We start from the raw sequence: 224,333 nt of genomic DNA on the forward strand, positions 1-224,333 counted from the left end.
CTGAGAAATCCATCCTGCGCGATGGTTTCAAGAAAGGCGATGCCTGGTTCAATACCGGTGATGTATTAAAAGAAATCGGCTGCCGTCACCTGCAGTTTGTCGATCGCATGGGCGACACCTTCCGCTGGAAGGGAGAGAACGTATCGACGACGGAGGTGGAAAATATCATTGATGGCTCCGGCATGGTGGAGGAAGCCATTGTGTACGGGGTCGAGATTCCCAAAACCAACGGCAAGGCGGGCATGGTAACGCTGGTGCCTCAGTCCAATGGTTCGGCGTTCGATATCAACAAGCTGTTTGGTTATCTTCAGGAGAATCTGCCGGCCTATGCGGTGCCGGTGCTTGTGCGGGTGACCAATGCCATCGAGAAAACGGGAACGTTCAAGTACCGGAAGGTGGACATCCAGAAGCTCGGCTATTCGCTGGAGCGGTCAGAAGACGATGTGTACGCCTGGCTGCCCGGTTCGTCCGGTTATACGTTGCTGACTCCGGAGCTAGTCTCGGATATTGATTCGGGGGATGTTCGGTTTTGATCCTGACTTTTGGAGAGGGGCCTCATAACCTAGCCTGCAACGCTTGGTGACAGTGAGTACGGGGTGCCCCTCCCAAAAACCGCTACAAGCACATCCATGTGCGCTTCTCTCCGGCCATCCATGGCCTCCGACATTTTTGGGAGGGGCACCCCGCACTCACTTCCGAGCCAAGGAGTGATAGTCAGTTTACTGAAAAACCTAGCTTTTCTCCCTGACTATTACTGCGAAGCTGACCGGCCGTGATGGGGAACGCTTCCAAAAAATTTTGAGGGCCATGGATGGCCCGAAATAAGCGCACATGGATGTGCTTGTAGCGGTTTTTTGGAAGCGTTCCCCAGCGCGGCCCACACCGAAACCTAAAGGCTAGGAGGGAGGCTACCCCTCAGGCTCCAAGAACTATTCTTCAACCCGCAAAACGATCTTGCCAGTGGCCCGACGCCCCGTGAGTGCCCCAAGCGCCGCGGCATATTCCTCGAACGGGAACACTTCGCTGACCTTGGGATCGATCTTGCCGTCGGCATACATCTGCAACAGCTCCATCATGTTCTGGGCACTGGTCTGCGGCTCGCGCTGGGTGAAGCTACCCCAGAATACACCTACCACAGAACAGCCCTTGAGCAGCGTCAGGTTCGCAGGAATCTTGGGGATATCCCCTGCGGCAAAGCCGATCACCAGGTGGCGGCCGTTCCAGCCCATGGTGCGCAGGGCCTGTTCGGTGAAATCTCCGCCGACCGGGTCGTAGATCACATCCACACCTTTACCCTTGGTCAGTTTCTTCACCGCATCTTTCAGCGATTCCTCGGTGTAGTTCACCAGTTCATCGGCGCCGGCTTCCTTGGCCACCGCGAGTTTTTCAGCGGAGCTGGCCGCCGCAATCACTTTCGCTCCCATGGCCTTGCCCAGCTCCACGGCCGCCAGGCCAACACCGCCGCTGGCGCCGAGTACCAGCAAGGTTTCGCCAGACTGCAGGTTGCCACGCTGCTTGAGCGCGTAATAGGAGGTGCCATAAACCATCATGAAAGCCGCGGCTTTCTCATCGGACATAGAGTCCGGGATTGGCAACAGGTTGGATTCGGGAGCAACCACTTCTTCGGCGAACGCACCCCAGCCGGTCAGGGCGGCTACCCGGTCTCCGGGTTGGAAACGGGTGACTTTTTCGCCCACCTCGAGCACTTCACCGGACAGTTCACCGCCGGGGGAAAACGGCATGGGCGGCTGGAACTGGTATTTGCCCTGAATGATCAGGGTGTCCGGGAAGTTCAGGCCTGCAGCCTTGACCCGGATTTTTACGCCGCTGCCTTTTACGTCCGGGCTGGCAATGTCTTCGATGACCAGATTCTCTGCCGGGCCATAGTCTTTGCACAGAATGGCTTTCATGGTTGCTCCTGGGCTGTCTGTCTTACCCTGATGGCGTCAGGGCGGGTCTGATTTGATGTTGTAATTGACCAGGATCAAGCTAAACGCACAGAGCCCGTGAAGCAAATCAAGGCTGCTTATTCATGGCAATAAGCCCGGCTGATAAGCCGGCGGATTCAGAACAGTACAGCGCCCGCTACCACGGCGACGATGATCATCACACCGGCGGCCAGAAGCCCATACCTGACGCCGGGAGACAGGGTTTGTGAGTGTTGAACCCGGGCTGGGCTGTCTTCGTCGTGATTGACCAGTTTCTGGTCTTCGCTGGAGCGCCGAATCAGGTCAATCATTTCCTCACACTGGTGGCTGGAGAACGCCGCCGGGTTGAAGTCCGGTAACTGGTGCTTGTCCAGAAAGGCCTGCACGTCGGATGACAGGGGTACATACTTCATCGACCAGTTGGAGAAGGTCGGGACGTCCAGCGGCTCTTCAATCAGCATGCGGATATTGCGGTGGCGAGAGTCCTGACGGATTCGTTCGAAGGTTTCCCGGACAAATTCTTCCTCGCCCTCAAGGTACTGGAAAAACCGGTTGTCGCCATAATACAAGCCACCGACCAGGCCTGCCCGACCGTTATTTCTTCGGGACACCATGAGAATTCTGGCCACGTGGGGTTCGACACCCTTTTCCAGGGGCTGGGCTTCAAACGTTGCTTCGCTGGCGTAGGCGAGTCGCATCAGGGCCATATTGCAGTACTCCGGATCAATCAAACGGGAAACAAGGCAGTGATACGCGTAACTGTCGCGCAACAGATCACATTGGCCGAATCGGCCATCAACGCCTGAAGATGAATCCCGGGACGAATTCCGCTATTCTTCCAGCCTTTCACCCACGCCCCGGACCGAATTTCGTCAAATCAGAGCTGCCCCATGTTTGACATCATCTATACTCTTGAAATGATTGGCGTTGTGGCGTTTGCCATTTCCGGCATGATCGTCGCCCGGTCCAAAAACATGGATCCGGTGGGTGTTTTTGCCATCGGTTTTATTACCGCTCTGGGTGGCGGCACATTGCGGGATCTGATCATGGACAATCACCCGCTGTACTGGATCAAGCACCAGGAGCAGCCGATCATGATCCTGGCCATGGCAATCGTGTTCAGCTACTGGAGCCGGGCCCATTCCCTGAAAGAATCGAGAATCGTCTTCCCGGACGCCATCGGCCTTGGCATTTTTTCCATTCTCGGTGCGCAACTGGCTCTCGATCTGGGCCACTCCTGGTTTATCGCTTCCATGCTGGGTGTAATGACAGGCTGCTTCGGCGGCGCCCTGCGTGACACCCTGTGCAACGAAGTTCCCTTTATTTTCCGCAAGGACCAGATCTACGCCTCTATCGCCTTCGCCGGTTGCTGGCTGTACTTTGTGTGCCAGTGGTTGCTGGAGAGCGAATCCATGGCGCTGACTATTGGCCTGCTGTTTATCGTGATTGTTCGCATGCTCGCGGTGCGCTTTGATATCCGCCTGCAACGAGACCAGATGCTGAACTGAACTCTGAATCATCCCTTGGCGTGAGGCGCCTGAGCCGGTAACATTGCCGTTTTTTCACCCAATTCACGTTTTCCGCACGCAAACTGACTTTCAAACTCCCTAATCCAGGCATTCTAGAGGCAGACCCAAGTCATGCTTGAACGACTGTTCCAACTCCAGGCCCACGGCACCACTGTCCGTAAAGAAGTGGTAGCTGGCATTACCACCTTCCTGACCATGGCCTACATCATCGTGGTCAACCCCAGCATCCTGTCGTCCACCGGCATGGATTTCGGAGCCGTTTTCGTGGCCACCTGTCTGGCCGCAACCATCGGTACGCTGATTATGGGCCTCTGGGCAAACTATCCAATTGCCCTGGCCCCCGGCATGGGCCTGAACGCCTTTTTCTCGTTCACGGTCGTCGGCAGTATGGGATACAGCTGGGAAGTGGCGCTGGGCGCTGTCTTTCTCTCCGGGTTTATTTTCTTCATTCTGAGTGTGGTCAAGATCCGGGAATGGATCATCAACAGCATTCCGATGTCCTTACGCTTTGGCATTTCCGCCGGCATCGGATTCTTTCTTGCTCTGATCGCACTGAAAAACGCCGGCATCGTGGTAGATAACCCTGCGACCCTTGTGGGTCTGGGCGACATTAAAGTGGCTGAGAGCCTGCTGTTCTTCGCAGGATTCGTACTGATCTGTGCACTTTCATTCCGCAGAATCACCGGCGCCGTAATGATCGGCATCCTTGCTGTTACCGTGGCCGCCATGATGCTTGGCATGGTGGAATACAAAGGTTTTGTGTCTGCCCCACCCAGCCTTGCCCCCACCTTTATGCAACTTGATCTGGCCGGCGCACTGAATGTTGGCATGATCAGCATTATCTTTGCCTTTCTGTTCGTGGATCTTTTCGATACCTCCGGCACCCTGATCGGAGCAGCCCAGCGTGGTGGATTGCTGGATAAAGATGGCAAGCTGCCCCGTCTCGGACGAGCTCTGATGTCGGATTCCGTCGCAACCATGTCAGGCGCAGCCCTGGGTACCTCAACCACCACCAGCTATATCGAATCAACCGCTGGCATTTCCGCCGGTGGTCGCACAGGACTGACGGCGGTTGTCGTCGCCCTGCTTTTCCTCGCCTGTTTGCTGCTGTCACCGATCGCGAGCATCATCCCTGCCTATGCGACCGCACCGGCCCTGTTCTACGTCGCCGTGCTGATGGCAAGCGGCCTCAAACTGATCGATTGGGATGACATCACCGACGCCGCACCAGCGATCGTCACGGCACTGACCATGCCGCTGACCTTCTCTATTGCAAACGGCATTGCCCTGGGTTTCATCACCTACGCCGTGATCAAGGCGTTGTCTGGCCGCTGGTCCGATCTTAACGCCAGTGTCGTTACCATTGCCGTTGTATTTGTTCTGAAATTCATGTTCCTGGACGCCGCCTGAGCGGCGCCCAGAGTAATCACCGGATCCGCCCATGGACTATTTTTCCGAGAGCATCAAGAAAGCCATCCGCACTGTGCCGGACTGGCCCAAACCCGGCGTCTCCTTCCGGGACATCACCACGGTCCTTCAGGACAAAACGGCATTTCGTAAACTGATCGATGCCTTTGTCCATCGCTACCATGGCCAGCACATTGATGCGGTTGCCGCCGTCGATGCCCGAGGCTTCATTATTGGCTCGGCGCTGGCCTACGAGCTGAATGCGTCTCTGGTACTCGTGCGCAAGAAGGGCAAACTGCCCTTCGACACCCTGGTGGAAGACTACGAACTGGAATACGGCACGGCTTCCGTCGAGCTGCACGAAGACGCTTTCAAACCCGGCGACAAGGTCATCCTGGTGGACGACCTGATTGCCACTGGCGGCACCATGCTGGCCGCAACCCGTCTGATCCGCCGTATCGGTGCTGAAATCGTAGAGGTCGCAGCCATGATTGATCTGCCGGATCTGGGTGGCTCACGCAAGCTGCAGGAAGAAGGTCTGCAGGTTTATACTGTCTGCTCATTCGAAGGAGACTGAGCGGAGGCGCCACCATGGGCGATTATCAGCATCACTGGAAAGATGGAACACCGGTTCATCTTCCCCTTGGCAAAATCGTTTGTGTGGGGCGCAACTACGCCGAACACGCCCGGGAGCTGAACAACCCGGTACCGGAAGAACCGCTGCTGTTTATCAAACCCTCCACCGCAGCGGTTCATATCACCCGCCCACTGGTCTACCCCAGAGGCCAGGGTGCGGTGCACTTTGAAACCGAACTGGCCGTACTTATCGGCCGCCCCCTGACCAATGCCTCCGCCAGCGAAGTGGAAAGTGCCATTCTCGGTTATGGCCTGGCCCTGGACCTCACCTTGCGGGACGTGCAAAGCAGCCTGAAAGAAAAGGGACACCCCTGGGAGCGCGCAAAGGCCTTCGACGGCGCCTGCCCGCTTTCACCGTTCGTTGCCGCCGACCAACTTGCCAAGGGCAACCTGAACTTCACACTGGATATCGACGGCCAGCGCCAGCAGACCGGGAATACCGGCGACATGCTGAACCCGATCGTGCCCCTGATTGCTCATATGAGCACCCAGTTCACCCTGTTACCCGGCGATGTGGTGCTGACTGGCACGCCCAAAGGCGTTGGCCCGCTTGTCAGCGGCCAGACTCTGTCCCTGGAGCTGGAAGATGTGTTATTTGTGGAGACCACAGTGGTCTGAACGCAACACGGATACGGATATTCAGACGAGCTGCAAACTTCCCGTAGAACAGGCACTACCATGGCCAGGAAACCCGTTACTTCACGCACAGGACGCTTCTTCAAACTCGCAGGCATGACCGCCACGGTGGCGGGCCAGTACGCCGGCCAGAGAGCGCGGCGCATGTTCCGCACCGAAAATGACGAAGGCGCCCAGAGCGAAAGCTACACCCGGATGGCCGGGCAAATTGCCGATACCCTGGGCGAGCTCAAGGGGGCGGTGATGAAGGTGGGGCAGATAGCCTCCCAGACCCAGGACTTCCTGCCCAAAGAATTCTCGGACGCGCTGGAAAAACTCCAGAAAGAAGCACCACCGATGCCATTCGAGGTGATTCTGGAACAGGTGGAAAGTGAGCTGGGCAAGCCGGTTGGCGAGCTGTTTGAATACCTGCAGGAAACACCCTACGCCTCTGCCTCCATCGGCCAGGTACACCGCGCCCGCCTGCACGATGGCACGGATGTGATCGTGAAAGTGCAATACCCCGGCGTGGATGAATCCTGCGACTCCGACCTCAAACAGCTACGACTGGCCCTGAAGCTCGGCGGCCTGTTGAAAATGCCCAAGGAGACGGTTGACCAGCTGTTCGGCGAAATCCGGGTGCGACTGAAGGAAGAGCTGGATTACGAGAACGAGGCGCGAAACCTCAAGCTGTTCCACGAATTCCACAATGATCAGCCGTGGGTGATCATCCCGGAGGTGGTCGACAGCCATTCAACCCGTCGGGTCCTGACCCTGGGGCTGGTGGAGGGCGACCACGTCAGCAAGGTCACACCGAAACACTACTCCCAGGAAACCCTCAACCTGATTGGCCACCGGATTTTCACGATCATGGCCGATCAGCTGTTCCGGTTCCAGTGCATTCACGGCGACCCTCACGCGGGCAATTTCGCCTACCGGCCGGATGGCACCATTATCATGTATGACTTCGGCTGCGTGAAGAAACTCAAACCGGAGATTGTCGAAGCCTACCGCAAAGCCTTGATCGCAGCGCTGGATGAGGACTACCAGGCCCTGGACCAGTACCTGATCGACCTGGGCGCTCGCGTGGACAGCCAACCGGCGGTCGATGAAGCCTATTACGCCATGTGGAGGGATATCCTGATCATCCCGTTCCTGAACGATGAGCCCTACGACTTCGCCGAGGCCGATATCCATAAACACGTGGCCGCAAAAACCAGCACGGTGTTCAAATATCTGGATTACTTCAAACCACCGGTCGAGAGTATTTTCATAGACCGGATGATTGCGGGGCATTACTGGATGCTAAAACGCTTAGGTGTTCAGGCCGCATTCAGAAGTGAACTGGAGAAATACCTCCGAGGCTAACGCCAAGTTCACAAATAACGCGAAACCCACTCCCGCACCCCTTCCGAGGCCCCTTTGCGAATCACCCGTGCCCGGGAGACGGACGCAGGTTCGCCGGGATCAATCACCGTGATGGGCACATCAATGTCCACCTCGTAGACCAGCCCTGCCGCCGGATATACCTGCAGCGACGTACCCACAATCAGCAACTGATCTGCGGTGCGCACCACCTCTGCCGCCGCATCCAGCATCGGGACTTCTTCGCCGAACCAGACGATATGGGGCCGAAGCTGGGCACCGCGATCACAGGTATCCCCGGGATTGATGTCGTTGTAGCCGATGTCGTAAATGAGGTCCGGATAGGCGGAACTGCGGGCCTTGGTGAGTTCACCGTGCAGGTGCAGCGCATTGCTCGAACCGCCGCGCTCATGCAGGTCGTCCACATTCTGGGTGACCACGGTCACCTGAAAACGGCTTTCCAGCTCCGCCAGCAAGCGGTGCGCAGGATTGGGCTGGACGGTTTGAAGTTGCCGCCTGCGCTCGTTATAGAACCTCAGCACCAGATCCCGGTTGCGCTCGAACGCCTCCGGCGTGGCCACGTCGTACACACTGTGCTGCTCCCACAGCCCACCGTTGTCCCGGAAGGTGGAGAGGCCGCTTTCGGCGCTGATTCCAGCGCCGGTGAGTACAACAATGTGCTCTTGCATCAGTCGAAGATCTTGCCCGGGTTCATGATGTTATTGGGATCGAACACCTGCTTGATACCGCGCAGGTAGGCAATTTCCGCCTCGCTGCGGGTGTACTGCAGGTAGGGTTTCTTGGTCATGCCCACACCGTGCTCAGCAGAGACACTGCCCTGATAACGCTCGACAATTTCAAATACCCACTTGTTCACCTGCTGGCATTTTTCGAAGAAATCTTCCTTCGCCATGTCCTCCGGTTTGAGGATGTTCAGGTGCAGGTTGCCGTCACCAATGTGGCCGAACCAGATGATCTCGAAGTCCGGGTAGTGTTCGGTAACCACGTTGTCGATTTCCTGGAGGAAGCCCGGCACCTTGGAAACCACCACCGAAATATCGTTCTTGTAGGGAATTCGCGGCGCGATGGATTCGGAAATCCGCTCACGCAGTTGCCAAAGGTTCTGTGCCTGGGTTTCACTCTGGCTGATGACGCCATCCAGCACCCAGCCTTCTTCCACACACTGCTCAAACAGTGCCATGGCATCGTCCATCACCTGATCAGAAACAGCCTCGAACTCCAGCAACGCATAATATGGAGCCTCGGTCTCGAACGGTGCCTGAACCTGGCCGTGGGCCAGTACATGCCCCATGGCCTGGTGAGAGAAAAACTCGTAGGCGGTCAGATCCAGTTTTTTCTGGAAAGCCTGCAAGACATCCATGGTGTTGGTGAGGTCATTCAGGCCCAGCACCAGCACGGTCAGGTCGTCCGGCTTGCGGGTAAGCTTCATGGTGGCTTCGGTAATGAAACCCAGGGTGCCCTCGGCACCGATGAACAGATGTCGCAGATCGTAGCCGGTGTTGTTCTTGGCCAGATCCTTGTTCAGATCCAGCACATCACCTTTACCGGTCACCACTTTCAGTCCGGCAACCCAGTCCCGGCTCATGCCCCAGCGAATGACCTTGATGCCGCCGGCATTGGTGGACAGGTTGCCACCGAGCTGGCTCGACCCGGCGGAGGCAAAATCCACCGGATAGTACAGGCCGTTTTCTTCGGCAAAGGTCTGCAGTTGCTCGGTCACCACCCCGGCCTGGCAACGTACGGTGCGATCACTGGCGTTGAAATCCAGAATCTGGTTCATGTTGTCGAACGCTACCACCACTTCGCCATTGGCGGCCACGGCGCCTGCACTCAGGCCGGTACGTCCGCCCGAAGGTACCAGAGCCACCTGATTGTCATTGGCAAACTTCACCAGCGCCTGCACCTGCTCCGTGGTTTTCGGCAGGACAATGGCCAGCGGCTTGGGCGGGTAGATTTTGGTCCAGTCCTTGCCGTAATTGTCCAGATCCGCAGGATCGGTGAGAACCTTGCCCGGGTTTTCGGAGGTGGCAACCAGCTCTTTAAGGGAAGCGATGATCTGTTCGGAACTCATGGATGTGTCAGTCTCTTCGAAGTTGGGCCAGGGCCTGTTCAGAGATCACTCACAAAGAATTGATTCAGGCAAACCGGCGCGCTGTGAAAATCTGCGTTTATGGTATCATACCGCCCCTGTTCTGTGAGCCAGGCCGACGATCCCTGGCTGCAGGTCATTTCACGTGACGAAAGGTTCGGAAGCAAGCCCATGTCAAATACGTCTCTCGAAAAGAGCAAAATCCGGATCCTGCTGCTGGAAGGCGTGCATCAATCTGCCATTGATACCCTGAATGCCGCGGGTTACACCAATATCGAGTATCTGACCCATTCATTGGGTGAGGAAGAGCTGATCGAGAAGATTGCCGATGCGCACTTCGTTGGTATCCGCTCTCGCACCCAGTTGACCGAGAAAGTATTTGAAGCCGCCAGGAAGCTGGTGGCTGTGGGCTGCTTCTGTATCGGCACCAACCAGGTTGACCTGCAGGCCGCGACCCGCCGTGGCGTGGCCGTGTTCAACGCGCCTTTCTCCAACACCCGTTCCGTGGCAGAACTGGTTCTGGCCCAGGCCATCCTGCTGCTGCGCGGCGTGCCGGAAAAAAACGCCAAAGCCCACCGTGGCGAGTGGCTGAAATCCGCCAAGAACAGCTATGAGATTCGTGGCAAGAAGCTTGGCATCATCGGTTACGGCAACATCGGCACCCAGTTCAGCGTGCTGGCCGAAAGCCTGGGAATGGACGTCTATTTCTACGACGTGGTTTCCAAACTGCCGATTGGTAACGCCACGCAAGTGGGCACGCTACAGGAACTGCTGAACATTTCCGATGTGGTTTCCCTGCACGTACCGGAGACTCCGGCAACCAAATACATGTTCAAGGCCGAGCAGTTTGCCCAGATGAAGCCGGGCAGCATTCTGATGAACGCTTCCCGCGGTACCGTGGTGGATATCGACGCCCTGGCCGATGCGCTGAGCTCCGGTAAACTGCTGGGCGCGGCCATCGACGTATTCCCGGTGGAGCCCAAGTCCAACGACGAAGAGTTTGTCTCGCCACTGCGCGAGTTCGACAACTGCATCCTGACTCCGCACGTGGGTGGCTCAACCATTGAAGCCCAGGAAAACATCGGGCGCGAAGTGGCCGAGAAGCTGGCCATGTACAGCGACAACGGCACCTCCGTTTCTTCGGTGAACTTCCCGGAAGTGGCGCTGCCGTCGCACCCGAACCAGCACCGCCTGCTGCACATTCACGAGAACGTGCCGGGCGTAATGTCGGAAATCAACCAGGTGTTCTCCGAAAACGGCATCAACGTCTGTGGCCAGTACCTGCAAACCAAGGAAGATATTGGTTATGTGGTGGTCGATGTGGACAAGGCCTACGGTGAGCTGGCGCTGGAAAAGCTCCGCCAGGTAAAAGGCACTATTCGCTGCCGCGTACTGTTCTGACAGACAGCTGCCTTCAAGAACCGGAGCATCCCCCTGGGAGCTCCGGTTTTTTTATGCCATTTCGGGCCACAACGCCGCATTTCAACAAAACTTCATGCTGCCGCCCTTGAGATTCGGCCATACGTAGCCATGCTGAAAAGTACCAGTCATTCAAACCGGGCCGGAACAGGCCCAGCATGGAGGTAATTATGTCCTTGAAGGAATCTCTGCAGAAGAAACTGGAAACCCAGACCGAGTACTGGAGCAAACAGATCGACAGCCTGCGTGCCGAAGCCGACGAAAAGATGGCCAAGGCAAAGGATGACCAAGCGGAAGCCGAAATTCAAAGAGAGTTTTCCGAGCGCATTCAGGCCGTTGAAGACCACATCGAGACTGCCCGAAGCAAACTGGGCGAACTCAAGGACTCCGGCGAAGATCAGCTGGAGGATCTGAAGAAGCGAATCGACGAATGGCTGCCGAGCAACACCAACTGATTGCGACAGCCAGAAAGCAAAAAGCCCCGGCATAAACCGGGGCTTTTTTGTTGAATGCTGAGCAGGATATTACTGCATCGGCACCAGCGTCAGCTCAACGCGACGGTTCTGCTCACGACCCGCAGCCGTATCGTTGGAAGCAATCGGGTAGCGCTCGCCATAACCGGTGGCCCGGGTACGACGGGGCTCAATGCCCTGATTCAACAGGAAGTCACGGACAGAAGACGCGCGACGCTCGCTCAACAGCTGGTTGTAGCTGTCTGAACCGGTGCTGTCAGTATGGCCTTCAATCTGGATGATGGTTTTGTCGAACTCTTTCAGAACCAGAGCCACAGACTCAAGAGTGCCGGTAAAACCGGAACGGATGGTGGACTGATCCGTATCAAAGGTGATGTTACCCGGCATGATCAGGTCGATCTGGTCACCATTACGGACGACGCGAACACCGGTACCTTCCAGCTTCTGGCGCAGCTGGGCTTCCTGGCGATCCATGTAGTAGCCGATACCGCCACCCACGGCCGCACCGCCAGCGGCACCAATCAGTGCGCCTTTGCCACGATCACTGCTGCTGGAGGTTGCTGCGCCAATAGCAGCACCACCGATCGCGCCAATAATACTGCCCTTGGTGGCATTCGAAGTTTTCTCTTCCCCGGTATACGGGTCATAGGTCATACAGCCACTCAGGCCAACAGTTGCTACCGCAAAGGCAAGAATTGTCTTTTTCACTGTCTTCTCCCGCTTCTGTAATCGTTGGTCCGGAGCTTTTGGCACTACAGCCACTGCTTACTCCGAGAATGTATCGATAATGGTATTGAATACCGTCGCCTGCAAATCCTGCGCTTCGTTCACAAGATGATGACGACCGTCCGGTATTCTTCGTTCCTTCACTGAGGAAAATTTATTCCGGATAATCCTCAGATTGTGCTGCCAGTCTACCGTCAGATCCTTCTCACCCTGCACCACGGTGACCGGAAAATCCACCGGCCTCGCCGACTCAATGTGCGGCACCCATTGTCGCAATGCAGTCACCCAATCGACATGAACCGCTCTTGCCTGCAACGGGTCGTGTTCCCGCAGGAACCGAAGAAAGCGGGTATCGCCACTGTTCGGGCCGAATACCCGTTTCCAGCGAGTCAGGAACGGTTTGACCAGACTGTGGAGAATCTTTGCCCCCAGCCAGCCCATAGGCCTTACCAGTGGCGCCAGCAACACCACTTTGCGGAACGCCGAGGACTCCCGGTTGTGGTGGTTCGACAGCAGGTAGTCAATCAATATTGCGCCACCCGTACTCTGCCCCACTGCGTACCAGGGCCCCCGAATCTTGTCCCTGACCTTCGCCATTACTTCCGACAGTACGGCCTGGTACTCCAGGAAACTGCCAATGGCGGCCGGCGTGCCACTCGACAATCCGTGCCCGGGCTGATCGTAGGCCAGAACATCGAAGCCTGCACCAAGACAGCGGTCAATCAATTGGGTATACAGACCCACATGATCAAAATAACCATGCAGAATGAACACCGTGCCTTTCGGGCTGGCGCTCTCCGGCAGCCGGAAGTAATGCACCATCACTTCATGCCGCTCGGCACAGATGTACCCCTGATGGTAGACCACATCCGGATGCTCAACCCAAAGATCAAGGCCATAGAACCGGCAATACGCCTCCATCTCGGAACTCAGTTCTCGGCTGGCGGACGGATCAAACGGTTCCAGACGGTCCAGCAGGGAATGTCTGTCCCAATTCGGTATTTCTATGGTATCTGTTTTCCAGTACACGTAGAGTTAAACGCCTGTCATGAATCCATAAATGCCAGTCATCCTAACGCATTCACAAGGGAGAACACAGATGTTCCAGCCGCTTCTTGAGGCCGGGTTGAGAGGGACCATGCACCGTTTTGTGAAGCCCGTCCTGTCCCGGGCGTTTCCGTTATCGGTGCAGCGCCGATACACCCGGGAAGCTTATCGAACATCCTACCCGCCTAAAGACGTCAGTTTCGCGTGGGAAGACCTGGGCGATGTACCGGTGCTGCGCGCCTCCCCGGAAGACCGTTCTGGCGGCACCGTGCTGTATTTTCACGGCGGAGGCTATGTTATGGGCTCTGCCGATACCCACCGGGGCATTGCCGGCCATCTGGCCAAATTCTCTGGCTGCGACGTACTGATCCCGGACTACCGGCTGGCGCCGGAGCATCCGTTTCCAGCCGCGCCGGACGATGCCGAAGCCGTATATCTGGCCTTGATCAACCAGGGGGTAAGCCCCGGCTCCATTGCCCTGGCCGGAGATTCCGCCGGCGGCGGTCTGTCGGTGGTACTGGCCATGCGATTGCGCGACCACGGTCATCCACTGCCCTCATCCGTCACCTGCTTCTCGCCCTGGACAGATCTGTCAGAAAAGGATCTTTACACTCCGGAATGTGAACCGGTCCTGCACGCTGCCTGGACCTTCAAAGCCGCGAAAATGTATGCCAACGGCGTACCTTTGACGCACCCGCTGGTGTCGCCGGTCTACGGTGACCTGAGTGGCCTGCCTCCCCTGCTGATTCAGGTCGGAAGCCAGGAAGTTCTGCTCAACGACGCCCGTCGATTGGCGGAGGCGGCCAAACAGGAACACGTGGAAACCACGCTGGAGATCTACAACAATCTCTGGCATGTATTCCAGGTGCACGCCGCGCAGCTTGACCGGGCCAGAGACGCTCTGGCCGTTGCCGGGCGTCACATCAGGCATCATCTTCAAGCCTGACGACACCCCGGATCAAAGCTTCCTTTCGAACCTTGGGCCAGCGCTTGACCTGCCATTCCAGTCGGGAGGCGCGGCTCCTGTCGCCGGCAGGTACATGGAACTCCAGGGTTAACGGCCCTTTACCTCTCAGGCTCCGGGCACCTTTAGGTGCCCCCGCCTGATGCTCGGCAAACCGCCGCTCCACATCTGTGGCAATTCCGGTGTAGAGGCTACCCGATGCGGTGCGAACAAGGTACAGATACCAGTTCTCAGCCATGGTTCAACGCCTGCTCCCGGTCACGGACTTTCTTCTGCTGCAGCCATAATCCCGCAATGATCAGCACCAGCCCGACGTAGGTCGAGGTGAGAATAACTTCGCCCAGAATGAAGTAGATAAACACCAGGGACAGAAAAGGCGAGATAAAAATCAGATTGCTCACTTTCGAGGTGTTTTCTGCTTTTTTCATGGCCTGGGACCACAGCACAAAGGCTATGCCCATTTCAAAAACGCCGACGTAAACCGCAGCGGCCATCGAACTCCCGACCGGCATGACCAACCCCGCCGTCTGCCAGCACACCAGCACAATGACCGGCAGTCCAAATAGAAAATTCAGAAACAGGCCAACCACCGGGTCCCGGGTATCCCGGGTGGCAATAATCCAGTAAGACGCCCAAACCAGCGTGCTGCCCAACGCCAGCGAGACACCGAGCGGGTCCGAGAATGAGAGCGAGGTTACCGCACCGCGGGTGGCGATCACTACCACTCCGGCGTAACACACCAACCCCGCCAGAATATCGATCCTGCGCAGTTTCTGCCCCAGAAACGGCACCGACAGATAGGCCAGCACCAGTGCCCAGGTGTAGTTCAGAGGCTGGGCCTCCTGGGCGGGCAGACGGTCGAACGCGCCAAACAGCAGAAAGTAATACAGACAGGGATTGATCAGCCCCATCAGCATGGACTGCAGGTATTGGCCACGCCGCAAACGGAACACCAGTCCCCAGCGCCCCTGTAGCATGAGGATAGCCGCCATCACGACGATGGATGCGGTACAGGCCACCAGCAGCATCTGAACCGGCGCAAGATCCGCCAGTGACAATTTGAAGGCGGTAGCAACGGTCGACCACAGCAGCACCGTGGCAAGGCCGTACATCATGGCCTGTTTCTGATCAGTCATGCCCATGCTCCAAATCCGACTCCAGCCAGCGATACAGTGTTCTGCGATTAATGCCGAGTATCTGGGCCGCCCGGCGTTTATTACTATCAACGGCAGCCATGACCCGGCGCACGTAATCCTGCTGGAGCATCTCCAAGGTGGGCCATTCGGAAAGTTTCCCGGGCGAAGCGGCAACGGCAGCCTGAACAATCCCGCCCTGGCGCTTCCGGATGCGTTCGGGCAAATGCTCGGGCTGTATGGTATCGCTTTCACAAAAAGTGACCGCCCTCTCAATCGCACTGGACAGCTCACGCACATTGCCCGGAAACGGATAATCGCGGAGTATCCTTAACGTGACGTCACTGAACTTCAGGAACCCCCGGCTGTGACGACGTGCTGCCTCACCCAGAAAATGCATGGCCAGCAATTCAACATCCTCATCCCGCTCCCTCAGGGGAGGCACCGTTAACGACAGGGTTTCGAGACGATAATACAGGTCTTCGCGGAAATGGCCCTGCTCAACAGCCCGAAGCAAATCCACATGCGTTGCCGCCAGAATGCGAACATCCACCATTTCCTCATGGTCAGCCCCCACTGGTTTGATGCAGCCCTCCTGCAACACCCGAAGCAGTTTGGCTTGCAGCGCCAATGGCATTTCACCAATCTCGTCCAGCAGCAAGGTGCCACCGTTCGCCTCTGCAAACAGCCCCCTACGGGCCTGCCGTGCACCGGTAAAAGCACCAGCCTCGTGACCGAAGAATTCACTTTCCATCAAGTCTGGCGGTATACCGGCACAATTCACCGCAAGGAACGGCCGTGCTGAGCGCTCACTTTGCTGGTGGATTGCCCTCGCAACCAGTTCTTTCCCGGTTCCACTTTCGCCATTAATCAGAACCGCGGCCTGACTGCGGGCAACCTGGCGAATGTCTGACCTGAGGCGATCCATCATCGCACTGCCGCCGATCAAGCCCATGTTTTCATCGCCGCCGCGCCCGGACTGATATTCCGCCAACTGCCGGTTCAGATCTGCCTGGGCCAGCAACCGTTTGATCTTTAACCGGAGATGATCCGTTGAGAGCGGCTTGGTCAGAAAATCATCAGCGCCGGCCTTCAAAGCATCGACCGCCTGGTCCACCGTCCCAAACGCGGTAATCACGATAAAGGGAATACCTGGATGCTCGGCCTGCTGAAGCGACAGAATCTCCAGACCGTCACCATCGGGCAAGCGCAGATCCGACACGATCAGGCCCGGGCGTTCGTCTGTCAGAGCAGTCCGCGCCTCGGCCACCATACTGACCCTGCGTACGCGGTAACCATCCACTTCCAACTCCTCCATCAGCAGCTGGCCAAGGCTGGCGTCATCTTCTACCAGCAAGATGGTTACAGGCCGGCTGCTCATTGGCCCACCTCTTTCGGAAAATACAGCGCCATACCACAACCACCCAACTCGCTATCAATCACCTCAACGGATCCCCCATGTTCTTTCATGACACTCTGAACCACTGCCAGCCCTAACCCTGTGCCTTCGCCGGCCGGGCGGGTGCTGAAGAACGGCTCGAAAACCCTGGCGTGATGCTCCGCCGGTATACCAGGGCCATCGTCCTCGACCCGGAACACCCAAAACTCCCCGGTCTCGCCGACAGAGAGCGCGACCTGTTTCCGGCCAGCCTGACAGGCATTTCTCACCACATTCAGACACGCCAGGCCAACCCGGAGCGGCTCTGCCCGTGTCGGCATCGGCCTGTCAAAAGCGTCGGCTTGCAGCGAAACCGCCTGGCAGCGCCTGTCTTCACGGGCGCGGGTAACGACGTCCTCGAGAATGTCTGCCAGGTTTACGGGTCGCCGGGACTCGGGCACATGCCGGAAACAGTCCAGCAGTTGCTGGATAATCATGGTCATCCGGTCCACCTGATGTTCGATATCATCCAGATGCCGTTGCTGCTCCTGCTCCAGCCCGGCCCTGGCCAGAATGCGGGCCCGGCCCTGAATAACGTTCAGAGGCGCCCCCAGTTCGTGAGCTACCCCGCCTGCGACCCGGCCAATCATCGCCACTTTCTCCTGGTATTCCAGCTGTTCTGCCAGCGCCCGTTCCCGGGCAATCCTGTCTTCGATTTCGGCCTCGGCCTCGGCCATTCGTTCGCCCAGAGCACGAATGCCCTGCTGAATCTGACGCAGCTCCTGTGGCCCTGCCCCCGGTGTCTCCAACCGCCAGGCGCCCGGTTGCAGAGAGGCCATGCTCTCCAGCAAACGGTTCACATGTCGCCCCACGGTGCGGTAATGCCCCAGAACGACAACGAGGATGATGGTGGCCGCAATCATCGACCAGATCACCACTGCCCACCAACGGCTGGTGGCTACCAGATCATGGAAATCACTGCGTTGCCGCGTTACCTGCAACAAACCCTGAATCCGCCCGTCTTCCGCAACCAGCGGCGTGAACTGGGAAAACACCGACTCGCCATCCACCCAACGAAACGCGCCCCCGAGCTCACCACTGGCGATTGCCTTTTCGGCGCTGGCGCTATTGGTGACATCGGAGTCAGCAACACCGAGACTGGCCACCCGGTCACCCTCTGCGTCAAACACCGAGGCCCCGGAAATGCGCCCGATCTGGAAGATGGATTTCAGGGATTCGCCCAGGACCAGTTCATCGCTTTCGGCCAGCGCCTTACTCACCGGCCCGCTGACCGCTCGCGCCACCAGTTCCAGGTCTTCACGAAGGCGATCGTTCAGAGCGCGCTCTACCGCCCCCATGCCAATGTAGATAGCAATGCCACTGAACAGCAGCAGCGGCACTACAATACTGAGCACCAACGTTAATTGCAGCGACCGGAACAGTGCTCCCACCCGTTTTCCCATCAACGCCATAAACACCACTCTGCAGAAATGTCACAGCCTTTCTGCCACATGTGGCATTTTGCCACAAGACAGATTACTGAGCTTTAACCATAGAGCATCCATAAACTACTGTTTTTATTGCCTTTATAGAGAAATTAAAACCTGGCACGGGAATCGCTATTGTCACATCGACATTCACAAGTTTGTGGCTGGACGACCGAGCCGGCCTCATTAAAACCAGGAGTAAAGCTATGAACAAACTGCTTGTATCCATCACCGCATCTCTGGCACTGCTGGCAACCGCACCGGTGATAGCACAACAGAACCCGGCCCCGGCCGAACAGGGCTCGGGTTACAGCAACCCCGCCGCCGCAGGCAGCCAAAGCACCAATTACAGCGATGCTGAGCTGAAACAATTCATTGAGGCACAATCCGGTGTTATGGAAGTGCGAGAGGAATACATCGAGAAGATCGAATCAGCCGAGTCTCAGCAGAAGGCCCAGGAACTGCAGATGGAAGCCAATGATGAAATGGTCTCGGTGATCGAAGACGTGGGTATCGATATCCCCACCTATAACGCCATTGCCACCGCTTACAGCAGTGAGCCGAAGGTACGCAACCGCGTTGACGCTCTGATGTAAATTTCCTGCATCCGGTTCGTCGTCTGGCCCCGCTTCGGCGGGGCTTTTTTGTGGCTGTTCGTCTGGCGTTTACACATCGGCCTTTTCTCCTCGGTCTGTTGTGTTACCTTTTCCCTCTAGACTCAAATGCGCCGGATTCTGGAGCCCTGAATACAATGACCAAACGCCACCCGCTTCTCAGCTTCAGCCTCGTTGCCACTGCGGCAGTGATGCTGCTGACCGGCTGCTCCGACAATGGCTCCTCGTCAGCCGCGCAGAGTTCGGCGGACGGCAAACCAGAGTATCCGGTCACCTGGCGCTTTGCCCTGGAAGAGATTGAAGGCAGTGTTCAGCATCTTTACGCACAGCAGTTCAGGGAACAGGTCGAAGCGCTGTCTGGTGGAAGGATTGAGGTCGATGTCTTTCCTTATGGCTCTTTGGGCACCTCGGCCCAACTGACAGAACTGACTCGCAACGGCTCAGTCAACCTGGCCTTTGCCTCGCCCGGCCACCTGGCCGATACCGTTCCGGAAACCGGCCTTTTTAATCTTCACTTCCTGCTTCCGGAAGAACAGGAACCGGCCCGTCGCCTTCTGGAGGCGCCCGCGTTTATTTCCGCATTTGAACCGGCCTACCACAACGCTGGCCTGCAACTGCTGGGGTTCGTGCCGGAAGGCTGGATGACCTGGACGGCCAACAACCCCCTGAGAACCCCCGCCGATTTCCAGGGGTTAAGATTTCGCACCATGACCTCGGAAACCGCAGCAGAGGCTTTCCGAAGCTATGGTGCTGACCCCGTACAGACGCCTTTCGCCCAGGTATACAGCGATCTCCAGCTCGGCAACATCGACGGCCAGAGCAACCCGGTGTTTGCTATTGAGGAAATGGGGTTCCATGAAGTCCAGAACGTCATGACCATGGCCAGGGCCTCACGGTTTATCGCATCTGTTGTGGCCAATGAGGACTGGTTCGAAGGACTCCCCTCGCAGGAACGGAAATGGCTGGAGGAAACCATTGCACAGCTATCCGAGGAAGCCTGGACTCTCCAGGAGGACCTGAACAAGGAGCGGCTGGAGACCATACTGGAACAGGGCGGTATCCGGGTCGTACGGCTGACGGAAGCTGAAAGGGCGGCCTTCCGCGATGCGAGCCTGCCCGCCCGGCAACGCTTTATCGAACTGACCGGAGAGAAAGGCCAGGCGCTGATTCAGCGGGCAACGTCGATTGCGGGTGACTGATCAGCCCTGCCCGGATCAGGCTTTCTGAGCCTGCAGATAAGGGTAGGAGACCATCGGGACACCCTCGTCACCACAGATCTCCGCGGCCCTTGCGGTCAGGTCTGAAATGAAACGCGCCTGCTCTCTGGGCTCCAGCGGGTAGGCTTTCAACCGATAGCACATACCGGCTTCCCGTGCGGCAACCGTGACCAGCACCGGCTGGTAGGTTTTGGTGAGCGGGCAGGCAAAGATCGCATCCCGGAACAGGCCCAGCATCCGGCCGACATCGTGGTTCGGGTCCAGAAAAACCTCGGCCACGCACATCAGGTTATCCGTGCCGTCATTGCCATTGGCCAGCAGTGTATTCCACAGCAGGCTGTGGGGAATCACAATCACGGTATCATCCAGCGTCACGATTTCTGCGGCCCGGGTACCGATACTCCGCACCTCACCATAGCGACCGTTCACTTCGATCCAGTCACCCGGTCGGTAAGGCATTTCATAGAGCGTAACGATACCTGCAATGAGGCTGTTGGCGTAGTCCTTGAACGCAAAACCCAAGGCAAGACCCAGGGCACCGAAGATGGCAATCATGTTCTCGAATGAGGGTTCCACCAGAATGGGCACCACCACAATGATCGTCAGAACAATGACCAGAAGCCGGAAAAGAGGAACGGATGCGAGAAGGTACAGCCTCGGTTTTCCCGATAGTTTCGCAGCCAGTACCGGAACTGCTTTCTGAACCACCAGGATCAGCAACGAAGCCGCAACGATGACCGCCAGGGCTTCCAGCAAAGCCTCGGAGGTAATTGAAGACAGTGCGTCCTTGATACCGAAATCGCCCATAACCGTTTCTCCTAGAAGCTGTCCACCGGATACCCTTTGGATTGCAGATACCGCCGCACAGCCGGATACGCCAATGCCTGCACCCGAAAGATGCCTTCCTGCTCATCCCCGGTCACTACATCGGCTCGTTCCAGCCGGGACAGCGCTATCCGCAATTCCTCGCCAGGCAACCCCGACGTCAGCTCCAGCTGCCCCAGGCTCAGGCCGCCATGCATCAACAACGCATGCAGCAGGTAGCCGGACCGCCGGGCTGAACTCTGGGGCACGGCAGGCAAACTCAGCTGATCCAGTGGCGCCACCCAGCACTGGCGGCCCTCTTGATGTGCATCCCCTTCCCCTTGCTGCTGCGCCTCATCCTCGGGCCGTGCCCGAAGAGTTCGGCGCCAGATAGCCAGGGCGACCCCCGGATTTCCCCGAGCCAAAGTGGCCAGATCCCGGGTAAACAGGCTGTATTTTCGCTCGTCGTCCCCGGTTGGCGCCGGCAGTACATACAGGCCATCCTGGGTCATTCTCGCCGTCAGTGGTCCTTGCGAGCGCTCCCCCGCCAGATGTCCAAGCCAGTTGGTAAGACGATCCCCCGACAAAGGGCTGGGGGTCAATGGGGCCAGGTGGAGCTCTGGCAGGTACTGAGTCCAGAACTGCCAACACCAGCTGGAACAGCCAATGATGCCCTCACCCACTTTATCCCGCGCCAGGCGCGCGAATAATTCACGCAACAAGCCAAGACCGGACCGGTGTCGCAGCCAGAAATCTGCCAGTTCCGGTATTACCCAGTCATCGTCCTGAAGCTGGTGATCCCACCAGCCGGTAATGTCTCTTTCAGGCATTAACAGATTGTCCGGCGGGGCGATCACCCGCCGCCCCGAGGCCCCCAAAGCTTCGGCAATACCTGAGAATGGTGGTGCCACCAGAAAACTGGCCTTGCGTGACTGCCCGCCTGACCGGCGCAACTGTTCCAGCTCGTTCAATAAAGCCCGGGCAAGTTCTTCACGATCCGGTACCGGGGCATAGTCCTGAATCTGGCGTTCCGACAGGGTAGGCAAATCATCCAGACTTCTGAACGCCTGTTCGTCAGGATGAATGCCCGCTTTTAACTGATCCAGAATATCCCGGAGACCAGTGCGAATGGTTCTGCGGACGGAGGTCTCCGGAACCCGCCATTGCTCCAGAGGAATCAGCCCGCCAGGCAGGCATGGGTGATCAGCTTGGTTGTTGTCAGTCAAAGGCGATACTCCGGGCCTATTCAGGCACCAGCCAATCCATGGCAGGCGACAGACCGAGCCGATCGGGGCCGGTCAGATCCGACATCATGGCCGCAAAACGTTCATCGAACCCCCAGGGCGGGTTCACAATCAGCATGCCGGAACCCACCATGCCCCGTTCGGGCGGCTGATCCAGCATAACCTCGCACTGAAGAATCTTGCGCACCGAACCGGACGCCCTCAGCGAATCCATCAGCTTTTGTTCCAGGCCACTGGTTAACAGGGGATACCAGATAAGATAGACGCCATGGCGGCATTTTTTCCACGCGTCCATCAATGTCCGGGCTACGGCCTCATAATCGGTTTTGATTTCGTAAGAAGGATCAATCAGCGCCAACAGTCGTGGCTGTGCCGGCGGCAAGCATTTCAGGAGCCCTTTCAGGCCATCCTCATGGCGCACCTTCACCCCCACTTCATCAGCCCACTGAGCCAGCTGACGCTCTTCCGAAGGGTGCAGCTCGAAAGCGGTGACGGAATCACCCGGACGGCAAAATTCCGCAAACCATGCCGGTGAGCCTGGATACGTCTGCAGCGGCCCACTACCGGGGCTGTACCGCGCCAATAAGTCCAGAACCGGCTGCCAGTCGCCGGAAGTCAGTTGCTCCCGGATCCGCCACAAGGCCTGGACACCAGCATCAGCTTCCCCGGTTTTTCGGGCCCGCTCGCTGCCCAGATCGTACCGGGCACTGCCCGCATGGGTGTCAAAACAGGCGATGGGGCTCTTCTTGGCTTGCATCATGGCCAGCACCAGCGACAGTGCAGCATGCTTCTGAACATCGGCAAAGTTGCCGGCGTGGAAGGCGTGAAGATAACTCAGCATAAAAGGCTCCCGGAATCAGGAGCCCATTAAGCCGCAGTCACCTCAGCCAAGCAAGTGGCCTCAGAAATCCAGACCGAGCGTGAGCCACAATTGCCGGCCGGGCTCAATGCCCGAATCGCCTTCAGACACCGTGTACACACGGTCGTTCAATACATTCTTCACTTCAGCGCCGGTCACCAGAACGCTGTCGCCAACCAGCGGGATGCGGTAATCGATACCCAGATCGAACAGAAGGGTGGCTTTTCGCTCCTCGTCCTCATAGACCGTCAGGCTTTCGCGGACAACTTCACCACCGTTATCGATCAGCTCACCTTCAACCTGACGACCGGTTCGTTTTATCTGGTCGTAGGCGCCACGATAGCGGGCATTGGCCGAGGCACTGAGCTGCTCTGAGAAGCGGTGGGCGACACCCACATTCACGACAATCGGTCGATTGAAATCGCTGCGAAGGATGTCCAGCTCGCCATAAGGCAAGCGTTTGCCCTTATAGGAGATATATTCAGAAGAAGAGGTATTATCAATCGGGTCGTCGTAATCGCCATTGTTTGTTTTGGTTTCGGACCAGGTGCCATGCACGCTGATCAGCGTGTTGCCGTAGACAGCATTCCAACCAAGGGAGACGCCCAGGTACTCGCTGCTGCCGTCATTGTTCATGATGTAGTAGCGGTAGCCATCATCCCGGGTCTCTGTTTCGGTGCGGGCAAACTCGTCCTGATTGTCCCGCTTCACCACTTTGAGAGTCATCACGCCGCCCAACAGCGCTTGCTCAAGCCCAACGGTTTGCTCATCGCTGTAAGGTGTTGCCACATCGTCAAAGACATAACGGTAATCGCCCTGCCCGGACTCACGCTGCCAGTCTGTAACAATGTTCTGCTCGGTGCTTCGGTATTCACGATAGAAAGGCGCCCGGGCCTCCCGCAGTTTATAGGTCAGCAGGGCCGCCCCGTAGTAACGGTTATAGCCGGCAATCAGTCGAGTACTGGCATTACCAAAGACATCCAGGGTTGCCCGGGACCGGAACGCTAAGTCGTGGTTCTTGAGGAAGTCATTGTAGTCATAGCGCACCCCCAGGGTGCCGCTCAGCCGTTGCCAGGCCAGGGTGCTCTCCGCGTAGAGTGCAGCCTCGTTCAGGCGCACCGTCACATCGTCGGCTTCATACACCCGCCGGCCGGAAAAGTACTGCTCTTCCTGCATGCAGTCGTCGACCATACCCCGGCACTGCACGTCGCTATTGATGACCGCAGTGTCGTAAACGAAGAGCGTTTTATCCCGCTGGTAACGGTAGCTGCTCTGGCTGATTTCACTACCGGCCTCATGACGAAATTCAACGCCCCCGACTGTGACGGGCAAGGCTTTCAAACGATAGGCCAGAGTGGCTGATTCCTGAACCATATCCAGGTCGCCGTAGCCCCCTTCCCGACTGAGGCCGACGTCTGCCTCACGCCCCCACTGACGGCTTCGGGTGTTTTCCCAATTGTAGAAGCCATTGGGAGCTTCCCGGTTGTTCACACTTCGGGTCCAGCCCAGGTCAATTTCATGCTCAACCGCCTCACCGAGATAGTCGTACCCTGCCTTGAGGCTGTAGCCGCCGCCCTCCACAGAATAATCGCTGCCCTTCACATCGGTGAGAAAACTTTCGCTTTCAAACGGAGCGTAGGTGGCAGAGATATCCAGCGCGCCACTGGCCCCCAGTTCCGACGTCAGCTTGACCAGGACATTCTGGTTACGCTGAACCCGGTTGCGGGTTTCACCCAGAGTGACGTCCGGGGTCTCGGAATAGGCCTGGCTGACACTGGTCAGGATCCCAACAGAGTCCGTCATCGGCGTTGAGTAATGGAACCTGGCCCGGTAACGCTCAAACTCAGGTTCCGAAGGCGGCATGGGGGGCAGCGCCTGGGATTCCGGGTCCCAGTCTCGGGTAAAGGTCCTGAACTGGGTCCACTGGCTGCGGGTGCCACTGACACTAAGCTTGCCTTCAGCCTCATTCCCGGCCCTGCGGGTAGTCGCATCCACAACCCCGCCGGTAAAACCTCCGTATGCCGCCGGCACGTTGCTGTCATAGACTTTCAGCTCGCCGATCAGGTCCGCATCCAGAAACAGTGCCTGCTCATGACCGCCGATGTCATCAATGCCAGAGCCGTCGCCGTCGGAGGCCGGATCCAGGCGATTGCTGTTACCCAATCCGTCTACGACAAACTGGTTCTCATAGAATCGGCCACCGGATATCGAGATGGACTCGGGCTTCAGATCCGTCAGCCCATCCACACCCTCGCTGTCCTCACCAAACTGGATACCCGGTACCAGTTTCAGAATACCTTCAATCCCTCCATCGGAAGCGCCAAACTGTTCAATATAGTCCCGCTCGAATACGTATTCACCAGCGCCGGTTTCACCCACGCCACCCGGGTTGGCAACGGGCGCGGTTATAACGAGTTCAGGCAGTTGCTTCGTGGCGGAATGATCAGTGCTGTCTTGTGCCACCACACCGTGACTGATCACCGACAAGGTGACCAGTAACGGGCTTGATGACCAGCGCCGTGGTGGAATACGACAGAGGCGCTGGCCGGTTTCTGCAAGCTTCACAGCTCACAAACAGAACAATAGGGTGTTGCATCCGATGCATTGGCGATACCGTCTCCATCGATATCATCATCCAGGGAAACCGCGAGGGCGTCGCGCTCCTGCTGGGTGCTTGCCGGGCTGAAGAAGTCCGGCAGGCCGTCTTTTTCGAAGTCGAATCGCGCAACCGTTGAGCCAGGATAGTCGTCGTAGGAAGCATACCCCTTCGCAACCAGAGCCAGTCGGGCATTTCGGCTAGTGGAGTAATCTGCTTCCTGAGCAAGCCGCTCCGCGTCGTCAAAGAATTGTGCACCTGCCAATAAACCAATGACGGCTCTCAGGTAATCTTCTCGATCTTCCGGATCATTGATGGCCGCAATCAACGGTAGTACACCAGATGCGCCGTTTGAACCGATCAAACCGGTTCTGAGCTGGATACGGGTACGCTCGGCTGCCTCGGGCTCTCCCACTGCAATGCCCTCTACGGCAATGCGACCACGGATAATATCCAGCATCTGTTGCTGATACGCTGCAACATCAAGGTGCTCCTCAATGCCGTCTTCAATCTGGCTCTGGGAATCCGTCTGCGCGGCAATGGCGGCTGCCAGATTCATGGCCTCATCCATCGCCCGAGTGGCGAGCGCGAAGTCCCCCGCATTGGCAGCGAAGACCGCAATCTGAGTCTTCTGATAGGCCTGATCGGCCTTGTCACCCATCACATCGATCAAGGCATTCCAGGACGGAACATAGATAAGACTTTGTGCATATTCACTGATGAACTGGTAACTCTCGGCGAGAAGAGCATAAGCGTCTGCCTGCTGGACAGTAGTCCAGGACGCCATGCGTGCCTCTACCGCAGCCGAACATTCATCCATGCGGATCCGCGCCTTCGCAGGTTCGCCGAACCAATCATAGAGTTTGGCAACCTTACGGCAGCCCTGACCGATGTAGGAGCTTGGCCGCGTTTCGGAAGCAGCAAATTCAGGAGACAGGGTAATTTCAAAGGCGACATCCGCAATTGCCAGAGCTTCCTCAGCATAACCCTCATCCCAAAGTCGCCGGGAGAGATAACGGAACCCTCCGTCATCCCGGCCGGTGCCGGTGTACGTCAGCAACTCAACAACGTCGGCCAGATCATCGGTGCGACCGGTGATCAGAGATACAGCGTCTTCTAGTTTGTTGCTCTGGTCGGACTTAGCTAGCTCCAGCGCCTCGTATACGGAGAATGCTGCAAGAGCATTTGCTTCGTAAGCTTTATCGTTGGCCACATCATAAGGCCGCACTTTTTCCTCAAGCAGGCTCTTGAAGCGCTCATCCAAGCCCAACAAACCGTAGGCATCGGCATAGTTCTTGGCATAAATAACGGACGCCTGATTACAACCGATATCAAGCAGAGCCTCGAATTCATCCAGGGTCTTCTCCAGCTTTTCATATTCACCAAGCAACCCATAAAATTCCGCAACACTCGCGAGCTGAAGCGTCTTTATGGCGTAACACTTGTCAGCGGACTCCCGTGCTCCCATCGATGACACCACCTCGTGGAAGAAGGACGCGGCCTCACGAGCGCGATCATAGGACTCACCGACGGAACCGTTACCAATCGCCTCAAGCACCAGAGCCTCGGCGTTATTGCCGACGCCAACGGCCAGCCGCCCATAAGCAGTGTTGTATGGTTGCCCTTTCTGACTCTTGATATAGGCCCGTACACCCGCCATTGCCTCATCCGCTTTCTGCGGATAGCCCGCATCACGATAATCGTCGCTTAACGTCTGGTAAAAGGATGCGTCATCTGCATTCACCAGTGGGACACCATTTTCATCCTCCAGAACCTTGAGGTACCGGTTATAGAGTTCAAGCGCCTTGTCCCACGCTTCAATCGCATCTTCGATCTTGCCTTGCCCCTCAAGGGCGCGTCCCGCCTCCTGGAATGCCTCGCCCTTCCATGAAGATTGAAAAACTGAGCTCTGTGCCATCAATTCGGCCTGCTCTATAAATCCGGCATCGGCGAGCCCCCGCACAACAGACACATACACCGGATCGGTAACCTGATCATCCATCACCCCATCAAACAGCCGTGCAGCCCGATAGTACGGAGACAAATCAGAACGGAAGAAGTACTCCACCCGTGCCGCGTTGTCGTCGCCAAGCTCTTCCCCCACCGCAAGCGGCAGCGTGCTGTCGACCACCTCGGTGTCAGCCAGCAAGGGCAGGAGGTTTTCCGGGTCAATGGGCTGGGGCACGGTGAAATCTGCCGCAGCAATGGCCTCGGCACTCAGGGCATTGATCACCACCACATAGCGGGCAATGTTCAGTAAGGCAGCGCTGTCGGCAGGCAGGCCCCGCTGGTTCAGGGCCTCAAAAATGGCATCGGCCAGGGCATTGAGGTTGGCCTGTTCGCTGTCACTGGCCGGTTGGAAATCAAGGTTGTTGCTAAGGTAGTCAGCGACACCCGTGCGGATGTTGAGCCGGTTCAGCTCGCGAACCATGGCCTCTGCGTTGGCCGGCGCTTCCGCCAGGCTATCCAGCGCAGTGATTCTGCTTTGTACGGCCCGCAGTCGAGAGACCACTGCGGCCGGCAGACCAGCATCGGCTACCAGAAGGTCTGCGGTATCACGGAGATTGCCGTTGGCCATTTGCAGTTTACCCAGCAGGCTACTGGTACTGTCGGCTGCACCTTTCATGGCCACCATCAACTCAGTCAAGAGCATGCTGGCGCGCTGGGTTGCAGCCGAATTGGCCGGATCGGATTCCAGCTCTTGTTCGGTCAGGCCCAGCATACTTGCAAAACCTGCCAAGGTTCCGCCCTCGCGCTCATAGGCCAGCGCCAGTGTTGTCAGCGGGGTGACCATGATTTCTGAGCCCGTGCGCAAACGGGCCTCCAGCATAATTCCCTGAAGATCCTGGCCTGTTTCCACATCCCTTCCACCAACGGCCACCACGCGGGCCCCCGCCAAATCGACAGAAGAAGACAACTGGAACGAAAACTGTCCCGTTTGGTCCGTTATCTGAATCCGGGTTAGAGCGTCGCCCTGAGCATCAACCAGCCGAACCGCCGCTCCCTCTATGGCGGGGTCCGTCACGGTGCCAACTACGCTGGCGGTGGTGCTCGCCCCTCCCCCATCCGAACTACTACCCGAGGAACCGCCACAAGCGGACATTACCAGTGCGGATAAAAACACCAGGCCAACCCGCAACGATCGGAACACAGAAGGCAACAAGCGCCAACGACTCATGAGAGCAACTCCTAACTGTCGGTTGATTCGTTTTTGATATATGTAAATTATGCCGACTTGAATTCGTAATGCAAATCATTATTATTTGTTTAACGATATTAGGAAGACCTATGCCGATTTTTTCTTGTTTACGCACACCGCAGCTCATTCCCTTTGCCCTGACTCTCCTGCTGGCCGGTACTCAGGCTTCCGGAGCAAACTCAAGCCGCCCGAAAAATGTGACGAGCACGGATTGCGAGGCCTCCATTTCTCAACTGAGACGATGCTACGAGCAACCCCCGGCACTCTGGCCGAAACCCACCATTGACGAGGGCATTGACTACCAGGAATTGGGGTTAATCCCGCCACCAGCAAAACCTGATGCCAGGGAACAGAAACTGAGGATTTTGGGCGAAAGGCTGTTTTTCGACCCGATACTGTCCGCATCGGAGCAGCTCACCTGCGCCAGTTGCCACCATCCAGATCAAAGGTTTGCCGATGGCCGCCGCACCTCGAACGGGCACAGGTTTCAGGAGGGCACCCGGAACAGCCCCAGCTTGTTAAACACCGGCCTACGTGACACCTGGTTCTGGGATGGACGCGCATCCTCTCTGGCTGAACAGGCCATTGAGCCCATGCTTAACCCGATTGAGATGGCAGGAACCCGGGAAGGCATAGAATCAAGGCTCAACAATTCCGAGCACTACCGAGCGGAATTTCAGGAAATCTTCGGAGACCATGCCATAACCCTTGAGCATGCTGGGGAGGCATTGGAAACCTGGCAGGGTACGTTACGCTCACGATCTGCGCCGTTTGATCGATTTCTGCGAGGCAATAGAGACGCATTAAGTGACCAGGCACTGCTGGGACTGCATCTTTTTCGCACCCGGGCTCGGTGCGCCAATTGCCATATGGGACCGTTATTGTCCGATAAAAAATTCCACAATATCGGGCTGACCTACTACGGCCGGAAACTGGAAGATCTTGGGCGTTATAACGTGACGAAAAAGCCGGCCGATGTGGGCCGTTTTCGTACATCATCGTTACGGGATATCGCCGCAACAGGGCCTTATATGCAAACCGGTAATTTTCCGCATCTCCGTGGGATTCTGGCCATGTATAACGCCGGGGCGCCAAGACCCAAACCCAAAGAACACCAGCTGACTGACCCTCTATTTCCACAAACATCCGTCCTGCTCAAGCCATTGAATCTTGAAAAGCATGAGCTTGACGCCCTGGAAAGCTTCCTGCTGAGCCTGACCTCCGGAACGGCCAACCGAAGGGTGGTCGGTATTGAAAGCAAAAACTGAGTCTCGGGCTTGCCCGATATCAAAAACCCCTTGCTATGTAGGGTTTCCAAACCCATAATCTGAACGCTAATATTTCTTATTTACAAAAAGACCTCATCAACATGGAGTTTGAAATGAAAAACCTGTTTCGCCCAGCCCCATTGGCACTGACCATTGCCACAGCCCTTACCGCGGGCTGCGCAAACGCGCCCTGGTCCGCCGAGCAAAGTGCGCCGGCCACCAAAGCATCGGTGGTAACCCATTACGCCGATCTGGCCCATGCCACCTATGAGGATGCCCTGATTACTGCGCGTGCGCTGGACGAGGCTACTGACCGCCTGATTGCCAACCCCACCGAAGCCAACCTCAAAGCGGCAAAAGAAGCCTGGCTGGCCTCACGGGTTCCTTACCAGCAGTCAGAAGTTTTCCGCTTCGGCAATGCCATCGTGGATGACTGGGAAGGCCAATTGAACGCCTGGCCACTGGACGAAGGCCTGATCGACTACGTCAAAGCCGACGACTACCAGCACGAACTCGGCAATGCCGGTGCAACCGCCAACATCGTCGCCAGCAACAGCATTAACGTCGGCGGGGAAACTCTGGATGTGGCAACACTCACCCCTGAACTACTGGCCGACCTGAACGAAGTCGGCGGTTCCGAAGCCAACGTAGCCACCGGTTACCATGCGGTCGAATTCCTGCTGTGGGGCCAGGATCTGCACGGTTTTGAAGGTGGCGCAGGCGAGCGCCCGGTTACTGACTACGCCAAAGGCAACGACTGCACCAACGGCAACTGTGAGCGCCGTGCCCAGTATCTGGATGCCGTGACTGATCTGCTGGTCGATGATCTGGAGTGGATGGTTGCCCAGTGGGCCCCGGGCACCTCAGACAACTACCGTTCCCAGCTGACGTCCGCAAACGCCGACGAGGGCATCCAGAAAATGCTGTTCGGTATGGGTTCCCTGTCCCTCGGCGAGCTGGCCGGTGAGCGCATGAAAGTTGCCTTGGAAGCCAACTCCTATGAAGACGAACACGACTGCTTCAGCGATAACACCCACAACTCGCACTACTACAACGGCCAGGGCATCCAGAACGTGTATACCGGCACCTATCGTCGCGTAGATGGCTCTGTGGTTTCAGGCCCGTCCCTGTCTGACCTGGTTGAGCAGACCAACCCGGAGCTGGATGCTCGCCTGAACCGTCAGCTGGACGCGTCAATGGAAGCCTTGGCGCTCATGAAAGCCCGCGCCGAGAGCAGCCAGAACCCGATGGCCTTTGACACCATGATCGCCCCGGGCAACGCGGAAGGCACCCGCATTGTCAACGGTGCTATCATGGCGTTGGTTGAGCAGACCGGCTCTATCGAGCAGGCTGCACGGCAACTGGGCATTCAAGCCCTGTCCCCGGACGACGCCGGCCATTCATTCTGATTGATCCGGTTGCAGTAAACGGATACCGGGAGATAGAAACTCCCGGTATCCTGCTAACAAGAACAAGCCATGGAAAACCCTCCTTTATGCCCGAAGGTCGATTTTCCATGGCTTCTTCCATTCTGAAACGCGAGTAGTTATGAAACGAGCACTCATCTTCTGTCTGTTGCCGCTGGCCTTCAGCACTCAACCCCTGATTGCAGAGACTCACGCTGGTTACCCGATACAAACTACACCGGCCACAGGCGGTGAAGGCACGGTCAATCAGGCCGACACCAACGCCTACTCGCTGCCCCAGGGCAACCTGTCCATGACCAAACGCCTGGATTTCAGCGTTGGCAACAGTTTCTTCCGCAATCCCTGGGTGGAAGCACCGGCCAGCACCGATGCCCGGGACGGCCTGGGCCCCCTGTTCAATACCAACTCCTGCCAGGGTTGTCACATCAAGGATGGCCGTGGACACCCGCCCGGCGTTGATGAACCGCCTGTCTCCCTGTTCCTGCGGCTGGCAGTACCCGCCGATCCGGTCAAGGATGCAGAACTCCTGCGCAAGCACGGTTTCAAACCCGCACCGGTCTACGGCAGTCAATTGCAGACTGCGGCCCTGCCGGCCGCAAAACCGGAAGCGGATCTGGTGATTGACTGGGAGCCAGTTCAGGAAATACTTGGGGATGGAACGGTGGTTGAACTGCGCAAACCGGAATATCGCATCGAGAACCCCAACTATGGTCCTATGCCGGCAAATTTGCTGGTCTCTCCCCGGGTGGCACCACAAATGATCGGCATGGGACTGCTGGAAGCCATCCCTATTGCCGATCTTGAGGCATTGGCCGATCCGGAAGATACCGACAACAACGGGATTTCCGGCAAGCTTAATCAGGTGTGGGATGTCGCCAGCCAGCAAACGCTGCCGGGCCGGTTTGGCTGGAAAGCCGCGGAACCGGATGTGCACCAGCAAAGCATGGGCGCCTTCGCCGGCGATATGGGCCTGACATCGTCCATCAAACCCACCACCGACTGCACCCCGGAACAACAGTGCGAACGGTTTACTCCCGGTGGTGAGCCCGAAGTGAGCGACAAGGTCGCCGACTTTGTCACCTTCTACGCCAAGAGTCTGGCGGTACCTGCCCGTCGGGATCTGGGCGCTGAATCCGTGCAGAAAGGCGCCAGGCTGTTCAATGAAACCGGCTGTGCCGGTTGCCACACCCCGAAATACCAGACCGGAGAAGTGGCCGACCGCCCGGATCTGAGCAACCAGACCATCTGGCCCTACACCGACCTGTTACTGCACGACATGGGCCCGGCCCTGGCAGACGGCCGGGACGAGTTCCTCGCTGACGGCAACGAGTGGCGCACGCCACCGCTTTGGGGCATCGGCCTGGCCCAGGTGGTTAACCCCCAGTCCGGTTTTCTGCATGACGGCCGCGCCCGCACGCTGGAAGAAGCCATTCTCTGGCACGGTGGCGAAGCCCGGCCGGCAGCTGACCGCTATCGTCAGATGGCCGAGTCGGAGCGCAGCGCCCTGATCGATTTTCTGAATTCACTCTGAGGATCCACTATGCAACCGATCACCAGACTGTTCTTCGCCTCCGCCCTGCTTGTCTGCACTACGGCGGCACTCGGGGCCAACGCCGATACCCAGGCCCGCGAACAGTGGCATGGCGCAATTCAAAACGGCTACGAATCGCTGGCAACCAAAACCGAACAACTGGCATCGGCGGCGGTCGGCTACTGCAACGCACCGACGTCCGACAGCCGACCGGCCCTGAACGATGCCTGGCTCGATGCCTTCCTGGCCTGGCAGCGGGTCCGCTTTGTTGACTTCGGCCCGATGGAGAACAACAACCTGTCCTGGCAATTCCAGTTCTGGCCGGACCCGAAAAACCTGGTCGCTCGCAAGGCCCGGTATCTGCTTGGCACCGAAGCCCCCGTTAACGCCGAGGTGATCAACCAATCCGGGGTGGCGGTTCAGGGCTTTCCCATGGCCGAATACCTGCTGTTCGACGAGCAACTCAACAGTGGGGAGAACGCCCTGCCCGCAGCCAAAAACTGTGAGGTGCTCTCGGCGGTCACCCGGCATATGGCACGTAATGCCCGGGGGCTCGCAGACAGCTGGGCGAGTTTCAAACAACACTATCTGGACACCGGGCCATACCGCGACACCACCATCAAAGCCGGCATGACGGCGCTTGAAATACTGGAAGAGCGACGGCTGGCGCAGCCCATGGGGCTAAGGGGCAATGGCAAACGCAATCCTTACATCACCGATGCCTGGCGCAGTGGCCAGAGTCTGATGGCGGTGGAAGCAACAGTGGCAGGGCTCGAGAAATTCTACCTTCCCGGACTGATCACCTCACTGAAAACCGACGGCGAGACCGAACTGGCAGAGCGCATTCAGAGGCAGTTTGAGAAAGTGGCTGACAACTTTCCGGAAGCCCATGCTGCCATGGCAACGCTCATGGAGAGTGATGAGCGGTTCCGCATTCTGCAAGGGCTCTTTGTGGATGTTTCCCAGCTTTCAACGCTGATCAATGACGAAGCCGCCGTGGCGCTTGGCGTAGTACGTGGCTTCAACTCAAGTGACGGCGACTGAACAGGTATACCCATGCTCATCCATCGCAGAACCCTGATCAAAGCCACCGTCGCCGGAGGTATGGCCGCCACCTTCACCGGCTGCTCGTTGCTCCCCCGCAAAACCGGCCCACAGCCCGAACGCTATGCCGGCGCGGTTGGCCTGCCGGATGGACGCTTTGGCGTGAGTGCCTTTGATCGATCCGGCAACGTTCAGTGGCAGGCGCCGGTAGACACCCGATGCCACAGCGGCTGTAACCGGCCCGGCCGAAAAGATACTCTGTTTTTTGAGCGCCGACCGGGCTGGTCGTTCTATGTTTTCGATGCAGAAACCGGGCAACGCAGACACCGCATTATGGCCCCGGAAGGCGAACACTTTGTCGGCCACGGCGTGTTCTCACCTGATGGCCGGTGGCTTTACGCCACGGCCAGCCGCTACCAGCCCGGCGAAGGCATTGTCGCCGTCTACGATGCCGAGCAGGACTATAAACGGGTGGACACCTTTGAACTGGCCGGCATCGGGCCCCATGAGCTTACCCTGCATCCTGACGGCAACACTCTGGTCATCGGCCTGGGCGGCATTCTGACTCACCCTGATTACGACCGCATCAAACTCAATCTGGATACCATGCAACCCGCCCTGATTCTGATGGATCGCCGGTCCGGCCAGATCGTTGGCCGCTTCGCCCCTGCCCACCACCAGCAGAGCTCCCGCCACGTCAGCGTCAGTACCGAAGGCAAAGTCTATGTTGCCTACCAGTACCAGGGACCGCTCTACGAGCGACCTCCGCTGCTGGCGCGCATAGAAGATGGGCAACTCCGGGAATATCGCTTTGACCCGGAAACCCAGGCCGCTCTCGGCAACTACATCGCCAGCGTGGTGGCCCATCCTGAAAACGACCTGATCGCCGCCGCTTCCCCCGTGGGCGGCACCGCTATTGTCTTCCGCGGCAAGACCGGGGAGCTGGTTGCCAAAGCCCGCATCACTGACTGCGCCGGCATTCAGACTCTGGCAGGAGGCGATTTCCTGGTGTCCTCGGGACAGGGCCGACTGGTGCAACTGAGCGCCGGACAAGCTGCGAAAGACATCGCGCGGCTACCGGTACAGTGGGACCACCACCTTGTTTGACGCGCACTGGCTGATCCTCCGGCTTAAGCACACCCGAGCTAACTGGTATGCTTGGCAAACATTTTTCTGGAGGACGGCCCTTTGCCAGCAACCAAACCCAACACCATCGACCAGCTCTACGGACTGATTGCCAACGAAGAGGACGCACGGGTCTGTAAAGACATCCCGGAGGAAGCCTGTCTGGAAGTACCCCGAAACTTCTTCCTGATTCTGTTCAGCAATGTGCTCACCAAACTTGGAGACTTGCTGATCAGCCCCAAGACCGTGCTGGCCTGGCTGATGAGTGCCGTTGGCGCACCGGCTCTGGTAGCCTGGTTGGTGCCTATCCGGGAATCCGGCTCCATGGTGCCGCAGATGGTGATCGCCGCCTGGGTGCGTCGCAAGGCGATGCGCAAATGGTTCTGGACCCTGGGCAGTTTCGGGCAGGCCGTCAGCGTGGCTGCGATGGCGGCAAGCGTGTGGTTTCTTGAAGGCTATGCGGCCGGTGGCGGCATTGTCGCGGCGCTTATTGTGTTTTCACTGGCCCGGGGATTCTGTTCGGTCTCTATGAAAGACGTTCAGGGCAAATGTATCCCCAAAACCCGCCGGGGCCGGCTGTCTGGGCTGGCAACCACCATTGGTGGCACCGCCACGGTGGTGCTCACAGGACTGCTGTTCTGGGATCGGGGCGACCCCAGCATTGCCTTTTACACCACATTGCTGCTCCTGGCAGCTACGCTGTGGGTGATTGCCGGGGTTCTGTTTGCCAATGTGGAAGAGTATGCCGGGGAAACAGGGGGCGGTGGCAACGCGATCAACGAGGCTTTTAAAAGTCTGTCGCTGCTACGGGACGATGCGCCCTTCAGGCATTTTGTCATCACTCGTGCACTGCTTTTGTGTTCGGCTCTGGCGTCTCCCTATTTCGTGGTGCTCGCCCAACAGGAATCCGATATTGGCTGGATGCTGGGCGTCTTTCTGCTCGCCAGCAGTCTGGCCAGCTCCCTGAGCGCCAGCTTCTGGGGTTGGGCCGCCGACACCTCCAGCCGCCGAGTGATGATTCGGGGTGCCACCATGGCCAGCTCGGTCTGCCTGGTGGTTGGTGTTCTGGCACTGGTGCTGGGCCCCGGGTTTGGCGGTGCCTGGTTCTATCCGGTGGCGTTTTTTGTGCTGAGTATTGCCCATGCCGGCGTGCGCCTGGGGCGCAAAACCTATCTGGTGGATATGGCCGGAGGCAACAAACGGACAGACTACACTGCGGTCAGCAATACCGTTATCGGTGTGTTGCTGCTGGTAACCGGGGGGTTCACAGCCGCCATTTCCATGATTTCGGACGTGGCGGTGATTCTGGTATTGGGACTGATGGGGCTGGCGGGCATGCTGAGCGCATTACGCCTGGAAGAAGTGACGGAAGACTGAGCCATCAAGACCCCGTTAAATCGGGGTCTTGCCATCGTTCAGGGCCAGGGCACCTTTGACAATTCGGTAGATCACCCAGATCGCAATACCCAGCAGAATAAACCAGCCCACAATCAGCATGGTGGTAATCACCCCGATGACTGTCCACAGCAAACCAATCCAGAAGGTGCGGATCTGCCAGCGGAAATGGGGCTCTATCCAGGTACCACGGACATCATCCAGTTTGACGTAGTTGATAATCACGCCCACCAGTGCCGTCACCCCCCCCAGAAAAAAAGACAACGCCTGCAGGATGTAAACCACCACCGCCAGATTCCTCGCAGAGCTGGGCTCCTGTGATTGCTGGCCGTCAGGTTTTGCGGGGATATACTCGGTTTCGGACACAGGAATTCTCCTTGTTACGTCCCCGGCAGTCTATCACAGCCTTGGCGGGTGCCCAGTGCGATCAATTCCCCGCCGGCCGATACCCAACCCGGAACCCGCCCCAGTGCTTGCCGTTCACATAGATGGGCACCGACAGATCGTGCATGATTTCACCAGTGTCCCGGCGATAGGTCTGGAGCAGCATACTTTCGGTATGACTCCCGCAGCGAATGCCAGTGCGGTCATTGAACAGTCGCTTGCTGCGGCTTTTCACCAGGTCCACTTCCGGATTACCACTCGGCGGGTGGGCAAAATCCTTATTATGGGTAGGCACATAACCGTCCGGCGTGCAGGCGATGGAGAACACAATGGCCTCATGGGATTTCTTGATGGGCTCCTGTATTGCCGGAAACACTTGGTCAGTAAACCGATCGAAGCTGCTGGAATACTGTTGGGGCTGGGTGTTGGCAATCGGTGTTCGCTTCTTGTCAAACAGCGCCGCTTCACTCAAACGGCCCTCTCGAATTGCCGCCTCAAACAATTGGCCAATCTGCTGCGCCCCTTCCAGTGCTTTCTCATAAAACGGCCGGTGGTAGCTTTCGCTGCTGTTCAGCGCAAAGGCAGCATTCGCCTTCTCCGCCAGCTCCATCAACGTGGAAGCCTGGTCCGCCAGCGATGCCACACTGGTATCACTTTCGGATATATGGTCACGGACAGACTCAATAGCCGAAAACACCTGGGCCAGACTCTGCTCGTTGTTCTGGTCGATCTCGGCAATACGGGCAACCTGCTGCTGAACCCGGTCGGATTGATCCCGAATCTGATCCAGCTGGCCGCCAACGCTCTCTACAGATGTCAGCCCGTCTTCCACGGTTTTCGCCAGAGATTCAATGCGGGACACAATCTTGGTTGTGTCATTCTGAATTTCGTCGAGGGTGTCCGCCACTTCACTGGTGGCCTGGGCAGTGCGCCCGGCCAACTGCCGGACTTCATCGGCCACCACCGCAAACCCGCGGCCCTGTTCACCGGCGCGGGCCGCCTCAATAGCGGCATTCAGTGCCAAAAGATTAGTCTGCTCGGCGATACCCTGAATGGTGGACGTCACGCCCTGGATCTTGCCGGATTTTTCATGCAACGCCTGAATCAACCTGAGGTTTTCTTCCGACTGTTGATGCACCAGGCGCACATTTTCAATGGCCGACACCAATGACTGACGCCCCTCCACGCTGACTTCGCGATTCTGCAATGCCATGGTGGCGGCGTTGGTGGCCTGTTCCGATGATTCCCGAACCGATTCCGTGATCTGGCCCGCGTAATCGGCCATCTGAGCGGTTTCTTCCACCTGTCGGTCCAGGCGCTGCTTCACCTGATCCGCCGCAAACGAGACTTCGGCGGCCGAGATGGCATTCTTGTCGGCACTGGCCGAGAGGGTTTCAACCAGGGCCTTGCCCACACGGGCATCCGCCAGAAGCTGCGCACACTGAGCCCGCAAGGGATGATTGTCAGCCAGGGAGCCATCATTCAGGCCGTTGATTCCACGCTCTATTGGTTCAAGCACCCGTAAAACCAGATAGCAAGCCGCAGCAGCAAGGCCCACAAGGAGCCCGATTAACAGAGAGGCGGCATCGAGCCCCATCAACGGAGCCACCAGAATGCAGGCAATACCGAGCGCAACAGCAATGCCCACCCCCCATAAAATTGCAGTGCGATCGAGTAAACCCATGGTGCCCTCATCTTTGTCATTGCTAACGCAAGCATGTTGTTATTGCAGGCCATCCCTGAGGTTAAAGAAATGATATAGGTTAATAACTCCTACTTTAGTGGACTAAAGATACCACTATTGCAGGGCCCAAGGAGTTTATCGGCATCTGGAAGGAAACCTGAAATACAGAAGAGAAAAGCCCGGGCGGAACGAGTCCGCCCGGGCTTTTTGGCAGCGCCTGACAACCGTTATGGCTGATCAGGCACCGATAACGCCACCATCGTTGCGGGTTACGATAACCGTTGCATCACGCGGACGCGGATCGTTAGCATCCGGCCAGTTTGCTTCCGGGTGCTGGATATTGACGAACATGGTCTTCACATCCGGTGTGGAGACAACGCCTGTAACCTCACAGCCAACCGGCCCAACGAAGAAACGCTTGATCTCGCGGGTTTCCGGGTTGGCCGCCAGCATCATGTTGTTCTGATAAGGTGCTGCATCGGAGCCGTCGGTCTGAATCCAGAGGCGGCCGTTATAATCGAACCAGAGGCCATCCGGACTGTTGAAGATGTTGTCATCAGTCAGAGATACGATAACCTGGTCGTCAACCACGGTTTCCGTGCCCTGCTCACCGGCGAACACGAAGATATCCCAGTCAAAGCTGGTTGCAGTGTGATCGTTGCCGTCTTCGCTCCAGCGAATAATATGACCGGTGCGGTTGTTGGCATTCGGGTTTGCCGCGTTAACCTGCTCCTCCGTCCGGCGGGAGTTATTGGTCAGCGTAAAGTAAACCTGACCGGAATTCGGATCTACAGCCCCCCACTCCGGGCGATCCATCGGGGTCGCACCTGCGATGTCGGCAGCCAGGCGAGTGTTCAACAAAACATCAGCCTGATTCTCAAAACCATCAAACTGAACGTTGCCAACCATTTCGCCCTGGGCCGCAGCCACTTTGGCAGCAAAATCCGCATCGTTCAGATCCAGCGCCAGCCAGTCGCCTGAGCCATCGTCGTTAAAGCGAGCCACGTAGAGCGTACCCTCGTCCAGGAGGTAGCCACCGGCCGTTGCAGCGTAGTAGGGCTTTGAGGAGACAAATTTGTAGATGTACTCGAAACGGGAATCATCACCGGAATAACATACGACCGGCTCACCTTCCTTAACCGGCGCAAAAATCACACCCTCGTGACCAAAGCGGCCCAGCGCAGTTCGCTTCTGTGGTTTGCTCTCTGGAGTAAACGGATCAATTTCCACCATGAAACCGTAGGTATTGGCCTCATTCCGGTAATCATCCGCCGCCGACGCACCCGTCGGGGTAACATCAAAGCGCACGTATTGATCCGCACCGCTGTCAGCCAACTCCCAGTCGTAGCGGCTTGAATCGCCGACGCCATGGCGGGTCTGCTCCCGGGGCTGCGTTGCATCGCTATTAGCGAAGTACCCGTGCCAGTTTTCCTCAGCCGCAAGGTAAGTTCCCCACGGCGTCGGGCCCATCGCGCAGTTGTTCAGAGTACCGCGGGTTTCCGTTGCATCCGGACTGTATTTGGTGACCAGTTTGTCGTAACCACGCACCGGACCACGGATATCCATTTCGGTATTACCCGTAACCCGGCGATTAAACGGACTCCCGAAAACAATATCCCACTTGCCGTTGTTGTCGCGTTTGATATGAACCACAGACACACCGTGCGCGGCGATTTCCTTGCGCACTTCATCGGCCGGACGCATACCGTTGATGTAGGTAGCCCCGTTGGCATGCAAAGCGCCTTGATTGATGTACTCATGGTTCATCACCAACAGACCTTCGCTGGAGCTGTTGCCACCGGCTTTCAGGTCAATCGGGAAAAAGTGCACACCGTCATGATGCATGCCCATTTGCTGCTCTTGCTCTTCTCCGGTATTGGTGCCATCCGGCTTATAGGCCGGGTAAGACCCGGTAATTGGCGTGCCCCAGGGAAGAAACGCTTCAGAGGAGTATCCCTCGGGAACAACGACCTGATTCGCGGTTGAAGTAGGGACAGCCTTGAAACCCAGTTCAGTGGTGGATGTGTTTCCACCGGTAGTACCGCCATCGTTGTCACTATCACTGTCACTGCCACAACCGGCAAGCCCCAACCCCATAACGCTGGCCAGAGCGGCGCCTACGCTACCTTTCATGACGGTACGACGCTGCATTCTGGCAGACAGTACCTGATGGAACGGGGTGTTTTCGGAATGATTGACGACTGGCTCGTAGTTCGGGTCCAGGTAATTGGGATCAAGATCGTGCTTGGCCATGGTTTGCCTCTCTCGGATTGGTGGACAAGTCCTTTATTTCGAGAGGCAAGTGTCGGCAAGTAATGTGACAGGACGTAAACAGATTTAAGTCAGAGTGTTGAACGTTCGATGACAACCGGTGAGGCAGAAACAGAAACGGGGCCCAAAGGCCCCGCAACCGCGCGACTCAACTCAGGTGATCACTGAGTCATTTCGTCATAGCCTTCTTCCATGGAGTCAGCTGCTTCTTCCATGGAGTCGCCAGCTTCATCGGCGGCTTCTTCAATCTCGTCGCCGGCGTTTTCTGCGCCTTCCTGCATTTCACCAATCACGCCTTCATCCTGGCCAGTGGCTTCTTCCCAGGTTTCTTCGGTGGCGTTCGCGGCGTCATCCATCATTTCCTCGGCATTTTCACCCGCTTCTTCAAAATCCGCGCCTTCATCGCTCTCGGAGCTACAGGCAGAAAGTCCAAGCGTGGCAACCAGTGCGAGTGCGCTCAAGGTAAACTTGTTCATAACATGTCCCTCTGTCGGTATATGTGTACAACGCCAACAGAGTAGAGGCAGCCGGTGGTCAATATCAATTACCGGGCGATTACCCTTTCGTTAACCGCTCACCGTCGATCATGATGATGTGGTCCGCTGAGACCACCTGTCCTTTTCCCAGCACCACGAAATCCCGCCCGGCCCGGCTAAGCACTTCCCGGATAACGCCGTGAACCACGCAGACCTGTCCATTCGGGTCCTGATAGATGATTTCCGCCAGTTTCATGGCGCGCGCGTATTCCTGGAGCCGTTGTTGCAACGTCCAGGACATAGTAGCCGGAGATGGATTGGTGGCACTCATTCGACGCTTCCCTGTTTTTTTTTGTTTCCAGAAGTCTGGACCACAAGCTCTGGATTCGCCAGCTGGAGCCTGATTGTCATTAGAGGCCAGTTCGCTTAGCCAGACTCTCTTACTTGTTGTATTGCCAGATTGTCCGACATAAATTGAACAAACAAACACAACGAGTTCCACGGAGAGCCCATATGAACGCCAAAGTGAAATCCTCGCTCGACACGCACCAGGTCGCCGCGCCCCGGAAAACCGGGGCATCGGATTCAAAAGACACCGCCACCAAGGCCGAGACCTGGAAAGATCCCAAGCGCTACATGTGGCTGTTGGGGCCTGCGCTTCCAGGCATTGGCCTTGCCGCTCTGACTGGCTATGCCCTGGCCCCGAAACGACTGAAGGCTCTGGCCTGGACCGGGCCGGCACTGGTGCACGGCATTATTCCGGCACTGGACCGGGCGATCGGTGAAGATAAGAGCAATCCCCCTGAATCGGCGGTAAAGACCCTGGAGCGGGACAAGTATTACGACCGTATTGTGAAGGCGTTTATCCCCACCCAGTACGCCATGACCTTCATGGGCGCCTGGCTGGCCAGCCGGAAAAACACACCACTCGAGGACAAGATCGGCCTGACCCTGACCGTAGGCGCCATCAACGGGGTAGGCATCAACACCGCCCATGAACTGGGCCATAAGTCCAATAAACTGAACAAACTGATGGCCATGGCCGCCTTGGCTCCCACCGCCTACACCCACTTTGTGGTGGAACATAATTTTGGTCATCACAAGCGGGTAGCCACACCGGAGGACCCCGCCAGCAGCCGAATGGGCGAGAGTTTCTGGAAGTTCCTGCCCCGAACCGTGTTCGGCGGCATCAAGTCGTCGGTCAAGATCGAAAAGGCTCGGCTGGAACGCAAGGGTAAGAGCTTCTGGAGTCTTGATAACGAACTGCTACAGGGTTGGGCCATGACGGCCGGGTTCTTTGGCGCCACGACGCTGGTCTGTGGCCCGAGGGCGGTGCCGTTCCTGGCAGCGCAGGCGGTTTATGGCGCGAGTCTGTTGGAGAGTGTGAATTACATCGAGCACTATGGTCTGTTGCGGCAGAAGGACAAGAATGGCAAGTATGAGCGCACGAAGCCGGAGCACAGTTGGAACAGCAATCACATTGTGACCAACCTGTTCCTGTATCAGTTGCAACGGCATTCTGACCACCACGCCCATCCGACCCGGAGTTTCCAGGCCTTGCGCCATTTTGAAAAGGCGCCCCAGTTGCCGGGAGGGTACGCATCGATGCTGTTGCCGGCCTACCTGCCCCAGTGGTGGTACGAGACGATGGATAAGCGGGTAATTGACCACTATGAAGGGGATCTGTCGAAGATTAACTGGGACCCTGATCGCAAGGAGGAGTTGATGGCCAAGTATGCGGACTATGCTGCGAAAGTGGCAGCGGAGGCTGCGGCTCGGCGGGCTGGCTCTTCTTCTGAGTCTGAGGCTGCCTGATTTCGTGGTTTGATTGCCCGCACCAGCCTGTTGGTTGGGCGCCGGCTGCGGGTTGGGGCCACCCTTCCGGGAGACGCCGTGAACCCATCCATGGGGGCTTGAGCGCAGCATCCCTGCTGCGCACACTCCCGGAAGGGTGGCCCCAACCCGCCGCTTTCGCTTCCCTGAGATAGTCGCTGATTCGACGATTCGCTAAGGACTAAATCTCGATTAACAGGGCAATCCTGCTACTTGCCTTTGAACACCGCCTCTCTTCTCTCCAGGAATGACCGGATTCCTTCTTTGACATCTTCGCTGGCCATGACCGGGCGTAGTTCCGGGAACAGACGTTCCTTGGCCGCTTCCTGGCCTTCGGACACGGCAATCTTGGACGATTTCAGGCTGCCCTGAACGCCCAGAGGTGCGGCTTTGGCAATCTTTTCGGCGATTTCCATGGCTTTGTTGAATTGTTCGCCGGGTTCCACCAGTTCCTGAATCAGGCCCCACTGGTAAGCCTGTTCCGCGGTCCATTCATCACCAGTGAGCAGGTAGCGCTGGGCGTTGCCCCAACCGATTTCCCGCTGCAGGCGAATGGTGGCGCCACCGCAGGCGAAGATGCCGCGTTTCACTTCCAGCTGAGCGAAGCGGGTGCCTTTCGCGGCCACGCGGGTGTCGGTGTTGAGCATCATCTCGACGCCACAGGTGAAGCAGATGCCCTGGGCGGCGAAGACCACCGGCTTGGTGAGGCTATCGCCGGTAATATCGAACGGGTCGAGTTCGCCTTCGCCGGGTTCAATGCCTTTACCGTTGGCGAACACGCCGGCCCAGTCATCCAGTTGCAGGCCGCTGGTGAAGTGGTCACCTTCAGCGTACATCACTGCCACGCGCAGCTCCGGATCGTTCTGGAGCTGGTAATAGGCGGCAGCGATTTCGTGGTACATGGCCCGGTTCATGGCGTTCATTTTTTCCGGGCGATTCAGTCCGATCAGCAAAACATGATTTTTCTTATCAACATTTACCAGAGCCATTGCGCTTTCCTTTCATGTTTTCTTGTCAACAGGCTATGCCCATGTGCGGGCGCGAACGGCTGGGAGTCCTTTCAGGGACCGTCTGTGGCCATGGATGGCCACAGTCGAGCGCACATGGACGTGCTCGTAGCGTGTCCCTGAAAGGGCGCCCAGCCGATCGCACTACCCCAACACTCGCAGGCTAGTGATACAAAGAGCACCAAAACTAGAACCAATCGGCCTTCATGTTCAGACACGTATCATCCTGATTCCGCAGCAGCACCAGATCCTGAGCCACGGTGGGTAATTCCCAGTGGAAGAAGTACTGGGCGGCCTGCAGTTTGCCCTGGTAGAAGTTGCGTTCGCTGTCGCTGTTAGCAGACCCCAGTGCGTGGGCTGCGGCATTGGCCTGCCGCAGCCACATCCAGGCCACGATAATGTGGCCGAACAGGTGCAGATAGCAGCTGGCGTTGGCCAGGGTTTTGTCGACTTCGCCGCCCATCAGGGATTTACCCAGGCTCTGGGTGACTTTTACCGCCTGCTGCAAAGTCTCACTCAGAGACAACGCCCACTGCTGGCAGCGCTCAGTGGTGGCCGCCTGCAGATCCACCTGCATTTCCTGCATCAGCAACTGCAGGCCGTGGCTCTGGTCCTGCCAGATTTTACGGCCCAGCAGGTCCAGAGCCTGGATGCCGTTGGTGCCTTCGTGGATGGGGTTCAGGCGGTTGTCGCGCCAGCACTGCTCGACCGGGTATTCGCGAGTGTAGCCAGCGCCGCCGTAGACCTGGATTGCCAGATCGTTGGCTTTCGGACCGTATTCCGAGGGCCAGGCTTTGATCACCGGGGTAAGCAAATCCAGCAGCTTGCCGGCTTCCATTCGTTTCTGGTCATCCGGGTGGGTGTGCTGATCATCCATCAGGCGAGCGCCGTAGAGGCAGAGCGCCAGGCCGCCTTCGCTGTAGGCTTTCTGGGCCAGCAGCATGCGGCGTACGTCCGCGTGGTCGATGATGGGTACTTGCGGGCTTTCCGGATTCTTTTCGCTGGCCTTGCGGCCCTGCAGGCGGTCCTTGGCGTATTCCAGGCTGTGCATGTAGCCCCGATAGCCGATCACCGCGGCGCCAAAGCCAACGCCGATGCGGGCTTCGTTCATCATCTGGAACATGTACTTCAGGCCCTGATGGGGTTCACCTACCAGGTAGCCGTGGCAGGGAGCGTCGTCGCCGAAGCTCAGGGCGGTACTGGTAGTGCCACGATAGCCGAGTTTGTGGATCAGGCCGGCGAGGCTGACGCCGTTGCGGTCGCCCGGGTTGCCGTTCTCGTCCACATGGAATTTCGGGACGATGAACAGGGAGATGCCTTTTACGCCAGCCGGTGCGCCTTTGATTTTCGCCAGCACCATGTGAACGATATTTTCGGTGATGCTCTGCTCGCCACCAGAGATGTAGATTTTGGCGCCTTTGATCAGGTAGTGGCCGTCGTCGGTGGGCGTGGCGGAGGTGCGGATGTCAGCCAGGCTGGAGCCGGCGTGGGGCTCGGTCAGGGCCATGGTTCCACTGTAGCGGCCGCTGAGCATATTGGGCAGGAATTTGGTTTTCTGTTCGTCGTTGCCGAATACACGGATCAGGTTGGCGGCGGCGGTGGTCAGAAACGGGTAGCCGGCGGTGCCGGGATTGGCGGCGGTGAAGAAGCCGTTGCAGGCCGCCATGACGGATTCCGGCAATTGCATGCCGCCGAGATCGTACTCGTATCGGCCAGCGAGGAAGCCAGCTTCGGCGTAGGCATCGAAGGCCTGTTTGACGTCCGGGAGCATTTCCACCTGGCCGTTGACGAATTTGGGTTCGTCTTTGTCGGCAGCACTGTTGTGGTTGGCGAATTTTTCTTTCGCCATTTTGTCGGCGGTTTCGATGACGGCGTCGAAGGTTTCTTTGCTGTGTTCGCTGAAGCGCTCGCGCTGGATGAGGGATTCGGTGTCCATCACCTCATAAAGTTGGAATGCAAGATCGCGGCGGTCTATCAGGGTGTCGGTCATTCTTGGTCTCCTGTTGATTGGTCATAGCGTCTCATAACGGCTATGGTTGTTGGAATTGTCATTTCTGACTTATTCTTGGCTGAATCCGCCAACCTTTGCGTTAGCAAGACGGCCACTGCCATGGGGATTCTCTTCCGGGAGACGCCGTGAACCCATCCCTGGGGGCTTGAGCGCAGCTTCCCTGCTGCGCACACTCCCGGAAGAGAATCCCCATGCCAGCGGCCTGATTTAGAGAATGCCGTCATGCCAGTTCATGCAACGCCACAAGCCAGAAAACAGGAATTGTCCCAGTGAAAACCGTCACTATCATCGGCTTCAACGGAGCTCTGGCCAGCGCCATCACCGGTATGATCGACCTGTTTCGCCTGGCCGGGGTGACCTGGGCCCGAATTCATGGCGAGCAGCCGACGGCATGGTTCAGAACCCGGCTGCTGACCGAGGATGGCGAGCCCTGCCGATGCATCAATGGCGTGACCCTGTTGGCGGATGGTTCCTGGCAGGATATTGACGAACTGGGTGCCGATGACCTGCTGATTATTCCGACCATTGGTGCACCCATTGATGAAGTTCTGCAAACCAACCCCCTCCTGATTCAGTGGCTTTCAAAGTTTCCGACTGCGACGCCCGGCGATGTTCGGGTGGCCAGTAACTGTACCGGCGCGTTTTTATTGGCGGCGGCGGGGTTACTGGACGGTCGGGAGGCCACCACACACTGGGGGTTTGGTGAACAGTTCAGACGGCAGTTTCCGGCTGTAAATCTCCATGCCGACAAGCTGGTCACGGTTGATGGCCCCGTGGCCTGCGCCGGGGGTGGTATGGCCTGGTGGGATCTGGGGGTGTATCTGGTTGAGCGGCTGGCAGGTGCGCAGGTGGCCCGTGAGTTGGCGAAGGCGTTTGTGATTGACGCCGGGCGCACGAGCCAGGCTCCCTATAGCGTGCTGCAGGCCAAGCGATACCATTCAGACACGGTGGTTCACCAGGTTCAGGATTGGCTGGAGGCGCATTTCAGAGAGCCGGTTTCATTGCCAGAGCTTTCCAGCTTCGCCGGGTTGTCCGAAAGGTCGCTGTTACGTCGGTTCCGGCAGGCGACAGGGGATTCACCGTCCAGCTATCTGCAGCTACTCCGTGTGGAGGAGGCTCGCAGGCTACTCGAATCCTCAACGGGGGGGCTTGAGTCGGTCACCCGGGCGGTCGGATACGAGGATGTGAGTTCGTTCAGCCGGCTGTTTCGTCGGCATACGAAGCTTTCACCGGGCGCCTATCGGGCGAAATTCGGCCGATAGTATGGTGTTACAGGTCACAATTCAGTCTTTGGTAGTGTTTCTGTGGCGCGGGTTATGCATCAAACTGTCTTGTAGGCGATTTTTTGCCGCTGTACGTAAATAATCTTGACAGTATTAACCCTTCGGGGGAGGTCGTTTCCATGAACGCACCGTTGAAGCAGAGCCGGGCCGATGTACTTAACCGGCTATACGATATGAAGCGCAAGCAGCTCGCGCAGGCCAGTCAGCAGGGTAACAGCCTGCGTTGCCAGGTATTGGAAGCCGAAGCAGAGGCGATTTCCAATGCCCTGAAAACCGTTCGATAGCCATTTATCCAGACAACAGCTATCGAACGCCACTTCCGGTCAACTGATGACGTAGCAGGTCACTTTTTAGATGGCTGCCGCGATTTCGGTTCCCTGACGGATGGCCCTTTTGGCATCCAGCTCTTCCGCCACATCAGCACCCCCAATGAGGTGCGCTTTCACGCCTTTATCAGCAAGCTGGTCGAACAGTTCCCGATAGCTTTCCTGTCCCGCGCAGATGATCACGTTGTCCACGGCCAGAACTCTGATCTCGCCGGTCTTTCCGTCCTTGTCGGTCAGGGTAATATGCAGGCCTTGATCGTCGATTCGATCGTAACGGCAACCCCGGAGCATTTCGACGTCCCGATGCTTGAGGCTGCTTCGGTGCACCCAGCCTGAGGTTTTGCCCAGGCCGCCGCCGACTTTGCCGGTTTTACGCTGCATCAGATAGATCTTGCGGGGCGATGGGGTCTGCGCCCGTTCAGCCAGGCCGCCGGGGCCCTCAAACGTGGGATTCACCCCCCATTCCGCCTGCCATTCAGCCACACTCACCTGTTCGCCTTCCGGGTGCTTGCCAAAGTCGTGAGTCAGGAATTCACTGACATCAAAACCGATACCACCAGCCCCGATCACAGCCACCGACTTGCCCACCGGTTTGTTGTGGCGTAGTACATCCAGGTACCCAAGGACTTTCGGGTGGTCGATGCCTTCAATCTTCGGTGTTCGTGGTTTGACGCCGGTGGCGATGATCACGTCGTCAAAGCCCTGTTCGATCAGCTCGTCGGCCCCCACACGGGTTTCGAGCCGCAGGTCGATTTCCAGCAGATCAATCTGACGCTGAAAATAGCGCAGGGTTTCGTAGAACTCTTCCTTGCCCGGAATACGTTTGGCGTAATTGAACTGGCCGCCAATTTTGTCGTCAGCTTCAAACAGGGTAACCTTGTGCCCCCGTTTTGCCGCCGTGGTGGCTGCTGCCAGGCCAGCGGGACCGGCGCCGACCACCGCTACGCGCCTGACGACAGGCGCTACCGTGAGCACCAGTTCGGTCTCGTGGCAGGCCCGGGGGTTTACAAGACAGGAGGCGCGCTTGGCCTGGAACACATGGTCCAGACACGCCTGATTGCAGGCGATACAGGTATTGATCTCGTCGCCGCGCCCCTGTTCCGCCTTGCGGACAAACTCGCTGTCGGCCAGCAGCGGGCGTGCCATGGACACCATGTCAGCCTTACCGGCAGCAAGGATTTCCTCGCCTTTTTCAGGCGTATTGATACGGTTGGTGGTACACACCGGGATGTCCACCTCGCCATAGAACTTGGCTGTCACATCCGCAAAGCCGCCGCGGGGTACCGAGGTCACGATGGTGGGAACGCGGGCCTCGTGCCAGCCAATACCCGTGTTGATAATGGTTGCACCGGCTTTCTCGATAGCCTTGCCCAGAGTGACGATCTGCTCCCAGGTCTGGCCGCCTTCCACCAGATCCAGCATGGACAGGCGGTAAATAATGATGAATTCCGGCCCGACCGCCTCACGCATGCGGCGAACGATCTCCACCGGCAAGCGCATTCGGTTTTCGTAAGGCCCACCCCACTTGTCGGTTCGCTTGTTGGTGCGTTCACACAGGAACTGGTTGATAAAATAGCCTTCAGAGCCCATCACCTCAACGCCGTCGTAGCCGGCGAATTTAGCCAGCTTGGCGGCATTCACGAAGTCATTGATCTGCCGTTCCACACCTTTTGTCGAGAGGGCTCTGGCCTTGAACGGACTGATCGGTGCCTTGGTGGCCGAGGCCGACACAATCAGCGGCTGATAACCGTAACGCCCGGCGTGCAGCAATTGCAGGCAGATTTTTCCGCCCGCTTCATGCACGGCCCCGGTCACATGACGATGCAGCAAAGCAGTCGCACGGTTATTCATCGTAGACGCGAGCGGCGCCAGCTGCCCCACCAGGTTGGGAGAAAAGCCACCGGTTACCATGAGCCCGACGCCACCTTCCGCCCGTTCGGCAAAATACCGGGCGAACTTGTGGATATTCCAGAAACGGTCTTCGAGGCCGGTATGCATCGACCCCATCAGCACCCGGTTCTTGAGCTCAGTGAACCCCAGATCAAGCGGTTTCAGCAGGTTGGGATAGGCGTTGGTCATGGCGCACTCTCATCGAATATTTATCGGGAGTATACACTTGATCAATGGCAAGTTGACTTGACCTGACCGACGGGCCACGTATCATCGCATTTCAAGTTTGACTGACGGAGCAACCATGACCGCAAGGTCCTTCGGCTGCATTAGAATCACCCGCCCACCCGTTACCGCTGACATCGCGCGGCATCGGGGACGCCTTCCGTATTTCCCGGACCCGCCTGTTTCCTGCTGAATCCACCCTGACCCATGCCGACCCGATCCCGATGCTCATCGTGCACGGTGGCTGGTCGGAGACTAGACTCAGGCAAACACGCCTTTGGTACTCATGTAAAAGAACACCGATAACGAGGTTGCGATGTCGCTACCGCTGGTTGTATTTCTGCCATTTCTGGGGGCTATAGCTGCCCCGCTGTTTGCCCTTGGGGGGCGGACAGCGATTGCGATTGCCTCTTCTGTTCCGGCGCTTATTGCCCTGGCTGCCCTGTTCCCGCACTGGGAAACACTGGCCAACGGTGGCACCGTCCTGCAATCCTGGGAGTGGTTACCGGCGATCGGCATTTCCTTCAGCTTCCGCCTCGATGGACTGTCTCTGCTGTTCGCACTGCTGATTCTGATTATTGGCGTGCTGATCATTCTCTATGCCCGCTATTACCTGAAGCCGGCCGAGAATATCGGGAAGTTTTACGCGCTGCTGCTCTGTTTCAAAGGCTCCATGCTGGGCATCGTACTCTCCAGCAATCTCTTGCTGATGATGATTTTCTGGGAACTGACCAGTCTCACCTCGTTCCTGCTCATCAGTTTCTGGAACCACAAACAGGACGCTCGTCGTGGCGCCCGCATGGCGCTGGCGGTGACCGGTGGCGGTGGGCTGGCGTTGCTCGCGGGCATTCTGATCATCGGCAACATTGTCGGCAGTTTTGAACTGGACGATGTGCTGGCCGCCGGCGATGTTATCAAAGCCCACGCCATGTACCCCGTCGCCCTGACGCTGGTACTGCTGGGCGCGTTTACCAAGTCTGCCCAGTTCCCGTTCCATTTCTGGCTGCCCCATGCCATGCAGGCGCCAACGCCGGTTTCGGCCTACCTGCACTCCGCCACCATGGTCAAGGCCGGCATTTTCCTGATGGCGCGTTTGTACCCGGCATTGGCTGGTACGGAACAATGGTTCTACATGGTCAGTTTTACCGGCATGGCAACTTTGCTGATTGGCGCCTACGTGGCCATGTTCAAGCACGACCTGAAAGGGCTTCTGGCGCATTCCACCGTCAGCCACCTGGGCCTGATCACGCTGCTGTTCGGTATGGGTACCGAGCTGGCAGCGGTGGCAGCGGTATTCCACGTCATCAACCATGCCACCTTCAAGGCCTCACTGTTCATGGCCGCCGGTATTATCGACCACGAAACCGGTACCCGGGACATGCGCCGGATTAACGGCCTGTGGCGATACATGCCCCATACGGCCACTCTGGCCATGGTGGCCGCGTCATCCATGGCCGGGGTTCCGCTGCTGAACGGCTTCCTGAGCAAGGAAATGTTCTTTGCCGAGTCCCTGCAACTGAATCTGCCCGGCATCTGGGCCTGGCTGCCGCCGATCGTCGCCACGCTGGCCGGTATTTTTGCGGTCGCCTATTCCGCACGTTTTATTCACGACGTGTTCTTTAACGGCAAGCCCGTCAATCTGCCCATCTACCCGCCCCACGAACCGCCCCGGTACATGAAAATCCCGGTGGAGATCCTGGTCTTCGCCTGCATCATGGTAGGCATGTTCCCGGCGGTATCGGTCGGGCCTCTGCTCTACGCTGCCGCCCACGCCACCCTTGGCGGCGAGGTGCCGGATTATCAACTGGCGGTTATCCACGGGTTTAACCTACCACTGATCATGAGTTTTGCGGCTTTCTTTGGCGGTTTGATCATGTATAGCCAGCGCCAGAAATTCTTTGATTTCCACGCGCGCTTCAAGGAAATTGACGAGAAGGCCGTATTCGAAGCGATCGTACTGCGGATCGTCGACCTGGCGAACGGCTTTACGGCAAGAATCGAGAACGGCTCTCTGCAAAGATACGGCATGCTGCTTGTGGTCAGCGTGCTGGCAGTCGCTGCCATGCCACTGCTGGATCTGGGTATCTTCATTGGTGAGACCGGCTTGAGCCCTGTGGACTGGCCCACGGCCATTGCCGCAGGCGTACTGATCATTTGTGCCCTGTTGACGGCTGCCGTGCACCGGCAGCGATTTTACGCGCTGGTTGTGCTGAGCGTGGTGGGCCTGATCGTTGCACTGGCGTTTGCCCGCTTCTCGGCGCCCGACCTGGCCATGACCCAGTTGTCGGTGGAAGTGGTGACCATTGTTCTGCTCATGCTGGCGCTCTACTACATGCCTGGCTGGACACCCGTGGAAACCCCACTGAAACGTCGCTTCCGGGATATCGCCATCGCGGGTATTGCCGGTATTGGTATGACTCTGGTTACCCTGGCCATGTTGACGCAACCGTTCAGTTCGATTTCCGATTTCTTCCTTGAGAACAGCAAACCGGGCGGTGGCGGCACCAACGTGGTCAACGTCATCCTGGTGGACTTCCGGGGCTTTGATACCCTGGGCGAAATCACGGTTCTGGCGATTGCTGCCCTGGGCATTTACGCGCTGCTGAAAAATACGCCGCTGACGCCACCACCCAGTGATGGCGAAGGCCATGCCTGGTCCCGGGATGCCTACCCGTTAATGCTGCGTTTGATCGCCCGGCCACTGTTGCCGCTGTCCCTGATGGTGTCGGCATTCATCTTCCTGCGTGGCCACAACCTGCCCGGCGGCGGATTTATCGCGGGTCTGATCACCTCGATAGCCCTGATCCTCCAGTACATTGCCAGTGGCCTGAACTGGACCCAGGACCGGATTCCGTTCAAATATCACAACGTCATTGGCCTGGGCCTGTTGTTCGCAACCATTGCCGGCGCAGCAAGCCTGGCCTTCGGCTATCCGTTCCTGACCTCAACATTCGGCTATATCACCTGGCCGGTAGTCGGCAAGTTCGAGGTAGCCTCAGCACTGGTCTTCGACCTGGGTGTTTATCTCACGGTAATCGGGGCCACCCTGTTGGCGCTGGTGACCATTGGCCGCATATCGCCGCATTCGGCCATCAAGAGCAAGAGGGAGGGCGCGTAATGGAACTTGTCTATGCATTGGTGATTGGTGCCCTGACTGCTTCCGGCGTTTATCTTCTGCTGCGGGCGCGCACGTTCCCCGTGGTGGTTGGCCTGACACTGCTGTCTTATGGGGTAAACCTTTTCCTGTTCTCCACCGGACGCCTGGCTACCGGCAAGCAACCGATTATCGGCACAGCGGAAAGCTATGCCGACCCGCTGCCGCAAGCGCTGGTTTTAACGGCCATCGTGATTGGCTTCGCCATGACGGCCTTTGTGGTGGTGATGTCGCTACGAAACCTTGCGGATAACGAAGATGACCATGTTGATGGCAAACAACCGTATAAATCGCCAGCACCGGAGCAGGAAGACGAGGAGGTAACCGGTAAATGAACCATTGGCTTACCGCTCCGATTCTGATTCCTCTGCTTGGCGGCATTCTGCAGGCACTGATGGGCTATGCCCCCATCACGCTGCGCCGGACTCTGGCACTGGCAACCACCGTGCTGATCCTGGTCTCGGCCATAGTCCTTCTGGTGCTGGCAAACGACGGCAGTTACCGCATTTATGCTTTTGGCAACTGGCAGCCACCGTTCGGGATTGTCCTGGTTCTGGACCGGCTGGCCGCGCTGATGCTGATCATGACCTCCGTTCTGGCCCTGTTCTGCCACCTGTATGCCATCGGCGGCGCCGACGAGGGTAACCGACAGTTCCACGCCCTGTTCCTGTTCCAGTTGATGGGACTCAACATCGCCTTCCTGACCGGTGACCTGTTCAACCTTTTCGTTGCCTTCGAGGTGCTGCTGATCGCATCCTACGGCCTGCTGATGCATGGTGGAGGCACCATAAGGACTGTGCCTGGCCTCCACTACGTGGTTCTCAACCTGATCGGCTCGGCGATCTTCCTGATCAGTGTGGGCATGATCTACAGCGTCACCGGCACCCTGAATATGGCAGACCTTGCGGTCAAGGTTCCCCAGGTAACCGGTGAAAGCCTGAATATCGTCAAGGCCGGCGGCATGATGTTGCTGGTAGTCTTCGGCCTGAAGGCCGCCATTCTGCCGCTGTGTTTCTGGCTGCCCCGTGCCTACTCCAAAGCCACGGCGCCCGTTGCAGCTCTGTTTGCGGTCATGACCAAGGTGGGCATCTACGCCATCCTGCGGGTGTACCCGCTGGTGTTTGGCGACGAAGCCGGTGAGCTTGCCAATCTCGGCATGGATTGGCTGTTCCCGATCGCTCTGGCCACCCTGGCCATGGGCGTCATAGGCGCTCTGGGCTCTGGTAGCCTGAAGACGCTTGTGGCCTGGCAGGTAATCATATCCGTGGGCACCCTGCTGGCTCCCATCTCTCTGGGCTCCGAAGCCGGCTTGTCTGCCGCCTTGTTCTATATGCTCAGCACGACCTGGACCGTCGGCGGCCTGTTCCTTGTATCGGAACTGATAGCCAACCAGCGCGGCAGCGCAAAAGATCGCATCATCACCGCGCCCAGGATGCATAACCGCACTTTCCTGAGCGTGCTGTTTCTGATCGGTGCCGTTGCCGCCGCCGGGTTGCCTCCGCTCAGCGGCTTCATTGGGAAGCTGCTGATTCTACAGTCCGTTGAGCCCGGTTTCGAAATGGCCTGGCTCTGGTCAGTGCTGCTGGTTGGCAGCTTCCTCACAATCATTGCCTACAGTCGGGCCGGCAGTATTGTTTTCTGGCGAACCGTCGACGGGCATCTGGAAAAGCCGGACCCATTGAATGGTCGGATTTCTGTAGCAGCAGGCGCGCTCACCGCACTGGCGATCGTCCTGGTCGTGTTTGCCGGTCCAATAACACGCTATACCGATGCAACGGCCGAACAGCTACACAATAACAATGCCTATATCGAAATCCTGCAGATGCCTATGGTCGGGGAGGATGACTGATGCTTGATCGACTGAGGTTTCCCCACCCCTGGCTGAGCCTGACCCTGTTCGTCATGTGGCAATTTCTGAGTGACGGCATCAGTGGCGGCAGTATTGTTCTTGGACTGATCCTGGCCTGGATAATCCCCCTGATGACCCAGGGTTTCTGGCCAGATCCACCCACCTTGCTCAAGGCCTGGAAGACACCTGCCTACCTGTTGCGGGTTCTGTGGGACATTGTGGTCGCCAGCGTTGATGTGGCAAGGCTGATACTGAGCCCTCGCGAACCACGCCCGATGTTCATCTGCTACACCCTGGAACTCAAGGATCCGCTGGCTATCAGCATTCTCGCCAGCACCATTTCCCTGACGCCGGGCACCGTTAGCGCGGATGTGAGCGATGACAACACACTGCTGCTGATACATGCCCTGGACGCCGAGGACGAGCAGGAAGTCATCGACACCATCCGGAACCGGTACGAAAAGCCTTTGCTGGAGATGTTCCAATGATGCTAACCGCGCTCTACATCACCATTGCCATGGTCACGCTGGCCGCCTTGCTGAACGTTTACCGCCTGATCAAGGGCCCGGATGCGCCGGACCGGATACTGGCGCTCGACACCCTCTACATTAACGCCATCGCATTGATCATTCTGTTGGGCATCACGCTAAAAACACGCATGTACCTTGAGTCTGCGCTGCTGATTGCGGTTATGGGATTTGTTGGAACCGTCGCCATGGCCAAATACCTCAAGCGCGGCAGCGTCATTGAATAACCCGGAGGACACCCTATGAGCACCTTCGCTGAATACGCCATTTCCGCCATGCTGATTATCGGTGGCGTTTTTACTCTCATCGGTGCCATTGGTCTGGCTCGACTGCCGGATTTCTACACCCGGCTACACGGCCCTACCAAAGCCACCACGGTTGGCGTTGGCGCTATCGTGATCAGCTCCGTGATCTACTTCAGCACGCTTGGGCGAGGCATCGGGATCGAGGAAATCCTGATCACGGCGTTCCTGTTCATGACGGCGCCCATCAGTGCCAACTTCCTGGCAAAGGCCGCCATGCACCTGGAAGTCAGAACCTCTGAGAAAACTCGCGGTCAGACCTGGGATCAATAAGCCCTTTTCATTCAAGGGCTCAGTGAGCCTTTTGTTCAAAACAATCGTATAAATCAAAAGGCTACCGGCACCGATATATTTCAATACCCGTAAAGTCAGGTCTTTAAGGAGTCCTCTCCCATGATGTTACTGGCTGTGCTATCCGGTTTTATGCTGGCGGTCGCGGTACCGGCGCTATATCGTTTGGCAGGCAGTTACATCGGCTGGGTACTGGCTCTTCTCCCCGCCTCCCTCACCGCCTACTTCGCCAGCCTGATTCCCGCGATCCGTGGTGGTGAAAAGCTCCTGCTTGAAACGCCCTGGATGCCAGGCCTCGGGATTACCCTGGACTTCATGGTTGATGGCCTGTCCCTGGTGTTCGCCCTTCTGATCAGCGGCATCGGCGCCTTCATTCTGATCTATGCAGGCTCCTATCTTAAAGGCCACAAAGACCTGGCAAGGTTCTACGTCATCATGTTGGCGTTCATGGCCTCGATGCTCGGGCTGGTACTCTCGGACAACCTCATTACCTTTTTTGTGTTCTGGGAACTGACCAGCATCACCTCCTACATGCTGATCGGCTTCAACCATGAAGATACCGAAGCGCGCAAGTTTGCCCTCCAGGGCCTGTTCGTAACCGCAGGTGGCGGGCTCGTGTTGATGGCGGGCCTGATCCTGCTGATTTTTATCACCGGGGATTCCTCCTTCTCGGGCCTTCTGGCGTCAGAACTGTCCATTCATGAGCACCCGTATTACACCGCGGCAGCAGTCTGCATACTGATTGGCGCCTTTACCAAATCCGCGCAGGCGCCTTTCCACTTCTGGCTACCAAACGCCATGGCTGCGCCCACCCCGGTTTCGGCCTACCTGCATTCTGCGACCATGGTGAAGGCGGGTGTGTATCTGCTGGCCCGCCTGAACCCGTCAATGGACGGAGACATGCTTTGGAGCGGCTCGCTGTTGGTGTTTGGTGCCGTCACTATGCTCACCGGCGCCTATCTTGCATACAGCAGCACCGGCATCAAAAAGGTTCTGGCCTATTCCACGGTGATGGCGCTGGGCACCCTGACCATGCTGGTGGGCGTGGGGACGGAACTGGCCATCACAGCTTTCATCTGTTTCCTGGTGGCCCACTCGCTGTATAAGGGCGCCTTGTTTATGCTCGCCGGCGCCCTGGACCACGAAACCGGCACCAAAGACATTACCCGGATGGGTGGCCTGAGGCACAGCATGCCAAAGACAGCCGTTATTACCGGACTTACGGCCTTATCCCTCGCAGGGCTTCCACCGCTGTTCGGGTTCGTGGCCAAGGAACTGTTACTGGAGTCGCTGTTGCATGCGCCAATATGGCAAACCGGGCTTTTGGTGGCCGCCGTTCTCTCGGCCATGCTGGTGGTGGCGGTCGCCGGCCTGGTGTTTATCAAGCCCTTTTTCGGGCCGGTTGTTAAAACGCCCAAACTGCCCCACGAGGCCCCGTTTGCGATGCTGATCGGCCCCGGCGTTTTGACAATGCTCGCCCTGATCTTCGGCTTCATGCCATCTCTGCCCGCAAATCTGGTTCTGGACGCCGCTATTTCAGCAGTCTCCGGCTACCCGGTGGAAACCGCCCTCGCCCTCTGGCACGGAATTAACCTTCCCCTGATGCTTTCCGGTCTCAGTCTCCTGGCAGGCTCGTTCCTCGTAGCGGCCTGGCACAGACTGCAACCAACCCTGTATGCGATGAATACCGCCGCCAGCCGATTCGGCCCGGAAGCCGGTTATTTCCGTTTTATGGAGGGGATCAGTCAGGTTGCTGGCTGGCAGACACGAATCCTACAGAATGGCGTTCTCGGCACCTATTTACTGGTTCTGGTTCTTGTCACGTTTTCTCTGACGGGCTTCACGCTGCTGACGCGGCACGGTCTGCAGCTGGATTTCGACTTCAGCGACAGTTTTTTCTACGAATGGGGCATCGCGCTGCTAATTGTCGCTGCGACCGTCTTTGCCTGTGTCACACGGTCCCGGCTTGGCTCGGTTGCTTCGCTGGGGGTACTGGGCTTTGGTGTGGCCCTGACCTTCATTCACTTCAGTGCACCGGATCTGGGCATTACCCAACTACTGGTGGAGACCCTCACCGTCATTCTGCTTGTGCTGGTGCTGTTCCGGCTGCCACCGTTTGCCAAGCTCTCCTCGTCCTGGGAACGTTACCGGGACCTGTCTGTCGCAGTGTTTGCGGGCGTGGTGATGACGCTCATCATTCTTGCTGTTCTGGATATCCAGTACTTTGACAGCATTTCCAGCTACTACGTTGAAAACAGCTATGGTCTGGCGTTTGGCAAAAATATCGTCAACGTAATTCTGGTGGACTTCCGGCAACTCGATACTCTGGGGGAAATATTTGTACTGGGTCTTGCCGCAATTGGCGTTTACTCCATGATCAAGCTCAGGGCGGAGGACCAGTACAAGCCATGAAATCCAACACCGTGATTCTCCACACCGCGGCATTGGCGATCATGCCGCTGCAGCTGATGTTTTCGGTGTTCCTGCTTTTGCGCGGGCACGACGAACCCGGCGGCGGTTTCATCGGGGGCCTGGTCGCTGCAAGCGCGTTTGTTCTCTACGCCTTCGCCTTCGGCGCGGAAGCCACCCGCAAACTCCTTCGGGTGCACCCGAAGGATCTCCTGGCAGCCGGCCTGCTGTTCGGGCTGGCATCCACAATTCCGGCCCTGTTGTCTGGTCAGGCCATGCTCACCGCCCACTGGTGGGAGCTTCCGCTGCCGGGTGACAGCTACCTGAAGTTATCGACCGTACTCGTCTTCGACATTGGCGTGTATCTGGCGGTCCTTGGCACACTGATGACATTCGTGATCGGTCTGATGGAGGTTGAGGGATGAGGCGAACACAGTTTTTTGAACGGGGAGCATCGCTATGGAAAGCCTGATGGCCCTTGTGGTTGGTATCTTGTTCGCGGCCAGTATCTACATGATGCTCAGACGCTCCATCGTGAAAATCGTTATTGGCCTGATCATTCTGAGCAATGCGGCAAACCTGCTGATTTTTGTGGTGTCGGGTCTAACCCGGGGCGCACCTCCGCTGATAGCCGACGGCGCGAAGCAGATGGCTGGAACGGTGGCAGATCCGTTACCCCAGGCCCTCATCCTTACGGCTATCGTGATCGCGTTCAGCGTTCTGGCCTTTGCGGTGGTTCTGATCCGCCGGGCATACGAAGTTGTGGGCACCGATGATCTGGACAAGATGAAGGATACCGACACTTGAACCTGGAAGTTGTTCTCCCGATTCTGATCCCCCTGACCGCCGGCGCCCTGTCCCTGGCGCTGTGGCGCTCGGTTCAGCTGCAACGCCTGGTTGGCGTGGTAGCCACCGCTCTTTTGCTGGCCGCCAGCATCTGGCTGATGCGCTCAACCATCGACAAAGGCTTTCTGGTGGTTGAAATGGGCAGCTGGCCGGCGCCGTTCAGCATTGTGCTGGTGGCGGACATCCTCAGCGCCATCATGATTGTGCTGACTGGCATTATCGGGCTCGCCATCGCCATCTACTCCCTGGCTTCAACGCCTCCGGGCCACGAAAGGTTCGGCTACTACCAGCTGATGCACCTGTTGCTTGCCGGGGTCGCTGGTGCCTTCCTGACCGGCGATATTTTCAACCTCTTCGTCTGGTTTGAGGTCATGCTGCTGGCCTCCTTTGCCCTGCTCACCCTCGGTGGCGAGCGTGCCCAGATGGAAGGCGCCATCAAATACGTTACCCTGAACCTGTTTTCATCGGCCCTATTCCTGTCAGCCGTCGGCCTGCTGTACGGCATGGTGGGCACCCTCAACATGGCGGATATCGCCCAGAAGGTGAGCCGAGTTGAAAATCCCGGCATGATCACCGTTGTGTCGCTGATGTTCATGGTGTCGTTTGGCATCAAGGCGGCGGCATTCCCACTGTTTTTCTGGCTCCCGGCCTCGTACCACACCCCTCAGGTCGCAGTATCCGCACTGTTTGCGGGATTGCTGACGAAGGTCGGGGTGTATGCACTCTATCGGGTCTTTACACTGATATTCACCCAAGATGTGGAATACACCCACACCATCCTGCTCTGGGCGGCGGCACTGACCATGCTGACCGGTGTACTCGGCGCCGCCGCACAGTTCGAGTTCCGCAGGATTCTGTCCTTCCACATCGTCAGCCAGATCGGCTACATGCTTCTGGGACTAGCCTTGTTTACGCCCCTGGCGCTGATTGGCGGTGTGTTTTACATCATACATCACATCATCGTTAAAACGAATCTGTTCCTGGTGAGCGGCATCACCTATCGCCTGCTGGGCAGCTATGAGCTGAAAGACCTGGGTGGCGTGTATCGGCAGCGCCCTTACCTGGCGTTACTATTCCTGATTCCGGCCCTGTCGCTGGCAGGTATTCCGCCCTTGTCCGGCTTTTTCGCCAAGTTCGTTGTTGTCCGTGCCACACTGGAATCCAGCGAATATCTTGTCGCAGCGGTCGCCCTGCTGGTGGGCTTGCTGACCCTCTACTCCATGATCAAGATCTGGGCGGAAGTGTTCTGGAAGAAAGTCCCCGAGCACGTTACCGACACCAGACGGCTCAATGGTGACATCAAAGACCAACGCAGTTGGGCCTACTACACCCCTGTGGTGGGGCTTGCGGTGTGTACACTGATCATTGGCCTCTATGGTCAGCCCATTTACGTGCTTGCAGAATCCGCCGCCGAGCAGCTGATGAACCCGCAGCTTTACATAGAAGCGGTTCTGGGAGGGCAACCTGAATGATCGGCCTGTTCTGGAATTTACTGCTGGCTCTGGCCTGGGTAACCCTCACGGGTAGCATCACGGCCATGAACCTGCTGGCAGGTTTTATCTTTGGCTACGTCGCCCTCATGGTGCTGCAGAAACAGGTGCCGGTGCTGAAAGGGTATTCCCGCCGGATTCCCCGTCTCGCCGCTTTCCTGGTGTATTTCCTGAAAGAACTGGTGAAGTCGAATCTGAGGGTCGCCTATGACATCGCAACGCCGGTCTGGCACATGAAGCCGGGAGTGATCGCGTTTCCGCTCCGGGCCGAGACCGATATGGAAATTCTCTTTGTCAGCAGCGTCATTTCTCTCACACCCGGAACCCTGAGCCTGGATGTTTCTGACGATCGAAAGGTGCTGTTTATTCACGCCATGTTTCTTCACGACGAAGAGCAACTCAGAAACGACCTGAGAGAACTCGAACGCCGAATCCTGAAGGTGACACGCTAGGAGGCCAGCCATGCTGAGTGTTGTGATCAATATTGTCTATCTGATGCTGTCTCTGGCGCTGCTCTTTGCCTTCATTCGGCTTACCCGTGGTCCGTCCTTGCCGGACCGGGTGGTCGCATTGGAACTGATTGCATCCATCGTGGTTGGCTACGTGGGTGTGCACGCGATTGATACCGGCGTAGCCAGTTTCCTGGATGTTGCCATTGTTATCGCCCTGACAGCCTTTCTGGCAGCCATCGGCTTCGCCAGATTCGTCGAGCGGGGAGGCGTAAAGAATGATTGAAATACTGGTATCGGTCCTGCTCCTGGTGGGCGCTGCTTTCATGGTACTGGCCGCCATCGGCGTTCTGAGGTTGCCCGACCTCCCCACCCGCATGCACGCCACCACCAAAGCCGGTGCCCTGGGCGCCATGATGACCATGGGTGGCGTGGCGTTCTATTTCGGGGACAGTACCGTGGCCGCGCGGGCGGTTGCCATTGTTATCTTCATTTTTCTGACAGCTCCGATCGCCGCTCATGTCATAGGCCGGGCCGGTTATTTCACCGGCACCAAACTCTGGGCCGGCACCATCAAGGATGAGCTGCAGGAACGATACGACCCGGTTACCCACAAACTCAATAGCGGGCTCGAGGAGCTAAAGTACGGGCAGCCAACCCGAACTGGAAAAGGTACCTCAAACCAATAGTTTGTGATTGGCAGCACAGGAATTTCCAGTATAGTAGGCTGCAAACCATTTCAAGGAATACCAGACATGCTGACAGTCAATGAATACTTCGATGGCAAGGTAAAATCAGTGGCTTTCCAGTCCAGCACACTGCCTGCCACAATCGGTGTTATCAGTGCCGGAGAATACGAATTCGGCACCTCAGAAAAAGAAACCATGACGGTCGTCAGCGGTGAACTGACCGTGCTGCTGCCAGGCCAGCAAGACTGGCAAACTTTCGGCGCCGGCGAGAGCTTTGAGGTAGCGGGGCAAGCAAGCTTCAAAGCAAAAACGGATGCCGATACTGCTTATCTCTGTACCTACGGATAAGCCCCACTCAGCCCGTCTTTCTTACCGTGACAACAAACATAAGCAGAGAAAGAGGACAACAACATGGCTCAACCCCGAATTCTCAAACCGGCTGACAATGCCCACCAGTACCAGCTCCTGATCAAGCGGTTACTGATGTCCGGCCCCCGCTACAACCCGGACCAGGAAATCGTTTACGCCGATCGCAGCAAGTACACCTACAAGGACCTTGTCGAACGCATCCATCGACTTGCCAATGCCCTGACAGACGCCGGTATCAAACCCGGCGATACCGTGGCTGTGATGGATTGGGATACCCCACGGTACCTTGAGTGTTTCTTTGCGATTCCGATGATTGGCGCCATACTGCACACGGTCAACGTGCGCCTGTCGCCGGAGCAGATCGTTTACACCATGAACCACGCCGAAGACGACGCGGTACTGGTGCACGATGACTTCCTGCCCATCATCGAGGGCGTGAAAGACGAGATCAAAACCGTCAAAACCTGGATTCAGGTAACCGACAGCGACAAGCCGGGCAACGCCTCTTTCGACACCCACGGCGAGTACGAAGCCCTGCTCGCGGGGGCCAGCGACCACTTCGACTTCCCCGATTTCGACGAGAACAGCGTCGCCACCACTTTCTACACCACCGGCACCACCGGTAACCCGAAAGGCGTGTATTTCAGCCACCGCCAGCTGGTACTGCATACGCTTTCCATGGCCGGCAGCATCTCCCATTTCGACGAAATGCCGCTGTTGCGTTCATCGTCGGTGTATATGCCGGTCACGCCCATGTTCCACGTTCACGCCTGGGGCGTGCCCTACGCGGCCACCATGATGGGAATAAAGCAGGTCTATCCCGGTCGCTATGAACCCGAGTTGCTGGTGGATCTGCTCAAGGAGCACAAAGTCAGTTTCTCCCACTGCGTGCCCACCATCATGCAGATGATGATGGCCACCGAGTCCATCAAGACCGCGGACCTGAGCAACTGGCATGTGCTCATCGGTGGCAGCGCCCTGACCAAAGGCCTGTGCGATGCGGGGGCGAAACTGGGCATCAAGATGTTCACCGGCTACGGCATGTCCGAAACCTGCCCGCTGCTGAGCACCACGCACCTCTCCCCGGCGGATCTTGAACTGCCCCTGGAGCAGCAAACCGCAATCCGGGTGAAGACCGGTAAAGCCGTGCCCATGGTGGAACTGGAAATTGTCGATCCTGACGGCAACCCCGTAGCCCATGATGGCGAAGCCAAGGGTGAAGTGGTCGCTCGCGCCCCCTGGTTGACCCAGAGTTACTTCAAACAACCGGACAAAGGCGAGGAACTGTGGGAAGGCGGCTGGTTACACACCGGTGATGTCGCCTCCATGGAGCCGGACAACACGCTGACCATCAAAGACCGCATCAAGGATGTGATCAAGACCGGAGGCGAATGGCTGTCGTCGCTCGACCTGGAGAACATGATCAGCCAGCACCCTGCCGTTGCCGGGGCTGCGGTGGTAGGTGTGCCCGATGAGAAATGGGGGGAACGTCCCTACGCCCTGATCACCCTGAAGCCCGGAGAATCCATCTCTGAGCAGGATATCAAGCAGCACCTGCAACAGTTTGTCGACAGCGGCGACATCAATAAATGGGCGATTCCCGAGCAGATGCGTTTTGTGGAAGACATTCCCAAAACCAGCGTCGGCAAGATCAACAAAAAACTGATTCGGGATCAGTTGAAAGACTAATCTTCCGGGGAAGCAAAAAACGCCGGCGTCCTGGCAACAGACGCCGGCGTTTTTATTTGTGTGCTACCGGGATCGTCGGCTGCTCAGAGGCCTGAGAAGGTGAAGTCCACCTCAGGATCCTTCCCAGCAACAATATCCGCCAGAGCGGCTGCCGAGCCACAGGAGTGGGTCCAGCCCAGGGTACCATGACCGGTGTTGAGGTACAGATTGCTGAAGTGGCTTTTACCGATGTAGGGCACATTGGATGGCGTTGCCGGCCGCAAGCCGGTCCAGAATTCGGCCTGATCCCAATAGCCAGCCTCGGGCATGACTTCCGCAGCCCGACGGACAATCGCCCGACAACGGGTAAAGTTCAGGTCGCGACGGTAACCATTCAGTTCTGCTGTGCCAGCGACACGCATTCGGTCGCCCAGGCGCGAGTAAACCAGCTTGTATTCATCGTCGGTCAGGCTGACGTTAAAGGCCGCTTCTTCGTTTTTCACCGGCACGGTAATAGAGTAGCCCTTGGCCGGATAGATATTCAGGAACATCCCGAGCTGGCGGGCAAGTACCGCACTGAAACTGCCCAGGCTCAACACATAGCTGTCCGCCCGAAGGGTGTGGTGTTTGCCGTCCTTGAGCGCCAGCACTCCAAGGATCCGGTCACCCGCGCGATCAAAACCCAGCACTTCGGTGCCGTATTCAAAAGCCACCCCGGCTTCTTTACATTTCTCAGCCAGAGCCTGGGTAAACTTTCGGGCATCGCCGCTTTCGTCATCGGCGGTATAAGTCGCGCCGGCAATACGATGACGGATCGGTTCAAGGGCCGGCTCCAGCTCAACCGCACGACCAGCATCGATAACCTGACGATCACAGCCCAGATCACGCATGATGCGGGAAGGTTCCAGGGCCGCATCGAATTCGGCAGGGTTGGTGTAGAAATGCAGAATGCCCTTGGCTAACTGGTCATAATCGAGCTTCAGTTCGTCTCGCAGTGACTGCAGGCATGAACGGCTGTAAGTACCGAGATTGACCATCTGGCGGATATTATGGGCGGCTTTGGCAGAGGTACACTGAGCCAGGAACGACAGCGCCCAGCGCCACTGGTAAAGATCCAGCCGGGGCCGGAACAACAGTGGGGCATCCGGCTGGAAAAGCCATTTTGCGACTTTCAGGGGCGCCGAAGGATTGGCCCACGGCTCGGCATGGGACACCGATACCTGCCCGCCATTGGCGTAGCTGGTTTCCAGTCCTGACTGGTTCTGTCGGTCGACCACGGTTACCTGGTGCCCCTGTTTCTGCAGGTACCACGCGGTGGTGATACCAACGACGCCTGCCCCAAGTACCGCTATGTGCATGCCTGCCTCCCCTGATTGATCAACTGTGGTAGCTTCAGAACGTTAGCCGCCCGCGCGCTTGACGGTCCAGCCTTCCTGCTCCAGTAACGGCACCAGAATATCTCGCTGGTCGCCCTGTATCTCCACCACTCCGTCTTTTACTGTACCACCTGTACCGCATTTGGCCTTTAGCTGTTTGGCGTAGGCTTTCAGTTCTTTGTCGTCGAGCGGAATACCGGTCACCAGGGTCACGCCCTTGCCTTTGCGCCCCTTTGTCTCCCGGCTGACGCGCACAATACCGTCTCCGACCGGCCTCTGCGCTCCCCGGCAGGTGCAGTCATCCACCGGGTTACGGCACTCCGGGCACATCCGCCCCTGGTCCGTGGAGAACACAAGGCCGCCTTTGCGCTTGTTCATACCCATGGTTACGCCTTTATCTGCAATCAGTTCAGGCCCGGAGGGTATTTGGAAAACATTTCCGAGACAACCTCGTCAATCAGTTTCCGACGGGTTTCCGGCGACTGGTTTTCATTGAGATAGCGCCGGCTCGCGGCTTGCCAGACCACTTCCTCGGTGGTCCGATCAACCATTCTCACCACCAGTTTGCCCTCGGTTACCTCTCGCACCGGTGGCGGCGATGAGAGGCCCCAGCCGAAGTTGCCATGGCCGAACCCGAACCCCAGGCCAACGCCTACCTGCTCAAGCCGTTCCTCTGCCACAATCTGCCAGCTGATCAGAAGATCGGCTTCAGTCTCCGTCACTTTTTTCATCGCCTTCCGGTTCAGCTCGCGCTCTACCGCGTCCCGAACCCGGGCGTCATCCAGCGAGGTGAAACCAGAGTCCTGGGCGTTGCTGGCAAAGGCCCAACTGCTGTAATTGCCAAAAACGGTGGCTGGATTGTAGTCGGTCACCACATTGCTGGCACAGCCGGTTATGGCCAACGCCAAAGCAGCGATCATCATAATACGCATAGGCTTAACTCCGTTGTTCCCATATGTCTCCAGTATACGCGTGCCCAGGGCTACCGGCCTGCCTCAGTCAGTCAGGTTTCAAAACGGTAATCCATCTTCTGGGACTCACAAAAAGCGCTGAAGTCCTGTTGCTGAGCCACAGGCAAGGAAACGCTGGCTGTCACCCGCGTAGTATAGGAAATCGCGTCGATACACCCTTCATGACCGTCGCACCAGTGCCGCAGCGGTTGCTCATCGGCAAACCCGAACTGCACCGTTGCCTGCACACGTGCCTGCTGCACCACGCGGTCAACGGCGGACAAGACACTTTCAGCGGCGCCGGCATAGGCCCGAACCAGGCCACCGGCTCCGAGCTTGATACCACCAAAATAGCGGATAACGATCACCAGCACGTCACCCATATCCTTGTGCTGGATCACGCCCAGAATGGGTTTGCCGGCAGTTCCGGAAGGCTCACCATCATCATTCATGGCAGCCTCGGCCGCAGAGCCGGGCCGGCCGATCTGATACCCCCAGCAGACATGACGGGCATCGGGGTAGTCGCGGTGGGCCTGGTCAACATATGTACGTACGTCGTCCCGGTCACTGACGGGATACACTCGGGCAATAAAGCGGCTTTTCTTCACTTCCGTTTCCCGCTCAAGGTATCCTGCAGGAATCGGGTAATCCTTACTCATGGGCGATCCTATGACGACCGAAGACAACGAACAGACCCAACCCGGGACCGCGGCCCCTGCACGGATACGCAAGGCCGCCTGCGGCATCCGGTTTGATGAGGATGAGCTGCAGGAAGGCATTGATTTTTCTGCCGCCAGCAAGCTGAAACCGGGCAGTGACAACGCACCGGATCAAAGCCCGAGCGCCGATTCCTCAGCCTCCGACAAAGACCGGTAGCTCAAGGGTCACTTCCAGGCCACCCTCGTCCCGGTTGCGGGCACTGATGTGCCCGTCGTGGGCCTGAATGATATCACGGGCAATAGCGAGCCCCAGCCCCCAACCTTTGCCACCACGGGATTTGTCAGCCCGGAAAAACGGCTCAAACAAGTGTTGTAGCAGGTCTTCCGGAGCACCCGGTCCCTCATCAGCGACGATCAAACGGATTCTCTCATTGTCCGTGGACAGAGAGAGCTTCACCGATTTGCCCGGCGGCGTGTGGTCCAGGGCATTTTGCAGCACGTTATCAAACGCACGCTGCAATAAACCACCGTCGCCAAGCACAGACACCGCTTTGCTCTCCTCCGAGGCCACCAGTTTGCACTCCACGCGCTGGTGCTCAGCATAATCGGCGGCATCCTGAAGCACGTGATTGACCAGGACCATCGGCTTGACCGGCTCACGCGCCATATCACCGCCGTTCTCGGACACCCGGTACAGGGTCAGAATCTGGCCGGTCATGGTTTCCAGCCGCTCGTTCTGGCGCAGAACACTGGTCATCAATGCCTCATCGGCGCCGCTGTCCGAAGCCAGTTCAATCGCCACCCGCTGGCGTGCCAACGGAGTACGAAGATCATGGGAGATATCCCGCAACAGCTGGTTCTGACGATCCAGCAGCTGGCACAGCCGGTCTGTCATACCGTTAAATGCCGTCGCCAACTGGCCCACTTCATCACGGCGCCGGGCAATGCGACCAGCAACCCGCAGCCCAGTATCCCCCCCGGCAATCGCCCGGGCGGTCCCCTCCATGTGTCTCAACGGCCGCGAGACCATTCGCGCAATCCACCAACAGGCCAGGGAGATCAACAGGAACGCCAGCCCCATCTCCACAAACCGGAACATTCTCGGGTCCAGCCAACCATCGCCGCCCATCCGGGGCCAGGCGACCAACTGATAGCCTTCCTGCAGATCCAGCACTGCCGGCTTATGGGGGTACCAACCCGACTGGATTCGTTCACGAATTGCCCGGGGCAGTCGATGCTGGCCCTGCTCCTTTTCGATCAGCATCAGGTGCAAATCCAGGCGTTCACCTTCCGAACGCAAAAAACGCCAGGCATCCCCCCGACCCCGCTGTTCACGAATGACTAGAGCCTCGCGAGCCAGTTCCTGTAAACCCACCTGGCGTTCAATCGCCTGGCGTTCCCGGTCCAACAGATAACGCGAGGCAAGGTGACTGGCCACCACGGTTACCGCCATGGCCAGCCAGATGGATAGAAAAATCCGCCAGAATAGAGGAAACATAAAGCGCTTCATCATGTGGGTATCCGGTAGCTGTATCCCAGTCCTCGCACCGTCTCGATGCGGGGTGGGTCATCATTGCCCAGTTTCTTGCGAAGATTGCTGATGTGCATATCCAGAGTGCGGTCGTAGGCTTCCAGACGTCGCCCCAGCGCCCACTGCATGAGATCGGTCTTGCGGACCACGCTGCCGGCATGGGCCAGCAACACCTGAAGCACTTCATACTCGGTGCCGGTCAGTTCCAGGGGCGCGTCATTCTGGTAGATGCGGCGCTGACCGGGCTCCACCCGCAAGTCACCATAAGTCCGACTGGCGTCCACCTCGGTTTTCTGATCCCAGGCGATACGACGAAGCAGGGCCTGAAGCCGCGCCACCAGCTCTCTGGGATTGCAGGGCTTGGGAATGTAATCATCGGCGCCCACTTCAAAGCCGACAATCCGGTCGGTTTCATCGCCACGGGCCGTCAACAGGATCACGGGTAGGTGCGTCTTGCCCCGAAGTTCCCTCAGAACATCCAGACCATTGATATCAGGCAGCATGATATCGAGCACCACAATGTCACAATCCTGGCCCAGAGCGAGAGCCAGTCCATCACGACCATTGGCGGCCTCACGCACACTGAAGCCCTGGCTGGCAAGGTAGCGGGCCAGCAGCTCCCGTAACTCATCGTCATCTTCAATCAACAGTACCCGGTTCTGCATCGTCTTCTCTCTGGGATGTGCCGGTCACAGTCTAGCATGGCCATCCTGCAGCGCTGCGGGCGGTCTCCCGGCCTTTACCGAACCTTTACGTAGCCCTGACACCATCTGACGTTGCGCCGGCGTAGCATGGCCATCATCCATTGTGAACAACGACGAGGAAAGACCCATGAAAGCAAAAACCACTCTGTTAACCGCTGGTGTACTGATGGCAAGCCTGATGGCCGCGAGCCCGGCTGTTCTGGCAGAACGGCACGGCAAACACCACCAGAACGGCAAGTGGGACAAACAGGAACTGTGCGAGAACTTCCGTGAAGGCAAAGGCCCCTTTAACCGTGAAGAGCGCCAGGCCGAGAGGGAAACGTACCGGGCAGAAATGGCCGATCGCCTGAAACTGAATGAGGAGCAGCGCCAGATCTGGGCGGAGATCCACCAGGAAAGACAGATCAAACAGGAAAAACGCATGAATCAGTGGCAGGAAAAAATGCAGCAACGCTGTAGCAACAGTGGGAAGCAAGACAAGGAGTGATCAAATGGCGGGTTCTGGCGTATGGTAGAAGGTATTCGTCAACGACCTGAAACCAACCATGTCAGAAAACGCGCCACGCGAGCTCACTCTGGAGACCCGAGCCAGTATTGCCGACATCCCGAAATCGGACTGGCAACGACTGGCGGGGGTCTCCAACCCGTTTCTTCGATACGAATTCTTTCAGGCACTGGAAGAGAGCGGCTGCACCCGCACCGAAACGGGCTGGACCCCCAGCCACCTGGTATTCAAACACGAAGGCCGGATTGTGGGCCTGGCACCCGCCTACCTGAAAACCCACTCCATGGGTGAATATGTGTTCGACTGGTCCTGGGCCGAGGCCTACCAGCGATACGGCCTGCCCTATTATCCAAAGCTGTTGCTCGCCATTCCGTTCACACCGTCTGCCGGACCCCGGCTGCTGCTGGACGCTGAGGTGCGGCGACAGCTGACACCCGAACGCCTGCACGACTTGCTGGATACCCTGACACACCACCTGGGGGCACACTCCTGGCACCTGCTGTTTCCCAACGCCGAAGACCAGCAACTGCTGGCGCATGACGATGAACTGCATCGCATCGGCTGCCAATTCCACTGGCACAACCACAACTACCACAGCTTCGACGATTATCTGGCGGCATTGAATTCCCGCAAACGCAAATCCATTCGCAAGGAACGCCGGCAAGTGACGGAACAGGGCATCACCTTTGCCCGCTTCCATGGCAAGGATATTTCAGACCAGGTTCTTGCGACCTTCTATGTGTTCTACCAGGCCACCTATCTGAAACGGGGCCAGAGACCATACCTGAACAAACAGTTTTTCGCGTTACTGAGAGGGCAGCTACCCGAGCATATGCACGTGATCATGGCGATCAAACAGGGCGAAATGATCGCCGGGGCCCTGTTTCTGTCGGGGCAAAACACGCTTTACGGCCGGTACTGGGGCTGTCTGGACGAGTACAATCACCTCCATTTCGAGACCTGTTACTATCAGGGAATCGAGCTGGCGCTGGCGCTTGGGCTGACACATTTTGATGCCGGCGCCCAGGGCGAACATAAACTGGTTCGGGGGTTTGAACCGGTGATCACCCATTCCTGGCACGGTATACAGCACCCCGGATTCCGGGACGCCATTGTCGACTTCACCCGGGAAGAAGCAGAGCAGGTACAAGGGTATTTTGCAGAGGCGGAAACCTTACTGCCGTTTAAACAACAAACACCGCAATAGTCTGTATACTGATTGACCAGGACGGACTTCAATCAGGTGAACGGCAATGGATACCGGTCTGCCAGGAAGCATACTCACCTCATTTGATCCACCCCTGATGGTGGCATCGGGTGCCTTTGTGCTGGCGCTTCTCAGCCTGATACTGGCATCCCGGTTACGGAACAAAAACCAGAGCCAGCTCAGCGCATTGAGGGAAAGGTCGGACACCCTCTGGCGTGAAATGGATGACATCCGGGTCAGCCAGTTCAACCGCTCAGATCATAGCCCGTCGACCAGCCATTCCTCACTGGACCAAGCCCGTTACCAAACGGAAATGGAAGCCTACCAGAAGACCTGGCCGGCCATCTGGCTTCTGCACGAACGCCTGGGGCAGTTTCTGCGAACTGTCGAAACCGGTGAATCCGCCAACGACTTACGTCTGGAGGCCAGAAACGCTGCGCTGGACGCCCGAAATCACCTGAACCAGCACCGCCCCTTCTGTCACGAAACGGTGGATGAACTGCTCACCCGGCTCATTGACGTGGAAATCAAGGCCCACCTCGCCGCCTGCCAGTACCTGGACCTGGTGAAGGAAGTCCGGCACGGCGCTTCCGATCACGATCGGAGAGTCCTGCACGACAAGTTTCACAGCCTGCATGAGGGCGAGGCGCGGGAGCTTTTGAATCACCTGGTGACCACCATCCGGCACCGCGCCATAAGAAGCGGTTAAGCTTGCTTAACTATCCGCAATCCGGAAACCGATTTTCAGGCCCACCTGATAATGACCGACCTTTCCGTCGACAATGTGGCCACGGGTTTCCGTTACCTCGAACCACTCCATATTGCGAACACTTCTCCCACACTCATCCAGCGCGTTCTGAATGGCATCTTCAATGCTTGTCTTTGATGAGCCTACGATTTCCACTTTTTTGTAGACATGGTGATCAGACATGACAGCCTCCTGACTCAGGAATATTCACACCTTGAGCCTAGAAGCCAGCGCGAGCTTGGGCAAACTACCATTCTTTAACCTGCTTCATCCATTGACCGTCAAAAGGCGTATCATCTTGCCTGTAGCATGCTGCAAATACTCGAACCGGACCTGTAAATGAAACGACTTCTCAAATACGCCGCGAGCCTGCTTGGCGCCCTGCTGTTGCTCCTGGGCGGCCCCCTTCTGTTGGCCGCCAGCAGCAGCCTTGAGGTTGCGGAGAGCTGGCGTACCGCCAGCCGGGAAAGCGCCGGTATAGCGCCCCGACCGGAACAGGTGGAGGAAGCCATTGTTCAGGTCTATGGCGCACGCGCCTGGAGCTGGCGAGGCTACTTTGCGGTACATACCTGGATTGCGACCAAAGAACAGGGCGCTGATTATTATCAGGTGCACGAGGTCACCGGCTGGCGCACCTACGTGGTCAATTCCCGCCCCGGCGACCCGGACAGACACTGGTACGGCGCCAGGCCGGAACTGTATGCAGATATTCGGGGAGAGAAAGCCGCGGCCTTGATTCCGCAGATCTACCAGGCAGTGGAAAATTATCCCTACCCCACCCAATACGAAGCCTGGCCGGGGCCAAACAGCAACACCTTCGTAGCCTGGGTGATACGGGAAACGCCGGACTTCGACGTAGCCCTGCCCAGCCACGCCATCGGCAAGGACTACCTGGGTGACCGGCTGGTTGCCCCAAGCCCCGGTGGCGCCGGTTATCAGCTATCCCTGGGTGGATATTTCGGCTTGCTGGCCGGGGTTCGAGAGGGTCTGGAAGTGAATATTCTGGGGTTGTCGCTGGGGATCAATCCCATGGCGTTGGGGATCAAATTACCGGGGATCGGCGAGCTGGCCTTGCTTGACACAAACCCCATGCACGAGCAACCAGCTCGCTAGACGCTCAGGGGTGGGGGTGGTCTCCCAAAAACCGCTACAAGCACCCGGAGGCGGGTCCAGCCAGCAATCAAAGATTGCTGTCGTTCGGCTGCATATGAAGCTTCTCTTCATAAACACTTGCCTCACCCATGTGCGCTTCTCTCCGGCCATCCATGGCCTCCGACATTTTTGGGAGACCACCCCCACCCCTGAGCTGCACTGTCCCAAAGTCAAAGCTTGGCGAATTCCAGATACCGACTGGCTGCCTGCTTCTTCTCATCCTGGCTGTTCAGCAACTCCAGCCGCAATTTATCAATGATCTTCAGATAACCATCCAGCGGGGACTTTTCTTCGCCCTGCTCTTTTGAAGCCTCAATAAACGCCTGCTGCTTCTCACGAATTTCGTTCAGTTTTTCTATGGCATTGCGGATCGCTTCCTCTCGTGCAGAAGCTGCGCCGCTCATCTCGGGTTCAGCGTTACGAACCCCAAGAACGGTTTCCACCGCCGGGGCCAACTCGGTGTTCTGTTCCGCCAGGTCCAGCTCTTCCAGAGTCCGAACTTCACCGTCAGTGGTCAGGTAAATACCAGAGGCCTTGATCTGCCCCAGGGGCACGCCCTGAGGATTGGTCAGAGTGAAGCGGTCGTCCACGCTGTCGACATACAGTGCCTGGACACCAACCTCCGCCAGCGAGCGCAGATCCTGGCCGCCATCAGCCGTCTGTACCCACACCGACAGGGACTGAAATATTTCATCGTTAGCATCTATCCAGCGGTTACCATCGTCATCAAACGCAGCCAGCTCGCTGAAGCCAGATCCACTTTCCGGGCCGAACAATTCGCTGCCATCGTCCACTTTACCGTTACCATTGCGGTCAAAAACCAGATATCCGCTGCCCGCGCCCAGAGAGGCGAACTGCGCCGTCTCGCCGTTGCCCGTCATGTCGAATTCAAACAGGGTGTCGGTCAGTCTTGCGGTAGAAGCACCGAAGTTGATCACCAGCGGATCAGTCAGGGGACGCTCCTGAATCTGGATCAGCTCGGAGTATTCATAGCTACGGGACTGGGACTGCCTGAGCGACAGGGTAAAGTCGATGGTTTCACCATTGTCGAGGGTAATACTGCCAGTCGACGCGAAGCTGCGGGTTTCATTTTCGGAGTAGAACATATAGCGACCGGCAGATACCGACAGACTCTTCGGCGATTCCGCGGCTGCTTCACCCCCCAGGGCGGCTCGGCTGACCGTCAGCGCCTGCTGCCCCATCAGGAACAGCTCTGAGGACTTTTCGACCAGTTCCGAACTGGTGAAGGTGGCCGCTCGGTTGGCCCCGGTCACCTCACTGGCGCTGGAAAAAGCCATCTGCTCCTGACTGCTGTAGCGATACGCCGCCTGTCGGATCAGCGACACTTCGGTGCCCCTATTGGTCTGCCCCTGCGGTACCGGGGCGGCAGACTGGCGGATTCTCAGCTGGGAACTGTCAAACGCCGAGACCTGGCGGCTGCTGTCCTGAAACAGCGAAATCTGGCTGGATGCAATCATGGAGTGGTACCTCAGTGACACTGGGTCACTTAACGGCACCATCACCGAAAACTTGAGCAGATTTCAACCACACCCACCGACGACATCAGAGCAAATAACGAACCGTCGCAGCGGCCAGCAAGCCAATAGCGATAGCGGGAAGCGGCTTGTGGAACACAAGCAGGGAAACCGCCGTGGCTACCAGTGCTGCCAGCGCACCCAGATCGCCACCCACCGCCATGGGTACAATGATGGCGATCAGCACCGAACTGGCCATGGTATTGATAAAACTCTCTACCCTCGGGTTGATGCGCACAAACGACATCACGAACACGCCGCCAAAACGGGTAATCAGTGTCACCACGGTCATGATAGTGATCAGCGCCAGCACACCGAGGGTTGTAGTTTCAATGGTCACCAGACACCTCCCGCTGGTTATCCGCCACCTCGGTTTTGTGTTCCAGCCAGAACAAACCGACCAGACCACCAGCGATCGCGCCAACCACCACGTGCATATTGGGCGGTAGCCATTTCCAGGCGGCAAGGGAGGCTGCGCCGGAAACGCACCAGGCGACCAGCACCCGCGGGGATTTATTGCCACCCAGTGCCATGGCCAGCAGGAAGCAACCCAGCACCATATCCAGCCCGAAGGCTTTGGGGTTCTGTAACAAACCGCCGAAGTAGACACCCAGGGCTGTACCAACAATCCAGGCCAGCCACAGAACCAGGCCACCCCCGATAATCACTTCCAGATTGCGCCTGCCATTCTGGTAATCCTGGGCCGAGACCGCCCAGTTGGCATCGGTCAGCAATAGCAAGAGCGCATAACGCCGCCCGGGGGAGACTTCCCTGAGCATCGGGTATAGCGAGGCGCCCATCAGCAGGTGCCTGGAATTGATGGCAAAAACCACGGCGATCAAAGGCAGAACCGAGACATCGGCGCCCCAGATATCCACCGCCGCAAACTGCGAAGCGCCAGCAAACACGGTCGTGCTCATCAGGATAGACTGCAGCGGCGTCAACCCTTCCTGAATGGCGGCCAGACCAAAGGCAGCACCAAACGCCACCACAAAGAATGAGATGGGGAGCAGGCGGAAGAACTCGGAACGGACTTTCCGCGAATCAAACTGATAAGGATAGGAGGCGACAGACATCTGAAGAAGCTAAGCCGGATAGTGCAAAACGCGTATAGGTAGAAACCACCATTAAGCGTTTTTTTTCTTACCAGTGCTCAGGCAGTTAGATGATTAAATCAAACAAGTTCACAATTCCGCCGGCCGCCAAGGTTGACGTTCACGTAAACTTGCATTAGCTTGAATTTCGTCCGGCCCCAAAAGGGCAACCCGACCAATCCTTCGGGAGGACACCTGAAATCGACACCCTGGCCACAAGCCAGACCGACAAAAACAAGACAGAACCTGCCGCCGGGATCCGGCTGTGCGGGAGAGGATTTCAACATGCTGTTCAGCCATCCGGAGTTCGATCACCACGAACACCTGTCGTTTTTCTGCGATGCCGAAACCGGCCTCAAAGCCATTGTCGCTATTCACAACACCTCCCGCGGCCCCGCTTTAGGCGGTTGCCGAATGTTCCCTTACGCCAGTGATGAAGAAGCGCTGCGAGATGTGCTTCGCCTGTCCAGGGGAATGACCTACAAATCGGCCCTGGCCAATCTGGACCTGGGTGGTGGCAAATCCGTGATTATTGGCGATCCGCGCAAGCACAAAACACAAGCCCTGCTGGAGGCTATGGGCAAGCACCTGGAAAGCCTGGGAGGCCATTACATTGCGGCCGAAGACTCCGGCACCAGCGTTCCGGATCTGAAAGTGATGGGGCGCCATACCCGCCATGTGGCCGGAGTTGCCTACCGTACCGGATTCGACGGCACCCCCAGTAACGGGGATCCCTCTCCTGTCACCGCTTACGGCACCTTTGTTGGCCTCAGAGCAGCAGTAAAACACCGGCTCGGCAGCGACGACCTTACCGGCCTGAAAGTAGCCATCCAGGGCATCGGTAATGTCGGGTTCCGTCTGGCCCAACACCTGAAAGACGCTGGCGCTGAACTCTGGGTGAACGATATTCACACCGACAACATGCAGCGAGCTGTCGACCAGCTCGGTGCACACGCCGCCTCGGCGGAAGACATACTGACTCTGCCCGTGGATGTTATCGCACCCTGCGCCATGGGCGCCGTCCTGAACGACCGCAGTATTCCTGCCATTCGCGCCGGTATCGTCGCAGGGGCGGCCAATAATCTGCTGGATCGCCCGGAACACGACGCGGCACTGAAACAGCGGGGCATTCTGTACGCTCCGGACTTCGCGATTAACGCCGGCGGCATCATTGATGTGTTCTACGAACGCACAGGGGCATCCCCGGAAAAAGTGCGCGCCCATGTGGAAACCATCGGCGACACCCTGACCGAAATTTTTAACCGTTCTGACCGCACCGGGCTCCCTACCGGTGAAATCGCCAATGAACTGGCTGAAGAGCGGTTCACCAAGCATGCCGCGGGTGCTGGGCTGGCGCCCCAGCGGCTGTCTCGCACCGGATAACCTGACACCGGTGCTTCCCCTTGGGAGCCGCAGTCTCTGCGGCTCCATTTTTAACCCCAGTAACAACAACAAGACCTTCGGGAGAAAACCATGTCTGTCTCATCATCCGGTTCTGCTGCCTATTCCGGCAGCCTTGAGGGCTCCAATGCCCAGCGCGGGCTCTGGTCATCACGGCTCGCGTTCATCCTCGCGGCCACCGGTTCCGCTGTGGGCCTCGGAAACATCTGGAAATTCCCCTACGTAACCGGCGAAAACGGCGGTGGCGCTTTTGTGTTGGTGTACCTGCTGTGTATCGCCATCATCGGTATTCCCATCATGATGGCCGAGGTGATGATCGGCCGTCGTGGTGGCCACAGCCCGGTTAACAGCATCAAGGCCATTGCCCAGCGGGACGGACTGAACCCGGCCTGGAAACTGGTCGGCGCCGTGGGCATTCTTGCAGGCTTCCTGATTCTGTCGTTTTACTCGGTGATTGGTGGCTGGGCCATTTCCTACGTTGGCACCACCGCCAGCGGCCAGCTCTCCGGCCAGACCGCAGATGCCGTGGGTGCGATTTTCTCCGGCCTGCTGAGCAATCCCGGCACCCTGTTGCTGTGGCACACGGTGTTCATGGCCCTGGTGATGCTGGTGGTGGCGAAAGGTGTGCGCTCCGGCCTGGAGCGGGCCGTCAGCATTCTGATGCCGGCACTGTTTGTGCTGCTACTGATTGTGGTCGGCTACGCCATGACCACCGGCCACTTTGGCCAGGCGGCAGCCTTCCTGTTCCAGCCGGACTTCTCCAAGCTCACCACCTCCGGCGTACTGGTGGCACTGGGACACGCATTCTTTACTCTGAGCCTGGGTATGGCAGTGATGATGGCTTATGGCTCCTACCTGCCCAAGAATATTTCCATCGCCAAAACCTCCATTACCGTCTCGGTGATTGATACCGGTGTCGCCCTGCTGGCCGGCCTGGCTATTTTCCCGATCGTCTTTGCCAACGGCCTGGAGCCCGGTGCTGGCCCTGGCCTGATTTTCCAGACCCTGCCCCTGGCCTTCGGTCAGATGCCCATGGGCTCACTGTTCGGCACCTTGTTCTTTGTACTTCTGATTTTCGCCGCCTGGACCTCTGGCATTTCCCTGCTGGAACCGATCGTTGAATGGCTGGAAGAACAAAAAGGCATGAACCGCACCGTCAGTACGCTGGGTGCCGGTGTGGTGTGCTGGGCTCTGGGTATTGCCTCTATTCTGTCGCTGAACCTGTGGGCGGATTTCGCACCACTGGGCTTCATCCCGATGCTGGAAGGCAAAACCATCTTCGACCTGCTGGACTTCTTCACCGCCAACATCCTGCTGCCGCTGGGTGGGCTACTGGTCGCGCTGATGGCCGGCTGGGTAATGTCGAAACCGGCCATGGAGAAGGAGCTGGCCCTGTCACCGGGTACGTTCAACCTGTGGTTTGTCACCGTGCGCTTCATCACCCCGATTGCGGTGGGCGTGGTGTTCATCTACAACCTGATGTAAATAACGCTCACAACTGATCGAGGGAGGCCTTCAGGGTCTCCCCGATCCTCGCGTTCAGTTTCAGATCCACCAGATCCTCAGCCCGGGTCCGCCCCAGATTCAGGGTGGCAATGGGCTTTTTCCACTCGCTGGCGTAGCGGCAGAAACGGAAGCCGGAATACACCATCAACGACGAACCGATCACCAACAGGCCATCGCTCGCCTTGAGTACATCAAGCGCAGAGTACACCCTGTCCTTTGGCACATAATCCCCGAAGAACACTACATCCGGTTTCAGGATACCGGCGCATCTGGGGCAGTCCACCGGTCGGAACTCGGAAAAATCCACATCCAGATCGGCATCCCCATCCGGTGCCGTCTCCGCTGTGTACTTCCGAAATCCGGGATTGAGCTCGGCGCAACGGTCATGTACCTCATCCCGGGGGCAACGATAGCCGCAGCCCATACACACGACTTCGTCCGCCCGCCCGTGTAGATCCGTCACCGCCCGGGTGCCCGCCTTCTGGTGAAGACGATCCACGTTCTGGGTAACCACCAGGCTGCTGTGGTTGAGCAGTTCCAGATCCGAAATGTAGTGATGGGACGGGTTAGGCGCGGCATTACGCATGACCGGCCAGCCAATCAGACTGCGCGCCCAGTATCGCTGGCGGGTGAGGAAGTCCTCCATGAACGCCTTATGCTGCACCGGTTGCTTACGCTTCCAGGCACCATCGCCATCACGATAATCCGGAATACCGGAATCCGTGCTCACGCCGGCTCCGGTGAGAATCATCAATCTTGGATGTTGTTGGATAAACTCCGCCAGCAACGCCCCGGCTTCGTTCGGGTTATGCATCACAGGCGGCGTTTCCAGCTCGGGCAGGCGCTGGCTGGAACTGAATGGGCGGGTTCGATGCTCAGTCATTTCCGTTACAACTCAGAGGCTCGGAATGTCAGGTTTCGGCGTCGGTGCACCGTTTCAGAATAGTACGCATCTTCTGCACACCGAGCTCATTCATCAACGCAATATTCCGGTCGGGAATACCATCTACGTCCGGATAGTGATCAATAGCCGCTTCCAGGCTTGCTTCCCGCAACAGGTGCAGCATGGGGTACGGTGATCGATTGGTGTAGTTTTCCGCGGCCTCTGCATCGGTGCCGGCGAACTGATAGTCCGGATGGAAACTGGCAACCTGAAAGACACCTTCCAGCTCCAGATAGCTCAGCAAGGCATCCGCGGCATCGAGAAATTCGTTGTAGGCGAAAAAATCTTGCAACACACCAGGATGGATCAACAACGTGGTTTCGACGTCCGGCTCATCTTCCAGGCGCTGCAACTCTGACTGCAACGCCTGTAGCAGCTCATCCTCATTCTCCGCCTCGCTGACGACAAAACGCACGCGGTTCTTGACCAACTCGCGCTTGGCGAAGGGGCAGAGGTTGTAACCAACCACCACTTCTTCAACCCATTGCCGGCTGGCGCTTACAACCTGTGATTCATTCATAGGTAGCCCTGGCTCCGAAGATAATCGTCATAGGAGCCACTGAAGTCAGTCACCCCATCAGCTGTGAGCTCAATAATCCGCGTCGCCAGCGAAGAGACAAACTCACGATCATGGCTTACGAAAATCAGCGTTCCCGGATAGTTCTCCAACGCCAGGTTCAAAGCCTCGATAGACTCCATATCCAGGTGGTTGGTGGGCTCGTCCATCAGCATCACATTCGGTTTCTGAAGGATCAGTTTGCCGAACAGCATGCGGCCCTGCTCACCCCCCGAGATTACCTTTACAGACTTGCCAATATCATCACCGGAAAACAGCATTCGCCCCAGCGTGCCGCGCACTAATTGTTCGCCGCCGGTGGTCCATTGCGCCATCCAGTCGGTGAGGGTCTCGTCGCGGGCAAAATCCGCGGTGTGGTCCTGGGCGAAATATCCAACCTCGGCACTGTCGGTCCACTTCACCTCGCCGGCATCCGGCTCATAAGCGCCAGCCAGGCATTGCAGGAGTGTGGTTTTACCAATCCCGTTCGGGCCAATAACAGCCACGCGTTCTCCCGCCTCAATCTGCAGATCCAGGTTTTTGAACAAGGGGCCTTCATCGAAGCCCTTGGTCAGACCTTTCAGAGTCACGGCCTGACGATGCAGCTTCTTGCCCTGCTCGAAGCGGATAAAGGGACTCACGCGGCTTGAGGGCTTCACCTCTTCCAACTGGATCTTGTCGATCTGACGGGCGCGAGAGGTGGCCTGTTTGGCCTTGGAGGCGTTGGCGGAGAAGCGGCTGACGAACTGCTGCAATTCCGCAATCTGGGCTTTTTTCTTGGCGTTGTCCGCCAGCATGCGCTCTCGGGCCTGGGTGGCGGCGGTCATGTATTCGTCGTAGTTGCCGGGGAACAGACGCAGCTCACCATAATCCAGGTCCGCCATGTGGGTACATACACTGTTCAGAAAGTGACGGTCGTGAGAGATGATGATCATGGTGCTGTTGCGGGCCACCAGAATGTTTTCCAGCCAGCGGATGGTGTTGATGTCCAGGTGGTTGGTGGGCTCATCCAGCAACAGTACGTCGGGGTCAGAAAACAGAGCCTGTGCCAGCAGCACACGCAGTTTCCAGCCCGGCGCCAGAGCACTCATGGGGCCGTTGTGCTGCTCCAGAGGAATATCCAGGCCCAGCAGCAACTCACCGGCTCGGGATTCCGCGGTGTAGCCATCCATTTCGGCAAACTGCACCTCCAGGTCTGCCACGGCCATACCGTCTTCCTCACTCATCTCTGGCAGCGAATAAATGCGGTCCCGCTCTTTTTTCACATTCCAGAGTTCTTCGTGGCCCATAATCACAGTGTCCATCACTGAGCACTGTTCATAGGCAAACTGATCCTGACGGAGCTTACCCAGCCGGGTATTCGGTTCCAGCATGACCTGGCCCGCCGATGGCTCCAGATCACCACCCAGAATTTTCATCAGGGTGGATTTACCACAACCATTCGCCCCGATCAGGCCGTAACGGTTGCCGTTGCCAAATTTGGCCGACACATTTTCAAACAGGGGCCTGGCCCCGAACTGCATGGTGAGATTGGCGGTGGAGATCAAGAAACAAACCTGTCGAAGTAGAGGCCGACGAGAGCCGGCGAAAAGAAAGCCGGCATTGTACAGGTTTGCACCAGAGACTGTGAGGCCGCAGAAACACGGACAAAAACCACTTGCCTCAGGGCGCCGCTGCGGGCAGCATTCCGGTCTGTGTTCCATTCACCCAACGACAGGAAATTGATCATGGCACAAGCAACCGCACGCCACATTCTGGTAGACAGTGAAGCCAAGTGTGAGGAACTGAAGAAAGCTATCGAAGGTGGCCAGGATTTCGCCGAAGTCGCCAAGCAGCACTCATCCTGCCCTTCCGGCCGTAACGGCGGCGACCTGGGTTCTTTCGGGCCGGGCCAGATGGTTCCGGAGTTCGACAAAGCCGTTTTCAACAGCGAGCTCAATACTGTGATCGGCCCCATCAAGACCCAGTTTGGCTACCACCTGCTGGAAGTCACCAGCCGCAGCTGATCCGATGATCGGCCCGGCCGGTGTTCGGAATATCTCCGACGCCGGCCGGAGTGCGTCCTATTCCGACCCCGCCGGCGGTGCCATAAACCTCGATATCTGCCGTCCTATGCTTTCCACCGGCTCCATGATCGCCTGCTGAATACTGCTGGTCACAACCTGAGAAAACTGCTTACCAGCGGGGCTTTCGAGGAACTCCAGGTACAGTGCCAGCTCCTGGGCGCTCATCTTGTCGTAGGTATAAAGATAGCTGTCGTAGACCTGCTGGCCAACCACACCCCGAAGCATTCCTCGCTGGTTTTCGATACGGCGCTCCAACTGCTCGTAGTGCATTGATTCGCTGCTGAGCGCCGACATGGCAGTGGCCAACCCCAACTGAACAGCAATGGTGGTATCCACCGCTCTTTCGGTTGCCCGGGCGGCCCGGTCGAATCGATCGAACATCTCGGCTTTGGGAGTGCCTTTGTACTTTCGATTCAATTCCGGCGCGCTGGCCTGTATCTGCGGCCAGGCTTCCGGCGCCGAGGCGGCAATCTCTGCGCTCGAAATTTTTCGGGCGACGGGTGTCCGGTACCACTCACTTACCGCCTGAAGCTGTTCGTCCGTGAGCTGTGCTTGCAGATCGGTAATGATCTGCTGCTCAATTTTGTCGGCGCTGAAACTGCTGCTCACAACATAGCCAACGGTATCCGCCACCATGGGCGGCACCTGACCGCGTTGTTTCAGCCCTTCCCGAATACCCTGGCTTAGCATCGCCGGGTATTGCTCAACAATGTCGTCAATCGGGGAGGCTTCGAGCACGCTGGCGGCATCCGGGGCCGCCTGAGCTGAGCCCACGCCAAGCATGGCAACGACTAAAACAGTTTTAACTAGGGCCAATCGCTTCATTTACCTATCATCCTGACTAATGCAATGACTCTCTTATGCCATGGGCCCAAGGCTGGCAGCAAGCAATCCAGGGGTTCAGGAGATGACAGTTTGGTAGGAATACGCAACAGGTCAGGCCGAAAGAAAAAGAGCCGCCATAAGGCTGAAAAAGCACGCTGGCTTCGCCTGGCCAAATGGTATGGGCCACCGGTGGCCGGCCTACTGATCGGGATCTGGGCCACGCTCCGCTTCAGCCTGCTGGCTCCGGATCCCCCGGCGAGACCGGAAAACCTTTGCGACATTTTCCGGGAGCATCCGGTCTGGTACGACTATGCCAGCGCGTCACAACAACGTTGGGGAACCCCCATTGCCACCCAGATGGCCTTTGTCTATTACGAATCATCGTTTCGAAGCCATGCCAGACCACCGCGTACCCGGCTATGGGGTCTGATTCCGTGGGCAAGACCAACCACAGCCTTCGGATACGCCCAGGCCCTTGATCCAGCCTGGCAGGAATACCTGGCAGCAAACGATGGTGACTGGCTGACGGTGCGCAGCGATATGCAGTATGCCCTGGATTTCGTCGGCTGGTATAACCGCCTGAGCCACCAGCAACTGGGTATCCCCTATACCGCCCCGAGGGAACTGTACCTGGCCTACCATGAAGGCAGAACCGGCTATGCCCGGCGCTCCTTCGACCGCAAGCCGCAGCTTCAGGCCCTGGCCAGCCGGGTCCGGGCCAGGGCTTACCGCTACCACAACCAGTTGCAGCAGTGCGAAGCGGAGTTCCAGTGCTGGCGCTGGTACCAGTTCTGGCCGTTCTGCTCGGCTGAAGACTGAGCTACAGGGCTCCCGAAATCTCGATCACCGACTCCAGACCCTGCAAGCGCTCTACCAGAAACTCCATGACCATTCTGACCCGGGCCATCTGCTGGGTATCCTGGTTTACATGGAGCCAGAGGTCGATGCTTTCGCCCTCCAGAGGATCGGACAGCCGCCGCAATTCCCTGGTGGCGTCGCCCAGGTAACAGGGCAGCACCGCCAGGCCTGCCCCGGCCCGGGCAAGGGCATGCATGGACTGCAGGCTATTGCAGCGAATCACCGACGTGACATTTTTCAGCTGTTTGCGGTACCAGCGCCCCGTTGCCAGGTGGCTGAAGGATTCGTCTGGCAGTATCCAGGTACAGCCTTCCGGCTGATTCTCAATATCCATGTTCCGGTGCCGGCGGCAGTATTTTGCTGCGCCATAGACCGCGGATTCGATTGCGGCAATCCGTTCACCCTCCAGCGTTGCCTGGGGCTTGTTCTCCGGCCGAAGGGTAAGGTCGGCTTCCCGGTGGCTGAGATTAGCCACATCGTTATCGGTGAGAACTTCCAGCTCAATCTCGGGATAGGTGCGCACCATCTCGGCCAGAATCGGGCTGAGCAGTTCATTCATCATCACGTCTTCAGCGGCCACACGAACCTTGCCAACCGGTGCGGAATCATCCCCCACCAGTTTGCGCTCAAGGTTTTCCATATCGGTAGCCAGCCGTTCAGCCTCCCGAAAGGCCATTTCTCCCACGGGGGTGAGCTGCAATCCGCTCTGGTTACGCTCAAAAAACTGCACCCCCAGCGACTCTTCCATCTGATCAAGTCGCCGTAAAACAGTCGTTTGGTGAACACCCAGAATTTCACCGGCTTTTGCAAGCGTTCCGCCTATTGCAAGGGCCCTTATATATCGAAGATAATCCCAGTCCATAATCACTGCATATTTGCAACAAGGGTACGGATTTTAACGTATTCAAGCTGCAAAAAAGAATCCTTAGAATTGAACGTAAATTAAAGATAGATCGCTAACAATCCACCAGATGAAGGAGGAAGGCGCTATGACTCAGAACCATATCGCAACCGTTAAACCGCTGCCGTCCAGTATCCTCCACAACAGTACTGAGGTCAGGCGCCAGTATACCCGCGCTGCCGCAAGGCAGGCGATGCAGTTTATCAGCCGCAAGGTGCGAATTTTCAATCGCAAGGCGGTAGCCGTGGCGCAGGATATGCCCCAGGTTCAGGGCGGCCACTAAAACAGACTGCACGCCTTTCGGGGTTGCTGAATAAAAAACGCCGGCATGTTTCCATGCCGGCGTTTTTTTGTTCGCTTGTACCTGGTCAGAATTCCCAGATCACTTTGCGTTTCTGCTCGAACCATTCGTCCATCTTGCGGTTGTAGAAATCCTCGATGACATTGCGTTTGATCTTCATGGTGGGTGTGAGCATACCGTTTTCCATGGTCCAGGGTTCACGCACCACGACGACAAAAGCCACCTTTTCGTGGGACTCACATTCCGCATTCACGGAGTCCAGTTCCTCCGCCAGCTCTTGTTCCAGCTCGCTGCGACTGCCTCCCCGCTCCAGTTCATCGCGGGCCTCCTCGGAAAGCAGTACCATCAGGCACGGCTGGGGCTGGTTGGCACCGGCCACACACACCACTTCCGCCTTGGGGTGATTGAACCGGTTCTCGATAGGCACCGGCACCACGTATTTCCCCTTTGAGGTTTTGAACAGGTCCTTAACCCGCCCGGTAATGCGCAGGCATCCATCACGGTCAATTTCACCCATGTCACCGGTTTTGAGAAAACCGTCATCCGTCAGGTCTTCCCGGGTTTTTTCCTCGTTCTTGTAATAACCGAGCATCTGGCCCGGGCTCCTCACCTGAACTTCGCCGCCCTCCCCAATCCGATGTTCAACACCCGGGTTGGCCATTCCAACGGTGCCCACCTTGGCCTGGCCCGGACGGTTGGCATGGGAATAGCCGAAGTTCTCCGACATGCCGTAGACCTCCAGCAACTCCAGACCAAGGCTTCGGTACCAGCCGATGATCTCTGCCGAGAGCGGAGCCGCACCGGTGAGTGCCGCCCGGCAATGATCCAGCCCCAGCTGTTTGAGCACCTTTTTCTTAACCAGCGTGTTCAGAATCGGGATATTGAACAGCAGTTTCTGCTTCTTGGGCGGCAACTTCGCATTCACCCCCAGGTAGAATTTCATCCACAGGCGAGGCACCGAGAAAAACAGGGTTGGCCGGGCCCGCTGCAGATCCTCCTGGAAGGTATCCAGCGAATTGGCAAAGTACAGATGGAAACCGTAATACAGTGACTGGGTCTCCACCGCCGCCCGTTCGGCCACATGGGCCAGGGGCAGATAGGACAACATACGTTCGCTGGCCGACACCGGGAATAGCTGCTGCAGCCCGTCGGCAACCGAGATCATGGTCCGGAAGCTGTGCATCACGCCTTTCGGCCGCCCGGTACTGCCGGAGGTGTAAACAATGGTGGCCAGATCATCGGGATCGGGCAGTTTCGGTTTCGCCGGGGACTGCTCGGCGATAATGTCCTGCCATTTGGGCGTGTCGTCCCGAGGCGATAGCGGCAGCGAGATAATCGGTAATTGCTCGGGAATATGGCCCTTGATGTCATGCCAGCCATCGGCCGTGCCGTCGAGTTTGCCGAGAAACAGCATCTGAGCTTCACTGTGGTCCAGAATATAGGCTGCGGTCTCGCCATTCAGAGTTGGATAGAGCGGCACGCTGACGTGCCCTGCTGCCCAGATGGCCAGATCGGACAGAATCCAGTGGGCGCTGTTTTTGCCCAGAATCCCGATATTGCTTCGCTGAGGCAACCCCAGCGTGTTCAGGTGAGCGGCCATGCGCGACACCTGGTCGGCGGCTTCACGCCAGGTAATATCTTCAACGCGCCCGTCGGGGTATGGCTGGGTCAAAAAAACGTTGTCGGGAGTATGCTCTGCCCAGTAATAAAGGCAATGCAGCGAAGTCTGCTTGTTCGGATCTACGGCCATTGTGCGTCCTTGTTATTGTTTTCTTCCTCTCCATACTAGCCAACTTTCCGACTCCCTCAATAGCAATAACAATCCCGGTGATTGGCCGTTTAGCTCGAATCTGAGACCTGTCACTCAAAATACTTCGTGACATCCGTCAAGTCTGGTCTAGATTGAAAGTTGCAGCGTAAAGATTGTCATCACCTCAGGAGGTCGTTATGAAATCGTCAACGCGCTCTGTTCTGATCTTTCCGGCCTGGGCCCTGATTCTGGTCGGTTCCGGTGCCTTTCTCTACAGCGCCTGGGCAGGCATGCTCGGTTCCTGACCGTTAAACGCTAACGTTTGAAGCGGGTTTCCAGCACGACGGCTGAGTTGGTTCGTTCGACGCCTTCGAGATTGCCGATGTCGTCCAGCACCTTACTTAACTCCTCCAGAGTACGGGCCTGGACAATCGCTATAAGGTCATATTCCCCGCTCACGGCAAATAACTGTGCCACCTGGCTGATACGCTCCAGTTCCGTGTTGGTTCTGGCGGTCAGCTTCTGCCGGACCTTGATAGACACGTGGGCTTCCACCTGCCCTTCCAGATAATCCCCTCCCAGAATCACTGAATAGCCGCGAATGACGCCGCTGGCCTCCAGCCTGGCAATACGATTCTGAATCGTTGATCGGGACACGTGCAGTGCCTTGGCCAGTTCGGTCACACTCGTACGGGCATTGCGCCGGAGCAGGGCAAGCAGTTTCTGATCTCGACTTTCTGTCATTTTGACCCCCAAACCTATCATTTCAACAAAACAATAGATCATTTCGAACATTCTGACACTGCAAATCGGCGGCTTACGCACTCATACTGATAAAAAACAATTTTGAGGTGCCGCCATGATTATTCGCCCGGTTCGTCATGACGACCTGAACGATCTGTACGAGATAGCCTGCGAGTCCGGCCCGGGATTTACTTCCCTGATGCCGGACAAAGACCGGCTATCCCGAAAAATTGAGGGCTCGATTCGCAGCTTCCGCTCACAGGCCGTCGACCACAGCGAACAACGCTACCTGTTTGTGCTTGAAGAGGAAACTTCCGGGCAGATCATGGGTACAACCGGCATTACCTCTGGAACCGGCCGGTCGCAACCGCTTTACCATTTTCGCCACAGCACCCTCACTCATCACTCCAGAGAGTTGGGGCTCCGGCGCTCCGTGGGCGCGCTCACCCGCTGCGTGCACTACCGGAACTGTACGGAGTTCTGTTCACTGTATCTGCGCCCGGCTTTTCGCCGCGCCAATGCCGGCAAATTACTCTCCAAAGTCCGCTTCGCCTTTATCGCCCAACATCTGGACCGCTTTCCGAACCTGGCCATTGCCCAGATGCGGGGTGTGGCTGATGAACACGGCCAGTCGCCCTTCTGGGACTGGCTGCGGGATCACTTTATTGATCTGGATTTCAGCCAGGTCACGCAACTGGCGGGTGCTGGTTCACTGGACTTCGTCGAGGACCTGATGCCTTCATTACCGCTCTATACTCATTTAATGAGCAATCCGGCCCGGGCTGTCATCGGTCAGGTGCATCCGGACACCAGGCCCGCGCTGGCGATGCTCAAGGCAGAGGGGTTCCGCCATCGGGGGCTGGTGGATCTGTTCGATGCCGGCCCCACCGTTGAATGCCGGACAGATGACATCCGCAGTGTCCGGGAAGCTGCACTGATGTCGGTAGAGATCAGCACAACCGGAAACCAACACCTTACAGACACAGGCCGCCCGGTGCTTGTGACTAATACCGGGCTCGAGGGCTTTCGCGCGATGGTTGTGAATACAGACACTCACGCCCTGGCCAGCGGCCGGATCGAGCTTTCAACCAAGCAAGCCGATGCGCTGGACCTCAGTGTGGGCGCATCAGTACGAGCCCTGCCCCTGGGCCAGCAAGCCATTCCGGCGGCCTCAATCCATGTCACAGATTCTGCGGAGGTTCACTATGCACTCTGACGTCGACACCCTGTTTCGCGCGCTCTGGGAAGACTACCGGGCCGTAACACCTTCGGCAGACCGCATTCATGCCCTGCTGGCCGAGCGCGAGAACACCGCCATCGTCAATGATCATATCGCCCTGAGAACCTTCAACCTGGCGCCGGTGGGTCTGGACGCCCTGGCTGCGCATTTCCTGGCTTTAGGTTACCAACCCGGTGGCGAATACCATTTTGAAGCCAAGAAGCTCTATGCCCGGCATTACGAGCACCCGGACCCAGAGGTGCCAAAAGTGTTTATCTCCGAACTGCTGGTCGAACAATGCTCAGACCAGCTGCAAGCGGTGGTGCAGGGTCTGGTAGACCAGATCGACCCGAAAAGAGTGCAGGCTGATGACTTTCTCTACTCAGGTCGACACTGGCATCTGGATTACTCAACCTATCGACAGTTGCTTGAGGAAAGTGAATACGCCGGCTGGCTGGCAGCCTGGGGCTATCGCGCCAACCACTTTACCGTGAGCATAAACCACCTGGACACGATTCACTCGGTACCAGACATCAACACGCTGCTGAAAGAACAGGGCTTTTCCGTGAATGCCAGTGGTGGAGAAGTGAAAGGTTCACCGCAGGACTGCCTGGAACAGTCGTCCACTATGGCCGACCGTGTTACCGCGCACTTTACCGACCAGGACGCAGTCATTCCGAGCTGCTTTTACGAATTTGCCAAGCGCTACCCAATGGCCAACGGCAAACTCTATAGCGGTTTTGTTGCCGCCTCCGCCGATCGGATTTTCGAGAGCACCCATAGTTAAACCAGGGAAGGCTTAAGGCCAGCCTTCCTCACCCAGCAGCGGGACAAAGCGTACATCGCCGTAGCTCGCCTGCTCATACTCGGAATCCGACAGCCGGGTGATGCAGAGCAGTTGCTGAAGGCCGCCCTCTGTGCCCACCGGAATCACCAGCCGCCCGCCGACCGCCAGTTGTTGCTTGAGGGCCGCTGGCACCGCAGGGGCTCCGGCAGCCACGCAGATGCCATCAAATGGTGCTGCCTCTGGCCAGCCTAACGTACCGTCTGCGCATTTCACATGCACCTGGGTGAAGCCTGTTCGGTCCAGATTTTTGCGCGCCTGGGCCGCCAGTTCCGGAATACGCTCAATGGAAAAAACTTCCAGAGCGAGACTGGCCAGGACGGCGGCGGCGTAGCCCGAACCGGTGCCAATATCGAGCACTCGCTCGCGGCCCTTGAGACACAGAGCTTCTGCCATCAGGGCAACGATGTAAGGCTGAGAAATGGTCTGACCCTGGCCAATGGGTACCGGGTGGTCCTCATAAGCCTCGAAGCGCAGATGTTCGGGAACAAACTGCTCTCTGGGCACACGCTCCATGGCCTCCAGCACCCGTCCATCGGAAATACCCCGAGTCACCAGCTGGCACCGGACCATGGCCCGTCGCATATCACTCAGATCCTGTCCGTCTTTGTTCATAAGGTGTCCCTCCTCATGCTTACCTGTCGTTACAAAGGCATAACTTTTTTACAACAGTGCGAACACCCGAGACTGACTACTTTTTAACCACAGGTTACTCCTGATGCCGACACAGGAGAACCAGACAACAACAAAAAGATCAGGGCCCATAAACCGGCCCGAATGGAGCGCAGACCATGTCAACATCCGTGGATCATCTTCAGGAACGTACCCAGGACGCCAGCGACCTGCTAACGGACATCGTACCCTCGGCCATTACGCTCGCCACCATGCTACGCCACCGGAAAATGGCGGCCTGGTTGCGGGAAGAATTTGATGGCTACATCGACAAGGACAAGGCCCCGCCCTACCGACGCGACCTGCCCGGTCACATTGTTGCAAAATCACCCCAGTACGGCTGGATTCCAGCGCCGGTGGATGAGCGCCAGACCGCGGAATACGGTCACCTGGACCTTCCGGAGGGCATCAAGTCCCTGGAGCAGGTGTGCCTGAACTGCAAGAAAGGCAATGGTCATCGGGCGTTGCTGGACAAAGACGACATGGCCCATGTGCAAAAGCAAATCAACCTCAAGGCGGAACTGGCGATCAATCTCAGCCGTGAAGTTTACTGCCGCCTGCTGCGCACCATCCGCTCGGCGATCTACCTGTGGACAGAGTCCCTGGCCGACGCCGGCATGACCGGGGAACACAATCATTACAGCCCGGAAGAACGTAAGACCGTGGAGCACCTGGACACCCCTGAGGCTTTCTGGCGCCAGGCCATGGAACAGGTGGATGAACTGCCTGTGCCCGATGTCAGGGAACTGGGTTTCCTTGAACGTATGTTTGGGCGCGCCGGCTAAGCCCCAGCCATTGCCGCCCGCAGTCTCGGGCGGCAGAAGCCAACCGCGATTTGCCCCTACCGGGATTGAACGATCAGGTTATACTGCCGTCAGATAGACTGCCCAGGCATTACGGACACCACAGGGACAGCCTTTGATCGTACACCGCAATGGAGGCGCAGAATGCAGGAAGCTCGTTACCCACTCACCCTGTACTGGCTTCTCCTGGCTCTGGTGTTTGCGGTTCCGGCCAGGGCCCAGGGCAATGATGGACTGATCAACCGCATTGAAGCCCTGCAGGCTGGTTACCCGGTATCGGTGCTGGAATCCCGGCTATATGCCAAGGAAGCACTGACGCGATTCTACGAAGCCAGAGGGTACACGCTGGCCTGGGAGGACCCGAGCAATCGCAGGGAATTACTCGAAGCCATCCGGGCAGTGGTCGGTGACGGCCTCAGCCCCGGCGACTACCACTACGACACCCTTGCAGCACTCGCCCTGAAAGACCTGAATGACAGTGCCGAGGAATTACAGACCGACCTTGACCTTGTACTCTCGGATGCCTTCCTGCTACTGGCGTCCCACCTGCACCACGGCAAGGTCAACCCCACAACCATCCATGCGGAATGGACCGCCAACCGCCAGCAAAGGGAGATGCAGTCGGTCTTGGCCGAAGCCCTGGCCAGCGGCACCGTCTACACCACCCTGCAGGATCTGAAACCCCGCTCTGCGGCCTACCATCAACTGGTACAACGACGTAAAGCGCTGGGTGAGCTGATCAGCGCAGACTGGCCGGCTATCGTTTCGGGACCAAGTATCCGACCAGGCGATACCGACAACCGCATACCCGACATTCGTCGCCGCCTGGCACTGTTGGGCGACCTCTCCGGCGACTCGCCAGAAGCCTCGAATCACCAACACTACGACGACGCCCTGGCCACTGCGATCCCGTTATTCCAGGCCCGACACGGTCTGGAACCAGATGGAATCGTCGGCCGGGACACCCTGACAGCACTGAACCTGTTGCCCCTGGAACGGATATACCGCCTTGACGCCAACCTGGAACGGTGGCGGTGGTTACCGGAATCCCTGGGAGAAACCTATGTCGTCGTTAACATCGCCGGTTTTGAGCTGGTGCTCGTAGAGAGCGGCGAGCAGGTCCATCGCCAACGGGTAATTGTTGGCAGGCCATACCGGCAGACGCCAGTATTCAGCGATCGCATTCGCTACCTGGTGTTCAGTCCGACCTGGACGGTACCCCGGAAGCTGATGATCGAAGACCAGCTACCGATCATACGGTCAGATCCTGAGTATCTGGAGCGCCTGGGCTTCAAGGTTTTCAGGGGCTGGGGCGCAAACCAGAGCGAGGTCGATCCAGCAGAAATCGACTGGACGGAACTCTCGAAGAACAACTTTCCCTACCAGCTGATTCAGCAACCCGGCCCCCAGAATGCGCTGGGCCAGGTCAAATTCATGTTCCCGAACCAGTACGACATCTACCTCCACGACACACCGGCGCAATCGTTGTTCAGTCGGCTGGAGCGAACCCTGAGCTCCGGCTGCATCCGTCTGGAACGCCCCGTTGAGCTGGCCGAACGATTGCTGGCCAACACCAACGGATGGAACAAAAAGCGAATTGAGCAGACTCTGGCAACCGCCGAACCGGCAACCGTGGTGCTATCGGAACCGGTGCCTGTGTACCTGCAATACTGGACCACCTGGATTGATCCGGCCGGCGTTCTCCAGTTCCGGAACGATGTGTATGATCGTGACCGCCGTTTGCTGCAGGCACTGCGTGCAGATTCTGAGGGCGGACAGTCACTTACACCCAGAGCTGATAATCGTCCCACGGCACGCACGGACTAGCTTCTTGCGGTCATAAAAAAACACCGGGCAAAGCCCGGTGCAAAGACTGACAAAGGCAGCTCGTCAGAAAAGCCTTAAAGATATGGTTAGTCGCTGACAGGGGACTCTTTGATCGCCGCATTCATTCTGCGGCGAAGTAGTGGCCCCACGAGATAAGGCAGTACCAGGCCAAGGCCGGCGACAGTCCATAACCCGATGGCGAGAGGACTCCCCCAAAGAATGCTCCAGTCGCCGTCCGACAGGACCAGAGCATGTCCCAGGTTTTTCTCCATTTCCGGCCCCAGCAACAGGCCCAGAATGATGGGAACCAGAGGAATCTCAAGTTTGCGCAGAAAATAGCCGGCAATACCGAAGGCAATCATGAAATACAGATCGAAGGTGCTGTGGCTGATCGAGTAGATCCCGACAAACGCGACCATCGTGACAATTGGCAGCAGATACATCGGCGGCACAGACAACAACCTTACGAAGAATCCCACCAGCGGAATGTTCAACACCAGCAGGAGGACGTTGCCAATCAGCAGCGCGGCAATAACGCCCCACACAATGTCGGCATTCTGGGTAAACATCAGCGGGCCCGGTGTGATGTTCAGCGAAATCAGCATCGCCAGCAGGACAGCGGTCGTGCCGCTGCCCGGCACACCCAATGTCAGCATGGGGACCAGGGCACCAGAGGATGCCCCGTTGTTACCGGCCTCGGGCGCAACAACGCCCCGGATGTCACCTTCACCAAAACGGCCTTTTTTGCCGACCACCTGTTTTTCCAGGGTGTAGCTGATAAAACTCCCCAGAGAAGCACCCGCCCCCGGCAGCACACCGGAAATAAAGCCGAGAATCCCGCCGCGAAGCTGTGTTGGTATGGTCGTTACCAACTCCTTCAGGCTCAGGCTGAGCTTGCCAACCTGCATTTTCTCTCGCCCTTCCCCCATGCGATGCTCCACGAAAAACAACAACTCGGAGATGGCAAACAGACCCACAATGGCCAGAATGAAATCGATACCTTCATAGAGTTCAAGCACACCGAAGGTATAGCGCTGGGTTCCCGTGGAAATATCGATACCCACCGTGGAAATCATGATCCCCAATGCCGCCGCAATAACCGTCTTCATGGGGTTCTTGCCGGTGATCCCGCCCAATGTGGCAAACGCCAGCAGAAACAGCGCAAAGTACTCGGCAGGGCCGAAGGTAAGGGCAAACCTGGCCAGCACGGGCGCCAGCATGATCAACCCGATGGTCCCGATCAGACCACCCGAGAAAGACGCGATGGCAGAAACCGCCAAGGCATCAGCGGCCCTCCCTTTACGGGCCATCGGGTAGCCATCCAGGCAGGTCATCATCGCCGGTTCATCGCCCGGTATGTTGAGCAGAATGGAGGAGATTCGCCCGCCGTACATGGCGCCTGCATAGACTGCGGTCAACAGAATCATGGCGGTTTCGGGCGGAAGTCCCAGCGTAAACGCCAGTGGTATAAGAATCGCCACACCATTGGCCGGCCCCAGTCCTGGAAGACAACCAATCAGGGTGCCGACAAATGCGCCAAACAGAGCGAACATCAGGTTATACGGAGTCAGCGCTACGGCAAACCCCTCCATCAGAAAGCCAAGGGTTTCCATCAGTGCACCTCCAGCAGGCCAGCCGGCAAGCTCAACGACAACCCATAATTGAACAGGACGAACACCACGACGGCGCTGCCTAAACCGGTAAGAAAGGCCCGTTTAGGCGCTGCTCCCATGCGCCAGCTGAGCGTTCCGACCGCCAAGGTTGTCGCGATGACGAATCCCAGCGGCTCCAGCAACAAGGCATACACCACCAGAACCAACACCGAGACCAGAAGTTCCAGTGCCGATTTACCAACCGGCCACCGGGCATCCGGGTCAGGTTTGATCATCAGATACAGACTTCCGGCCACCAGAACCACCGACAAGATGGTAGGAAAGGTCTCTGGGCCGACCCCCTCAGCGCCACCAAAGGGTTCCGGCCACTGCTGCGCAGCCCAGCCATAAGCCACTGCCAGGACCAGAAGACCCAGGCCGAGAATACGATCACCGAAGCCCGTCATTTGAGTAACCCGATTTCACGAGAGAGTGCTTCAATGTCCTGCACCTGGTTGCGCACGAATTCGTCAAACGCGCTGGCAGGAGGGTGAAACGGAATCAATCCGTTACGGGCCATCACCTGTTTCCATTCTTCGCTGGCGTACAGGGTGTCGACCGCATCTACCCAATACTGCTTGGCGGCTTCATCCGCGTCTTTAGGCATGTAAAAGCCCCGCCAGTTTGGCCCTACCGCATCAATGCCCTGCTCTCTCGCTGTGGGCAGATCACTGAATTTGCCTGGCAAACGTTCATCGGCCAGAACAGCGATCACTCGCAAATCTCCGGACTCCATGAACCCTGTCGCCTCAGACAGATCACCGGTAAACGCATCCACCTGGCCACCCACAACCTGAGTCATGGCTTCACCGCCATTGTTGTAGGACAGATAGGGAATCGATGGGAGTTTTTCCGCACCCGCCGCTTTTGCGGCAATCAGCACCTTCAGGTGGTCCCAGCCACCCCGTGCGCTGCCACCGGCAAACTTGACGGACTTGGGATTGGCCTTCACGGCATCCATCAGTTCTTTGAGGTTCTGATACCTGGAATTCTTGCTTACCGCGATAATCCCGTAGTCGGCACCCAGTGCGCCCACCCAGGTGACCATATCGGCATTCATGCCAGGAAACTGGCCCTGGGCCAGGCGCGTTGTCGTTGCCGTGGAGGCCGCCACCAGCAGCTTGTTATCACCTGCGCGTTTGCTCACGGTATGAGCGTAGGCAACGCCTCCGCCAGCGCCGGCCATATTGACGGTCTGCACTGTTCCATCAACCAGGCTGAGGTCCTGCAGCACATTGCCTACGCTCCGGCAGGTAAAGTCCCAACCGCCTCCGGGATCCGCCGGTGCCAGACACTCAACCTTGCCAGAAGGTTGCCAAGCCATTGCCGAGGTACTGACGGCGGCCGCCGCCACCAAAGAGAGGAATCGTTTGAACATCATTGTGGTCACCTTACTCAGTTGTTTTTGTCATGATCGCCAGGTCACCGGAACAAATGAGGAAGAGCTCTCCGGTGAGGCGATTAAGGGCAGACTAATAGGTGAAACCCGAGACACAGAAGCTTGTGGGCGTAACGCCTTTAAAGGCTTTTTTCTGCATTCTGTGCATAAAGATCACGGGCGGTGGCCGCGAGGATGGATTACCCTGAAAAGCAAACGACAAAAAGCCGTGCTCTATCCGTGTTAAGAAAAACCAAACTGAAAACCCGAATGATCCTGACCCTGGGATTGCTCGGCACCTTGCAAACGGTGCTGATTGGCAGTTTTGCCGGCTATTACCTCAGTGAGTCACTGTATGAGGAAATTGGCGAGCGCGCTCTGATGGTCGCCAAAACCGTTGCCGCCACACCGGCTGTTATCGAGGGCGTCCGCACCAGAAACATCCCTGCGCTCAATCAACTGGCCCGTCGGCTTACCGAAACCAATGAAGCTCTGTTTATTGTCATTGGCGATCACCGGGCAATCCGTCTGGCGCATCCGGACCCGACCCGGATTGGCTATTCGATGGGTGACGACGATGGTGATTACGGCCAACAGGCTCTGCAACACGGCCAGGCGTATGTCGCTCGCGCCAAAGGCAGCCTTGGGGCGTCCATGCGCGGAAAGGCTCCGGTATCCACTCCGGAAACGGGCAAGATCATCGGGATCGTATCGGTGGGTTACAGTCTCGAGCAGGTTGAGAACACCATACGTCGATATAATTTTGTTCTCTATGGTGTTGTCGGCCTAATGCTTTTGTTCACAGTGTTCTCAGCCATCATCATCGCCGGCCGATTCAAGCGTGCCATCTTCGGCCTTGAACCAGAGGAAATCGCCCGGTTGTTCCAGGAGCGTGACGCTACCCTGCAATCCGTTCGTGAAGGCATTATTGCGGTCAATCGGGACGGGATAATAACCACCGCCAACCGGGCAGCCTATGAGACACTGGAACTGCCTGAGAACGAACCTCTCGCAGGCAAGCCCATTCTGGACATTCTGCCGGAAAGCAGCCTGATGTCGGTATTGCAAACCGGACAACCAGACTTCGACCGTGAAGTATGGTTAAGAGGACGACAAATGGTGGTCAATCGCCTGCCAGTTCGCCAGGGTGAGCAGATCATCGGCGTGGTAGCCAGCTTTCGCCGGCGAGATGAGCTTGATCAGGTGAGTAGACAACTCACGCGAATACAGCAGTATGCCGATACCCTTCGCAGCCAGACCCATGAATACTCAAACAAACTTCACACCATCGCCGGACTGATACAGATTGGCGCGACTGAAGAGGCGCTTAATCTGATTGGCAGCGAGGTGAGCGACCATCAGGCGCTGCTGCATCTTCTGCTGGAAGCCGTGCCAGACCCGATTATCGCTGGTTGTCTGCTCGGAAAGTACAATAGGGCGAAGGAAATGGGCCTGCGTCTGGAAATAGACCCTGGCAGCCAGATGGCCGACCTCCCTGCGGAGCTGCCCAGGGATCAGTTGGTCAGCGTTCTCGGCAACCTGATTGACAATGCGCTTGAAGCCACGCTCCACAAGGCAGGCAACGGTGGCCGGGTATCACTGTCGATGACCGACCTGGGGCACGAGCTGATTTTCGAGGTTGAAGACGAGGGCCCCGGAGTTCCCGGGCCGGATCGGGCCCGGATTTTCGAGCGTGGCTTCAGCACCAAAGGTGAGAAACACGGGATCGGCCTGCACCTGGTTCAGCAGTTTCTCGATCGCTGGGGAGGCTCGGTGACGGTTGAAAACCTGTCCCAAGGTGGCAGTCGTTTTACGCTCTACTTACCGAAAACGCCAATGGCGGGAGGACATCCGTGACCACGATCCGACTGCTTATTGTTGAAGACGATCCGAAGATCGCCGAGATTCAACGCCGGTTTGTTGAGCGTGTTGAACAGGTGGAACTTTGTGGCATAGCCCATACCCTGGCCGATGCCAGGGATCTGATCGACGTACTAGAGCCTGAACTGATCCTCCTGGATGTCTACTTTCCCGACGGCAATGGTTTGGACCTGCTCCGGGAATTGAGAGCCCGTGACCGTCGGTCAGACGTCATTCTGATTACCGCAGCCAAAGAGGTAGAAACACTGCGTAGCGCCCTTCGTGGGGGCGTATTCGACTATATTCTGAAACCTCTGGTGTTCGAGCGCCTGCAGGAAGCCATTAACCGCTACCGGGAGCATCTGGACAAGCTACTGGCACTGAACAAGCTCGCCCAGAAAGAGGTCGATGCACTGTTACCCAGAGCCACCACCGACACTGAACCCTCCGTGCCTGAACGGCTGCCGAAAGGTGTCGACAGCCTTACGCTGGACAAAATCAGAGGGGTAGTTGCCACAGGTGGGCACTGGAGCGCGGAAGAAATGGGGGCCGAGATCGGAGCCTCCCGGACAACGGCCCGACGCTATCTGGAATTCCTGGTCGGCACCGGTGAGCTTTGCGCCGAAGTAAACTATGGTAGCGTTGGGCGCCCGGAACGACGCTATTGCCTGAAAGCCTGAAGGCACTCAAGTGGCCCTTATTCTTTACACATTACTGGCACAAGCAGGAGATCCCGATGAAACATCTGATTGCCGCCGGCATCACAGCATTGACGGTGACGTTGACCGGTTGCCAGAACCTTCCAGAAACAAAGGAAGGGGCCAACCGTAATGTTGTTTTTCTCAAGGCCACACACTGCCTGGAGGAACCCGTCGGCGACCAGGATCGTATTCATTTTGGCCCCTGCCTGAAGATTACCGACATCAATGGAGAAGCGCCGACCGTGCGCAGCGACGGCTTTATTGAGCTGCCCGTTGCCCGGCCTGTAACCCTCGGTACCAGCTGTGTCTACCGCCATGCCGATGGCACTCCGATTCCTGCAACCGTGGGCACCGCAGAGTTTCAGGTGGACAGCACCACGTTTCCGGAAGGCGGCCAGCGTTGGTACCTGCATGCCCACGAGCAGGCACGAGGTGTCGTTGGCTGTCAGCCAACACTCTCCACCTCGGTGTTTCCAACCCGAAAAACGGACTGAAAAGAACTCTATTGCGGCGATGGCCAAATGACGGGGCCGTTACCATCCCTCCACAAAACCCGCTAAAAATTGCGTAACTGGAAGCCCTGTGCCACGGTTACAGAGCAACCCTTGAAAGGAGGACACGAAATGCTCTATTGGGCTATTGTTTGTCTCGTAATTGCAGTGATCGCAGGTATTCTGGGTTTTGGCGGTATTGCAGGCACAGCAGCCGGCTTCGCGAAGATACTGTTTTTCGTCTTTCTGGTGCTTCTGGTGGTGTCGCTGGTCGTTAACGCCCTGCGCGGTAAGGGGCCAAAGGTATAGCATCAGCGATTTAACGGTCGTGGCCCTCCAGTAACCACGAGGGCCACCCCGGCTACCGCCACCACTCCCCCGGCAATGGCCAACGGCCCCAACCGCTCATTGAACAGAATAAAGGCTTCCAGAGCCGTTACCGGTGGCACCAGATAAAACAGACTGGCCACCTGCGAAGCCGCACCACGACGAATAAGCCACATCAAAATCAGAATGGCACTTACCGACAGCCCGAACACCAGCCATCCCAGCGCCAGACTGAATTGCACTGTCCATTCGATGTGCCGTGTCTCCAGCATAAAAGCACCAATCGCGAAGAACGCTGCAGCCGCTGTGTACTGAATCATGGTGCCAGATATCAGGTCCACTCCGGTTCCGAAGCGCTTCTGATAGACCGTACCCAGGGAAATGCCGATCAACGACAAGCCTGCCCACAGAATGGTGACCGGTGAAAAACTACCGCCATTGGCACCGCTGCCCAACTTTTCCGCCAGCACCAACGCCACTCCGGCCAGCCCCATGACCAGCCCCAGCCACTGCCTGCCAGCAACCGACTCCCGCAGAATCAGAACGGCTGCCAGCGCTGTTACCAGCGGTTGCAAACCAACAATCAGTGAGACCAGGCCCGAGGGCATGCCCTGATCGATGGCATAGAACACCCCGCCCAGATAGGTTCCCTGCACCAACAACCCGGTAATCGCCAGATGCCCGGCCCCACGCCAGCCCGGCCAACGGGATTTCATGGCCAAGGCGAGAATAGCCAACGGCACCAGCGTCAGCAGCATACGGATCAGCAGCAGGGTAAAGGGTTCCGCATAAGGCAGACCATACTTGGCGCCTATGAACCCGGTACTCCACAACCAGACAAACAGGGCGGGCACAAAAAAGGAGTAATAGATCGGTGGCATAAGTCCTGGCAGAGGCTGGAAAAAGAGCCTCGACTATACCCGGCCAATCAGGCCGGGAACAGGTACAGCCTTGCCATTACAGAGCCACAGTCACCCTATGGGGCGGTGAGCATTGTCTGAAGCTTCTGGGTAAACTCCACCGCTTCGCAACCAAGCGGCGTCAGGTAACCACCATCCTTCTGGCTTATCAGCCCCTTGGCAAACAGGGATTCCGCCGCGCGCAGCGTTTCCGGCGCCGCACTGTGAGCGTGCACCTTGATGCCCTCCTGGGTAGAGGCGGACGGAAACTGCAGCAACAGGTTCAGCTCAGCAAGGTGGTTCGGAGAGAACGGCATAAAAGCTCCTTATCGTCAGCGTTCTCTGCAGTTTAGCCCAAACAGTCGTGGACCGAAGCGGAATCACAAAGAAATTGATCCAGATGCATAGTTTGCCTGACTATCCTATGGTTATTGTCTTTAAAGGCCCAATCCCTGCCTCTCACCGACAATGCCTGAAGACAACCGCCAGTTCGTGACCCTATGAACAATCGGTATCATGAAGGCACGAAACTCCTACACTTGAACGGCCATCTACCGCGATAATAGACGTGGTGTGTCATTCAGAAACAAAGCTTCGGGTTCTTGATGAATTTCAGCGGTACATCCCTGACAACCAGAGTCACCATTGCCCTTGTCACCGGACTCCTTCTCGCGACAGCTACGGCCCATGCCGACAGCATCAAACGCATCGTGCATCCGGACGGACGGGTGGAATTCACCAATGTGAAAAGCAAAAGCCAGCCACGAGCCTCCACCAAGAGTGAAACCGTGTATCGTTACACCGACGAACACGGTGTCGTGGCCTTCAGCAGCCAGCGCCCGGGCAACGCCGACTTCGATGTTATCCGCTTCCACTGCTACGCCTGTGACCCGGAATCCAGCGTAGACTGGCACAAAACGCCATTGTTCCTGAGCCCCTATCGCAGTGAAATCCAGACCGCGGCAGCTGAATTCAATGTTGACCCGGCCCTGGTGCGAGCCGTTATCCATGCCGAGTCTGCCTTCAACCCCAAGGCCATTTCACCGGTCGGTGCCCAAGGACTGATGCAGCTGATGCCGGGGACGGCACAGGAACTGGGCGTAAAAGACCCACTGGAGGCCAGCGAAAACATCCGCGGCGGTGTCGACTATCTGGCCAAAATGCTAAAACGCTTTAATGGCGACACTCGCCTGGCGACCGCCGCCTATAACGCCGGCCCCGGCGCCGTTGGCCGCTACAGGGGCATTCCGCCTTACGCGGAAACCAAAGCCTACGTGGAACGTGTAGGTATCCTGCACCAGCGCTACGCCGCCAACTGATGGGCACCATCATCAAACGGCCCGATATCAAGGGCGATATCGTGCATGTCGCCAACGACCGCTACGGCAATATTCTGGTGATTGATGATCGCAAGCACCGGATTCTCAGTTTTGATTCCGTGTTTGAGCAAAGCAAAATTTTGCGCCGGGCACCCCATGTTCCCGTCCACGAATACAGCCGCGCCATGCTGCTGCCAATTGCTTTCGCCAGGCCCGACCACATCACTGTGCTTGGTTTGGGCGCAGGCGTCGTCGCCCACGGCATACACCGCCTGTTACCCGACAGTCAGGTTCATGTGGTGGAGTTGCGTCAAAAGGTGTTCGAGACCGCACGGGACTGGTTCTCGTTCCCGCAACATGAGCGCCTTCATGTCACCGTCGCCGATGCCTGGCACACGCTGGAAACGCTTCCAGTGGCCAGTACCGCCATGATTGTCACGGATCTATACAGCGCAGACCGGATGTCGCCCCTTCAAGCGCAACGCCGGTTCATCAAGGCCTGTGCCCGGGCACTCCAACCTGACGGCTGGCTCGTTCTTAACTATCACCGCATGCCGGAGCCGGACGGTAACCTGCTGCGCGAGCTGAAACGCCAGTTCCCGTGTCTGCTCACCTTCAAAAGCAAAACCAACAACTGGGTTATCTATGGCTGTAATCGGGCGCTTAATCCCTGGCAGATACCCGACTCAGTCCTCAAGGCATTGGAAGAACAACTGCCAATTGGATGGCCTGCGCTGATGAAAAAAGTCCGGGCCTTCTAAAAGCCGGCCTGCCAACCACGAAAAAGTTTACTCGGTTTTACATTTCTTTTTGTAATTGCCGGTAATTGTTCACAGTTTTCAAGCTAAACTCTGCGCCTCTCTATACCCTCTCTTACTCATGTAAAGGAACAAAGCATGGCATTTGAGTACGGAGCTCAAAAACTCAACATCCGGAATCCATTCCGGTTCGAAGGGCTGGTCCGGTCCATTCGTGGTGCAATTCTGCTGGCGATTGGCGTCTATCTCCTGCTTCAGATTCAACCTCTGCTTGGTACCGACAAACCCAGAGCCTGGGTTAACCTGTTGATCGGCGGCCTGTTTGTAACGGGCGGGTTGAAGGCGCTGGGCGGAGGCCTGTTCCAGGTCATGCGTTTCTTCGTGGGCCGCGCCGCGCCGGCCTCACTGACCAAAAACGTTGCCCGTGAAGCCGTGAACGAACGCGAGCCGACCCTGTATAACTCTAAAATGCTCCACAACATGCTCATGAGCAAGAGCAACCCGACCTTTATCGAGCCCACCGGCTGGTTCGCCCGGGCGGTTCACTCGGTCTTTCCCAACCTGATTGTCACGCCCTGGCCAATTCGCAACGTCGCTCAGAATCTGGCCATGAAACTGACCAAGAGTTTCGTGGCCATCGCCGCCTTTCTGGTGGCCAGCCTGGTGGTCACCATGGTGTTCTCAGGCACCGAAGGTGCGGATGTTGGCAGCACGGTTATCTCACTGATCCTGCAAGCGTCATTGCTGGTGTACCTGGGGCTGTTGTGGGTCAAACTCGGCAACCCGCTGTCCCGCAGTAACATGACCAGCCTGAGCCAGACCACCAGCAAGGGACTGGCGCTGGTGATCATTGGTGCCATCGCAGTGCCCATCCTGACTGCCCAGGGCTGGCTTGGCTTCTGGGACAGTCTGCACGTCAGTGCCCGCCAGGATTTGGCCGGCCTGATGCCCCTGCTTGAACCGGTTTTCCGTACCGGGTCCCTGCTGACCCTGACTATCGTCTGTGCTCTGGCGACAGCGGCCATTGCGGTGGTTCTGATCAAAGCACGCATTGGCATGGTGCCCATCGCAACCAGCAGCTCTGAACTCAACAACAGCTGGCGATTCGATCTGCACCCACGCCAGATTTTCACGACGCTGCGCGACCTCGTGTTGATGCAAAAACGTCAGCAGGAGCTGCCGAACCGGGTATATCTGGACAGCAACGACACCGGTGATGCCAACCGGGAGAATGAGCAGTTCAACGGCGACCTTCTGGTCGAAATACAGCCTGTTGTCGAAGACCGCGAAGAACCGAAATCCCTGCGCTGGGCCCGGGCAAGCGGAACCATCGCTGGCCAGGTACTCCTGTTGGCGGGTGCCCTGCTGCTCTGGCTGGGTGCCGATCGCGTGATGGACCATGTTTACGCTCTGGATCAGCTTCGCGCTACCCGACTCGATGTCGACCAGGCATTGAACCTGCTGTTCGTCCCCGCGGGTGCCACCGCCGCCATCCTGCTTGCCAGCTTGCTATTGCTCGGCTTCGGCCGGACACTGTCCAGAATCTGCCATCTGTTCTGGGCCGAGATCTTCTTTAAGTCCAACCTGTTCGATATGCACTGTGAAGGCACGGTGATGCGGGCAACTCATTACCGCGGCGCCGACCGTCACAGTGCGTCCAGTGAACAGGATGTATTCAGTTTCGACGCCACCTACTTCGCTCTGGCAACCGAAGCGGTCAGCTCAACGTTTGCAGTCTCTGGCCAGCAAAACCTGGAGCAGCCGAGGTATCTGCTGTCCCTGTCGCCATGCGATGGATTCATCAACAGCGTGGTTGGCGACCTGGAAGACCAGTTCCGTCGCCGCAATGACGAAATAAAGAACGAAAAGCAGGCCGACCGCGAACAGCGGCTCGACTATATCCGCCAGGAGCAGGAAGCGCGCAGAACCGGGGATATGGCTGCCCAGGGCCTGGTTGCACCAGAGCAGCGGGCATCACTGGAATCAGACGTGGTGTCCGATCAGGACCGTGAGAAGATTGCCCGCTGGGAGGGCGACACAGCCGATAACTGACGGTAAATCAGACAGCACACCAGGAGCTCTTCGGAGCTCCTTTTTTGTCGGGCACAACATGAAACTCTTACGGATACTCACCAATCAGAACGGTATTAGCCGCCGACAGGCCAAGGCCCTGCTCGCCGCCGGCCGTGTTCAGGTTGATGGCGAGCGCTGCCATGACCCGGACCTGGACATCCAGCGGTTTCGTGAAGTGTGCGTTGACCAGCGAATCATCCAGAGCGCGGCCCCTGCGTATTACCTGATGCTGAACAAACCATCGGGCTATCTGAGCGCCACCCGCGATGACCAGCACCCCACCGTTATGGAACTGATTGACCCATCGCTTCGGCCGCATGTGCACATTGCAGGGCGACTGGACAGGGCAAGCACCGGACTATTGATCCTCAGCAGTGACGGAGTCTGGAGCCGACGGCTGACCGAACCGGCGGTCAAAATCCCCAAGGTGTACCGGGTAACCACGGCTTACGCCATCTCACCGGAGACAGAGGATCGGTTCAGGGAAGGCATCTGGTTTGAGTACGAACAACTCAGAACCTCGCCCGCGTCGCTGGAGCCATTGGGGGAGCGGGAAGTACGGCTGACGATCTACGAGGGCCGCTATCATCAGGTGAAACGCATGTTTCGCGCCGTGGGCAACCGGGTGACCTCATTGCACAGGGAAAGCATGGGCGGACTGACTGTGGATGGGCTAGAGCCAGGCAGCTACCGCCATCTCAGCGCACAAGAGGTCAGCTCAATCGGCTGACCTCTTGCCATATCATCAGGCGCGGCTGAGGAATTTGCGCTCTTCCACGTTCACGCGAATTCGGTCACCCGTGGAAATGTGCTCAGGAACCTGTACCACCAGGCCTGTGGTCAGGCGGGCGGGTTTGGTTCTGGCGGTTGCCGAGCCACCCTTGATGGACGGGTCGGTTTCCTCAATGGTCAGTTCCACCGTCGGCGGCAGGTCAATGGCCACCGGGTTTTCGCTGACCAGAATCACCATTACCCCTTGGGTGTCCTCGGTAATGAACAGCAACTCATCCTCAATGGCACTGCGGTTGAGCATGTACTGAGTAAAGTCTTCTGTATCCATGAACACATACTCATCACCATCAGCGTAGGAGAAGGTCGCTTCCCGGCGCACCAGGTCGGCCAGATTGAGCATGTCCGAGTCCTTGAAGGTCTCATCCAGTTTCTGGTTGGTGACCACATCGTACATGCGCATCCGGTAAAGGCTGCCTCCGGCACGGCCCTGGGGCACGGAGCGCTCGATATCCTTCACGAAATAGACGCGGCCTTCGTATTCAACGGCCTGATTCTTTTTGATTTCACTTGCTTTAGGCATGACATCCGGTTCCAGAATAGTTAGTCATCACGGGCGCTGGTATACCACGACTGGCGGTAATATGCGATAGCCCTCAGCCACTCGCCTTTGACAATTCATCCCGGGTGCGCAAACGCCCTTCACGGCGTATCTGTGCCTTGGCATAACGGCGCTTCTGGTCCTCGGTTTCCGGGATTACCTGGGGCACATCCACCGGCTTGCCGTGTTCATCGAGTGCCACAAAGGTAAAGAAGGCGGACAGAATATGGCGAGTCTCGCCGGTATAGCTGTTCTCGGCCTCCACCTTCGCACCGATCTCCATGGAGGAGCCCCAACTACGGTTCAGCGACAGATTGAACAACAAGGTGTCATTGCCTTTGGCGGGAGCACGAAAATGAATGGAATCCACCGCCGCCGTCACACAGACATGGGCCGAGTGCCGCTCCGCGACCACCAGTGCCAGGCGGTCACACTTCGCCATGATCATGCCCCCGAACACCGTATTGTGGGAGTTCATATCGTTCGGGAATACTTTATACACATGCTTTTCAATAGCTGAAGCAGAAACAGCTTTTGCAGGTTTATCGGTCATGAAACGGTCATTCCTTTGTGTGTTTACCCACACTTTCTGTGGATAACTTTGTTAGCAAGGCAAGGACATGCGATCACAGGCGGCATAAACACTGCGTTTGCGATCCCTGCGGTTAATTTGATCAGATATACTGCACGTTTTAATGACAACAACAAAGCGGGCATTACCCCCGAAAGGATTCACATACCGGAAAGGAGTTTCCCATGATCATCTGCGGCCCTATCGTACGCCACTCCAATCGCACCGTGCTCAACCTATGGCTGGTATTAGACCAGCGTCCCGAGAGCATTCAACTGAATACCTATCTGGATGATGCCAGAGCATCACCAGTTACCAGAGACTGCGACGCCGAGTTCATACCAGCAGGCGATAACTGCTATATCTGCATGCTGTCGACGGACCTTCCCCTCGACAACGCCGAGCCTTATCACCAAACCAATGAGCTCTTCTACGAAATAGTACTGGATGGCGAGCCGTTTGGAGACAGCCAGCTGCTCGCGACACTTTGCCCTGGCACGGACAAGCTGCCCAGTGTTTACCTGCCCCGGGAGCATCGGCATTTCATTCAGGCATCCTGCCGGCGCCCTCACTCCCCGGGGCAAGACAAAAAGCCGGACCAACTCGCCCGGGGCGCCCGTTTGCTGGCGGAGAATCTGCGCAAGGAGAGCCGGCCAAGCCAGCTGTTTCTGACCGGCGACCAGATCTACGCCGACGACGTGTCACCCTTGCTGCTGGATTATCTGGGCAAACTGCAGAAACACCTTGGACTGGCCGATGATCTGAAAAACCTGCCGGCGGGCAAAGACCTGCACCGGCTGTCGAAACTGGATGACCGGCACTGGGTAACCCGAAGCCCCTACGGATTCAGCTCCAGCGCCAAAAGCTCTCACCTGCTGACCCGTGCCGAATATCTGAGCATGTACCTGTTTGCCTTCTCAGGCGCCGGACACCAGTTTGGCCTCGACTTCGCGGGCCACGACGAACTCAAGCCACGGCTTGCCAAACAGCCTGCCAATACCCGGGATGGCCGGAACCCGCCGGTGCAATATGTCTACACGGAGAGACAACACGCAGAAGACCACCGTAATCTGTCTGGCTTTGCACATCTGGCCCGTTCGGAGGTCCGCCAACTGCTCGCCAACACGGTGACCTACATGATCTTTGATGACCATGAAGTAACCGACGACTGGAACATCTCGAAACAGAACGCCCGGCAACTGAGCACCACGCCCATTGGCCGGTACGTGCTGATCAACGCTCTGCAGACTTACTTCCTCTGCCAGCACTGGGGCAATCAGCCCTCTCTGGTGAAGTCCGAAGTGGCAAAACTCAAAACGCTTCTCGAACAGGATACGCCAGCCGACCACAAAGAATGGGACTGGTTGCTTGAGCGGTACTGGGGCTACGAACTGGAACAGACACCGCCGGTGGCGGTGCTGGATACCCGCACGCACCGGGAATTCAGCAAGCGAGGCAAACACTCCCTTGGCCTGATGTCTGATCAGCAGATCCAGCAACTGGGCCAGCGACTCTCCGGGTTTCATCAGTGTCGCACGCTGATTGTGATCTCACCGACCCCCACCTACGGGTTCAGTCACATCGAATACCTGCAGCTGAATTTTCCCATGTTCAAACGCACCCTGGACCGGGAACCCTGGAGCGCTGACACGGCATCGCTCGAGGCTCTGAAAGCGTCCTGCTGCCAGCTACCCGGCGTTGAGCATGTGGTGGTTTTCTCTGGCGACGTTCACTACGCCTTTGCCCGAAGGCGTCAAACCAGCCTGGGGCCCGTTCTCTGGCAGATCTGCAGCAGCGCCTGCAACAACGTACCCATGGGTGAGAATATCGGCTTGAGGGCCATCAACAGGATCGGCGAGTTACTGGGCAAAAACCAGGAAAGTTACCTGCGGCCGGAAGACAGCGACTTCTTCCTGACCAGTGACCGCAATATCGGCACCTTGATGCTTGACGATCAGGGCTGCCCGGTCCAGGCGGGATTGCTGTGTGCGGGAGAAAACGGCAGTTACCAGAAGCGTTACGATCTGGTGAACTACCGGGAAACCAACTGAAGCGACAGGAGCCACCAGACAGGTGGCCCCGGCAGGGATCAGCCCAGTACGTCGAAGTGGGCTGCATCCTGCTCAATGCACCAGTCCAGCTTCTCCAGATAAGCGGCCTTGGTTTTGAGCTTGGTTTGCTTATGGGCGCGCATGTTCAGTTGCTTCATTTGCGTTGCCACCTCTGTGGCGCGCTCCGCCAACTGTTCCGGCGCCACAATTTCATCCAGGAAGCCGGCCGCGATAGCCGTTTCCGGGTTAAAGATCTCAGCGTTTACCACCGAGCGGTAGAAGTAAGGGGCCGGCATACGATGGCGCGCAATCTCAATGCCCGCATGGTGCATGGTCATACCAATGGCCACTTCATTCAGGCCCAGCTTGAAGCCACCCTCTACCCCGATTCGATAATCCACTGAAAGCAGAACGAACGCGCCCTTGGCGATGGCGTGGCCACTGCAGGCGGCAATAACCGGCAGCGGAAATGCAGCCAGACGACGGGTAAACGTAGAGCCCACCTTAACCAGCGCCATGGCCTCTTTCGGGCCTTTCTGCATTTCCTTGAGATCATAGCCGCCGGAAAACATCCCCGGCTGGCCCGTGAGAATGACAATGGCCTTATCCTGCTCTGCCTGGTCCAGCGCGGCATTCAGCGCGTCAAATACCTCATGGCTCAGAGCATTAGCCTTGCCATTGTTCACGGTAATGGTGGCAATGCCGTCGTTCAGTTCGTAAGTTACGAGTTCTGTCACCTGGATTTCCTCATCTACTGCCAGAATTAAGTGAGTGTTTGTTAACTGTATAGCGAACACCGGTCATGGGCAACGCCAAAATCCCGATCAACGGTCTCAGGATTCTGACGCCTTCCCGGAGCCGGAGGTTCGCCGGTACATCCACGCCAGGCCAAGCAGCGCCAGCCCCAGCCCCATAAAGGCAGCAACCCGCCACAGTCCCTGCAGCCCGGCCATATCCACCAGAAAGATCTTGCCGATGACCAGACCAAGCAGAATCATTCCTGCCTTGTGCAGCAGTTCGCTCTGGTTACGTGTGGACCAAAGGATCGCGGCAATCGAGTAGAGCATACCAATCACCGAGTAGGTATAGAGCTCGCCCTCCCCCATTCCACTGGACAGAGTCATCGCACTGCCCTGCCACAGATGCCGGATTTCGAGCAAAGTGAACACCCCGAAAGCCACTGCAGCCGTACAAAGAGACCAGCGAACGGGCACAAGATCGGAGTATCGAGCGCTGGCCAGAGCCAGAAGGACCGGCGCGCCATACGCCAGCAACAGCAGATTGAATACCGGAGTACTGCCAATAGTGCCGTCGGTCCACCAGGGGTTGTGCACCACGGCAACAACGAGATAACTCAGAACAGCGATCACCGTCAGTGCCCTCGCCAGCAACCGGTAAAGCCACCCCAGCGTTCCCGCGACCCTGGACCGGAAAACGTAGACGATGCTCAAAGCGCCCCAGAGCACGGTATTGATTGACGCCTCGGTGACGCCATATTCCCGCGCAAAAATATCACCATTGTATAGCCAGTAACGAAGCTCCACGCCCAGGAACAGAACCAGCAGATGCAAGGTCACAGCTTCCAGCCAGGGCCGAATCACCTCCTTTCTGGCCAGCCAGGTAGCAGCGCCGGCAAACAGCGTGGCCCCTCCGTATGTCCAAAGGGACCAATGCCCACCCGCATCGTAGCTCTGCAACCATGGATTGAAGGTCAGTCTCGCCACCACAATGGCCAGTAAAACCTTGAGAATCAGGAACAGCTCGGGCGCCTGGTATCGGCGTCCAAGCCAGACCAGGCTGACGAACTGAGTGGCCAGTGCCAATGTCATTGACGCTTCCTGCAACCACATGGCAACCGCCATGGAATAGCACGCGTGGGCAGCCAGTATCGCCCAGACCAGGCCAACGCGATAACCTGGCGAGTGCTCCAAGCGCCAGGCAACGACACCATAGACCGCCGCCGCCAGGAGCGCGACCAACGCCCAGTTGCCTGCAGCCTGCCCGCCCTGAACAAGCAACCAACCCAGTAACAGCCAGATAACGGGCGCCAGCATCGCCAGCGACGCCCACCGCCTCAGCTCCAGCTGCGTCCGCCACTGCCAGAGGACGCTCAATACCACCAGCACAGAGGCAAGAATCAGATAGGTGATGAAGGGCTGATGGAAACTCTGTCCCAACGGCCTGAACAGAACGTCCTGACTCAGATCGGCAGAATAGACAAGCCAGCCGGCAAACGTGGCCAACACCGCGGCCCAGGGCAAAAACCACAGTCGCTGCCGGCTTTGGGGCAACAATACGGCGACCGGTAGCATCCATAGCCACGCCAGAAAAGCGGGATCACCCGTCGATTGCCAGGCAATAGACGCTCCCCAGGCCAACAATGTTGCCAGCAAGGCGTCTCTTCGACGCTGCAGGGGAAGCAGGCCATCTCCGGGCAAGACCGAAAACAACAGGAAAAGCACGGGAAGATAACAGGACACCGCCAGGCCGTGGCGTCCACTAACGGCAACCAGAAGCCACCAGAGTCCGGCGCCGGCCAGGGTGCCAAACCAAAGCCAGGGACGGTAGACATACTGCATCAACAGCAGGGAGCTGACGGTGATCACAACGCTGTAACTCAGCACAAAGACGGCACTTCCTCCCTCACCCCCGACCAGCAGCGGCACCAGATAAGCACCCGATAGCCCCATAATGGCCAGCAATGGGCCATGCACAAGCGCCAGAAACATGGTCGCGACGGAAACCAGTGCCAGCGCGAAAAGCGCCGGTACGGGCCCGATCAATCCATAATGATGAACGCCCGCCAAAAAGGCTGCATAGAGTGTGACACTGCCACCTCCGGCCAGTGCTGCAAAGACCTGATCCGACCCCATGTGACGCCGACGAAGATATTCCGCGCCTGCGTGCAACCCCAACCCGGTCAACAACGCCATCAGCAACTGATGCACTGGTCCGATAAGCCCGGCGGAAATCGAATGGCTCACCATAAAGATCCCGGCAAGACTGACACTCAGCGCGCCAATCCAGACCATCCAGTTGGCTTTGAATGCCGCCACGCCACGGGATACCAGAGCATCCGACCGACTCACGGGAACGGCAATTGCTGTGTCTTCCGCGACCGGCTCCCGAGATGTCTCTGAGTCTGTCGTTTCTGCCACTGAACTTGCTGGCTCCCGTACGAACCCGACATCCGCCGCCACATCAGGGGTGGCCGGCGTCACCGGATCCAGCAGAGAAACCCCGGTATCGCGAAGCCTGGAAACCTCTGCCCGGAGTTCGGCGACTTCCCGAGCCAGATCCTCGACCCGGGAGGCGTGACGGTCTCTTTGCCGGAACGCCAGAAAGCCCAGAAGTGAGCCCACAGGCACCAGCAGCACGCCAGCTCCGATAACGAGAAAGAGTAATGCTTCCAATGGACGTTTCCTTGTCTTGTCGTTACTTCAGGGTTGCACCACCCCGGATTGAGGCACCAGGCAATTGATCATGGTAATCGACAGATCCCGGAATACCGCTTCCGACATCACGTTATCCGGAAACTGGCCGACCATCGTTCGCCGGCAGGATGAGGATCGACTGTTTGCTAGCTGCACACAATCGTTGAATGTCTCCCCGCTATCCCGTCCCGTCGCCTCGCTGCAAAAAACGGGAACCCGGCTGACCACAAAATCAAGTACCTCCCCCCGGCTTGCAGGGCTGGTCGCCAAGTTACTGAAACGCTCTGCACTGGCCGGAGCCGGGGTTCCCCTGGTCTGGTCCCACAATACGTAGAGCAATGCGGCAGAAACCAGCGTTACTGTGACAACGGGCATCTTCATTACAAATCCTTAAAACAGAGTGGCGCGCCATTGTAAAGAAGAACAATCCGAGCTGCCTCATTGAACACCGGTTGAATACCATAGTGAACTCCCAAATTCTGAACCGAAAACGGAGCATCCTCATGAAAGGGAAACTCGGACTTCTCGCCGCCATGCTGGTTCTGGCCGGCTGTGCCACTGCTTCCGAGCAATTGCGCGTTTACACCGAACAGTATCCTCCTTATAACATGACCACTAACGGTCAGCCCTTTGCCCATTCAGAATCCGAAATCACCGGCCTCTGCACCGATGTGCTCAAAGCTGTTCTTGAGAATGCCAAGGTCGACTACAGCATCAAACTGCGTGACCTCAGCTATGGCATGAACCGCGCCCAACGGCACGAAGACCACGGTATCTACTGCGTATCCAAGACAGACGAACGGGAGCCCTTCTTTGAATGGGTGGGACCACTCTCCAGCATCAAGTGGACCCTGTTTGCCAAGCCCGGCTCCAGCATAAAACTGGACGATCTTGAGGATGCCCGTGATTACCGTATCGGTGGCTACAAGGGCGATGTGATGACGGGATACCTGGAAGACAAAGGATTCGACGTTTCCGCCATCACCAACAATGGACTGAATGCCAAGCGGCTGGAACAGGATCAGATCGATCTATGGGTGGCCGATGGCCTGGCAGGCCCCTACCTGGCCGCCGATGCCTCCGACGTGACCGGCCTGGAGGCAGTTCTGGTTTTCCGCGAAACCCCGATGTACCTGGCCGTTAACAAGGACTCTGATCCCGACTTGATCAAAGCCCTTAATACGGCTTACCAGGCCATGCAGGAAAGCGGTGAGATAGACACCATTTCGCGTTCTTACGGGCTCTGATCGCCAAGTGGCTTTTTGCCGGCCCCGCCAGCTCTCAGGCTAACGCGGGGCCAGCAACTTACGCATGACTCACCTGAAACTGACCGGTCAGGTTTTTCAGCTTGTTTGCCGACACGTGCGTCATCTCAGAACTTGCGGTCAACCCCGCGATCACCGCCGTCATGAAACCTACGCTGTCAGCAACGCCACTGGTCTGAGCACTCTGGACCGCGTTGGTTTCCGCAATGCCCGAGATCGCCCGGAAGAGCTTGTCGACCATGTGATGCAGTTCGGCATTATCATCCGACGCCGCCCGGGCCTGAGCCAGACGGGTCTCCATTTCTGCCATGCCGTCTTCCATCGTGGTTACGGCGCGCTGAGTTTCTTCCCGCACCCGATACAGACGCTCATCAATTTCCGTCGTGGCCTGGGCTGTCCTGCTGGCCAGTTGCCGTACCTCATCGGCGACGACTGCAAATCCCCGCCCTGCCTCACCGGCCCGAGCCGCTTCTATGGCCGCATTGAGCGCTAGCAGATTGGTCTGGGCAGCAATGTCGTTGATCATTTCAGCCGCCTTGCCGATCTCATCCGTGCGTTCACTCGCGGCGCGGATACCCTCGGCCGAACGCACGATAACGTCGCGAATGCTCTCGGTTTCACGGCTGACACGGGCAAACTGATCTTTGGCGCGAGCCACCACATCTTCCATGCTTACCCGCATTTCCTGTGCCGTGGTCGAGGCATTTTCGATTTCGTTCTGCTGCAGATCTGCGCCCTTCAGCATCTGCTCTATGTCGTGTACCACCTGCTGAATCTTTTCATCCGCCTGGCGGTTCTGACCCACAAGGTGTTCACTGGCGGAGCGGGATTCACCCGCAAGACTGATGACCTGCCCCACCATGCCGTCGAGGGTATCCAGAAAGCTGTTCATCCAGCGCGCGAGATCCCCGCTCTCATCCCGCTTGGTCTTGCCAACATCGAGACGCTGGCGCAGATTCCCGCCTCCTTCGGCAATGTTTCGTATGACATCCGCGAGTGATGACAGGCTATCTGCCAATGGCTTGGCGGAACTTGCCCGGAAGATGACAAGACCCAGGAGCGCAACCATCGCGTTCACGGAGGCTTCCAGCCACAGGGGAGCACCGCTTGCCGAAACCGCTACGTTGGCTGCCCAGATAAGCGCCATAAGGACCCCGAGCCGCGCTGTCAGTCGATAGCTGACCGAACGTTTCCGGTACACCTCCTCCAGGTCGCCTTCACACATCATGCCCCAACGATCAGGAGACCCGGGTAACTGGAAGGTCACGCCTTTGCCAATCACCGGTATGTGGCGATAGTCGGAATAGCCGGGGTACTTAACGTAGAGGTTTTCACCGCGGGCCATGGTTTCGCGTACCCCCGGGTGCAACTGCCCCGTAGCCGGGTCGGTGAAACGTATTTCGAATTCGGTGTGTTCCCGAATCCGTACTGTACCGAAGCCCGTACGGATTCCGTCTTTGAGGTTGTCACCGTGACTGAAGGTGGCGTCTTCAAACCGCGAGCGCGACAAGGCAACTCCCGGCCTGATCGACGGATCAAACTGGCTGTCGATCATGAAAATGTAGTTGTCGCCGGACTCTTCAAAAATGTGCCCGGCTTCGCGCTGAATCAGGTCACTCATGACATCGTTCGGAACCCGGGCACAGACTGCCGCTGCCTGATTGCCAGCGAGAGCGACCGGCTGGTAGAACATCAGCGTGACATCGTCATGAAACCTGGAGGTTGTGGCACCAAGCTGCAAGGTGACCGGGTCACTGTAGGGCCCGTGGAGAAACCGCTCTCTCACCCCTCGTTGCACGGCCGCGGGCATGAGGCCTGCGGCTCCGTTTCTGCCGGTCACCGTCGAGGCGACAACAGAGCCATCTTCTTTTACAACGAAAAGCTCGGAAATTTCCCGGAGGCGCGTAACGGCCGAATCCAGCACCTCTGAAATGCTATCCTGTTCGCTACCCTCAAGCCGTGCCGCAAGCCCCTCAAGGAAGGCCCACTTGCCATTTGCCCAGTTAATCAGCGCTTCGCGACGGGTTTTCGCGATGCTCTCGAATATCTCTTCATTCGTTGCATATTGCTGGCGGTTCAAAAAACAGGACCATCCCATCCGCAACTTACCTGTGGCCCCAAACCAGGGCAACCAGCCCCGTTCAGCGGCCGAAAGGTTCATGGAATCACTGCGTAAAGTCATAGAGCCTTCCTCAATCCGTACTGCATGCTTGCATCACAGCATCGTTGTGCAAACAAACCTCATTTCAGAAGGAAGCTAAGCAAAGAGCGGGCCTGAACCTGCGGATTGGCCAGAACCCGAAGCGAGGGGGCACATTCGCCGGAAATAAAAGGTGAGAGCGTCGCACCACCAGAGTGCACCAACTGGGAAATGCACCAAGGCGGGGCCCCTGAAATCAAGCCCGCTACTGCAACCCACGAAGGCGGCGAATATCATCGTATTCCCGCACCTTTACCGTTTTCTCCGGGCCTGCGGAGACAGCGCATGAGACCAAGTCATGTACCATGGCTTCTGCAACCGCTTCAGCCTCAATCGCCCGGTACTTTCTCAACGGCCCAATCAGCGCATGATTCGCAACCGGCATTACAGCCATGCCGAGAGACTCGGCCGTTCGTTCCTCACTGCGGTCCCCCAGTAGCAAGCTGGGGTGATATATCACAAGGTAGGGAAACTCCATCGCCCGGACTTTGTCCTCAAGCTCTCCCTTGACTCGATTATAGAAAACCGGAGAACTCGAGGAGGCGCCAATCGCCGACATTAAAATCATTACCCGGGCACCGGCGTTTCGGGCCAACTGTGCTGCCCTCAACGAATAATCATGATCGACCTTGCGAAAGACTTCTTTGGAACCAGCCTTTTTCAGGGTTGTGCCCAGGCAACAAATAAAGGCATCCACCTGGAAAGCGTCGGCTTGCTCTTCCATGGCATCAAAATCCATGAACCGCTGCTCCAGTTTCGGATTTTCCACGACCATCGGCCGGCGAACCGGAGCGATCACAGTCGATATCTCCGCCTGCTCGAGGAGTTTCTCCACCACCATGCCTCCGGTCAGGCCGGTAGCGCCTAAAACCATCACTTTCATTCGGTGTCTCCCTGTGTTCATCGCTTCTGATTGGTTGCCGGATTGCGTAGGATGATACTCGTAAACATCCGAATCCGAGCTCTCAACACGTGCCACTATGCTGAAATTATCCAATGCCGTCGAACTGGCAGACTGGGAAATCCAGATTACGCAGATACGATCCCAGGGGGCAGGCGGCCAGAATGTGAACAAGGGTGCCTCTGCCGTTCACCTCCGGTTCGACGTCCTGCATTCCACCCTGCCGCCGTTTTACAAAGAACGTTTGATGGCATTGTCCGACCAGCGCATCAGTAAAGACGGCGTGATTGTGATCAAGGGGCAGTCTTTCCGCACGTTTGAGCAGAACAAAGAGGACGCGCTGAACCGACTCAAGACTCTCATTCAGGAGGCAGTAAAGCCGCAAAAAGCCCGCCGGCCAACGCGGCCGACGAAATCCTCCCAACGGCGGCGTGTGGATAACAAAACCCGCCGTGGAGAGATCAAATCCCTGAGGGAAAAAGTAAAAACCTAAGCCAGCCCCTGCTCTTTCGCCAGGGCTGCTGCGGCCCGGGGACCGGTCCACAGAGAAGGGAGAATAATCAACGACACCGGAATGGCTGTGATCACAATGAACTGTTGCAACACCCCAATCTGACCGGCCCCCATATAGAGAAGAATCGCGGCCATCAGTGCCATGGCGCCACCCCAGAAAACGCGAATCCAGGGTTGCGGCTCGTCATGGCCGGCCCCCACCATCGCAATGGAGTAGCTCATCGAATCTCCGGTTGTCGCCACAAAGATGGTGGTCAGCAACAGGATTGCGGCCGCCATCCAGGTGCCTCCCGGCAGTGCCTGCGCAACCGTCAATGTGGCGACGTCAAACCGGAAGCTGTTCAGGGCGTCAGTCAGATCAAACGTGCCTGAAAGCTGATGATAGATGCCTGAGCCACCCAGCAACGTGAACCAGATGGTCGTGGCGATGGGTGCCAGTATGGCAACTGCCATGATGGTTTCACGGATGGTTCTACCACGTGAGATTCTCGATACAAACACTGCCATCAAGGGGGTGTAACCAATAAACCAGGCGAAGAAAAACACCGTCCACCACTTCATCCACCAATCGGGCGCCGTCTGTGCTGTCATCGTGGCCATGGAGAAAAATGAACCCAGATACTGCCCCATGGATTGCACGTAGACATCCGTAAGGAATAGCGTGGGGCCAAACACAAAAATAACACCGGCGATGACCAGCGCCAGGATGACGTTGAAACGACTGAGCAGCTGGATACCCCGATGCAGCCCGGTCATTGCAGATGTCATGTATACCCCCGCCAGCACGGTCAGAACCATGAGCTGGGTGCCATAATCATCGGAGACACCAAAAAGCTCATGCAATCCAAAGCTCATCTGTGTCGCCAGAAAGCCGATCGGGCCCACGGTGCCGGCAACCACGGCGATCACGCAGGCAGCATCCACAACTCCGCCCAAGCGCCCACGAACGACGCGCTCACCTAAAACGGGATAAAGCAGCGTCCGTGGCTGCAGCGGCTGCCCTTGTGAGTAGTGCGCGCGCGAGAGCACGATGGCCGTTAATGAACCAAGGACAGCCCAGGCTAGAAACCCCCAGTGCATAAATGACTGGGCTAGCGCAGGTGCAACGGCGGCAGGGGACGCGGCCTCGGTGTCGAACGCCGGCGGGGTGACCACAAAATGATAGACCGGCTCACCTGCTGCGAAGAAGACTCCGCCACCGGCCAGCAACGTACACATGATCATCGATAGCCAGCGGAACCGGCCAATCTCCGGCTCATCCAGCCCTCCAATCCTGGCCCGACCGGCCCCGCTTACGCCGGTGGCAACCGCCACAAAAAACGTGAGCAGCAGGAGCAGCTGGAAAAAAGAACCAAGATATTTTGCGGTCCAAGAAAAACCGTGACCAATCAGGTCAGCCACGTAATCGGCATCGACAACAGAAGCACCAACAAACAGCAGAATAAAGCCAATGGTCAGAACCAGCACAACGGGGTCACTGTCGCTCCAGACGCTCTCGCTTGCCTTGGGTTTAGGGATAGTCTCGGCGGTCATTGGGAATGGGTCCTTGCGGCAAAAAGGGCGCGACACTACCGGAACTCTCAAGCGATTGCACCCAACTACGGGGAATTACGAACCTGCACGGCTGCGGATCACTCAGCGGTTTGCCCACAGAATCTGTGGATAACTCTGTGCGAAGTCTCAGGATAGGTTCGCCCGACCCTCGTCATCCCTGGGGCGCCCGATGTTGGAGGCAATTTGATCAGGTTGTCCGATTCCGCCAACGGGGCCTGACAAGCTGACGCAAATGAGCACAGAAATTCAAGGCGGCTATGGCACGATGAAAACTCAGCCACTCTCTGAAAGAGGTGATTCATGATTGGCTTTCCGGTCGCCCTGATTTTTGCCAACGGTGTTGAATGGTATGCCCATAAATACATCCTCCACGGGACACCACGGCCGGGAAAACCCAGATACAGCCCGGTACCGAAGTCTATGAAAAGCCACTGGCAGCATCACAAGATCGTGCGCACCACGGATTACCGCGACGAAGGCTATGAAGAAGGGTTGTCCAACTGGCGCACCCGGAACGAAGTCACCTCCCTGCTTGCGCTCACTGCGGTTACCTCTCTGGCGCTACCGGTAGCCCCGTTTTTTACACTGGGCACCTACTACGCGGCTGGCCGGTACTTCTATGTGCACCGGCGCTCTCACCTGGAACCCGAGTGGGGAAAGAAGGCCATTCCCTGGCATTACGATCACCATATGAACACCAATCAGGACGCCAACTGGTGTGTCACCCGTCCCTGGTTCGACTACATCATGGGAACTCGTATCAAAGCAAATCCGGAGCTTGCCGAGTCCAACCCTTTGGGTATCAACCTGCCCTCGATCATCGAGCCCCCCCTGAACCGGTTTTTGAACAAGTGTTTTCCACAGCTACAGATGAATTAACAGGGCTGATTGGTTTTGCCCACAGAATCTGTGGATAACGTTGTTGGCAACGACAGGATAGGCAGTGCAAAGCGTGCAGTGGCAGGCCCTGGCGGAAAGCGCAGGTAAAATGATCAATCTGAACAGATGCGCGCTTCGCCAGGTTGGGTGGGTGTTGGCACACCCACCAATAGCTTGTTTTTTAGTCGCTTCAGGCGGGAACAGTGGCTTCGATATCGTTGTCTGATTCGGTATCACCTTTGCCCAAAAGAACATCCCGGAACGAAAGATAATACGCGCCCGCAAGAACTGCACCCCAGACAAACGACACGACAATTGTAATCACCGTCATGCCAATAACCGATGCGGTTGAAGCACCAATTGCGAACGTGGGGAACAGTACCAGTTGAGTAACAACCATCGCGTTTACAGCAAAGAAAAGCAGTACAAACAAGTTCTTGAAGCACGCGCGCAGGCTGTTACGAACAGCCTCTAAAGCCCCCTGTCTGGCAACCACAATCAACGGGATTGCATAGAAGAACAACGCACCGAACAGAACCAGCGCGCAAAGCACTGCAATGAACATGAGCAGAATCGCAGCAATACCTGCTGAGGGCCCGAAGCCACCATCCATGAAACCGCCCATGCCATAGCGGCTAACAGATGAGAACGAAAAATCGGCAATACTTGCGATCACGTAGCCAATAACGGACAGTACAATGCCGACGACAATCATCATCACTACCATCAGGAAAGTATGAAGTATCGTGTGCCCGCTGAAGCCGGAAAACACCTGGGTAAACCGGGGAGTCCCCTCGGCTGCGCTGTGGAACAGAGCCACCATACCGGCGTTGAGTAGCAGCGTTACGAAAATGCTGACAATCACCAGCACCACGGTGCCAAAGACACTGCCACCGGAAATCATCTCCATCGCACCATATTGAATCAGCGCCGGAACAAGAAACACCAGCAGATAGGCGGGCAGAATCACGCCCCAGTTACTGCGCAGCAGTCGCACCGCCGCCGAAATCCAGTTCAGTGGTGGGCCGGCCGGAACTTTTCTCGGGATAACAGGGGTGTCATAAGAAGTATCGGTTGGGGTGCTCACAGCAGGAAGTCCTTAATGTGTTTTCCAGGAATGTCGACCACGTAGATGGCCCGTCCAAGGGGGCGGACGTTAACAAAACCTGCCGTTTAGCAATGCCCAATATTGTCCTGCTTCCTTGTAGGACATTGACCATTGAACCAAAAAGCTGGATCACCGTCCCGCAGACCGAAACAGCACATCGTTTCCAATCAAAGCCAACAATGCCCCGAGAATGGCAGGCAAAGTCCATGAAAAGCCACTGGCCGCATCACAAGATCGTGCGCACCAAGGATGACCGCGACGAAGTCTATGAGGAACCCGAGTGGGAAAGAAGGCCATTCCCTGGCATTACAATCACCATATGAACACCAATCAGGACGCCAACTGGTGTGTCACCCGTCCCTGGTTCGACTACATCATGGGGACCCGCATTAAAGCGAACGCGGACCTCGCGGAATGCAACCCTCTCGGAGTGAAGTTACGCACCTTTGTCTAACAACCGTTGAACCGTCTATTTCATCGTCTTTTTTGGTAGTGCAATCATAAATTGTCCGAACCTAAACAAAAGCGAACATTCCATTCAGGGCTTTCCTCCAGCGCCTCTACGCGAAACACGGCTGACACTTTGTGGACACTTTGGGGCCGTCGGTTTTTCGGAACGAACCGATAAGAACCGTGACCAGCCAGGTATTCATCAGTGTGGTAAACAAGGCGAGCGCGTCACTGTCACAGAGCTGAAACACTAATGTAGTAATATCGTGATTCTGGAAATGGAATTAGCGGTAACCTTGAGTTTAGGGGCAGGGAAGTAGTTGTAGTTTCTCGATAATCACGTGGCATCTGAATGAAATGGTTACTTCTGGCGTTCGCTATTGGCACTTTGGCCACCCAGGCCAATGCAGCGTCAAAGCCAGAGCCACTTCTCGTACTGGCTCCCTACCTCCCGGCAACATCAGAACAGGGGCCGGCTGGGCGCGATATTGAGATATTCGCGGCGGTCATGGATCGATGCGGCATAGATGTTCACTTCCATTTCTACCCCTTCAAACGCCACCTCCGGAATTTCACTTATGAGGGGCTGGGGGATGCGGTAATGACCGTGCCTCCCGATATGGACACGCCAGGTTTTGAAAGCACCCCTTACGTGTATTACCAGAATGGCGCCGCTGTTTTGGAGTCCACGAACATCAAGCCTTACCATCTTCGCTATTTAAAAGGGCTGCGTGTTGTTTCCTTTGCCGGTGCGTCCCAATTGCTGGGTATTGAGTCTCACATTGAGTCTTTTGCCTCATATTCCGAGTTTGCAGACCAGCGCATCCACTCGCGAATGCTCTTTCTGAATCGCGTGGATGTGGTGCTTGCGGATGGTCTTATCTTTGCGGAGATTAACCACCGTTTGCGCGCGGATCGAACCTATGCGGATAAGGCTGATTTGCACCAGAAGGTCATGTTCATTCCGATTTTTGCCCCGACGCCCTATAGAGCCTCGTTTCGTAAAAAAGAACACCGTGATGCATTCAACGCGTGCTTCAGTGAGCTTGAAGCAGAAGGCGTTTTCCGAGCAATCAACGTACGACACATTGAAAAATATCGGGATACGGTTGGCTACGGTTATCTGGGCTACTAGGCAATCGAATGCAGGCTATTTCAGATAAATTTTTAAGACCAAAATCATCTTGAGGCACATCAAAATAGCCGATTAAACTGAGCATAAAATAAACAGACAGATAAGTGCTGTCCCTTACCCAGTAAAGAGGTGCCCCATGAGTTCCGATTGGATTGAAACCACCTTGTCTCTCAAAAAAGACCAGACACTCCGGGAGGTCGAGCCTGAAGTCGATGAAGAGCGCCAGGTAGACCCTGGTAAAACGTCCTACGAAATGTGCACAGAGAACGGCGAGGTTGTTGGCTTTATCAAAACCTGGGAAGAATCGGATGGTTATGCCGGCTATGTCCATTTCGACTCTGCGGGAAACGTCATAGACTGGAAGGTCATGAGGGAAAGGCGCAAGGTCTCTTAGGGAACGTAGCCTGAAATTCGTTTGTAACGTTAGAACCCTATAGTGAGGGTTCCTGAAGTACGATAAGTACCAGGTGCTCTCGCATTGCCGGGGGTTCAACCCCGGCGTTTTTTCTCCCCCAAGGTCTGTTCAAAAGGACGTTGACAGTCCCGATCTGAGGTTAATGAAATGAACCCCAGAGAGGACCACTACCGAGCCCTATTGGCGTTTCACAGATCTACGTTCGTAGGCCCATGGATGAGGCCGCACATTGAACTGGAAGATAGCCAGTGTTCCCTGTCAGTCCGTCTCAACGCCTTTTCCTGCTCTCCATTGGGCACAGTGAAAGAGTCCATCATTTTCCAGCTACTCTATGATGCGTCGTTTTTGGCAGCGGGTACTCTTGAGACGACCCTTCTGGTTCAGTGCGACAAGTTTGAATTCTTCCCATTCCAGAACCTGACAGAAAGCCGTGTTACGGCACAGGCGCGGCTTGTTTATTCATCCCTGAAGCAGTGGACCATTGAATCGGCGTTGAAGGACGAATGGCAAAATGACATTGCCTGGGGGCGAGGCCAGTTTTCAAGATCATCCGTTTTGCTCGAAACCATTGGTCCCTACAACAATGAGCTCCTCAAGCAGAAACAGGATTGGTGAATGAACCCTGTTCTCCTGAAATGAAATTGAAACAGCTGAAGGTTACGATTGTCGGCCAATCAGGATTAGGATCATGATTGTTTGCCGAGTCCCTGTCCCGGGGCTCGGTTTTTTTATCCCCGTCACGCCATCGCAACATCACCTTGCTTTAATTCCGTCACCGCCTAGATGAGGCGGAACGCAATCCGCGTGTACGGCTCAGGATGAGCCCTCTGTTGCTTTTGTAGTGCAACTGATCCACCTGGGGGCATATGTGTCTGGTATGAGTAAGGCTATCCAAGCCGTTGAAATTCGTTGTTGCTGGTCCTGTGAAGAACTACCGGTTGAACTTCTTGAGCTAAGCTTCAAAGAGCCGAGCGGCTTTTGCCGACCCTTTCGATACGAGGTACGCATACCTGGTAAGGAACCGCTGTATCAATCGGAAAGCGAATATGCAGCCAGGCGATACCTGGAAATGCTCTTGGCGTTGCCTGCTGGGCATTTATGACGCATCAGATAGGGTGACGTTATGACAGAGAAATCACGGGCAAAAGAACTAGTGGGGTATTCCTTCCTGGTGGTCTTCGCCAACGACGACACCATAGACGAAAAAGAGCTCGCCATGATCGAGCGATTAGCTTTGGAAGACGGCGTAGTCGACGACAAAGAAAAGGAAATTCTTAGAAGGCTTTTTGATCGCCTGGATCACTACACAGTCGCCCGCAAAGTCGTGGAAGAGATCAACAGCTTTCGAAAGCAACACGACATCTGACTGCGACACCTTGGGCGCCTGAGTCTATCTTTTCTATATACAATGTATATACTAAAAGTGTTCTCAGTGAGTGGATGACCCATGGCAGCCGATAGTATTTCCGATAAGCAGTTGAAGCCACGCAAGAACAAGGCAGGGAAAAAAGACTCTCAGCTACTGATTCGGATCAACAGTGCAGAGCGCGATGAATTCATTTCATTGTGTGAAGAGCTGGATACCAGTGCCGCCAGAGAGGTACGAAAGTTCATACGCAACTTCGTGCGAACCCATAAGGACGACTGAGGGCGGTAATCGAGCAATCACACACCAGGAGTGAATCATGGCCAAGAAAACTACGAAGAAAGTAACCAGCCTGAAAAAAGAAATCAAAGCCCGTAAGGCGAAGATCGCCAAGCAGGAAGGCAAGCTGAAGAGCCTGAAAAAGAAGCTCAAGAAAGCGGCATAAACTGCCATATAGCGCGCCGTATCCGGTAAGAGTCCGGATACTTTGTTGCTAGCTATACGTAAAGAAGCCCTACCTCCGTGTAGGGCTTTTTTATGGTTCATCGCTGGTTGCCAGGACGACAGCGCCTGACCGTGTCCAGGTCGATCAGGCTTCGGCGGTTGGCGTGCTGGTGACAGTTCCGCTCATGCTGATGCGCCGCACCCGGAACCGGTTTCCCTCCTGATTGAACGACCTCAAATCATCGGAGCGATAAAGTCCGGCACAATTCCAGACTGCGAAATGCAGTCTGGAATGTTCATGCCCTGCAAGGCGCCTTCTGCTGTTATCAGCATGGTTTTCATGCCTGCGGCCTGGCCGCCCAGAATGTCTGTATGCAGTGTGTCACCCACCATCAGCACATCGACCGGGTCAACGCCTTTCAGCGTTTCCAGTACTGAATCAAATGCGGGTCGATACGGCTTGCCGAAAAACTCCGGCTCTATGGCGGACTGGCCCATCAACAGGTGCGCGAAGTAACCGGGTTCCAGAGTCAGGCAATCGCCTCTGGGGGCGACCAGGTCGGGATTGGCCACGAGCAGCGGGCGCGGGTGGCGCGCCAGGCTCTTGGCCAGCGCTTCCTGAACCTCTTCATTCCAGCCTTCACTACTCAGGAAGATAAAACCATCCAGCCGGTTCAGATCCCCTGTCTGAATACCCGGCCGGACCGGCAGCCAGTCTACCCCCAGAGTATCCGGAGCGGATGATGCGGGTGAAAGGACACCGAACCGGCCTTTGCGGAGTTGGCGAGATAACGACTGCTCAAGCACCGAACGGCTGGAAATCAGTTGATCATGCCCGATATCGAAACCCATACCCCGGTACTTCGCGACAAGCGCGCTGTGGCTGGCAGTGGCTGCGTTGGAGAGGATCCTGACGGTCTTGCCCCGTTGCTGGAGCTGTCTGATCCGGCTTATGGCTGAAGGAAAGGCCCGGGGGCCTGCGTTCAGAACGCCAAAGGCGTCGAATACAAACACCTGGAAATGGTCGAGAAGAGGTTCGAGTGTTTCCAGTTCCCGGGTGCAGGGAGCCTGTTCCGGCGGCAGGCCGGCAGGCAGAGTCTTGCGGATACGCTGATATTCGGCGAACGCCCAGGCAGGGGAAGGCGTCAGGCCAGCAAAGGAAATCGGGTGGGTATCGATCATCGGCTCAGAGTACCGCCTCACGAACCTTTGCGGAAACCCATTCCGAGATCACGACGGTCCCGAGAATCACAATGAATATCATGGCCACCTGATTCCAGGCCAGCGTGCTCAGCGAGGCGTTCAGTTGAATCCCGAGCCCGCCAGCGCCCACGAGCCCGAGAATGGTCGATTCCCGAATGTTGATGTCCCAGCGGAACACACTGATGCCCCAGAACGCCGGCAGAATCTGTGGCACCACCGCGTAATCGATCACCTGAGCGCCTGAGGCTCCGGTGGCCCGCACAGCTTCCACCTGTTTATCGTCGATCTCCTCAATGGCCTCATACAGCAATTTGGCAATAAAGCCGATGGACCGCAGGCCGATTGCGACGATGCCCGCGAGCAGACCGGGACCAATAATCGCTACCAGCAGGAGAGCCCAGATCAGAGAATTGATGGAACGGGAGGCGACAATAATCAAAAGCGCCAGCGGTCTCACGAATCGGGTACTGGGGGTGGTGTTGGTGGCTGCCAGAAACGCGACAGGCACTGCGATCAGAATGCCCAGCAAGGTGCCAAGGGTGGCAATGTTGATGGTGTCCCAAAGTGGCTCCCAGAGATTGTTAATGTAACTCCAGGCCGGTGGGAACATTCGGTGGCCGATGTCGGCGGCCTGGTCCGGCGCATCACTGACAAAGGCCCAGATGGTATTCTCATTCATGACCTGCCAGCAGAAAACGGTAAGGACAACAAGCCAGAACCAACCGACCCAGCGCAGCAGGGTCTGCTTCGGAGTCCGGAACTGCCAGGATGATTGTGCCCCGGGAACCTGAGTGTTCACTGTACCCACCTGCGGATGTATGAGGACGAGTATTCCACCACCAGAACAATGGCGATGATGATGATCAGGACGGCACCTGCCGAGTCGTACTCGTAACGGTCGATGGCGGTATTGAGGGTCGCCCCGATACCGCCGGCGCCGACAATGCCAATCACCGCGGATTCCCGGAAGTTGATGTCCAGCCGATAGAGGGACAGCCCAACCAGACGGGGCATGACCTGGGGTTGAACCGCGTAATTGACCACCTGCCACCAGCTGGCCCCAGTGGCCCGGATAGCCTCAATCTGGCTACGGTCGCAGTCTTCAATTTCCTCAGCCAGCAGTTTGGAAAGGAAGCCGATGGTGGCGAAGGCCAGGGTCAGAAACCCTGCAAAGGGACCAAACCCGAACATGGCGACCAGCAGGATGGCAATGATCACTTCCTGAAAGGACCGGGAAACGGTAATAATGCCGCGGCAGGCCAGGTATACCGGAGCCGGCGCCAGGTTGCGGGCCGCGCCAATGCCAATGGGAACGGAAATCAGGATGCCAGCAACCGTGGACGTCACGGTCATGGTCAGGCTTTCCATCAGGCCGGCGTAGATGTCGTTCCAGCGCGACGTGAAGTCCGGAACCAGAAAGCCCTGAACGAATCGCCAGCCGCGCTCCAGCCCCAGATAAACCCGCTGCCAGTCGACCTCAACGGTCTGTATGGCCAGCACCAGGTACACGAGGCCGCCAAGCAGGATGATCTTCCGCCACAGGGGATGAGTCAGCAATACCGGAGGTCGTTTCCAGCGGGTCGGATAGGATTGGGCCACTGGCTCTAGAGCCATTTACACCCCCTCCGCAAGATCGACCGCCGGGGCTTCCGGATCCGTGGACTGTTCGCCGTTGTCACCACGCAGCTGGGTCCAGTCTTCATCCCCGTAGATGGTGGTCAACACCTCGTCGGTGAGAGCATCCGGCGCGCCGTCGAACACGATGTCGCCAGCCTTCAGGCCGATAATCCGGTCCGAGAACTGTTGTGCGAGCATCACATCGTGAATGTTGATGATCGCGGGCAGGTTGCGCTCCTGACAGGCGGTGCGAATCAGCCGCATGATCTGCCGGGAGGTCTTCGGATCGAGGGAGGCTGTGGGTTCATCCACCAGCAGCAGTTCCGGGTTCTGCTCCAGCGCCCTGGCAATGCCAACACGCTGCCGCTGGCCACCGGAGAGCGCATCCGCCCGTTTGTTGTAATGATCGGCAAGGCCGACCCGGTCCAGCAGGGAGAAGGCCTGTGCGATATCATCCGGGCTGAATTTTCGCAGGTAAGAGCGCCACGCTGGCACATAGCCCAGCCGACCAGACAACACGTTTTCCATCACGGTCAGGCGCTCTACCAGAGCGTACTCCTGGAAGATCATGCCGATCCGGCGCCGGGCGCGACGCAGCTCCCGACGATTCAACCCGGTAAGCTCGGTGTCGCCCAGGGTGATTGAGCCCTGAGTGGGCTCCACCAGTCGATTGATGCAGCGAATCAGGGTGGATTTTCCCGCCCCTGAAGGCCCGATCAAGCCCACCACCTGGCCTGCCGGAACTTCAAAGCAGGCGTTGTGGAGGGCCTTGTCGCCGGTCTTGTAGGTTTTCGAAACCTTGTCCAGTTTCAGCACTTGGTACCGCCCGGCCTGTTAACGACAGTTGTACGCAACACCGTTAGCTGCATCGATTTTACGAATCACCTCCCAGTGGTTCTTGAAGGTGATGGGCACGAACTGGGCTTCACCGGATTTCGAGAACTCTTCTTCCAGCGCAGTGCCTTCCCAGTCAAAGGAGAAGAATGCGTTCTGGATTTTTTCCTGCAGTTCAGGCGTCAGGTTGTGGGCGATGCCGTAACCTGTGGTAGGGAAAGTCTGGGACTTGTAGAGACTGACAATCTGGTCTTCGCTAACCACATCCCGGCTGAGCATGCGGTTTAGCACCGAGTTTGCAACCGCCGCGGCTTTGTAGTCCTTGTTGGCAACACCGAGAATGGAGTTGTCGTGCTTGCCAGAGAACACCGGCTCGAAATCCTCACCGGCGATCATGTTGTAGTCCGCCTTGAGAATGGCAGAGGGAGCCTTGAAGCCTGAATTGGATGTCTGCGAGGTGAACGCAAGCTCGCCACCACGGATGTCTTCCACATCATTCACACCGGAGCCGGGGTAGCTGATGATCTCCATTTCATAACCAAAGGAGCCATCGGCCGCTGCCATCATGGTAAACGGGCGGAAGCCAGCACAGGCCACAGCCAGCGGGTTGGAACCCGTATTAAAGCCGGCGATGTGCAGACGACCAGCACGCATGGCTTCGATCTGTGCCGCGTTGGACTGTACCGGAAAAAACTGAACATTCTTGCCAGTGGTTTCCGCCAGGTGATCCAGAAACTCAGACCACACCTCTTTATAGACGGCCGGATCTTCTACCGGAGTGTAGGCAAAGACCAGGGTTGAGGGATCCACCAGTTTTGACTCGTCAGAGGGGATGTCAGCAATCAGGTCGCCGTCGTTGTCCTGGTAACGGCTGTCGAGCTGGAATGCACCATGGGCCAATACCGGTGTGAGCATGGTGGCACACGCCAGGGTCAGAAGCTTTTTCATTGTTTGTCTCCTCAGATCCTTAGTAATGTCTCTGAGTCAACCGTAAGCTTGTTTGATGATATTTTTGTGACAACCATTGCAGAGGCATAACCTGGAATCCTTGTACTCCTCAGCTCAAGCTCGCCCTGCTACCAACTCATCCACATTTCTGACGACGCCATCCTTGGCTAACCATAGACGCACGGACGACTATTCTTTATGACTCCGGAAACGCAGTCCAGCCATCCAGCCAGGTGTCACTGGAGCGAGGATTAATAGCGCCCAGGTAGTCAGCAGATTCGTCGAAAAACTCCGACTTGAGTGGTCGTGTTGTTTCCATATTTCGAATAAGGCCTCTGGAGCGGAAATTCGGTGAATTCGTGCTTGTCACGGTTGGCTGCAAGCCACTTTCCGCCAGCTGATGATTGCGGTTGGCCGGGTCCTGAATCCACACTTCTTCCTGGAAGCCAAAATCATCGTCGTCAGCCTCAGGTTCTGTTGTCAGATTGCCGAGACGGCCATTGTTGGCGATAAGGTTGTGGCTAAAGGTGAGTTTTCCATCGCCACGAGTGACCTGACCTCATCCCGCGTATCGATGGCCTCGATGGCAAAGCTGTCGATGATCATGTTGTGGAAATGGCCACCGGAACCTTCTCGCAGAACCATGGCACGGTGCTGTTTGGCCGAGCGGCCGGCGCCGGTTACCAGAAGGTTTTTCAGATCTACGGTACCACCGAACATCTCAATGCCATCGTCCAGCGCGCGATGTACCTGCACGTTTTCGACGATGGTGTCCGAGCCGCAACCACCCAGCGTAAGACCATTCAGTTCGTTGTCTTTGTAGACCTCAAAGCCAGCAAATTCGATGCGGGTATACTGCAGTACGCCGCAACTGTGGCGCTGGCCGGCACCTCCAAACTGGCCACGGAGATCTGTCTCGGGAACACCCTCTATTGCCGCGTCGGGCTGATTAACCGGCGCTTTGCCGAGCAGAACCGCGTTCGCCTTCGATGGTTACGCCCGGTTCTATGGTGAGCCTGGCGCTATCCACATAGATAACGTCATCCAGAATATAGCGACGGCCACTTTGCCAAACGGTATCAGAGACAATATCGTCAGCGACCCGGACAGCTCGATTCTCAAGAGCGGTAAAACCGGCAATCGCTGCCACAAAGGCCACCGATATGGGAATGACGACTATACCATTACGAGTAAGCCAGCTACGTCGTTGCGCCTTGTCAGCTGAAGTTTTCGCCAGTGTTTCCGTGGGAGACTTCGCCATCAGCGGCTCACCGGGATCGTTTGCCATAATTTCCCGGGCAAGCGCCTGGAGTTCGGGCGAGCCGTTTGTTTCCACGCGCCTGAGAACATCCGCCCGATAAGCAGGCTCTCTAAGCAGGACGTTCAGATGAATAAAGTCGACACCGGGGCATTGGCCTTTGTCGATGCGGCGTTTAAGGCGCCAGAGCTTTTCTACCAGGAGGGATGATTGGCCGGACATTACTGCTGCTCCGTTATGGATGGGGCCGTGCACTTAACATTGAGAAATGAAGTTCCTGTGTCAAAAGCGTGAACCCGCTAACAATTTCGGCCTGTCATGTAATTGCCACAATTGACGTCTAGGCTTCGAGAGATCTGGGTTTTGCTGGCGAAATGCCTCACCCGACTCACAGGATTTATCCGGCCACTGGAGAGGCTGACGTTTACCTATCCCTTTTCTCCAGGTTCTAGCTTGATGACATCGAAATCTGATACTCCCCTGAATAGCGTTCAGCTAACCATGCTGGCACTCGGGGTTGTTATCGTATTGTTTCTCTGGGTGTTATTCCTTTGGCAGGCATCTGCAACGAGGGCGGAAACCCTCAATGCAAGACTCTCCGAGAACCGCAATCTGGCATTGATTGTGTCGGAGAGCCTCAAGCAGATGACTGATCGAGCCAAGGCCATGGGTAGCCTGGTGAATGACGATGTCATCGCGCATCAAGAAGCAGAAACCAGGCTCTTGACGCTTCTGGCAGAAGATCCCGTGTTCAACCGGCTCAGTGTTTACAATCTGTCGGGAGAACTGATTTACACCAGCCATCTGGGTTCGGCACGCTCAAACCTTGGTAGTTGGTTGTCTGGAACTGAAGACCACTTTGCCGGAGCTGGATTTGTGCCTGTGCTTCCCGAACGAGTTGCGGATCCGGCTTACGTGCCACAAGAGCCTGCCTGGCGATTGCCATTCCTGGTTCCACTCAGACTGGCAGATTTGTCCCGCTCCTCAAGATTGATCTTGATTGAGCTGGACATCGCCTACCTGGCTGGGCTTCTACAGAATGTTGAGCTGGGCTCGGGCTTTATTCAGATTCTGGATTCCAGGGGGGATGAGTGGATGCGGGCCAATGAAAGCGGCATTGTGGTTGGAGGGCCTCAGGTGCCAAAAGTGCAGATTGCGGCTGAAGGCCGTGTTGTGACCGGCGAAGCCACGGTGGAGTTGGCGGGCGAGCAATACCAATATGTTTTCGTGACCCGTCCAGCGAATGGTTTTACAGTCAGTGTGGCCCAGCCTTACTACGAGATCTTTGCACCGCTTACGCCTGGCCAGAATAAGCAACTGATTGCCAACAGCGTAATGACCTTACTGGTTTTCGGTATTGTGTTCTGGCTGATCCGGAGTTTGACCGGGCAGCAAAGAGTGTTGGAGGCATTGCGGTTGTCCGAGCGGAACAACCAGCAACTGATTGAGCGCCTTGAAACCGAGCATGCCCGCAGTAGCCGTGCCGCTTCGATTGATCATCTCAGTGGTCTGTTCAACCGTCGCCAGTTTCTGGATGTGGCAGATTCGCTGGTACTGGAACAGCGTCGACAGCGGAAGCTGTCAACCATGCTGTTTATCGATCTGGATCGCTTTAAATCCATTAATGATTCTCTTGGCCACCACATCGGTGACCTGCTACTGCAGGCCGTAGCCGGTCGCATTCAACGCATGCTGGACAAAGGTGATATTGCCGCTCGTTTCGGCGGTGATGAATTTGTAGTGCTGTTGGTGGGTGATCGCAGTGAGGCCGACATCGAGCAGTGGGCCGCAGCTTTAACCGCGCATTTGTCCGCCCCCTACATGTTGGAAGGAACAGAGCTGAATACCAGTCCCAGCATTGGTATCGCCATCAGCCCTCGGGACGGCCAGAGTATTGATGAACTGACCAAATGTGCTGATGCCGCTATGTATTCGGCCAAGAAAGCTGGCCGTGGCCAGTACCGGTTTTTCGACCAGTCACTGAATGTGAGTGATGTGGAAGAATTTCACCTGGAACAAGCCTTTGTAGAGGCCCTCAAAAACCGGGAGTTTATTCTGCATTACCAACCCCAGGTTTGCCTGGAGACTATGGAAATTATTGGCTACGAGGCTCTGGTGCGATGGCAACATCCGGGCTTCGGCCTGCTGTATCCAGACCGATTTATTCCGGTGGCCGAGAAAACCGGCTTTGTCGTGTCCCTGGGCATGGAAGTGGTTCGACTGGCCTGTGCCCAGATATCCGACTGGCAACAGAAACATGGGATTTCGAAGCCAGTCGCAGTCAATGTTTCTCCGATACAGCTTGCTCAGCCGGGTTTCTGCAAAGACGTTCTGGCGACGTTGGCGGACTACGGTTTGACCACCGACTTGCTGGAACTGGAAATCACGGAAACTGCTATGCTGGAAGGCCGGGCAGTTGAGAGCCTGCATTGCCTCAAGGCGGCAGGTATCCGCCTCAGTATTGACGATTTCGGCACCGGTTACGCGGGGTTTGCCCACCTGGAGGCGGTACCGGTAGACAAGCTCAAGATTGACCGAAGCCTGATTAACCGCATCTCAAACAGCCATGATGACAGTCCGATCGTGTCCTCGACCATTATTCTGGCCAAGCGCATGGCGCTCAAAGTGGTGGCCGAGGGCGTGGAAACCCGTGAGCAGCTGGTTCACCTGAAAGTCGCCGGCTGTGACATTGCACAGGGCTATCACCTGGGGCGCCCCATACCAGCGGAGAAGATTCCTGAGTTCCTGAGAACCTTCGCAGAAGAGGAAGCCAGAGCATGAGGTTGCTGACGTTAATTCTCGCGTTCGCATCGCTCGCCTTTGCATCGTTTTATAGTTCGGGAGCCGTCCGAGAGGTCAAAAACTGCAACATGAACAGATTGACCTTCACGATGATCCCAAAAAAAGATATCGACCAGCAGGCCTCTGAATATCAGCCGTTGATTACGCTGCTAGAGCAGGGGCTTGGGATGCCGGTAGAACTGGTTAGAGCCACCTCTTACGAGAGCGTGATGGACGGTGTACTCTCGGGCGGTGTCGACCTGGCCGTTATGGGGCCGGCATCCTATGTTATCGCCCATCGAACAGACCCGGGTCTGGATGCCTTCGCTTCTCTAACCACCGAGGCCGGGCTCTTTACACCCGAGGGGAGTTTCTATTATTCGCTACTGGTAGTTCCAACGGCAGCGGGGATAAACAGCATTGAGGACCTGAGAAATACCAGGATACTGCTGACAGATCCTTCCAGTACATCAGGGGCTCTCATTCCCAAAAACGAGTTTGCAACCACGATCGGCGAGCCATTCTCCGATTTCTTTGGAGCCAACATATACGCGGGTAGCCATGACAAGGCATTGATGGCGTTGCTGGACAACAAGGCGGAGGCTGCCTTTGTCTCCAGCTCAAGAGCAGATGAAGCGCTCAGGCGCGGCATGATTGCAGAGGACACCCTAACGGTTCTCTGGCGTTCGGTACCGTTACACTATGACCCTTTTGTATTCCGCAGTGGAATTTGCGAGGACGTTCGGAGCCGGGTCATTAATCTACTGACAACGCCTTCGCCAATGCTCTCGGAATACCTGAATACTCAGCGAGCGGTGGGGATAAACCTCGTGACCTATGATGATTACCGCGCGATTGAGGCTGTTCTAAACAACTAGGTTGGCATTATCCAGCGCTCTGATTTCAGTGATCCGATCTATAGTGCCTATATCCATCCAAGTGACGTTGCCTCTCGTTCAAGATGATCTTGAAATTCAGGAGATGCAATTTGGATGAGGGCTCTGGCTCTTTGAGGGATAGAGAGGCCTTTAAGGTTTACGCAGCCATACTCAGTCACTACGAATTGCACATCATTCCGGGGGTCTGTGACGGCACCGCCGAGTAGACGCGGGACGATACGGCTTACAGAGTCCGATTGAGCGGTTGACCTTAATGCAATGAAGGAGCGCCCGTTTCTTGCGGCGTAAGCACCACGAACAAAATCAAGTTGGCCACCGGTGCCAGAAAAGGGGCGATCGCCAATTTGTTCAGAATTGATCTGGCCAGTCAGATCTATTTCGAGTGCTGAATTTACAGACACCATGTTGTCGTTTAGCCGAATGATGTCGGGGTTGTTTACCCAGGAAGCGGGGTATCCAACGATAGCAGGGTTATCGTCAAGGAACTCGTAGAGAGCACGGCATTTGGTACTCCGCCCACTCCGATCTGTAAGGTGTCCCCATCGCCAATCCGTTCGATGATCTGTTGCGCAATCTTTCTATCGACCTCTGTGGGCGCCTTGGGGATTGCCTCTACCAGCGGTTGATCGTGCTCAACGATGTGGTCTATTTCTGAAATATGGACGGAACATTCACCAAAGGTTCGAGGCATATACCGGTTGACCTCGACAATGACTTTCCTTGCTTTTCGGATCACAGACGCTCCGTAATCAGCGTTGGTGACGAGGCTGAAATATCCATGGCGATCCATCGGCGATACGGTCACAAAAAAACATTCCGGATCTATGTGCTCTGTCAGCAGGCGGCCGGCCTGGTGAAGCATTGCGGGTACGAATTCAATCCAATTTATAGAGTTGGATTGTGCAATGGCAGCCCTGTCTGAATGGCTTAGAAAGAGTGGACGGGGTGTTACGAGATCAATGAGATCTGGAGCTAAAAGAGTTTGCTGAAGATGTTCCGTACCATGCAGATAATAGACATTTAACGGACCAATCAATCGATCTCTGAGGGCATCTGCAGTGGCTGCCATCAATGCCGGCGGTTGCGCGGCGCTCATTCCGAGAATCAGGTTTCTGCAGCCTGAGATGGTCTCGACCGCTTCATGGGCAGACAACTTCCGTTTTAGATAGCTGGCTAGCAATCCTTCATCGGTATCCACTTGTTACCGTCCGTTCTGGGCCAATCTCAGTGCCCTGAGTAGTGCCCGTTTTTTGGTTTGATGCTGTTCCATGCGCTTGAGAATGCTGTCGAGCGCACCAAGCGCTTCGATAACGTGCGGCCCTTTGTTCAGCATGACGCACTCTGCACGGTGCGCCATGACTGCATCTGAAATCTCTGCGCGAGAGGGCATGCCTTTCTGAGCCAGGTTTTCTAGTACTTGAGTCGCCCAGATAACGGGTACATGGGCGGCTTCACACACTGACAATATCTCTTCCTGGACTTCTGCCAGTCGCTCATATCCACACTCAACAGCAAGATCGCCCCTTGCAATCATGACGCCCACCTTGGGTCGGCGCATAGCGGTCAGCAGCATAGAGGGCAAATTCTCAAATCCTCTTCGGGTTTCGATCTTGAGGACGATGCCTAAGTGATCCCCCTTTACCCGGGACAGTGCTTCGTCAAGCAATGTGACGTCATGTGCGGAGTTTACAAATGACATCTGGACGGCATCTGCATGCTTAGCGATGAATGTCAGGTGGCTGATGTCGGTCGGCGTCAGAGAGCTGACGTTAAGCTGGCTATTCGGAAGGTTCATGCCTTTACCGGCTCTAAGTTTGCTGCCTTCTGGACGAGCGTGTTGGATTTTTACCCAGAATCGGTCTGTCTCTACTTTTTCAATGACACCACCAATTTTCCCGTCATCAAACCAGACGCTCTCGCCCGGATGAACTTGAGAAACGACCTCGGGCATCGTGCAGCTTATCGTAGCGGGAGTAACAAGATTTCCCTGGGTGTCTAAATGCTTGGAATGTCCGGCATTCGAGTCGGCCGTAACTAAAAGATAATCTCCTTGGCGGAGGACTATAAACCCGGGTTGCTTGAGGACACTGGTAATCTTGGCTGTGATTTTCGGGCGTTGTTTTTCTTTCAGCTCAAGAGGCGTTCCGGGCACTACGTAACATGTTTTGATGCTCTCAACCCGGCATCCAAAGTCGCAAACTTCAACAACAGTCCATTTCCGGGACTTGTGGCGTGCATCAAGGAGCCGGATCTCATCAAATCTCTTGAGCTTTTGTAGAAAATTCTTTGGAACACCGAAAACAGTCTGGTTATCGCTAATTTCCGGTGCTGAACTTCCCTCCGGCACCAGCAGTATGCGCGCAGGGAAAACGGTGATTCCGTATTCATTACGTTTGGGGCGTACATGCACAACGTGCGGTCCGGGTTCGATCTCACCCGTGCGTATCTTCGGCCCACCCAAATCCATAAAAATCTGACAACTCTGTCCGAACTCCTCTTTTGCAGTTTGCAGATTATTGATCATCTCCAGCCAGGTTTCTGGGTCATCATGGGCGCAATTTATACGCATGCAATTCATCCCGGCTTTCAGCAAATCGCGAATGATTGAGGGATCCTGTGCCGATTCCGTTGGCATGGTGACCATTATCCGTACGTTTCTAGCTTCGGGCGTGGCCCCAAGTAGTTCTTTCGAATGCTGCAGCAGTAACCGGGGGCCATCCTGAATCGTGATCGTGGAAGTTTCGCCGCAATCTGCTTTTAGTGACTGTCCGAGTAGTAAGGAAAGTGTGCGGATGATGACGTCTAATGTCGGCAGTACGCAGGATTCCGAACGACCCAATGAGGAAAATCCAAGCGTAACAAGGCGCTGCTGGAGCAGTCGGATATCCTGTCGGCGCAACGCGAGGTAATGCAGAAGGTTTTCGGCGCTTATACGATAGCCAGAGTCGAGTTCGTTGAGGCTAAATGGGGGTTGGGCAGCCATAGAGCAAAGGCGATCTCGAAGATTGGTGAGATCTTCCAGTAGCTCACCCATGTACTCAATCTCTGATGCAGTGAGGGCTCTCGGGATTATTTCGTCCATTTCTGGCCTCCCCTGCTGCATGAAGCTTCATGCGCGGAATGTTTTCGATGCGAGGCTGACTAAATTCCATACAGTAATAGAGTGGTCCTGAAATGTGTCAGCGGTGTGACATTTTTGTTTCGGTGCTAACGGCGCGAATCGGTCTGGAATAGGCGTGGAGGCGGCGCGTGAGCCGGGAGTTATCCCCAAATCTGAATGTCCGCTTTGCGACCTTAGCGTTGACTACGCCTTGAAAGCGCCGAGTTATGGTTTCAATAACATTCTCCACAACCACCGAAACAATGATCAATCAGCAAAGAGTTTTCCCACAGAATCTGTGGATAACTGTGTTGGCAACCCAAGGATAGCCGGTGTGAATGGCGCAACCACAAGGCCTGGCGATGAGCGGAGGTAAAATAATCAACTCGCCCTTTGCTTCAAGGTTACCGCGCTGTGTGCAACCTGTAATCGCAGCCTTTACGAAATATCCGTAGCCTGTCTCATCACATCCACAGGTCACGGTGAAAACGCATGCTCGACAGGTTGAGAAGTATTCCAGTACGCGGTTTGTTCGCCAGGCTGTTCTCCTGGTTGTTTTTCGGATTGGCCTTCGCTCTTGTGGCAGCAACCATCGTCGATGTCTTTGAACTCCTGAATTCCGATGAGCCCTTGATGCAGGCCATGATTAATGGCGTTAACGGCAGCATTATCGCACTGGCCGTTTACGAACTGGCCATGGTGATCCGCTCGGAATACAGCGGCCGTTCAGAAACTCACGATATAGTGACAATGATGCGCCGCACCCTGCCCCGCTTCATCAGTACCGTTTGCGTGGCCATGTCGCTTGAAGGCCTGATCATGATCATCAAATACAGCCAGCTTGATTTGGCGGGGAATCTCGTTTATCCGGTTGCGATTATTGCGAGTACAGCATTGTTGTTGGCCGCACTGGGTGTGTTTTTAAAAATGGCCCCCAAAGAGATCGGTGCGAACGGGTGCGATGAGTCCTGCACGACAAAGTGAGCCCATAGCAACAGAGTCAGGTCCGTTGCTCGGGAACGCTGGTTGCGCTGACGCTCTGACGCTTGCCGGGACGAAACAACACATAGTTTCCCAATATGGCCAGCAGGGCGCCCAGCATAGCCGGCGTCGTCCACTCGAATCCCTCCAGCCAGGTGGAGACCGAAAGAGCGACAACCGGGAACAGTACCGCGGCATAGCCTGCCTTGTCGGCGCCCATCACCTGGATGACCGTAATGTAGCAGTAGAACGCCACAATAGAGCCGGGAACGGCAAGGAACACGGTCGCTCCCCAGAATACTGAGGTGGCAGGCAGCATCCACTCTACCCCCTGGATCAGGCACCACAATCCGAGAATAAGTGCTCCATAAACCATTGCCCAGGCATTGGCCGTAAACAACGGAACCCCTGCTGCCCTCACCTTCACGCTCACCAGGTTCCCCATGGAAAACCAGAAGGTTCCAGCGACCGCAAACAGTATGCTCGCGCCAGTGGCATTGCCGAGTTGCAGGTCATGCCAGAACAGCAGCGCGACACCGTTCACACCAAGGGCCACGGCGGGGTAGAGCCTCGCTGTCGGTCTGGTTCGCAACCAGAGCCAACCGTTGAACGCGTTGAACAGTGCCGCCAGAGAAAACACGACCGCCAACAACCCACTGGTCATCGATTCGGCGGCCCGATAGATCAGGAGAAAATTCACGCTATATAGCGTCAGCCCTTGCAAAAAAAGCCAGCCATGCTGGCCAGGCGTCAACCTGCTCAGCCGCCGGGTAACGGCAAGAACCGCAAGTGCAACCACAGAAGCCATCACAAAGCGATAGAACACTGCCAAATCCACAGACGCAGATTCGACCTGCAGTCGAATCGCCGTCCACGTCAGACCCCATATCAATACAGTCAGTCCATAATGGGCACTAATGGGCATGATTCAGAGGCTCCCAGTTAAATGGCAAGTTCGGGCGTCAGGTGGTCAGATTATGGAAACGAACGCGCGATAGCTTGTCAGATCCTGCGGAACCGTGGATGATTCTTGCGGAGGCCTTGCATTATGGACAACCCAACGACAACAAACCCGTCACCGCTGCAAGACAGACAGGGGCAGCTGGACATTGCCGACAGCCTTCGCACGGCGGGCGTTGCGCCGCAGAGAATGATGGACCTGGAGCATGGAAAAACCCTCGCCCAGTGGCAGAACCGTCAGGGGGAGGTTCGCTACGAGCGCCCTCGCCATCACGCCCTGAGCATCTACATTGACAAGGGCCAGCAAGCCCAGCGGATGGTCAACGGAAAGGCGGTAAGCCGCGGCTTTCCCGGCGCCGTGTGCCTGTTTCCTGCGGGCAGCCGCTCCATCTGGCAAATCGGCGGACAATTCGAGTTTTTCCATTTCTATTTCAATGATGTCGATGTCGCGCGATGCGCCAGTCAAACCTGGGATTCCGACCCGGATAAGATTCAACTGAACGAGTGCTACCACCGTGAGGATCCGATCCTGGCCCAGGCAGGCAAACTCCTGGTGCTGAGCGACTGGCAGGCACCCGGCCAGGCAATGGCGATGGATCACCTGGCACAGTGGCTCCTGCTACAGGTGGTCAGCCGACACGCCAGCGTCGCCAAAGCACCTCCCGCAGTTACCGGGCAACTGTCCCATCAGTACCGGCGACTGTTACAGGAGCAGATTCATGCGGAACTGGACCAGCCTCTCACACTGTCGGAAATGGCCGGCTGGGTGAACCTCAGCCCCTACCATTTCGCAAGACTGTTCCGGGCCACGTTTGGCTGCGCCCCCTACCAATATGTACAGGAACAACGGCTCATCCGGGCACGCGATCATCTGCGACAATCAACCACAAAAATCACCGCCATCGCTCTCGCCTGCGGCTTCAACGACGCCAGCCAGTTCAGTCGGGCATTCAAAGCCCGGTTTGGTATGACACCCTCCCAGTGCCGGAGCGGGGCCCACTCATCAAAGAGCCGGTGAACCATCAACAACGGTTTGGCATTACCTGCCAGCGTTGATTTCGGCGAGATACTCCGCCCTCGATAGCCGAGCCATCTGCCCCTCAATCCAGGCCACTCGTTCCTGAACGTAAGGCGTGGGCGAAAGCACGCTCAACACGTTCGGGTTAGGAAGGACTGCAGCGAGATGTGCAGCCTGGAGTGGCGACAGCACGCCCGCCGGAATTCGGTAGTAGGCGCGGCTGGCTGCCTGTACACCGTAGATGCCCGGTCCGAATTCTGCGATGTTCAGATAGACTTCAAGAATCCGCTGTTTAGGCCAGATCGCATCAATTGCCAGTGCCAGACCCGCCTCGATGGCTTTTCGGACAAAGCTTCGATCATTCCAGAGAAACAGATTCTTGGCCGTTTGCTGCGTGATGGTACTGGCACCTCGCAAGCCCTCTCCAGCCTGATATTCAGAGACCGCCTTATGAACAGCCTTGAAATCAACCCCGTGGTGCTCCGGAAATCGCTGGTCTTCACTGGCGATCACCGCCAGCGCCATCCATTCGGATACCTCAGATATTGGCACCCATTCGTGCTGCAAAGGCTCGCGGGCATGACCCATCTGATAACCCAGCATGAAGGCCGAGGTCGGAGGGTTCACGAACCTGAACAGCAGGATAATTGAAAACATCAGCACCAGTGCGGCTACAACTACCCAGAACATCAACCGCAGTGACTTTCTAGCAAAAGAGGCCTTGGCCATAACCTGATTAATTACCTCGCCGGGATAAACTGTCCATAGCCCATTTCACGGCCAAATGACGGCGAGAATTGCTCGTCGTCGACCGCCAGCCGTCCGTTGATCAGAACCGTTTTTACGATGCCGGGATTGCGATTGACCAAACGCTGCAGATCAAAGTTTTCCATCTCGCCCCAGTGCACCTGCTCAAGGTCCTGATTGAACCCCGCCGGATCAATAACCACAACATCGGCGCGGTCCCCCTCACGAATCTTGCCCGCATCCACACCGAACCAGTCGGCCTGATCTCCCGTCAACCGATGTACGGCCTGCTCCATGGTCATGATGGGGTCTCCGTCATTGATAGACTCATGAACGAGCTTGAGCATGCGCAGTGGCAGGTTGTAGAACGCCATATTCCGAATATGGGCGCCGGCATCACTGAAGGTAATCAGCGACCGGGGGTCTTTCACCAGGCGTTTGAGTACCTGTTTTCGATGGTTTCCGACGGTGGTGTACCAACGAATATTCCTGCCGAACTCCACCACCAGATCCAGGAACAGATCGACGACATGCACACCACGGGCCCTGGCCACCTCTTCGAAATTCTTGCCGATCAGGGCTGCATCGGGGCAGTCGATAATCATGGCATCACCGAAATCCCTTTGCCACACCCGGGGGCTGAGCTTCTCACCATAGAACTTCCGGAATTGTCGACGGTACGACTCGTCTTTCAGGAGATCATTGCGTTCCACCGCATCTTTCAGGTCCAGCGCCATTTCACCGGCGCCAAACTCCTCGAAGAACACGACATCAATGCCATCGGCATACACGGTGAAGGGCGTCGGCAATACCTGCCAACGGAAGTCGCCCCGAAGCGCATTTGTCACCCGCGAGGTCAGTTTGGTCAGATTGGTCAGGTAAGCGCTGCCTTTGAGATCCATCTGGCTGATCAGTGTTGTCTTGAGCGGTTGGCGCAACCACCCCAGACATTCACGTACGTACTGAAGGATCTGTAGTGGCGTGGCCGCATTTGGCGCCCCCTGGTGCACGCGGTTGTAGGCCCGCACCAGTTTGTTCAGGCGCGCAATCTCGCTCCAGCGCGCATAGGTGCTGGGCAGGCTTTTGGACCACTCACGGTCGCCATCCACCTTGTCCCACTTCAAACACATGGTCGAAAGTCCCAGGAAGCCCTCATCCAATGCCTCCTTCAACAAGCGTTCCATGGTTTTCAACTCTTCCTCGGTAGGCTGTGTTGAGAGATCCGTTGCCCGACTGAGCCCCATCACCCCCACCCGCAAATCACTGTGTCCGAGAAAGCTGATAATGTTTGGGCCCAGAGGAACCTGACGAAGATGTTCCATCCATTGACGCGGCGTCGACCAGGTCTTGTGAGCTTTCAGAATTGGCAACACCCGCTCCCTGGGTACGGTCTCGACCCGCGTAAAGATATCCGAGGCATCCTCGTAGTCGCTGCACACCATGCTCAAGGAGCAGCTCCCCACCAGCACGGTTGTCACGCCGTGGCGCACAGATTCCGAGAGGCTTGGGCTTACCAGCAGCTCGGCATCGTAGTGCGTGTGGGTATCGAGAAAACCTGGCATCACCCAAAGCCCGGAGGCATCGACCACGCGCTCGGCATAGTCATGAGGAATCGGATCGGCCGTCACACGTACCACCCGGCCATCCTTGATGGCGAGGTTGCGGGTAAACGAGAGCGCGCCGGTACCGTCGAAATAGCGACCACCCTCGATGATGAAGTCATATCTGGCCATGGCAAAACGCCCCTCAGGATCTTGTTGTTGTGGGATGGCTATGAATCAGAATAGCCGAAGCTGGGGCAGATACCGTGTCAGTCCTTCGCTTTTCGGGCCTCAGTCGCAGGCACTTTCAGCATCAGCACAAACCCGATCAGCAGGAACAGCAAGATCGTACTCATGCCCCAACGTTGGCTGTCGGTAACCGACGTCACCCAACCCACCAGCAAAGGGCCGGCAAACGCAGTTGCCTTCCCGGAGAAGGCGAACAGGCCGAACATCTGAGTCTGCAGATGCGGCGGGGCCACACGGGCCAGATGAGAACGACTGGCCGATTGCAGCGGCCCCACGAAAATGCCCAGAATCATGCCCCATATCCAGAACGCGGTGGCCCCATTCACCACCAGAATCGCGAACGCACTGCAGCCCAGGCCCACCAGCGACAGCAGGATGGTATTGCGACCACCCAGGGCATCGTCAATCCAGGCAAAGCCCAGTGCCCCCAGCCCGGCAGTGACGTTCAGGGCAATGGCGAACTGCAGCACTTCCGTGGGACTCATGTTGAACGTACCGGCAGCATAGACGCCACCGAAGGTAAAAATCGTCGCCAGGCCATCGGTGTACAGCATCCTCGCAATCAGAAACCGCACGATGTCCCGGTACTGCCGTACATGAGCAATGGATTGTTTCAGTTGGGCCAGTCCGGCCCGCGTCGCCGCCCCCAGACTCAAACCGGTTGACGGACGATCCGGGATAAAAAAGAACGCCGGCAAGGCAAATACCAGATACCACACGGCCACCAGAACAAAGGTTGCCCGCACGTGCTCTGCGGCGTCTCGATCAAGGTTAAATAACGTGCCGTCCGCTTCGATAAAGCCGTAGAGCGCCACCACCAGACTGGCGATACCGCCCACATAACCCAGTCCCCAGGCCCAGCCAGACCACCGTCCGGTACGCTCCGGCCGAGCCAGATCCGGCAACATCGAGTTATAGAAGATGAAAGCGAACTCAGCCCCGAGTGTACCCAACCCCACCCATAGAGCGGCCGTCCAGAACTGACTCTGATCCGGCGTCACCGTCCACAACATGGCCGACGAAACCACACACAGGAGTGTAAAACTGATCAACCAGGGTTTGCGCCGGCCTGACTGATCGGCAATAGCACCGAGAATTGGAGCAAGTATGGCAATCACCACCCCAGCTATACCAACGATGTTGCCCCATGCCCGCGTGCCCGCCACTTCATCCTGAATCACCGAGACGCTGAAGTACTGGGCGAAGACAAACGTAAGAATGATCGTAAAGAAGGCACTGTTTGCCCAGTCGTAGAGCGCCCAAGACCAGAGTGCGCGTTTATTCTCAGGCGCACCAGGTAGGCTGGACTGTAATGGTGATGGTGGCATGTCTTGCTCTTGGTCTGTTACTGCGTTGTTTCCGACTGGCTATCGGAAGGTTGTGAGCCAGGCATATGCTCAGGCTTGGCAGCACGTTCAGCTTCGGCTTCCTTCATCAAAACCATACCGCCCTGAAGCAACAGAGACTTCAACCGGGGATCTCCCTGTTCGGCGATGCCCAGCACAAAAGCAATAGACGCCGATTCCAGAGGGTTCTTTCGAATCAGGTTTCTTAAAGATTCTACCGGCGATGACATGCCTGAACTTTCGCCGGAATCGGCCTGTCCGTGAGACCTGGCCGGCCGTGTCATACGATAGAAAAAAAGCACTAACAGGAGAATGCAGAAAAAGCCCGTCACGGCCATAGCACCGGCTTCACCCAGCACAGGAGCCAGGGCCAGCGTGGCGGCGTTGACGAGCATGTAAAAACCGGTAATGAGCAGGGCCACCAGCAAAACCAGCGCCAGCAGTAAACCCAGAACTGCCGCGACTACCTTGCGCAGCGCGCCCTGCAACCAGGCCGAGTCAGGCATCATCAGCGATCCAACAAGCGACCCACCAACAACCCGGCCAGAAACATAAGAACAATACTGAGGAATGGACGCTCCTCAATTTTGTGTTCCACGTTTTCCACCGCTTTGCCGCTGACATCCTTTGCGCGATCAAGGGCTTCATCGCCCCGCCGCTTTACCTGGTCAAACGCTTCCCGGCTTTCGCGGCGTATCTCGTCTCGGAGATGACTGATGTTGTTCTTCTGGCCTTCAGCGACGCTTCTGGTCAGCTTGGCCATATCTTCCTGAAGACGGCGCAGATCCTCACGTACCTGTTCGTACTCATTTTGTTGACCGGATTTCGCTTCCATCATCTTGCCTCCTTATCAGTATGATTACTGCTATTTCGGCTATGGCTGCGTGTATCCAAAAGCAACCACGGTCACTCCAACTCTAGCACAGGGTTCAAACAACGTGATTAGCGCTTCTTAATGTGCGGGACGCCATTGGAGGATCTCCACCCTCAGGTGGGTAGTGCCTTGCCTGCCGGACCATCATAGCCACAAACCCGGTTGCGGCCCCCGGCCTTGGCCTCATACAGTGAACGGTCGGCCCGTTTGACCGCCCCCTCCACAGATTCCAGAAGGGGGTTTACCTCAGCCACACCGACACTTACTGTGACTTGAACCACCAACCCATCGCCTCCATCAATGATCATGGCTTCGACAGCGTTCCTGATACGTTCAGCACAGCCAAACGCCTCTGCCAGATCCGCACCCGGCAGGAGAATGACGAATTCCTCGCCACCGAAGCGCGCGACCAGATCCCTGTCCCGGCTGAACTGACGAAATACGGAGGCAACTTCTACCAGAACCAGGTCGCCCACATTGTGGCCATGGGTGTCATTGACCGCTTTGAAATGATCGAAATCAATGGCGATAACCGACAACGGCTCACCGAGAAGGTCACTACCATCATCAGGGCGGCAAGACTGCTGGCAGGCTTCAGGGCCGTCGCGATATCAAACAGGCCGTAAACAAACGTCACCACCAGCAATGCCAGCATACCCTGAAGCACGCGATGTTCGGTGCGGAAATACTCATGTGTTTCGAAAATGGCCATCATGAACGACAGCAGGAAAATCGGCATGGTTATCAACGAGAGATTCAGGACAAACACTGCGTCGCCGTAAGCGTTGAACGCCTTCGCCACCAAACCGTAAGACAGCGCGATCCAGACCAGGCCTGAAATCAGATAGAGTGAGTAGTAAATGTTTTCCTTCTTGCTGGTGGCGAAATACAAAAGGCCGTTATAGAAGACGAGCGCCAGCATCATCCCCACCATAAGGGCAATATCGAGGTGCCCCCCGGCCAGCGCCCGCCGGGAATTCTCGTCATCGTATACCTTCAACGAGAACCACTGGTGTGAGTATGCGTGACTGCGCACATACACAACCGTCGTTTTCCCGGCTTGCAGTTCGAACGGGTACACCAGTGTTCCCCGATACATGGCAGGGTGGGCGTCAGCCTCATTGAGGTTAACGGAAAGCCGATTGACGACGCGTGAGGAGCGCTCTTCAACAATATCGATTGAACGAACGTGATAAGCCTTGGGAAGGTGCAGAAACAGCAAACGGCCAAGCGCCATTGAGGGTTTCCTTACACCTGCAGGGATTCCAAGTCTAGCACCTGTCGCAATTCAGGGCAGTAGAACCTTAGGCCGAGTCAGTTGCCCAACCGGTTGGCAAATTGAGAGACAGCATCAACAACCTCACGGGCGGCCTCCTGAATCTCATTGATCACATCCCCGGCCTCGCCAACGAGCGACCGCACCTCTTCCGCCCTGGATTTTCCGGATTCGATCACACCCACCGCTCTGGAAGTCAGCTCCTGGTTACGACTGACAACCGAGGTGATCTCTTCGGTCGCTTCCGACGTCCGGGATGCCAGCTTTCTTACCTCATCGGCCACCACCGCAAAACCCCGTCCCTGATCGCCCGCCCGGGCCGCCTCAATGGCAGCGTTGAGCGCAAGCAGATTGGTCTGCTCCGCGATTCCGCTAATACTCTGGATCAGTGCATTGATGGTCTGGGATTGCTGATCAAGTTCGCCAATTCGTTCAACCGCCCGACTCATTTCGTCCGCCAGCTGCTGCATCACCGTGACCGTATTCTCCATGACTTCCTTGCCTCGCTTGGCGCTGGCATCCGTCGCTTTAGAGGTGTCATAGGCGACACCTGCAGCGTTGGAGACTTCCCGTTCCTGAAGGACCTGCTCGGTGATCACCGTTGCAAATTTCACAACTTTGTAGAGCTCATCACGGGCATTCATCAACGGGTTATAGGAAGCTTCAAGCCAGACTTCACGGCCCGCCTTGTCAACCCGCTTGAAGCGTTCAGCGACAAAATCACCGTTACGCAGTCGCTGCCAGAACTGCTCGTAGTTTGGGGAGTTATATACTTCCGGAGGACAAAAGATGCGGTGGTGTTTTCCCTTGATTTCGTCGAGCCGATAGCCCATCGCATCCAGAAACAGGTGGTTGGCGGTCAGCACATGGCCATGGAGGTCAAACTCGATCACCGCTGTCGAACGCTGCATCGCCCGAATCAGGTTTTCGTGCTCACGAGAGGTCTCAATGGTCCGGGTAAGGTTGTTGGCGAAGATCGTGATGTGGTCCAGCTCACCGTCCCGCCGTTTGATCGGACATACCATGGCCCGGAACCAAAGATGAGTGCCTGCGCCATTCTGCACCTGCCAGGCGCCTACCCATACACGTCCTTTGCTGACCGCCTCCGTCATCAACCGGAAATGCTGGGTAGATCTCAGGTATTCGGGCACCAGATCTCTGGGGTGCCGGCCAATCACCGCATCACTGCCGGCACCAAACTCGCTTTGGAAACGCGAATTGACAGACTTGATCAGGCCACCGGAGTCCAACTCCAGGGCCATCATCTCCTCCGCGACGTCTTCAACGAGTTGCTGCAACATGTACAGCTCTTCCTTGAGGTTCTCGTTTTCTTGTTGCAGTTTTTTGCCGAACATTTGTCCAGTGCTCCTAGTCGCCCCAAGCCATCAGCCAGACTGACAGTACTTCCACTTTTCAACTAACGGCTCAACCGATCTAAACTTAAGGCTTCACGCCCTTGTGACAGCATTTGCTTCCAGAAACTACAGTGTAGTTAAAGGAATCTGATCGTGGGTTCGGCAGAGACACCCCAGGACCAAAGGAGAAGACCATGAGTGGCCAGTACACGTACCGTATGGGATTTCAGACCATGGATTTCAGGGACCTGGGGACCTTGATGGCAAAGGCAACGCCAGAGCGCTCAGGCGATCATCTCGCCGGCGTTGGCGCAGCGTCGGCTGAAGAGCGGGTACTGGCACAAATGTGTCTGGCCGACCTGCCACTCAAGACATTTCTGACCGACGCCCTGATTCCCTATGAAACGGATGAGGTAACCCGCCTGATCATGGACTCTCATGACGCCGCCGCCTTCGCCCCCGTTTCTCACCTGACGGTTGGCGATTTCCGGAACTGGCTTCTGAGCGATAACGCCTCGCCGGAGATGCTGGCACGACTACGCCCCGGTCTGACGCCTGAAATGGTGGCGGCGGTCAGCAAGCTCATGCGCAACCAGGATCTTATCCTGGTTGCGCAGAAATGCCAGATAACCACAGCGTTCCGAAACACCGTCGGGTTGCCGGGGCGCCTTTCCACCCGGCTGCAACCGAACCACCCTACAGATGACATGGCAGGCATCGCCGCCAGCATTCTTGATGGCCTGCTTTATGGCAATGGCGACGCCGTCATCGGCATTAATCCAGCGACCGATAACGTGGCTCAAACCAAGCGGCTACTGACCATGGTCGACGAAGTAATCCAGCGCTACGACATTCCAACTCAGTCTTGCGTGCTTACGCACGTGACCAACACCCTCGAAGCCATCGAACAGGGGGCGCCCGTAGATTTGGTTTTCCAGTCTATAGGCGGCACCGAAGCCACCAACCAGAGTTTCGGGTTCAGCCTCGCCACCCTGAAAGAGGCTCAGGAAGCCGCCCTGAGCCTGAAACGCGGGTCCGTCGGCCAAAACGTAATGTACTTTGAAACCGGTCAGGGTAGCGCCCTCTCCGCCAATGCTCACCACGGCCTTGACCAGCAAACCTGCGAGGCCAGGGCCTACGCGGTCGCCCGCCATTTTGACCCGCTGCTGGTGAATACGGTGGTCGGCTTTATCGGCCCGGAATATCTCTATGATGGCAAGCAGATCACCCGGGCAGGCCTGGAGGATCATTTCTGCGGAAAGCTGCTCGGGCTGCCGATGGGTTGCGACATCTGCTACACCAACCACGCCGAAGCCGACCAGAATGATATGGATATCCTGCTGACGCTGCTCGGAGTCGCCGGGTGCACATTCATCATGGGCATTCCAGGGTCAGATGACATCATGCTCAATTACCAGACCACGTCATTCCACGACGCCCTTTACGCCCGCCGTGTGCTCAACCTGAAACCGGCACCGGAGTTCGAGCAATGGTTGCGTGCCATGCAGATTTTCGAGGATTCGGATCGGGTGGCGCTGAATAACGACATACCAGCGGCCTTCCGCCACAGCCTCTCCGGCCCGCGAAGGAGAGCATAACCATGACCGACTCAAAGTTCCCGACCGTCGTTCACAACCCCTGGCGAGGTCTGCGCCAGTACACCCCAGCCCGCATCGGCCTTGGCAGGGCGGGCGTCAGCCTCCCCACAGCAGAGCTTCTTGAGTTTCAGCTGGCCCATGCCCGCGCCAGGGATGCCGTGCACCATCCACTGGATATTGAGCAGTTGATCGTCGAATTCCAGCAGATACCCGAGATGTCGGCCCTGGGCCCAACGATTCAACTTCAGAGCCAGGCACCAGACCGGGCCTGCTACCTGCAAAGGCCGGATCTGGGGCGTGTTCTGAGCGAATCATCCAGCAGCCGTCTACAATCGTCGAAAACAGGCTCTGCTGAGCCCCCTGATCTGGCCATAGTGATCGCCGACGGACTGTCAGCCAGAGCCGTGCAGCAAAACGCCCCGGCGTTCATGCGCAGCTTCCTCCAGAAACTGGCCCATGACTGCCCTGAGTGGCGGGTTGCAACACCCCTGCTGGTAGAACAGGGGCGCGTAGCGATTGGCGACCACATAGGTCAGGTGCTCCAGACACAACAAGTGGTGGTACTGATCGGTGAGCGACCGGGGCTCAGCTCACCCGACGGCCTCGGCGTCTACCTTACTCATCACCCCGAGCCGGGGCTGCCAGATGCCCGCCGCAACTGCGTATCCAATATCCGCCCTGCCGGACTGGGGGTGGAACAGGCGAGCGAGAAAGTGATCTACCTTCTTAAGGAAGCCAGGCGACTGGGCACCTCAGGGGTCGCCCTGAAGGATCGAAGCGAAGAAGTGGAACTGACCGTATCAGAGAGGGGGAATTTTCTGGTGTAGCCGGGATCAGAAAGATCCCGACAACACTTCCTGAAGATCCTGCTTCAGCTCTTCCGGCTGCGTTATCCATAGCTCACTGTCGGCGCCCGGAAAAACACCCACCTCAAGCCCGTCACGGCTTAACCCGGGCACCCACTTTTTGAAGAAGTCCGGCAATGAAATCGCTTTGGGGCTCAGGTCACCCGAAGGCCCTGCATAATCTGCTGCAAAGTCCTCAGCGGGCCACACCGGGAGATACCCGACGCCATCTTCCTCCGAGACAATTTTGAGAAACTGGTTATCGCCATTGACCAGTATCCAGAGCTCGCGCTCTTCCACCACAGCGTCCAGAAAATAGTCGTAGCGTTCTTCGCCATCCATTTCCAGAATCGAGGCTAACGGGTTATCGCTCATTGCGGCTCTCTTGTTGATCATGCCGGCGGATGCGGCTTACAGGTTCGCCAGCGCATCACGCACCGGCACATCTCCAGACACTACATCAAAAACGCAATTGCCGGTATTGTCAGAATCCAGCACAGCCAACAGAACCCGGGCAACGTCCTGGCGAGGAATCTCTCCGAACGCGTCCAGTCGCTCGCTGACCGACACCTTACCGTTGCCATCGTCATTGGTAAGTCGGCCAGGGCGCACAATGGTGTAATTCAGACCACTGCTTTTCAGGTGTTCATCGGCATTACGCTTGGCACGCAGGTAATGCTGAAGCTTTTCAGGGCCTTTTTCGGGCTCTTCAGCTCGCATACTGCTGACCATGATGAAACGTTTGATGCCCATGGCCTTGGCGGTATCCACGAGGCGAATCGCGCCATCCTGATCCACATCTACTGTCTTGTCCGGACCAGTATGGGGGCCGGACCCGGCAGTAAAGATAACGGCGTCACAGCCCCGCATCGATTCGCTGCAATCCTGCTCCAGGTCGCCAATCACCGTTTCCGTGGCGCCGAGCTTCTGCAACTCCGGCCCCTGGTCTGCGTGGCGAACCAGTGCTCGTGCCTCATGCTCGCTATCCGCGATTTCCTGTAATAGAAAACGCCCGATCTGCCCGTTGGCTCCGGCAATGAATACATGCATAGGGTGCCTCCCCTGTCTGTTGTGTGAAATGAACCTACCCTACTAGCTGCGCCCGGACGGCGGATAATTCAAGGGACCGACGCGACCCGGGACTGGGCCTTACCCGATGAATGAGCCGTTATCAGGGGAACGGGACGGGCTTCGCGCTGCGCCAGATAGCGTGTGCAGCTTACACGGAGAAAGGAGGCGAAGTTCTCTACTTCACCTCTCAGTTCCATCACCTCTTCGTGGAGTTTGGTGATGAGCTGATTGGTGGTCATGCCGTCCACTTCGGCAATCTCCCGGAGAATATCCCAGAACTGGTTCTCAAGCCGAAGCGTTGTTACCACCCCCCGGATACGGAGAGAACGAGACCGACTTTCAAACAGGATCGGGTCGGCTTTCACATAGAGTTCACACATGGAGTCGGTCTCCTGTGATAACGGCAGCCTCCGCTGGAGGCTGCCGGGTTAAGACTAGATCGAGATCTCAGCACCAAGCAGTTTAGCAAACGCTGACAGCCATGCCGGATGGGCAGGCCAGGCCGGAGCCGTCACCAGGTTGCCCTGAACGTGTGCCTGATCCACCGGAATGTCCATGTAACGACCACCCGCCATTTTCACATCGGGCCCACAGGCAGGATAGGCACTGCACTCGCGCCCCTCCAGCACTCCGGCGGCGGCCAGGATCTGGGCGCCATGACAAACCGACGCAATGGGTTTGCCCGCGTTGTTGAACGCCTGCACGATCTCAATCACCCGCTCATTCAGGCGCAGGTACTCCGGGCCCCGACCACCGGGAATCACCAGCCCAGCATAGTCATCAACCTGAACCTTATCGAAATCGTAATTGAGCGCGAAGTTATGACCCGGCTTTTCGGTGTAAGTCTGGTCACCTTCGAAATCATGGATGGCGGTTTTCACGCTGTCGCCGGATTTCTTTTCCGGGCAAACCGCGTGTACTTCGTAGCCCAGCATGGTCAGTGCCTGGAACGGCACCATGGTCTCGTAGTCTTCGGTGAAATCGCCGGCCAGCAGCAACAGTTTTTTATTCGACATGTTCATTCCTCCCTGTTTGATCAACAATGCATATCCATCATGCGCCACTTTCAACAGGGATAGGTAACAGCGGAATACTACATTTCGAGTGAACCAATCAGCCTTTTTCAGCCTACTGTACTACCCTGACCACTTATAAAACGGGAACGGAGCTTCCGAATGATCACAGTTCACCACCTCAATAATTCACGTTCACAACGCATTCTCTGGATGCTGGAAGAACTGGGCGTACCCTACGAGATCCAGCGCTATGAGCGCGACCCTGAAACCATGCTGGCTCCAGCCAGTCTCAAGAAAGTGCACCCCCTCGGAAAGTCCCCGATCATCACCGACGGAGATCTGGTGGTTGCCGAATCCGGTGCCATCATCGAATATCTGGCGCACACTTATGGTAAAGACACCATGCTGCCCGAAGCCGGAGGCCAACAGTGGCTGGATTACACCTACTGGATGCACTATGCCGAGGGCTCACTGATGCCACCGCTGGTCATGCGCCTGGTGTTTGAAAAGGTGAAGACCAGCCCAATGCCGTTCTTTATCAAGCCGATCGCCAAAGGAATTTCGGACAAAACCAACCAGATTTTTATCGGCCCGATGATCAAGACCCACCTGGACTTCGTGGAGTCACAACTGGCCAAAAACACCTGGTTTCTTGGGGAACAGCTGAGTGCGGCGGATATTCAGATGAGCTTTCCTCTGGAGGCATCCGTCGCCAGGGGCATCGTTGGTAACGACAGGCCAAACATCAAGGCCTGGGTAGCGCGGGTGCATGCGCGCCCCGCGTACCAGAGAGCACTGGAGAAAGGTGGAGACTACGACTTCGCCTGACCAGGCCGTGGTCCCAGCGCTGGCTTAACCCGCCAGCGCAGCTCGAACTTTCTTGCTCAGATGCCCCATATCCACCCGGCCGAGCACCTGAGGCTTGAGTTCATTCATCACGTTTCCCATGTCCTGCATACCGGAGGCTCCCGTCGCGTTAATGGTTTCGCGGATAAGCGCATCCAGATCGTCCTCAGACAGCGCGGCAGGCATAAACTCCTCGATGATCACCATCTCCGAGCGCTCTTTGTCTGCCAGTTCGCCCCGGCCTGCGTCATCATATTGTGCAGCGGCGTCCCGGCGCTGTTTCAACATCTTGTCCAGCACCTTCAGAACATCGTCATCAGTGAGTTCCCGGCGCTCGTCGACCTCAATCTGCTTCACCGCAGCCTGAGCCATACGTAGCGTCACCAGGCGATCTTTGTCCTTGCTCCGCATTGCGTCCTTGACTGCGCTGGAAAGTTTCTCCTTAAGTGATGTATCCGCCACGGTTAGTCTCCTGTTCTGGGAAAATAAAAAGTAAACAACGCATAAAGGGCAGAATGATAGCCAAACTACGCCGGAACGTCCCCTATCCGGATAACGCCACCTCTCCCATCACCCCAAGCAGGAAGCCCGCAAGCGCCCCCAATGGTGGCGCCCAGTGTTTTTTCAGGCGTACCTGAGGCGCTATGTCCTGGAAAATGATGTAGAGAATACCGCCTGCCGCAAACAGCATGATGCCGGATACCACACTCGGGGCATCCGACAGCAGAAAGTAGCCAAGGGCACCGGCCACCGGCCCAAGCAACGCCATCAGCGCCAGGGCACCCACAATCTTCAATCCTCGATAATGGGTCGCATCCACCAGTTCCCGATAGGAGTTAAAGCCCTCGGGAATATTCTGCAACGCAATGATGCCGGCCAGCAGAATTCCGCCCTCACTGGACACCGAGAAAGTGGCGCCGAGGGCCATGGCTTCCGGTACAAAATCCAAAAGCATGGCCACCAACTGGCTCGCCGGTGTGCCGTTGGCAGCCAGCCATCGATCCAGAAGCATAAAGCTGATACCGCCTCCGGCAAAACAGACAACGATGCCCACCATGGACAAGTTAGCCGTCCCTTCTGGCACCAGTACCAGCGCAACAGCCGCCAGCAGCGCGCCACCGCCAAACGCGATCACACTGTGCCGCACCTCGGTTTCCAGCCAGCGCGGGTGAATACGCTCCACCGATGCCAGTGCTGCGCCCACAGGCATTGCAAGACCGGCCATCAATGTCAGTAGTAGTATCTGCATAAGGCCATTGGCCTGAAGTGCGTCCAGCATCATGCTCTATCCATAGTCAGTTCGGGTGATCAAAGAATGAGCGACAAACCACCGGTTATCACTGCAAACAGAATCGACAACCCAATCAGCGTTCCCCAGGGGAACGGCGGTGGCGGTGGTTCAATCGCCAATTCCTTCTCAAGATAGTTTCTCAGCAGTCTGGTATTGCGAGTATTCGCCTTATACACGGCATCAAAGGCATCCCCCACCACCGGCAACAGGCCACCCAGAAAATCGATGACCATATTTCTGAACATTCTTAACTTCACAGCCTTGCTGGCGCCCGCGCGTTGCGCTTCTACCAGCACATAGCCCGACAGGATCAGGCCAGCCATATCACCAACCACCGGTAACAGCCCGATGATGGCCTCTATGCCAATCCGGAACCTGGTAAATGGAAGGCCGATGCTGCTGTCCATCAGACGACTGAACCGGTCAAGACGATTCAGAATGGCGCGCTGTCTCGCCTCGGATGGTGTTGTCATGCTGCTTCCCTTTGCTATTCCGACGGATTTTGAGTCAATTACAAGCTGCGGTTACATTCAGGTTAACGCGCTTCTGAGGATGCTGACGCAATCCTCCATTTCCCGCTCACTGGCACTGGCAAACCCCATGACCAGACCGGATGATGCGGTATCTCCGATGTAGTGCGCACTCAAGGGCGTGCTGCCAAAGCCTTGTTTCCTCAGCCATCCACTCAAGGCTGAGTCATCAAACCGGCCTTCAAGCACCAGATGCATACCCGCACTCTCGGCCACAGGGTGCACCAGATCCCCGAGTTTCCTCTGCACCGCGTCCTGGAAGTACTGCCACTTGTCCCGATACAACTGACGCATCCGGCGAACGTGTCGAACGAACTGGCCACTCTCCATAAACTCGGCAATAGTGGCCTGAATCAGCAAGGGCGTTTCGCCACCACCGACCTGTTTGGCCCAGAGCACCGGCTCCACTACTTCCTCCGGAAGAACGACATATCCCACTCTTAATGCCGGCAGCAGCGTTTTGCTGAAACTTCCCACGTACAGTACCGGCGCATTGTCGAACATACCCTGCACCGCCGCAAACGGCTTGTTGAAGAAATGAAATTCGCTGTCATAGTCGTCTTCCACTATCCAGCAATCGTTCTGCCGAGCCCACTGCACCAGGGCCATCCGTTGGGAGAGGTCCAGAATTCCCCCCATGGGATATTGATGGGTGGGGGTGCAGAACAGCAACCTGGCGGAGCCCAGATGTGGCAACGCGGTCACATCAAGAACCTGATTTTTCAGGGGAATGGGCACCAACGGATTGCCAAGGCGCCCCAACGCATTGCGGGCACCTCGATAGCCCGGATTCTCGCATAGGACACGATCGCCGGGACTCAGAAACACATCCGCCAGCAACGACAAGGCCTGCTGCGCACCATTGGTGATCACAATCTGATCGGCATGGCAACGCACGCCACGCGACGTTCGGAGGTAGTTCGCAATGGCCGTCCGCAGCGGCAGGTAGCCCTGAGTGCTGTCATAACCGCGAAGCCCCCGCCGGCTTTCCTGATGGTGCAGCACGCGGTTCCAGGCGTTGACGGGAAAGGCGTCCAGATCCGGCAGGCCGGGCTGAAATGGCAAGCAGGCATCTTCCGCTCTGCGGGGAGTCCCACGCACCCTGTCTGGCAGTGAAGGCAGTCGGAAACTCCCGCCGGAGGGTATTTTCAATTTTTTCCCAGCCGGTTCGATAGCCGACCCGATATCCTCGTGAACGAATACTCCCCTACCTGCATGGCTCTGAAGGAAGCCTTCTGCTTTCAACTGATCGTAGACCGCATTCACTGTGTTCCGGCTGACGCCAAGATCCTCCGCCATTTGGCGACTGGACGGCAACCGGTATCCCGGAGGATAGCGTTGAGCCAGAATCCGATCAGCCAACTGTCGATAGAGCTGAAGCTGCAGAGATTGGTCAGCATCAAACCGAATATCATCAATCACAACCACTGGTCCTATAAAAAAACACAATCTGGGTCTTTTGAGGGTATCAGAAGTGACGTGAAATAGAACGCAACTGTCCAATCCACAGCCTTGAGGACCACCGAATGAATCAGCCAAATACTCAACAAGCCTCACCTCTCACGTCCTGCCCAAGGAGCACCGTGAGGCGGGCCACCAAAAGAGCCTCGGTGGACCGCCAGGTTGCCTATACGCTGATTGACCGACTCAAAACCGCGCACCTGGGCTTTGTGGAGGACGGCGAGCCCCGCATCATCCCGATTACCGCCTGGCGAATGGATGACCACCTGTACGTTCACACTCTTAATGGAGGCCGGTTGTCAAAACGCCTCGGCTCGGGCCAACTCCTTTGCATCTCGTTTGCCGTCACCAATGAATGGGTTTTGACCAAGTCTGCGTACCACCACAGCGCCAACTACGAATCTCTGGTGTTGTTCGGCTGCGCACAGCTCGTGGAAGACTCTGCAGAATTCGACGCCGCATTCCGGGCCATCATCAACCAGATTGAGCCAGGACGTTGGGAGCAGGTACGGGCACCGAACCAGAAGGAGCGCCGGGCAACCGCGCTGTTCCGGATACCGATTGAGGAAGGCTCATTCAAGAGCCGGACCGGTGGCCCCAACGAAGATCCCGAGGATATGGAATTGCCAATATGGCACGGAACCGTGTCGGCAGTAACCTCATAAAAGGACGATCCCGGCCTTACCTGCTAATCTGCGTGAGCAGATACAAACAAAACTGAAAGACCAGGAGAAGATCTGTGCTGGAAAGCGAAATCCCCTTAATGGACATGGTCATTCGACTGCTTATGGCGGCTGGCCTGGCACTGGTGCTTGGGCTTGAACGTGAACTACGAGGGAAGCCAGCGGGACTGCGATCGCACATGCTCGTCTCCGTGGGGGCATCCGCATTCATCATGATGGGCATGCACATTTTGCTCGCCACGGCGGAAGGCGACCCTTCCGCCCGAATAGACCCCACACGCATTGTCGAAGGCGTGATTGGCGGCATTGGCTTTCTGGGCGCCGGCAGTATCATCCAGAGCCGCGGCAATGTTCAGGGCATTACCACGGGAGCCTCCATCTGGGTATCCGGCGCCATTGGCGTAGCCTGCGGCCTTGGCACCCTGGCCCTTGCCAGCATGGTGACGGTGCTTTCACTGATTATCGTGGTCGTGCTTGGCCGATTCGAGCGAGAAGTCATCAAGGATTGAAGCTGTGGTCACACCCGAATCATTTACCCAACAGCTCCCCTACCGGACGAAAGTTCACCACATGATCGCACACGGACTTTGCGATCATGAGAATGGGCGTAGCCACAATCAAGCCCACTGGCCCCCACAACCAACCCCAGAACAACAACCCGATAAAAATGGCGACGGCATTCAAACTGGAGACGTAACTCGTCAGCCACGGCATCAGCAGATTCCCCTGAATACTGGTGATGACCAGCGATGTAAGCGCAACAATCACGGCAGTATTGAGCTCGCCGAACTGCAGGAATGCGGCCACCCCAGAGCCGACCAGGACCAGGAAAGGCCCCAGATACGGCACACCACTGGCAATACCAGCCACCACGCCCCACAGCGCCGCTTGCTCAACTCCTAATAGCAGGAATGCCAGCCAGGTGAGAATGCCGACAAAAAGCGCACTGATGACCATGACAAAAAGGAACCGGCGTACCTGGTGATGCAGCTCGTTCATAATTCGTGCCGCCTTGCGCATACGCCGGAACGACGGACCGGATATTCTAACGATCTTGCGCCGATATAGCTTGCCGACGGAAAGCAGGAAAAACACCAGTAAAAGCACAGAAAACATCTGGGAAATCAGCACTAATGTGGCCGGCGAGTTGCGGATCACGTAATCACGAACGTCCATCGGCTCGTCCACCAGCCGCACGGGTGTCACGCCGGCCTGAACAGCCGGTTCCTCCTGGCTTTTCTCGGCGGTTTCCTCAATCTGCTTGGCGGCAATCTGGGCTTTTTCCATGATGCTTTCTTCATCCTCGGACGCAGACGCATCTTCACGCTGAAGCTCCTTGATGGCCTGGGGAATCTTGTCCAGCATGGCCATGGCTTCCTGCTTGAGTGGCACACTTGCCGCCGCCAGAATCGCTATCAGTGCGCAAAGAACCAGAGCTGCACCCAATGGACGGGGTATGTGAATCCGATCCAGTGTTGCCACCAGCGGATCCAGGGCGTAACTGATCAAAACTGCGACCACAAGCGGCAGCAGAACAGGCTGGGCCCAGTCGATAAAATACAGGGAGGCGATGCTGGTCAGCACAATCAACGACATGCTGCGGATATTGATGGCTTCAATCAGGGCCGTGGTTGAGTCCTGTTCGCCAGAACCCGACCCGACACCCGGGCTTTCCTCGTTGTGACTCATAACCGCAGCTATGCCTCATATCAGATCCATGATTCAGAAGAGTGTAGCTTGCCTGCTGCCGGCCAGTGGTTACGATATTTTATGGTGTGGTTCGATTGATATGAGTGGCACATAAACAAAAAGGCAGCCGAGGCTACCTTTTTTAAAAATCTCTTAATTACTCTTCAGATTAATCTGCTTCGGGCCAGCCGAGGTCAACTGCGAACTCTTACCTTTAGCCACATACTCAACGCGCCCACCGGACTTTAAAAAGGCAGCCGTCTGCTCTTCAATCTCTGCAGACGTTAAAACAACTTTGACGACTTTCTTGCTCATGAGATTTCCCCGATTGGATATCGGCCTGTTCGCCAATATCAAAGCAACAGTGTATCTGAAACAGGAAATAATTGCCGGGGGAGTGTGCAATACCAGTCCCCCGGCGCTCATGCTCCACCATTTTTCTAAGGCACCGGGGAGCAACTCGCCAGAGGCAACTGATTGATCCAGCTGCGAATCAGCAGAGCCCCCTCCTGGTGAACCGTACTCCGGCCAAGCTCAGGCATCTTGTGTCGGCTATCCGTGGTTTCGATGCGGAACTGCAGATACGATTCATCGGCATTGCCAGGGATAACGTCATAGGGATAGCCGTCTTTCCCTCCCGCTACCGGATCTTTACAGACACCAAATTTGCCAGGTGCATCCGCATAACGGCGATTGTACTCGAGCTGAACACCACTGCTGCCGGCCGCACCGGCGTAGCCCTCAGGCAAGGTAAGATCAGCACGATGGCAATGAGCACAGTTGATGTCCAGATAGGCTCGGGCCTTGTCATTCAGCTCGCTGTCACTGAGCGACGCCACATTCGTCTCATCATTGAATACCGCAGCCTTCTCTACGCTGTTGAAATCCGCAGGTAGTCCAGACAGTAACTCGCCTTCCGCCCAGTACTGAAGCTGGTTGTACACCGTGCCATCCGGATAGGTGAAGTCCTTGTTCAGATAGCGGGCCTTGGGACCAATGGGAAGGAAAATCTGCTCTCGTTGATCGTCCGGGCCTGTCAGGTTCGGCACAATGGAATGGCAAGACGTACAGTCCGCAGCTTTGGGCACCGCATAATCGAACGTCAGCGTCTGCCCCTGATTGTTGATGGTGGACAGATCCGTCAGCCGCTTACCCGCAATGGCCAGGGTGGCATCGGTCTCTGAGGACCAATAATAAGGCAACGCCATCCAGCCGTCGGTCCGGTGGATCAGCAACCGGGTCTCGATCACCAGTTCGTCGCCATCTCGCATCGCGGTGTTGGCCGGTAAGGCAAAGGTTTTGGTAATCACAGTGCCGACCGGGAAATCCAGAGCTTCAGATTCGTCAAAGCTGACGGTTTTGCCCTCAGGCACAAACACAAACCGATACTTGGTGGTGTAGTCCGAGAATAACGCCGTAGAAAGATCGTAGGGCACCCCTCCCCGGGTTGGTCCCGCTGTCGGGTCACTGGCATCGGTAAACAGTTTGTAGTCGGAAAGATTCGGGCACACTTCGGTCATCAGCGCATCCCAGTTCACACCTCGGGTTTGCGCATCGCAACTCCCCTTTGCACCGGACGGTGCACCGGCGCCTGCATTCAGGGCGGTACTGGCGGGGCTGTCGCCATCGTCTGAAGACGAGCCGCCGCCACCACAGGCGGCCATCAACATTGACGCCATCAGCGCCGCGATCATTGGGTTCTTATTGTTTCTCATCTGAAATGCTCTCTTGCCACGGAAGGGGCCGCCAGGCTGTTCTGGCGGCCCCTTCCTGTCTTGATGGATGCGGGCGATCATGAATCCGGCGTTGCGCTTAGAGCGCGCAAGCCGCTTCTGCCAGGTCATCACCGGTACAGCCGTAGATGTTGTTGCGGAAATTCACCACGGCAGGTGCCAGTCTCGGCTGGACACAATTCAGGTAGGTATTGTTGACCATCTGATCAATCAACAGATGCGGCAACGGGTTACCCTCACCATCCACCTGCGTCACATCGGCAGGGTCGTCGGGGTATACCAGGCCGGTGTTGACCTCATCGTAAGCCGGGGCCGGGTTAGCATTGATATTGCTGTTGGCGCAGATCTGGTCGCCAGCACCATACGGATCATAGTTCACGCCATCCGCCTGAGCGTCCGGACCAACCAGTGCATTGAATCCCGCCAAATCACCGGTGTTGGAGAGCAGTTCCCCAATACCGTCGTAAAGGATGGCCGGGAAGGTCTGGGGCGAGCCCTTGCTGTTCATATTGGAGCCGTAGCCATCAATGATGGGTTGCAGCAGGGCTCCCTGTGGGTCATCGCCGTTACGGGCAATGGTATTGTTGTGCAGGTACACGTTTTTGAGGGTTGGGCTCCAGCCGTCACCCATGGTGGCACCGTAGTTGGCGGGGTAGTTGGCCAGATCATCATCCACCAGCAAGTAGCTGGTAATGGCGACGGCCGTTGTAGCGTTGTCCGTAAGCTGATTGTTGTACATCTCCACATCGCTGGTGGCGAGGATCAGAGCGCCAGTACCAGGCGGCACCAGCCCGACCACGCCGGCCCCGACATTAGCTGCGTTGTTGCTGTAGGCGTGATTATTGAAAATCCGGACGTTACCGCCAAAGGCTTTATCCAGCCCCGGCAAGTCAAACACCAGAATACCACCGGAATTGCCCACCGCGATGTTGTTGTAGACGTCGGCCATAGTGGAATTCTCAATTTCGATACCAGCCACGTTTTGCTTGGCCGTGTTATTGCGAACAACAATGTTCTCAGACTGGCCAACATAGATTCCGGCATCCGCCGATCCGAAGGCATAGTTGTTCTCCAGCAACACATTCTGACTCTTGAGCGGATATAAGCCATAGGCACCATTGTTAGCCTCAAGCTCGCCCTCCCATACGGTGGCGGTGTACGTCATGTGAATGCCATTGACGTTAGTGGCCTTGATGCCGTTCTTGGGTGCCTCGTACACCGCCATATCACGCACGGTAATGCCATTCCCGCCCTGGAAACGAAAGGCGTCATCACCATTGGAGGTGCTGAAATCGAGAACGGTTTCGTGAATACCATGCCCGGTCAGTGTTAACCCGCTTGCGCTGTTCACAACGATGCTTTCGGTCACCACAAATCGTCCTTTTGGCAATACCACAAGAGCATCTTCAGGCAAATCAAAAAGGGCGACCGACAAGGCTTCCGTAATGTCATCCCCATCAACGGCATCGGGAGCCACCAGGATCGCATCGCCCGGGATCGCAAACCCGGACGTGGTAACTGCGAGCGAAGAACTGGCTTCGCCACCGGCTGACTGCCCGTCGGCACCATCCTTGCCGTCTTTGCCATCGTCGCCGTCACAGCCGGCAAGCAAAAGCCCCCCGGACATGGCGGTAATAAGGAGTAGTTTTTTGAACGTATGAGACTGGCGCATCGTATCCTCGGCTGACCGTGTTGTTTTTATTGAAGCGCTCCCCTGAGGGGCGGCGTGCAAATTGACATTAAGCAAGGTCAAACCGGTACGCGAGAACAACCGATATGCAGAAAAGCACAAGGCCTGTGCAATTTCTTCAAAGGCTTGTGAGACAGGGGCTGAAGGCAGAAAAAACTGAGACTGAGCAAAACCTGAAATGACACAGATTGCAGGATTTAATCAGGATTTGTCGGTTCCCTCCAATTGCTGGCGAAACTCTGTCGGCGTGGTGCTCATAATGTCCCGAAAGGCTCTGTTGAAGGAACTCAGGGTTCGGTAGCCGACATCCAGTGATATATTGAGAACCGGCGTTTCCGGTTCACTCTGCAATCGCTCTGCGGCATCGGCAACCCTGAGCTGGTTTATGTAGTCATTGAAATTACGGTAGCCGAGTGTCTGGTTAATGACCTTGCGCAGTCGATACTCCGGTATTTCAGTCGCTTCCGACAGCTTCCTGAGGGTCAGTTTTTCGGTTCGGTAAAAGCCTGAGGCCATTAGCCGGCCAAGCGCCCCGGCATCCTGGGACTGCTGCACGGAAGGCCCGTCCGGTGCCTCAACAGGCGGCCTCTGAACCTCAACGTCAAACCGCGTTTTCGCCGGTTGATCATGGTCCACCAGCTCCATGATCCCACTGCGGGCAGTCACCAGGCAGATCAACGCGGCGAACGCGGCAAGCCCTGTAATAATCCCGCGAATGTATTCGTGGTAGATCCCGAAGTTAAGACTCACTGTCGCCACACCAACGGCACTGCCAATGATCAACAGAAAAGCGAGCCTTGCCTTCCGACGAGTCTCAACCAGATCATTTCGCCAGTATCGCACCACAAAACTGAGCCCATGCAGCACCACTACGTATTCAAAAAACTGCCCTAACCGCCAGCCGAAAAACACCGCCACAGCGGGCGATTCCCCGGGTACCACGAAGGGCCGGGCCAACGCGGGGGCAATAAAACTGTATAGGGCCATAGCGCCCCAGGCGGACTTCAGGCGCGGACGCGGAGCAAAGATTAACTGGCACAGCAACCAGAACAGGCCTGGTAAGGCGGTTTGAAGATCAGACGTAATCCAGCGCCACTCTCGGGGAATCAGCGGGTCAATCAGAAACGCGGCAGAGGTGAGGGTCACCAGGAGAAACACCCGGCCTACCAGCAAGTGTCGGAAGTCCCTCAGGGTAATTACAAAAAGCGGCAGCAGGCAACCAAGCCCGAAGCCCGTCAGAAGCATCACGGTTTTTCACCTTTTATTGTTATTTATCTATGTCACGGTTCTATCAGGACGACCAGTTTACCCCAACGTCCCCACTTAATCGCTCCGGCGCATACGCTCGGCATCCAACAACGCCTGCTTTCGCTCCAGACCCCAGCGATAACCGCCAAGGCCGCCATCGCCTCGCAGTACCCGATGGCAGGGAATCAGCACGCCAATCCGATTCTTGCCACAAGCCGACGCCACGGCCCGCACCGCCCTGGGCTTGTCGATCTTCGCGGCCACCTCGCTGTAGCTCAGGACATCGCCCTCGCGGATACTCAACAGAAACTGCCAGACTTTTACCTGAAACGCGGTGCCTCGCATATCCAACGGCAAATCCGGCCGTGGGGCTCCCACACTGATATGCTGATCCAGGGCCTCCATCCAGGCATCAAGTTCCGGGGCGTTCCGGGCTGGTGAGGCGATCAGCTCGGCCTCAGGAAATTCTGATCTCAATCGGCCCACCAGCGACGCTTCATCGTCACCGAATTCCACAAAACAAACACCCCTATCCGTGGCCGCCATCATCATCAGCCCCAGTGCGGTGGTCCGGCCGGCATAGACGATGACTTCACCCGCACCACCGGCCCGATAGGTCCTGGGCGGCATACCGATGCTACGGTTCGCTTCACCGTAGACACGACTTACCGAACCAAACCCGGAGGCGAATATCGCGTCCGTCACTTTACTCCCGTCTTTCAGGGATTGCTTGAAGCGCCGCATACGGACGGCATCCTGATAGGCTTTTGGAGAGACACCAAACGCCGCCTTGAACTGTTTCTGTAAACGGGACGGTGACAGAGCGGCCACCTCCGCCAGACTCGAGAGCGTGAGTGCTTCATCGGCGTGCATCTCGATGTGCTGTGCCACCCTGACCAGCCTGGCCACCCGTGCACTCTCTCCTGCCGCAGAGTCGCCGACGCCTGTCATCCAATCGCTATCCTGTTCCGGGGAGCGGGACATCTCATCACCCTTTTAATCATGGTCGTCGCGATGAGTAAAACCGACTTCGCCAATGGTTTCCATCCGATTGTTGCCGCCATTAGTTTTCGGTTCTGCCCCCTGACAACGGCAGACCCTAGCTCGAGATGGTTTGACACGCTCCCATAGCCTGCGCCTTCACGTACTCACAAAACGCCTCGACATCCGGGTTGTGGAATTCGTCCGAGATAAACTCGCTGGGAATCAGCCCTTCATCCCAGCGCGTTGTCACCAGGGTCACCTCAGGGGTGGCTTCATCGACTGAATAAATGCGGACCATTGCCGTGGTTTGATGAATGTACAGGTCCCGGAGTGGTCGACTGCAACGCAGGCTGTCCGCAGGCTGATCGGTATGGCACTGATACCCCGAGCCGCTGAAGAAATCACGGGCAACCGACAACAGCTCCCCTGCCTCCTGCCCGGCAGACGAGGATAGATGAATGGAACGGGGAACGTCCCCGATCACGTTGGTGCAACCCGACAGCGCAAGTACTCCGGCAATCACCAAGGATGTAAATACCCTCATCCCTTAACGTCCTCCCTCAGCAGGAGGAGGGCTCCCTGTAAATCCAGCTCATACAGATCGATAGACCAGGTGGCATCCAATGCTCCGTCCGCCCCGAGATCGATTTCCGCTTTGAGGAAGCGACCTTCCAAACCAATGAAGTCGATGTAGAGACGACTGTTGCCGTCTGAAATGATGCTCCGCAACTCTCCGCCCTGTTCCTGAGACAGTTCAAAACGGCCCTGATCGGAGGCCGAAAGGTACCCTTGCCACTGCAAGGTTCTCAGGCCTGGATCTTCGTATGAAAGAGCGGCATCAAGCTCGAAGACGGGCTGTTCCGCGCCAGGCCCTCGCTCCGAGTTTACGAACTCACTTTCGTAGCCCGAATCGCCAACCCGGGAGAGCACATAAATTCCACTGTAGGCATGGGGCTCAGCCTCATCGGAAACAGCAACTGAGAAGTCATCCACCTCGACCACATACGCCGTCGAGGCCTGATTCCAGTACACGCCCAAATCACCTTGATACAGGGAGCCATCAGGCTTCTTGCAGTTCTCGAAACGGTAGCGCGACCCCATGAGAGAGTTGCCCTGTAGATCGGTGACCGGCGATTCCACCTCATTCTCAAGGTTCACCTTTCCTTGTTCGCAGATGCCCAGTTGAATCGAGCTCCCCGGCAGAAGCCCCTGATAGGTGATCGCAAAGCGATTCAATGCGAGCGTTTCAAGGGCAGCCTGCGCAGCCCGGCGACTGATGGCCTCAGCATTGTCCAGGGAAAGCGTTCCGGAAACCGGCTCGGGAGAACTGACAGGCGCGTCACTCGACGACCCCGAACCACCGCAACCCACAACGGCCAAGAGCGACCCCACCGCTAAACAACCACGCACCCAAGGATAGATCGGCGACAAAACAGCACTCCTTACTGAAACTGATTTCCATTTAGTGAGCAAGCATTCTACCCCAGATCTCGCACAATCGTGGTGCGAAAATCTCACGAACACAGCTAAAGCTCGTCAATAGGCCTTACGATACTGCCCCCGATAATCGAAGATTCGCTCCTGCACTTGCCAGTATTGCTTCTGCTTGCAAGCAATCACGAAATCCGGCACGGGTAACAGCACCTGCATCTCCAGCACCTCATTTGCCCGGGCAAAGACTTTCGGAGCCTGGCCATTGGCAAACCGTCGGCCAAACAGCTTGTTGAACACGGCGCGCTGGGCGGGCTTGCTGAAATCGAAAGACTCCCGGAGTTCCTCCCCGTCTTCTCCGTGGTAGGCAATCCGAAGTTTTTGGCCTTCTCCCGCCAGAGAAATGCCGGCACAGCGGATGACCATGGCATCCTTGAGCTTCAGGGCATCCCGCAGTTGATCATCCGGGTCGATAATCGCCTGGTGGCAGTGCCCGCAGTTGCGGGCAGCGATGTCGTTCTCACCACCACAATGTGGGCATTCCTTGAACCGGAACCGGTAGTCGCATTGCTGTGGCCGCCCAGCGTCATCTTCTATGGATTCCAGCAGGCCCTGGCACCGGCGGCCATAATGCTCAACGACACGACCGTCGCTGTCGGTTTTGCCCCAGAAGATGTTGGCAAAACCGCAGCCCGGGCAGAACACCTGCACCGGTTCACTGTCAGGGTTGGGCTTCGGCTCCCCAACTTCCGGGTGATGCAGATTGACATGATTGCCGGCGTAATCAATCACCAGGCAATCCTGTTTCCCCTCATCCAACCGCAGGCCTCGGCCGACAATCTGCTGATACAGGCTTACCGACTGAGTAGGCCGCAAGATGGCGATCAGGTCCACATGGGGGGCATCAAACCCGGTCGTCAGCACAGACACATTCACCAGGTACTTCAACTGCCGTTGTTTGAAGCGCTGGATCAGCTGGTCGCGATCTCGCAGATCAGTCGCGCCGGTCACCAGGGCGGTTTCCTGCTCGGGCAAGTACCCGGCAATTTCCTGCGCGTGCTGCACTGTCGCCGCGAAAATCATCACCCCCTGGCGCTCGGCCGCCATCTCCATCACCTGTTCGATGATGGCACGTGTCACCCGCTGATGTTTGCTCAACAACTGGTTGACGTCTTTCTCGGCGTATTCGCCAAAACGGCCCTGCGTCAGCGTGGAGAAATCGTATTGGGCCACGGCGGCGTTGACCAATTCAGGCCGGGTGAGATAGCCACGGTTGATCATGTAGCTCAGGGGCAGTTCGTAGATGCAGTGCCGGAAAGGCTTGTCCTGTTCGTCATCAGAACCACGAACAAAACCCCGGTAGTGGTAACGATAGATCCATCCCATGGCCAGGCGGTAGGGAGTGGCGGTGAGCCCAAGCACCTTCAGGGAGTCATTCTGCTGCCGTAAAAGCTCAATGATCCGCTGGTACTGGCTGATTTCCTCGCCACTCACCCGGTGGCACTCATCGATAATAACCAGCGAGTATTCATCCCGGAACTGGTCCAGATTCGCCGCCACCGACTGCACGCTGGCAAACGTCACCTGATGGTGGTTCTCCTTGCGCTTTAGCCCGGCCGCAAAGATTCCCCCCGACAAACCATAACTCTGATACTTGGCGTGATTCTGCTCCACCAGTTCCTTCACATGGGTCAGGACCAGAATCTTTCGGCGCGCAAGGCGAGCCAGCTCGGCAATCACCAGGCTCTTACCGGCACCGGTCGGCAGCACAATGACCGCAGATTCATCCGATTTACGGAAGTGGTTCAGCGTGGCGTCGACCGCTTCCTGTTGGTAAGGCCGCAGCGTGAAAGGCGCATTCATCTTGCCGGACTTAGATCCTCAACCCAGTGAAAAGTCCGACATGGTAGCAAATGTGTTAGGCGTCACGCGGCCTTTTTCATCACCGGAGCGAGCCACTTCCGTTTGGCTTTCTCCACCAGATCACGGGCATCGTGATTCCATGGATGAAAGCCGGGGCTGTAGTACTTGAAGTAAGAGGGCAGGAGTTTGCGGAATACACCTGGCTTGCCCCACATGTAATTGAGACCGTTCGCCCAGGATTTCAGATTGAACAACTGGCCGTCCTCTTTCATCAGTTGAATCAGATGAATACCGCTGGAGACTGGAAACAGCACGCTCACCACCATCATCTCCGACAGTCGGACAAACTCGCTACCTCCGATGGTCTTATACACGTCGAACGCCACCGCTTTGTGCTCGGATTCCTCAATCGCGTGCCAGGCCCAGATGGGGGCCATACGCGGGTCCATCTCTTCCAGAGCGTCATATTTCAGGAGGAATTCCTCTGCCATCAGTGCCGTGAAATGCTCCACCGCCACCGTATGGGCCAATTGGCGCTCCGGGCTCAGGCGCTTGCGCAGCACATTCATCAGCCACAGCACCTCGCGCTCAAGGCGTTTGAGGTTGATGCCGCGCGCCTGCATGTATCCGTTCAGGGCCTCGTGCTCTTTTGAGTGGTGCGCCTCCTGGCCGATGAACGCTCGCACCGCCGCCTTCAGTTCCGGGTCTGTAATCTCTTTCTGGTAATGGCGCACGGAGTCGATAAAAAACCGCTCACCGGGCGGAAAGCTCGCCGACAGGGCCGCCAGCAACAGCGTTTTGGCCGGATCGCTATCCCACCAGTACTTGGGCACGTCTTCCGCCAGATCAAAATCCGGCTGACGGACTTCGGGAAGGGGCGCCTTGGTCTTGGGAGGCGGCGTGGGTTGAGTACCGGCTATGGTTGTTCTGGCGTTCATTTCAGGACTCCGGAGCTGATGTCTGACAATCCATCATACGGGGGCTAGGTCCGGCGCTGGAACAGCAAAAGAGGACAGGATGACGCAGCAAAATACTGTATAAATATACACTATCCGTGATAAGCTGCGATTTCATTAACGGTCTTACCAACCATCATTACCCCGGAGGCGATGGCATACCATGGGCGTAAAAGCACTCTACTATTCCGAGAGGGACGGACTGGACATGGCACTGAAAAACCCGGACAAAATGTTGTTTTCGTCCAAAGCAGAAGCCGATGCCCGAGACAAGGTTCTTGAACTGTCCGAAGAGATTACCACCTTCCTGCAACGTAAGGTCGGCGGCCTGTCTGAAGAGCTGGCAGAACAGTGCGCCCTGGCCATTGCGGAAGAAAAAGAATTGTTCACCAAGGCACTGAAAAAGCCGGAACTGCTGAACGAAACCGTCGAGGCCGAGTAGCCCCCGCCCTTGGTCAGAGATGTTGAACGCCCTGGCCGTGAAGGTGGCCATGGGCGATCATGCTCGAAGACACTTAGTCAGGCTCATGATGCTGAATATCAAAGTGCCGTGATCGCACGGAACTCACCTCCACATGAATGTGGCGGCTGTTCAGGCCAAAATCGGACACCGCTTGCCTCACGGCATTCCGGATTTCAGCAAAGGCCCGGGCCTCCTCTTCCGGTAGCACCATCAGCATAACGGCGAACACGGATTCCTTGTGAACCTCGCCATCGTATTCGCCCTTGAAGGCATGGCCATCTTCAGCCCAGTAACCGGCGAGCCAGGAACTATCCTCCCCTCCCATCACCGTCGCCCCGCCAAACTTCCGGGAAAGCTCCCGGGCGATCTGCTCACTCGCCCGAGGGATCTGTCCTGGTTCTGCTGACAGAATTACAAGAAAACGAATTCTTTCACTGCCCGACATGGCAAACTCCTTTTCATCAACGCTTGGCGAGATAGATGTAGAACGAGATCAGAACAAGAATGGTCGTCGACAGCGCAATGGAACCATCCGGCTGGAGCCACTCAAACACATCCAGCACTCCGGGAATATCATCACGGTCCAGGCTCCGGGAAGCCGTCGTCAACGAAATAAACAGATCAATAACGGCAACGCCACCGATACCGGCAAGAATCAATTCAACCGAACGATCGAGCTGGCTTTTTCGTGCCTCCAGCAGGCGGGAGATCTTGGAGCGAATCAAGCTCGTGCGCTCCAGGGAACCCTCAATCAACTCGCCGAGATTCCAGGCCGCATACGCAGCTCTGACCACCTTGGCTCGCTCAGCCTGAACCCCGATGATGGCCTCATTGAATTCAAGGCGAGTGAATTCCAGATGGTCCAAGGTCTTCGTAATGTCGCCCATCAGCCGATGCAAATCTTTACTACGGTGTCGCGAGCCCGCAAAGTCGTTAAGCTCCGAATAACTGGACTTCAGGATACCGCCGTATATCGACAACACGGCATTGTAAAGCTGGCAGACGGACAGGCCGCGCAGCCAGTTGTCCGCCTGGGCCTCGACATCGTCCGCAACCGCCAGGATGTTGCCCGAGCCCACAAACTGTCTGGCCTCCAACAAAGCCTCCGTTGATCCGGTATATGACGCCCAAAGTCGCAGACTGTCTCCAAGCGGACCATTCAGAGTGCTCGGAGGCGTCACCACGTATCGGCCTGTCCACAGCACATAGGTGTCTGGCGCTTCCGGCGAATCAAACGAAACATCCCGAAACACCGTAAGCTTCTTCGGATCACGAAGGTATGAGACCGCGCCAGAGGCTTTGTATCGCCTGCTCTTGCGGAATCCAAGTGCGTACTGGTGAAACGCCGGGTATACCGCGTGCTCATAGACCCGTTTGGCCAGATTGGAAAGCGCGCCGTCCAGGCTATGCCCTTGGAGCAGATCACCAAGGCCAGATTCGCTGGTTTCAAAGGTCACATCCAGCTGGAGCAAGGCGACCGTGTCATCGTAAAGGTACAAACGACAGCACTCGATCGCACCTCCATTGTTGACCAATAGCTCGCTGATTTCGAAAGGCAAAGACACGTCATCCATCGCAACCGAGTAACATGCGAAGGGTTGGAAGAACGCTGGCAGGTTATCGTGCTCAAGCGTCCCGTAGCCATTGGCCCACGGCCATTCAAAGCTAGTGAGGGTGTCGGTTTCGGCTAACAGATTGACCAATCCGCCGGCATTGGAGCCAGCCTCCGCCATCTGTTTCAGGGTATCCGCAGCGCGACGCTCGCTGTCTGCACTAATGGGCGATCGCACAGGCGACAGCGTCCGCACTTTTAGCATGTTGGATTTCCTATGGTCTTTTTCAGAGATTCGTCAGACATAAAACGTCCCGCAGTTTACCCTTGAATGCCACACTTTGGTAAAACCAGTCATCGCCGACCACGCAAGATGCTATGTGCCGCCCTGAAGAAGGAGAGTTCAAATGAACACCCCATTGCCTTACTCCCAGGCCTGCGAAAACAACAAAGCCCCCATTCTGGAAAAGCTGCGTGACGTCTTTACGGCACCAGGTACCGTCCTGGAAATAGGAACCGGCACCGGCCAGCACGCCGAGCACTTCGCTGCGGCTCTGCCACACCTGAAATGGCAGCCCACCGACCACCCCAGAGCGGCGCACCTGGCCGTTGCCCGACTGCAACAGGCCGCCTTACCCAACGTCCTCCCAATCCTTGAGCTGGACGTAAACCAAATGCCATGGCCTGTGTCCGCCTGTCGATGGGCATTCTCCGCAAACACCGCTCACATCATGGCCTGGGAGGAAGTTGAAACGATGTTTCAAGGCGTCGGCGCCTGCCTTCAAAAAGACGGGGCGTTCTGCCTGTACGGGCCGTTCAAGCATAACGGCAAGTTCACCAGCGACAGCAACCGGACATTCGACCAGTCACTTAAAGCGAAAGCCTCCAACATGGGCATACGGGATATCGAGGCGCTGTCAGAGCTCGCGCAAGACGTCGGCCTGCAGCTTCACGACGACCATGCCATGCCCGCAAATAACGAGTTGCTGGTGTTCGTTCGCAGCGCCTGAGCTCAAAAAAACCGCTCGCCGAGGAGATTGGTTACCAATAGCGCCGCAATGTACTCCGGGGGCGCTGCCAGGGCTAACCACCGAGCAAATTAAATATTAAATCGATATTTTTTTATTGTTTATCGGTAATTTTTTATTGCATGAACGGGTGAGAGTATCTATATTTCTCCTCGACCACACGTTAAGGAGAACCGCCATGGAAAACATCCAGAAGTACAGCCGCCGGGTACGGCGCGTCCTGCAGGGACTCTTCATTCTCGCCCCCCTGCTCACTCTCTATTACTGGCTAACGGTGAATACCGGCATGGACTCGCTCTTCCGCTCCGGCATCATCGAAACCGACCTCGACCCGATGATCTTCGCTAGCGAGCCCCTCACGATGACAACCCGGTTTTTGGCTTTTCTGGCAAGCATGCTGCCCTGCGGGATTCTGATGTATGCCCTGCAACAACTGATTCACCTGTTCAGGCACTACGAAAACCAGGAAATTTTCACTCTGGCAACAGCCACTCACTATCAGAAGCTGGGCTACGTCTTCTTCTACTGGGCCGCCGGGGCCTTCCTGTACAGCGGACTGATCTCTGTCATCCTGTCGTTCAACAACCCACCCGGCGAGCGCGTGCTCAGCCTGACCTTCACCGGGATCGACCTGCTTTCCATTCTGTGCGGCTTCGTGGTGCTGATCATTTCCTGGGTCATGAAGGAAGCACAGAAAATCGCCGACGAGCACATGCACACGGTCTGACAACATGAGCATAATCATTGAATTGGACGTGATGATGGCAAAGCGGAAGATGCGCCTGAAAGAACTCGCCGAGAAGGTAGGGGTGACCGAGCAGAACCTCTCGATCCTCAAGAACGGGAAAGCCAAAGCCGTGCGCTTCTCGACCCTGGACAAGATCTGCGAAGCGCTGGATTGCCAGCCCGGTGACATTCTGGTCTACCAGGCAGGCGACGAAGGTTAAATGCTTTCGTTATTCCTGCCCCAAGACTGCCCCGACCTCTCGCTCAGCAAAAGGCCAATGCACGATATCTTGAGGAGTCACGTGAGAAAGCCTACCAAATCACCGTAACACAAGGTCAGCCCTGGAATATTACCCGATACGGCCGCTCCAGGGCTGCCCGCACCTCGCCGATTGAAAACACCCGGGCGAATTCCGCAAATCGCTGCCCCTCAAACCATAACTGCACCACCGGCAGGGAGAATATACCCTGAGCCGCACACAGCGCACCGGCTGATGCCTGGCAATCAATGTAGGCAGTAATCAGCTTCGGGAACTGTTCACTGGAAAGGCGTTCCAGTTGGGGCTTGATAGCCTGGCAGACGCCACAACTTGCTCCGCCATAGAGCAGCAACACTGCAGGGTTGGACTGCAACAGTGTTGAGAGCTCGTCGTCCGAGCAGACGTTTTGCATCATCTATTCCCTATATCACTATTTCCGCAAGCGTGATAAAAGATTGCGCCCGGCCGTCGCCTGGGTATTCTCTCCTTCAGGATATCAGCATGTCAGATAAATTTTTCTATAAAGGTCGGCAAGACGCCCGCCAGCACCACACGGCTTACGGCGGCTTTCAGACAAACGCCAGCCAAAAGAGCGGCAGCAAGAAGTACCCACTAACGCTGGTGGTTACCAGTGAAGCACGCAGGAAAGAAGTTGAGGCCCAGGTGGCCGCGGCGAAACTTCACGCAACCATCTCCGTTGATACCCGCGAAGGCGCCGTCGAATCCGTCAACGAGCTCACGGCTATCCTGAATAAAACGGGAACAGTCACCACAGCAAAATCTCCCTCCCGCAACGACGCCTGCACTTGCGGTAGCGGACTCAAATTCAAGAAATGCTGCGGCTGAGAGTAACCGGGGCATAGGGGGCATTATTATGATTGTATGCGGAGTAGAACTGACCGGCAGCGATGCGGTGGTGTGTATGCTGAATATGGACCGGGGCCAATTCAACCTGCCCGACTGCAAAGTACGCAAACTCTCGCTACCCAAAAACCACAGCCGGGACGACCTGAAAACGTTTCAGGCCACCTTTGCGGCGCTGATGGCCGAGAGCGGCGTGGCCACGGTTGCCATCAAGGAGCGGATGCAAAAAGGCAAGTTTGCCGGTGGCGCCATCAGCTTCAAGATGGAAGCCGCCATCCAGTTAATTGCCGACTCCGAGCTGAACGTGATCCTGGTGCCCCCGGCCCTGGTTAAGTCCACTCTGGCCAACAACCCCGTGCCCATCGCCTTTGCCGACACAGGCCTGAAAGCCTTCCAGGAAAACGCTTTTATTACCGCCTACGTCGCCCAACTCAACGGCACCAACAGATAACCGAACCTCCGGCCACACAACCGACACTCACTTCAAGCCCTCCCCAAGTGCCTAATTTTCAAACCTGAATCATTAGGCACTCTCATATCAATCTGGCTCACTTTTCGGTACTATCCCGCGCCAATTTTTTATTAATTGAACGTTCAATTAAGGGATGCAACATGCGAACGATATTTTTCCTGGTGATGCTTTCGTGGGTCTCAGTTGGGACAAAGGCTTACGCCGCCGGACAGTGCGAACAGATACAGTTCGGCATTGTGGACTGGACAGACGTGAAAGCGACCACCGCCGTGGCGTCGGAACTCTTGCAGGCGCTGGGCTACAACGTGGAGAGGTCCAGCCAGTCGGTGGCAGACACGTACCAGGGCATGGCCAATGGCGACATCGACGTGTTCCTGGGCAACTGGATGCCCAGTATGGCGCCCGTGGCCGATCCGCTGATCAAAGCCAACAAGGTCGAACGGCTGGGGCCTAACCTTCAGGGAGCCAAATACACGTTGGCGGTTCCACAGGCGGTCTACGAGGCAGGCGTTAAAAGCTTTTCCGACATTGCCCGATTCAAAGACAAGTTTGATCACAGCGTGTACGGCCTGGAGAAGGGTAACGACGGTAATCAGCTCATCCTCGATATGATCGAAACCAACGCCTTTGGCCTGGGCGAATTCAACCTGGTTGAGACCTCCGAGCGCATCATGCTGGCCCAGGTGAATGGCAAGATTCGCGACAAGGAATGGATTGTATTCCTGGCGTGGGCACCTCACCCCATGAACGAGCGGTTCGATATCGTGTACCTGGATGGCGGCGATGAGTACTTCGGCCCGAACAAGGGTGGTGCTACGGTCTACACCAACACCCGTGCCGGATTCAGCGAAGACTGCGCGAATGTTGCGCAGCTTCTGGAGAACCTGGAATTCTCACTGGCAATGGAAGGCCAGGTAATGGACATGATTCTGAACCAGTTTGTTCCGCAGGAAAGGGCCGCTCGCCACTGGATGCACCAGAACCCCGACGCTGTTGAAGCCTGGCTGGAGGGCGTGACACATCGCGACGGAAGCCCGGCTGACGCCAACGCCATCGCACAGTCCATGAAGCTGACGGTGAATAACTGAGTGTTGCAGTAAGACGACAAAGCCCCCCTGCTGGGGGCTTTTGTGTTCATGGAGACTCGTAAGTAAACTCGTTCGTTAACCGAAACGAGAGCCAAAGTTCACATGGCAAAACCCAAACGCATCTACCTGGCCGGCCCGGAAGTGTTTTTCCCACACGAAGAACACAACGCCATCGTCGCCGAGAAAAAGCGCCTGCTTCGCGAAGCCGGCTATGAAGGCATAGACCCACTGGACACCGCCCTGACGTTTTCCGACCAGGAAGCGAAATCGGCGCGCGGCCACCGGATCTACCAGGCCAACCGCGAACTGATGGACAGTTGCGACGCCATCATTGCCAACCTCACCCCCTTCCGCGGCATCAGTGCGGACCCGGGCACGGTGTTCGAAGTCGGCTACATGATCGGCCAGGGCAAAGCTGCATTCGGATTCACAATGGACCACAGACACTACCGTGAACGCGCGGGCGCAGCCGATCGGGATGAACTGGGCCACAGCATTGAAGACTTCGAGATGAGCGACAACCTGATGATTGAGGGTGGAATTCAGGAGTCCGGTGGCCAGCTACTCGTGGCAGAACAGCCCGGCGAACACCGGTTTTTCTCGGCTGAACTGTTCCGCCGTTGTGTTCAGGCGCTGATAGACTACTCCCACTCCAGGTAATACTCACTCGCGCCATCAAGACACAGGTTTAATCCGGATCATGATCAAAGCCTTTGCCGTTTCCAACTATCGCAGCCTCAGAGACGTGGTCGCGCCGCTGGCGGGCCTGAACGTTGTTACCGGTCCAAACGGCTGTGGCAAATCAAACCTCTATAAATCGTTGCGCCTGCTGGCGGAAACGGCAAAAGGCAACCTGATTTCCTCCCTGGCGGAAGAAGGCGGCCTGGACTACACCTTCTGGGCAGGGCCCGGCCAGTTCTCAAAGGAGATGCGGGACGGCTCAGCGCCCGTTCAGGGGACCGCCGGGAACACCCCATCCCGCCTACGGCTGGGGTTTGCCGGCGAAGAATTCGGCTACGCGATTTCTCTTGGGATTCCGGCCTCTACGGGGTTTGCAGGTTATCAGGAACCCAGCATGTTTCAGCTCGACCCTGAAATAAAACGCGAATGTATCTGGGTGGGTGATGTCTGCCGCCCAAGCAGTTGTCTGATTGATCGCGTCGGGCCGGTTGTCAAAGTACGTTCTGGGCGGAAATGGGAGGTCTACGACAACCGGCTAAACACCTATGAGAGCATTCTGAGCGAGATCAGTGATCCTGTGGCTGTGCCTGAAGTCCATGCCGTCCGACAGGCCATCAGGCAATGGCGCTTTTACGATCAGTTCCGCACCGATCAACACTCCAGCATCCGGATCCCGCAAATCGGGACCCGTACCCCGGTGCTGGACCACAATGGCCACAACCTGGTTGCAGCCCTGCGCACCATTCACGAAATCGGCGACCGGGACGGCCTGCACAGCGCTATTGAAGATGCCTTTCCCGGAGCGAGGCTCGGGTTCAGCACAGACGCAGGCAACCGTTTCGTCCTGGAATTTGAGCAGGCCGGCCTGCTCCGCCCCCTGAATCAGGCCGAGCTTTCTGATGGCACCCTTCGCTACCTGCTGTTGGTTGCCGCGCTGCTCACACCCCGCCCGCCATCACTACTGGTGCTGAACGAACCAGAAACAAGCCTGCATCCCGACTTGCTTCCGGCCCTCGGCCGACTGATCATTCGCGCCTCGCGGGAAACCCAGGTGTGGGTTGTTTCCCATGCCCCTCGACTGGTAGCCGCTCTGGAAGCAGACGACGATTGCCATTCCATCGCACTGAACAAAGAGCTGGGTGAAACCCGCATTCTTGGCCAGGGGCTTCTGGACGCACCCCCCTGGAACTGGATGGATTGACTATTCAGAGAGTCACTAGGCTCCGGACATCACCTCCTGCAGGTTACGCATCAATTCCTCCAGCGGTGATCTCCACAGCACGCCCCCGTGCGCCCGGAAACACACAAGCGTCTCAGCAGTTACCCTTCTTCGCCTGGCCTGGTGGGCAGAAAATGCTCGCCCAACGGCTAGACTGGGCAGACCGGAGGCGGCATTCTATTGTGCCCCGGCACCCAAAGGCGCCCGGACCAACCACAGCAGAGTGAAAACTCACTCACCCCTCTGAACCGAATCGATGGAGCCTCGTAAGACCCATGAAAATTGCCGTATTTTGTGGTTCAAGCATCGGTGAAAACCCGGAATTCGCCCAGGCAACCCGTGCTCTGGGGCACTACCTGGCAACAAACGGAGTGGATCTGGTGTACGGCGGCGGCAACGTCGGCCTGATGGGCGTGGTCGCAGACGCCTTTCTGGAAAAGGGCGCCCAAGTGTACGGCGTGATTCCCGAATACCTGAAAGACCGGGAGCTGGCTCACCCCGGCCTGACCGAGCTGAAAATTGTTGCTGATATGCACGAACGAAAAGCCGCCATGGCCCGAATGGCCGATGCCTTTGTGGCCCTGCCCGGCGGCGTGGGTACCCTGGAAGAAATCTTCGAAGCCTGGACCTGGGCTCAGCTCGGCTATCACGGAAAACCCTGCGCCTTTTACAACGTCAATGGTTTCTACGATAAATTGTTCGAGATGATCTCGAACATGACCGATTCCGGCTTCCTGAAACCGCACCATGCCGAGATGATTATCCACACGGATAACGAAGCGCAACTGCTCTCGGCCATCCAGTCCTACCAAGCGCCCAAACTGAAGTGGAGCTGAACCGGCGGGCCGAACCAAGCCCCGAAAGACCGGGACGACCGTCGGCCTGATTCCTGACCGGCTTTATCACGAACTTTACTCACAAAACCTGTGGATAGCTGTGTTGGAAACCTCGGGTTAAGCGCCCGGAAGCCCCGAAGCAAAAGGGCTCGGGGAAGTTGATGCTAAAACGGGCAATCTCGTGACCATCCACCTGCCATAGCGTTCTCTGATGATCAGAAACTTCATGGTACGGCACCTTTGTCCTGATTCTTCCTAGCGAATACCGTCAAGTTTAGGACACCCGAGACACTCCAGAAATAGAGCTGCCCAGTATTCAATGAGTCGACCTCCCCATCAATATGACGCCAGAGCGCCCCTTTCCATCACACCACCCAAACAGTAATCTTGCATCCAAAGGACTGAAAATCCCCAAAGGAACCGGACAATGAAACGTTTTAGTGCAACTGCTCTCGCGTTGCTTCTCTGTCTTTCAGCAGCGGCCTGCGCATCCTCTTCGAACCTCATTAAGCTCGAGGCTCCTGAGCCGCGAACCGAAACAGCCGTAGTCACCATCGCCCGAGCAGGCCACCCCGTCAGGCTCCCCCTGGAGTCCCTTGCGAACTCATCATTTATTGGCAGCGACGGAGAAATGATCTTATACGCCGGCAACAAAAGTCTCTTTGCCACAGTGGTCACGCCGGAGGACTGGGGCAATCCATCCGTTCAGATGAACCAGGCACCGGACTTTATCTTCCGACGCGACCTAAGTTCCATTCAGGACGCTGAGTTTCGGAAAGAGCTTGAAGGCATAATCAGCATGACGCTGGAGCCCGCGGAAGAGAAGAAAAACAGTTTGTTAACCGTTGGCGAAATCACCGTTTACATTGCCTTCAGCCCCGCAAAAACCACCATTATGCTCACCTCACCGCGAAAGCCGGACCTTTTTACCCAGCTGGTACTGAACAACTTCAGCTGGCCTGACATCGAAAACGAAATCCTGAAAGGAATCGGGGGACAGTAAAATGCTTACGAGGCAAGAGAAAGATGACCTCATGACGGTCATCAACATACTCTTCGACGATAACCAGTTGCGGGGCTTGAAACCGAACCTGAACGAACGTACCGCAGAGGTTGTCGAGCAAGCTATGGAAGAACTGATCAAATGCAACAACAGCATGAAGGAACTGGTGACCGGATTAACAATGGGGATTTCCGTGTTTACCCGAGGCTGGCTGAAGCACTCGTTGGATAAGATCGCTCAGGCACTTCGCGACAAACAGCTCCAGTTCGATGGGATGGCATGCCGGCATCAAGTTTCGGCTAATTTCAGGACGGAGATTTATCGCTCCGCTTTTTAGGCTCACATACTCATTGCCGTTCGCTCCGGCGAGACATGGGAAATAGATCTGACCCGGTTACACCAGGGCTAATCGCCCTGACCTGTCCGGGCATCAGCGCCCCCTTACACAGGAAATCCATGCATTGGCATAAGAGCCCTTTTGAGACTTTGAAAACATCTAGTCAACACGTCATTGTCCCTTGATGACGTCAACAACTGGGGAACTGGGCAGCAAGCAATGTCGGCACCGTCCCTTGTTGGCAGGTATGCCGCAGACTTTACTCACAAAAACTGTGGATAACTGTGTTGGAAACCTAAGGTTAACTAGGCAACACCCTTGCGCCACGGGGGCTCAGGAATGCTGATGCAAAAACGGACGATAGCAATGAATCTGCCATAAACAGGGCGCCGAAACTCAACAGGAAACGATAGACCCCATCATCGTACTCACCTCAACTGGCTATCCTTACTGCCCCGCCGATTAAAACCGCGTGATGTCGATTGCTGCTTCTCAAGCGCTGACTGGCAGGCAATACAAAGCCGAACACCCGGAATTGCCTTGCGGCGAGCTTCGGGAATCGCCCGATCACACTCGTCACAATAGAGCGCACTCTCACCGCTACCAAGCTGACTCCGTGCCCTTTGCACTTCATCTTCAACACTCGCATCTATCTGATCCTGAACAGCGCCGTCCCGTGACCATCCACCTGCCATAGCGTTCTCCGATCATCAATTCAATTGATTCAGCCTAGGGCACAAGAGGGTAGGCCGCCCTCACCTGCCTCATCACAATCCTGGCATCCTCCGGCTTTAAACCCTGCTTTCGCAACTGCGGCATCACCATCGCGCCCACCTTCCGGCAACGGGAGCTATCAATTCCGTGCTTTTGAAACACATCGGCAATGGCCTGCGGTTGGACATCCGGATTGGCTTTCAGCAGGTTGCCGATGTCGATGGCACAGGCCTGCTCTTCAGGGGCAGTGTTCTGTTTACTACGCCAGATCAGGACAGCCACGATGGCGGCGAAAACACCGATGATCAGAAACTTCATACTAAGGCACCTTTGCCCCGGTTTTTCCTAGCGAATACCCTGCGATTGCAGCCACTGACTGATCTGGGCCTGATTCATGGCGCCACTCTGGCGCGCCACCTCCCGGCCGTTCTGGAACAGAATCAGGGTCGGTATGCTGCGAATCGCAAACTGACCGGCCGGCCCGGGGGCTTGTTCCGTGTTCAGCTTGGCAAAGCGCACTTTCCCGCGCCAGGCCTTCGCGGCCTGCTCGAACTGGGGCGCCATCATTTTGCACGGGCCACACCAACTGGCCCAGAAATCCACTAACACGGGCAGATCGCTGCGCCCGGTATGGGTAGCAAAGTTCTGCTGCGTTAACTCAAGAACCTGATCAGGCCACAGCGGTTGTTTGCAGGCGCCACAATTGCCGCCGGAGGACAACTTGTCGGCCGGTACGCGATTCACTTTGTGGCAATGGGGACATACCAGGTGTCGAACGTCAGTCATGATGAACAGGCCTCTGATTGGCTGATGGTAGAAATAATCAGGGCAGGAGAAGAGAAATCAAGCGGCACGAAAAACCGCATCTCACGAACACGTATCAACCGCTTTCCGCTACTATCAAAGTAAGTTGGTGTCAGAGGCTCAAGCGCCATGGGACTGTCGATAAAACAGTCGGAATTTACAGCCCCGGCGCCAAGCGGTCTCAATGTGTTTCGGTTTTCCGAAGTTTTTTTATAGGAATGCGCCCCAACCTATTAGGTTGCAATTCAAATAAACCATCAGAGGGAATCTTGATGACACAGATTATCGAACAGTTTCTCGAAGTTTCGAGCACTTACCTGCTATCACCCTGCGAAAGTGACTGCTGCCACAAATCCGCCGCCTGATCTGGTTGCCCCTGAAACCACAGGGTAATGCCAGGCAACGGCCAGAGTGCTGCCCCCCTCGTTTAAAAAAGCTTACCCCCTTGTGTAACGAGTGGGTTCTCCGTAAAAAGGCATAGGAATCACAGCGGCCAATCCTCAAGCAAGGCCATCATCAATCCCAGGAGTGTTAATCGTGATTGTTCGCGAGCGCCCCGGCCCACTCCGGCTGTTGCTGGCCTGGAAAGGGTCTGTTGTCCCCCACATTCTGCCGCACATCCTGCTTACAGGAATGTTTGCAGCCGCCGTTACCTGGGTTTCGCGCCACCACTACCTCGACGGCATGGTCGACTACACACTTCTGCCGTTCACGATCATGGGCATCGCCCTGTCCATCTTTTTAAGCGTGCGCAACACCGCCACCTACGACCGCTGGTGGGAAGCCAGAAAACACTGGGGGCATATGGTGTACGAATTTCGCAGCCTGGCCCGGACTGGCACCATTTACCTGAGCCCGGAGCGACGCCGGGAACTTCTGACCCGATGCCTCGCTCACGCTCACCTGCTGCGCGGCCAGTTGCGGGGAGAAGATGTACGGTCTGACCTGCCCGGGTCACTGGCACCCGAACTCATTGACCAGGCCCTGAGCACCCGCAACCCCGCCGCCTTCATGCTGCACCGGGCCGGAGACGTACTCGCCGAAGCCCACAAGGCGGGCGATCTGGATTCTGTAGCAACCGCGGCCGTAGACCAGCACCTTCATGGCCTCGCAGGCATTCAGGCGGCCTCGGAACGCATTGCCCTCACCCCGTTGCCCTTTGCCTACACCCTGCTGGCTCACCGCACGGCGTATGTGTTCTGCTACCTGCTCCCGTTCGGGCTGGTAGGCGTCGCAGGCTGGTTTACGCCGGTGTTCACCGCCATCGTGGCCTACACGTTTTTCGGGCTGGACCGCCTGTCTGAACAGCTTGAGTTTCCCTTTGGCCGACACACCAACGACCTGCCGCTGGATGCCATCTGCCGCATTCATGAAATCAGTGTTGCCGAAGCCCTGGGCGACCCGGCACCCGAACCGCTGCAGCCGGTCAAATACCAGTTGCAGTAAGGGCCCGGCGGTTACAAAGGCCTGCGCCCGGTTCGCTCCAGCCGCTCGCTCACCCATTTGTGATACAGCTTTGCCAGCGCTGGCCGAATTACCGGCAAGCCAATCAGCCAGGCAAGCGGTTTTAGCAGCCAGACCCGCGACATCAAAAGGATATAGGCATCCAGTTCCCGGTGGATGTTGCCCTGGCCATCTTCCACATGGAGCTCCTGAAGCGCGGCTTGCGGGTCTATACCACGTTCCTCCAACTCCTCGTCACGGCCGGTGATATCCACCCATTCCACCGATTCGCCGGTCCTGCCCGCGAGTCGTTCATAGAGCCTGCGATCCTTGACACAGCTCGGGCAGGCGCCATCGTAGAACACGCGAAGCTGATCGCCTGTTGCCGTCATCGCTATCCCCCCTGTTTGCATCGCATTCATCTGACTACACGATAAAGCACTGCGTGGCTCCCGTTAACCCTTCGGGTCTCAGGCATAACCCGCCAGAGGCCGTACCATCGCCCTGAAATGCCAGGCGCGTTTCGATCATTGTCTAGCTCGCACGCCTTTCGTTCGTGAGTCTCAGATAGCTCATTGCTAATGGATGACGCCGCTATTCAGCCAGCAAACATCAGCACCACACCACGCCCTTAGAGCACCAGGAATTCGGTCCAGAGACGGCTCAATGATGGCAAGGTCGGCGCCAGAAGCGGAAGTGCCGGGAGCGCGATCAGCAGTCCGTTCTGCATCATGTTCGGAGCCGAGGCCGCCGCGTGTTCCAGGTTTGCACGACGATAGACCATATCGGCAATAGCCAGAAAAAAGGTCTGTACCGCGATGCCCCCAAGAGCATTACTCACAGCCAACTCCGGGTGCCCCCGATAGGCTGCTGTTACCGAGAGCACCGAACCACTGAGGGAGGTCGCTGCCCCCAGAAGCACCGCTCCAGCGGTTGCCTCACCCAGCCCGGTCCGGTCGGCGAGCTGGTCGACCACCCGTGTGATGCGTGTGCCCGCAATTGCAATGACCAGCGCACAGACGCTGAAAACCACGATGCTCTGTGACAGCGTCCAGCTGTCCAGATCCATGATCGGCAATGTCATCCTCCTGTTGCCTTTGAAGCCTGCCGCGCGGCCAACGCGAAACGCGCGACAGCGGACCGTACGCGTGGCCGGGCAGATAAGCGCTGCTTTAGTGAAACAAGCCCGCTTCACGCCCATGGTGGCGAGATCCAGTGCAAACGTACAACCCTTGGCTGGGGTTTCTCATGCCCATTTGCACTGTCACGGTCGGGGATCTGGCTTTCTCGCCGCAGCAGAAATCACAAATCGCCGAGGCAACCACAGTGGCCCACAGCACCCAAATCGTGGACATCACAGCAGAGTATGTGCGAATCGATCTGCAGCACATTCCGGCCCCCCCGATGATCGAGTGTGGGCGGTTTTTGCCAGCACCGGGCGATGAAGCTGAGCGGGAAAAGGTGATAACTCTGGAAAAGCGGGCCAGCGTGCCTAAATAACCGCAATAATGGATCTGTCCCGGTTTCCCCGGTCCTATCTGCTGAACTTCTGCTAACATCATGCACTGCAAACTACTTTTTAGCCCTGCATGGTTTTAACAATGCTTGATCACATCAACCGGTTCTTATTTCTGGCACTCTGTTTAGTCACAATATCTGGCTGCGCAACGCAAACGATCAACACCAGCTTCAATGCCCTTCCGTCAGACGATTCAATGGCATATTTCTCAGAAGGATGGATCATCCAGAAGCAGGAGTCTGATGACTATGTGGTTCAGATGGCTGTCCGAGATGGAAAACAGGCGTGGGAGGCAATCACTGGTCTTCTGTTCGTTCAAAACAAGTCTGAAAAACCCGTAAACGTCAGTGTGGAAAACATCTCCTTTCAGCAGGACGAGTACTCGATTGACCTTCTTTCTTACAACGAACTGACTCAACAACACATCAGTCGCGCTCAATCCCGGAGAACTGCACTTGCCCTCAGCGCTATGGCCCAGAGCTTCAGTGCTGCCCAGCCTCAGACCACCACAACCTATGGTTCGGGAACTTCATACGGAAGCGGAGGGACTACAAGCTACTATGGCACCACTCAGTCAAACACCCATGACCCTGCTGCCTCAGCGGCAGCTAAGGCTCAGATTCAAGCCAACGTCCAGGCCGGAGTTTCAAACATCCAGTCAGACCTGCAGCGAAACCTTAATTCGATGGATGGATATCTCCAGAAGACAACTGTTTTTCCAGGGCAGAGTTACAGTGGAAGGTTTCAATCCCAGATGACCCGCTTCGACCAAAGGCGCGAGTCGATATATGCTCTGACAGTAGAACTCGACGGCGAAAGGTTCAGCTTCAAGTTTATCGAGGAGGCAGACATCCAGACGCACCAGCGCAAACTGTTCTGAGAAGGTCAGAACTACCAGAGACAAGGACAGCTCAAACAAGATGAACAGCAACTACAAAATCGCTCTACTCATCGACTGTGACAACGTCAGTCACCAATCCATCGAAGGGGTACTCCAGGAGCTCGCCAAATACGGGGCTGTGAACGTGCGCCATGCCCACGGAAACTGGAACGGTCCGCAACTGGGTGGCTGGATCGAAAAGCTCCACGCCAACGCCATCCGGCCGGTTCAGCAGTTTGCCTATACAACCGGCAAGAACGCTACCGATGCATCAATGATCATTGATGCCATGGACCTGCTCTACAGCGGGAACGTCAATGCGTTCGCCCTCATGACCAGCGATTCCGATTTTACCCCTCTGGTGATGCGAATTCTCGAAGCCGGCCTACCGGTCTTTGGATTCGGCGAACGCAAAACTCCCATGCCATTCGTGAACGCCTGCTCGCAATTCATCTACACGGAGAACCTGCGGGAAGAAGCTGAGGAGCCCGATAACGTCAACAACGGCGGCACGCCAAAACCGACGGTCGAGACCAAGTGGGAACGGAACAAACTGAGGGGCGACGCCGTGCTGGTGCGGACTCTACGAACTGCGGTGGAACAGACTGCTGACGATGATGGTTGGGCGCATCTAGGAAAAGTTGGCCAGTATATTTCTAATAACAGCTCTTTCTCCCCCGTGAACTACGGGTACAAGAAGCTGAGCGATCTTATTCGAGCCAGTGAACTCTTCGAGATGAGTGTGCGGGATAAGAACGTCCTGCATATCAAAAGCCCAGAAAAATAGCTTTGTCCCGGTTTACCCTCTGATTCAGGCCCAGCTGATAAGACTCACCTTTACGGTAACAATCTGTTTCATTTTTTGAAGTGTGCAAATTGTAGTTAGCTTGGTAACTTACGCTCTGTAATGCCAAACTTTACTGGAGAAGGCCACCTCACAGTTGGCCCGCACGGGAAGCAAACTCATAAATTTAAAGGATGAAGTATGGAATATGATGACTTGGAATACGTCGGCTTTTGGGCTCGAACTGGCGCAACGCTGATCGATTCTATCTTGATAGGTATAATTGTGTTTCCCTTGCTCACCGCGTTCTATGGTGAGTCCTATTGGGATAGTACAAGTTTAATTGTTGGGCCTATGGATTTTCTTTTGTCCTGGGTATTTCCTGCTGTAGCTGTGATTCTATTTTGGATATCAAAACAGGCAACACCAGGGAAAATGGCCGTTTCCGCCAAAATTGTTGATGCCAAAACTGGCAATGCTGCAACCACTGGCCAATTGATCGGACGCTACCTCGCATACTACCTCTCCTTAATACCGCTTGGTCTTGGCTATTTCTGGGTGGCCTTTGATTCCCGCAAGCAGGGCTGGCATGACAAGCTCGCGGGGACAGTGGTCGTGCGGAAGAAGCACCGGGCACCGAGACCAGTTTCGTTCGACACCTGACATACGCATATTGGAAGGTTTGCAGAGAATGACGTCTGAATACGCAGAGAAAGGCATAACACTTCCTTCACATGCTTAAGGGACCGAAACCGGGAAAGGTTTATTTCGCGAAGTAATAGACCCGTCCCGGTTTTGCCTTAAGGTTTGCAAGATATGTGGCCTTGTACGTTCGCCGCATTTATTGTTGGCTCAGGAAAGGCATACGTAAGATCCATAGATTGCCCACTGCCGAAGTTCAATTTTTGTACACGCTCAAAATTACCTTCGGAGGTGGAGATTTTTGCAGTAACTGTGATTTCACCTTGCTCCCCATGATTTTTCACAGTCGCATTGTATCTATAACCGAAGTCGCCTTCTCCGTTTATCAACAGCACATCCTGAGTGAGCTGATTATTCGACAGCTCGCAAACTGCCATACTCCCTCCAGAATCTAACAAATTTTCGACTTCAGAAAGAATGAAGGCAGCTTTCCCACTAAAAATAAGATATACAAACCAAAACGCAATTACCGATTTCCAGAAAACTCCCGTCCAATAATCAGTCGAGTGAGGTTTTTTCACACCACAATGGGGACATTTTTCAGCTTTATTAGAAACCTCTTCACCACACTCTCTGCATTTAACAATCGCCATCGATAAAAATCTCCTTCCTATGATTTATTGGAAATAACGCTCCGCACAGGGGCAGACAAATAAGCGCAGCGTTCTGGCTGTCCCAGCGACCAACGGGAGCCATTGCTGCGGTTTTTTATGCACCATCATTGGGCAATGAATACCAAATCTTCCTACCAAGCCAACCGTCACAAAAGAGATGTGGTGTATGACATGATAAAACGGATTTATTTATCGGCGCTGTATCGCGTTATATTTGTATGATTATATTTCATGGCTCAGCAATTCGTGCGTCCAGCACTTGAATAGCTTTGGCATAGCGCAATTCTGTGCGTTCGATCTTGATCATCTCTCGTCAGTCCGGGTCGACGTCACTCTTTAATGATAAGGCTCTCTGCTCTCTTAAGTTTACCTAGTGCAGCATCAAAGACTTGCTCTCCACTTTTGGTATGCTGCTGGTAGACAGCAATGAGTTGATCGACTTTATTGATGGTGGCATAGGTCAATTGGCTGTTCTGTTGTTTGGCTTGTTTTGCGGCTTCCTCCGCTTTTTGGAACTCATTTCGAGCTGTATCGAAGTCATTCAGCGCATCACGTCTTAGCTGTTTAATCTTTTCAAAATGTCTTTTAAGCGACTTGAACCCTTTCAACTCAAACAGTGATTCGTTGATTTTTTTGAGACTAGCGGCAATCTCGGCCTTCATTCCTGCAGATTGAATACCATTCGACAATAGCCAGTCGTTATCCAACTTGACCATTTGCGTCACTGCACCTTGGACTGAGGCATTTTGCTTCGCGACCAACCAACGCTCGTAAGTCTTATCACGTAGGAGTTTGACGCCGCCATTGTCGAATACTTGGAAGTTCAGCTTATCAGGATTGATCCGCTCATCGGCGATACGCCCGATCTTCGGTCTGAACTTGAACACCAGAAGCTGTTTGGCACCCTCTAGAACTTGAGGATAATTGGGGAATTGAGGGCAGATTTGACGGATTTCGGGAATGATTTTTTCTTGCAAATAAGCGGCGGGGTGTGAGTTGAGAACCTCCTTTTTGACCGCCTCGTTATCATATTCCGCAATGACGCTGACGTAGGAATGCTGGCACCATTTGGGTCCGGGCTGACTAAACCATGAAATAAACTTTAGGCCTTCGCTCTGATGCAACACATAGTCATTGATCTCGCTGCGAATAAGCTGTTCTTCAACTTCGGCGGCGCTCCGCGGGTCGAGGGCTGCCAATTGCCTGGAATTAAGGTGGTATTGCGCATCAAGGGGGCGGTGACCGGTTACTTCAGCCCCTGCTTTACTGACTTTTACCGTGATGCTATCCCAAGGTGGGGGCTTGTTGCTTTTGAGGGCGGAGACAAGTCCACTCGGGGCCATATTGCTCGGCTTGCGGTACATGGCCAGAGTGATGTAATCGATCTCGGCTTCGGCACCACAAACACGCTGAATTGAGGGGAGAATGGCATCATACACCCACTGTTGCAGAGGCTTGCCAAGCGCTGCCATTCGTTGTTCGTGAGGAGCGGAATAAAAAACACTGACCGGGATGGCGCGACCGGGAAGGTTGTGATCTTCACACCAACGCTGGTTTGATGACCATGGAAACGAGAGGACCCAAAGCCCGTCTTGCTGATAAATCACCTTGTCGTCGTTTTGAGCGATTGCTGGCAGAGCAATCAGGAAACCCAGACCGACAGTTATCGCTCTTAAAATCATATTAACCCTCGGTAGCCTAAAATAATCATGACATTGACTAGGCAGCGCGCTTCGTTATTGTGATCGTTTGACAGCATCGTTACTGTTATAACAAAGCACCAACCATTCTTCGCCAAGACCGCCTTCCCATGCTTAACGTGATTTCTGAACTTAGCCATCAGCCGCCCGGATTCAATGGCTTCGATCATCTGCTGAACTTCCACAGCAGCCAACCGCTGCTCGGTTTGGGCCTTGATAAAGTGAAGAGCGGTATCAGGTACCAGATATAATCGGAGAGAGGCGGTAACGCCGGGGCGTAGTCCATCTGTCATCCTTAACAGCGCCGTTTATCAGTTTCTTAAAACTACACACTAGTCTAATACATGGGAAACTTCCCACTCGGGAGACGAATAATTTAGTAAACCACATAAAACAAAAGCCGCCCGGTTTCCCGAGCGGCTTTCTCGCCTGCTCTCTGGTCGTCTCGACGTGCGTATCAGGCAGCTGCCAGGTACGCCCCTGCAAGCGCCAGCACACAGCCAACCCCACGACTGAACCGGCTATCCGCCTTCAGCAAGCATCAAAACCGAAACCGAAACAGACCTATCTATTAGATGCATCCACAACGCATGTTGCTAACGGTCGGTTTTCAAAATAAATCTGTCCTGGTTTTTTCTCCATTAACCTCGAAACCCAGTTCGCTGAGTTGGTCCAGCATGGACCGGCAGTTCGATAATTTCACCAACCACACCGCCTTCACTCACCTGCAACCGCCCTACCGTGATCGGCAGCGTAAAACGCCGGGGCCCGGCACCGCCCGGATTGAAATAAAGAACATCGCCAATCCATTCATTGCGGGGTTTGTGGGAATGGCCGGCAATCACCACGCGGTAACGGCCTTGCGGATCGAACTCGAGGGTTTTGACATCGTGGAGCATGTAGAAGGCGTGGCCGAGAAATTCCAGATCCTGAACATCAGGGAGCGTCGCTGCACGGCCCGCTGTATCGATATTGCCACGGATGGCAACCAAAGGAGCGATGGCCTCCAGTGCTTCCAGAACCTCATCCCGACCCACGTCACCGGCATGCAGGATCAGATCCGAGCCCTCCAGAGCCTCCAGGGCTTCGGGACGCATTTTGCTGTGGGTGTCTGCGATTACCCCGATTCGCATGTTTACGCCTCGTTCAGTCTCTCAATCGACCAGCCCGGCCGGTGCGCGTGGCCAGGCAGATAAGCGTTGCTATAGTGAAACAAGCCCGCCTCACCCCCATAGTGGCGAGATCCAGTGCAAACGTACAACCCATGGCAGGAGATTCCCATGCCCACTTACACCGTCACGGTCGCGAATCTGTCTCTGTCGCCGCAGCAAAAATCACAGATCGCCGAGGCCATCACAGCGGCTCACAGCGCCCAAACCGGCGCTCCCCGGTTCTTTGCCCAGGTTCTGTTTTCTGCGGCCAATGAGGGCGACCACTTTGTGGGTGGCAGAGTGAACACCGCGCCTCAGGTGTATGTGCACGGCCTGGTACGGGAGGGCAGAAGCATCGAGATCAAACAGGCCCTGATGAGCCAGATGCTTGAAGAAATCGCCCACATCGTGGACATCACAGCTGAAGATGTCTGGATCTATCTGCAGGAGATTCCGGCCACCCAGATGATCGAGTTTGGGCGGTTTTTGCCTGCGCCGGGGGAGGAAGCTGCATGGGCAAAGGGAATGACTCCGGGGAAGCGCGCCAGCTTACGCAAATAACCGCATTAATAGATCTCTCCTGGTTTTCGCATACCGGACAATTACAAACAGTCTCCTCCTTGGGAAACAACGTACGCATTTGTAGCTGGTTAGGAGCGCAGCGGAAAACCAGTCCGAAAACGTGGGTTTGTTAGCCATGTCCTTCCCCAATACTTTGGAGTAACGCTGAATACTGGTCTGGATCTTTTTCTTCAATTTTTCGTAATATAAAACTCGCCGTTGTCTTCATTTCAGGAACATCAATGGGCAAAACACTTCTCTCAAAGATACCCGCCAAATGGGAGAATTCATTATTGATGCGATCCGTTAATGAAGCAGCCAATGCATCATCACCGAAGAAGCGCGTCAATTTGTCATCTTTTTCTACTGCATTTGGGTACTTGTAGTACAAAAAGGCCTCCAAAAACTTTCGCGCATTGTTCCCGAAGTTGTAGTAGCAATCATGATTTTCATCGCCATCTACCTGAGCATGGGCACACTTATAAATTTGATGAAACAGGAAATTAAACTCTGTGACGTAGTCTTTCAGGTATCGAGGCATCAGCGTAATATCACTGACTTGATCTGTTCGATTTATTATAAAATATTGAGACTTATTTTTATTCAACGCACCAGGAAGTCGCTTTAGATACTTCAAAAAATCCAAGTTGTGGGTTGAAATAAATAACTGTTTAAAACGATCACGCTCCTTTATCTCGCCACCATCTTCATATTTCTCTGGCGCTACAATCTCAGAATTAATAAGGCTATAAACAAAAAATATATGATTTGCATCCAAGCTGGAGATAGGATCGTCGATCCATATGATCGGCTGATTGCCTTTTGTTTCAATGTCATCAAGTTTCGCCATAAAGTAACAGAAGGCTATCAAACTACATTCACCTTCACTTAGATGGTATGCTTTTTTGTCATCTCTGGTTACCTCGAATCGGTATCCAGATGATGAATCCCCAGGAACTGCTTCAATAGCTTTGAGCGAAAGATTCTGATGGCCAAAAAAATTGTTTAAATAATCATTTACACGGTCAGCGCCCTTGCTTTCATCTTTAAGTTGAGACTTTAATTCAGAAATTCTCTCTCGTTTTTTATCAACTTTTTCTTTTGCCGAGTCTCTAGCCTCCTCCGCTGAGCCTACAGCCTCACTCAGCGATTCAATGGCCGTACGCTCTTCTTCATACTTTATATCGGTTATGAATGTAAAAACCTCATGGAGGCGAAGCGCTTCACGAGCTTCAGACTGATCGGAGCTAAGCGAAGCTGTAAGGTTATTGGATTCGCTTCTGAGTTTCTCATATAAATCCCTGACCGCCTTCAAATCTTTTTCAATCGACTCAGGCGCATTAAATTCAAGAGGTGTGAAAATATCATCTCTTCGTCTTTCGATCTGTTCTTTTATTGAATCCAGACTATCAATGTAAGACGTTGATAGGGTCAACCACTGTTCTGTCAGCGAATCCAAGTCGGCTGTGTAGTTAGAGTAGAAATCCGAGTTTTTTACTTTCAGTAAATTAGGAACTCTGGATCGCTCACCTTCAATTGACCCGAGAAGGGTTTCCAGTGCTCGACGAAGTGCTTCAGACTCCTGGTTAAAATGCTTGTCCAACTTCTGCCACAAATCTTCAGGAAGGTCGCTACCACAAAATGCACACTTATCTCTTTTGTGTTGATGGTGCTCCCGACCAGTCCGTACCCACGTAGCCAGAGTAGCATCGTTTAGCAACTCTTGAATTGGTTCAGAGGCCTGAATCTTTTTTTCAACTAATTCTTTAGCCTTTGAAGCGATTACAGAGTATTGAAGATTGAAAGTCGTTGATTCAGGGATTTCCGGCTTGGGTTCTTCTCTAAGGAGGTCATGAAACTTGCCTACTTGTTCATCAGTAAGCGGGGCGTATGTTTCTTTGGAAACAGCCGAGATGTCTGTCTTTATTTTAGAAACATTGTAGTTGGCATCACCAAACGTTTTATTATGCTTGATTCCACTACCTGATTTATTGGCTTTATCACGTAATTTTCCCTCCAATTCTGACGACTTGTCGCGATGGTCTTTTCGGGCCTTTTTGAAACTCTCCTCAGCACCGAGCAAATCCCCAAGCAAACCAGATTTGTTCTCTTCACTGCCAAGTTCGGTTTCATGTTTTTCGATTTCTTCCTCAAGCTTGGTATTGTCTTCCCCTAAGATAGCGAAGGAATTGATAGCCTGTTCATCATCAACAATGAAACGCAGATTGTCCCGGACAAAGTCCTCATTGAACACCCGAATGACTTGACCATGATTACTTAATGAATTTTGCGTTGCAGTGCTACCGCCATCAAAAGACACCCGAAACTCGGGCGAACTATATTTCTCTGAAATACAACCAGTTTCCAAAGCTCGAATGATTCGAGAAAGCGTTGTTTTTCCAGAGTAATTGCGTCCATACAGAATATTTAGGCTTTTAAATTCTGCGATATTATTCCCTTTATCTCGCACAGATGATGACCACTGAAAATCATCGTAGACAGCCACACCTTTTATTGAATCTATTTTTTTAATGTGTCCGCTCATGAATATCCTTTTTGAAGATTCCTAACGCAAAGCTTCACAGCAATTTTGGAGCCGCGAAGGGCGGAAAAATTGTTCGCCAACAGTGACTTGTTATTTAATTTCCCAATGTACAAACTTTTCACCAGGGAAATGCTTCTTTGAAAAATCCAAAAGACGACTATACATCTGGGGCAAAGAACTGTCGGTTTCGACAACATGAGAGCTCAGCTCGCGGGCTCCCTGCATCGCGCCTTCGAAGATTCTTTCTCCCAATGCCTCCCTCAACTGTTGCCTCGTAACTCTGAGGCTAGTAAAGCCTTTTTGACTTATAGCAGGCTGAACTTGGTAAACATAAAAATCGTTTCTTACATTTATAGACTCGATTGCCTGATCGAATCGTTCTTGCTCGACCGTCAAATCCAACAGAACCTGCGGCGTGTCTGTTTCCAAAACGAACGAAAGCGAATTGATGTCTTGTTTAAGGTCTGAATACTTTGGAGGTTTTTGAGAAGGTAAATTGAAGGCTCTTTGAACGCCCTCTTGGTATTGTTCTAAGTCCCGTTTAATTGGCCGCATAGCATTCATCTGCCGAGCAATGACAAAAATCGCCTAATTCAGAGCTTCTTTTCTCAAACGGTAACTATCGGCTGCTTCTTTGTTCTCGTTAAGTTTTACAGCTGACCAAGAACCAATGAAAGCGCCTATAGCAATAATCACTGCCTGTACTAAATATTCATATGATTTTGGGGCAATACTCTCGGTAACTGCGAAGCTCGAAAAATACCAGAGATTCAGCGCCAAAATTCCAGCGAAGATACCTGCAAGTTCAGGTGCGTAATCTTTAATTTTGCTCATTCACCCTCCCAATAACGCTAGCAGCATGCGCGGCTATGGAATGGAGCCAACGGCGCAAAGTAATGGTCGTCGCCGTGCCTGCATTGGTTAATGCATTTCTCGGCCTGTAAGCAACGATATTGACGATACCCTTCCCTTTATACTTGGTCATTTCAAATTCATGGTTCAGAAGCGCAATCACTTCAGGAAGTTTAGTGACACCGTAGGTGCGGGGATCGAAATCAGGCTTGGATCGTTTCACGAAACTCCCAGCAGAAGCTACATTTGCCCATCCGTTGTCGTCTTGATATTGCTCCCATGCTTTTCGGAGAACTGGCACCAACTCTGACGCAGCTTCAACTGCGTCATCATTTTTTGACTCCTGTGAGGCCCTTGCAGTCTCACCAGAACCAAGATTTTCTGTGAAAATGAAGTCATCACAGGCATTGCGGAAGGAAATCGGTGTCTTTTTCTCCCCAACGCCAAACACAAAAATCTCAGCCTCTCGCAACCTAGAAGCTAATTTGGTGAAGTCACTATCACTCGATACAAGTGCAAACGCATCGAATTTTTTCGAGTAAAGCAGATCCATAGCATCAATTATCATTGACGCATCAGTCGCGTTTTTTCCTGTCGTATAAGCGAATTGTTGAATCGGCTGTATGGCGAGCTCATTCAAAGCCTGCTTCCAATTCTTTAAATAATCACTTGACCAGTCCCCATACGCACGTTTGATCACCACGTGTCCATGCGCAGAAATTTCTTCCAAAATGGCTTTGACTTTAGAGTATTGAGCGTTGTCTGCATCGATCAGAACAGCGATTTTTTTGTGCTCATCAAGATCTTTCATGCACGTCCTTCGATAACTAATTGTGCTTTACAGTGGTTATATAGCGCGCCTCGTTATTGCAATAACGAGGCACTAAATATCCCCCGGCACTTGGGAAATGCCTTACAGCCAAAAAACTCCTTCCCCATATTCTCTCCGCGCTTCACCGTGCGCTTTACCATCTCACCCTGGCACTTCGGGCATCGTGGCTCACTGTTTTTCTTCGCCACGACCTCCTTCACATGCTTAACGTGATTTCTGTGATTTTTGAACGTAGCCGCCAGCCGCCCGGATTCAATGGCTTCAATCACCTTCTGAACCTCAACATCCGACAGTCGCGGCTCGGTTTGAGTTTTGATAAAGCGGACATACCCACCACCGTGGGTCACGTTCTCCGGCATGGGCGTTTTGAATGTGGAATCCCCCACAAAGACCACTACCGAAAACACCTGCTCATCACTCAGGCCCAATAGGCTTTGCAGTGTCTTCACGTGCTTGTAGTTTTGATGCAGCGGGTTCTGGAATTTCTGCGAGTGCTTGAAGATCTTCTGTGTCCAATAGCGCTGTTTTGCGTTACCGAAGATCCAGCCCTTCATATTCTTGGTTTCCACCACAAACACGCCGTACCGGGAAACGATGATGTGGTCGATCTGGGTGGTGCCGTCTTCGGTAAGCAGGGTGACGTTCTTGATGAGGTGGTAACGGGTTTTATCGAGAAAAAGTTTGGCGCATAGGTTAACCACCGCTTCTCCGGCTCTGCCTTTGAACCAAGGCGATTTGATGACCACCGCCGCCAATAGAAACAGCAGAATCAGATACCAAAAACTCGGTCGAAATGTTGTTCAGGAGGGATTGCAATATCTGGGTGTAGTCCATCCGTCATCCTTAACAGCGGCGTTTTTCCGTTTCTTATAACTACACAGTAGCCTAATCCTTAGGAAACTTCATACCCGTGCGACGTAAAGTTTGGTAAACCACATACAACAAAAGCCGCCCGGTTTCACGAGCGGCTTTCCTGTCTGCTTTTTGATAATTTCGAAGTGCGAATCAGGCAGCCGCCAGGTACGCCCCCGCAACCGCCAGCACTCCACCAATCCCACGACTAAACCGGCTATCCGCCCTCAGCATCAAGTTACCAAGCCCACGGCCAGCAAAGGTGATGGCGAGCGTGGCGATAGAGAAACCAGCCAGGTAAGCGGCGAGTGTTGCGCCTGCGGGCATCTCGGCCCCATGCGCAAAACCGTGAAACAGCATGAACGCACCAACCAGGGTGCCACCCACGGCGGTTGGCAGTTTGGCCAGGGTGGCGATGAGGATACCGGCGACCAGTACCGAGAAGGTAATCCCTGTTTCCACGCCCGGCAGGCTCAGGCCGCCCCAGGCCAGGGCTGCGCCGAATACCATGCCGCCGATCACGAAAGCCGGGGTGGCGTTTTTCATGAGTTTGCTCTGGCGCACGCTCCAGAAGCCGATGGCGGCCATGGCCAGCAGGTGGTCGAGGCCCAGCATGGGGTGCAGCAGGCCGCTGGTGAAGCCGCCTTCGGTGTGGCCGGGGTGGGCCATGGCGGTGGCGGAGGCGGTCAGCAGCGCGGCGGTGGCGAGAAGTTTTGAAGTCAGTTTCATGGTGTTGCTCCTGGTGGTTCTGTAATCGTATTGGTTCGTTTGCTCAGGCCATTTCGGCCAGTTTTTCAGGACGCCTTTCCGGCAGCATGCCGCGCTCCAGAATGAAGCTGATGATGGTGTCCAGCCCTACCCCGTCGTACAGGTTGGTGAACACGAAGGGGCGTTCGCCGCGCATTTTTTTGCTGTCCCGTTCCATTACGTCCAGGGAGGCGTGTACCTGTTCGGCAATGTCGATCTTGTTGATGATCAGCAGGTCGGATTTGGTGATGCCAGGGCCGCCTTTGCGGGGGATTTTGTCGCCAGCGGACACGTCGATCACGTACAGGGTGAGGTCGCTCAGTTCCGGGCTGAAGGTGGCGGAGAGGTTGTCGCCACCGGATTCCACCAGCACCAGCTCCAGGCCCGGGTGGCGGCTTTGCAGGTCGTCGATGGCGGCCAGGTTCATGGAGGCATCCTCGCGGATGGCGGTGTGCGGGCAGCCGCCGGTTTCCACGCCCAGGATGCGGTCTGCGGCCAGGGCTTCGTGGCGCAGCAGGAAGTCGGCATCTTCCCGGGTGTAGATGTCGTTGGTGACCACGGCGATGTCGTAGTGGTCCCGCAGGGCGGTGCATAGCTGGCGCAGCAATGCGGTTTTACCAGACCCGACCGGGCCGCCGACGCCTACTCTCAGACAATGTGTCATGGCTGTATCTCCTTGATGTTTTTATTCAGCTTCTGAAAAGCCGTGAATACTGGGTTTCATGCAGGGCACTGCCGAGCGCGAGGCCCGGCAGGATGGGCCCGAGTTCGTGGTCATGCCGTGCCAGCGCCTGGTCGGTGGCAATCACCAGGGCCGGGCGCAGTTGTTCGATAATCCGTTGGGCGGCGGTGTGGCCCAGGGGCAAGGCTTTGCAGGCCACCGCCAGCTGGTTTTCCAGCCAGGCCCAGGCAAAACCGAGCAGGGTGTGCCGCACCGGCACCCGGCGTACCTGGGCGGCCCAGGCAAACAGGGTGATGTAGCCGGGCTCCGCCGGAATCAGGGTTTGTTCCGGCAACAGGTTGAGGTTGCCCAGCAGGGTTTTCAGGGCGCCGCCCAGCCGGGTGTCTTCGTCGCTCAGTTCGGCGGTTTCCCGGGTGGCGTGCAGCCACTGGTTCCAGTGCGCAATGCTGGCGCCGTCTTCGTTCGCCCAGGCGGTTTGCAGCCGGGCCAGTAAGGGCAACTCACACCGGCTGAGGCCGTCTTCCAGCACGCCTTCAATCCATTGGGCCAGTTCCGCTTCGTTGTTCACCCAGCCCATCTCAAAGGCACTTTCCAGGCCCTGGGACCAGGCAAAAGCACCGATGGGCAACGCCGGGCTGACCAGCTGCATCAGCCCCAGCAGGGCCAGGTCGCCGCCGGGTTCACCCTCACCCGCCATGGCTGCCGGCTCAGTGGGTGTGTTTGTGGCCGTGAGCATGGGTATGTCCAGCAGCGTGAGTGTGGTCATGGCTTTCACCGTGCGAGTGCGCGTGGGAATGGCCCTGGCTATGACCGTGCGAATGGCCCTGGCCGGCCTGGTTGTAGGCTCCGGGTTCCGGGTCGAAGGTGGCGGTGTGGTGCACCACGGTGGCGCCCAGGCGTTCGGCCAGTTCTTCCAGTACGTGATCGGGCGGGAAGCGCACGAAGGCGCCCTGCTCGTCTTCACCAATCGCCAGGGTGACGTGGCGGTTGCCCAGGTGATAACACAAGCGGGCCAGCGGCAGGCCGGTTTCTACGCGGGCGGTGACCACCGGCTCTTCCGCGGCGCGAATGCGGATGATCTCGCCGGATTTCGCTTCCAGCAGATCGCCGTCTCTCAGCACCGGTCCACGGTCCAGAAACAGGCCCACGTCCAGATTGGTCTCGGTGGTGGCCCGAAGGCGGCCGCGAATGCGCAGTTCGTAGGGCAGCACGAGGTTGTCGTGGATTTCGCTGGCGTCTACGTGGGTGATGCGTTTAGTCAGTTCCAACATCCGTTCGTTCCTCTCAGAACAGCCTTGAGCTGTGTTGATTAAGCAGCCTTGAGCTGTATTGACTAAAAAAGGTGATAGCGCTGGGCCAGGGGCAGTTCGGTGGCCGGCTCACAGGTGAGCAGTTCGCCGTCGGCGTGCACTTCGTAGGTTTGTGGGTCTACGGTCAGGTGCGGGCAGGCGTCGTTCAGCTTCATGTGCTGCTTGCGCACGTCCCGCACGCCTTTGCAGGCGGAAAGCGGGCTGTCCAGGCCCAGTTCCTCACCAATATTGGCGTCCAGCGCGGCCTGGCTGACGAAGGTCAGGCGGGTGGCACTGGCGGCCTTGCCGAAGGCGCCGAACATGGGGCGGTAGTGCACCGGCTGCGGTGTAGGGATAGAGGCATTCGGGTCGCCCATGGGGGCGGCGGCAATCATCCCGCCCTTGAGGATGCAGGCCGGCTTCACGCCGAAGAATGCCGGGCTCCACAGCACCAGATCCGCCAGTTTGCCCACTTCCACCGAGCCCACATCATGGGCGATGCCGTGGGTGATGGCGGAGTTGATGGTGTACTTGGCGATGTAGCGCTTGGCGCGGAAGTTGTCGGCGCCGCGTTCCTGGTCTTCCGGCAGCAGGCCGCGCTGCACTTTCATCTTGTGGGCGGTTTGCCAGGTACGGCAGATTACCTCGCCCACCCGGCCCATGGCCTGGGAGTCGGAGGAGATCATGGAGATCACGCCCATGTCGTGCAGGATGTCTTCCGCCGCGATGGTTTCCCGGCGGATGCGGGAATCGGCAAAGGCCACGTCTTCCGGGATGTTCGGGTCCAGGTGGTGGCACACCATCAGCATGTCCAGGTGCTCGTCGATGGTGTTCACGGTGTAGGGCCGGGTCGGGTTGGTGGACGACGGCAGTACATAGTCTTTGGAGCAGGCGGTAATGATATCCGGGGCGTGGCCGCCGCCGGCGCCTTCGGTGTGGAAGGTGTGAATGCAGCGGCCTTTGAAGGCGGCCAGGGTGTCTTCCACAAAGCCGGATTCGTTCAGGGTGTCGGTGTGAATGGCCACCTGGATGTCGTACTGGTCGGCTACGGTCAGGCAGTTATCGATACTGGCCGGGGTGGTGCCCCAGTCTTCGTGCAGTTTGAGGCCGATGACGCCGGCTTTTACCTGCAGCTCCAGCGCCTCCGGCAGGCTGGCGTTGCCCTTGCCCAGAAAGCCGATGTTCATGGGCAGGCTGTCCACGGCCTGCAGCATCTTGCCGATGTGCCAGGGGCCGGGCGTGCAGGTGGTGGCGTTGGTGCCGGTGGCCGGGCCGGTGCCGCCGCCGAGCATGGTGGTCACGCCGCTCATCAGGGCTTCTTCCACCTGCTGGGGGCAGATGAAGTGGATGTGGGGGTCGATGCCGCCAGCGGTGAGGATTTTGCCTTCCCCGGCAATGATTTCCGTGCCGGGGCCGATGACGATGGTTACGTCTGGCTGGGTGTCCGGGTTGCCGGCTTTGCCGATGGCGGCGATGCGGCCTTTCTGGATGCCTACGTCGGCTTTGACGATGCCCCACCAGTCGAGGATGAGGGCGTTGGTGACCACCGTGTCCATCACCGCGTCGTCGCAGCGCTGGCTCTGGCCCATGCCGTCGCGGATGACTTTACCGCCGCCGAATTTCACTTCGTCGCCGTAGTGGGTGTGGTCTTCTTCTACTTCAATCCACAGTTCTGTGTCGCCCAGGCGGACCCGGTCACCGACGGTGGGGCCGTACATGTCGGCGTAGGCTTGTCTGCTGATTTTCATTTCGTGTCCTCCAACGGCCCCATCACTTCCGCCCGGAAGCCATAAATTTCGCGCGTTCCGGCAAACGGAATCAGCGTCACGGACCGGGTCTGGCCGGGTTCAAAGCGAATGGCGGTGCCGGCGGCCACGTCCAGGCGATAGCCGCGGGCCTTGGCGCGGTCGAAGTCCAGGGCGGGGTTGGCTTCGGCGAAGTGGTAGTGGGAGCCGATCTGCACCGGGCGGTCGCCGGTGTTGCCGACGTCCAGCTGGATGCGTTCGCGGCCGGCGCAGAGTTCGATGTCGCCGTCTTTGAGTTGGTATTCACCGGGGATCATGTGTCTGCTCCTTAGACGATGGGATTGTGGACCGTCACGAGTTTCGTTCCGTCCGGGAAGGTGGCTTCCACCTGCACTTCGTGCACCATGTCAGCCACGCCATCCATCACGTCTTCGCGGGTGAGGATTTCGGTGCCGGCGCTCATCAGTTCGGCCACGGTGCGGCCTTCGCGGGCGCCTTCCATGATTTCGGCGCTGATCAGGGCCACCGCTTCCGGGTAGTTCAGTTTCAGGCCTTTGGCTTTGCGGCGTTCGGCCAGCAGGGCGGCGGTGAACAGCATCAGCTTGTCTTTGTCTCTGGGGGTGAGTTCCATGGATGACTCCGTTGTCTCTTATGCGTCAGGTAAGCCAGATTCTGGGTGTGTGGGCCGGTACGCTGGCGAGCATGGGGCGCAGCAGGTGCCAGGCCTGTTCGCACAGGGCCCAGGCTTCGTTGCGTTCGGTACCCAGGTAGCGCAGGAGCAGCACGCCCCGGCGCCGGGTCACGGCCCAGCGATTGTGGTCTGGTAACTGTGCTCTCAGCACGTCGATGGCGGCGGCTTCGTCGTCCAGGCCGACCGCCCAGAGGGTGGCCTGCACAGTGGCGCCACCCTGGCCCCAGGGGCCGTTGAACCGGCGGTGTTTCGGGTCCAGCAGCTGGCGCTCCAGCCACAGTGGCTGGCCGTCCAGGCTTAAATGGAAACGCTGTTCCAGTTCGCCGGTGGCAAACGGCAGGTCGCTGGCCGGGCGGCCCAGTGCAAGCACTTCCCAGCCCAGGGTGCGGGCGCCGGCTGCCAGTTCAATGGTGGTGGTTTGCAAACCACGGGAGCCGTCGAAGGCGATGGTTTCCTGGGGCAGGTATTCCAGGATCGCGTTTTTGGCTACCTGCAACCGGGTGTGCTGGCCCCAGGCCACGCCATGGCTGTCAGCCTTATAGAGTTTGGCGGCGGCCGGGGTGGTCAGAAGCGCGTGGCCACCTTCGGCCACAGAGGCTTCAATGCGCAATTCGTCGCCGCTCACCAGGCCACCCGGGGGATGCAGCAGGTACACGTGGCAGCAGCCGGTTTTGCCCTCCGGGTAGAAGGGGCGCTGCACCCGCAGTGGGCCATGGTGGCGCCGGCGCACCAACCGGGTTACCGGCGCAGGTTCGCTCTCGGCGCGTGCTTCAAACCCCAGTTCCAGGGCCGCCGCCCAGCGCCGTTCGGTGTCGAAACGGTGACCGGAGGCGTGGCGGTCGATGGCTTGATAGGCGGTCATACGGTCAGGTGCTGTTTGATGAGTTCATCGGTCAGCCCGGCAATGTCGCCTTCGGCCACGCGCCGGCCCCGGTCGAGGATGGCGAAACGGTCGGCGTATTTGCGGGCGAACGGCAGTTTCTGTTCCACCAGCAGCACGGTCAGGCCGTCTTCTTCAATCAACCGGCGAATCACCTCGCCAATCTGGGCCACGATGTTGGGCTGAATGCCCTCCCCCGGCTCATCGAGGATCAGCAGGCGGGGCTCAATCACCAGCGCCCGGCCAATGGCCAGCTGTTGCTGCTGGCCGCCGGAGAGGTCGCCGCCCCGGCGGTGTTTCATTTCTTTCAGCACCGGGAACAGCTCGTAAATGCGCTCGGGGATTTGCTTGCTGCCATCGGCCCGCACCGCGAGGCCAGTGCGCAGGTTTTCCTCCACGGTCAGCAGCGGGAAGATCTGCCGGCCCTGGGGCACGTAGCCGATACCCAGGCGGGAGCGGTCTTCGATTTTCTTTTTGGTGAGTTCCACATCCCGGGCAAACTCGATGGAGCCGCTTTTCACGGTTTCCTCGCCCATAATGCATTTCATCAGCGTGGTCTTGCCCACGCCGTTGCGGCCCATCACGCAGGTACACTGGCCCTGGGGCACGTCCAGCTCCAGGTCCCACAGGGTGTGGCTTTCGCCGTAGAACTGGTTGAGCTTTTCAATCTTGAGCATCAGGCCTCCTCCCCCAGATACACCTTGATCACGTCCGGGTCGTTGGAGACCTGGTCCATGGTGCCTTCGGCCAGCACGCTGCCCTGGTGCAGTACGGTGACTTTGCGGGCGATGGAGCGCACGAAGCCCATGTCGTGTTCCACCACCACCACGGACTGCTTGCCCGCAAGACTGGTGAGCAACTCGGCGGTGCGTTCCATTTCCTGTTCGGTCATGCCGGCCACGGGCTCGTCCACCAGAAGCAGCCGGGGTTTCTGCATCAGCAGCATGCCGATCTCCAGCCACTGTTTCTGACCGTGGGAGAGGATGCCGGCGGGCTTGTCGCGCAGCGCCTGCAAGCCGATCATTTCCAGGATTTCGTCAATCCGGTCCCGGTATTCCGCGGTCATGATGGCGGTCAGGGTGGGCAGGATGCGTTTGTCGGCGGCCATGGCCAGTTCGAGGTTTTCGAATACGGTCAGGGCCTCGAACACGGTGGGCTTCTGGAACTTGCGGCCAATGCCCAGGGTGGCAATGTCCGGCTCGTTCATGCGCAGCAGGTTGTGGCGGCTGCCGAACCATACCGAGCCGGTATCGGGCCGGGTTTTACCGGTGATGATGTCCATCATGGTGGTTTTACCCGCGCCGTTAGGGCCGATGATGCAGCGCAGTTCGCCGTCGTCGATGGTGAGGTTGAGGTTGTTGATGGCCTTGAAGCCATCGAAGCTCACGCTCACGTCTTCCATGTACAGGATCGGGCCGTGGCGCACGTCAACCGGCGAGGCCACGGGGGTGAGAAACTCAAACACCTGGTCCCGGTTGGCAAGTTGTTCAAAGATGCTCATGCGGTGGCCTCCTGAGCGCCGGGTTGGTCATCGTCCTTCTGGCGGCGTTTCTGCAACAGCCCGGCAATGCCCTTGGGCAGGAACACCGTCACCAGTACGAACAGCGCGCCCAGGGCGAACAGCCAGGCGTCCGGCATGATGCCGGTGAACACGGTCTTGGCGTAGTTCACCAACAAGGCGCCGATGACCGCGCCATACAGGGTGGCACGGCCCCCGAGGGCGACCCACACCACGATTTCGATGGAGAACAGCGGCGAGAATTCGCTGGGGTTGATAATGCCCACCTGGGGCACGTACAACGCGCCGGCCACACCCGCCAGCATGGCGGAGACCACGAACACGAACAGCTGTACCCGTTCCACCCGGTAGCCGAGGAACCGGGTACGGGCTTCAGCATCGCGGCAGGCCACGCTGACCCGGCCCAGCTTGCTGGTCACGATGGCACGGCACACGACATAGCCCACTGCCAGCGCGATGCCGGTTGCCAGGAACAGGCCAAGCCGGGTGGCGTCGCTGCGCAAGTCGAAGCCTAGGATGTCTTTGAAATCGGTCAGGCCGTTGTTGCCACCGAAGCCCATCTCATTGCGGAAGAACGCCAGCATCAACGCAAAGGTCAGAGCCTGGGTGATGATGGACAGGTACACCCCCGTTACCCGGGAGCGGAAGGCCAGGAATCCGAACACCAGCGCCAGCAGGCCCGGGGCCAGCAGCACCATGATGAAGGCGAACCAGGCCATGTCGAAGCCCTGCCAGTACCAGGGCAGCTCCTGCCAGTTCAGGAACACCATGAAGTCTGGCAATACAGGATCGCCATACACGCCGCGATCACCAATCTGGCGCATCAGGTACATGCCCATGGCGTAGCCGCCGAGGGCAAAGAAGGCGCCATGGCCCAGGCTGAGAATGCCCAGGTATCCCCACACCAGGTCCACTGCCACCGCCAGCAGGGCGTAACAGAGGTATTTGCCCAGCAGGGTAACGGTGTAGGCGCTTACGTGCAGGGCACTGTCTTCCGGCATAAACAGGTGCAGGAAGGTAACCAGGACCAGGGCGGCGAACAGAACGCCAAGGAAAAGCTGGGTGGAACGCTCCTGGAAGGGCCGGAGCAGCCAGGTTTGTGATGTCGCCATAACTCAGCCCTCCGCCGCACGGCCTTTCTGCGGGAATAGCCCGCGTGGCCGCTTTTGAATGAACAGGATGATCAGCACCAGCACCATGATTTTGGCGAGGACCGCCCCCGCCCAGGGTTCCAGCAGCTGGTTGATGGTGCCCAGGGAAAGCCCGGCAATGAGGGTGCCCCACAGGTTGCCCACGCCACCGAACACCACCACCATGAACGAATCGATGATGTAGTTCTGGCCCAGGTTGGGGCCGACGTTGGTGATCTGCGACAGGGCCACGCCCGCCAGCCCGGCCACGCCGGAGCCCAGGGCGAAGGTCATGATGTCCACTTTGGTGGCTTTGATGCCCATGGAGCGGGCCATGGCCCGGTTCTGGGTAACAGCGCGGACTTCCAGCCCCAGGCGGGTCTTGCGCATGATCAGCATCAGCCCGGCGAATACCACCAGGGCAAAGCCAATCACGTACAGGCGGTTCAGGGTGAGCGACAACGCCTCATTCACCATGATTGAGCCGCTCATCCACTCGGGCGTAACCACGGTGCGGTTGAGGGGGGAAATCACCGTACGCACCAGTTGCTGAAGAATCAGGCTGATGCCGAAGGTGGCCAGCAGGGTTTCCAGCGGGCGGCCTTTCAGGTACTGGATAACGCTGCGCTCAATGGCGATGCCCGCCAGCGCCGCCACCAGGAAACCGGCCGGGATGGACAGGATCAGGGCCAGGCCGGGCTGGCCCGGGAACAGCTGCTGCATGCCCCAGGTGGTGTAGGCCCCCAGCATGATCAGCTCGCCATGGGCCATGTTGATCACGCCCATCACACCAAAGGTGATGGCCAGGCCAATGGCGGCCAGCACCAGTACCGAGCCGAGGGACAGGCCAAAATACAGGGTCTCGGCAGCGCGGTTGAGTTTCAGTTTCTGTTCAATGCTGGCCAGGGCTTTTTCGGCCGCCGCCGCCAGCGCGGGGTCATCGCTGTTCACAGCATTATTCAGGGCGGCACGCACGGTCGGGTTCAGGCTGCCAGACAAAGTGGCTACCGCCTCAACATCGCCCTGCTCCACCTGGTAAATGGCCAGGGCATTGGTGAGCATGTCACGCACCTGGCCGTTGTCTTCCACCTGCAAACGGGCCTGGAGCTGAGTGGCCAGCGCTTCATTCACTTCGCCCAGCAGATTGCGCGCGGCATCGAGGCGTTGGCCTGGGTCGGCCACGGTCAGGTCGATCACCGAGAGGATGCCCTCGATGTCGGCCCGCAGGGCATTGTTCACCCGCAGGCTTTGCAGATCCCGGCGCGACATTTCACCCAGGTCTTCGCCGGTCAGGGCGTCGGCGATCTGCCAGTTACGGCCCCGGTTGTTAACCACAATAACCAGGGCACCGGTGTCTTCAATCATCGCGAGTTTGCCGTCGCGAACGGCTTCCAGCCAGCCCCGGGCGCGTTCGTCGCCGGTTTCGGAGAGGGCTTTGAGTAAGTCGGTTTTTTCAGCTTGCCCGGCTTCTACGAGCCGTTTCAGCAGCGCTTCGGGCGCATTCGTCTGCGCCTGGGCATTCGCCAGTGTGGCCCCTAGGGCCAGACAGACAGCCAATACCATCCTGGCGAGCAATCGGTGAATGCTCATGATTCATTCCTGTTGGCTTGGGAATTCGGGAGCGGTGCCGGGCAGGCTCTGGCCTGCCCGGCTGTGCCCGGTTGGAGCTTAGTTGGAGGCCACGTCAGCCGAGCCACCACCGCACTTGCCGGTGACCACGTTGAAGTTGCCGCAGCGCAGAGGCGCTCGCCAGTCACTGATCAGGTCCTTGGAACCTGGCAGGAAGTCAGACCAGGCATCGCCAGCCACGGTAGACGGGGTTTCCCAGACCACGGAGAACTGGCCGTTGTCCTGGATCTCGCCAATCAGCACCGGCTTGGTAATGTGATGGTTCGGCATCATGGTGGCGTATCCGCCGGTAAGGTTCGGTACGCTCACACCGATGATGGCGTCTTTCACTTCATCCACGTCGGTGGTGCCGGCTTTCTTCACCGCTTCAACGTACATATTGAAACCGATGTAGTGGGCTTCCATCGGGTCGTTGGTGACGGCGGCATCGTCGCCCTTGTAGGCAACCCAGGCGTCGATGAAGTCGTAGTTGGCATCGTTATCCACGCTCATGAAGTAGTTCCAGGCAGCCAGGTGGCCAACCAGCGGAGCGGTGTCGATGCCGGAGAGTTCCTGTTCACCCACGGAGAACGCAACCACGGGAATGTCGGTGGCGGAAAGGCCCTGGTTGCCCAGTTCACGGTAGAAGGGCACGTTGGCGTCGCCGTTGATGGTGGAAACCACGGCGGTCTTCTTGCCGGCGCTGCCGAACTTCTTGATGTCAGATACGATGGTCTGCCAGTCAGAGTGGCCGAAAGGCGTGTAGTTGATCATGATGTCGCCGGCGGCCACACCTTTGTCTTTCAGGTAGGTTTCCAGAATCTTGTTGGTGGTGCGCGGGTAAACGTAATCGGTGCCCGCCAGAACCCAGCGCTCAACACCCAGATCGTTCATCAGGTAATCCACCGCGGGAATCGCCTGCTGGTTGGGCGCCGCACCGGTGTAGAACACGTTTTCAGACGATTCCTCGCCTTCGTACTGAACCGGATAGAACAGCAGGCCGTTCAGTTCCTCTACCACCGGCAGAACGGATTTACGGGACACCGAGGTCCAGTTACCAAAGATTACGTCGACCTTTTCTTTCTCCAGCAGCTCACGGGCTTTCTCAGCGAACAGTGGCCAGTTGGAAGCCGGATCAACCACCACCGGCTCCAGCTGGCGGCCAAGTACACCACCGGCTTCGTTCTGCTTTTCGATCAGCATCAGCATGGTATCTTTCAGTGCGGTTTCACTGATGGCCATGGTGCCGGACAGGGAATGAAGAATACCGACCTTGATGGGGTCTTCGGCGGCAAACGCGGTATTGATGGAACCGAGGGAGACAGACAGCGCCAATGCAGAGAGGCCCAGTTTCACGTGTTTTTTGATGCTCATGTTGTGCGTCCTTTTCGTTGGTTTTGGGTCGTCAAACGCAAACAGCCAATTGCATTCGCCGTTCCAACAACCAAAAAAGCACTTACAAAACATAATGTTAAACAACAAAAAACATGCCATAACCGGCTCTGCAATGAATTGGTGCGCAGTTTCAGGCCTCAATCCGGTGCCTCGGCCAACCCGCCGCCCTCAATTGGTGCAGAGCAGGCAAACCCCACTGCACCATCTGGTAGCGCGCTGATTTTCAGGCAATAAATTGCCCGAAAAAATACCCTGAAAACAATGAATTCAGGTTCACCGCAAAGCTCACAGCTCTGTGGGATATCTCGCACAAACCGTCTGGCGGATGTCCGATTTTCCGAAATTTCATCTTGCGTAGAATGAGCATTGTCAGGGATGACAAGCCAGCACGGACGTTGGCTCACGGATGAGAACTCCTCGGATTCGGAGTTGCCCGATGGATCAGGGCTACAGGGATGACTGCAAGGATGAAGTGCTCAGGATGATGCGCAGCCTGATGGATCAGGCAGGGGTCAGCCACGGAATTTGGGGACTACACGGACAGTAGTCCCTTTCCGTGCACTAAACCGCCCTCGCACCCACCTCCCCCCTTCTGTTCTGCACCGTTTCGAATCACCAATACTCTCAATGGGTTGTCGTGCCTGACTGTTCATAACAACGTTATTACAATCAGGAGATCACCGATGAAACCAACCTCATTTCTGGCCACCCTTGTTCTGTTTTTCAGCCTGATCACTGGCTCTGCCGCCTTCGCCAGCGAGCAGCCCGCCGTGAACATCAACACCGCAGATGTAGCCACTCTGGCGTCTCTGAGCGGTGTCGGTGAGAGCAAAGCCCAGGCCATTATTGACTACCGCGAAGCTAACGGCCCCTTTGCCAGCATTGAAGCACTGGCTGACGTGAAGGGTATTGGTGCGCGTACGGTTGAAAAGAACGCCGACCGCCTCGCCGTGAAATAAGCCCCGGGGCAGCCTCGCTGCCCCTCTCCTTTCCCTTATAGCGCCACGCACTTACCGCTGATACCCTTGCCTGTTTGTTTCTCCAACCGGCAGTTTGTCATGATCCACGGAGCACTTCTTATTGCCCTGGCCTCTTTGCTCTGGGCCACTACAGGGATTGTCGCCAAGTTTCTGTTCAACGGTACGGAACTGGAGGCCATCACCCTCGGTTTTTTACGCCTGGTGGTTGCGCTGCCATTCTTCTGGCTACTGATGCGGCGCGAGCAGCGGCAGCTGGTGGCCCGTAATCCCGGCCAGACGGTACCCGGTAGCTCTTTGCGTTCGCTCAGCGGCAAGGCCATGCTCACCCTCACCGCCCTGGGGCTGTTCCAGGCGTTCTATCAGGGCAGCTATCTGCTGGCGGTGGATCTGACCGGGGCTGGCATTGCCACCCTGATATCCCTGTGCCTGCCACCGGTACTGGTGGCTATTCTGGCTGCCCCATTGCTGGGCGAGAAACCAGGGCTGCTCACTATCCTGGCCGCGATTGCCGCGATTCTGGGCACGGGCATGCTGGTAGTCAGTGACATGGACACCGCCGGCACCCTGCGACTGGCAGGCATTCTGATGGCGCTGCTGGCGGCGGCGGTATACACCGGCTTTACCCTGACCAGCCGCTACAACTCAACGGGCACACCGGTGTTTACCACCGCCTTTATCTGCTTTGGTACCGCCGCACTGCTGCTGTTGCCCGTGGTGGCCCTGAGCGGCGGCTTTGCGGGGCTGGAGACGATGGGGCTAAAGCACTGGCTGATGGTGCTGTACATCGGCGTGGTGCCCACCTGCATTGGCTATCTGCTGTTTTTTACCGGGATGAAAACCACGCCGGCGACGGTATCCAGCATTGTCGTCGTGCTCGAACCTTTGTTTATTGCCTTGCTGGCCTGGCTGATTCTGGGAGAGGAACTGGGGCAGATTGGCGTTGCGGGCGCATTCATTCTGACGGTGGCGGTGATTGTCGCCTCGCGCTATGGCAAGGCGCCCGGCGCCAGCCAGGAAAGCTGAACGCCGGGGTCAGGCACAGCTGGATGATCAGCTGTCCTTGCGCTGTTTCTCCAGCATGTCTGGCTGCAGGATTTCAATCCAGTAGCCATCCGGGTCTTTGATGAAGGCCAGGCCTTTCATTTTGCCGTCGTCCGGTTTTTTCACGAACTCCACTCCCAGCTTTTCGAAGCGCTCACAGGCAGCGTACACATCGGGCACGGCAATGCCGATATGGCCGAAGCCCTGGGGCTCATCATTGCCGTTGTGGTAGGCAAAGTCGGCATCGTCTTCGGTGCCCCAGTTATGGGTAAGCTCCAGCATCGCTTCACGGCCAAAGGTGTAGGTAGTCCGGTGGCCATCATCATTTGGCACAAACTGAGCCTGCTTGTCGTCCAGGTAGCCCAGGAAGTAGAGCGTGAACTTCATTTCCGGGAAATCCAGCTTGCGAACCAGGCGCATGCCCAGTACCCGGGTGTAGAAGTCCATGGAACGCTCGGGCTCCTTGATGCGCATCATGGTCTGGTTAAAGACATAGCCTTCGGTTTCGGGAACGGGGTCATCGTACAGGCCCGGGGCCTGCTCAAAATGCTTGGGCATGTTGGTTTCCCTTACGTTTGGAGGATTCAAACCATATACCTGCGTGCGCCACAGGCAGATTTCAAGGTAGTGACCGGCATTACTCCGGCTGTGCTACACTCCCGCCGTTCCACGTTTGTCTAACAACCCGACAGCGAGCAGACAGAGCCCCTTATGGACTTTCAGGTGCCCAATACTCTGGCAGAGCAGATTGCCAATTTCCTGGCCGAACGCATCATGACCGGGCAGATCCGTCCCGGAGAGCGTATTCAGGAAGCTACACTGGCCTCAGAACTGAAAGTGAGCCGGGCATCAGTGAAAGAGGCCCTCTATACCCTGGAGCGATGGCACCTGGTGGAAATCACACCACGGAAGGGAGCCTCTGCCACCAAGCTGAATGCCGAGTACGCGTCGGAGCTCTATGACGTCTATATGCATTTGCTGATGATGCTGGCCTCACGCCTGTGCGAGCGCTGGCAAGAGGCAGACAAAGACCGTTTACTGGTGGCGGTATCGCAGGTGGTCGAACGGATAAAAGAGCCCCAACCCGACATCACCCGGGTGGTGGAAGCCAGCTTTAACGTGATGGAAGCTTGCTGCCAGGTCGTCGCCAACCCCTACCTGACCGAAGCGCTGTCCAACTTCAAACCTGCCGTGAGCCGAACCTATTACCTGGGGGCAGACCGTTACCGCAAAGGCCTCGCGACCACCAGTACGTTTTTCTCGGAGTTGCCGCAGGCGGTGTTGGCGAGGGATGCGACCAAAGCCACTGAGCTGATCCGAGGCTTCGCCGAACATCAGAAAAACCTCATCCGCCAGGCACTGGATTGAAACACCGGTCACGACTGTTCAGGTTGTGACCAGCCTCACAGATCACCCCCGCCTTCAGGCTTAAAGTAACAATGTGTAACTTTTAACGACCGCAGCTCTGGTTGTGTTGTCCCTGCGGCTGATCAGCACACGTCAGGTGTTCTGAATCAATCAATAACAACAAATCGTCGAACGAACCGGGGCCAACATGTCTTTTCTCATTCCTGAGGCCAGAAAATCCCTCGCCTGCCTGAGCCTGATGGCCGGCGCCTCATTAGCCGTGCCTGCCATGGCCGAATTCCAGCCGCTGGATGACACAACCCTGGCGGGTGTGACTGGCCAGGCCGGTGTAACCATTGAACTGGAAACCAAACTCAATATTGATCACCTGATCTGGACCGATGAAGGCTCCCTGGGGGTCAACGGCCTGAGATTGTCCGGCCAGAACGATACCGTGCTGGACAACATGAAGCTGACGATTGATATCGCGGGCAGTGGCGAGGTTCTGGAGCACGGTTTCTCCGAGATAGCACGCCGCGCCAACGCTGGCCTGCTCGATACCAGTAATCCCGATGTCGCGGACGCGCTGGCGAAATATTCCGTCGGTGGCAGTTTCGGCAAACAGTTCGACAGCGGCGACCTGGTGATTCACCTGGGGGCCAGCGATTACGGCGACCCCACCAGCCTGACCGACTATCTGCAGGCGGTGGATTTCGAACTGGCCATCGACAGCATCACCACCACCGGCAGTGAAGGCAGTGCCAGTCTGTTCTCAAACATCCTGCTGCAGGGCTACATCGGCCCCACCGATCTGGTTATCCGCAATAACGGCAGCGTCACGCGCACCCTGGCCAATGGCAACGTGGTGTCCGGCTCCGAACTCCAGCTCGATACCCATTTCGAAATCAGCAACGGTAGCCTGAACTGGGACGCAGCCGACGTGATCCTGCTGTTCAACTTCGCCGCCGTTGGCATTGAAGGGCTACAGATCCATAACCGCCGTGGCGCCGATACCCTGGGGCACTTTGGTATGGCCCATGCCAAGGCCAACCTGTCCCGGGGCACCAGTGCCGCTTCTGGCAAAGAAGGCCTTTCTGTACACGATGTGGAATTCCGGGCTGATATCGATATGCCGGTATTCCGCATGGGTGACACCAGCATCGGCTCGGTCCAGTTCACAGACTTTGCCATCACCAACACCAATCTGATGGTTTACGGTCACTAAGCCAAACTGGACAAGCACTGCCCTGCACAGGGTACACTGCCCGCCACCAACAGACGGGCAGAGCATGACCAACAGCACTGACAGCAACTACCAGAAACGGACTTCCTGGCGACGGCTTACGGCCTTCGCCCTGTTGTTCCTGGTCATGACCGGCGCCGGCCTGTATGCGGTGTACGACCGCTTCGCCGGCCGCAGTTTCCAGTTCGACGATCGCCTGCTTTCTCCCACTCTGCTGTTGCCGGTCGCGGCCCTGCTGCTGATCTACTTCATGGCCGATGGTCTGCGCCTGCACTACACCCTCAAGGCGCTGGGGCACCGGCTGCCATTGCGCAAGATCTTCCGGCTGGTGTTCATTAATCTGTTTTTCTCCAACGTAACCCCCATGGCCACCGGGGGCGGGTTTGCCCAGATCTGGTATCTCACCCGCCATGGGGTGCCCGTGGCCCGCGCCACGGCGGCCACCACTATCCGCACGGTACTCGCGGTGGCATTCATTTTCTCACTGACACCGGTTTTTCTATTGAGCCTGGAGGCCCTGGACGGCGGCATCTGGTCGTCCGGTATCGGCACTGCACTGGCGGTGTTTGTGTCGCTCTATCTGGGATTCTTCGCCGTGCTGCTGTTCCGGACACGCTGGATGATCCTGCCGTTGAGCGCTCTTGTCGCGGGCCTGCGCAAGGCACACCTGATCAACCACCGCCGGCACGACCGCTGGCAGTTCAAATTACGGCGGGAAATGCTGCGGTTTGCCCTGTGTTTCAGCGAATACCTCCGGGGCGCGCCACGGGACGTACTGCTGTCGGTAGTGTTCACCGCCGTGTTCCTGCTCAGCCTGTTCAGTTTTCCCGCCCTGCTGATTCACGGCCTGGGCTATGAGGTGGATTACCTGACCACTCTTGGCTTGCTGGTGGTAACCACCTTCATCATGTATTTCTCCCCCACCCCCGGGGCCTCTGGCATATCGGAAGGCGTGTTCGGCAGCTTCTTCCGGGATATCCTGTCGGGCAATCACCTGGTGCTGGTCACCATTGCCTGGCGTTTTCTCACCATTTATCTCGGTATGATTATCGGTTTGCTGGTGATGCAGAGGGAACTGATCAAAAGCCACCGGAGGCCGGAATGATCCGTCGTAACCCGCTTAAACTGCTGTTCTATCTGTGCCTGGCCATTGTGGTGGCGCTGGTGGGCTACAAGGTATACCTGAATTTCTTCAAACAGGACTTTGAGGCCCTGCACAGCGAGCAGGTTGAACGCATCCACCAACGCACTCCGCCAGGCTCCGGTATCCGTTTTGCGGTGGTGGGCAACATCAACAATTCCGTGGGTATCTTCGAGCGCCGTTTTATCCCGACCCTGAATCAGGCCGGTGTGGACTTTCTGGTGTCGTCCGGCAATGCCGTGAGCGGCGGTGGCGAGGATAAATACCGGGCACTGTATGGCACCCTGAGCCACCTGGACATTCCCTATCTGCTCACCTTCGGCCCGCACGAATACGAGAATTTTGGCAGTTTCCGGTTTTATGATCATTTCGGGCCCCATTTCTACAGTGTGCGGGCCGGTAATACCCGGCTGATCTTCCTGGACAGCACCGGGAAAACGCCCTGGCGCTGGCAGATTCGCTGGCTCCGGGATCTTCTGGCCCACGACACCAGCAACGCACACATCCTGTTTATTGGCCACCCGCTTCTGCAACCGGAAACACCAGCCCTGTTCGACGATGAAGACGACTACCTGCAACCTCCCGCCTTCCGGGAGGAGCTGCTGCAGCTGATTCGGGAGCAAGGCATCGACCTGGTGTTTTCGGCCAACCTGTCGCTTTTTGACGAGCAGGTGGTGGATGGCACGCCCTACATCACCACCGGGGGTGCCGGCGGGCTGGTGCTGAATACGGAGGATAGCTTCTACCACTACGTGGACGTACGGGTCTCTCCAGACGGCGACGTCAGCTATCAGATGGAGCGTCTGGAAGTGGGCCAGCATCCGGTCTGGAAACGCCTGGAAAGCTTGTGGTTCTTTGTGTATTCCCTGTTCTACACCGGCTATCTGAACTTCATCCTGATCGTCTCGGTGTTTGTGGCACTGACCATCAAGCTTTACCAGATCATCTTCATCGGCAAGGATTACTACCCGGATTACGACCTGGACCCCACCCCGTGGCTCGAAAAGCCGTTGCGGGTCACCATGTTCACCAACAACTATCTGCCTTTCATTGGCGGGGTTCCGATTTCCATTGAACGGCTGCGCCGTGGCCTGGAACATCTGGGAGATAGTACCCAGATTGTCGCGCCTCGGTATCGCGACCAGCCCAGCCAGGAAGATGCGGTAGTGCGGGTACCCTCACTGCTGGCCATGGGCGAGAAACGGGAATTCCGTCTGGCCAATATTTTCCTGGCCCGTATCCGCAAGCAGGTGCGGGGCTTCCGGCCGGATGTGATTCACCTGCATCATCCGTTCTGGCTGGGTAGTCTGGGGCTGTTTATGGCCCGTCAGCTGCGTATTCCGGCCGTCTATACCTATCACACCCGTCTGGAGCACTACGCTCACTTTGTCCCCCTGCCCGGGATGCTGTTCCGGAACCTGATTTCCCACGCTCTGATCAAACGCTTCGCCAACCGCTGCGATGGCGTGATCGTGCCTACCTACTCCACCGAGGAATACCTGCGGATGATCGGGGTGACCACGCCCACCTTCGTACAACCCACCGGTATCGAGTACGAGCGTTTCCAGGCTGTGAAGCCCGCAGACGTGGAGGCACTCCGGAAAAAACTGGGGCTGAGCAACGAGAAGGTCTTTATCAGCGTGGCCCGGCTTTCCAACGAAAAGAACATCGACTTCATGATCGAAGCCATCGACCGGCTGCGGCAGGAAAGCGACGTGCCGTTCCGGTTTCTGATGATTGGCGATGGCCACCAGAGGGACCGGCTACAGAAGAAAATTGACAGCCTGGAGCTGGGCTCTCACTTTACCCTGGTGGGCGCGGTTCAGCCGGAGGAGATGGCGCTCTGGTACAACCTTGGCGATGCCTTCCTGTTCGCCTCCAAATCCGAGACCCAGGGCATGGTAATTCTGGAAGCCATGTCTGCCGGGCTGCCGGTGGTGGCGGTTCGCTCCAGCGGTATTGAAGATGTGGTTCGGGACGGCCTGAACGGCTACAAGACTCCGGAGAACCAGGCCCGCTGGATTGAGAAAGCCCGACAGCTGCTTGAGAACGACAAACTGCGCACCGAGCTGTCGGACAAAGCCCGGGCCTTTGCCGAGGATTATTCCATCGAGCAATTTGCCCGGGATGTCCGGGGCATTTACGCGACCAGCCTGGCTGCCCGGGAGAAACGTAACAAAACGTCTTCATGAGTACCTTGGGTGCATTGCTCTGATCGGTTTACACTGAATGAACGTAAGCGGTATCAGTAACGTCACTTTTGTGTATTGGAGAAGCCTGTGAGCGGTATACCGGTTGGCATCAGCACTTGCCTGTTGGGCAAGGAAGTTCGGCACGACGGCGGCCACAAACACTCCCGCTACTGCACTCAGGTGCTGGCAAAGCACTTCGAGTTCCGCTCTATCTGTCCGGAACTTGAAGCCGGCCTTGGCGTTCCCCGCCCCGCCATTCATCTGCGGGAGCATGAAGACGGTCTTCACCTGGTGGAAAGCAAGGGCAGCAAAGACCACACCGAAGGCATGCAGAACTTCATTGCCGACGTCCTACCCTCGCTGGCCAACCTTCGCGGCTACATCCTGATGGCGAAATCGCCCAGTTGCGGCATGGAGCGCATCAAGATTCACAACGCCGAAGGCAGTTTCATGCACAGGGATGGCCGCGGTATGTTCGCCGAAGCGCTGATGAAAGCCTACCCGCTGATGCCGGTGGAAGAGGAAGGCCGCCTGCACGATGACATGCTGCGGGAAAACTTCATTGAACGGGTATTTGCCTACGACGACTGGATGCAGAACGTGGCAGGCGAAAACCTGACCAAGCAGGCGCTGATTGATTTCCACACCCGCCACAAGTTCACGCTGCTGGCCCATTCAGAAAAGATCTACCGGCAACTTGGCCCGATGCTGGGCGACCTCAAATCCGAACCCCTGGAACAGATTGCCGACCGCTACATCCATCAGTTCATGGAAGCCATGACCCAACGGGTAAGCCGTGGTTCGCATGTGAATGCCATGCAGCATCTGCTGGGTTTTCTGAAAGAAGGCATGTCGGCCGAGGAAAAAACCGTGCTGCTGGAGCAGATCGAAGCCTACCGGCGCGGTGAGATACCTCTGGTGGTGCCCATGACGCTGCTGCGCCTGGCCCAACGTAAGGAACCGGTAGACTACCTGCACTCCCAGAAATACCTGACGCCCTACCCGGACGAACTGGGCCTGAGAAACAACGTGTAACCCCAAAAACAAACGGGGCAGAGGATTATTCCCCTGCCCCGTTTTTGTTTGTGGCTACCGGGTGTGTCAGAACCCGTACAGCAACGACAACGAGGTTTCTGTGTCAGTCTTTTCAGTACCGGCGGGCGCATCGGATACATGCTTTACCCGGAACGCCGCTTTCATCGACAGCGACCCCACGATACTGGTTTGCAGGGACGTTTCGGACTGGCTGATGGTGTTGTTCTCATCCAGTCCAATTTCGGTACTGAGCTTCTGCCGGAACAGGGCGGTGTCCGATAAGGCGTAGTCGAAATGGGCGGCTAATCTTGCGATCGCTTCCTTTTCAGCGTCGTCGCCATCGTCATTCACCTCTTCAAGCTTGTTATACCGATAACCCAGGCCTCCAGAAAGGTCGAGGAACGATCGCTCTCCCACCTGCCAGACTCGGTTTCCGTAACCAGTGCTCAAGGTAGACTCGAAGTCGTAACCGGAGAAACGATCGTCTTCCCAGGAACCTCTGACAAACCAGTATTGTTGCTCATCGAACTTGTAGTCGGATTCCAGCGCAACCTGATACTCCTCTGCCGTGGTTTCTTCATCGGCTTCAGTGTACCGGGAACTGAACTCGCCGGTATTCCGCCACATCGTTGTCTCATGTTTGAGAGCCAGCCGACCATTCACCTTGGTTTCTTCGGTGTTGCCAGAGGTCAGCAAAATGCCAAGCTCAGCCTCACCTTCGACGTTGCCGCTTTCCTGGGCCCAGGCCACGGGGGCCACCACCAGGCAGGCAACCGCCAGGGGTTTTCTGATCAACATACTGTCTCCTTACTCAGGGGCTGTTAATTCACAGCAGACTTACGCTGCTTTTCCCCCTCCAGACTCCTGCGCGCCTGAGCTTCCCGTTCGGCCTTCTTGCGGGCCTTTCGCTCAGCAATAATGCGTGCGGCCTCGCCGCCGACGTGTTCTTCTCCCCGCTCACGGGCCAGGCGCATCTGGCGCTCACGCTCCTTGAAACGGGCTTTCTGTTCTTCGGTCAGGCTGTCGATGCACTGATGGCAACTGACACCCTGTTCGTATTCCGGGCGCTGTTTGTCGGCCTCGGTAATCGGCCGGCGACAGGCGTGGCACTGGTCGTATTCGCCACGTTCCAGGTTGTGATTCACCGTTACCCGGTCGTCAAATACGAAACACTCACCCTGCCACAGACTCTGCTCCTGAGGAACCTCTTCCAGGTACTTCAGGATGCCGCCCTTGAGGTGATACACCTCTTCGAAGCCCTGCTCTTTCAGATAGGCCGTAGACTTCTCGCAGCGGATACCGCCGGTGCAGAACATGGCGACTTTCTTGTGCTTCTGCGGGTCGAGGTTCTGCTTCACATACTCAGGAAACTCGCGGAAGGTGTCAGTGGCCGGATTGACGGCGTTTTTGAAGGTACCGATCTCGACTTCGTACTGGTTACGGGTGTCGACCAGGACAACGTCCGGATCAGAGATCAGATCGTTCCATTGTTGCGGCTCCACGTAGGTGCCGACAATCCGCTTGGGGTCGATGCCATCGACGCCCATGGTGACGATTTCTTTCTTGAGTTTGACCTTGGTGCGTTTGAACGGCTGGATATCGACGAAGGATTCTTTGTAGTCGATGCCGTTGAAGCGGTCGTCTTTGCCAATCCACGCTTTCACAGCGTCGATGCCTTCTCGGCTGCCGGCGATGGTTCCGTTGATGCCTTCGCGGGCCAGCAGCAGGGTGCCGTGCACGCCTTTTTCCAGCATCAGGTTCAGCAAGGGCTGGCGTAGATCTTTGTAATCATTGAGGACCGCGAACTTGTAGAGTGCGCAGACGACGATTTCGTTGCTCATGGTTTTCTCCTGCGAGCCGGATCGTAAATCCGGAGCATGATTTGATATTTGTCACGGCCGGTGGGCGCGAGGGGGCAAAGTTTAATCAACCAGGCCCCCGATGCAAGTTGCGGATGGCCGCATTACTCCGCTTTGGCCAACTCCCGTTCTACAACCGCCGACAACTGGCCCCAGCCGGGCCGTGTCAACTGGATGTTGTCGACCATGACCGTGGGTGTGCTGGCGACCCGAAGCTGGACAGCCACTTGCAGGCTCTGTTCGACAGCTTCCCGGTGCAATTCGGTTTCCATGCAACGACGGAAGCGGCGTTCTTCCAGGCCGAGCTCATTGGCGTAGCGGGTGAAGGTGGCCGTCGGATCGTTGGAACCACTCCAGTCGATCTGGGAACCGTAAAGTTTGTCGTGCATGGCCCAGTACTGGTCCTGATCGCCCGCACAACGGGCGGCCAGGGCGGCGGGCATGGCGTTCTGGTGCTGGCGCAGAGGCAGGTCGAAATAGACGAAACGGACTTTACCGGACTCCACATATTCTTTCTTGAGGCGCTGGCTGGCTTCGGCGAAGCGGGCGCAGGCCGGGCACTGGTAGTCGGCGAACTCGCGGACGACAACCGGCGCGTCTTCGTTGCCAACGGAGACACCGTACTGGTCGACAATGGCCGGGAATTCGTCGGCGTTGGGGGCCGCCACGGGAAGTGCCTCGGAGCTGGGTGCCGGTGGTTTGGTGACGAAATACAGGCCGGCGATGACGGCCACCCCGATCACCAGTGACAGGACGATGATCAGTGATTTGCGGCGCTGCGTGTTGCGCGGCGAGGGGGCGCCGGTCTGTTTACGTCGTTTTGCTTCACCCATGACGGGCTCCTTGTCTGGAGGTTAATAACACACTATCTCAGAAAACCGGTTTCGCGGCTCTGCGGGAACAGGCTAAGATCCCCCATAGCTTGAGAAAGTTCCAATAAAAATCAAGGACTCAACATGCCAATTCCCGCACAGCTCCAAAATCAGCTTCGTCTTCCGTTAATTACCGCCCCCATGTTCCTGATTTCCTCACCCCGCCTGGCCCTTGCCTGTTGCAAAGCCGGCATCGTGGGCAGTTTTCCGGCCCTGAACCAGCGCAGCAGTGAGGGTTTCGAGCAATGGCTGGTGCAGATGAATGACGAGCTGGCGCAATGGCAAGCGCAGCAACCAAGCGCGACAACCGCGCCCTATGCCGTGAATCTGGTGGTTCACCGCACCAACCCGCGCTGGCAAGCGGATCTTGAGCTGTGCGTAAAGCATCAGGTGCCAATTGTCATTACCTCCCTGGGAGCGGCCAGTCAGGTGGTGGAAGCCGTGCACAGTTACGGCGGGCTGGTATTCCACGATGTCACCAATCAGAAACACGCCCGCAAGGCGGCGGAAGCCGGGGTGGATGGCATCATTGCGGTCAGCGCCGGCGCCGGTGGCCATGCCGGTACCACCAATCCGTTTGTACTGGTGCATGAAATCCGTGAGGTGTTCGATGGCACCATTTTGCTGGCCGGCGGTTTGTCGCACGGAGAGGATCTGTTGGCAGCCCAGGCACTGGGGGCGGATCTGGCCTATATGGGGACACGGTTTATCAATACCGAGGAATCCGAAGCAGAGGATGCCTACCGGAACATGATCATCGAAGCCGTATCAGCGGATATCATCCATACCCCGGCGGTGTCCGGTGTACCGGCCAGTTTTATGCGCCAGAGCCTGGAGGCCGCTGGCTTTGATATGCAGAAGCTGAACCAGGCCGGCGATGTGAATTACGGCGAGAAGCTCAAGCCCATGGACGATGAGGCCAAGGCCTGGAAGACCGTCTGGTCCGCCGGTCAGGGTGTGAGTCAGATTAACGATGTGGTGTCGGTTGAAGCACTGGTTCAGTGTCTGGAAGCGGAGTATCAGCAGGCCCGTTCACGCCTGATGGGATGATTCCGGATAGCGGTTGGCGAAGGCCTGAAGTTCCGGAAAGAAGGCCAGAAAATGTTCCTCCAGTTCCGATTCGTTGGCCCGGATTTCGTCGATGATGCCGGTAAACCGGTTGGCAAAGCGGATTCGGCTGGCCACGCGATCGAGGGCATAGCCGATGTTATCCAGATCCTGATAGGCGCCAAACCAGTCGTGTTCGACCATGCGGCGGGTCACCACAGCCATGTTGTCGGGCATAAGGGCCCGATGGCTTTGCAGTTCCTGATATACAGTCCGGATGAAGGTATCTTTATCCCAGTCGCTGAACTGCTCCCAGTGCCGGAGCAGGAAGTGGTCGTAGAGGATATCCAGGGCCACGCCGGCAAAGCGCCGGCGCTCCCTTGAGAACAGGCTTTTACTGGCCAGCACCTGCGGATGCTGATCGGTGAATACATCAACCGCCAGGTGGTGCCGCACGCCCTCGAGCACCGGCGACGGCACATGATCCCAGTCCAGTCCCCGGGTGAAATCCCCGAGAATACTGCCCACTCTCGCCTCCGGTGAGTCCGGGGCGAGGAAGGTGTGGGCGAGGTGGTTCATGGCTCAGTCTTCGCTTTCCAGTTCGATTTCATCGGCCACGAAGTTGCCCGGTGTTGGCTCACTATACTCTACCTCAAGTACCGGCCGCTGCCCGGCATCGAAGGCATCAATCAACTCGTCGCGGCTGGTGCCTTCGAACTGGGTATCTATCGTGGTTTGCACATCAATTCCCAGTACCGTAAACACGGTCCCCTGAACGTGCGTGAGCTGACCCTGGCTTTCATACTCGCGATCCGCCGCTGGCCCATTGTCTTCCTCATTGCGCTCAACCTTTATCGCTTCAAGCACAACGCCAGAGCCGGACTGCCGCTCAATACCTTCCACTTCTACCTGATAACTGCCGTTCAGGTCCGCCAGTTTCAGGCGCAGATCGCTGTCATCGTCGGTGATGATCGTCCGTGGCGTGAGCTGCACCAACACACCACCAATCCGGAAGGTCTGGTCGTTGAAGTTGAGCGTGTTGACGTCGAGGACACCGTCTACTGACGCGTTGCCTTCACGAGCTTCAATTTCTTCAGCCAGTACGGAGCCATTGTCCTGGAAATCCCCCTCAACCTGTATCAGCATGCCGGCGGTCAGATCCGAGGCCGACAAACCATCATCAAACTCGGTGTTGTCGTCGACAAAGACAATCAGGCCGTTGATGTGGAAGGATCGGGTCGATGCGTTGTAGTCGGTGCTCACGGGGCCTGAAAACTCAATGTCATCGCCGGAGCCCCGACGGTAGCGACGGGTTTCGCCTTCATCGATTTCCCGGGCAATCAATACGCCATTGGAGATCGTACCTTCGGCCTCCACCAGCAGAAGATCCGCCAGATCGGCTTCCGTCAGCGACCCGGCGAACGCGCTGTCAGTGTACGAGACCAACTGCCCGTTAATGCTGAACTGATTCAGATTCAGCTGCAATGAACCCTCGTCGATGCGGCCTTCAATCTCTACGTTGGTTTCATCCTGCGTCATCAAACCAATGTGGCTTGCCCGGTACCGACCGTTGGGGTCCGGTTCACGCCAGCCACTGATGCGCACGAAAGCGCCATCTGCCAGGGTTTCAAGCGCAATGTCCTTGAACACCGTCTGCTGGTCGGCAACCACAGTTTGCTCATAGATGGTGAACTGCACTGATTCGACCATACCGTCGGCATCCGGGGTCTGAATCAGATTGTCCACACGCCCACGGAAGGTATCGTCGTACTCGACCGACTCCGCATTCCCCCGGCCATCAACCCGCCACTCGCCTTCGATCCTCAGGATCATGCCTTCCTGTAACTGGTCTTCACGTTCAATGCCGTCATCACTGCTGACGCGACCATCCGTCTCAAACTTCACGCCATTGACGAAGACACTGCCGAAACCGGAAACCGGCCCAACGCTGGAGCCAGTGCCTCGGATGCCGCCGTCGGCAACGTCGACACCACCGCCACCACCGCCGCAGGCACTCAACACGCCGAGTGCGATCGGTGCGGCGGCCAGTTTCAGCATTCTGTGAAGCGTTACTGCTCTGAACATTGTTCTCTCCTGCAGGCCATCCGGGCCCGCCACTGATTGTCAGCTGTCGTTGTGGCGTCGTCGTAGCTTGTCGATGTCAACAAAATCATCGTAATTGCCCAGGCTCAGTGAACCGGTAGCACCCCAGGGAGCGTAAGCGCTTCTCTTTAACAGAACGTGACCGCTCTCCAGGGTTTCCACAATGCCCTTTCGAAGCAGTTCCGCAAGCACGACAGAAGGCACCAGGTTTGGGTTGGCGATTTGCACCAGATCAACAAAGGAATGGGGTTCATGGGGCGTTGCAAGCACCACCTTCGGGTGTTTCTGCTCATCCAGGAAATGCTCGGAACTCAGCCAGTATCTCACCACCTGACGGGCACCCGGCGAAAGCAGCATGCTGACCAGTTCGGTGGTTTGCCAGCGCGGGGGTTGTCCGGTCGGGACATTAAGAGCCATCATCATTCGTCTCCGCTCTTGTTCGTCTGAACCGGCTCTTCAAAATAGAAAATGCTGACGCCGGTCCGTACCGATTCGCCGCCCTCCTGGCCGGATACTCCCCGGTCGTGAGGCCCTAACCAGCTGTCCAGATCTTCCAGCAGGGCCTGGGACTGCCTTGCGGCTTGTTCACGCCACGCAGTAATCACCTCAGGTGGTATTTCATTATAGGTCAGGGTGCGCTGGAACAGCGGCTCACGCCCGACATCCCGACTCACCAGATTGTGATCAATAGTGGCTACAAGATCAGATACGTCTTCTCCGAAGATCTGGAGCATTTCTTCGCTGTCTCCGGCCGGCACATACGCCCGCTGTTTCAGGATCAGGAACCCACTATCCGGTTCAACCGCGACTACCCCCACCCGCTGGAGCTCATCCAGTACCGCTCTGGGGGTCATATCGCCACTGTATTTTCGAACCAGCTCACTGAAGCTCCCGGCGCCCTCGAATGCCAGTACCGCGGGCTGTCCATTCGCTGCCTGATAGGTCTCATCGTGCACCCATCCGGACACCACACGCGAAGCGCGATTGGCATGAGAGGTTCGTTCACTGACCGGGCTTTGCCCCGCCAATATCTCTCGTTGTTTTCGCACTTCTTTGCGGGTCAGGCCTGTCATCACTGCCGCTCTGGAATCGGTTGGTTTGCGGCGCCCGTCAGAGAAATCCTCCAGCGCAGCCTCCACATACGCCCTTTTCACCAGCTCAGAGAATTCGCCGAACGGAACGCCATTGCGCAACAGCAGTCTGGCCATCGGGCGCAAAATGCGGAACAGCGCTTGGTGCAGGGGATTGGATTTGGCATCAGTCATGTTTGGGATTGTATTCCCATCTTGCCCCGGAAAACCAGACACAGGTTGCGGTATCCCCCGCAACCCGTGTCCTTCGACCTCAGTTTTCGGGGTTTGCGGTCAACACATACTCTCCGCCGATGGTCTGGTCGTACTCAACCTCGGCTTCATCACCAACCTGAAGGCCCGCAACGCTGAAGCCATTCAGCAAGATTTCAAGATTCATCACCGTCAGTGACGTATCAGAAATGGCATCGATTCTGGCCTCCAGCTCAAAGTTTTCATCTTCGTCGCTGTCTTCCCGCTCAATGGTGAAGGCTTCAAGGTGATCAGTACGCTGACGACCTTCCACCTCAACATAGTCCCCAACGCTGAAGGCGTTGATGTCATCAACCCGATTACGCAGGTCGTTATCGCTGTCATCGTCGTCGATCAGGGTATTGGCGGTGAGTTGAACGCGAACGCCACTGACCACCAGCAATTCATTGTCCAGATCGATCTGCTGGATGATGCCGTCCAGTTCCGCATCGCCTTCCCGGCCTTCCATTTCTTCCGCCAGCAGGGTGTTGTTGCGGAAATCACCCTCGACTTTCACGAACACGCCATCCTGGAGGCTGCCCTCGCTGATGTCGTCAAACTCAGTCTCAGCATTCAGTTGAACCAGCACGCCATTAATCCGGAAGGTGCGGGCAGACGCATCGAAATCGTAGATATCACCGGAAATTTCAACGTCGTCGTTATCGTCAAACAGGTCGTCCTCATCATCAATTTCTTCGGCGAGCAGGACATCGCCGTCTGCGTTGAGCTGACCTTCCACTTCAACCGCGAGCCCGTTCTCCAGTTGGTCCAGACTGAAATCGTCATCCGCGACCGCGCTGGTGTAATCCACTGTAAAACCGTTGATGGTGAAGGTCTGCAACTGCGCATCCAGGTTCTGGACCACGCCTTCAAGTTCAGCCTCATTCACATCGTCAAAATCCGAGCCCAGCAGACGAGCACCCACGAAGCTGGCCCGGAAGCTGCCGTCATCCAGCCGCCAGCCGCTTACCCGAACCCGATAATTGGCAGGCGCGGCCGCAAGCTCAACCGGTGTGGCTCCGCGGAATACCGTCTGGTTGTTAAGCACAACCAACTGCCCCAGCAACTCCAGCTGTCCGGTGCTGGCGGTGGCATCCCAGGTTGCCGCAACCAGCGGCCCCCTCAGGGTGTCGTCATAGAACACAGCGTCGGCCTGGCCCTGGCCCCGCTCGTCCCAGCCACCTTTGATTTTCAGCACCATGCCTTTTTCAAGCTGGCCCTCACGCTCAATGCCGTCGTCACTGCTAACGCTGCCATCGGTCGCAAACCGGATTCCGTTGACATACACGCTACCAAAACCGGTCACCGCACCAACACTGGTGCCCTCGGCATTGCCACTTGCACCTACTGAACCGGAGGAGCCGGAGCCACCGCCACCACAGGCGGCCAGGCCGCCGGCCAAGGTACCAACCAGAACCAACTTGATCGCTTTTGAAAGTCCGTTGCGCTTCATCTTCCTTCTCCCGACTGATTTGACAGAATCCGGCGCGTTTTTTCAGCACCACAATAATTGGGATATTTTTCCCAATTCATTAAATGGGAAAATAATCCCAAATTTTGAATTTGTCCAGTCAGGAAAGATGAAAATTTCGTGAATCGTTTCTGGAAACGTGTCCGGGTCTGCTAGACCCGGAACTGGGATGCCTTTGTTTGCAGGGCCGACAGGGTGCTTGCGATCTCACCGCTGGCCTCGTCCGAGTGCGTTATGGAATCAACGGTTTCCCGGGAGGAATCGGCGATTTCACGCACGCTGACGCTGACTTCGCTGGCGTGCCCACTCTGATCTTCCGCCACCCCGGAGATCTCAAGGGCCCGCTGCTGAAGGCTGGCCAGCAGTTGGTTAATGCGGTCGAAGTGCTCGTCGGCCCGGTGGAACTCCGTCGAGGATTCCGCGACCTGACCGGACACATCGTTAATGGTGCTGACGGCCTGACGACTGCCTTGCTGCAACCGTTCGATAATGACCTGAATCTCGGTGGTCGACTCCTGGGTTCGGCTGGCCAGAGTGCGTACTTCATCAGCCACGACCGCAAACCCTCGACCGGACTCGCCAGCCCGCGCCGCTTCGATGGCGGCGTTCAGTGCCAGCAGGTTGGTCTGCTCCGCGATAGCTCCGATCACGGACAGTACCGAGCCAATCTCTTTACTCTGGGTATCCAACTGATTGACCGCCGCGACCGCCTGCTCAACGTTCCGCACGACGCTGTCGAGACGATCACGCACTTCACGGGAGATCTCCGCCGTGGCCGCACTTTCGGCGCTGACATTCCGGACTTCGCCGGCGATATCCTGCACATCACCGGCGACTTCGGAAATGCTGCGCGACATCATCTCCAT

General features: G+C 56.7%; 237 protein-coding genes (2 of these 237 running past the window's edge). 104 read left to right on the top strand and 133 right to left on the bottom strand.

All coding sequences use genetic code 11. The annotated features are described in order from the left end of the window. Positions 1–533 carry the 3' end of a long-chain-acyl-CoA synthetase gene (locus tag C7436_RS06910; protein ID WP_121207158.1) on the top strand. Its footprint begins 1,297 nt before the window's first position, so only the last 533 of its 1,830 coding nucleotides appear in the window; the start codon falls outside the window, past its left edge; it ends in the stop codon at positions 531–533. A gap of 396 nt (positions 534–929) precedes the next feature. On the opposite strand, the gene C7436_RS06915 is transcribed toward C7436_RS06910, so the two are convergent. Together C7436_RS06915 and C7436_RS06920 are read right to left on the bottom strand one after the other, a co-directional pair. Then, entirely contained in the window at positions 930–1,910 is a 981-nt protein-coding gene (locus C7436_RS06915) for an NADPH:quinone oxidoreductase family protein (RefSeq protein WP_121207159.1), read from the bottom strand. Between the two features lie 155 nt (positions 1,911–2,065). Next, positions 2,066–2,635 (bottom strand): BLUF domain-containing protein, encoded by a 570-nt coding sequence (locus tag C7436_RS06920; RefSeq protein ID WP_121207160.1) that lies wholly within the window; start codon positions 2,633–2,635, stop codon positions 2,066–2,068. Positions 2,636–2,818: 183 nt separating this feature from the next. On the opposite strand from C7436_RS06920, the gene C7436_RS06925 reads away from it, so the two are divergent. The 5 genes from C7436_RS06925 (at position 2,819) to C7436_RS06945 (ending at position 7,483) form a co-directional block, all read left to right on the top strand. Further along, positions 2,819–3,436, top strand: coding sequence for a trimeric intracellular cation channel family protein (locus C7436_RS06925; protein WP_011786256.1), 618 nt, complete (start codon positions 2,819–2,821; stop codon positions 3,434–3,436). A 132-nt stretch (positions 3,437–3,568) separates the two neighbouring features. Next, positions 3,569–4,867, top strand: a complete 1,299-nt coding sequence (locus tag C7436_RS06930) for an NCS2 family permease (protein WP_011786257.1) — start codon at positions 3,569–3,571, stop codon at positions 4,865–4,867. Between the two features lie 31 nt (positions 4,868–4,898). Beyond that, the gene (locus C7436_RS06935; RefSeq protein ID WP_011786258.1) at positions 4,899–5,441 is read left to right on the top strand and encodes an adenine phosphoribosyltransferase; all 543 of its coding nucleotides are present in this window, start codon (positions 4,899–4,901) and stop codon (positions 5,439–5,441) included. 14 nt (positions 5,442–5,455) lie between these two features. Further along, positions 5,456–6,118, top strand: a complete 663-nt coding sequence (locus tag C7436_RS06940; RefSeq protein WP_022991437.1) for a fumarylacetoacetate hydrolase family protein — start codon at positions 5,456–5,458, stop codon at positions 6,116–6,118. A gap of 60 nt (positions 6,119–6,178) precedes the next feature. Beyond that, positions 6,179–7,483 (top strand): ABC1 kinase family protein, encoded by a 1,305-nt coding sequence (locus C7436_RS06945; RefSeq protein ID WP_121207161.1) that lies wholly within the window; start codon positions 6,179–6,181, stop codon positions 7,481–7,483. 8 nt (positions 7,484–7,491) lie between these two features. Here the strand turns inward: C7436_RS06945 and C7436_RS06950 are convergent, their stop codons facing one another. Then, positions 7,492–8,169, bottom strand: a complete 678-nt coding sequence (locus tag C7436_RS06950) for an SIR2 family NAD-dependent protein deacylase (RefSeq protein WP_121207162.1) — start codon at positions 8,167–8,169, stop codon at positions 7,492–7,494. After that, complete coding sequence (locus C7436_RS06955) at positions 8,169–9,572, bottom strand: FAD-binding oxidoreductase (RefSeq protein ID WP_014422184.1); 1,404 nt, start codon at positions 9,570–9,572, stop codon at positions 8,169–8,171. The genes C7436_RS06950 and C7436_RS06955 overlap by 1 nt, the downstream gene beginning before the upstream one ends. A 189-nt stretch (positions 9,573–9,761) precedes the next feature. Between C7436_RS06955 and serA the strand changes: the two genes are divergently transcribed. Continuing rightward, the gene (serA, locus tag C7436_RS06960; protein WP_011786263.1) at positions 9,762–10,991 is read left to right on the top strand and encodes a phosphoglycerate dehydrogenase; all 1,230 of its coding nucleotides are present in this window, start codon (positions 9,762–9,764) and stop codon (positions 10,989–10,991) included. A gap of 188 nt (positions 10,992–11,179) precedes the next feature. Then, positions 11,180–11,464 carry a sll1863 family stress response protein gene (locus tag C7436_RS06965; RefSeq protein ID WP_011786264.1) on the top strand — a complete coding sequence of 95 codons (285 nt, stop codon included), beginning with the start codon at positions 11,180–11,182 and terminating at the stop codon, positions 11,462–11,464. A gap of 69 nt (positions 11,465–11,533) precedes the next feature. On the opposite strand, the gene C7436_RS06970 is transcribed toward C7436_RS06965, so the two are convergent. Continuing rightward, on the bottom strand, positions 11,534–12,190 hold the full coding sequence (locus tag C7436_RS06970; RefSeq protein ID WP_014422186.1) for an OmpA family protein: 657 nt from the start codon (positions 12,188–12,190) through the stop codon (positions 11,534–11,536). A gap of 57 nt (positions 12,191–12,247) precedes the next feature. After that, entirely contained in the window at positions 12,248–13,237 is a 990-nt protein-coding gene (locus C7436_RS06975; RefSeq protein ID WP_011786266.1) for an alpha/beta hydrolase, read from the bottom strand. 70 nt (positions 13,238–13,307) lie between these two features. On the opposite strand from C7436_RS06975, the gene C7436_RS06980 reads away from it, so the two are divergent. Then, a complete protein-coding gene (locus C7436_RS06980) occupies positions 13,308–14,201 on the top strand; it encodes an alpha/beta hydrolase (RefSeq protein WP_023009116.1) in 894 nt (297 codons plus the stop codon). Here C7436_RS06980 and C7436_RS06985 read toward each other — a convergent pair. Genes C7436_RS06985 through C7436_RS07000 form a run of 4 tightly spaced genes read right to left on the bottom strand, consistent with a single transcriptional unit; the run spans position 14,179 to position 18,202 of the window. Then, positions 14,179–14,457, bottom strand: coding sequence for a GIY-YIG nuclease family protein (locus tag C7436_RS06985; protein WP_014422188.1), 279 nt, complete (start codon positions 14,455–14,457; stop codon positions 14,179–14,181). The two genes, C7436_RS06980 and C7436_RS06985, sit on opposite strands and share 23 nt — an antisense overlap. Beyond that, a complete protein-coding gene (locus C7436_RS06990; RefSeq protein ID WP_036219955.1) occupies positions 14,450–15,355 on the bottom strand; it encodes a DMT family transporter in 906 nt (301 codons plus the stop codon). The genes C7436_RS06985 and C7436_RS06990 overlap by 8 nt, the downstream gene beginning before the upstream one ends. Next, the gene (locus tag C7436_RS06995; protein ID WP_121207163.1) at positions 15,348–16,733 is read right to left on the bottom strand and encodes a sigma-54-dependent transcriptional regulator; all 1,386 of its coding nucleotides are present in this window, start codon (positions 16,731–16,733) and stop codon (positions 15,348–15,350) included. Before C7436_RS06995 ends, C7436_RS06990 begins: the two co-directional genes overlap by 8 nt. After that, positions 16,730–18,202: an ATP-binding protein gene (locus tag C7436_RS07000; protein ID WP_121207164.1), complete on the bottom strand. Its 1,473-nt coding sequence runs from the start codon at positions 18,200–18,202 to the stop codon at positions 16,730–16,732. Before C7436_RS07000 ends, C7436_RS06995 begins: the two co-directional genes overlap by 4 nt. A gap of 221 nt (positions 18,203–18,423) precedes the next feature. Between C7436_RS07000 and C7436_RS07005 the strand changes: the two genes are divergently transcribed. Both C7436_RS07005 and dctP read left to right on the top strand, forming a co-directional pair. Further along, positions 18,424–18,813 (top strand): DUF4168 domain-containing protein, encoded by a 390-nt coding sequence (locus C7436_RS07005; protein ID WP_014422193.1) that lies wholly within the window; start codon positions 18,424–18,426, stop codon positions 18,811–18,813. A gap of 155 nt (positions 18,814–18,968) precedes the next feature. Continuing rightward, positions 18,969–20,030 (top strand): TRAP transporter substrate-binding protein DctP, encoded by a 1,062-nt coding sequence (gene dctP, locus C7436_RS07010; protein WP_121207165.1) that lies wholly within the window; start codon positions 18,969–18,971, stop codon positions 20,028–20,030. Between the two features lie 15 nt (positions 20,031–20,045). Here dctP and C7436_RS07015 read toward each other — a convergent pair whose 3' ends face one another. The 5 genes from C7436_RS07015 to C7436_RS07035 are packed head-to-tail and all read right to left on the bottom strand — an operon-like array spanning position 20,046 to position 28,729. Continuing rightward, positions 20,046–20,855, bottom strand: coding sequence for a mechanosensitive ion channel family protein (locus C7436_RS07015; RefSeq protein WP_121207166.1), 810 nt, complete (start codon positions 20,853–20,855; stop codon positions 20,046–20,048). 11 nt (positions 20,856–20,866) lie between these two features. After that, a complete protein-coding gene (locus C7436_RS07020; protein ID WP_121207167.1) occupies positions 20,867–22,078 on the bottom strand; it encodes a hypothetical protein in 1,212 nt (403 codons plus the stop codon). 16 nt (positions 22,079–22,094) lie between these two features. Beyond that, positions 22,095–22,937, bottom strand: a complete 843-nt coding sequence (locus tag C7436_RS07025) for a 23S rRNA (adenine(2030)-N(6))-methyltransferase RlmJ (protein ID WP_121207168.1) — start codon at positions 22,935–22,937, stop codon at positions 22,095–22,097. A gap of 60 nt (positions 22,938–22,997) precedes the next feature. Continuing rightward, a complete protein-coding gene (locus C7436_RS07030) occupies positions 22,998–25,520 on the bottom strand; it encodes a TonB-dependent receptor plug domain-containing protein (RefSeq protein WP_147423430.1) in 2,523 nt (840 codons plus the stop codon). After that, positions 25,517–28,729, bottom strand: coding sequence for a carboxypeptidase-like regulatory domain-containing protein (locus tag C7436_RS07035; RefSeq protein WP_147423431.1), 3,213 nt, complete (start codon positions 28,727–28,729; stop codon positions 25,517–25,519). The genes C7436_RS07030 and C7436_RS07035 overlap by 4 nt, the downstream gene beginning before the upstream one ends. Before the next feature lie 68 nt (positions 28,730–28,797). On the opposite strand from C7436_RS07035, the gene C7436_RS07040 reads away from it, so the two are divergent. The 6 genes from C7436_RS07040 to C7436_RS07065 all read left to right on the top strand — a co-directional run bounded on the left by C7436_RS07040 (position 28,798) and on the right by C7436_RS07065 (position 36,522). Then, positions 28,798–30,018: a cytochrome-c peroxidase gene (locus C7436_RS07040; protein WP_211329859.1), complete on the top strand. Its 1,221-nt coding sequence runs from the start codon at positions 28,798–28,800 to the stop codon at positions 30,016–30,018. A 113-nt stretch (positions 30,019–30,131) separates the two neighbouring features. Further along, the gene (locus C7436_RS07045; protein ID WP_211329860.1) at positions 30,132–31,427 is read left to right on the top strand and encodes an imelysin family protein; all 1,296 of its coding nucleotides are present in this window, start codon (positions 30,132–30,134) and stop codon (positions 31,425–31,427) included. A 139-nt stretch (positions 31,428–31,566) separates the two neighbouring features. Beyond that, positions 31,567–32,976 (top strand): di-heme oxidoreductase family protein, encoded by a 1,410-nt coding sequence (locus tag C7436_RS07050; protein ID WP_121207172.1) that lies wholly within the window; start codon positions 31,567–31,569, stop codon positions 32,974–32,976. Positions 32,977–32,985: 9 nt separating this feature from the next. Next, positions 32,986–34,020, top strand: coding sequence for an imelysin family protein (locus tag C7436_RS07055; RefSeq protein ID WP_121207173.1), 1,035 nt, complete (start codon positions 32,986–32,988; stop codon positions 34,018–34,020). 12 nt (positions 34,021–34,032) lie between these two features. Beyond that, entirely contained in the window at positions 34,033–35,127 is a 1,095-nt protein-coding gene (locus C7436_RS07060; protein WP_121207174.1) for a DUF1513 domain-containing protein, read from the top strand. Positions 35,128–35,208: 81 nt separating this feature from the next. Continuing rightward, the gene (locus C7436_RS07065) at positions 35,209–36,522 is read left to right on the top strand and encodes an MFS transporter (protein ID WP_121207896.1); all 1,314 of its coding nucleotides are present in this window, start codon (positions 35,209–35,211) and stop codon (positions 36,520–36,522) included. 15 nt (positions 36,523–36,537) lie between these two features. On the opposite strand, the gene C7436_RS07070 is transcribed toward C7436_RS07065, so the two are convergent. The 5 genes from C7436_RS07070 to C7436_RS07090 all read right to left on the bottom strand — a co-directional run bounded on the left by C7436_RS07070 (position 36,538) and on the right by C7436_RS07090 (position 41,686). Further along, the gene (locus tag C7436_RS07070; protein WP_121207175.1) at positions 36,538–36,906 is read right to left on the bottom strand and encodes a DUF4870 family protein; all 369 of its coding nucleotides are present in this window, start codon (positions 36,904–36,906) and stop codon (positions 36,538–36,540) included. 61 nt (positions 36,907–36,967) lie between these two features. Further along, the gene (locus tag C7436_RS07075) at positions 36,968–38,608 is read right to left on the bottom strand and encodes a methyl-accepting chemotaxis protein (protein ID WP_121207176.1); all 1,641 of its coding nucleotides are present in this window, start codon (positions 38,606–38,608) and stop codon (positions 36,968–36,970) included. A 237-nt stretch (positions 38,609–38,845) separates the two neighbouring features. After that, complete coding sequence (locus C7436_RS07080) at positions 38,846–40,861, bottom strand: PhoX family protein (protein ID WP_121207177.1); 2,016 nt, start codon at positions 40,859–40,861, stop codon at positions 38,846–38,848. Between the two features lie 179 nt (positions 40,862–41,040). Beyond that, on the bottom strand, positions 41,041–41,355 hold the full coding sequence (locus C7436_RS07085) for a hypothetical protein (protein WP_011786285.1): 315 nt from the start codon (positions 41,353–41,355) through the stop codon (positions 41,041–41,043). A gap of 79 nt (positions 41,356–41,434) precedes the next feature. After that, positions 41,435–41,686, bottom strand: a complete 252-nt coding sequence (locus C7436_RS07090; protein WP_022987979.1) for a hypothetical protein — start codon at positions 41,684–41,686, stop codon at positions 41,435–41,437. A gap of 182 nt (positions 41,687–41,868) precedes the next feature. On the opposite strand from C7436_RS07090, the gene C7436_RS07095 reads away from it, so the two are divergent. Beyond that, the gene (locus tag C7436_RS07095) at positions 41,869–43,170 is read left to right on the top strand and encodes an alkane 1-monooxygenase (RefSeq protein ID WP_121207179.1); all 1,302 of its coding nucleotides are present in this window, start codon (positions 41,869–41,871) and stop codon (positions 43,168–43,170) included. A gap of 227 nt (positions 43,171–43,397) precedes the next feature. On the opposite strand, the gene C7436_RS07100 is transcribed toward C7436_RS07095, so the two are convergent. Together C7436_RS07100 and C7436_RS07105 are read right to left on the bottom strand one after the other, a co-directional pair. Further along, positions 43,398–44,177 (bottom strand): crotonase/enoyl-CoA hydratase family protein, encoded by a 780-nt coding sequence (locus tag C7436_RS07100; RefSeq protein WP_121207180.1) that lies wholly within the window; start codon positions 44,175–44,177, stop codon positions 43,398–43,400. Between the two features lie 205 nt (positions 44,178–44,382). Further along, positions 44,383–46,185, bottom strand: a complete 1,803-nt coding sequence (locus C7436_RS07105; protein WP_121207182.1) for an acyl-CoA dehydrogenase — start codon at positions 46,183–46,185, stop codon at positions 44,383–44,385. A 290-nt stretch (positions 46,186–46,475) separates the two neighbouring features. On the opposite strand from C7436_RS07105, the gene C7436_RS07110 reads away from it, so the two are divergent. Together C7436_RS07110 and C7436_RS18815 are read left to right on the top strand one after the other, a co-directional pair. Next, entirely contained in the window at positions 46,476–47,468 is a 993-nt protein-coding gene (locus C7436_RS07110) for a GlxA family transcriptional regulator (RefSeq protein ID WP_121207184.1), read from the top strand. A gap of 140 nt (positions 47,469–47,608) precedes the next feature. Then, positions 47,609–47,773 (top strand): hypothetical protein, encoded by a 165-nt coding sequence (locus C7436_RS18815; protein ID WP_011786291.1) that lies wholly within the window; start codon positions 47,609–47,611, stop codon positions 47,771–47,773. Between the two features lie 66 nt (positions 47,774–47,839). Here the strand turns inward: C7436_RS18815 and C7436_RS07115 are convergent, their stop codons facing one another. After that, the gene (locus C7436_RS07115; protein ID WP_121207185.1) at positions 47,840–49,894 is read right to left on the bottom strand and encodes an NADPH-dependent 2,4-dienoyl-CoA reductase; all 2,055 of its coding nucleotides are present in this window, start codon (positions 49,892–49,894) and stop codon (positions 47,840–47,842) included. 352 nt (positions 49,895–50,246) lie between these two features. Between C7436_RS07115 and C7436_RS07120 the strand changes: the two genes are divergently transcribed. The 15 genes from C7436_RS07120 to C7436_RS07190 all read left to right on the top strand — a co-directional run bounded on the left by C7436_RS07120 (position 50,247) and on the right by C7436_RS07190 (position 63,994). Next, positions 50,247–53,048, top strand: a complete 2,802-nt coding sequence (locus C7436_RS07120; RefSeq protein ID WP_011786293.1) for a monovalent cation/H+ antiporter subunit A — start codon at positions 50,247–50,249, stop codon at positions 53,046–53,048. After that, positions 53,048–53,419 carry a Na+/H+ antiporter subunit C gene (locus tag C7436_RS07125; RefSeq protein ID WP_011786294.1) on the top strand — a complete coding sequence of 124 codons (372 nt, stop codon included), beginning with the start codon at positions 53,048–53,050 and terminating at the stop codon, positions 53,417–53,419. Before C7436_RS07120 ends, C7436_RS07125 begins: the two co-directional genes overlap by 1 nt. Continuing rightward, complete coding sequence (locus tag C7436_RS07130) at positions 53,416–54,933, top strand: monovalent cation/H+ antiporter subunit D (protein ID WP_121207186.1); 1,518 nt, start codon at positions 53,416–53,418, stop codon at positions 54,931–54,933. The genes C7436_RS07125 and C7436_RS07130 overlap by 4 nt, the downstream gene beginning before the upstream one ends. Continuing rightward, positions 54,933–55,421 carry a Na+/H+ antiporter subunit E gene (locus C7436_RS07135; protein WP_023009135.1) on the top strand — a complete coding sequence of 163 codons (489 nt, stop codon included), beginning with the start codon at positions 54,933–54,935 and terminating at the stop codon, positions 55,419–55,421. Before C7436_RS07130 ends, C7436_RS07135 begins: the two co-directional genes overlap by 1 nt. After that, entirely contained in the window at positions 55,418–55,687 is a 270-nt protein-coding gene (locus C7436_RS07140) for a K+/H+ antiporter subunit F (RefSeq protein WP_011786297.1), read from the top strand. The genes C7436_RS07135 and C7436_RS07140 overlap by 4 nt, the downstream gene beginning before the upstream one ends. A 15-nt stretch (positions 55,688–55,702) precedes the next feature. Further along, complete coding sequence (locus tag C7436_RS07145; protein ID WP_121207188.1) at positions 55,703–56,035, top strand: Na+/H+ antiporter subunit G; 333 nt, start codon at positions 55,703–55,705, stop codon at positions 56,033–56,035. Positions 56,036–56,155: 120 nt separating this feature from the next. Further along, complete coding sequence (locus C7436_RS07150) at positions 56,156–58,465, top strand: putative monovalent cation/H+ antiporter subunit A (RefSeq protein ID WP_121207190.1); 2,310 nt, start codon at positions 56,156–56,158, stop codon at positions 58,463–58,465. Beyond that, a complete protein-coding gene (locus tag C7436_RS07155; RefSeq protein ID WP_011786300.1) occupies positions 58,462–58,887 on the top strand; it encodes a Na+/H+ antiporter subunit B in 426 nt (141 codons plus the stop codon). Before C7436_RS07150 ends, C7436_RS07155 begins: the two co-directional genes overlap by 4 nt. A 34-nt stretch (positions 58,888–58,921) precedes the next feature. Next, positions 58,922–59,269, top strand: coding sequence for a Na+/H+ antiporter subunit C (locus C7436_RS07160; RefSeq protein ID WP_113879970.1), 348 nt, complete (start codon positions 58,922–58,924; stop codon positions 59,267–59,269). Then, entirely contained in the window at positions 59,266–60,780 is a 1,515-nt protein-coding gene (locus C7436_RS07165) for a Na+/H+ antiporter subunit D (RefSeq protein ID WP_121207191.1), read from the top strand. The genes C7436_RS07160 and C7436_RS07165 overlap by 4 nt, the downstream gene beginning before the upstream one ends. Next, positions 60,777–61,250 (top strand): Na+/H+ antiporter subunit E, encoded by a 474-nt coding sequence (locus C7436_RS07170; RefSeq protein WP_014422219.1) that lies wholly within the window; start codon positions 60,777–60,779, stop codon positions 61,248–61,250. Before C7436_RS07165 ends, C7436_RS07170 begins: the two co-directional genes overlap by 4 nt. 10 nt (positions 61,251–61,260) lie before the next feature. After that, positions 61,261–61,533 (top strand): monovalent cation/H+ antiporter complex subunit F, encoded by a 273-nt coding sequence (locus tag C7436_RS07175; RefSeq protein ID WP_022991468.1) that lies wholly within the window; start codon positions 61,261–61,263, stop codon positions 61,531–61,533. Further along, positions 61,526–61,936 (top strand): monovalent cation/H(+) antiporter subunit G, encoded by a 411-nt coding sequence (gene mnhG, locus C7436_RS07180; RefSeq protein ID WP_121207193.1) that lies wholly within the window; start codon positions 61,526–61,528, stop codon positions 61,934–61,936. The genes C7436_RS07175 and mnhG overlap by 8 nt, the downstream gene beginning before the upstream one ends. Positions 61,937–62,002: 66 nt before the next feature. Next, on the top strand, positions 62,003–62,284 hold the full coding sequence (gene ppnP, locus C7436_RS07185; RefSeq protein WP_011786306.1) for a pyrimidine/purine nucleoside phosphorylase: 282 nt from the start codon (positions 62,003–62,005) through the stop codon (positions 62,282–62,284). 63 nt (positions 62,285–62,347) lie between these two features. Beyond that, a complete protein-coding gene (locus C7436_RS07190) occupies positions 62,348–63,994 on the top strand; it encodes a fatty acid--CoA ligase (RefSeq protein WP_121207194.1) in 1,647 nt (548 codons plus the stop codon). Between the two features lie 83 nt (positions 63,995–64,077). On the opposite strand, the gene C7436_RS07195 is transcribed toward C7436_RS07190, so the two are convergent. The 4 genes from C7436_RS07195 to C7436_RS07210 form a co-directional block, all read right to left on the bottom strand. Next, positions 64,078–65,331, bottom strand: a complete 1,254-nt coding sequence (locus tag C7436_RS07195; protein WP_121207196.1) for a D-amino acid dehydrogenase — start codon at positions 65,329–65,331, stop codon at positions 64,078–64,080. Positions 65,332–65,373: 42 nt separating this feature from the next. Further along, positions 65,374–65,733 carry a translation initiation factor Sui1 gene (locus tag C7436_RS07200; RefSeq protein WP_023009141.1) on the bottom strand — a complete coding sequence of 120 codons (360 nt, stop codon included), beginning with the start codon at positions 65,731–65,733 and terminating at the stop codon, positions 65,374–65,376. 20 nt (positions 65,734–65,753) lie between these two features. Next, positions 65,754–66,281, bottom strand: a complete 528-nt coding sequence (locus tag C7436_RS07205) for a DUF4136 domain-containing protein (protein WP_011786310.1) — start codon at positions 66,279–66,281, stop codon at positions 65,754–65,756. A 71-nt stretch (positions 66,282–66,352) separates the two neighbouring features. After that, entirely contained in the window at positions 66,353–66,958 is a 606-nt protein-coding gene (locus tag C7436_RS07210) for an IMPACT family protein (protein ID WP_023009142.1), read from the bottom strand. A gap of 10 nt (positions 66,959–66,968) precedes the next feature. On the opposite strand from C7436_RS07210, the gene C7436_RS07215 reads away from it, so the two are divergent. Then, positions 66,969–67,175, top strand: coding sequence for a hypothetical protein (locus tag C7436_RS07215; protein WP_224849769.1), 207 nt, complete (start codon positions 66,969–66,971; stop codon positions 67,173–67,175). On the opposite strand, the gene C7436_RS07220 is transcribed toward C7436_RS07215, so the two are convergent. Together C7436_RS07220 and C7436_RS07225 are read right to left on the bottom strand one after the other, a co-directional pair. Then, positions 67,152–68,471 (bottom strand): sensor histidine kinase, encoded by a 1,320-nt coding sequence (locus C7436_RS07220; RefSeq protein WP_121207198.1) that lies wholly within the window; start codon positions 68,469–68,471, stop codon positions 67,152–67,154. The genes C7436_RS07215 and C7436_RS07220 overlap by 24 nt on opposite strands. Beyond that, positions 68,468–69,154, bottom strand: a complete 687-nt coding sequence (locus tag C7436_RS07225) for a response regulator transcription factor (protein ID WP_014422229.1) — start codon at positions 69,152–69,154, stop codon at positions 68,468–68,470. The genes C7436_RS07220 and C7436_RS07225 overlap by 4 nt, the downstream gene beginning before the upstream one ends. A 166-nt stretch (positions 69,155–69,320) precedes the next feature. Here C7436_RS07225 and C7436_RS07230 point away from each other — a divergent pair, with 166 nt between their 5' ends. The 3 genes from C7436_RS07230 to C7436_RS07240 are packed head-to-tail and all read left to right on the top strand — an operon-like array spanning position 69,321 to position 71,614. Continuing rightward, the gene (locus C7436_RS07230) at positions 69,321–69,680 is read left to right on the top strand and encodes a hypothetical protein (RefSeq protein WP_121207200.1); all 360 of its coding nucleotides are present in this window, start codon (positions 69,321–69,323) and stop codon (positions 69,678–69,680) included. A gap of 58 nt (positions 69,681–69,738) precedes the next feature. Beyond that, positions 69,739–70,905: a GNAT family N-acetyltransferase gene (locus tag C7436_RS07235; protein WP_121207202.1), complete on the top strand. Its 1,167-nt coding sequence runs from the start codon at positions 69,739–69,741 to the stop codon at positions 70,903–70,905. 46 nt (positions 70,906–70,951) lie between these two features. Further along, complete coding sequence (locus tag C7436_RS07240) at positions 70,952–71,614, top strand: hypothetical protein (protein ID WP_121207204.1); 663 nt, start codon at positions 70,952–70,954, stop codon at positions 71,612–71,614. A 6-nt stretch (positions 71,615–71,620) separates the two neighbouring features. Here the strand turns inward: C7436_RS07240 and C7436_RS07245 are convergent, their stop codons facing one another. Next, entirely contained in the window at positions 71,621–71,836 is a 216-nt protein-coding gene (locus C7436_RS07245; protein WP_011786317.1) for a dodecin, read from the bottom strand. A gap of 156 nt (positions 71,837–71,992) precedes the next feature. Here C7436_RS07245 and C7436_RS07250 point away from each other — a divergent pair, with 156 nt between their 5' ends. Further along, positions 71,993–72,766 (top strand): DUF3750 domain-containing protein, encoded by a 774-nt coding sequence (locus C7436_RS07250; RefSeq protein WP_121207206.1) that lies wholly within the window; start codon positions 71,993–71,995, stop codon positions 72,764–72,766. Between the two features lie 209 nt (positions 72,767–72,975). Here C7436_RS07250 and C7436_RS07255 read toward each other — a convergent pair whose 3' ends face one another. The 3 genes from C7436_RS07255 to C7436_RS07265 form a co-directional block, all read right to left on the bottom strand. Continuing rightward, positions 72,976–74,283 carry a hypothetical protein gene (locus C7436_RS07255; RefSeq protein WP_121207207.1) on the bottom strand — a complete coding sequence of 436 codons (1,308 nt, stop codon included), beginning with the start codon at positions 74,281–74,283 and terminating at the stop codon, positions 72,976–72,978. 85 nt (positions 74,284–74,368) lie between these two features. Next, entirely contained in the window at positions 74,369–74,680 is a 312-nt protein-coding gene (locus C7436_RS07260; RefSeq protein ID WP_121207209.1) for an AzlD family protein, read from the bottom strand. Beyond that, positions 74,670–75,416 (bottom strand): AzlC family ABC transporter permease, encoded by a 747-nt coding sequence (locus C7436_RS07265; RefSeq protein ID WP_121207210.1) that lies wholly within the window; start codon positions 75,414–75,416, stop codon positions 74,670–74,672. Before C7436_RS07265 ends, C7436_RS07260 begins: the two co-directional genes overlap by 11 nt. A gap of 303 nt (positions 75,417–75,719) precedes the next feature. Between C7436_RS07265 and C7436_RS07270 the strand changes: the two genes are divergently transcribed. Next, positions 75,720–76,817, top strand: coding sequence for a Leu/Phe/Val dehydrogenase (locus tag C7436_RS07270; protein ID WP_121207212.1), 1,098 nt, complete (start codon positions 75,720–75,722; stop codon positions 76,815–76,817). Between the two features lie 90 nt (positions 76,818–76,907). Then, on the top strand, positions 76,908–78,320 hold the full coding sequence (locus C7436_RS07275; protein WP_121207214.1) for a sodium-dependent transporter: 1,413 nt from the start codon (positions 76,908–76,910) through the stop codon (positions 78,318–78,320). Between the two features lie 7 nt (positions 78,321–78,327). On the opposite strand, the gene C7436_RS07280 is transcribed toward C7436_RS07275, so the two are convergent. Genes C7436_RS07280 through C7436_RS07290 form a run of 3 tightly spaced genes read right to left on the bottom strand, consistent with a single transcriptional unit; the run spans position 78,328 to position 81,387 of the window. After that, positions 78,328–79,224: an NAD-dependent protein deacetylase gene (locus C7436_RS07280; RefSeq protein WP_023009147.1), complete on the bottom strand. Its 897-nt coding sequence runs from the start codon at positions 79,222–79,224 to the stop codon at positions 78,328–78,330. A gap of 28 nt (positions 79,225–79,252) precedes the next feature. Beyond that, entirely contained in the window at positions 79,253–79,804 is a 552-nt protein-coding gene (locus tag C7436_RS07285) for a DUF1415 domain-containing protein (RefSeq protein ID WP_022991485.1), read from the bottom strand. Further along, complete coding sequence (locus C7436_RS07290; RefSeq protein ID WP_121207215.1) at positions 79,801–81,387, bottom strand: ABC-F family ATPase; 1,587 nt, start codon at positions 81,385–81,387, stop codon at positions 79,801–79,803. Before C7436_RS07290 ends, C7436_RS07285 begins: the two co-directional genes overlap by 4 nt. Positions 81,388–81,567: 180 nt before the next feature. On the opposite strand from C7436_RS07290, the gene C7436_RS07300 reads away from it, so the two are divergent. Beyond that, positions 81,568–81,846, top strand: coding sequence for a peptidylprolyl isomerase (locus C7436_RS07300; protein WP_008939100.1), 279 nt, complete (start codon positions 81,568–81,570; stop codon positions 81,844–81,846). 57 nt (positions 81,847–81,903) lie between these two features. Here the strand turns inward: C7436_RS07300 and C7436_RS07305 are convergent, their stop codons facing one another. Next, positions 81,904–82,731, bottom strand: coding sequence for a DUF2059 domain-containing protein (locus C7436_RS07305; protein ID WP_121207217.1), 828 nt, complete (start codon positions 82,729–82,731; stop codon positions 81,904–81,906). Between the two features lie 90 nt (positions 82,732–82,821). On the opposite strand from C7436_RS07305, the gene C7436_RS07310 reads away from it, so the two are divergent. Continuing rightward, positions 82,822–83,550, top strand: coding sequence for a transglycosylase SLT domain-containing protein (locus C7436_RS07310; RefSeq protein ID WP_228198074.1), 729 nt, complete (start codon positions 82,822–82,824; stop codon positions 83,548–83,550). A gap of 1 nt (position 83,551) precedes the next feature. Here the strand turns inward: C7436_RS07310 and C7436_RS07315 are convergent, their stop codons facing one another. After that, positions 83,552–84,451, bottom strand: coding sequence for a LysR family transcriptional regulator (locus C7436_RS07315; RefSeq protein WP_031210210.1), 900 nt, complete (start codon positions 84,449–84,451; stop codon positions 83,552–83,554). 127 nt (positions 84,452–84,578) lie between these two features. Here C7436_RS07315 and C7436_RS07320 point away from each other — a divergent pair, with 127 nt between their 5' ends. Continuing rightward, on the top strand, positions 84,579–84,773 hold the full coding sequence (locus tag C7436_RS07320; protein ID WP_014422246.1) for a hypothetical protein: 195 nt from the start codon (positions 84,579–84,581) through the stop codon (positions 84,771–84,773). An 85-nt stretch (positions 84,774–84,858) separates the two neighbouring features. On the opposite strand, the gene C7436_RS07325 is transcribed toward C7436_RS07320, so the two are convergent. Both C7436_RS07325 and C7436_RS07330 read right to left on the bottom strand, forming a co-directional pair. Further along, complete coding sequence (locus tag C7436_RS07325; RefSeq protein ID WP_014422247.1) at positions 84,859–86,541, bottom strand: AMP-binding protein; 1,683 nt, start codon at positions 86,539–86,541, stop codon at positions 84,859–84,861. 315 nt (positions 86,542–86,856) lie between these two features. After that, the gene (locus C7436_RS07330) at positions 86,857–87,285 is read right to left on the bottom strand and encodes an Lrp/AsnC family transcriptional regulator (RefSeq protein ID WP_014422248.1); all 429 of its coding nucleotides are present in this window, start codon (positions 87,283–87,285) and stop codon (positions 86,857–86,859) included. A gap of 115 nt (positions 87,286–87,400) precedes the next feature. Between C7436_RS07330 and C7436_RS07335 the strand changes: the two genes are divergently transcribed. Continuing rightward, complete coding sequence (locus tag C7436_RS07335; RefSeq protein ID WP_121207219.1) at positions 87,401–88,501, top strand: arginine N-succinyltransferase; 1,101 nt, start codon at positions 87,401–87,403, stop codon at positions 88,499–88,501. Continuing rightward, positions 88,491–89,291: a DUF1338 domain-containing protein gene (locus tag C7436_RS07340; protein WP_121207220.1), complete on the top strand. Its 801-nt coding sequence runs from the start codon at positions 88,491–88,493 to the stop codon at positions 89,289–89,291. Before C7436_RS07335 ends, C7436_RS07340 begins: the two co-directional genes overlap by 11 nt. A 12-nt stretch (positions 89,292–89,303) precedes the next feature. On the opposite strand, the gene C7436_RS07345 is transcribed toward C7436_RS07340, so the two are convergent. Next, a complete protein-coding gene (locus C7436_RS07345; RefSeq protein ID WP_121207222.1) occupies positions 89,304–89,963 on the bottom strand; it encodes a protein-L-isoaspartate(D-aspartate) O-methyltransferase in 660 nt (219 codons plus the stop codon). A gap of 176 nt (positions 89,964–90,139) precedes the next feature. Here C7436_RS07345 and C7436_RS07350 point away from each other — a divergent pair, with 176 nt between their 5' ends. Together C7436_RS07350 and C7436_RS07355 are read left to right on the top strand one after the other, a co-directional pair. Further along, entirely contained in the window at positions 90,140–90,805 is a 666-nt protein-coding gene (locus tag C7436_RS07350; protein WP_121207224.1) for an AbiTii domain-containing protein, read from the top strand. A gap of 162 nt (positions 90,806–90,967) precedes the next feature. Beyond that, complete coding sequence (locus tag C7436_RS07355; protein WP_121207225.1) at positions 90,968–92,650, top strand: L,D-transpeptidase family protein; 1,683 nt, start codon at positions 90,968–90,970, stop codon at positions 92,648–92,650. A gap of 86 nt (positions 92,651–92,736) precedes the next feature. On the opposite strand, the gene C7436_RS07360 is transcribed toward C7436_RS07355, so the two are convergent. The 3 genes from C7436_RS07360 to C7436_RS07370 are packed head-to-tail and all read right to left on the bottom strand — an operon-like array spanning position 92,737 to position 95,683. Continuing rightward, positions 92,737–94,263 (bottom strand): tripartite tricarboxylate transporter permease, encoded by a 1,527-nt coding sequence (locus C7436_RS07360; RefSeq protein ID WP_011786337.1) that lies wholly within the window; start codon positions 94,261–94,263, stop codon positions 92,737–92,739. After that, positions 94,263–94,709, bottom strand: coding sequence for a tripartite tricarboxylate transporter TctB family protein (locus tag C7436_RS07365; RefSeq protein WP_011786338.1), 447 nt, complete (start codon positions 94,707–94,709; stop codon positions 94,263–94,265). The genes C7436_RS07360 and C7436_RS07365 overlap by 1 nt, the downstream gene beginning before the upstream one ends. Next, complete coding sequence (locus C7436_RS07370; RefSeq protein WP_011786339.1) at positions 94,706–95,683, bottom strand: Bug family tripartite tricarboxylate transporter substrate binding protein; 978 nt, start codon at positions 95,681–95,683, stop codon at positions 94,706–94,708. Before C7436_RS07370 ends, C7436_RS07365 begins: the two co-directional genes overlap by 4 nt. Positions 95,684–95,950: 267 nt before the next feature. Here C7436_RS07370 and C7436_RS07375 point away from each other — a divergent pair, with 267 nt between their 5' ends. The 4 genes from C7436_RS07375 to C7436_RS07390 all read left to right on the top strand — a co-directional run bounded on the left by C7436_RS07375 (position 95,951) and on the right by C7436_RS07390 (position 99,041). Next, positions 95,951–97,537: an ATP-binding protein gene (locus C7436_RS07375; protein WP_458367882.1), complete on the top strand. Its 1,587-nt coding sequence runs from the start codon at positions 95,951–95,953 to the stop codon at positions 97,535–97,537. Then, positions 97,534–98,220 carry a response regulator gene (locus C7436_RS07380; protein ID WP_121207229.1) on the top strand — a complete coding sequence of 229 codons (687 nt, stop codon included), beginning with the start codon at positions 97,534–97,536 and terminating at the stop codon, positions 98,218–98,220. The genes C7436_RS07375 and C7436_RS07380 overlap by 4 nt, the downstream gene beginning before the upstream one ends. 56 nt (positions 98,221–98,276) lie before the next feature. Continuing rightward, complete coding sequence (locus C7436_RS07385) at positions 98,277–98,735, top strand: hypothetical protein (RefSeq protein WP_114434136.1); 459 nt, start codon at positions 98,277–98,279, stop codon at positions 98,733–98,735. Between the two features lie 129 nt (positions 98,736–98,864). Next, on the top strand, positions 98,865–99,041 hold the full coding sequence (locus C7436_RS07390; protein WP_011786343.1) for a DUF1328 domain-containing protein: 177 nt from the start codon (positions 98,865–98,867) through the stop codon (positions 99,039–99,041). 2 nt (positions 99,042–99,043) lie between these two features. Here C7436_RS07390 and C7436_RS07395 read toward each other — a convergent pair whose 3' ends face one another. Next, on the bottom strand, positions 99,044–99,940 hold the full coding sequence (locus C7436_RS07395; protein ID WP_121207231.1) for a DMT family transporter: 897 nt from the start codon (positions 99,938–99,940) through the stop codon (positions 99,044–99,046). A gap of 95 nt (positions 99,941–100,035) precedes the next feature. After that, a complete protein-coding gene (locus tag C7436_RS07400) occupies positions 100,036–100,275 on the bottom strand; it encodes a TIGR02647 family protein (protein ID WP_011786345.1) in 240 nt (79 codons plus the stop codon). A gap of 288 nt (positions 100,276–100,563) precedes the next feature. Here C7436_RS07400 and C7436_RS07405 point away from each other — a divergent pair, with 288 nt between their 5' ends. The 4 genes from C7436_RS07405 (at position 100,564) to C7436_RS07420 (ending at position 104,838) form a co-directional block, all read left to right on the top strand. Beyond that, on the top strand, positions 100,564–101,277 hold the full coding sequence (locus C7436_RS07405; protein ID WP_121207233.1) for a lytic transglycosylase domain-containing protein: 714 nt from the start codon (positions 100,564–100,566) through the stop codon (positions 101,275–101,277). Continuing rightward, positions 101,277–102,038, top strand: a complete 762-nt coding sequence (locus tag C7436_RS07410) for a spermidine synthase (protein ID WP_121207235.1) — start codon at positions 101,277–101,279, stop codon at positions 102,036–102,038. Before C7436_RS07405 ends, C7436_RS07410 begins: the two co-directional genes overlap by 1 nt. 135 nt (positions 102,039–102,173) lie before the next feature. Then, positions 102,174–104,087, top strand: a complete 1,914-nt coding sequence (locus C7436_RS07415; RefSeq protein ID WP_121207237.1) for a hypothetical protein — start codon at positions 102,174–102,176, stop codon at positions 104,085–104,087. A 58-nt stretch (positions 104,088–104,145) separates the two neighbouring features. Next, a complete protein-coding gene (locus C7436_RS07420; protein ID WP_121207238.1) occupies positions 104,146–104,838 on the top strand; it encodes a pseudouridine synthase in 693 nt (230 codons plus the stop codon). A gap of 15 nt (positions 104,839–104,853) precedes the next feature. Here the strand turns inward: C7436_RS07420 and efpL are convergent, their stop codons facing one another. Further along, entirely contained in the window at positions 104,854–105,420 is a 567-nt protein-coding gene (efpL, locus tag C7436_RS07425) for an elongation factor P-like protein EfpL (protein WP_011786351.1), read from the bottom strand. 73 nt (positions 105,421–105,493) lie between these two features. After that, positions 105,494–105,991 carry an acyl-CoA thioesterase gene (locus C7436_RS07430; protein ID WP_011786352.1) on the bottom strand — a complete coding sequence of 166 codons (498 nt, stop codon included), beginning with the start codon at positions 105,989–105,991 and terminating at the stop codon, positions 105,494–105,496. 203 nt (positions 105,992–106,194) lie between these two features. On the opposite strand from C7436_RS07430, the gene C7436_RS07435 reads away from it, so the two are divergent. Next, positions 106,195–108,060, top strand: a complete 1,866-nt coding sequence (locus C7436_RS07435; protein ID WP_121207240.1) for an alkaline phosphatase D family protein — start codon at positions 106,195–106,197, stop codon at positions 108,058–108,060. A 38-nt stretch (positions 108,061–108,098) separates the two neighbouring features. Here C7436_RS07435 and C7436_RS07440 read toward each other — a convergent pair whose 3' ends face one another. The 3 genes from C7436_RS07440 to C7436_RS07450 form a co-directional block, all read right to left on the bottom strand. Further along, on the bottom strand, positions 108,099–108,797 hold the full coding sequence (locus tag C7436_RS07440; RefSeq protein WP_211329861.1) for a crotonase/enoyl-CoA hydratase family protein: 699 nt from the start codon (positions 108,795–108,797) through the stop codon (positions 108,099–108,101). Positions 108,798–108,893: 96 nt separating this feature from the next. Next, the gene (locus tag C7436_RS07445) at positions 108,894–111,473 is read right to left on the bottom strand and encodes a DUF2339 domain-containing protein (protein WP_121207244.1); all 2,580 of its coding nucleotides are present in this window, start codon (positions 111,471–111,473) and stop codon (positions 108,894–108,896) included. Positions 111,474–111,500: 27 nt separating this feature from the next. Next, complete coding sequence (locus C7436_RS07450; RefSeq protein ID WP_121207245.1) at positions 111,501–111,875, bottom strand: hypothetical protein; 375 nt, start codon at positions 111,873–111,875, stop codon at positions 111,501–111,503. Positions 111,876–111,997: 122 nt separating this feature from the next. On the opposite strand from C7436_RS07450, the gene C7436_RS07455 reads away from it, so the two are divergent. Next, positions 111,998–112,741 carry a substrate-binding periplasmic protein gene (locus tag C7436_RS07455; RefSeq protein ID WP_121207247.1) on the top strand — a complete coding sequence of 248 codons (744 nt, stop codon included), beginning with the start codon at positions 111,998–112,000 and terminating at the stop codon, positions 112,739–112,741. A gap of 58 nt (positions 112,742–112,799) precedes the next feature. Here the strand turns inward: C7436_RS07455 and C7436_RS07460 are convergent, their stop codons facing one another. Next, a complete protein-coding gene (locus tag C7436_RS07460) occupies positions 112,800–114,941 on the bottom strand; it encodes a methyl-accepting chemotaxis protein (RefSeq protein ID WP_121207249.1) in 2,142 nt (713 codons plus the stop codon). A 223-nt stretch (positions 114,942–115,164) separates the two neighbouring features. After that, entirely contained in the window at positions 115,165–115,842 is a 678-nt protein-coding gene (locus C7436_RS07465) for an NAD(P)H-binding protein (protein WP_121207251.1), read from the bottom strand. Between the two features lie 97 nt (positions 115,843–115,939). Between C7436_RS07465 and arfB the strand changes: the two genes are divergently transcribed. Beyond that, entirely contained in the window at positions 115,940–116,353 is a 414-nt protein-coding gene (gene arfB, locus C7436_RS07470; RefSeq protein WP_121207252.1) for an alternative ribosome rescue aminoacyl-tRNA hydrolase ArfB, read from the top strand. On the opposite strand, the gene C7436_RS07475 is transcribed toward arfB, so the two are convergent. Then, complete coding sequence (locus C7436_RS07475) at positions 116,350–117,906, bottom strand: BCCT family transporter (protein WP_121207254.1); 1,557 nt, start codon at positions 117,904–117,906, stop codon at positions 116,350–116,352. The genes arfB and C7436_RS07475 overlap by 4 nt on opposite strands. Before the next feature lie 321 nt (positions 117,907–118,227). Between C7436_RS07475 and C7436_RS07480 the strand changes: the two genes are divergently transcribed. Further along, positions 118,228–118,806 (top strand): sterol desaturase family protein, encoded by a 579-nt coding sequence (locus C7436_RS07480; RefSeq protein WP_121207256.1) that lies wholly within the window; start codon positions 118,228–118,230, stop codon positions 118,804–118,806. Between the two features lie 190 nt (positions 118,807–118,996). On the opposite strand, the gene C7436_RS07485 is transcribed toward C7436_RS07480, so the two are convergent. Continuing rightward, the gene (locus C7436_RS07485) at positions 118,997–119,893 is read right to left on the bottom strand and encodes a hypothetical protein (protein ID WP_121207257.1); all 897 of its coding nucleotides are present in this window, start codon (positions 119,891–119,893) and stop codon (positions 118,997–118,999) included. A 301-nt stretch (positions 119,894–120,194) separates the two neighbouring features. Here C7436_RS07485 and C7436_RS07490 point away from each other — a divergent pair, with 301 nt between their 5' ends. The 7 genes from C7436_RS07490 (at position 120,195) to C7436_RS19015 (ending at position 123,725) form a co-directional block, all read left to right on the top strand. Beyond that, positions 120,195–120,368 carry a hypothetical protein gene (locus tag C7436_RS07490; protein WP_228198075.1) on the top strand — a complete coding sequence of 58 codons (174 nt, stop codon included), beginning with the start codon at positions 120,195–120,197 and terminating at the stop codon, positions 120,366–120,368. Positions 120,369–120,716: 348 nt separating this feature from the next. Continuing rightward, the gene (locus C7436_RS07495) at positions 120,717–121,499 is read left to right on the top strand and encodes a type 2 periplasmic-binding domain-containing protein (protein ID WP_121207259.1); all 783 of its coding nucleotides are present in this window, start codon (positions 120,717–120,719) and stop codon (positions 121,497–121,499) included. Positions 121,500–121,635: 136 nt separating this feature from the next. Beyond that, complete coding sequence (locus C7436_RS07500) at positions 121,636–121,893, top strand: hypothetical protein (protein WP_121207260.1); 258 nt, start codon at positions 121,636–121,638, stop codon at positions 121,891–121,893. A 237-nt stretch (positions 121,894–122,130) separates the two neighbouring features. Beyond that, the gene (locus C7436_RS07505) at positions 122,131–122,529 is read left to right on the top strand and encodes a hypothetical protein (RefSeq protein WP_147423432.1); all 399 of its coding nucleotides are present in this window, start codon (positions 122,131–122,133) and stop codon (positions 122,527–122,529) included. Between the two features lie 508 nt (positions 122,530–123,037). Then, on the top strand, positions 123,038–123,280 hold the full coding sequence (locus tag C7436_RS07515) for a hypothetical protein (protein WP_011786677.1): 243 nt from the start codon (positions 123,038–123,040) through the stop codon (positions 123,278–123,280). Between the two features lie 81 nt (positions 123,281–123,361). Beyond that, positions 123,362–123,562, top strand: a complete 201-nt coding sequence (locus tag C7436_RS07520) for a hypothetical protein (RefSeq protein WP_121207263.1) — start codon at positions 123,362–123,364, stop codon at positions 123,560–123,562. A 37-nt stretch (positions 123,563–123,599) separates the two neighbouring features. Beyond that, positions 123,600–123,725, top strand: coding sequence for a hypothetical protein (locus C7436_RS19015; RefSeq protein ID WP_022991524.1), 126 nt, complete (start codon positions 123,600–123,602; stop codon positions 123,723–123,725). Positions 123,726–123,958: 233 nt separating this feature from the next. On the opposite strand, the gene C7436_RS07525 is transcribed toward C7436_RS19015, so the two are convergent. The 6 genes from C7436_RS07525 to C7436_RS19020 form a co-directional block, all read right to left on the bottom strand. Then, positions 123,959–124,906 (bottom strand): HAD-IIA family hydrolase, encoded by a 948-nt coding sequence (locus tag C7436_RS07525; RefSeq protein ID WP_121207264.1) that lies wholly within the window; start codon positions 124,904–124,906, stop codon positions 123,959–123,961. A 4-nt stretch (positions 124,907–124,910) separates the two neighbouring features. Beyond that, positions 124,911–125,726 carry a phosphonate ABC transporter, permease protein PhnE gene (gene phnE, locus C7436_RS07530; protein WP_121207266.1) on the bottom strand — a complete coding sequence of 272 codons (816 nt, stop codon included), beginning with the start codon at positions 125,724–125,726 and terminating at the stop codon, positions 124,911–124,913. After that, entirely contained in the window at positions 125,723–126,541 is an 819-nt protein-coding gene (phnE, locus tag C7436_RS07535; RefSeq protein ID WP_121207267.1) for a phosphonate ABC transporter, permease protein PhnE, read from the bottom strand. Before phnE (C7436_RS07535) ends, phnE (C7436_RS07530) begins: the two co-directional genes overlap by 4 nt. Then, complete coding sequence (phnC, locus tag C7436_RS07540; protein WP_121207269.1) at positions 126,542–127,360, bottom strand: phosphonate ABC transporter ATP-binding protein; 819 nt, start codon at positions 127,358–127,360, stop codon at positions 126,542–126,544. It abuts the gene before it with no gap. A gap of 18 nt (positions 127,361–127,378) precedes the next feature. Beyond that, the gene (gene phnD / locus C7436_RS07545; protein WP_121207270.1) at positions 127,379–128,326 is read right to left on the bottom strand and encodes a phosphate/phosphite/phosphonate ABC transporter substrate-binding protein; all 948 of its coding nucleotides are present in this window, start codon (positions 128,324–128,326) and stop codon (positions 127,379–127,381) included. 196 nt (positions 128,327–128,522) lie between these two features. Then, positions 128,523–128,645, bottom strand: coding sequence for a hypothetical protein (locus tag C7436_RS19020; protein WP_265936662.1), 123 nt, complete (start codon positions 128,643–128,645; stop codon positions 128,523–128,525). A gap of 296 nt (positions 128,646–128,941) precedes the next feature. On the opposite strand from C7436_RS19020, the gene C7436_RS18920 reads away from it, so the two are divergent. Then, on the top strand, positions 128,942–129,340 hold the full coding sequence (locus tag C7436_RS18920) for a hypothetical protein (RefSeq protein ID WP_228198076.1): 399 nt from the start codon (positions 128,942–128,944) through the stop codon (positions 129,338–129,340). Here C7436_RS18920 and C7436_RS18925 read toward each other — a convergent pair. Then, positions 129,276–129,806 carry a hypothetical protein gene (locus C7436_RS18925; RefSeq protein ID WP_228198077.1) on the bottom strand — a complete coding sequence of 177 codons (531 nt, stop codon included), beginning with the start codon at positions 129,804–129,806 and terminating at the stop codon, positions 129,276–129,278. The genes C7436_RS18920 and C7436_RS18925 overlap by 65 nt on opposite strands. Positions 129,807–130,040: 234 nt before the next feature. Between C7436_RS18925 and C7436_RS07555 the strand changes: the two genes are divergently transcribed. Both C7436_RS07555 and C7436_RS07560 read left to right on the top strand, forming a co-directional pair. Beyond that, complete coding sequence (locus C7436_RS07555; protein ID WP_121207272.1) at positions 130,041–132,365, top strand: putative bifunctional diguanylate cyclase/phosphodiesterase; 2,325 nt, start codon at positions 130,041–130,043, stop codon at positions 132,363–132,365. Beyond that, complete coding sequence (locus C7436_RS07560) at positions 132,362–133,243, top strand: phosphate/phosphite/phosphonate ABC transporter substrate-binding protein (RefSeq protein ID WP_121207273.1); 882 nt, start codon at positions 132,362–132,364, stop codon at positions 133,241–133,243. The genes C7436_RS07555 and C7436_RS07560 overlap by 4 nt, the downstream gene beginning before the upstream one ends. A gap of 47 nt (positions 133,244–133,290) precedes the next feature. On the opposite strand, the gene C7436_RS18930 is transcribed toward C7436_RS07560, so the two are convergent. From C7436_RS18930 to C7436_RS07570, 3 genes are read right to left on the bottom strand one after another with little or no spacing between them, the layout of a single operon-like run. Then, on the bottom strand, positions 133,291–133,728 hold the full coding sequence (locus tag C7436_RS18930) for an acetyl-CoA hydrolase/transferase C-terminal domain-containing protein (RefSeq protein ID WP_228198109.1): 438 nt from the start codon (positions 133,726–133,728) through the stop codon (positions 133,291–133,293). Beyond that, entirely contained in the window at positions 133,701–134,462 is a 762-nt protein-coding gene (locus tag C7436_RS07565) for a hypothetical protein (protein WP_228198078.1), read from the bottom strand. Before C7436_RS07565 ends, C7436_RS18930 begins: the two co-directional genes overlap by 28 nt. A 3-nt stretch (positions 134,463–134,465) precedes the next feature. Further along, positions 134,466–136,346, bottom strand: coding sequence for a pyruvate kinase (locus C7436_RS07570; protein ID WP_121207275.1), 1,881 nt, complete (start codon positions 136,344–136,346; stop codon positions 134,466–134,468). 546 nt (positions 136,347–136,892) lie between these two features. Between C7436_RS07570 and C7436_RS07575 the strand changes: the two genes are divergently transcribed. After that, positions 136,893–137,348: a hypothetical protein gene (locus C7436_RS07575; RefSeq protein ID WP_228198079.1), complete on the top strand. Its 456-nt coding sequence runs from the start codon at positions 136,893–136,895 to the stop codon at positions 137,346–137,348. A gap of 16 nt (positions 137,349–137,364) precedes the next feature. Here C7436_RS07575 and C7436_RS07580 read toward each other — a convergent pair whose 3' ends face one another. Then, positions 137,365–138,270 carry a DMT family transporter gene (locus C7436_RS07580; protein ID WP_121207277.1) on the bottom strand — a complete coding sequence of 302 codons (906 nt, stop codon included), beginning with the start codon at positions 138,268–138,270 and terminating at the stop codon, positions 137,365–137,367. 123 nt (positions 138,271–138,393) lie between these two features. On the opposite strand from C7436_RS07580, the gene C7436_RS07585 reads away from it, so the two are divergent. Continuing rightward, positions 138,394–139,323 carry a helix-turn-helix domain-containing protein gene (locus tag C7436_RS07585; RefSeq protein WP_121207279.1) on the top strand — a complete coding sequence of 310 codons (930 nt, stop codon included), beginning with the start codon at positions 138,394–138,396 and terminating at the stop codon, positions 139,321–139,323. 21 nt (positions 139,324–139,344) lie between these two features. Here C7436_RS07585 and mtgA read toward each other — a convergent pair whose 3' ends face one another. From mtgA to C7436_RS07625, 8 genes are all read right to left on the bottom strand, one after another. Continuing rightward, positions 139,345–140,052, bottom strand: coding sequence for a monofunctional biosynthetic peptidoglycan transglycosylase (mtgA, locus tag C7436_RS07590; protein WP_121207281.1), 708 nt, complete (start codon positions 140,050–140,052; stop codon positions 139,345–139,347). 11 nt (positions 140,053–140,063) lie between these two features. Further along, positions 140,064–141,803: an N-acyl-D-amino-acid deacylase family protein gene (locus C7436_RS07595; protein ID WP_121207282.1), complete on the bottom strand. Its 1,740-nt coding sequence runs from the start codon at positions 141,801–141,803 to the stop codon at positions 140,064–140,066. 77 nt (positions 141,804–141,880) lie between these two features. After that, on the bottom strand, positions 141,881–143,188 hold the full coding sequence (locus C7436_RS07600; RefSeq protein WP_121207284.1) for an MFS transporter: 1,308 nt from the start codon (positions 143,186–143,188) through the stop codon (positions 141,881–141,883). 17 nt (positions 143,189–143,205) lie between these two features. Further along, entirely contained in the window at positions 143,206–143,715 is a 510-nt protein-coding gene (locus tag C7436_RS07605; protein WP_121207286.1) for a hypothetical protein, read from the bottom strand. Beyond that, positions 143,715–144,044 (bottom strand): DUF883 family protein, encoded by a 330-nt coding sequence (locus C7436_RS07610; RefSeq protein WP_011786381.1) that lies wholly within the window; start codon positions 144,042–144,044, stop codon positions 143,715–143,717. The genes C7436_RS07605 and C7436_RS07610 overlap by 1 nt, the downstream gene beginning before the upstream one ends. Positions 144,045–144,193: 149 nt before the next feature. Then, on the bottom strand, positions 144,194–144,619 hold the full coding sequence (locus C7436_RS07615; RefSeq protein WP_121207288.1) for a GGDEF domain-containing protein: 426 nt from the start codon (positions 144,617–144,619) through the stop codon (positions 144,194–144,196). Beyond that, complete coding sequence (locus tag C7436_RS07620) at positions 144,535–145,317, bottom strand: 7TM-DISM domain-containing protein (protein ID WP_121207289.1); 783 nt, start codon at positions 145,315–145,317, stop codon at positions 144,535–144,537. The genes C7436_RS07615 and C7436_RS07620 overlap by 85 nt, the downstream gene beginning before the upstream one ends. Before the next feature lie 77 nt (positions 145,318–145,394). Next, positions 145,395–146,711, bottom strand: coding sequence for a methyl-accepting chemotaxis protein (locus C7436_RS07625; protein ID WP_121207290.1), 1,317 nt, complete (start codon positions 146,709–146,711; stop codon positions 145,395–145,397). A gap of 194 nt (positions 146,712–146,905) precedes the next feature. On the opposite strand from C7436_RS07625, the gene C7436_RS07630 reads away from it, so the two are divergent. Both C7436_RS07630 and eutC read left to right on the top strand, forming a co-directional pair. After that, a complete protein-coding gene (locus tag C7436_RS07630) occupies positions 146,906–148,309 on the top strand; it encodes an ethanolamine ammonia-lyase subunit EutB (RefSeq protein WP_183576682.1) in 1,404 nt (467 codons plus the stop codon). Between the two features lie 2 nt (positions 148,310–148,311). Then, positions 148,312–149,136 carry an ethanolamine ammonia-lyase subunit EutC gene (gene eutC, locus C7436_RS07635; protein WP_121207291.1) on the top strand — a complete coding sequence of 275 codons (825 nt, stop codon included), beginning with the start codon at positions 148,312–148,314 and terminating at the stop codon, positions 149,134–149,136. Positions 149,137–149,142: 6 nt separating this feature from the next. Here eutC and C7436_RS07640 read toward each other — a convergent pair whose 3' ends face one another. From C7436_RS07640 to C7436_RS07655, 4 genes are all read right to left on the bottom strand, one after another. Continuing rightward, positions 149,143–149,529 carry a DUF2750 domain-containing protein gene (locus C7436_RS07640; RefSeq protein WP_023009191.1) on the bottom strand — a complete coding sequence of 129 codons (387 nt, stop codon included), beginning with the start codon at positions 149,527–149,529 and terminating at the stop codon, positions 149,143–149,145. Positions 149,530–149,565: 36 nt separating this feature from the next. After that, positions 149,566–150,204 (bottom strand): SDR family oxidoreductase, encoded by a 639-nt coding sequence (locus tag C7436_RS07645; RefSeq protein WP_121207293.1) that lies wholly within the window; start codon positions 150,202–150,204, stop codon positions 149,566–149,568. A gap of 68 nt (positions 150,205–150,272) precedes the next feature. Then, positions 150,273–150,605: a ribbon-helix-helix domain-containing protein gene (locus tag C7436_RS07650; protein ID WP_011786387.1), complete on the bottom strand. Its 333-nt coding sequence runs from the start codon at positions 150,603–150,605 to the stop codon at positions 150,273–150,275. A 54-nt stretch (positions 150,606–150,659) separates the two neighbouring features. After that, positions 150,660–151,241: a DJ-1/PfpI family protein gene (locus C7436_RS07655; protein ID WP_014422317.1), complete on the bottom strand. Its 582-nt coding sequence runs from the start codon at positions 151,239–151,241 to the stop codon at positions 150,660–150,662. 159 nt (positions 151,242–151,400) lie between these two features. Between C7436_RS07655 and C7436_RS07660 the strand changes: the two genes are divergently transcribed. Beyond that, complete coding sequence (locus C7436_RS07660; RefSeq protein WP_014422318.1) at positions 151,401–152,069, top strand: glutathione S-transferase; 669 nt, start codon at positions 151,401–151,403, stop codon at positions 152,067–152,069. Positions 152,070–152,093: 24 nt separating this feature from the next. Here C7436_RS07660 and C7436_RS07665 read toward each other — a convergent pair whose 3' ends face one another. The 4 genes from C7436_RS07665 to pdxR all read right to left on the bottom strand — a co-directional run bounded on the left by C7436_RS07665 (position 152,094) and on the right by pdxR (position 155,330). After that, complete coding sequence (locus C7436_RS07665; RefSeq protein ID WP_011786390.1) at positions 152,094–152,549, bottom strand: GatB/YqeY domain-containing protein; 456 nt, start codon at positions 152,547–152,549, stop codon at positions 152,094–152,096. 82 nt (positions 152,550–152,631) lie between these two features. Then, a complete protein-coding gene (locus tag C7436_RS07670; protein WP_121207295.1) occupies positions 152,632–153,369 on the bottom strand; it encodes a ZIP family metal transporter in 738 nt (245 codons plus the stop codon). 26 nt (positions 153,370–153,395) lie between these two features. After that, the gene (locus C7436_RS07675; RefSeq protein WP_023011204.1) at positions 153,396–153,851 is read right to left on the bottom strand and encodes a DUF4112 domain-containing protein; all 456 of its coding nucleotides are present in this window, start codon (positions 153,849–153,851) and stop codon (positions 153,396–153,398) included. Positions 153,852–153,908: 57 nt separating this feature from the next. Then, positions 153,909–155,330 (bottom strand): MocR-like pyridoxine biosynthesis transcription factor PdxR, encoded by a 1,422-nt coding sequence (gene pdxR / locus C7436_RS07680; protein ID WP_031211335.1) that lies wholly within the window; start codon positions 155,328–155,330, stop codon positions 153,909–153,911. Positions 155,331–155,518: 188 nt separating this feature from the next. Here pdxR and C7436_RS07685 point away from each other — a divergent pair, with 188 nt between their 5' ends. Together C7436_RS07685 and C7436_RS07690 are read left to right on the top strand one after the other, a co-directional pair. Next, positions 155,519–156,034, top strand: a complete 516-nt coding sequence (locus C7436_RS07685; protein WP_227499539.1) for a pyridoxamine 5'-phosphate oxidase family protein — start codon at positions 155,519–155,521, stop codon at positions 156,032–156,034. 74 nt (positions 156,035–156,108) lie between these two features. Continuing rightward, positions 156,109–156,561, top strand: coding sequence for an MgtC/SapB family protein (locus tag C7436_RS07690; protein ID WP_011786395.1), 453 nt, complete (start codon positions 156,109–156,111; stop codon positions 156,559–156,561). 19 nt (positions 156,562–156,580) lie between these two features. On the opposite strand, the gene C7436_RS07695 is transcribed toward C7436_RS07690, so the two are convergent. The 10 genes from C7436_RS07695 to C7436_RS07735 all read right to left on the bottom strand — a co-directional run bounded on the left by C7436_RS07695 (position 156,581) and on the right by C7436_RS07735 (position 167,628). Further along, positions 156,581–157,741 (bottom strand): AI-2E family transporter, encoded by a 1,161-nt coding sequence (locus C7436_RS07695; protein ID WP_014422323.1) that lies wholly within the window; start codon positions 157,739–157,741, stop codon positions 156,581–156,583. A 153-nt stretch (positions 157,742–157,894) separates the two neighbouring features. Further along, positions 157,895–158,056: a hypothetical protein gene (locus tag C7436_RS18820; RefSeq protein WP_022992820.1), complete on the bottom strand. Its 162-nt coding sequence runs from the start codon at positions 158,054–158,056 to the stop codon at positions 157,895–157,897. A 125-nt stretch (positions 158,057–158,181) separates the two neighbouring features. Then, positions 158,182–159,456: an SO2930 family diheme c-type cytochrome gene (locus C7436_RS07700; protein WP_121207899.1), complete on the bottom strand. Its 1,275-nt coding sequence runs from the start codon at positions 159,454–159,456 to the stop codon at positions 158,182–158,184. Positions 159,457–159,553: 97 nt separating this feature from the next. Beyond that, a complete protein-coding gene (locus C7436_RS07705; RefSeq protein ID WP_121207296.1) occupies positions 159,554–161,146 on the bottom strand; it encodes a parallel beta-helix domain-containing protein in 1,593 nt (530 codons plus the stop codon). Positions 161,147–161,365: 219 nt separating this feature from the next. Then, on the bottom strand, positions 161,366–162,409 hold the full coding sequence (locus tag C7436_RS07710) for an AraC family transcriptional regulator (RefSeq protein ID WP_170155426.1): 1,044 nt from the start codon (positions 162,407–162,409) through the stop codon (positions 161,366–161,368). A 78-nt stretch (positions 162,410–162,487) separates the two neighbouring features. Then, the gene (locus C7436_RS07715; protein WP_121207299.1) at positions 162,488–163,396 is read right to left on the bottom strand and encodes a methylated-DNA--[protein]-cysteine S-methyltransferase; all 909 of its coding nucleotides are present in this window, start codon (positions 163,394–163,396) and stop codon (positions 162,488–162,490) included. 115 nt (positions 163,397–163,511) lie between these two features. Then, positions 163,512–163,940, bottom strand: a complete 429-nt coding sequence (locus C7436_RS07720) for a hypothetical protein (RefSeq protein ID WP_121207301.1) — start codon at positions 163,938–163,940, stop codon at positions 163,512–163,514. Continuing rightward, positions 163,937–164,827, bottom strand: a complete 891-nt coding sequence (locus C7436_RS07725) for a hypothetical protein (protein ID WP_147423433.1) — start codon at positions 164,825–164,827, stop codon at positions 163,937–163,939. The genes C7436_RS07720 and C7436_RS07725 overlap by 4 nt, the downstream gene beginning before the upstream one ends. Before the next feature lie 105 nt (positions 164,828–164,932). After that, complete coding sequence (locus tag C7436_RS07730; RefSeq protein WP_121207304.1) at positions 164,933–166,690, bottom strand: DEAD/DEAH box helicase; 1,758 nt, start codon at positions 166,688–166,690, stop codon at positions 164,933–164,935. Positions 166,691–166,752: 62 nt separating this feature from the next. Beyond that, a complete protein-coding gene (locus tag C7436_RS07735; protein WP_121207306.1) occupies positions 166,753–167,628 on the bottom strand; it encodes a metal-dependent hydrolase in 876 nt (291 codons plus the stop codon). Between the two features lie 181 nt (positions 167,629–167,809). On the opposite strand from C7436_RS07735, the gene C7436_RS07740 reads away from it, so the two are divergent. Then, positions 167,810–168,088: a YebG family protein gene (locus C7436_RS07740; RefSeq protein ID WP_022992826.1), complete on the top strand. Its 279-nt coding sequence runs from the start codon at positions 167,810–167,812 to the stop codon at positions 168,086–168,088. 73 nt (positions 168,089–168,161) lie between these two features. Here C7436_RS07740 and C7436_RS07745 read toward each other — a convergent pair whose 3' ends face one another. Further along, on the bottom strand, positions 168,162–168,554 hold the full coding sequence (locus C7436_RS07745) for a hypothetical protein (protein WP_121207308.1): 393 nt from the start codon (positions 168,552–168,554) through the stop codon (positions 168,162–168,164). A 16-nt stretch (positions 168,555–168,570) separates the two neighbouring features. Then, entirely contained in the window at positions 168,571–169,926 is a 1,356-nt protein-coding gene (locus tag C7436_RS07750) for a hypothetical protein (RefSeq protein ID WP_147423434.1), read from the bottom strand. A 142-nt stretch (positions 169,927–170,068) separates the two neighbouring features. Here C7436_RS07750 and C7436_RS07755 point away from each other — a divergent pair, with 142 nt between their 5' ends. The 3 genes from C7436_RS07755 (at position 170,069) to C7436_RS07765 (ending at position 171,636) form a co-directional block, all read left to right on the top strand. Next, a complete protein-coding gene (locus C7436_RS07755; protein ID WP_121207311.1) occupies positions 170,069–170,671 on the top strand; it encodes a DUF938 domain-containing protein in 603 nt (200 codons plus the stop codon). 196 nt (positions 170,672–170,867) lie between these two features. After that, complete coding sequence (locus C7436_RS07760; protein WP_121207313.1) at positions 170,868–171,416, top strand: DUF2975 domain-containing protein; 549 nt, start codon at positions 170,868–170,870, stop codon at positions 171,414–171,416. 4 nt (positions 171,417–171,420) lie between these two features. Further along, on the top strand, positions 171,421–171,636 hold the full coding sequence (locus C7436_RS07765) for a helix-turn-helix domain-containing protein (protein ID WP_014422337.1): 216 nt from the start codon (positions 171,421–171,423) through the stop codon (positions 171,634–171,636). 115 nt (positions 171,637–171,751) lie between these two features. Here C7436_RS07765 and C7436_RS07770 read toward each other — a convergent pair whose 3' ends face one another. Continuing rightward, on the bottom strand, positions 171,752–172,087 hold the full coding sequence (locus tag C7436_RS07770; protein ID WP_170155420.1) for a thioredoxin family protein: 336 nt from the start codon (positions 172,085–172,087) through the stop codon (positions 171,752–171,754). Between the two features lie 89 nt (positions 172,088–172,176). Between C7436_RS07770 and C7436_RS07775 the strand changes: the two genes are divergently transcribed. The 8 genes from C7436_RS07775 to C7436_RS07810 all read left to right on the top strand — a co-directional run bounded on the left by C7436_RS07775 (position 172,177) and on the right by C7436_RS07810 (position 178,175). Then, complete coding sequence (locus C7436_RS07775) at positions 172,177–172,521, top strand: PBPRA1643 family SWIM/SEC-C metal-binding motif protein (RefSeq protein WP_023008505.1); 345 nt, start codon at positions 172,177–172,179, stop codon at positions 172,519–172,521. Between the two features lie 28 nt (positions 172,522–172,549). Next, on the top strand, positions 172,550–172,990 hold the full coding sequence (locus C7436_RS07780; protein ID WP_121207314.1) for a DUF3010 family protein: 441 nt from the start codon (positions 172,550–172,552) through the stop codon (positions 172,988–172,990). 161 nt (positions 172,991–173,151) lie between these two features. Next, a complete protein-coding gene (locus C7436_RS07785) occupies positions 173,152–174,099 on the top strand; it encodes an ABC transporter substrate-binding protein (protein WP_121207316.1) in 948 nt (315 codons plus the stop codon). 102 nt (positions 174,100–174,201) lie between these two features. Further along, positions 174,202–174,759 carry a nucleoside 2-deoxyribosyltransferase gene (locus C7436_RS07790; RefSeq protein ID WP_121207318.1) on the top strand — a complete coding sequence of 186 codons (558 nt, stop codon included), beginning with the start codon at positions 174,202–174,204 and terminating at the stop codon, positions 174,757–174,759. Positions 174,760–174,799: 40 nt separating this feature from the next. Continuing rightward, the gene (locus tag C7436_RS07795) at positions 174,800–175,981 is read left to right on the top strand and encodes an AAA family ATPase (protein WP_121207320.1); all 1,182 of its coding nucleotides are present in this window, start codon (positions 174,800–174,802) and stop codon (positions 175,979–175,981) included. Between the two features lie 293 nt (positions 175,982–176,274). Next, positions 176,275–176,835 carry an LOG family protein gene (locus tag C7436_RS07800; protein WP_121207321.1) on the top strand — a complete coding sequence of 187 codons (561 nt, stop codon included), beginning with the start codon at positions 176,275–176,277 and terminating at the stop codon, positions 176,833–176,835. 427 nt (positions 176,836–177,262) lie between these two features. Continuing rightward, on the top strand, positions 177,263–177,838 hold the full coding sequence (locus C7436_RS18690; RefSeq protein ID WP_147423435.1) for a hypothetical protein: 576 nt from the start codon (positions 177,263–177,265) through the stop codon (positions 177,836–177,838). Between the two features lie 31 nt (positions 177,839–177,869). Beyond that, positions 177,870–178,175 (top strand): hypothetical protein, encoded by a 306-nt coding sequence (locus tag C7436_RS07810; protein ID WP_147423436.1) that lies wholly within the window; start codon positions 177,870–177,872, stop codon positions 178,173–178,175. Between the two features lie 428 nt (positions 178,176–178,603). Here the strand turns inward: C7436_RS07810 and C7436_RS07815 are convergent, their stop codons facing one another. The 3 genes from C7436_RS07815 to trxC are packed head-to-tail and all read right to left on the bottom strand — an operon-like array spanning position 178,604 to position 179,675. Next, complete coding sequence (locus tag C7436_RS07815) at positions 178,604–178,870, bottom strand: DksA/TraR family C4-type zinc finger protein (RefSeq protein ID WP_121207323.1); 267 nt, start codon at positions 178,868–178,870, stop codon at positions 178,604–178,606. A 34-nt stretch (positions 178,871–178,904) separates the two neighbouring features. After that, a complete protein-coding gene (locus C7436_RS07820; protein ID WP_121207325.1) occupies positions 178,905–179,207 on the bottom strand; it encodes a hypothetical protein in 303 nt (100 codons plus the stop codon). 27 nt (positions 179,208–179,234) lie between these two features. Beyond that, positions 179,235–179,675 carry a thioredoxin TrxC gene (gene trxC, locus C7436_RS07825; protein WP_121207327.1) on the bottom strand — a complete coding sequence of 147 codons (441 nt, stop codon included), beginning with the start codon at positions 179,673–179,675 and terminating at the stop codon, positions 179,235–179,237. A 555-nt stretch (positions 179,676–180,230) separates the two neighbouring features. On the opposite strand from trxC, the gene C7436_RS07830 reads away from it, so the two are divergent. Next, a complete protein-coding gene (locus C7436_RS07830) occupies positions 180,231–181,139 on the top strand; it encodes a bestrophin family protein (protein WP_170155421.1) in 909 nt (302 codons plus the stop codon). 11 nt (positions 181,140–181,150) lie between these two features. Here C7436_RS07830 and C7436_RS07835 read toward each other — a convergent pair whose 3' ends face one another. After that, complete coding sequence (locus tag C7436_RS07835; RefSeq protein WP_121207330.1) at positions 181,151–181,528, bottom strand: thiol-disulfide oxidoreductase DCC family protein; 378 nt, start codon at positions 181,526–181,528, stop codon at positions 181,151–181,153. Positions 181,529–181,767: 239 nt separating this feature from the next. Then, positions 181,768–182,220 (bottom strand): hypothetical protein, encoded by a 453-nt coding sequence (locus C7436_RS07840; protein WP_228198081.1) that lies wholly within the window; start codon positions 182,218–182,220, stop codon positions 181,768–181,770. Between the two features lie 164 nt (positions 182,221–182,384). Between C7436_RS07840 and C7436_RS07845 the strand changes: the two genes are divergently transcribed. From C7436_RS07845 to C7436_RS07860, 4 genes are all read left to right on the top strand, one after another. Next, a complete protein-coding gene (locus tag C7436_RS07845) occupies positions 182,385–182,636 on the top strand; it encodes a hypothetical protein (RefSeq protein WP_121207331.1) in 252 nt (83 codons plus the stop codon). A gap of 101 nt (positions 182,637–182,737) precedes the next feature. Beyond that, on the top strand, positions 182,738–183,535 hold the full coding sequence (locus C7436_RS07850; RefSeq protein WP_121207332.1) for a hypothetical protein: 798 nt from the start codon (positions 182,738–182,740) through the stop codon (positions 183,533–183,535). Between the two features lie 40 nt (positions 183,536–183,575). Next, positions 183,576–184,322, top strand: coding sequence for an NYN domain-containing protein (locus C7436_RS07855; RefSeq protein ID WP_121207334.1), 747 nt, complete (start codon positions 183,576–183,578; stop codon positions 184,320–184,322). A 198-nt stretch (positions 184,323–184,520) separates the two neighbouring features. Then, positions 184,521–184,982 carry an RDD family protein gene (locus C7436_RS07860; RefSeq protein ID WP_121207335.1) on the top strand — a complete coding sequence of 154 codons (462 nt, stop codon included), beginning with the start codon at positions 184,521–184,523 and terminating at the stop codon, positions 184,980–184,982. A gap of 137 nt (positions 184,983–185,119) precedes the next feature. Here the strand turns inward: C7436_RS07860 and C7436_RS18695 are convergent, their stop codons facing one another. The 4 genes from C7436_RS18695 to C7436_RS07885 form a co-directional block, all read right to left on the bottom strand. Then, complete coding sequence (locus C7436_RS18695; protein ID WP_147423437.1) at positions 185,120–185,614, bottom strand: hypothetical protein; 495 nt, start codon at positions 185,612–185,614, stop codon at positions 185,120–185,122. 350 nt (positions 185,615–185,964) lie between these two features. Continuing rightward, a complete protein-coding gene (locus C7436_RS07870) occupies positions 185,965–187,317 on the bottom strand; it encodes a hypothetical protein (protein ID WP_121207338.1) in 1,353 nt (450 codons plus the stop codon). Further along, the gene (locus C7436_RS07875) at positions 187,314–187,628 is read right to left on the bottom strand and encodes a hypothetical protein (RefSeq protein WP_121207340.1); all 315 of its coding nucleotides are present in this window, start codon (positions 187,626–187,628) and stop codon (positions 187,314–187,316) included. The genes C7436_RS07870 and C7436_RS07875 overlap by 4 nt, the downstream gene beginning before the upstream one ends. Positions 187,629–187,976: 348 nt before the next feature. Continuing rightward, positions 187,977–188,468, bottom strand: a complete 492-nt coding sequence (locus C7436_RS07885; protein ID WP_121207342.1) for a metallophosphoesterase family protein — start codon at positions 188,466–188,468, stop codon at positions 187,977–187,979. 147 nt (positions 188,469–188,615) lie between these two features. Between C7436_RS07885 and C7436_RS07890 the strand changes: the two genes are divergently transcribed. Next, a complete protein-coding gene (locus C7436_RS07890; RefSeq protein ID WP_121207343.1) occupies positions 188,616–189,047 on the top strand; it encodes a tautomerase family protein in 432 nt (143 codons plus the stop codon). 130 nt (positions 189,048–189,177) lie between these two features. On the opposite strand, the gene C7436_RS07895 is transcribed toward C7436_RS07890, so the two are convergent. From C7436_RS07895 to urtA, 19 genes are all read right to left on the bottom strand, one after another. Beyond that, positions 189,178–191,592: an AAA family ATPase gene (locus tag C7436_RS07895; protein WP_121207345.1), complete on the bottom strand. Its 2,415-nt coding sequence runs from the start codon at positions 191,590–191,592 to the stop codon at positions 189,178–189,180. Between the two features lie 90 nt (positions 191,593–191,682). Further along, positions 191,683–192,147 (bottom strand): hypothetical protein, encoded by a 465-nt coding sequence (locus C7436_RS07900; RefSeq protein WP_147423438.1) that lies wholly within the window; start codon positions 192,145–192,147, stop codon positions 191,683–191,685. A gap of 33 nt (positions 192,148–192,180) precedes the next feature. Then, complete coding sequence (locus C7436_RS18700; protein WP_147423439.1) at positions 192,181–192,426, bottom strand: hypothetical protein; 246 nt, start codon at positions 192,424–192,426, stop codon at positions 192,181–192,183. Next, the gene (locus C7436_RS07905; RefSeq protein ID WP_121207348.1) at positions 192,413–193,255 is read right to left on the bottom strand and encodes an NYN domain-containing protein; all 843 of its coding nucleotides are present in this window, start codon (positions 193,253–193,255) and stop codon (positions 192,413–192,415) included. The genes C7436_RS18700 and C7436_RS07905 overlap by 14 nt, the downstream gene beginning before the upstream one ends. A gap of 53 nt (positions 193,256–193,308) precedes the next feature. Beyond that, on the bottom strand, positions 193,309–193,977 hold the full coding sequence (locus tag C7436_RS07910; protein ID WP_265936663.1) for a nuclease-related domain-containing protein: 669 nt from the start codon (positions 193,975–193,977) through the stop codon (positions 193,309–193,311). After that, positions 193,970–194,110 (bottom strand): hypothetical protein, encoded by a 141-nt coding sequence (locus C7436_RS18935; RefSeq protein ID WP_228198115.1) that lies wholly within the window; start codon positions 194,108–194,110, stop codon positions 193,970–193,972. The genes C7436_RS07910 and C7436_RS18935 overlap by 8 nt, the downstream gene beginning before the upstream one ends. 171 nt (positions 194,111–194,281) lie before the next feature. Further along, positions 194,282–194,857, bottom strand: coding sequence for a HupE/UreJ family protein (locus tag C7436_RS07915; RefSeq protein WP_121207352.1), 576 nt, complete (start codon positions 194,855–194,857; stop codon positions 194,282–194,284). 43 nt (positions 194,858–194,900) lie between these two features. After that, complete coding sequence (gene ureG / locus C7436_RS07920) at positions 194,901–195,539, bottom strand: urease accessory protein UreG (RefSeq protein WP_011786432.1); 639 nt, start codon at positions 195,537–195,539, stop codon at positions 194,901–194,903. A gap of 25 nt (positions 195,540–195,564) precedes the next feature. Further along, positions 195,565–196,293 (bottom strand): urease accessory protein UreF, encoded by a 729-nt coding sequence (locus C7436_RS07925; protein WP_121207354.1) that lies wholly within the window; start codon positions 196,291–196,293, stop codon positions 195,565–195,567. Next, positions 196,265–196,828: an urease accessory protein UreE gene (gene ureE, locus C7436_RS07930; RefSeq protein ID WP_121207356.1), complete on the bottom strand. Its 564-nt coding sequence runs from the start codon at positions 196,826–196,828 to the stop codon at positions 196,265–196,267. The genes C7436_RS07925 and ureE overlap by 29 nt, the downstream gene beginning before the upstream one ends. A gap of 62 nt (positions 196,829–196,890) precedes the next feature. Next, positions 196,891–198,594, bottom strand: coding sequence for an urease subunit alpha (gene ureC, locus C7436_RS07935; protein ID WP_121207358.1), 1,704 nt, complete (start codon positions 198,592–198,594; stop codon positions 196,891–196,893). After that, a complete protein-coding gene (locus C7436_RS07940; protein WP_014422375.1) occupies positions 198,591–198,908 on the bottom strand; it encodes an urease subunit beta in 318 nt (105 codons plus the stop codon). Before C7436_RS07940 ends, ureC begins: the two co-directional genes overlap by 4 nt. Before the next feature lie 11 nt (positions 198,909–198,919). Beyond that, on the bottom strand, positions 198,920–199,222 hold the full coding sequence (gene ureA, locus C7436_RS07945; protein WP_014422377.1) for an urease subunit gamma: 303 nt from the start codon (positions 199,220–199,222) through the stop codon (positions 198,920–198,922). A 25-nt stretch (positions 199,223–199,247) separates the two neighbouring features. Beyond that, positions 199,248–200,144 carry an urease accessory protein UreD gene (locus C7436_RS07950; RefSeq protein WP_121207360.1) on the bottom strand — a complete coding sequence of 299 codons (897 nt, stop codon included), beginning with the start codon at positions 200,142–200,144 and terminating at the stop codon, positions 199,248–199,250. Next, positions 200,141–200,839, bottom strand: coding sequence for an urea ABC transporter ATP-binding subunit UrtE (urtE, locus tag C7436_RS07955; RefSeq protein ID WP_011786439.1), 699 nt, complete (start codon positions 200,837–200,839; stop codon positions 200,141–200,143). The genes C7436_RS07950 and urtE overlap by 4 nt, the downstream gene beginning before the upstream one ends. Then, entirely contained in the window at positions 200,839–201,663 is an 825-nt protein-coding gene (gene urtD, locus C7436_RS07960; protein ID WP_014422380.1) for an urea ABC transporter ATP-binding protein UrtD, read from the bottom strand. The genes urtE and urtD overlap by 1 nt, the downstream gene beginning before the upstream one ends. Then, on the bottom strand, positions 201,660–202,793 hold the full coding sequence (gene urtC / locus C7436_RS07965; RefSeq protein WP_121207362.1) for an urea ABC transporter permease subunit UrtC: 1,134 nt from the start codon (positions 202,791–202,793) through the stop codon (positions 201,660–201,662). Before urtC ends, urtD begins: the two co-directional genes overlap by 4 nt. A 3-nt stretch (positions 202,794–202,796) precedes the next feature. After that, complete coding sequence (urtB, locus tag C7436_RS07970; RefSeq protein ID WP_023008525.1) at positions 202,797–204,401, bottom strand: urea ABC transporter permease subunit UrtB; 1,605 nt, start codon at positions 204,399–204,401, stop codon at positions 202,797–202,799. Between the two features lie 78 nt (positions 204,402–204,479). Next, positions 204,480–205,793, bottom strand: a complete 1,314-nt coding sequence (gene urtA, locus C7436_RS07975; RefSeq protein WP_121207363.1) for an urea ABC transporter substrate-binding protein — start codon at positions 205,791–205,793, stop codon at positions 204,480–204,482. Positions 205,794–206,497: 704 nt separating this feature from the next. On the opposite strand from urtA, the gene C7436_RS07980 reads away from it, so the two are divergent. Both C7436_RS07980 and C7436_RS07985 read left to right on the top strand, forming a co-directional pair. Beyond that, on the top strand, positions 206,498–206,773 hold the full coding sequence (locus C7436_RS07980; protein WP_023008528.1) for a ComEA family DNA-binding protein: 276 nt from the start codon (positions 206,498–206,500) through the stop codon (positions 206,771–206,773). Between the two features lie 99 nt (positions 206,774–206,872). Next, positions 206,873–207,817, top strand: coding sequence for a DMT family transporter (locus C7436_RS07985; protein WP_011786446.1), 945 nt, complete (start codon positions 206,873–206,875; stop codon positions 207,815–207,817). Positions 207,818–207,844: 27 nt separating this feature from the next. On the opposite strand, the gene gloA is transcribed toward C7436_RS07985, so the two are convergent. Next, positions 207,845–208,393 (bottom strand): lactoylglutathione lyase, encoded by a 549-nt coding sequence (gloA, locus tag C7436_RS07990; protein WP_011786447.1) that lies wholly within the window; start codon positions 208,391–208,393, stop codon positions 207,845–207,847. A gap of 153 nt (positions 208,394–208,546) precedes the next feature. Here gloA and C7436_RS07995 point away from each other — a divergent pair, with 153 nt between their 5' ends. The 5 genes from C7436_RS07995 (at position 208,547) to C7436_RS08015 (ending at position 214,793) form a co-directional block, all read left to right on the top strand. Further along, positions 208,547–209,203 (top strand): GntR family transcriptional regulator, encoded by a 657-nt coding sequence (locus C7436_RS07995; RefSeq protein WP_121207365.1) that lies wholly within the window; start codon positions 208,547–208,549, stop codon positions 209,201–209,203. A 187-nt stretch (positions 209,204–209,390) separates the two neighbouring features. Then, positions 209,391–210,407, top strand: coding sequence for a DUF6160 family protein (locus tag C7436_RS08000; RefSeq protein WP_121207367.1), 1,017 nt, complete (start codon positions 209,391–209,393; stop codon positions 210,405–210,407). 64 nt (positions 210,408–210,471) lie between these two features. Beyond that, positions 210,472–211,530: a lysylphosphatidylglycerol synthase transmembrane domain-containing protein gene (locus C7436_RS08005; protein WP_011786450.1), complete on the top strand. Its 1,059-nt coding sequence runs from the start codon at positions 210,472–210,474 to the stop codon at positions 211,528–211,530. Further along, on the top strand, positions 211,527–213,758 hold the full coding sequence (locus C7436_RS08010) for a glycosyltransferase (RefSeq protein WP_121207369.1): 2,232 nt from the start codon (positions 211,527–211,529) through the stop codon (positions 213,756–213,758). Before C7436_RS08005 ends, C7436_RS08010 begins: the two co-directional genes overlap by 4 nt. A gap of 87 nt (positions 213,759–213,845) precedes the next feature. Next, complete coding sequence (locus C7436_RS08015) at positions 213,846–214,793, top strand: YbgA family protein (RefSeq protein WP_121207901.1); 948 nt, start codon at positions 213,846–213,848, stop codon at positions 214,791–214,793. Positions 214,794–214,859: 66 nt separating this feature from the next. Here the strand turns inward: C7436_RS08015 and C7436_RS08020 are convergent, their stop codons facing one another. The 3 genes from C7436_RS08020 to C7436_RS08030 all read right to left on the bottom strand — a co-directional run bounded on the left by C7436_RS08020 (position 214,860) and on the right by C7436_RS08030 (position 217,485). Then, a complete protein-coding gene (locus tag C7436_RS08020; protein WP_121207371.1) occupies positions 214,860–215,591 on the bottom strand; it encodes a DUF481 domain-containing protein in 732 nt (243 codons plus the stop codon). Between the two features lie 23 nt (positions 215,592–215,614). Beyond that, positions 215,615–216,634: an oxygen-dependent tRNA uridine(34) hydroxylase TrhO gene (gene trhO, locus C7436_RS08025; protein ID WP_011786454.1), complete on the bottom strand. Its 1,020-nt coding sequence runs from the start codon at positions 216,632–216,634 to the stop codon at positions 215,615–215,617. Positions 216,635–216,756: 122 nt separating this feature from the next. Continuing rightward, on the bottom strand, positions 216,757–217,485 hold the full coding sequence (locus C7436_RS08030; protein ID WP_121207373.1) for a DsbA family protein: 729 nt from the start codon (positions 217,483–217,485) through the stop codon (positions 216,757–216,759). A 123-nt stretch (positions 217,486–217,608) separates the two neighbouring features. On the opposite strand from C7436_RS08030, the gene C7436_RS08035 reads away from it, so the two are divergent. Further along, positions 217,609–218,574, top strand: a complete 966-nt coding sequence (locus C7436_RS08035; protein WP_121207375.1) for an NAD(P)H-dependent flavin oxidoreductase — start codon at positions 217,609–217,611, stop codon at positions 218,572–218,574. Here C7436_RS08035 and C7436_RS08040 read toward each other — a convergent pair. The 6 genes from C7436_RS08040 to C7436_RS08065 all read right to left on the bottom strand — a co-directional run. Next, positions 218,557–219,150: an acyl carrier protein phosphodiesterase gene (locus C7436_RS08040; protein WP_121207377.1), complete on the bottom strand. Its 594-nt coding sequence runs from the start codon at positions 219,148–219,150 to the stop codon at positions 218,557–218,559. The genes C7436_RS08035 and C7436_RS08040 overlap by 18 nt on opposite strands. A gap of 3 nt (positions 219,151–219,153) precedes the next feature. After that, on the bottom strand, positions 219,154–220,656 hold the full coding sequence (locus C7436_RS08045) for a DUF5666 domain-containing protein (RefSeq protein WP_121207378.1): 1,503 nt from the start codon (positions 220,654–220,656) through the stop codon (positions 219,154–219,156). A 39-nt stretch (positions 220,657–220,695) separates the two neighbouring features. After that, entirely contained in the window at positions 220,696–221,097 is a 402-nt protein-coding gene (locus C7436_RS08050; protein WP_022992423.1) for a hypothetical protein, read from the bottom strand. Then, positions 221,094–221,939: a DUF6502 family protein gene (locus tag C7436_RS08055; protein ID WP_121207380.1), complete on the bottom strand. Its 846-nt coding sequence runs from the start codon at positions 221,937–221,939 to the stop codon at positions 221,094–221,096. The genes C7436_RS08050 and C7436_RS08055 overlap by 4 nt, the downstream gene beginning before the upstream one ends. Before the next feature lie 79 nt (positions 221,940–222,018). Next, entirely contained in the window at positions 222,019–223,449 is a 1,431-nt protein-coding gene (locus tag C7436_RS08060; RefSeq protein ID WP_121207382.1) for a DUF5666 domain-containing protein, read from the bottom strand. A gap of 170 nt (positions 223,450–223,619) precedes the next feature. Further along, positions 223,620–224,333, bottom strand: the 3' end of a protein-coding gene (locus tag C7436_RS08065; RefSeq protein WP_121207384.1) for a methyl-accepting chemotaxis protein. 1,227 nt of this gene lie beyond the right edge of the window; the window shows 714 of its 1,941 coding nt (coding positions 1,228–1,941); its start codon lies off the right edge, out of view; its stop codon occupies positions 223,620–223,622.

The sequence above is a fragment of the Marinobacter nauticus genome (genome assembly GCF_003634635.1).
Lineage (GTDB): Bacteria > Pseudomonadota > Gammaproteobacteria > Pseudomonadales > Oleiphilaceae > Marinobacter > Marinobacter nauticus.

What these genes read in the sequence shown, in the direction of transcription:
- C7436_RS06915 (WP_121207159.1), bottom strand. Translation starts at nt 1,910, where the DNA reads ATGAAAGCCATTCTGTGCAAAGACTATGGCCCGGCAGAGAATCTGGTC.
- C7436_RS06920 (WP_121207160.1), bottom strand. Translation starts at nt 2,635, where the DNA reads ATGGCCCTGATGCGACTCGCCTACGCCAGCGAAGCAACGTTTGAAGCC.
- C7436_RS06925 (WP_011786256.1), top strand. Translation starts at nt 2,819, where the DNA reads ATGTTTGACATCATCTATACTCTTGAAATGATTGGCGTTGTGGCGTTT.
- C7436_RS06930 (WP_011786257.1), top strand. Translation starts at nt 3,569, where the DNA reads ATGCTTGAACGACTGTTCCAACTCCAGGCCCACGGCACCACTGTCCGT.
- C7436_RS06935 (WP_011786258.1), top strand. Translation starts at nt 4,899, where the DNA reads ATGGACTATTTTTCCGAGAGCATCAAGAAAGCCATCCGCACTGTGCCG.
- C7436_RS06940 (WP_022991437.1), top strand. Translation starts at nt 5,456, where the DNA reads ATGGGCGATTATCAGCATCACTGGAAAGATGGAACACCGGTTCATCTT.
- C7436_RS06945 (WP_121207161.1), top strand. Translation starts at nt 6,179, where the DNA reads ATGGCCAGGAAACCCGTTACTTCACGCACAGGACGCTTCTTCAAACTC.
- C7436_RS06950 (WP_121207162.1), bottom strand. Translation starts at nt 8,169, where the DNA reads ATGCAAGAGCACATTGTTGTACTCACCGGCGCTGGAATCAGCGCCGAA.
- C7436_RS06955 (WP_014422184.1), bottom strand. Translation starts at nt 9,572, where the DNA reads ATGAGTTCCGAACAGATCATCGCTTCCCTTAAAGAGCTGGTTGCCACC.
- serA (WP_011786263.1), top strand. Translation starts at nt 9,762, where the DNA reads ATGTCAAATACGTCTCTCGAAAAGAGCAAAATCCGGATCCTGCTGCTG.
- C7436_RS06965 (WP_011786264.1), top strand. Translation starts at nt 11,180, where the DNA reads ATGTCCTTGAAGGAATCTCTGCAGAAGAAACTGGAAACCCAGACCGAG.
- C7436_RS06980 (WP_023009116.1), top strand. Translation starts at nt 13,308, where the DNA reads ATGTTCCAGCCGCTTCTTGAGGCCGGGTTGAGAGGGACCATGCACCGT.
- C7436_RS06985 (WP_014422188.1), bottom strand. Translation starts at nt 14,457, where the DNA reads ATGGCTGAGAACTGGTATCTGTACCTTGTTCGCACCGCATCGGGTAGC.
- C7436_RS06990 (WP_036219955.1), bottom strand. Translation starts at nt 15,355, where the DNA reads ATGACTGATCAGAAACAGGCCATGATGTACGGCCTTGCCACGGTGCTG.
- C7436_RS06995 (WP_121207163.1), bottom strand. Translation starts at nt 16,733, where the DNA reads ATGAGCAGCCGGCCTGTAACCATCTTGCTGGTAGAAGATGACGCCAGC.
- C7436_RS07000 (WP_121207164.1), bottom strand. Translation starts at nt 18,202, where the DNA reads ATGGCGTTGATGGGAAAACGGGTGGGAGCACTGTTCCGGTCGCTGCAA.
- C7436_RS07005 (WP_014422193.1), top strand. Translation starts at nt 18,424, where the DNA reads ATGAACAAACTGCTTGTATCCATCACCGCATCTCTGGCACTGCTGGCA.
- dctP (WP_121207165.1), top strand. Translation starts at nt 18,969, where the DNA reads ATGACCAAACGCCACCCGCTTCTCAGCTTCAGCCTCGTTGCCACTGCG.
- C7436_RS07015 (WP_121207166.1), bottom strand. Translation starts at nt 20,855, where the DNA reads ATGGGCGATTTCGGTATCAAGGACGCACTGTCTTCAATTACCTCCGAG.
- C7436_RS07025 (WP_121207168.1), bottom strand. Translation starts at nt 22,937, where the DNA reads ATGCTGAGTTATCTTCACGCCTTCCACGCCGGCAACTTTGCCGATGTT.
- C7436_RS07035 (WP_147423431.1), bottom strand. Translation starts at nt 28,729, where the DNA reads ATGAGTCGTTGGCGCTTGTTGCCTTCTGTGTTCCGATCGTTGCGGGTT.
- C7436_RS07040 (WP_211329859.1), top strand. Translation starts at nt 28,798, where the DNA reads ATGCAAATCATTATTATTTGTTTAACGATATTAGGAAGACCTATGCCG.
- C7436_RS07045 (WP_211329860.1), top strand. Translation starts at nt 30,132, where the DNA reads ATGAAAAACCTGTTTCGCCCAGCCCCATTGGCACTGACCATTGCCACA.
- C7436_RS07050 (WP_121207172.1), top strand. Translation starts at nt 31,567, where the DNA reads ATGAAACGAGCACTCATCTTCTGTCTGTTGCCGCTGGCCTTCAGCACT.
- C7436_RS07055 (WP_121207173.1), top strand. Translation starts at nt 32,986, where the DNA reads ATGCAACCGATCACCAGACTGTTCTTCGCCTCCGCCCTGCTTGTCTGC.
- C7436_RS07060 (WP_121207174.1), top strand. Translation starts at nt 34,033, where the DNA reads ATGCTCATCCATCGCAGAACCCTGATCAAAGCCACCGTCGCCGGAGGT.
- C7436_RS07075 (WP_121207176.1), bottom strand. Translation starts at nt 38,608, where the DNA reads ATGGGTTTACTCGATCGCACTGCAATTTTATGGGGGGTGGGCATTGCT.
- C7436_RS07080 (WP_121207177.1), bottom strand. Translation starts at nt 40,861, where the DNA reads ATGGCCAAGCACGATCTTGATCCCAATTACCTGGACCCGAACTACGAG.
- C7436_RS07085 (WP_011786285.1), bottom strand. Translation starts at nt 41,355, where the DNA reads ATGAACAAGTTTACCTTGAGCGCACTCGCACTGGTTGCCACGCTTGGA.
- C7436_RS07090 (WP_022987979.1), bottom strand. Translation starts at nt 41,686, where the DNA reads ATGAGTGCCACCAATCCATCTCCGGCTACTATGTCCTGGACGTTGCAA.
- C7436_RS07095 (WP_121207179.1), top strand. Translation starts at nt 41,869, where the DNA reads ATGAACGCCAAAGTGAAATCCTCGCTCGACACGCACCAGGTCGCCGCG.
- C7436_RS07100 (WP_121207180.1), bottom strand. Translation starts at nt 44,177, where the DNA reads ATGGCTCTGGTAAATGTTGATAAGAAAAATCATGTTTTGCTGATCGGA.
- C7436_RS07105 (WP_121207182.1), bottom strand. Translation starts at nt 46,185, where the DNA reads ATGACCGACACCCTGATAGACCGCCGCGATCTTGCATTCCAACTTTAT.
- C7436_RS18815 (WP_011786291.1), top strand. Translation starts at nt 47,609, where the DNA reads ATGAACGCACCGTTGAAGCAGAGCCGGGCCGATGTACTTAACCGGCTA.
- C7436_RS07115 (WP_121207185.1), bottom strand. Translation starts at nt 49,894, where the DNA reads ATGACCAACGCCTATCCCAACCTGCTGAAACCGCTTGATCTGGGGTTC.
- C7436_RS07120 (WP_011786293.1), top strand. Translation starts at nt 50,247, where the DNA reads ATGTCGCTACCGCTGGTTGTATTTCTGCCATTTCTGGGGGCTATAGCT.
- C7436_RS07125 (WP_011786294.1), top strand. Translation starts at nt 53,048, where the DNA reads ATGGAACTTGTCTATGCATTGGTGATTGGTGCCCTGACTGCTTCCGGC.
- C7436_RS07130 (WP_121207186.1), top strand. Translation starts at nt 53,416, where the DNA reads ATGAACCATTGGCTTACCGCTCCGATTCTGATTCCTCTGCTTGGCGGC.
- C7436_RS07135 (WP_023009135.1), top strand. Translation starts at nt 54,933, where the DNA reads ATGCTTGATCGACTGAGGTTTCCCCACCCCTGGCTGAGCCTGACCCTG.
- C7436_RS07140 (WP_011786297.1), top strand. Translation starts at nt 55,418, where the DNA reads ATGATGCTAACCGCGCTCTACATCACCATTGCCATGGTCACGCTGGCC.
- C7436_RS07145 (WP_121207188.1), top strand. Translation starts at nt 55,703, where the DNA reads ATGAGCACCTTCGCTGAATACGCCATTTCCGCCATGCTGATTATCGGT.
- C7436_RS07150 (WP_121207190.1), top strand. Translation starts at nt 56,156, where the DNA reads ATGATGTTACTGGCTGTGCTATCCGGTTTTATGCTGGCGGTCGCGGTA.
- C7436_RS07155 (WP_011786300.1), top strand. Translation starts at nt 58,462, where the DNA reads ATGAAATCCAACACCGTGATTCTCCACACCGCGGCATTGGCGATCATG.
- C7436_RS07160 (WP_113879970.1), top strand. Translation starts at nt 58,922, where the DNA reads ATGGAAAGCCTGATGGCCCTTGTGGTTGGTATCTTGTTCGCGGCCAGT.
- C7436_RS07170 (WP_014422219.1), top strand. Translation starts at nt 60,777, where the DNA reads ATGATCGGCCTGTTCTGGAATTTACTGCTGGCTCTGGCCTGGGTAACC.
- C7436_RS07175 (WP_022991468.1), top strand. Translation starts at nt 61,261, where the DNA reads ATGCTGAGTGTTGTGATCAATATTGTCTATCTGATGCTGTCTCTGGCG.
- mnhG (WP_121207193.1), top strand. Translation starts at nt 61,526, where the DNA reads ATGATTGAAATACTGGTATCGGTCCTGCTCCTGGTGGGCGCTGCTTTC.
- ppnP (WP_011786306.1), top strand. Translation starts at nt 62,003, where the DNA reads ATGCTGACAGTCAATGAATACTTCGATGGCAAGGTAAAATCAGTGGCT.
- C7436_RS07190 (WP_121207194.1), top strand. Translation starts at nt 62,348, where the DNA reads ATGGCTCAACCCCGAATTCTCAAACCGGCTGACAATGCCCACCAGTAC.
- C7436_RS07195 (WP_121207196.1), bottom strand. Translation starts at nt 65,331, where the DNA reads ATGCACATAGCGGTACTTGGGGCAGGCGTCGTTGGTATCACCACCGCG.
- C7436_RS07200 (WP_023009141.1), bottom strand. Translation starts at nt 65,733, where the DNA reads ATGGGTATGAACAAGCGCAAAGGCGGCCTTGTGTTCTCCACGGACCAG.
- C7436_RS07205 (WP_011786310.1), bottom strand. Translation starts at nt 66,281, where the DNA reads ATGCGTATTATGATGATCGCTGCTTTGGCGTTGGCCATAACCGGCTGT.
- C7436_RS07210 (WP_023009142.1), bottom strand. Translation starts at nt 66,958, where the DNA reads ATGAGTAAGGATTACCCGATTCCTGCAGGATACCTTGAGCGGGAAACG.
- C7436_RS07215 (WP_224849769.1), top strand. Translation starts at nt 66,969, where the DNA reads ATGACGACCGAAGACAACGAACAGACCCAACCCGGGACCGCGGCCCCT.
- C7436_RS07220 (WP_121207198.1), bottom strand. Translation starts at nt 68,471, where the DNA reads ATGATGAAGCGCTTTATGTTTCCTCTATTCTGGCGGATTTTTCTATCC.
- C7436_RS07225 (WP_014422229.1), bottom strand. Translation starts at nt 69,154, where the DNA reads ATGCAGAACCGGGTACTGTTGATTGAAGATGACGATGAGTTACGGGAG.
- C7436_RS07230 (WP_121207200.1), top strand. Translation starts at nt 69,321, where the DNA reads ATGAAAGCAAAAACCACTCTGTTAACCGCTGGTGTACTGATGGCAAGC.
- C7436_RS07235 (WP_121207202.1), top strand. Translation starts at nt 69,739, where the DNA reads ATGTCAGAAAACGCGCCACGCGAGCTCACTCTGGAGACCCGAGCCAGT.
- C7436_RS07240 (WP_121207204.1), top strand. Translation starts at nt 70,952, where the DNA reads ATGGATACCGGTCTGCCAGGAAGCATACTCACCTCATTTGATCCACCC.
- C7436_RS07245 (WP_011786317.1), bottom strand. Translation starts at nt 71,836, where the DNA reads ATGTCTGATCACCATGTCTACAAAAAAGTGGAAATCGTAGGCTCATCA.
- C7436_RS07250 (WP_121207206.1), top strand. Translation starts at nt 71,993, where the DNA reads ATGAAACGACTTCTCAAATACGCCGCGAGCCTGCTTGGCGCCCTGCTG.
- C7436_RS07255 (WP_121207207.1), bottom strand. Translation starts at nt 74,283, where the DNA reads ATGATTGCATCCAGCCAGATTTCGCTGTTTCAGGACAGCAGCCGCCAG.
- C7436_RS07265 (WP_121207210.1), bottom strand. Translation starts at nt 75,416, where the DNA reads ATGTCTGTCGCCTCCTATCCTTATCAGTTTGATTCGCGGAAAGTCCGT.
- C7436_RS07270 (WP_121207212.1), top strand. Translation starts at nt 75,720, where the DNA reads ATGCTGTTCAGCCATCCGGAGTTCGATCACCACGAACACCTGTCGTTT.
- C7436_RS07275 (WP_121207214.1), top strand. Translation starts at nt 76,908, where the DNA reads ATGTCTGTCTCATCATCCGGTTCTGCTGCCTATTCCGGCAGCCTTGAG.
- C7436_RS07280 (WP_023009147.1), bottom strand. Translation starts at nt 79,224, where the DNA reads ATGACTGAGCATCGAACCCGCCCATTCAGTTCCAGCCAGCGCCTGCCC.
- C7436_RS07285 (WP_022991485.1), bottom strand. Translation starts at nt 79,804, where the DNA reads ATGAATGAATCACAGGTTGTAAGCGCCAGCCGGCAATGGGTTGAAGAA.
- C7436_RS07300 (WP_008939100.1), top strand. Translation starts at nt 81,568, where the DNA reads ATGGCACAAGCAACCGCACGCCACATTCTGGTAGACAGTGAAGCCAAG.
- C7436_RS07305 (WP_121207217.1), bottom strand. Translation starts at nt 82,731, where the DNA reads ATGAAGCGATTGGCCCTAGTTAAAACTGTTTTAGTCGTTGCCATGCTT.
- C7436_RS07315 (WP_031210210.1), bottom strand. Translation starts at nt 84,451, where the DNA reads ATGGACTGGGATTATCTTCGATATATAAGGGCCCTTGCAATAGGCGGA.
- C7436_RS07320 (WP_014422246.1), top strand. Translation starts at nt 84,579, where the DNA reads ATGACTCAGAACCATATCGCAACCGTTAAACCGCTGCCGTCCAGTATC.
- C7436_RS07325 (WP_014422247.1), bottom strand. Translation starts at nt 86,541, where the DNA reads ATGGCCGTAGATCCGAACAAGCAGACTTCGCTGCATTGCCTTTATTAC.
- C7436_RS07330 (WP_014422248.1), bottom strand. Translation starts at nt 87,285, where the DNA reads ATGACAGAAAGTCGAGATCAGAAACTGCTTGCCCTGCTCCGGCGCAAT.
- C7436_RS07335 (WP_121207219.1), top strand. Translation starts at nt 87,401, where the DNA reads ATGATTATTCGCCCGGTTCGTCATGACGACCTGAACGATCTGTACGAG.
- C7436_RS07340 (WP_121207220.1), top strand. Translation starts at nt 88,491, where the DNA reads ATGCACTCTGACGTCGACACCCTGTTTCGCGCGCTCTGGGAAGACTAC.
- C7436_RS07345 (WP_121207222.1), bottom strand. Translation starts at nt 89,963, where the DNA reads ATGAACAAAGACGGACAGGATCTGAGTGATATGCGACGGGCCATGGTC.
- C7436_RS07350 (WP_121207224.1), top strand. Translation starts at nt 90,140, where the DNA reads ATGTCAACATCCGTGGATCATCTTCAGGAACGTACCCAGGACGCCAGC.
- C7436_RS07355 (WP_121207225.1), top strand. Translation starts at nt 90,968, where the DNA reads ATGCAGGAAGCTCGTTACCCACTCACCCTGTACTGGCTTCTCCTGGCT.
- C7436_RS07360 (WP_011786337.1), bottom strand. Translation starts at nt 94,263, where the DNA reads ATGGAAACCCTTGGCTTTCTGATGGAGGGGTTTGCCGTAGCGCTGACT.
- C7436_RS07365 (WP_011786338.1), bottom strand. Translation starts at nt 94,709, where the DNA reads ATGACGGGCTTCGGTGATCGTATTCTCGGCCTGGGTCTTCTGGTCCTG.
- C7436_RS07370 (WP_011786339.1), bottom strand. Translation starts at nt 95,683, where the DNA reads ATGATGTTCAAACGATTCCTCTCTTTGGTGGCGGCGGCCGCCGTCAGT.
- C7436_RS07375 (WP_458367882.1), top strand. Translation starts at nt 95,951, where the DNA reads ATGATCCTGACCCTGGGATTGCTCGGCACCTTGCAAACGGTGCTGATT.
- C7436_RS07385 (WP_114434136.1), top strand. Translation starts at nt 98,277, where the DNA reads ATGAAACATCTGATTGCCGCCGGCATCACAGCATTGACGGTGACGTTG.
- C7436_RS07390 (WP_011786343.1), top strand. Translation starts at nt 98,865, where the DNA reads ATGCTCTATTGGGCTATTGTTTGTCTCGTAATTGCAGTGATCGCAGGT.
- C7436_RS07395 (WP_121207231.1), bottom strand. Translation starts at nt 99,940, where the DNA reads ATGCCACCGATCTATTACTCCTTTTTTGTGCCCGCCCTGTTTGTCTGG.
- C7436_RS07400 (WP_011786345.1), bottom strand. Translation starts at nt 100,275, where the DNA reads ATGCCGTTCTCTCCGAACCACCTTGCTGAGCTGAACCTGTTGCTGCAG.
- C7436_RS07405 (WP_121207233.1), top strand. Translation starts at nt 100,564, where the DNA reads ATGAATTTCAGCGGTACATCCCTGACAACCAGAGTCACCATTGCCCTT.
- C7436_RS07410 (WP_121207235.1), top strand. Translation starts at nt 101,277, where the DNA reads ATGGGCACCATCATCAAACGGCCCGATATCAAGGGCGATATCGTGCAT.
- C7436_RS07415 (WP_121207237.1), top strand. Translation starts at nt 102,174, where the DNA reads ATGGCATTTGAGTACGGAGCTCAAAAACTCAACATCCGGAATCCATTC.
- C7436_RS07420 (WP_121207238.1), top strand. Translation starts at nt 104,146, where the DNA reads ATGAAACTCTTACGGATACTCACCAATCAGAACGGTATTAGCCGCCGA.
- efpL (WP_011786351.1), bottom strand. Translation starts at nt 105,420, where the DNA reads ATGCCTAAAGCAAGTGAAATCAAAAAGAATCAGGCCGTTGAATACGAA.
- C7436_RS07430 (WP_011786352.1), bottom strand. Translation starts at nt 105,991, where the DNA reads ATGACCGATAAACCTGCAAAAGCTGTTTCTGCTTCAGCTATTGAAAAG.
- C7436_RS07435 (WP_121207240.1), top strand. Translation starts at nt 106,195, where the DNA reads ATGATCATCTGCGGCCCTATCGTACGCCACTCCAATCGCACCGTGCTC.
- C7436_RS07450 (WP_121207245.1), bottom strand. Translation starts at nt 111,875, where the DNA reads ATGAAGATGCCCGTTGTCACAGTAACGCTGGTTTCTGCCGCATTGCTC.
- C7436_RS07455 (WP_121207247.1), top strand. Translation starts at nt 111,998, where the DNA reads ATGAAAGGGAAACTCGGACTTCTCGCCGCCATGCTGGTTCTGGCCGGC.
- C7436_RS07460 (WP_121207249.1), bottom strand. Translation starts at nt 114,941, where the DNA reads ATGACTTTACGCAGTGATTCCATGAACCTTTCGGCCGCTGAACGGGGC.
- C7436_RS07465 (WP_121207251.1), bottom strand. Translation starts at nt 115,842, where the DNA reads ATGAAAGTGATGGTTTTAGGCGCTACCGGCCTGACCGGAGGCATGGTG.
- arfB (WP_121207252.1), top strand. Translation starts at nt 115,940, where the DNA reads ATGCTGAAATTATCCAATGCCGTCGAACTGGCAGACTGGGAAATCCAG.
- C7436_RS07475 (WP_121207254.1), bottom strand. Translation starts at nt 117,906, where the DNA reads ATGACCGCCGAGACTATCCCTAAACCCAAGGCAAGCGAGAGCGTCTGG.
- C7436_RS07480 (WP_121207256.1), top strand. Translation starts at nt 118,228, where the DNA reads ATGATTGGCTTTCCGGTCGCCCTGATTTTTGCCAACGGTGTTGAATGG.
- C7436_RS07495 (WP_121207259.1), top strand. Translation starts at nt 120,717, where the DNA reads ATGAAATGGTTACTTCTGGCGTTCGCTATTGGCACTTTGGCCACCCAG.
- C7436_RS07500 (WP_121207260.1), top strand. Translation starts at nt 121,636, where the DNA reads ATGAGTTCCGATTGGATTGAAACCACCTTGTCTCTCAAAAAAGACCAG.
- C7436_RS07505 (WP_147423432.1), top strand. Translation starts at nt 122,131, where the DNA reads ATGAGGCCGCACATTGAACTGGAAGATAGCCAGTGTTCCCTGTCAGTC.
- C7436_RS07515 (WP_011786677.1), top strand. Translation starts at nt 123,038, where the DNA reads ATGACAGAGAAATCACGGGCAAAAGAACTAGTGGGGTATTCCTTCCTG.
- C7436_RS07520 (WP_121207263.1), top strand. Translation starts at nt 123,362, where the DNA reads ATGGCAGCCGATAGTATTTCCGATAAGCAGTTGAAGCCACGCAAGAAC.
- C7436_RS19015 (WP_022991524.1), top strand. Translation starts at nt 123,600, where the DNA reads ATGGCCAAGAAAACTACGAAGAAAGTAACCAGCCTGAAAAAAGAAATC.
- C7436_RS07525 (WP_121207264.1), bottom strand. Translation starts at nt 124,906, where the DNA reads ATGATCGATACCCACCCGATTTCCTTTGCTGGCCTGACGCCTTCCCCT.
- phnE (WP_121207267.1), bottom strand. Translation starts at nt 126,541, where the DNA reads ATGGCTCTAGAGCCAGTGGCCCAATCCTATCCGACCCGCTGGAAACGA.
- phnD (WP_121207270.1), bottom strand. Translation starts at nt 128,326, where the DNA reads ATGAAAAAGCTTCTGACCCTGGCGTGTGCCACCATGCTCACACCGGTA.
- C7436_RS19020 (WP_265936662.1), bottom strand. Translation starts at nt 128,645, where the DNA reads ATGGAAACAACACGACCACTCAAGTCGGAGTTTTTCGACGAATCTGCT.
- C7436_RS18920 (WP_228198076.1), top strand. Translation starts at nt 128,942, where the DNA reads ATGGCCACCGGAACCTTCTCGCAGAACCATGGCACGGTGCTGTTTGGC.
- C7436_RS18925 (WP_228198077.1), bottom strand. Translation starts at nt 129,806, where the DNA reads ATGTCCGGCCAATCATCCCTCCTGGTAGAAAAGCTCTGGCGCCTTAAA.
- C7436_RS07555 (WP_121207272.1), top strand. Translation starts at nt 130,041, where the DNA reads ATGACATCGAAATCTGATACTCCCCTGAATAGCGTTCAGCTAACCATG.
- C7436_RS07560 (WP_121207273.1), top strand. Translation starts at nt 132,362, where the DNA reads ATGAGGTTGCTGACGTTAATTCTCGCGTTCGCATCGCTCGCCTTTGCA.
- C7436_RS07570 (WP_121207275.1), bottom strand. Translation starts at nt 136,346, where the DNA reads ATGGACGAAATAATCCCGAGAGCCCTCACTGCATCAGAGATTGAGTAC.
- C7436_RS07580 (WP_121207277.1), bottom strand. Translation starts at nt 138,270, where the DNA reads ATGCCCATTAGTGCCCATTATGGACTGACTGTATTGATATGGGGTCTG.
- C7436_RS07585 (WP_121207279.1), top strand. Translation starts at nt 138,394, where the DNA reads ATGGACAACCCAACGACAACAAACCCGTCACCGCTGCAAGACAGACAG.
- mtgA (WP_121207281.1), bottom strand. Translation starts at nt 140,052, where the DNA reads ATGGCCAAGGCCTCTTTTGCTAGAAAGTCACTGCGGTTGATGTTCTGG.
- C7436_RS07595 (WP_121207282.1), bottom strand. Translation starts at nt 141,803, where the DNA reads ATGGCCAGATATGACTTCATCATCGAGGGTGGTCGCTATTTCGACGGT.
- C7436_RS07600 (WP_121207284.1), bottom strand. Translation starts at nt 143,188, where the DNA reads ATGCCACCATCACCATTACAGTCCAGCCTACCTGGTGCGCCTGAGAAT.
- C7436_RS07605 (WP_121207286.1), bottom strand. Translation starts at nt 143,715, where the DNA reads ATGATGCCTGACTCGGCCTGGTTGCAGGGCGCGCTGCGCAAGGTAGTC.
- C7436_RS07610 (WP_011786381.1), bottom strand. Translation starts at nt 144,044, where the DNA reads ATGATGGAAGCGAAATCCGGTCAACAAAATGAGTACGAACAGGTACGT.
- C7436_RS07620 (WP_121207289.1), bottom strand. Translation starts at nt 145,317, where the DNA reads ATGGCGCTTGGCCGTTTGCTGTTTCTGCACCTTCCCAAGGCTTATCAC.
- C7436_RS07625 (WP_121207290.1), bottom strand. Translation starts at nt 146,711, where the DNA reads ATGTTCGGCAAAAAACTGCAACAAGAAAACGAGAACCTCAAGGAAGAG.
- C7436_RS07630 (WP_183576682.1), top strand. Translation starts at nt 146,906, where the DNA reads ATGAGTGGCCAGTACACGTACCGTATGGGATTTCAGACCATGGATTTC.
- eutC (WP_121207291.1), top strand. Translation starts at nt 148,312, where the DNA reads ATGACCGACTCAAAGTTCCCGACCGTCGTTCACAACCCCTGGCGAGGT.
- C7436_RS07640 (WP_023009191.1), bottom strand. Translation starts at nt 149,529, where the DNA reads ATGAGCGATAACCCGTTAGCCTCGATTCTGGAAATGGATGGCGAAGAA.
- C7436_RS07645 (WP_121207293.1), bottom strand. Translation starts at nt 150,204, where the DNA reads ATGCATGTATTCATTGCCGGAGCCAACGGGCAGATCGGGCGTTTTCTA.
- C7436_RS07650 (WP_011786387.1), bottom strand. Translation starts at nt 150,605, where the DNA reads ATGTGTGAACTCTATGTGAAAGCCGACCCGATCCTGTTTGAAAGTCGG.
- C7436_RS07655 (WP_014422317.1), bottom strand. Translation starts at nt 151,241, where the DNA reads ATGTCGAATAAAAAACTGTTGCTGCTGGCCGGCGATTTCACCGAAGAC.
- C7436_RS07660 (WP_014422318.1), top strand. Translation starts at nt 151,401, where the DNA reads ATGATCACAGTTCACCACCTCAATAATTCACGTTCACAACGCATTCTC.
- C7436_RS07670 (WP_121207295.1), bottom strand. Translation starts at nt 153,369, where the DNA reads ATGATGCTGGACGCACTTCAGGCCAATGGCCTTATGCAGATACTACTA.
- C7436_RS07675 (WP_023011204.1), bottom strand. Translation starts at nt 153,851, where the DNA reads ATGACAACACCATCCGAGGCGAGACAGCGCGCCATTCTGAATCGTCTT.
- C7436_RS07695 (WP_014422323.1), bottom strand. Translation starts at nt 157,741, where the DNA reads ATGAGTCACAACGAGGAAAGCCCGGGTGTCGGGTCGGGTTCTGGCGAA.
- C7436_RS18820 (WP_022992820.1), bottom strand. Translation starts at nt 158,056, where the DNA reads ATGAGCAAGAAAGTCGTCAAAGTTGTTTTAACGTCTGCAGAGATTGAA.
- C7436_RS07700 (WP_121207899.1), bottom strand. Translation starts at nt 159,456, where the DNA reads ATGAGAAACAATAAGAACCCAATGATCGCGGCGCTGATGGCGTCAATG.
- C7436_RS07705 (WP_121207296.1), bottom strand. Translation starts at nt 161,146, where the DNA reads ATGCGCCAGTCTCATACGTTCAAAAAACTACTCCTTATTACCGCCATG.
- C7436_RS07710 (WP_170155426.1), bottom strand. Translation starts at nt 162,409, where the DNA reads ATGCTTCTGACGGGCTTCGGGCTTGGTTGCCTGCTGCCGCTTTTTGTA.
- C7436_RS07715 (WP_121207299.1), bottom strand. Translation starts at nt 163,396, where the DNA reads ATGTCCCGCTCCCCGGAACAGGATAGCGATTGGATGACAGGCGTCGGC.
- C7436_RS07720 (WP_121207301.1), bottom strand. Translation starts at nt 163,940, where the DNA reads ATGAGGGTATTTACATCCTTGGTGATTGCCGGAGTACTTGCGCTGTCG.
- C7436_RS07730 (WP_121207304.1), bottom strand. Translation starts at nt 166,690, where the DNA reads ATGAATGCGCCTTTCACGCTGCGGCCTTACCAACAGGAAGCGGTCGAC.
- C7436_RS07735 (WP_121207306.1), bottom strand. Translation starts at nt 167,628, where the DNA reads ATGAACGCCAGAACAACCATAGCCGGTACTCAACCCACGCCGCCTCCC.
- C7436_RS07740 (WP_022992826.1), top strand. Translation starts at nt 167,810, where the DNA reads ATGGGCGTAAAAGCACTCTACTATTCCGAGAGGGACGGACTGGACATG.
- C7436_RS07745 (WP_121207308.1), bottom strand. Translation starts at nt 168,554, where the DNA reads ATGTCGGGCAGTGAAAGAATTCGTTTTCTTGTAATTCTGTCAGCAGAA.
- C7436_RS07750 (WP_147423434.1), bottom strand. Translation starts at nt 169,926, where the DNA reads ATGCTAAAAGTGCGGACGCTGTCGCCTGTGCGATCGCCCATTAGTGCA.
- C7436_RS07755 (WP_121207311.1), top strand. Translation starts at nt 170,069, where the DNA reads ATGAACACCCCATTGCCTTACTCCCAGGCCTGCGAAAACAACAAAGCC.
- C7436_RS07760 (WP_121207313.1), top strand. Translation starts at nt 170,868, where the DNA reads ATGGAAAACATCCAGAAGTACAGCCGCCGGGTACGGCGCGTCCTGCAG.
- C7436_RS07765 (WP_014422337.1), top strand. Translation starts at nt 171,421, where the DNA reads ATGAGCATAATCATTGAATTGGACGTGATGATGGCAAAGCGGAAGATG.
- C7436_RS07770 (WP_170155420.1), bottom strand. Translation starts at nt 172,087, where the DNA reads ATGCAAAACGTCTGCTCGGACGACGAGCTCTCAACACTGTTGCAGTCC.
- C7436_RS07775 (WP_023008505.1), top strand. Translation starts at nt 172,177, where the DNA reads ATGTCAGATAAATTTTTCTATAAAGGTCGGCAAGACGCCCGCCAGCAC.
- C7436_RS07780 (WP_121207314.1), top strand. Translation starts at nt 172,550, where the DNA reads ATGATTGTATGCGGAGTAGAACTGACCGGCAGCGATGCGGTGGTGTGT.
- C7436_RS07785 (WP_121207316.1), top strand. Translation starts at nt 173,152, where the DNA reads ATGCGAACGATATTTTTCCTGGTGATGCTTTCGTGGGTCTCAGTTGGG.
- C7436_RS07790 (WP_121207318.1), top strand. Translation starts at nt 174,202, where the DNA reads ATGGCAAAACCCAAACGCATCTACCTGGCCGGCCCGGAAGTGTTTTTC.
- C7436_RS07795 (WP_121207320.1), top strand. Translation starts at nt 174,800, where the DNA reads ATGATCAAAGCCTTTGCCGTTTCCAACTATCGCAGCCTCAGAGACGTG.
- C7436_RS07800 (WP_121207321.1), top strand. Translation starts at nt 176,275, where the DNA reads ATGAAAATTGCCGTATTTTGTGGTTCAAGCATCGGTGAAAACCCGGAA.
- C7436_RS18690 (WP_147423435.1), top strand. Translation starts at nt 177,263, where the DNA reads ATGAAACGTTTTAGTGCAACTGCTCTCGCGTTGCTTCTCTGTCTTTCA.
- C7436_RS07810 (WP_147423436.1), top strand. Translation starts at nt 177,870, where the DNA reads ATGACGGTCATCAACATACTCTTCGACGATAACCAGTTGCGGGGCTTG.
- C7436_RS07815 (WP_121207323.1), bottom strand. Translation starts at nt 178,870, where the DNA reads ATGGCAGGTGGATGGTCACGGGACGGCGCTGTTCAGGATCAGATAGAT.
- C7436_RS07820 (WP_121207325.1), bottom strand. Translation starts at nt 179,207, where the DNA reads ATGAAGTTTCTGATCATCGGTGTTTTCGCCGCCATCGTGGCTGTCCTG.
- trxC (WP_121207327.1), bottom strand. Translation starts at nt 179,675, where the DNA reads ATGACTGACGTTCGACACCTGGTATGTCCCCATTGCCACAAAGTGAAT.
- C7436_RS07835 (WP_121207330.1), bottom strand. Translation starts at nt 181,528, where the DNA reads ATGACGGCAACAGGCGATCAGCTTCGCGTGTTCTACGATGGCGCCTGC.
- C7436_RS07840 (WP_228198081.1), bottom strand. Translation starts at nt 182,220, where the DNA reads ATGACATTGCCGATCATGGATCTGGACAGCTGGACGCTGTCACAGAGC.
- C7436_RS07845 (WP_121207331.1), top strand. Translation starts at nt 182,385, where the DNA reads ATGCCCATTTGCACTGTCACGGTCGGGGATCTGGCTTTCTCGCCGCAG.
- C7436_RS07850 (WP_121207332.1), top strand. Translation starts at nt 182,738, where the DNA reads ATGCTTGATCACATCAACCGGTTCTTATTTCTGGCACTCTGTTTAGTC.
- C7436_RS07855 (WP_121207334.1), top strand. Translation starts at nt 183,576, where the DNA reads ATGAACAGCAACTACAAAATCGCTCTACTCATCGACTGTGACAACGTC.
- C7436_RS07860 (WP_121207335.1), top strand. Translation starts at nt 184,521, where the DNA reads ATGGAATATGATGACTTGGAATACGTCGGCTTTTGGGCTCGAACTGGC.
- C7436_RS18695 (WP_147423437.1), bottom strand. Translation starts at nt 185,614, where the DNA reads ATGGCGATTGTTAAATGCAGAGAGTGTGGTGAAGAGGTTTCTAATAAA.
- C7436_RS07870 (WP_121207338.1), bottom strand. Translation starts at nt 187,317, where the DNA reads ATGATTTTAAGAGCGATAACTGTCGGTCTGGGTTTCCTGATTGCTCTG.
- C7436_RS07875 (WP_121207340.1), bottom strand. Translation starts at nt 187,628, where the DNA reads ATGACAGATGGACTACGCCCCGGCGTTACCGCCTCTCTCCGATTATAT.
- C7436_RS07885 (WP_121207342.1), bottom strand. Translation starts at nt 188,468, where the DNA reads ATGCGAATCGGGGTAATCGCAGACACCCACAGCAAAATGCGTCCCGAA.
- C7436_RS07890 (WP_121207343.1), top strand. Translation starts at nt 188,616, where the DNA reads ATGCCCACTTACACCGTCACGGTCGCGAATCTGTCTCTGTCGCCGCAG.
- C7436_RS07895 (WP_121207345.1), bottom strand. Translation starts at nt 191,592, where the DNA reads ATGAGCGGACACATTAAAAAAATAGATTCAATAAAAGGTGTGGCTGTC.
- C7436_RS07900 (WP_147423438.1), bottom strand. Translation starts at nt 192,147, where the DNA reads ATGCGGCCAATTAAACGGGACTTAGAACAATACCAAGAGGGCGTTCAA.
- C7436_RS18700 (WP_147423439.1), bottom strand. Translation starts at nt 192,426, where the DNA reads ATGAGCAAAATTAAAGATTACGCACCTGAACTTGCAGGTATCTTCGCT.
- C7436_RS07905 (WP_121207348.1), bottom strand. Translation starts at nt 193,255, where the DNA reads ATGAAAGATCTTGATGAGCACAAAAAAATCGCTGTTCTGATCGATGCA.
- C7436_RS18935 (WP_228198115.1), bottom strand. Translation starts at nt 194,110, where the DNA reads ATGGACTACACCCAGATATTGCAATCCCTCCTGAACAACATTTCGACC.
- C7436_RS07915 (WP_121207352.1), bottom strand. Translation starts at nt 194,857, where the DNA reads ATGAAACTGACTTCAAAACTTCTCGCCACCGCCGCGCTGCTGACCGCC.
- ureG (WP_011786432.1), bottom strand. Translation starts at nt 195,539, where the DNA reads ATGACACATTGTCTGAGAGTAGGCGTCGGCGGCCCGGTCGGGTCTGGT.
- C7436_RS07925 (WP_121207354.1), bottom strand. Translation starts at nt 196,293, where the DNA reads ATGCTCACGGCCACAAACACACCCACTGAGCCGGCAGCCATGGCGGGT.
- ureE (WP_121207356.1), bottom strand. Translation starts at nt 196,828, where the DNA reads ATGTTGGAACTGACTAAACGCATCACCCACGTAGACGCCAGCGAAATC.
- ureC (WP_121207358.1), bottom strand. Translation starts at nt 198,594, where the DNA reads ATGAAAATCAGCAGACAAGCCTACGCCGACATGTACGGCCCCACCGTC.
- C7436_RS07940 (WP_014422375.1), bottom strand. Translation starts at nt 198,908, where the DNA reads ATGATCCCCGGTGAATACCAACTCAAAGACGGCGACATCGAACTCTGC.
- ureA (WP_014422377.1), bottom strand. Translation starts at nt 199,222, where the DNA reads ATGGAACTCACCCCCAGAGACAAAGACAAGCTGATGCTGTTCACCGCC.
- C7436_RS07950 (WP_121207360.1), bottom strand. Translation starts at nt 200,144, where the DNA reads ATGACCGCCTATCAAGCCATCGACCGCCACGCCTCCGGTCACCGTTTC.
- urtE (WP_011786439.1), bottom strand. Translation starts at nt 200,839, where the DNA reads ATGCTCAAGATTGAAAAGCTCAACCAGTTCTACGGCGAAAGCCACACC.
- urtD (WP_014422380.1), bottom strand. Translation starts at nt 201,663, where the DNA reads ATGAGCATCTTTGAACAACTTGCCAACCGGGACCAGGTGTTTGAGTTT.
- urtC (WP_121207362.1), bottom strand. Translation starts at nt 202,793, where the DNA reads ATGGCGACATCACAAACCTGGCTGCTCCGGCCCTTCCAGGAGCGTTCC.
- urtB (WP_023008525.1), bottom strand. Translation starts at nt 204,401, where the DNA reads ATGAGCATTCACCGATTGCTCGCCAGGATGGTATTGGCTGTCTGTCTG.
- urtA (WP_121207363.1), bottom strand. Translation starts at nt 205,793, where the DNA reads ATGAGCATCAAAAAACACGTGAAACTGGGCCTCTCTGCATTGGCGCTG.
- C7436_RS07980 (WP_023008528.1), top strand. Translation starts at nt 206,498, where the DNA reads ATGAAACCAACCTCATTTCTGGCCACCCTTGTTCTGTTTTTCAGCCTG.
- C7436_RS07985 (WP_011786446.1), top strand. Translation starts at nt 206,873, where the DNA reads ATGATCCACGGAGCACTTCTTATTGCCCTGGCCTCTTTGCTCTGGGCC.
- gloA (WP_011786447.1), bottom strand. Translation starts at nt 208,393, where the DNA reads ATGCCCAAGCATTTTGAGCAGGCCCCGGGCCTGTACGATGACCCCGTT.
- C7436_RS07995 (WP_121207365.1), top strand. Translation starts at nt 208,547, where the DNA reads ATGGACTTTCAGGTGCCCAATACTCTGGCAGAGCAGATTGCCAATTTC.
- C7436_RS08000 (WP_121207367.1), top strand. Translation starts at nt 209,391, where the DNA reads ATGTCTTTTCTCATTCCTGAGGCCAGAAAATCCCTCGCCTGCCTGAGC.
- C7436_RS08005 (WP_011786450.1), top strand. Translation starts at nt 210,472, where the DNA reads ATGACCAACAGCACTGACAGCAACTACCAGAAACGGACTTCCTGGCGA.
- C7436_RS08010 (WP_121207369.1), top strand. Translation starts at nt 211,527, where the DNA reads ATGATCCGTCGTAACCCGCTTAAACTGCTGTTCTATCTGTGCCTGGCC.
- C7436_RS08020 (WP_121207371.1), bottom strand. Translation starts at nt 215,591, where the DNA reads ATGTTGATCAGAAAACCCCTGGCGGTTGCCTGCCTGGTGGTGGCCCCC.
- trhO (WP_011786454.1), bottom strand. Translation starts at nt 216,634, where the DNA reads ATGAGCAACGAAATCGTCGTCTGCGCACTCTACAAGTTCGCGGTCCTC.
- C7436_RS08030 (WP_121207373.1), bottom strand. Translation starts at nt 217,485, where the DNA reads ATGGGTGAAGCAAAACGACGTAAACAGACCGGCGCCCCCTCGCCGCGC.
- C7436_RS08035 (WP_121207375.1), top strand. Translation starts at nt 217,609, where the DNA reads ATGCCAATTCCCGCACAGCTCCAAAATCAGCTTCGTCTTCCGTTAATT.
- C7436_RS08040 (WP_121207377.1), bottom strand. Translation starts at nt 219,150, where the DNA reads ATGAACCACCTCGCCCACACCTTCCTCGCCCCGGACTCACCGGAGGCG.
- C7436_RS08045 (WP_121207378.1), bottom strand. Translation starts at nt 220,656, where the DNA reads ATGTTCAGAGCAGTAACGCTTCACAGAATGCTGAAACTGGCCGCCGCA.
- C7436_RS08050 (WP_022992423.1), bottom strand. Translation starts at nt 221,097, where the DNA reads ATGATGATGGCTCTTAATGTCCCGACCGGACAACCCCCGCGCTGGCAA.
- C7436_RS08055 (WP_121207380.1), bottom strand. Translation starts at nt 221,939, where the DNA reads ATGACTGATGCCAAATCCAATCCCCTGCACCAAGCGCTGTTCCGCATT.
- C7436_RS08060 (WP_121207382.1), bottom strand. Translation starts at nt 223,449, where the DNA reads ATGAAGCGCAACGGACTTTCAAAAGCGATCAAGTTGGTTCTGGTTGGT.